We start from the raw sequence: 229,682 nt of genomic DNA, 5'->3' as shown, positions 1-229,682 counted from the left end.
GATCTAGCTACGGATGTCGAAGGTCCGCGACTGGCCGAGAACCGCCGCACAACTAGCACACCGCAATTCTGCGCATCCTCAATACAGATCACCGCCTAGAAGCAGCCCAAAAAGAAAAACCCCACGCCTAAAGCAGTGGGGTTTCATCGACAACGGGACCCATCAGCCCCGCCACTACACACACGCACCAATCATCCAACCCGATACTGATTCCGCGCTTCCTGCGTGCGATACAACACCATCGTCGCAATCAAACCGCACACCGCCGCAAGCGTCATCCACAAACCAGGCGCGGCCTTGTTACCAGTGGTGTGAATCAGCAGCGTCGAGATCGCAGGCGTGAAGCCGCCGATCGTCGTCGCGAGGCTGTACGCAAGCGAGAAACCGGCGGTGCGCACGTCGACGGGCATCACTTCGGTCAGCGCGACGATCATCCCGCCGTTGTAGCAGCCATACAGGAACGACAGCCACAGCTCGACCATCAGCAGACGAACAAACGACGGATCCGCGACGAGCCACTGCACCGCCGGGTACGACGTGAGGATCGTCAGAATGGTGAACGTGAGCAGCACCGGACGGCGACCGATACGATCCGACAACGCGCCCGCAAGCGGCAGCCAGATCAGGTTCGAGATGCCGACACAAACCGTCACGACCAGCGTATCGAGCGATGACAGTTTCAGCACCTGCCGGCCGAACGTCGGCGTGTACGCGGTGATCAGATAGAACGACACGGTGGTCATGATCACCATGCCCATGCCGCCGAGTACGATGCCCCAGTTCTGCGCCATCGACTTCATGATCTCGCCCATCGAAGGACGATGCTTCTTCGCGAGGAACTCGTCGGTTTCCTTCAGCGAGCGGCGGATCAGGAACAGGAACGGCACGATCAGGCAGCCGATCAGGAACGGCACGCGCCATCCCCAGGCGGTCATCTGGTCGGCGGGCAGCAGCTTGTTCAGCACGACGCCGATCAGCGCGGCGAACACGACGGCCACCTGCTGGCTACCCGACTGCCACGAGCAATAGAAACCCTTGTGGCCCTTCGTCGCGATCTCCGACAGATACACCGACACGCCGCCCAGCTCGACACCGGCGGAGAAGCCCTGCAGCAGCCGCCCCAGCAGCACGAGAATCGGTGCGAGCACGCCGATCGTCGCGTACCCCGGTATCGCGGCAACCGTCAGCGTGCCGAGCGCCATCAGACCGAGCGTCAGAATCAGCCCCTTGCGGCGGCCATGATGATCGATGTACGCGCCGAGCACGATCGCGCCGAGCGGGCGCATCAGGAAGCCGGCACCGAACACGGACAGCGACAGCATCAGCGACGCGAATTCGCTGCCGCCCGGGAAGTAGGTCTTGGCAATCGCGGACGCGTAATAGCCGTAGACCATGAAGTCGTACATTTCCAGGAAGTTGCCGCTGACGACGCGGAAAACTGTCCGGGCTTTCGATTCATCGGCTGAGGACGCGTGAGACGCGTGGGACGCAGTAGACATGACACTCTCGGGTAAGCCCGTTGCCGGTGGGCGGCAAGGAATCGGGCAGTTGACGACGATCCACTGCATCGGCAGGCGGATGGCCCGTGGCGCAGGTAGCACGCGCCGGAGGCGCTGCATTCTCACGCTGCACCCGCTGCTTCGATATCAGGGTAAACATGGAGGCACGCTAACCGCGCTCGCCTCAAGCGATATTAACTTCGTTGCGGTTCGATCGCGCTGCGGTTTGACATCCGGCGGTGGGTCGCGGTCTTCTGTACATCGGCGGATGCGTGCGTTCGCATACCGCAGCGGTACACTTTGCGCTCGACCGCTTTGCCCCTCTCCTTCCAATGACCAACACGTCCCTCACGCTGCGCCCGGCCACCGTCGCCGACGCGGCACTCATCGCATCGATTCACGCCGCGAGCTGGCAGGCCACCTATCGCGGGTTGTTGCCCGACGCGTTTCTCGACGGCGAAGTCACGCGCGAGCGTTCGACCTACTGGCGCGACCGGATGAACGCGCCGGGCGCCGAGCGACGCCTCGTGCGGATCGCCGAACGCGGGAACGAAGCGATCGGCTTCCTGTGCGTCGAGCGGCAAATCGATTCGCCGTGGGGCGTGCTGCTCGACAACCTGCACGCGTTGCCCGCGCATCAGGGCATCGGCGCGGGCAAGCTGCTGATGCGCGCGGCGCAGGACTGGGCACGCGAACACGGCGAGTCGCAGCTGTATCTCTATGTGCTCGAGGGCAATGATCCGGCGATCCGTTTCTACGAACGCCAGGGCTGGGAATTTTCCGGGGCGGAGCCGGACTTCATGGGCGGCATCGCGATCACCGCGCTGCGCTATGTGTATCGGCTGGATCGCCTGGAGTGAAAAAGAAAGAAGCCGCACGCTGAACGTGCGGCTTCGGCATCGCGAAAGCGACGTATAAAACGCCGCGTCTAGAAACGCGTCTCGCGCGCCACCCGCAGGAACGTGTCGAGCAACGGCGTGCAGTCGAGCAACTCCGGCCCGCCCGCGCGATGAAACTCCGGATGCCACTGCACGCCCATCACGAACGGCGCACGTCGATAGCGCACCGCTTCGATGATGCCGTCCGATGCCGACACCGCCTCGATGTTCAGATCGCGACCGAGCGTCTTCACCGCCTGATGGTGGATCGAATTGACGATCGCCTCGCGTCGTCCGGGGAACATGTTCGCGAGCGTCGAGCCGTCGGGAAAATGAATGGCATGGCGATGCTGATCGTAATGCTCGCTGACGTGCGCGCCGGCAGTCGGCACATCGGTAGCGATGTCCTGATACAGCGTGCCGCCGAACGCGACGTTGATCAGCTGGCAACCGCGGCACACACCGAGCACCGGCTTGCCCGACTCGACGAACTCGTGCAGCAGCTCGAGTTCGTACATGTCGCGCACGCGATCGCCGGGCCATTCGGGGCGCGTCGCGACTTCCGCGTACGACTGCGGCGCCACGTCGGCGCCGCCCTGCAGCAGCAGCCCGTCGAGATGCTTCGCGTAATCGCGCAGGCGGATGTTGCTCGGATGCAGCATGCCCTGGTGACCGACCGTCGGAATCATGAACACGATCACGTCACGCGACATCACCCAGTGCGCAATCGATTCCTCCAGATACTGCAGCGTTTTGCCGCGCAGTCCCTTCGCGCCCGGCTCCGGATGAAAGATCCGCGCGGACACGCCGATGCGCAGCGTGCGTTGCGTGATCCGCTGCCCCGCTCGATCGAACAGCTGCCGCGCACGTGCCGCGATGATCCGGCCGAAGACCGACCACGCCGAATCGTTCTGCTTCAGATACGCAGGCTGTCCCGGCGGCAATGCACTGGGCGGCGGCGGACGCGACGCTTCGAAATCGGGTGCCGCGCCGAAGCCCGGCGGCGGTACACCGGCCCGAGCCGCAGCGGCGGCAGCAGCCGCTTCGCCTGGCGAATCACTCACAGCGGACTGCACGGCGTCGCTTGAACTGGCGGTGCTCGCTGCAGCGGTCGCGGGTTTCGCCGCAGCCGCTTGTGCAGTCGCTTCCTGCTGCGCGGTCGCCTCAGCCGCCGACGCGCGCGCCTGTGCCGCATCGCGTCGCTGTGCAGCGGCGGGATCGGTAGGCGTCACGTTCGACGCGCTTTCAGGGGAATCGGTGGAACTGGCTACCGCGGCGGCTTGCGCCGCGGCCGGCGAAGGAGTCGCGGTCGGCGCGGGAGATGAAGAAACGGAAGAAGCAGGCTTCGAATCAGGCTGGTCTGGAGTGTTTTCGCTCATGACGTTGGCAGAGGCGCGTCTCAGCACGCGAACGAATGGACATGGAGCGATTATCCGCCAGCCGGTCAGCGTTGGGCAAACCGGCACACAATTGCTCACATTACTGTGATCCGACGACGAACCCGTGCGCGTCGAACTGTCTAAGGACAGCGCAATCTCAAGGGTCCGGCTGCTCCTCGAACGTTTCGCGTAGCGCGATCTGCATCGTCGCGTGGATCTTCACGCACCAGCGCCACAGCAGCGCGAGCAGCACCGCCGCGAAGACGAGCACGGCAATGAGCAAACCGGTCGGCGGAAGAATGCCGCCCGACAGCGCCGCGACCAGCAGAAACACGCCGACCATCGACACGATCGGCACAAGGTCCGAGATCGCATACCGGATCGTGCTCGTGAAGCGCCCTGCTTTCGCGGGCTGCACGCCGACTTCAGCGAGCAACAACGCGAGCGACTTCGTCTTGCGATACACCGCGACAAGGAACGGCATCGACACGATCAGCGCGGCGCTCCACAACACGGCGCGCTGCATCGGCTCCGACGCGAGCCAGCGCACGAGCACTTCGCTCGCATACGGCGCACCGTACGACACACCAAGAAAAATTGCCGCGACGAGTGCGAGATTCACCGCGATCTGCAGCACGATGCGGCGCGTCATGCCGAACACCGTCGGTTCGCCGTTTGCGGGCCGCAAGCTGCCGAGCCACTGCGCGTACATGCCGAACACGTTCGCGACGGTGCGCGGCATCGTACGGCCGAGACGCTGCGTGAGCGGATCGGCGGCGCGGATCAGGTACGGCGTGAACAGCGTCGTCAATGCGGATACGGCGACCGCGATCGGATACAGAAACGCGCTCGTCACCTTCAGCGTGAGACCGAGCGACGCGATGATGAACGAGAACTCGCCGATCTGCGACACCGTCATCCCGACGCGCATCGCGGTGCGCCCGTCCTTGCCCGCGAGGAACGTACCGAGCCCGCACGACACGATCTTGCCGACGATCACCGCGATCGTGATCACCGCGATCGGCCACGCGTAGTCGACGAGCACGCGCGGATCGAGCATCAGTCCGATCGTGACGAAAAAGATCGCGGAGAACGCGTCGCGCAGCGGCGCGATCAGATGCTCGATGCGATGCAGGTGACGCGACTCGGCCATGATCGCGCCGATCAAAAACGCGCCGAGTGCGATGCTGTAGTCGAGCTTCACGACCAGCAGACAGAAGCCGAAGCAGAACCCCAGCACCGACACGAGCAGCATCTCGTCGCTCTTCGAACGCGCGACGTAATTCAGCGCACGTGGCACGACGAGGATGCCGACGACGAGCGATACCGTCATGAACAGCAGCAGCTTGCCGAGCGTCATCAGCGCGACGCCCGCGCTCAGTTCGCCGGTCTGCGCGATGCCGGACAGCAGCACGAGCATCGCGATCGCGAGAATGTCCTCGACGATCAGAATGCCGAACACCAACTGCGCGAAATTCTCGCGCTTCAGGCCGAGTTCGGAGAGTGCCTTGACGATGATCGTCGTCGACGAGATCGCGAGGATCGCACCGAGGAACAGCGAATCCATCGGACTCCAGCCGAACGCGCTGCCGATCTCGTAGCCGAGCCACAGCATCAGCACGATTTCCGACAGCGCCGCGACGATCGCCGTCGCGCCGACCTTGAACAGCTTGCGCAGACTGAACTCGAGACCGAGCGAAAACATCAGGAACACGACGCCGAGTTCGCCGAGCGTCTGGATGGTCTGCTCGTCGTGGATCAGCTGGAACGGCGGCGTGTACGGCCCGATGATCACGCCCGCAGCGATGTAGCCCAGCACCACCGGCTGGTTCAGGCGATGGAACAGCACGGTGACGACGCCGGCGAGCGCCATCACGACCGCCAGATCCTGAATGAAGCCGATGCCGTGGTGCATGCGCACGCTCCTTACAAAAAGTAATCAACAAGAAGCAAATAGTAACCCACGCTCGCGACTGGCCCATTTCAGGCGGCTCAGCGGCTTATCACAGGCTCGCCGCGGGCTGAAACTGACCGCCACGCAAGGCCGGAATGTTTTTGACACGCTGGACGTCAGTGAAATATCACAATAATATCTGCCGCATATTCAAACCGGAGTCCGTCATGCCGCAGGTGTCGTTCAATGTCGTGAGCCGCTCGGGAACGAGCGTTATGTCCACCGTCGTACTCGACCGGCTGACCATCGCCGGCTGGGCGGGCCGCGACCAGGCGGCGATCGAGCATCACATCGCCGAACTCGCGGCGCTCGGCGTGAAACGCCCGTCGACGACGCCCTGCTTCTATCGCCTCGGCGCCGAACTCTTGACGCAGGCAGAACAGATCGACGTGGTCGGCGCGAAGTCGAGCGGCGAAGCCGAATGCGTGCTGGTGCGCAGCGACGACGGCCTGCTCGTGACGATCGGCTCCGATCACACGGACCGCGAAGTCGAGGCGTACGGCGTCACGGTGTCGAAGCAGGTCTGTCCGAAGCCGGTCGCACGCGACGCATGGCGTTTCGACGACGTCGCCGGTCATTGGGATCAACTGCAACTGCGTGCGTATGCGGTCACGAACGGTGCCCGGCGCGTATATCAGCAAGGCAGCATCGCCTCGCTGCTCGCAGCAGCCGATCTGCTCGAACGCGCTCCGCTTGCGGCCAACGCCGCGATGTTCTGCGGCACGCTCGCGGTGGAAGGCGGCATCGTTGGGATGATCGACGGCGATGCGCTCGAACTCGAACTGCACGACCCCGTGCTGAATCGCACGCTGCGCCACGCGTATCGCGTGCGCGCGTTACCTATCGTCGAATGAGATTTTCCTGAGCCCCTCATGAGCCCATCCCCAGCCTCCGCTCCCGTGGTCGAAAAAACATCGTCCACCAGGCACGACAACGCCGAACTCGAAGCCATCGCACTACGCAAGATCACGTGGCGCATCATGCCGTTCCTGTTTCTCGTCTACGTGCTGTCGTATCTCGACCGCGTGAACATCGGCTACGCGAAGCTGCAGTTCACCGGCGACCTCGGGCTGTCGAACGCGGCGTATGGGCTCGGCGCGGGTATCTTTTTCTTCGGCTACTTCGTGTTCGAAGTGCCGAGCAATCTGCTGCTGAAACGCTTTGGCGCCCGCGCGACGATCGCGCGGATCACGATGCTGTGGGGCGCGCTGTCGTGCGCGATGATGTTCATCCATTCGGAGACCGCGTTCTACGTGCTGCGCTTCCTGCTCGGCGTCGCGGAGGCCGGGCTCGTGCCTGGCGTCGTGCTGTATCTGACGTTCTGGTTTCCCGCCGACCGCCGCGCGCGGATGGTCGCCGTGTTCATGGCCGCGATTCCGGTCGCGGGCATCATCGGCGCGCCGCTGTCCGGCTTCCTGATGTCCGCGCTGCATGAGACGCACGGGCTGCGCGGCTGGCAGTGGATGTTCCTGATCGAAGGCATCCCGTCGATCCTCGCCGGCTTCTGGGCGCTCGCCGTATTGCGCAACACGCCCGCCGAAGCCGCATGGCTCACCGCCGACGAAAAGCGCGTGGTGCTCGCACGACTCGCCGTCGACAACAACGCCGCTGCCGCAGCCGGCGCCGAGCACAGCCTCGCGGTCGCGCTGCGTTCAGGCCGCTTCTGGCTGCTGACGCTGATCTATTTCTGCCTCGTCACCGGCAATGCGGGCTTCTCGTTCTGGCTGCCGCAGATCGTCAAGGATCTCGGCGTCACCGATCTCGTCACCAACGGTTTCGTCACCGCGATTCCGTATCTCGCGGCGGGCATCGGGATGATCCTGATCGGCCGGTCGTCGGACGTGACGGGCGAGCGGCGCTGGCACTACGCGATTTGCTGTTTTCTGGGCGCGGCGGGGTTGATCGGCAGCGCGTCGGTGACGAACTCGATCCCGCTCGCGGTGACCGGTCTGTCGATCGCGTACATCGGCATCCTCGCGGGCTTCGGCATATTCTGGTCGATGTCGACGACGTTCCTGCAAGGCACGGCTGCGGTCGCCGGCATCGCGGTGATCAACTCGATTGCGAATCTCGCGGGCTACGTGAGCCCGTACGTGCTCGGGATCGTCAAGGACGCGACGCACACGGTCACGTATGGGCTGCTGCTGATTGCCGGGGCGCTCATCGTCGGCGGTATCGTGACGCTCGCGATGCCGCGTGTGAAGGTGTTGCATGGTGCGGCTCGCTGACATGCGTCGCGCAGTGCTTCGCAACGGCACCGCGAAGCATCGCGCGGCGGTGTTCTACAATGCCCGGCAACACCGACCGCCCCCGTTTTCATGACGCTTCCGTCTCCCTCCAGCGCTGCCCGTGCAGCGCGACAGAACACTGCGAGCCTCGCCGAGCAGGCGTACGACTTCGTCAAGCGCGAGATCATCACGATGCGCCTGCGCCCGAGCGAAGTGCTCAACGAAGCCGATCTGATGGCGCTCACCGGCATCGGCCGCACGCCTGTTCACCAGGCGCTGCACCGGCTCGTGCACGAAGGGATGCTGACCATCATGCCGCGCAAGGGCATCATGGTGCGCCCCGTGTCGCTCGACGACGTACTCGCGATCATCGACGTGCGGCTCGTCAACGAAACCTATTGCGTCGAACTCGCCGCGCGTCACGCGCAGGCGCACGACTTCGCGACGATGCAGGCGTTGCTAGACCGCTCGGCGGTATGCGTCGCGGCGCATGATGTCGAAGGGATGATGGTCATCGACCGCGAATTCCATCTGGCTATTTCAGCCGCATCGCGCAACGCCGTGCTCGCCGACATCCTGCGCGGACTGCACGAACGCTCGCTGCGTTTCTGGTTCATCTCGCTGTCCGAGCCGCATCATCTCGAAGACGTCCACGAAGAACATCTCGAACTCTTCCGCCTGCTGCGCGAGCGCGACGCCGACGGCGCGCGTCGCTCCGTGCAGCGGCACATCGAAGCCTTCCGCGCGACCCTTTTCAACCGGATCTGAAATCATGGCCACCGAATCCACGCGCTTCACCCCCTTCCCGCCGCTCGCCCAGCTCGCCGCCGATCTCGCCGCGGGCCGCACCACGAGCCGCGCGCTCGTCGAAACCGCGCTCGACCGGATCGCCGATCCGGCGGGCCAAGGGTCGACCGTATTCATGCACGTCGACGCGGACCACGCGCGCGCCGCCGCCGACGCGCACGACCGTCTGCGTGCCGCCGGCACGGTACTGTCGCCGCTCGCCGGCATTCCGGTGTCGGTGAAAGACCTGTTCGACATTGAAGGCCAGGTGACGCGCGCGGGCTCCCGCGTGCTCGCCGACGCGCCGCCCGCAACGTCGGACGCACTCGCCGTCGCACGGCTCAAGCGCGCGGGCGCGGTGATCGTCGGGCGCACCAACATGAGCGAGTTCGCGTTCTCCGGGCTCGGCCTGAACCCGCACTACGGCCATCCGCTGTCGCCGTACCGGCGCGGCGTAGCGGGCGACGAACGGATCTCGGGCGGCTCGTCGTCGGGTGCGGCGGCGTCGGTCGCGGACGGCATGGCGGCGATCGCGCTCGGCACCGACACCGGCGGCTCGATCCGCATCCCGGCGGCGCTGTGCGGACTGACCGGCTTCAAGCCGACCGCCGACCGCATCCCGAAGCAAGGCGGCGTGCCGCTGTCGACGACGCTCGATTCGTTCGGGCCGATCGGCGTATCGGTTGCGTGCTGTGCGCTGCTGGACCGGATGCTCGCCGGTCTCGAACCGCGCGTGCCGGATGCGCGGCCGCTTGAAGGCGTGCGCCTCGGCGTGCTGACGAACTACGTGACCGACGGCGTCGAGCCGGCAGTCGCCGACGCGGTCGACGCCGCGCTCAAGCATCTCGAAGCGGCCGGCGCGATCGTCACGGAAGTGCGCTTCGCGCCGCTCGACCGCCTCGCGGAAATCAACCGCTTCGGTTTCTCGCCGATCGAGGCGTATGCGTGGCACCGTCCGCTGCTCGAACGGCATCGCGATCTGTACGACCCGCGCGTGCTGACGCGCATTCTGAAAGGTCAGCCGGCCAGCGCCGCCGACTACCTCGACCTGGTCGCCGAACGCCGCGCGATGCTCGACGCGGCGCGCGCGCTGTGGCAACGCTTCGACGCGCTGGTCGCGCCAACCGTGCCGGTCGTGCCGCCGCGCGTCGCCGATCTGGTCGACGATGACGACGCATTCGGCCGCACCAACGCGCTGATCCTGCGCAACCCGAGCGCGTTCAATTTCCTCGATACCTGCGCGCTGTCGCTGCCATGTCATCGTCGCGGCGACGCGCCGGTCGGTCTGATGCTGGCGGGCGCGCCGCATGGCGACGACGCGCTGCTCGCGGTCGGCCGCGCGGTCGAAGCGGTGCTGACGACGATCCGCTAGCGGGCACGGCGGGCCGACGGTCGTTCAAGTAAGTGAGCACGAGCGCGAAACTGCCCTGGTTCGCGCTAGAATCGCGGGCACCTGCCCGGCCGATCTGGCCGGGCTCCACCGACCGCCATCCGATCGACTCATGAACAACGACCCCGCCGTCCTGCGCCGCGAACGCTCCCTGCTCGTCCTGCTCGGTTTCATCTGTCTCGCGATGGTCGCGGGCGCGCTGTATCTGCAGTACTTCAAGCAGGAAGATCCGTGTCCGCTGTGCATCATGCAACGCTATTTCTATCTGCTGATCGCGGTCTTCGCGTTCCTCGGCGCGCGGCTGCGCGGCTGGCGCGGCGTGCGGCTGCTCGAATTGCTCGCGGCGTTGTCCGCGGCGGCGGGCATCGTGACGGCGGCGCGTCATGTGTACATTCAGGCGAATCCCGGTTTCAGCTGCGGGTTCGATGCGCTGCAACCGCTCGTCGACAGCCTGCCGCCCGCGCACTGGCTGCCGGGCGTGTTCAAGGTCGGTGGCCTGTGCGAAACGCCGTATCCGCCGATCCTCGGTCTGTCGCTGCCGATGTGGTCGCTGATCGGCTACGTCGTCGCGTTCGTGCCGCTGGTGTTGAGCCTGGTGCGGAATCGTCGGCGCTACAGTTGAGCGACGTGTAGCGACAGCGCGGGGGGCGGGGCACAGGGCACGGGGCGGTTTTTTCCGTGCGCCGGACACCTCCCGCTGTTCTGGCCAGGCTGCCGCAGCCAAGGCAGCCCGCTGAGCCTTTCCGGACTTGACCCCGCCACGTCCGACACCGTATCGGCGCCCTCCCCACCGCCCCGCCCGCGCAACTTCCGCCGCCGCCGCGAATCACAGGATGAGCGGGGCGCGATCGCCGATCCCCTCCCGCTGATACCCCCGCTCGAATACCCCTCATTACCCGGGGGGAATATTTTCTTCGCGCGGGAGTGCTATCTTCGGAACTGGATGGCGATCTACGTGCGCGAGGCCGGCTACGGCACGACCCCCTGCGTAACGCGCGCCCGGTCCGCAATGTCTTTCGGATTCGCCATGACAAAGCAAACCATCCGCATCTCGAGCCTCAGCCACAAGACCGTCCGCGCCGTCGCGACGGTAGTGGCCGCGCATCGGCTCGTCCCGTCTTTCTTGCCAGCCGCGCCGCGTGCGTTCGCTGCCGCGTTTCCCCTCTCCCCGTCGCACTCACCCGCCCGCCCGAACGTCTCGGGCGGACGCTGACGGAGCGCGCACGATGGAAGCCTGGCTGCCCGATCTTCAACAGCTGCTCGCGCACGGCGATGCCGTCGTACTGGTCACGGTCGCGCGCGCCGAAGGCTCGGCGCCGCGCGAAGCCGGCACGAAGATGATCGTCACGCGCGAGTCGGCGAAGCATACGATCGGCGGCGGACACCTCGAATGGAAAGCAATCGAAACCGCGCGCCAGGTGCTGAAAGAAGGCATGCGCATGCCGCGCGCGCGCCGGCTCGAACGCTTCGCACTCGGGCCAAGCCTCGGCCAGTGCTGCGGCGGCGCGGTCGTGCTCGCGTTCGAACGGCTCGACGTGGGCGATCTGGGCTGGGTGACGTCGTTGGCAAAGCGCGTGGCCGCCGGCCAGTCGACCGTGCGCAGCGTGTCGTTCGGCGCGCCCGATGCGGTGCTGCTGTCCGAGCCGGAACCCGGTGTCGAGCGTGCGGACTGTCTGCTGTGGGACGGTCCGGGCTTCGAAGCGAGCGGCGCGCTGCTCACCGAAACCATCGCGCCGCGTGAATTTTCCGTGATGCTGTTCGGCGCGGGCCACGTCGGCGCGGCACTCGTGCGCGTGCTTGCAACACTGCCGTGTCGTGTGCGCTGGATCGACGAACGCGACGCGCAATTCCCGCCGCCCGAAACGCTGAACGCAGCCAACCTCACGATCGACGCGAGCGACGCCCCCGACGCCGCCATCGACGAAGCCGCACCGAACACGTACTTCATCGTGATGACGCACACCCATCAACGCGACCTGGAACTGGCCGAGCGCATCCTGCTGCGCGGCGACTACGCGTTCTTCGGGATGATCGGCTCGCACACGAAGCGCAAGCAGTTCGAACACCGGCTCGCCGCGCGCGGCATCGACCCGTCGCAGATCGCGCGGATGAAGTGTCCGTTGGGCGTCGACGGAATCGTCGACAAGTCGCCCGAGATCATCGCAATCTCCGCCGCCGCGCAGATGTTGCAGGCCGTCGAGGCGAACGCGCAGCACAGTGCACATCAGACGGCAGCCGCCGCGCGCGGGGCGACCTGAACGCAACCTGAACTTAACAACGCGTTTCGCACGACGCCCGCGCCGAACCCCAGCGGCGCGCACGTTACCGAACCCATTCAATCAATCGCACGAATTGCACGAACAGAACACCCTGCACCGACCAAAACGAACATGACCACAACGAATACCTCCGCGCTTATCGACAAGGTCGCCCGCGCACCGAAGGCCGAACTGCACATCCACATCGAAGGCTCGCTCGAACCCGAGCTGATCTTCAAGCTCGCCGAACGCAACGGCGTGAAGCTGCCGTACGCATCGATCGACGAACTGCGCACCGCGTACGCGTTCACCGATCTGCAGTCGTTCCTCGACATCTACTACGCAGGCGCAAGCGTGCTGCTCCACGAGCAGGATTTCTACGACATGACGATGGCCTACGTCGAGCGCGCGCTCGAAGACCACGTCGCGCACACCGAAATTTTCTTCGATCCGCAAACGCATACCGAGCGCGGCGTATCGATCGATACCGTGGTCGCCGGTATCGAACGTGCACTCGCCGACGGTGAAAAGCGTGGCCTGTCGAGCAAACTGATCCTGTGTTTCCTGCGTCATCTGTCCGAAGAGGACGCGCTCGCGACGTTCGACGCTGCACTGCCGCTGTTCGATCGCTACGCGCATCGGCTGATCGGCGTCGGCCTCGATTCGTCGGAGCGGGGTCATCCGCCGTCGAAGTTCGAGCGCGTATTCGCGAAAGCGCGCGCGAAGGGACTCAAGCTCGTCGCGCACGCGGGCGAGGAAGGGCCGCCGTCGTACGTGTACGAAGCGCTCGATCTGCTGAAAGTGGATCGCGTCGATCACGGCGTGCGCAGTATCGAAGATCCGGCGCTCGTCACGCGACTCGCCGATTCGCGCGTCGCGTTGACGGTTTGTCCGCTATCGAACCTGAAGCTGTGCGTATTCGACGATCTCACGAAGCACACGCTGAAGGCACTGCTCGATCGCGGCGTCGCAGTCACCGTGAATTCCGACGACCCCGCGTATTTCGGCGGCTACGTGAACACCAATTACTTCGCGACGATCGAAGCGCTGCAACTCACCGATCGCGAGGTCTACACGATCGTGCGCAACAGTTTCGAAGCGTCGTTCGTGACGCCCGCCGAACGCGCCGCGCTGATCGCGCGGCTCGACGGTTACTGGCACGGCTCCGCCGTCCGCTAACCGGTTTTAGATTCCTACAACATCACAGAGACAGTTTTCCCCATGACTCAAACGGCTTACCGCGCTTCCCTGCTGACCTTCACCGGCGATCCCGCGCAATCGTCCCATGCGGCGGTCTTCGACGAAGACGGTCTGCTGATCGTCGACGACGGCCGCGTCGTCGCGGCAGGCGCGTATGCGGCCGTGTCGAAGCAGCTCGCGCCGGGCACGACGGTCCACGAGATGCGCGACAAACTGATCGTGCCGGGCTTCATCGATACGCACATTCACTATCCGCAGACCGACATGATCGCGTCGCCGGCGCCTGGGTTGTTGCCGTGGCTCGACACGTACACGTTCCCGACCGAACGCGGCTTCGCCGATCCTGCAGTGGCCGCGGACACTGCGCGCTTCTTCGTCGACGAACTGCTCGCGTGCGGCACGACGACCGCGCTCGTCTACTGCACGGTGCACAAGCAATCGGCGGATGCGCTCTTCACCGAGAGCGACGCGCGCAACCTGCGGATGGTCGCCGGCAAGGTGCTGATGGACCGCAACTGCCCCGAGTTCCTGCGCGATACCGCGCAGTCCGGCTACGACGACAGTGCCGAACTGATCGGCCGCTGGCACAACAAAGGCCGGCAGATGTACGCGCTCACGCCGCGCTTCGCACCGACGTCGACCGAAGCGCAACTCGAAGCGTGCGGCACGCTCGCGAAGCAGCATCAGGACGTGTTTATCCAGAGCCATGTCGCGGAAAATACCGACGAAGTGAAGTGGGTCGAAAGCCTGTTCCCCGGTCATCGCAGTTATCTCGACATCTACGATCACTACGGGTTGCTGCGTCGGCGCGCGGTGTACGGCCACTGCATTTATCTCGACGATGAAGACCGCAAGCGGATGGCGCAGACCGGCACGGTCGCTGCGCACTGTCCGACCTCGAATCTGTTTCTCGGCAGCGGGCTGTTCGATTTCGACAAGGCCGGCGAAACCGGCATGCCGGTCGCACTCGCAACCGACGTCGGCGGCGGCACGTCGTTCTCGATGCTGCAGACGATGAACGAAGCGCACAAGGTCGCGCGTCTCGCGGGCCATCATCTGACTGCGACGCGGATGTTCTGGCTGGCGACAGCGGGCGCCGCGCAGGCCCTCGATCTCGGCGACAAGATCGGCACGCTCGCGCCGAATTCGGAAGCGGATTTCGTCGTGCTCGATCCGGCGGCGACGCCGTTGCTCGCGCGCCGTACGTCGCGAGTGGAATCGCTGGAGGAACTGCTGTTTGCGCTGGCCCTGCTCGGCGACGATCGCGCGGTGTATGCGACCTATGCGGCGGGGGAATGCGTGCATCGACGCGATGGGCAGCGGGAGCGGGCGCATCCGGCGAGAGCGGCGAAGATCGCCGCGTAACGCGGCAATACGCGAGCAACACGTAACACGCAACGCTCAACGATGAAGCGCATGCGCCGCGAAGCGAACCTCGCGGCGCATCACATCACCCCTGCACACACACCTCGTGCAGCGCATTGAGTCGACGCACAGGATCCGCGACGTACGGATTCGTCTCATCCCACGCATAACCCGCGAGCACCGCGCTGATCATCCGGCGGATCGCCGGCGTCTGGTTCTGATAGAAGACGATGTCCTGCAGCTCGCCGGTGTACCAGCGGTCGACGAACGCACGGAACGCATCGATACCCTTGCGCAGCGGCACATCGTAATCGGCCTGCCAGTCCACCGCCTCTCCACGCAGCAGACGCGAGACGACGCGCGTCGCGAGATGTGCCGAACGCAGCGCGATCGTCACCCCCGACGAGAACACCGGATCGAGAAACTCGCCCGCGTTGCCGAGCAGCGCATAGCCCGGTCCGTGCAGACGCTCGACATTCGACGCATAGCCGCCGATCTGCCGCACCGGCATCATGAACGGCGCCGCGCCGATCAGCTTGCCTAGCGTCGGCTCCTGATTGATCAGGCCGCGCAACAGCGCATCGTGCCCGCCTTCGGGCGCGTCAAAAAATTCCGCATCGCCGACACAACCCACCGAAGATCGTCCGCCCGCGAGCGGAATCATCCAGTACCAGATGTCGCGCCGCTGCGGATGCACGGCAATGCTGATCTTGTTGCGGTCGGTCGAACCCGCCGGCAGCGCGTCGTGCACATGCGTGAAGAGCGCGGCGCGTGCCGGCATCCGCGTCGGCGCCTCGAGATTCAGCAGGCGCGGCAGCACCCGGCCGAAGCCGCTCGCGTCGAGCACGAAGCGCGCGTCGACCCGGTACGTCGTGCCGGCTTCGTCTTCGACTTCAAGCGTCGGCGCATCGCCGGTCTGCATCGCGCGCACCGTGTGGCCGAAACGCACCTCCGCGCCCTGCTCCGCCGCACAGCGGATCAGCAGATCGTCGAACACCGCGCGCTCCACCTGATACGTCGTACCCCAACCCGGCGTGTGCTTGTCGCGGAAATCGAACGACGACTCGACGCCGTCGCGGATAAAGTGCGCGCCGTTCTTGTACTGGAAACCGGCTTCGACCACGGCCTGCAGCATGCCGGCCTCCTCGAGATACGTCATGCTCTGCGGCAGCAGGCTCTCGCCGATCGAGAAACGCGGGAAATGCTGTCGCTCGAGCACCAACACCGAGTGACCGGCACGCCGCAGCATCGCAGCCGCGACCGCGCCGGAGGGGCCCGCACCGATGATCGCGACGTCGACGGTCGCGCCCTGGGATGTAGATAATCCGTTCAACTCTTCCTCGCTTCGTTGCACTTCGTTATCTGTCATGCGTGGCGGCGCCATGCCGACAGCGCGCACGCGTACTCGCGCGCGCAGGTTGCCTTTACAATGACGGGCACTCGCCCAGGCGAGGCCGTGCATTCACCGGGGAAATCACGTGTCGCCATCCGAAACTTCCAGTGTGCCGTACGTGCCGGAAACGGCCTTCGGCATCTGGTTCCTGCGTACTCATACGTGGGAGCACCACGTCCTGCGCGTCGCGATCGACGACCTCAAAAAGCTCGTCGATACGCCACCCGATGCCCCCACGATCGTCGATGTCGGCTGCGGCCAGGGCATCTCGTTCCATCTGCTGGCCCGCGCATTCCGGCCGCGGCGCATCGTCGGCATCGACTTTCATGAACCGTCGCTCGCGCTCGCCAGACAGGCCGCAGCCCGTCTGCGCGCCGAGCCGGCCGCGCCCGCCGACGTCGAACTACTGCACGGCGACTGCGCGAACCTGCCGTTGCCCGACGCCAGCGCGGACATCGTGTTCTGCCATCAAACGTTCCACCACCTCGTCGAGCAGGAGCGCGCACTTGCCGAATTCCGTCGCGTGCTGAAACCGGGCGGCGTGCTGCTGTTCGCCGAATCGACCGATGCGTACATCAAGTCGTGGGTGATCCGGCTGCTGTTCCGCCATCCGATGCACGTGCAGAAAAGCGCCGACGGCTACCTGCAGATGATCCGCGAAGCCGGCTTCGTGTTCGCTCCGCACAACGTATCGCTGCCCTACCTGTGGTGGAGCCGCGCGAAGGACTTCGGGCTGCTCGAACGGCTCGGTCTGTACCGACCGAAACCGGGCAAGCGCCGCGAAACGCTGGTCAACGTGGCGGCAGTGAAAGCCGTCTGATCCACCGCGTGCTGCGTAGCTTCACGCAGCACGTGTCACGCCTCACTTCCGCAGCTTCACGACTTCGCCCTTCAACGCAACGCCCGCGACCATCGCACCCGCACCACACATAAACTCGGTCGCGCTCGCGCGCTCCTCGTTGTGGTAGTTGCTCTTGATGTTGATCACCGCGTTGGCGCCCTGCTTGCGCGCGCTGTCCTGCAGCGCGATCACCGCCGACAGGAACACATGCTGGCACGCGTCGGCATCGCTCTTGCCGAACGCGTTGGTCTTCCTGTTCGTTGCGACCTCGCCGAGCGACTGCGCGACAGCGGGATGCGACTGCCCCGCGAAGTACAGCGCCACGTCGTCGCCGACCTTGCCGGGCTCGCTATGCAGCGCAGCGTCGACCGGATAGCTGGCGATCGAGTCGCGCGCGAACGCATGCGTCGCGGCGAACGAACAGACTGCGGAAAGCAGCGCAATACGGATCAGTTGATGTCGCATCCCGGTTCCCCTTATTGCTGGCCGTTGTCGAGCACGACGACGTCGCCGCGCACGTGCAGCGCCGCGGCGCTGCCGCTTACGCCGCACGTGAACGTGTCGGGCGCGGCGGTTTCAGTCGAATGGAAGCTGGTGCGGATGTTGATGACCGCGTTGCCGTGGCGGCTACGCGCGTCGCCGCGCAGATGCGCGAGCGCATCCGCGAGCGTTGCGTCGCACGATTCTTTTTCTCCGTCGGTCTTGCGCGCGAGACGCGCCGATGCGGACACTTCGCCGAGCTGCGTCTTCACGGCCGGGTGCGACTGCGAACCGAAATAGAGCTGCACCGAGTCGCCGCCGGTCGGTTGCGCAAGCGCGGTGCCGAGCGGCAGCGAGCGTACATTGGTCGCGCAGCCGGTCAGCGTGACAGCGGCGATGGTGGCGATGGCGAGTGCCCCGGTTGCGTAGCGGATTTTCATGGTCGTTTTCCTCGTTGTGATCACTGCGTTGTGATGGTTGTGTTGTCTCTACTACGTGATTTCATCCATGCGGCCATGCACGGAACATCAGACTCGCGCAGCTGCCGCCGAAGCCGAACGACACCGACATCGCCGCTGCAAGCGTCGCGTCGTGCGTACGCCGCACGAGCGGCATTCCGTCGAGCAGCGGATCCGGGTTGTCGATCGCCGTATTCCCCGCGACGAAACCGTCGCGCATCATCAGCAGCGTATAGATCGCCTCGTGCACACCGCACGCACCGAGCGGATGACCGGTGAGCCCCTTCGTCGACGAAAACGGCGGGACGTCCGCGCCGAATACGTCGGTGAATGCGCGCAGTTCTTCGACGTCGCCGAGCGGCGTCGACGGGCCGTGCGCGTTGATGTAGTCGGGCCGCACACCCGCTTCGTCGAGTGCGCCGCGCAGCGCGCGCGCAATGCCGGATGCGCGCGGCGTCACCATGCCGGCGCCGTCGGTGCCCTCGCCGAAGCCCGCGAGTTCCGCGTAGATCCGCGCGCCGCGTGCGAGCGCGTGATCGAGCGCTTCGAGCATCAACACGCCGCCGCCCGACGCGATCACAAAACCGTCGCGTGCGGTGTCGTACGGACGCGATGCACGCTGCGGCGTGTCGTTGAAACGCCGCGACAATGCGCCCATCGCGTCGAACATCAGCGTCATGTTGTCGTGCAGTGCTTCGCTGCCGCCGGCCAGTACGATCGTTTGCCGGCCGCTCTGGATCAGTTGCATCGCCTGGCCGATCGCGAGCGCCGACGTCGTGCACGCGGACGACGGCGAATAGCTGACGCCCTCGAGTCCGAACACCTGCGCGACGTTCGCCGACGCGGTGCTGCTCATCGCCTGCGGCACGGTATACGGCGGCACCCTGTCGACGCCGCGCGCATGAGCGATCGCCATCGACGCGTCGTAGGTCGACATCGTGCCGACGCCCGAACCGATCACCGCACCCACGCGCGGCGTGCGCAGCGTCGCCGCATCGAGCCCGGCATCGGCGATCGCACTGCGCGCCGCATGGCACGCGAAGCGTGCGGTATCGCCCATGAAGCGCTCGAAGCGGCGGTCGAACGGCACCGCCCCGTCGACCGAGGCGACGCCCGCGACCTGGGTGCCGAAACCGCGCTCGCGCCACGCATCGACCCGCGACACACCGCTGTGCCCGTCGCGCAGCGCGGCCGACACGCCGTCGAGCGTATTGCCGAGACACGACACGATGCCCATGCCCGTGACCACCACCCGCGTCCGCTGCATTGCCTCGCCGCTCATCGGGCGCGCCTGAACACAAGCGACGTATTGATTCCGCCGAACGCGAAGTTGTTGCTCATCACGTACTCCGCGTCGATCTCGCGGCCTGTACCGACGATATAGTCGAGCGGCGCGCAGGCCGGATCGACGTCGGTCAGGTTCAGCGTCGGCGCGTACCAGTTGTGCTTCATCATCTCGATCGTCCACCAGGCCTCGAGCGCGCCGCACGCGCCGAGCGTGTGGCCGACGTAGCTCTTCAGCGAACTGATCGGCATCCGTTCGCCGAAGACCTGCGCCGTCGCCTGGCTCTCCGCGATATCGCCGCGATCGGTCGACGTGCCGTGCGCATTCACGTACGCGATCGCATCGGCGGGAAGTTTGGCGTCGTCGAGCGCGAGACGCATTGCGAGCGCCATCGTTTCGGCGGTCGGCTGCGTCATGTGCGCGCCGTCCGAATTGCAGCCGAAACCGACGATCTCCGCGTGAATCCGCGCGCCGCGCGCGACCGCATGCTCGTACTCTTCGAGCACGAGTGTCGCGGCCCCCTCGCCGACGACGAGGCCGTCGCGCTTCGCGTCGAATGGACGCGGCGTCAGATGCGGTTCGTCGTTGCGGGTACTGGTCGCATACAGCGTGTCGAACACGGCGACGGCCGGTCCCGACAGTTCCTCTGCGCCGCCTGCGAGCATCAGTTGCTGGCGGCCCATCGCAATCGTTTCGTACGCGTAGCCGATCGCCTGACTGCCCGACGCGCACGCACACGACGTCGGGACGATGCGCCCCTTCAGATCCCAGAACAGGCTCACGTTGACGGCCGTGGTGTGCGGCATCATCTGCACGTAGCTGTTCGACGTGACGTCGCTCATCGAGCCCGTTTCGAGCATCGTGCCGAATGCGCGGATCGGCGCGACCGATCCCGACGACGAACCGTAGGCGACGCCCATGCGGCCGTCGCGAATCGACAGGTCGTCGGCCAGGCCAGCGTCTTCTAGCGCGAGTTCGCTCGCGCGTACCGCGTACATCGACACAGGCCCCATCGAACGCGTCTTCTTGCGCGGATAGTCGACTGGCGCGACAAACCCCGGCAACGGACACGCAAGCCGCGTATGCAGCGACGTGAAGTAATCCCACTCGCTCATGCGCCGCACCGCGTTGCGACCGCTGCGCAAGCGTGCTTCGATCTCGTCCCAGCGATTCCCGAACGCCGTGACCCCGCCCATGCCGGTTATGACGACACGCTTCATGTCAGACCATCCCGCCGTTCACGCCGATCACCTGCCGCGTCACGTACGACGCGGCATCCGACATCAGAAAACTCACCACCGATGCGACTTCGACCGGCTGCCCCACGCGGTTCATCGGCACCATCTTCAGCGCGTGTTCGAGCGGCACCGATTCGAGCATGCCCGTATCGATCAGCCCAGGCGCGACGCAGTTCACGGTGATCCCGCGCGTCGCGAGTTCGACCGACAGCGCTTTCGTCGCACCGATCAGCCCGGCCTTCGCCGCGCTGTAGTTCACCTGGCCGCGATTGCCCATCACGCCGGACACCGATGCGATCGTGACGATCCGGCCGCCGTTGCGCGCGCGCACCATCGGCATCGTCAGCGGATGGACGACGTTGTAGAACGAGTCGAGCCCGGTTTCGATCACGATGTCCCAGTCTTCGTCGGTGAGCGCGGGAAACGCGGCATCGCGCGTCACGCCCGCGCTGCACACGATGCCGTAGTAGGCGCCGTGCTCGGCGACATCCGCTTCGAGGACCGTGCGGCACGCGACGCGATCGCGCACGTCGAACTGCAGCACGCGCGCGGTGCCGCCCTGCGCGGCAATGCCGGCCGTGACCGCTTCGGCTTCGGCGCGACCGGTGCGGCAATGCACCGACACCACGAAGCCGTCGGCAGCGAGCTGGTAGGCAATGGCGCGGCCAATGCCGCGGCTGGCCCCGGTAACGAGAACACGCCGGCTCATGAACTGAAACTCCCTTCGATGAATGTCTGGAAATCGGGCGGCTGGTACACCTTGATCACCGCTTCGGCACAGCGCACGCCATCGCAACTGATCGTGCATTCGTACGCGCCATGACCCGCCTCGCTGCGCAGCAGTTCCTGCGCGTCGATGCGCAGTTGCGCGTCGCGGGCGAACGCGGGCAGCACGGCCACGTAGCTTCGCGAACCGAGCAGCACGCCGGGGCGCGCGCGGCCACCCGCACGCATCGCGAGCAGGCCCACGTGCGCGGCAATCGCCTGCGCCATCAGTTCGATGCCGATCCATGCGGGCATCGCGCCGTCGGCGTCGACGTACCACGCTGCCGGATTCACCGTCGCGTGCGCGGTCAGCTGTTCGTTGCTGCAGGCGCTGACGCGGTCTAGCAACAGCATCGTCCCGCGATGCGGCAGGATCGCCTCGATCGGCGGAAACGCGTCGTGCGCGAGAGTCGGGGCGGTGTCGATTGTGTGGGTCATGGCGGTATTCATCGACCGAGGATCAGACTGACGTTGCTGCCGCCAAAGGCAAACGAGTTGCTCATCGCGTACTGCCGTCCCCCTGTGCGCGGCATGAAGCGCTGGTCTTCGACGAGATCGAGCGTCGGGAGCGCGGCATCGGCTTCGCCATCCCACAGATGGAGTGGCAGCGCGACGTCGTCGCGCGCCAGCGTCAGCCATGCGAAACCGAGTTCGGTCGCGCCTGCTGCGCCAAGCGAGTGGCCGGTCAACGGTTTCGTCCCGCTTGCCGCCACACCGTCCGGAAAGACTCTCGCCATCAGATGCGCTTCCATCTCGTCGTTCTTGCGCGTCGCGGTCGCATGCAGGTTCACGTAGCCGACCGCCGACGGGGCAATGCCCGCATCGGCGAGTGCCGCGCGCAGCGCCAGTTCGCCACCGGTGCCGTGCGGATCGGGCGCGGAGATGTGATGCGCGTCGCTCGATTCGCCGGCGCCTGCGAGCATGACCGGGCCTTCTTCGCGGCTCATCAGAAATACGGCGGCCCCTTCGCCGACGTTGATCCCGCAGCGGTTAACGCTCATCGGATTGGTCCGCGCCACGGTCGTCGATTCGAGCGAGCCGAAACCCTGCACCGTGAGTTCGCACAGCGAGTCGACGCCGCCCACAACCACCGCGTCGCACAGCTTCAACTGCAATAGACGGCGTGCCGACACAAACGCTTTCGCACTCGACGTGCACGCAGTCGAGATCGTGAACGCCGGACCACCGATGCCGAGTGCGGCAGCCGCGAACGGCGCAGCGGTGCCGATTTCCATCTGCCGGTAGCGGAATGCGGACGGCAGCGCGCCCGTCCGCGCACGCTCTGCCAGCGCGGTCTCGGCGACTTCGATGCCCGACGTGCTGGTGCCGAGCACGACGCCGATCCGATGTGCGCCGTAACGTTCGCGAGCCGCGTCGAGTGCCGGTGCAATCTGCGTGAGTGCCGCGAGCAGCAGACGGTTGTTGCGGCAGTCGTAGTCCGCGAGCGCGGGCGGCGGCGCGAAATCCAGCGACGTAAGTGACGCGAGCACGCGACCGACGAACGCATCGCCGTTGCTCATCGACACGACGCCCATGCCGGGCGCGTCGCTCGCGGCGAGTGCGGGCACGATCGCGTCAACGTCGTTGCCGAGCGCGTTGATCATCCCGAGTGCGTGCAGATAGACAGGTGACGCGTTCACGCGATTCTCCTCGTCGTCGACGGCATGCCGATCGGCGCCAGCAGCACCGATACGCCGATACCGAGCGCAAGCGTGCCGCCGAAACTTTGCAGCGCGGGCATGTCGCTCATGCCGAGCAGGCCGAACGATAGCAACGTCGTCGCCGCCGACAGCAGCACGCCCGTCCATACCGCACCGAGATCGGCGTCCGCGCGGCGCGCACCTTCGCGCAGGAACACCGCATAGTTTGCACCGACGCCCAGCACCAGCATTAGCGCCAGCCAGTTGAACAGTGTCAGCGGGACGCGCGCATAGCCGAACACCGCGAGCGTGATCGCCACCGCCAGCAGCACCGGCAGCGCGGTGGCGATGCCGCCGCGCGGCGTGTAGCGCCACATCAGCAGACCGGTCACCAGCACGAGCGCGCCCGCGAGCCACAGTCCGCTGTCGACGCGATACGCACCGAACAGGCGCGACACGCTTGCCGCCTTGTCGACGAATACGACGCCTTGCACGTCATGTGCAACGTCGCGCAATGACGCTTCGTTCGCGGTTGTCACGCGTTGCGGGATCACCACGGCGGCGTAGATGGCAGCATGCCCATCGCCGGTGCTGCCCATATTGCCCAGCCACAGATGACGGAACGGCTGCGACCACGGCGCGGCGAGCCAACGGTCGACGTCAAGCGTGGCACCCGCCGAGCGCCCAAATGCCGCGAGCCACGAGTCGGCGACGTCGTCGCGAAAGCCCGCGTCGGCGAGCAGCGCGCGCAGCTTCGCGGGGTCGGCGAACACGCGCTGCGCGAGTAGCGCACGGTCGCTTGCCTGCTGCCGCGCCGACGGCACGAACGACGTGACCGATTGCCATCCGCCGGTCTGCTGATCGCCGGTCAGTGCATCGAGCTTCGCGCCGAGCGCTTCCGCGCGTTCGAGCACGGCTTCGGGCGTGTCACCCCGCACGACGAAGAACTGCGCACCACTGTCGATGCCGATCGCAGCGCGCACTTGCGCTTCTTCGGCGACGAGCGTCGGATCGCGATGGATCAGCAGATGAATATCGTCGTCGCTCGTCAGCCGCAGCCAGCCCGGCACCGACACGACGAGAACGAGCAGCGCGACGAACCACGCGCGGCGTCCGCCAATCGCGGCGTGCCAGCGCGCAAGCAGTCGAGCGGCCGTATGGAACAGCGCCTGCGGACTGCGTTTCGGCGGTGCGACCAGAAGCGCGGGCAACAGCCACAGCACCGACGCGAATGCCGTGCAGATCCCGACGATCGCGAAGCACGCGATCTGCTTCAGCGCAGGGAACGGCACGCACGCGAGAATCGCGTAACCGAGCAGGCTCGTCGACAGCGCAACCGCGAGCGCGGGACGTACCGCACGCGCGCCGCGTCGTGCGTCCCAACTGAGCTTTTCGCTCGCACGAGGTGCATCGAGATAGACCACAAAATACTGGATCGAATAATCGACCGCCTCGCCGATCAGGCTAGCGCCGAACACGAGCGTCAGCAGATGCAGCTGACCGAACACGGCAAGCGTCGCGGCTAGCGCACAGACGATGCCGAGCGCGGTCGACACGAATCCCGCCAGCAGCAAACGTGGCGAGCGGAAGACCCACAGCATCAGCAACGCGATACCGCATGCGGACAGCGTGCCGATCCGGTGCACCTCGCGCTCCGCATCGCTGCGCGCGGCCTGTGCGTAGAACACCGCGCCGGTCCGCGCGACCGATACGTCGGCATACGCATGAGCCAATGCCGCTTCGCTTTGCGCGACCGCTGCGCGTACGGCTTGCTGTGTCTTCGCGTCGTATGCCGACGCGGGCAGCGTTGCGAGGACCAGCACCGACGTCGCGTCGCCGCGATGCGCGACCAGCAGCCCGTCTTCGAGATCGAGATTCGACGTCGCGAGCGGCAGCGTCGCGAGCCAGTGTTCGAGCCAGCCGAACGGATCGTCGGCGAGTGGTGTCGCAAGGCCCGCGTGCACCGGGTTGTACAGTCTTGCAGCGAGTGCGTCGTGCAGCGACGTCGACGGATCGGCGAGTGCGGCACGATCCTCTGGTGCGAGCAGTCCGAAGCGGTACGGCAGATAAAGCCCGGCGATGGCGGACAGATTGAACGGCGGCACGTCGGCCGTGACGGAACGGAACGCACCGCTCGCCGCCAGCGATGCACGCAGTTGCCGCGCCGCGGACTTCGCGTGCGCCGCATCGCGGCTCGTGACAAGCAGCACCGTGCGATCACCCAGCGCGGCAGCGAGCCGGTCGACCGCACGCTCGGCAATCGGATCGGCTTCGGTGGCCGGCAGCAGCGCGAGCAGATCGGTCTGCAGCGGCGACGATCCCGCGAAACGCGACGCGCAGTAGCCTGCCGCGACGAGCGCGAGCAGCAGCCACGCGATGCGCACGGCCCAGATCTGCTTCGCGGACGACGTCGAGGACATCATCGAGCTCCGAACAGCGCGAGTTCGGCGGGCGTCGGTGTATCGACGGTCGTTGTGTCGGCGAAATCGAGCTGCGTTGCGTCGCCGTTCGCGAGCGCGATATGCAGCGTCTGCAGATACGCGCCGCCTTCCATCTGCAAACCGTGCAGCGACTGCGCGATCTGCGGCTGGTTCGGCGTCAACTGCATGCGCCACTGCGCGGGCGTGCCTTGCGCGCGTACGTCGAACTGCGCGTACAGCGCCGAGAGATCGCCGCCGAGCATCGCGCGCATCATCCCCGATACCTGTGCGACGCCGCGTGAGCCGCGTGGGTTCTTCGTGTCGATGCGCCGACCCTGCGCGTTCACTTCGGTGACACCGGCGTCGGTAATCACGTAGGTCGTGCGATACGGCGCGTCGATCTGCCAGATCACGCCGCGTTCGCGAAAAAACAGCAGCGAGCCGTGGCTGACGAGCGGCTGCTTCATCGCGGAGAGTGTTTGCGTCTGCGTGAAGCGCGCGCGGATGCCCTTCGCCTGCGCGAGATGCGCGGCGATCTGCGACACGAGTGCGGTGTCGGCGGTGGTCTGCGTAGCCGGTGCGGTCTGTGCCTTTTGTGCGGCCGGTTCAGCGGCCAGCGCGACGGTCGTCGCAGCGCACAGCACAATGGCCAACGCCCGGATCAGCGCCCCCATATGCGCTCCAGCTTTTCGAATACGACCGGCGGCGACACGAACTGCAGCTCCTGCGTGGCCGCATCGATCGCTACCTGGATCGTGTACCCCTTGGTCAACCGTTCGCCGGAGGCACAGTCGACGATCTCGTAGCCGATCTTCAAACGGTTCTCGTATTCGAGCAGTTCGGTGCGCACATCGACGCGCTGACCGTACACCGCCGGCCTGACGTACTTCAGATGCGCCTCGACGATCGGCCATAGATAGCCGGATGCCTGCATCGCCGGATAGTCGTAGTCGAACGCGCGCAGCAGCGCAGCGCGGCCGATCTCGAAGTACTTCAGATAGTGGCCGTGCCAGCACACGTTCATCGCATCGACGTCGTGGAACGGCACTTCGACGGTGGCGCTGGCGGTCAGCACGCGGTGGGAATCAGGCATGCGGCGCCCCTTGCTGCGCTCCATCGCGTGACGCGCCGTCGCCGAATGCACCATCAGCTATTGCAGCCGTCAGTGCACGCAGGTCCGGCTCAAGCGCACGGTCTTCGTCGACGAAAGCCGACTGCGCCCGCACATCCGCGATCAACGCGCGCAGCGCGACGGGAACCGGCTCATCGTTGACACGTCGGCGCAATTCAACCGCCTGCACCGCCGCGAGCGTGTGTGCGGCGGCTACCTGCTCGGTCAGTTGCAGCACGCGCAAACAGTCGCGCGCGGCGATCGTGCCCATGCTGACCTTGTCCTGGTTGTGCGCCTCGGTCGAGCGTGAAAACACGCTCGCGGGCATCGTCAGCTTCAGCGCCTCGGCGGTCCACGCGGACGACGAAATCTGCACGGCCTTGAAGCCATGATTGATCGGCGCACGCGCAGGCGACGCACCGGTCAGATTGCGCGGCAGGCCGTTGTTGAACTTGTCGTCGACCAGCAATGCGAGTTGCCGGTCCATCAGGTCCGCGAGATTCGCAACGGCGGTTTTCAACGCGTCCATCGCAAATGCAATGTGTCCGCCGTAGAAGTTGCCGCCGTGCAGCACGCGCTCACCACCGGGATCGACGAGCGGATTGTCGTTCGCGCTGTTGAGCTCGTTCTCGACGTCACGACGTATCCACGACAGCGCATCGCGCGCAACGCCGATCACATGCGGCGCACAGCGAATCGAATAGCGATCCTGCAGACGATGTCCCGGCGTATCGTCGCGACCAGCGAGATCGGCGCGAATCCACGCGGCCGCTTCCATCTGGCCGGCGTGCGGCTTCGCCTCGAACAGCAACGCGTCGAAGTGCGCGGCGCGGCCGTCGAGCGCCACCGTGCAGAGTGCGGTGAGACTCGCGGCGAGACGCGTGAGCTGCGCGGCACGCGCGTAGGCGAGACACGCGAGGCCCGTCATCACCGCCGTGCCGTTCATCAACGCGAGCCCTTCCTTCGGTGCGAGGACGAGCGGCGCATGGTCAAGCTCGGCCCAGACGTCCGCTGCATCGCGCAGCGTTCCGTTGAACAGCACGTCGCGTTCGCCGACGAGCGCCGCCGCGACATACGACAGCGGCGTCAGGTCGCCGCTCGCGCCGACCGAACCCTCGGACGGAATGCGCGGCAGCACGCGATGATTGATCAGATCCGCGAGCCGTTCGAGCAGCACCGTCCGCACGCCCGAGTATCCGTACGCGAGCGAATTGAGCCGCGCGGCGATCACGGCGAGCGTCTGCGCATCGTCGAGATGCTCGCCCATGCCGCAGCCGTGATAGCGCGTGAGCTGCAGCGGCAATGCTTCGACGAGATCGGGCGGCACGTCCACGACGCACGCGTCGCCATATCCGGTGTTGACGCCGTAGACGGTCGCACCGGCCGCGAGGTGTCGGCGCAGAAACGCAGCGCCGCGTTCGATCCGTGCGCGCCACTCAGTGTCGCTGCTGAGCGCGACCGGCACGCGCCGTCGAGCGATCGCGACGACCTCTTCGATCGTCAACTGGCGGCCGCCTATCGTGACTGCGGTGACTGCGGTTGCCGCGTCGCTATCCACGTCGCAGCTCAGATCATGTTCGGCCATTCGCGCCTCCGTTCGCCTGTCCGGTGGTGCCGGAAGGAACGACCCTCGGCGCACGCGCCCAGAAATCGAAGAAATTGAACCATTGATAGGGAGCCTTGCGGCAATAGTGTTCGAGCCGTGCGGCGTAACGCTGCGCCCAGGCGGCGATATGCTGCGCGCGCTCGCGGCGCGGCAGTGCGATGCGCTCGGCGAACGGCTCGAAATACAGACGGTAGCGTTCACGCTCGCCGTCGTGCTCTTTCAGACAGAAGAACAGATAGACCGGGCAGCCGAGTGCATGCGCGAGCACGTACGGCCCCTGCGCGAACGGCGCGGTCGCACCGAGAAAGCGTGCGTCGGTGGTGCGGCCGGACTCGCGCGCGGGCACGCGGTCGCCGACGATCACCAGCAGTTCGCCCGCGTCGATGCGCTCCTGCATCAGCATCGAAGTTTCCGGACCGAAATCGCCGACCTCGACGAGGCGTCGTGAGAACTCGCTGTTCGCCGACGCCAGCACGCGATTGAAGCGGCGCGCGTGTTCGGTGTAGACCACCGCCGTGACCTTCGTGTGCGCGCCGCGTGCAGCAAGTGCGCGCGTCATCTCCAGGTTGCCGAGGTGCGCGCCGATCACCAGCGCGCCGCGACCGCTCGCGACGAGCGCGTCGAATGCGGTGGAATCGTCGAACGCGACATCGGACGAGTCGACCCGGCCCGACCATGCGGCCAGCTTGTCGAGGCCCGAACGCGCGAACGAAAACATCTGCCGGTACGCGCTCGACCAGCCGGGACGTGGGGTGGCGAGGTCCGGTGCCGCTTCGGCGAGACGCGTGAAGTAGAGGCGCGATGCGTCGCGTGCTGCGCGTCCGGTCAGCAGGAAATACGCGACGACCGGATGCAGCCACAGCGCGGTGAAACCCATGCCGAACCAGCGGCAACTCAGCGCGAGCAGTCCCATGCCGAGCGAACTGCCGCGTTCCGCGATGCGCCACCAGTGTTGTGTGTTGTCGTCGGGCTTAGCCGTGTTTCGTTGACGCGCCGGTAGCACCTTGCGCGCGAGCAGTATCGGCAGCCGCAGCAGCATGCCTGCGACGAGCCGCACATGGCCGCGGCTGATGCGCACGTTGTCCCATAGCACGTCGAAATGCGACACGCCGTCGGCAGCGTAAGTGACGCGTGTCGGGATCGAGCGGAACTGCACGCGTCGCCAGTGCAGCCGCACCAGAATTGCTATGTCGAAATCCATCCGCGTCGGCAGCGCAACGGCCTCGATCAACGCGCACACGACATCCAGCGGATACAGACGAAAGCCGCACATCGAATCGCGGATCGTCAGCGACAGCGTTTCGATCCACACCCACACGTGCGTCAGATAGCGGCCGTACAGGCGCGCTTTCGGTACGCTCGCGTCGTAGACCGGGCGGCCGAGGATCACTGCATCGGGCTCGGCGCGCGCGGCGTCGATGAAACGCGGCACGTCGTCGGCGTCGTGCTGGCCGTCCGCATCGATCTGCAACGCGTGCGTGTAACCGGCCGCGCGGGCGGCGCGCAGACCGGCCATCACCGCCGCACCCTTGCCGCCGTTTTGCGGCAGGCGCAGCAGCGTCAGCGATCCGGCGTACTGCGCAGCGTAATGCGCGGCGAGACCGGCAAGCACCTGCTGCGTCGCTGCGTCGCTGCCGTCGTCGACGACGAAGAACGGCAGGCCGTGCACCGCAAGACGCGCAAGCGTGTCGCCGATCGCATCCTTGTGGTTGTAGATTGGGATCACGATGCATGGCGTGAAGCTCATGCGTCCTCCCGATAGACGATCACACCCGACGCACAGTCACGTTCGCCCAGCCGGTAACCGAAGCGCACGCGACGTTGCGCGGCGTCATGCTCGAGTGTCAGTTGCAGCACCGCGCCAGGCGGAACCGGCGCAAGAAATTTCAGGCGGTCGATCGATGCGACCGCGCGCACGCCGGCAATATGCGTAGACGCGAGACGGATCGCCCAGTCGATCTGCACGACGCCCGGCAGAATCGCCAGCCCGGGAAAGTGGCCGGCGAAGTGCACGAGCGTCGGCGGTACGCGCAGTTCGAAATGTAGTGCGTCGTCGATACGCGTTTCGGCCAGCAATTCGAAGCCTTCGGTGCCCACATCGAATGCGGCTGCTACGGCGGCGGCCGGCAGCTTGCCGCGCGCATCGAACGGCAACGTATCGCGGAACCGCCAGTAGCGCGGCAACGCGACGACGTCGACATACGCGGCAAGATGGCGACGCAAAGTTTTCGCGAGCGCGACGCGGCCGTTCGCGCGCAACGCGTCGCGCCCCTGCGGCGTCAACGCGACCAGCGCACCGATCCGCTCGCGCGTTGCGCCGGCGAGTCGCGCGATGGCCGCCTGCGCGACATGCGGATGGCGTGCCAGCAGCGCTTCGAGTTCCGGAAGCGATACGCGCTTGCCGTCGAGCTTGATCACGCGATCGAGACGGCCCTGCAGACGAAAGCGCCCGTCGTCATCGAAGACGATCGCGTCTTCGGTGCGATGCCAGCCGTCGTGGTCGAGGTGCGGTGAACGGACGGAAAGCGCGCCGTCTTCATCGCGACGCACATCGACGCCCACGACCGGCTGCCACGCATCGGTGTCGCTCTGCCGACGCCATGCAATGCCGCCGGTTTCGGTACTGCCGTAGATCTCGATCGGCGCGGCACCGAACGTCGACGCGTAGTCGGACGCGGTGCGCGGATCGAGCGGACCGCCCGACGAAAAGAACGCGAGCGGCGCGGGTGCGAGCGAAGCGAAGCCTTCAAGGGACGGCCAGCGCGACAGCTGCGCGGGCGTCGACACGACGAGTGCGCTGCCGCCTTGCGCGAGCCGCGCCTGCAATTGCGACGGATCGGTGATTAATGTGCGGTCGAACGCGCGACCCGCCGCGAGCGGCCACAGCACGCGGAACAGCAACCCATAGATATGATGGTGCGGAACACTTGCGAGCATCGTGGCGGTACCGGCCAGCGCACCCCATTGACGTTCGAGCGTGTGGACCTCGGCGTCGAACTGCGCGAGCGTCTTGTGAACCGGCTTCGGCGTGCCGCTGCTGCCGGACGTGAAGAGCACGAGCGGCGCATGCGGATCGATCGCGATGGCAGTTGTAGCTGCGGGTAGCGGCGACGACGCGTGCGCGATGAGCGCGGGCACATCCGCATCCGTCAGCAGCGCATCGTAAGCGCCCGCCAGATCAGCGAGGTAGCCTTGCGTCGAATTCGCCGGCACTACCGGCGTCTTGCCGCACGCGAACAACGCAAACAGCACGCACGCAAAGTGGAAGGGATCGTCGATGCAGAGGGCGACGCGTTGCGCGGTCTGCGAGCGCAATACCGCAGCGGCATTCAGCACGTACATGCGAAACGCAGCGGCGTCGTGCATCGACGCACCGTCGCGGCACACCGGCGTATCGTCCGCATGCGGTGTGCCCAGCAGTTCGTGCAGCGCGATCATGCGGTCCCCGAGCGCGCCGCACGCGGCAGCACGACCAGATAGCGCCATACGATCTCGCCGCCCAGCAGCACGCCGATCAACCCATACGAGATCGCGCCGTTATACAGCGACCACGCGCCGCGCGACCACGCCAGCGCGGTGTACGCGGAGAACGCGCCGTTCAGTGCAAAGAACGCGCACCAGATCTGCGTGACGCGGTACGTATGCTGCACGGCGGCCGGGCTCAGATCGGGATGGCGCAGCCGCGCGAACTTTTCGATCATCGACGGGCCGCGCACGAGCGTCGCACCGAACGCGACGAGCAGCCCGAGATTGACCAGCGACGGATACAGACGCAACAGCATCTCGCTGTTGGTGACGACGATGGCCGCCGACGCAACGCTCAGCACGCCTGCCACGCACCAGTCGATCGTGGTGAAGCGCCGCAGCGAACGGGCGATGCTGCCGCGACCGATCCAGCGCTGCAGCCACAGCACCGCAAGCAGCATGCAGCCGACGTAGCGCGGCGCGTTCCAGTGCCACGCACAGAGGATCAACGCCGGGTAGGCCAGCGTCAGCGTCACCTGGACGATGCCGCCGAGTATCCGCGTCGACTGCATCAGTCCTGCGCCGCGAGTAGCGACTCGACCGCGCTGATGACGTCGCCGACGGTGCGTACCGACTTGAACTCATCCGGCTTGATGCGGCGGCCGGTCATTTCCTGCAGCTTGATCGCGAGATCGACGGCGTCGATGCTGTCGAGATCGAGTTCTTCGAACAGGTGAGCCTCGGGCGTCACGCGCTCCGGCTCGATCGCGAAGTTCTCCTTGAAGATGGCGCGGATGCGATCAAGAATCTCTGCATCGGTCACGATTCATTCCCCTTTCGTGGCGGTTTCGTTCATTGCATGGCCCGTATCGCGCTGGCTGGCGATCAGTGCCGCAAGTGTGTTGATCGAACGGAAATGCTCCCGCGTGCGCTCGTCGTTCGCTGCGATGGTCAGCTGATACTTCTTGCGCAGCACGATGCCGATCTCCAGTGCGTCTATCGAATCGAGGCCGACACCGTCGGTGTCGAACAGCGGCGCATCGTCGTCGATGTCCGCGGGGCTCAGATCTTCGAGATCGAGCGCCTCGATCAGAAGCTGCTTAATTTCCAGTTTTAAAGAATCCATAGTCGAACAGATGCCGGGTAATGTGAGCTTCGACCGCGCGCGTCACGGTGCGCGCGGCGAGTGCAGGCGAGGTGTCGTCGGCCGCGAACTGTTCGACGCCAAGTGGCTCGAGCACATTCACGCGCATCCGGAACGGACGCGGCGGCACGTCGTACCAGCGCATCTGCCGCGTAAACGCCGGGGGATCGCAGTCCATCAGGACCGGCAGGATCGGCGCATCCACTTTCAGCGCCATGTGGGCGAAGCCGCGCGAGAACACGTGCATGCGGTTCGGCGCGGGGCTGCGCGTGCCCTCCGGAAAGACGATCATCGTGTAGCCCGCCGCGAGTTGTCGCGAGCCGGCTTCGACGAGTTCGACAGGGTCGGCGTTGCTCACGTATTCGGCTGCCCGCACGATACCCCAGAAACACGGGTTGCCCCAATGCGCGTTTTTCACGACACAGCACGCGGCGGGCGTGAGCGACAGCAACACGACCACGTCGAGGTAAGTGGGGTGATTCGCGACGACGATGGCCGGCCCGCGCGTGCGCAACGCCTCGGCGCCGCGCACGTCGAGCTCCATCACACCGATCTTCTGCAACGCGGCGACAAGCGCGCGAAAAAAATGATGGATCGTGAGCGTGACGACACGCTGCCGTGACGCGCGGTGCGGCCACAGCCACACGAGCGGAAACACCAGCAGCGAAAACGCGAGACCGCACAGGCCGAATACGATGAAGCTCAGCCCTGTCGCGAACAGTCGCCAGTAGTAGCCGATACGCGTCGTCATGCTGCGGCTCCGCGCCAGTGCCATTGCCACGTCGAACGTGCGCTGCGCCATGCGGCCGGTTCGCGCTGCGACAGGCAGTGCAGTACCGCCTCGCCTTGGGTCGCGAAGGATGTGAGCGTGGCAGCGGCGGATGCGATTTCAGTCGTGTTCGTGACGACCGTGCATTCGAGTTGTGCCGGAGGTTGGTCTGCAGGAACGGCATCGAGCAGCACCGCGATCGCACCGCCCTGCACTTCGTCGTCGACGGGACCGTAGACTGCGTCGGCGGGTTCGTCGGCGTAGACGAGCAGCACAGGCCCTGACGGATCCGCCGCATATTGCGCATGGGCTTCGAGTAACGCGTATCCGAGCGTTTCAGCACCCGCCGACACCGCATTCGCAGGCGAGCGATCGCCGCGCGCAATACCGAATACGCCGGACATCGCGTTCAGCACGGACAGACTAAAGGCAGTCGGCGATACGGGTTCGCCGGTCGTGATGGATTCGAGAATATCGGTGGTGCGCCGCAACTCGCCGTGGCGAGACGCAAAGACGACGCGGACTTCGGGATATTGCGCCACACAATCATGCGCGACCTTCAGTGCGATACGTGACAGAGTGCTCAGACGACGCCGGACCATCGGCTCGATAAAGCCGATATCGGGCGCTGCGGCTGCGGCGACGGGCCAGGAAGACCAGCGGGCAACCGGAATAGTCCAGTGCAGATCGGGCATATCGGTTCACGCTTAGGTTGGCTGCTGGTGCCTGACGGAGCGTGCCCTTCGCGATGCACGCCTTAAGGGCGCAACGCTCGCGGGACAATTGCTTCCGGAGTCGATCCAGTCTTTTTCTATGGTTCAGCGAATTAACGGCACATTGCCCTGTTTATTTAGGCAGCACGTCCAGCGTGTCGCACTTTCTCGCACTTACTTTATGTACCCCGTATGCGCGGAATCATACTGAATATCCCGCAGTAAATCAGCTTCAATAAACGTGTAGGTATGCATTCGTGTCGTCAGCGCGACGAAATGTCAAAGCAACGTGAACACTTAACAAAGAACCTCTTGCGGCCATTGCAAAAGACCTGGCAATTTCCCCCACCCAAAGCTTTCAGAGACCCGACAATCACGCGTAAAACTCCGCTATCCGGTGCAGTGCGAAACCTCTTCCGGACACACTGCGCGGCTCACCGGCTTCGTACCGATACGACAAAAACCGCGTGCTATACTCCGCCCTTCATTGGGGAGTAGCCGCCCCGCAACGCGTCAGCGCCATCTGCTTCACCGGGCGCACGGCACGCGATTCGCGGGGGCGTCTGTCAACAAACTTGGCCTCACGGCCATGGCAGACGCAGCCTCGGGCCTGGCGAGACCGATGATCCATGACCGCCGTCACAGGGCCCGGTGCGTCGTGGATCGTCGCTCGCACTCATCTCGGCCCGGAAGACAATCACACGTGGAACAAGCCTTTCTGATCTCAACAGGCGCAGTCGCGCTTGCCGAAATCGGCGACAAGACGCAACTGCTGTCGCTCGTCCTCGCGGCCCGCTATCGCAAACCGCTACCGATCATTCTCGGCGTACTCGTCGCGACGATGGTCAATCACGCAGGCGCCGGCGCGCTCGGTGCGTGGCTCGGTTCGCTCGTCACGCCGACCATCATGCGCTGGGCGCTCGCTGCATCGTTCATCGGGATGGGGTTATGGATACTCGTGCCCGACAAGCTCGACGACGAAGAAGCGAAAGCGACGCGCACCCGGCTCGGCGTGTTCGGCGCAACCGTGGTCACGTTCTTCCTCGCCGAGATGGGCGACAAGACGCAGCTCGCGACGGTCGCGCTCGCGGCGCGCTTCCACGACTTCTTCGGCGTGGTCGCGGGCACGACGCTCGGGATGATGATCGCGAACGTGCCGGCGATCCTGCTCGGCGACCGCTTCGCGCATCGCCTGCCGACGAAGCTTGTGCACGGCATCGCGGCCGTGATGTTCGTCGTGCTCGGCGCCCTCGCGATCATGGGTGTCGGTCTCTAACGCTTTAACGCTGTCCCCGCTGCACCACGTATAAAGACGTCCTCACAGATTCTCAGACACCGCAAAAAAGAACGGCCTCGCAGGTTCACCCTGCGAGGCCGTTCTTTTTGTACAGCCGTTCACGCCGGCTGCACACGCAAGACTGGCAAAAGAAAAACCTACTGCACGACCTTCGGTGCGGACGCTGCCGCAGGCGCCGCGGCAGCCGGCGCACCGGACATTTCGTTCGGCCGCCCACCGTTTTTATCGAGCGGAATCTTGACCATGCGCACTGTGCCGTTCGCGAGCGGGAAGTCGGCGAGCGCGCTGCGCGCGAGGTACGGCATCGCGCCGACCAAAGACGGATCATCACCACCGGTGCGCGCCGTCACGTTGTAGACCTCCTTGCCGGTCATGCGCTCGGTGATCCGGATGCCGAGCGTGTGCACCGACACCGGATAGGTCTGATTCACGTAGCCCGCCGGGAACGGTGGCCCGAACGGCCCCCACGGATCGAACGGACGGCCCCAGTAAGGACCCGGCCACGGGTTGTAGTAGACCGGCTGCGCGATCGTCATCGTGTCGGCGTGCGTCGAATACGTGAGTCCGACCAGATAGCGGGCCGCAGCCGGATCGACGCGGCGGAAAGCATCGCTCGCGAGTTCGTCGGCGACGATCCGCTCGTAGGTGCCCTGCTCGAGATTATTCTGCTGCTCTGCCGTGCGCGTGAACGCATAGGTCCGCGTCGCGTCGCTGCCGTTCCAGTCGGAGAATGCGGTCACGCGGCTCGCCACGTAGGTCGTGCAGCCGGAAAACAGTACGCTCAGTGCCGCCAGCGTCAGTGCGGCGTGGCGGGTCCATCGATCGAGCTTCATGGTCGTCCTCGTATTGCTGTCGTAAGCCACGCGTCGCGCGGCGGGCCGATAATACGCTGACTGCGCGAGGCGGTAAAAAGTTCGCCCCGCAGGAACCGTCGAGCCTTTGTACAATGGGCCGACATGTCCGGTTCGCGTACCCCGCGAACCGGCTCCAAATCCCCCTCTCTCATCCGAGACCATGGCCGATACCGCAACTCCCGTCGTGATCCACCGCGCCGACTACGCGCCGCCCGCTTTCCTGATCGATACCGTCGCGCTCGAATTCGATCTCGTCCCCGAACGCACGATCGTCCGCAGCACGATGCGTGTGCGCCGTAATCCGGACGCTACCCGTGGCACCCGTGCCGCCCACTTCGAACTGATGGGCGAGCAACTGGAGTTCGTCGGCGCGACGCTCGACGGCGCGCCGTACACCGCTGTGCGTCCGCACGAGCACGGTCTGTCGGTCGACAACGTGCCCGACGCGTTCGAACTCACGCTCGTCAGCGCGTGCAATCCCGCTGAGAACACGACGCTGTCCGGCCTCTACGTATCGAGCGGCAACTTTTTCACGCAGTGCGAGGCCGAGGGCTTCCGGCGCATCACGTATTTCCTCGATCGCCCCGACGTGATGGCCACGTACACCGTCACGCTACGCGCGGACAAGACCGCGTACCCGGTGCTGCTGTCGAACGGCAATCTGCTCGAAACCGGCGATCTGCCCGACGGCCGCCACTTCGCCCGCTGGGAAGATCCGTTCAGGAAGCCGAGCTATCTGTTCGCGCTGGTCGCGGGCAAGCTCGTCGCGCTCGAGGAACGCGTGCGCACCGGTTCGGGCAAGGAAAAGCTGCTGCAGGTGTGGGTCGAACCGCACGATCTCGACAAGACGCGTCACGCGATGGATTCGCTGATCCACTCGATCCAGTGGGACGAAAAGCGCTTCGGGCTCGAACTCGATCTGGACCGCTTCATGATCGTCGCGGTCGGCGACTTCAACATGGGCGCGATGGAAAACAAAGGGCTCAACATCTTCAACACGAAGTACGTGCTGGCGAATCCCGAGACCGCGACCGATACCGACTTCGCGAACATCGAGGCCGTCGTCGGGCATGAGTACTTCCATAACTGGACCGGCAATCGCGTGACGTGCCGCGACTGGTTCCAGTTGAGTCTGAAGGAAGGTCTGACGGTTTTCCGCGACCAGGAATTTTCCGCGGACATGGCCGGCGGCGCGACGGACGAAGCGGCACGCGCGACCAAGCGCATCGAGGACGTCCGCGTGCTGCGCCAGATGCAGTTCGCCGAGGACGCGGGCCCGATGGCGCATCCGGTGCGCCCCGAAAGCTACGTCGAGATCAACAACTTCTACACGATGACGGTCTACGAGAAAGGCTCGGAAGTCGTGCGGATGTATCAGACGCTGTTCGGCCGCGAAGGCTTTCGTCGCGGGATGGATCTGTACTTCCGCCGCCATGATGGCCAGGCCGTCACGTGCGACGATTTCCGTCATGCGCTGGCGGACGCGAACGATCGCGATCTCGCGCAGTTCGAGCGCTGGTACAGCCAGGCCGGCACGCCGCGCGTCACGGTGCGCACGCACTACGACGCCGCGCAGCGCCAGTATCGCGTGACGCTCGCGCAAAGCTACGGCGACGCGGCCAGCGTCACGCCCGCCGTGCGCGACACGCAGACCGGGCCGCTGCTGATCCCGTTCGCGATCGGGCTGATCGGCGCGAACGGCATCGATCTGCCGCTGCGGCTCGAAGGCGAAACCGCCGCGCACGGCACGACACGTGTGCTCGAATTCACGCAGGCCGACCAGACCTTCACGTTCATCGACGTCGCGGAGAAACCGCTGCCGTCGCTGCTGCGTAATTTCTCGGCACCGGTGATCGTCGATTACGACTACTCGGCCGACGAACTCGCGTTCCTGCTCGCGCACGACAGCGATCCGTTCAACCGCTGGGAGGCGGGCCAGCGGCTCGCGACACGCGAACTGCTCGGGCTCGCCGCGCGTGCGGCGTCGGGTGCGCCGCTGCAGTTCGACGACACGGTGATCGGCGCATTCGCCCGCGTGCTGACCGACGAAACGCTGTCGCCCGCGTTCCGCGAGCTGGCGCTGATGCTGCCGTCCGAAGCGTATCTCGCCGAGCAGATGACCGAGTCGAATCCGGCCGCGGTTCACGTCGCGCGGCAGTTCGTCCGCAAGCGTCTCGCCGATGCGCTGCGCTCCGACTGGCTGACGATCTACGAACGCCATCAGACGCCCGGCGCGTACGAAGCGACGCCTGACGCGGGCGGTCATCGCGCGTTGAAGAATCTCGCGCTCGCGTACCTCGCGGAACTCGACGATCCGGCCGACGCGGTCCGTCTCGCCGGCGCGCAGTACGACGCGGCGAACAACATGACCGACCGGTCCGCGGCGTTGTCCGCACTGCTCACGGCATCGGCGGCCGGCGACAGTCACGCGGTACAGCGCGCGCAGGACGCGCTCGCCGATTTCTATCAGCGCTTCGAGAAGGAACCGCTCGTCATCGACAAGTGGTTCGCGCTGCAGGCCACCCAGCGCGGTTCGGCGCAGCGTCCGGTGATCGACATCGTGCGCAAACTGATGTCGCATCCCGCGTTCAATCTGAAGAATCCGAACCGCGCGCGCTCGCTTATTTTCAGCTTCTGCGCGGCGAACCCGTCGCAGTTCCACGCGGAAGACGGCTCGGGCTACGCGTTCTGGGCCGAGCAGGTCATCGCACTCGATGCGTTGAATCCGCAGGTTGCCGCGCGGCTCGCGCGTTCGCTCGAACTGTGGCGCCGCTTCACGCCGGCGTTGCGCGACAAGATGCGCAGTGCGCTCGAACGGGTTGCAGCACAGGTGAAATCGCGCGACGTGCGCGAGATCGTCGAGAAGGCGCTCGCGTAGGCGGAGCGGTTTGCGTTGCATCGAAAGCCGGCACCTGTGCCGGCTTTTTTGTGCCTCGCTCGCCAATCGCACACCGGCTGCCACCGCGCGATCGCGACAAAACCCGGGAAAACACGGAGCACCCGATCCGAGCGGGTAAAATCCCGACTGTCCCCTTCGCCTTTCCGGAGTAGAGCAATGGCCTTGCAGCGTCGTACCACTCTCACCAAGTATCTGATCGAGCAGCAACGCGAGAACAACAACCTGCCGGCCGACCTGCGCCTGCTGATCGAAGTCGTCGCGCGCGCGTGCAAGGCGATCAGCTATCACGTCAGCAAGGGCGCGCTCGGCGACGCGCTCGGCACCGCCGGCAGCGAAAACGTGCAGGGCGAAGTGCAGAAGAAGCTCGACATCCTGTCGAACGAAATCCTGCTCGAAGCCAACGAATGGGGCGGCAACCTCGCCGGCATGGCATCGGAAGAAATGGAGCAGTTCTTTCCGATCCCCGCGAACTATCCGAAGGGCGAATACCTGTTGGTGTTCGATCCGCTCGACGGGTCGTCGAACATCGATGTGAACGTTTCCATCGGCACGATCTTCTCGGTGCTGCGTTCGCCCGACGGCCAGCAATCCACCGAGCAGTCGTTCCTGCAACCGGGCACCAAGCAGGTCGCGGCGGGCTACGCGGTGTACGGTCCGCAAACCGTGTTCGTGCTGACCACCGGCCACGGCGTGAACTGCTTCACGCTGGATCGCGAGCTCGGGTCGTGGGTGCTCACGCAAAGCGACATGCGCATCCCCGTCGAGACGCGCGAATTCGCGATCAATGCGTCGAACGAGCGTCACTGGTATCCGCCGGTCCAGCAGTACGTCGGCGAATTGAAGGACGGCAAGGACGGCGCGCGGCAGGCGGACTTCAACATGCGCTGGATCGCATCGATGGTCGCCGACGTGCACCGTATCCTGAACCGCGGCGGCATCTTCATGTACCCCGCCGACATGCGCACGCCGGACAAGCCCGGCAAGCTGCGCCTGATGTACGAAGCGAACCCGATGGCGTTCATCGTCGAGCAGGCGGGCGGTGCGGCAACCAACGGCCACAAGCGCATTCTGGATATCCAGCCGAAGAGCCTGCACGAACGCGTTGCCGTGTTCCTCGGCTCGAAGAACGAAGTGGACCGCGTCACGCGGTACCACCTCGAGTCAAAAAATTGAGCGCGGGACTTGCCAAGAGCCGTAAAACGTCCCTATAATCGCGGTTCCCTGATGCCGGAATAGCTCAGACGGTAGAGCAGCGCATTCGTAATGCGAAGGTCGGGGGTTCGATTCCTCTTTCCGGCACCAAACAGTTTCAGGCAAAAGCCCAGTCATCGCGACTGGGCTTTTTGTTTTTCTGGATTCGCCGACACGTCGGGCGTCGCACGTTACGGCTCTTCAACGGGGCAGAGGCCGGTGCGCTCGTCGAACGCGTAGCGTCGTCGACAATCCCGAAACGAACGCGTAGCCGATATCCGCTCGAACGTGTTGCCGTCGATCGCCGTGTGCCGGACGTGATAGCGATGCTGAGGTGGCTTGCTGTCGTCGTACGCGACGTTCCACGCCGAATCACCCATCACGACAAGCGAGTCGATGGAGCTGTCCACAAATTTGTAGATGCTGGGGGTATGGCCTTTGCAGTACGCGAGAGCCTGCGGCATCTCGCCTGAAAATATATTGCAATGCCATAGCAGGTTCCCGTCGGTGTAGTAGTCGTCGCACAGCGCGCGCATCGTGCGGGGATTCGCGCCTTCGAGGAAATAGAGCGCGTCGGGTGTGCGCTCCATTCGCTGGCCATCGGGCGCGTCGGGATCGTCGACGTAAAACGACTTCCCCGCTACTGACGCATAAACCTGCTGGCCATCCGTATAAAGCCAGCCTATGCGAACCGGCCGCTCGGGGCTCGCCTGCTGAAGCAGTGCATTTTGTCGAAGCTCATCCAGGATCAATCGATCGATCCACTCCATCTGGCTCTCGAACGGCCCCAACGTGGCCAGCGCCGAGGTCCACGCGGCGAACCATTCCGGCGTGACATCGACGGGGTCTTTCTCGAGCGAAGCCATGCGCCCTTTATCGACGTCCTGCGCCGGAGGCCAGTTAAGCTCATCGAGCTCCGCCACGATGTACCCGCTCTTCGCGTTACCACGCTGACACGCGATCGCGGAACGCGCTATCGCAGCGAGGCGGTGCGCGTCCTCTCGCGCGTCCGCCGTCGAGCCGTCGTAGAGGCACGCGGCGAATTGCAGAGCCTTCTGTGTCCGGTCGTAGCGGCACATCAGGTAGTTGCCTGTAGCGGGATCGCATGCGCCCTGAATGTACGACGCGATCAACCCGCAGATGCTACCGACGAAATTTTCTGCACCAGCGGCCCGATCGCTTTCTACCGACGCGGACGGCAGCGCCAGCCATCGCTTGAACGCGGCAAAAGAAAGAGGGACTTCCGAGTAGATCAATAACGGCTCAGCCATTGCACATGGTCCTCCTTATCTATCGTCGGTCACGATACAGGCCAACGGCCGCGATGCGCAGCCGAAAAGCGCATCCGACAGCGATCACGTATCGAAGTCTCGTCATCGTCGTCGGGATAAAAAGCGACCGCGAACTTTCCGGCACCGCGTTCCAATGTCCCATCGCGCATCATCGCCGCGCCCCACCGCCGCATCGCGCTCCAGAAGTGAGAAAGCGTGAGCAACGCGCCGACTCGCGCCAACTACCATTCCCCAACAATCCGATTACGAGGGGACATGATGGCACTGCGTTCGACCGGTTCACTGCATCTCTGGATCACCGCACTCGCGGCCGCCGCATCGCTTGCGGCATGCGGAGGAGACAACGGCAGCAGCGGCTCGGGTGGTGCCGCGACCGCGAACAAGGCCGTCGAAGCGAAACAGGACACGCCCTCCGCCGCTAACTCGCCGGATGCGAACGGCGCACCGAAGCTCTCGCCGTCGGGCGTGCCGTACGCGGACATCACGAGCGGCAAGTATCGCGCGGTCATCAAGGACGGTCAGGTGCAGCCGTCGCTGTCGGGTAACACGATCGCAACCGATGCGTGGGTCGACACGCCGGTCGATTCCGACGGCGACGGCACGAAGGACCGCATTCACGTGCATATCGTGCGGCCGTCCGAAACCGCCGACGGTGCAAAGACGCCGGTCATCGTGCTCGCAAGTCCGTACAACAACGATCTCGCCGACGCGCCGGATCACGATGTCGATGTCGAACTCGACGGCAGTCCGCATCCCGCTCCAGGCGTATCGACGCAATCGTCCGCACGCGTCCTCAAGGCCGCGCCCTCTCCTGTTTCGCATCTGCGCGAAGAAGCCAGCATGGCCATGGCTGCGCGCTCATGGATCGAGTCGTACTTCGTGCCGCGCGGCTTCACGATCGTCTATGCGGATTCGCTCGGCACCGCGGGCTCCGACGGCTGCCCGACGATTCTCACGCACGAAGAATCGGTCGCGATGGCATCGGTGATCCGCTGGCTCGGCCGCGATGCGGTCGCGCAGGACAGCGCGGGCAAGCCGGTCGTCGCGGACTGGTCGACGGGTCACGTCGGCATGTACGGCGTGTCGTACGACGGCACGCTGCCGAAGATGGTTGCGGGTCTGCGCACACGCGGACTCGACGCAATCGTGCCGATCGCGGGCCTCGACAACATGTACGGCTACTATCGACAGGCCGGGCTCGTGCGCGCACCCGACGGTTATCAGGGCGAAGACGTCGACGTCTACCTCAAGGCACTGCTGACCAACGCGCATCCCGAACGCTGCACGCATCTGATCGACGAAGCGTATCGCGACGAAGACCGCACCACCGGCGACTACTCGGCATTCTGGGCCGCGCGCGAAGTCTCGCCGCGCAACGCGGTCGCGCCCGCGCTGATCGCGCAGGGACTCACCGACGACAACGTCAGAACCGATCAATCGATAGGCTGGTATCAGTCGATGCGGCGGCAACACGTACCGACGCAACTGTGGCTGCATCGCGGGACGCACATGGACCCGCGCAACCGGCCGGCGATGGGCGCCGCGTGGACGACCGAAGTGAACCGCTGGTTCACGCGTTATCTGCTCGGCAACAACAACGCGATCGAACGCGATGCGGGCGCGGTGATCGAGCAGACCGACGGCACGCTGCTGAAGGAAGCGCAGTGGCCGGCGAGCAGCGCGCGGTCCATCCGCTATTTCGCGGGAGGCGACGGCTCGCGCGACGGCGTGCTGCTGCGCTACGCGAGCGGCGGCCCCATCGTGACGTTCACCGACGATGCGCAAATCATGGCGCTCGATCTCGCGAACACCGACAGCGGCGCGCATCGCGGGCGCTTCGACACGGCTCCGCTCGCGACCGCGAGCCGTCTGTCGGGCACGGCGACCGCGAAGGTGCGGCTGGCGTTCTCAGCCGTCGCGAACGTGACTGGATTGCTGATCGACCGCGCGCCCGACGGCACCGCGACGATCATCACGCGTGCGTGGACCGATCCGCGCAACCGCGCATCGATCGGTGCGTCGCAGCCGGTCCAGCCGGGCATGCAATACGATCTGCAGCTCACGTTCATGCCGCGCGACTACACGCTCGCGGCGGGTCATCGTCTCGGCTTCGTCGTGCTGTCGAGCGACTACGAAGCGACGCTGCGTCCGGAAGCAGGCACCGAATTGAGGCTGGACCCGGCGGGGACGTCGCTGACGGTTCCGCTCGGCGCCGCGACGTAACTTGTCCGCCACCGAGTCAGTCGGGTAGCGCGACGCCCGACAACCGCTCGCACGCATCGAGCAGACGATCCTGCACGTCGGGATCGTCTGCCGCCGGATGCGTGGGACGCGGCTTCATGTGATAGAAGTACTGCCCGCTCACGCGCGCCGCCGCATCGTCGCTCACCGCGAGCCACGCCTGCGTGCGCGGTGCCGCATCGAGATCGTCGGGCGCGCCGGGACCGCCCATCTTCGTTGCGACCCAACCGGGCTCGAGCGCATTCGACAACACGTGCGGCCAGCGCCGTGCCACCGCGAATGCAAGCAGCAGGTCGTGCAGTTTCGAATCCGAATACGCGGCCGTGCCGTCCCAGCGCCGCGCTCGCCACTCGAGATCATCCAGACTCGCATCGCCGCTGCGATGCAGACCCGAACTCAGATAGACGAGCCGCTGCGGCGCATCGATCAATGCGGTCAGCACGTACGGCGCGAGCGTGTTGATCGCGAAGACGTGCGGCAGGCCATCCTCTGTTTCGATGCGTCGTTGTTCGCGGTACCCCACCGCCGCGTTGTGGATGATCGAATCGAAACGCCCGAGGCGGTTCGCCTGAGCGGCGACGTCGGCCATGTCGCGAAGGCTCGACAGATCGCCTGACACCACGGCCTCCGCGCCCGGCACCGCATCGAGCGCCTGCTGCGAGCGCGCCGCGCTCCGACCATGCAGCACCACTCGATGACCCTCCGCGACGAGCAGACGCGCGGCCATCTGGCCGAGCCCGTCGGCAGATCCTGTGATCAATACTCGCATTGCCTGACTCCTGTCGATCAGTGTTGGGGCGCGGGTCCCGCGCAAGATCGTTGCTGTTGTACGTATCACACGCGCCGGCTCAATGTGTTCGGACCAAACGTTGAGGGTTCGCTCCGGCGCCTCGCATTCGATCCGTCTTTCGTTGCAGCCACCGCGCGTCCGGATGCGCGACAGCGAATGCTTTCCTTATCCCCCACGACGCGAACCGAGTTTCCCATGTGTCGCGCGGCATCAGCTGGTTCCCGAGGGCGAACGCAAATACGCGGCGGAAAAATTTCGCCCGTTGATGATGATTCATATGACGGAAGCGCGAAGTCAACCTGTGCGGTGAGTTGATCTTCAACGCGCTACGCGATCGCGCCGGGAAAAACGCACGGCCGATCGGCAAATGGAATGTGGATTGCGTGGAGGTTAGCTCGCGAACTGCGGGAACCACCAGCAACGAGCGATGACGAACGAATGCACGTCAACGCAGACAGGTGATCATTCGTTATCAAAGAGATCGGCGACTGAAATTTCGAGCGTGCATCCCGACGGGCGGAATCTACAAATTTTATTTGGACGGCTTTGAATTAATCCAGCGCTGTGCCGTTAAAGCAACAGAGGAGTGGTGAAAGCAACATGACGGCTTCGCAGCGCTGGTGCAAATCGGCGGTCGAGGCAGATAATCGGTTTGCACAGGAGAACTATCATGGATACCAAACCGCCGAGAGTCCCGAGCCCGGACAAGGTATTTAGTCCGGACCCGGAACCCGCAGGCGTCGAATTCCTCGGGGCCGAATTGCCGCAACACGTTCGTGCGTTTCTCGACGAGCAACGCAAGACGTGCGAGCAAAAGTAAGCGCTTGTCGCGACGTTGCGACCGCCGCAGTTTCGATGCTGCGCTGCGGTAACTCGCGTTTGCGCGCACCGCTGGAATCGCGCATGCGGGTTGTCGCCCGCTGATCGTCAGTAGCCCATCGCGCTGACGTGTGGGTTTGCGCGCGCGTCACGTTCCTCCCCTCCGTTTTGCCTGACCGGCGCACGCTCCTTCGGCGCTTCGTCTATCCTTCCGCTTTCCGGTCGCTCCCGTACCGACATCTATTCTCTCCCGATGAAAACTTCGTCTCGCTTTCGAGCGCTCGGCTGTGTGCTCGCGCTGTTCCCCGCTGTTGCGTTCGTACCGGCATCGGCTCACGCGGCCGACGCCGATGTCGCGCTGACCAATCTGATCGCGCTCGCGTCGCAGCGGCTCGCGCTGGCTGAACCGGTCGCGCGCTGGAAGTGGGCGAATCATCGGTCGATTACCGACACGCCTCGCGAAGCCGCGTTGCTCAAGGATGTGGAAAAGCGCGCGGCTGCGGCAAACGTCGATCCGGCATTCGCGCACGCGTTTTTCCAGGACCAGATCGACGCGAGCAAAGACGTTCAGAACGATCTGTTCAAGACGTGGCAGACGACGCGTCCGCCCGAAGGTCCGGCACCGGATCTCGCGACCACGACCCGGCCGCAGCTGGATGCATTGACGGTATCGCTGATCGCTGGGCTCGCACGCGTGCAGCCGTTGCGCGCGACGCCGGACTGCCCGACGCGGGTCGCGGATGGCGTTGCAAACTGGAAATCGCTGACGCGCTACGACGCCGCTTACTCGCAGGCGCTCGTGCACGCGCTGGGTCATGTGTGTGAATCGGGCGGTGTCGGAGCGACCGGCTAACGGCTGATTGCTGGGATCAGCCGTATCGATGTTATGCCGCGGCGGACGCGGTGCCCGTCATCGCGGACTCGGGTACGGCAAGGGGCATCACGCGCAGACCGCGCGCGAGATGCGTCTGCAGGATCCGGTAGGTGGACAGTTCGAACGTGCCGGCCGTGGTCGTGGTCGTGGTCGTGGACCATAGCGCGGCGGCTGCGGTGAGCGAAGGTGCGCTGCCGAGGTAGCGCCACCGGTCGACGACATGAAACGTGCGCTGCCGTTGCGTGTCATCCCGCTCCTCGCGCTCCTCGAAGGCGATCGCCCCGTCGTAGGGCCACGGTGCATCGACCGGATCGCTCCTCGAGCTACGCGGCTTCTTGTTATGCACCGGACCAAACGTCGCGATCCACTGCGCCTCCGCGAGCAGCGCACCGACCTCGCCGCCCGTCGCGCGCCATTCGACCCGCCGCACCTGCTGCGCAATGCGCATTTCACGCGACGACCGACGCTCGCCCGTCAGATGCGCGCGTAGCCGCTGACGCACGCGCACGCTCCTGCCGACGTAAAGCGGCACGTCATCGTCGCCGTAAAACATATAGACGCCACAGCCTGCCGGTGCGGCATCGAGATGATCCTCGGTGATGTCGCCGGCAAGCCGATAGCGCTGCATCGTGCGCTCGATCTGCGCGCGCAGTGCGTCCGTCGGTACCAGCGTGTGAAGACGCTGCCAGAATTGCCACAACAGATCGGCGTCGGCGAGCGCGCGGTGACGGTCGGCGGCGACCAGCGCATGCCGCAACGTCAACGCATCGAGTCCGTGCCGCTTTTCGGCGGGAAACAGCGCGCGCGACAGTCGGACCGTGCAAAGCACGTCCGGATTGAACGCGAAGCCCACGCGCGAGAACTCGCTGCGCAGGAAGCCCCGGTCGAAGCCGGCGTTATGCGCGACGAACAGCTTGCCGTTCAGGCGCTCGAAAAGCCCCGGAGCGATGGCGTCGAACGTGGGCGCGCCGCGCACCATTGCATCGGTAATCCCGGTGAGCTGCTGAATGAACGGGGGAATCGATCGCCGCGGATCGACCAATGCACTCCAGCGCGACACACCGCCCGGTCCGATCTCGACGACGCCTACTTCGGTAATGCGGTCTTCGCCCGCGGAACCACCGGTCGTTTCAAGATCGACGAAGACGATTGGCATGTCGATCGCAAGATTGGGTGGAACAGGCTCGGACATGGGAAATTCGGAAAGTGGCATTGGAGGAGTATGCCATTAGTGAGCGGCTGGCCGGACGGGTAAGGTGGCCGGCTGGGTGGTGCATAGCGGGAGCGAGCGGACTTTCGGGGCACCGATATTCGATTATCGGTTTTATAAACCAGTTAATCGCCAATCAAAATAAAAAAAGCCTCCTGAAAAGGAGGCTTCCAATATGCCGCAGTCGACTCATGCGGCTACAGGCATTTACAGCGGCTGGATGTTTGCAGCCTGCTTGCCTTTCGGGCCCGTCTTGACTTCGAACGAGACGCGCTGGTTTTCCTTCAGCGACTTAAAGCCTTCCGAGCGAATTTCCGAGAAATGCGCAAACAGATCTTCGCCGCCTGCATCCGATGTAATGAAGCCAAAGCCCTTAGCATCGTTGAACCATTTGACGATACCGGTTTCCATGTTCCAGTTTCCTTCAAGATTTAATAAAAGCGGGCAATGCCCTCAAGCCGATCCACGATGCTCATCCTCTGTTGCCGGAGGCACGCATCGACTTTGAATGCCGGTGCGTCTGTCAATCGAAAATTCAGCATTGCCGTTATACGGGCGGCGGCGAACCGTCGTCAAGGAATTTTTTGGAAGAAACAACGTCTTGAATGAACTTTCCGATGCGCACCGCATCGCGCCCATTTCGATCACGCTTCTCGGGTGTCATGACTGCTATAAAAGCGTCATTATTACTTACCGGAACCGGATATACGATTAATCCAGGAAAATATTTCCGAGAAGTAATGCCGTGAGTTTTTGATAAGTGTTTGTCCGGGTTGTACAGGCGGAACATCCCTTTCAAGATCGATTTTACAAAGAGATCAGGGAGACCAAAAAATGCTGAACGAACTCCGTCGCCTCGTCGCGTGGTTTACGCGACCCAAGGCAAAAGTCGCACGCGCGGCGCCCCCTCTTCCCGCCTTCGCATTCGATCCCGTCTGGCACGGTGATCACTGGCAGAACCTGCTGTCTTCCCCTATGGACGCCCGTCACTATGTAATGGAAGATTGGGCCCTGTCGTCGGCGCTCGATCCCTTCGCAACAGCCGGTTCACAGAACGGATGACGGAGCTGGGGCTCGACGAGGCAAAAAAAAGCGCGACTGGGAAGTCGCGCCGACAAAGGTTTGGAGATCTTTTTCGTCAACGAAAAAGTCTGCTTCGGAAAGCAGAAATTTCAGTATAGCGCCGGCAAAGCAGACGATTACCAGCACGAACAACAAACATCTATTCCTTATACGGCAACAATCCTTTTATACGTCTTTTTGCGTTGTTTTCGCGCCCGGTTTGTTGTAGCAATTGCACAACGCCTGTTGGTTGACACACCCTCCCCGTAGCGGCACTCCTCCCGCAAAGCCTTTACCAGCAAGGCTTACGCCCCGATTCGACATCATTTCCGATCACGTAATACTTTATTGCGCAAATCGGAACGCCCTCTGCGGCGCTTGCCTCTCTACACTTTGCCTGTCCGGAAACCGGCGCGTCTGCAGCACCGCGCGCTTCACGCGAATTTCGCCTCTCGCAGCGCTCGCGTGATGGTTTCCTTCAAGCCTGGGTTGCTAAAGCCCATCCTGTTCTCGGAGTTACAAAGATGAAAAAGACTCTCATGGTCGCTGCCCTGACGGGCGTTTTTGCTACCGCAGCGCACGCCCAAAGCAGCGTCACGCTGTACGGCCTGATCGACGCGGGCATCACCTACACGAACAACCAGCACGGCCACTCCAACTGGCAAGAAACGAGCGGCTCGGTGAACGGCAGCCGTTGGGGCCTGCGCGGCGCTGAAGACCTCGGCGGTGGCCTGAAGGCAATCTTCACGTTGGAAAACGGCTTCGGCATCAACGACGGCACCCTGAAGCAAGGTGGTCGTGAGTTCGGCCGTCAAGCATTCGTCGGTCTGTCGAGCAACCAGTTCGGCGCTGTGACCCTCGGCCGTCAATACGACAGCGTGGTCGACTACGTCGCTCCGCTGGCTCTGACGGGCACGCAATACGGCGGCACGCAGTTCGCCCACCCGTTCGACAACGACAACCTGAACAACTCGTTCCGTGTTAACAACTCGGTCAAGTACCAAAGCGTTAACTACGGCGGCTTCAAGTTCGGCGCGTTGTATGGCTTCTCGAACCAGGCTGACGGCTTCGCGAACAACCGCGCATACAGCGCGGGCGCGTCGTACAACTGGGGCGGCCTGAACCTCGCAGCGGCTTACCTGCAACTGAACAGCAACGCTGGTGCACCGGGAGCGCTCAACACGTCGGGCGCAGTTTCGAGCGACAACACGTTCTTCGCTGGCCGTCAGCGTACGTGGGGCGCAGGTGCTAACTACGCGTTCGGCCCGGCAACCGTCGGCCTCGTGTACACGCAAACGAACCTGTCGCAACTGACGGGTATCGGCTCTGGCGCTTCGGGTCAAACCAACGGTATCGGCTTCGGCGGCGGTAGCGCACGCTTCCAGAACATCGAAGCGAACGCTCGTTACGCCCTGACGCCGGCTCTGAGCGTCGCCGGTTCGTACACGTACACCAAGGCAAGCCTGGATGGTTCGCATCCGCACTGGAACCAGTTCAACCTGCAAACGGCGTATGCGCTGTCGAAGCGTACCGACGTGTACCTGCAAGGCGAATACCAGCAAGTCAACCAAAGCGCTGGCATCGATGCAGACATCAACGGTCTGGCTGCTTCGGGCAACAACAAGCAAGTCGCTGTGACGGCTGGTCTGCGTCACCGCTTCTAAGCGACTGGCAGTATCCGCAGTATCGAAAGGCGCCGCTTGCGGCGCCTTTTTTCATTGTTTTTATATTCGACGGACCTACATCCAGCCGCGAACAACGCGGTGTCCGGCAGCGTTCACACCGCAACATCTGGCGGCGGATATTTCACGTCAAGCACATCGATCGGCTCAGGACCCACAGGCGTATGGAGTGTCACCTGATCGCCGATCCGCGCTTTTAACAACGCACGCGCCACCGGCGAAATCCAGCTGACGTGCCCCCGATCGAGATTGACCTCATCGACGCCGACGATCGTCACCGTGTGCTCACCGCCATCTTCGGTCGCATAGTCGACGGTCGCGCCAAAAAACACCTGGTCGACATTCTCCTGCCGACTGCTGTCGACTATTTCGGCAAGATCGAGCCGCTTGGTCAGAAAGCGGATGCGCCGATCAATTTCACGCAATCGCCGCTTTCCGTAGATGTAATCGCCGTTCTCCGAACGATCTCCATTCGACGCAGCCCACGACACCAGTTTCACGACCTCAGGCCGCTCTTCGTCGATCAGATGCAGCAGTTCATCACGCAACCGCCGATAGCCGGCCGGCGTGATGTAGTTCTTTGCCCCAGCGGGCATCTCGGGCTGAGCGACGTCGGGATCGTCGTCGTTCTCGTCACTCGATTCTTTGACAAAAGCCTTGTTCATCGTAATCCAGTCAATACTCCAAACGTTCTGCTTCAAGGTTACACGATACCCCTCAGCGGACAAATCCGCGTTTGTCGCTTCCCTTTTTTTGAAGCTTTGCTATAATCTCGTTTCTGCGTGCGGCTGTAGCTCAGTTGGATAGAGTACTTGGCTACGAACCAAGGGGTCGTGGGTTCGAATCCTGCCAGCCGCACCACTTTTTTGAGGGCCTTCCTCCATGGAAGGCCCTTTCGTTTCAAGGTGTTGTAAGCGCGTCGTGCACGCTTCCACCCGTACCGCTTACGTGCGGCTGTAGCTCAGTTGGATAGAGTACTTGGCTACGAACCAAGGGGTCGTGGGTTCGAATCCTGCCAGCCGCACCACTCATGAAGGGCCTTCCATTGCGGAAGGCCCTTTTTGCTTTTGCGCTCGGATATCGACGCGCATGTCGATGGCGTTAGCGCGGTGCCGACTTGATATCGCCGATCCGGCCATCCGGATCCGGTGTTTCGACGACCGCAGATGCTGTCGTCTGCTCGTCGACGGGTTCGGCCCTCGTGCCGAGCAGCGCCTGCGAATGCCGGAGCACGTCGTCAACAGACTGACCAAAGCGGCTCCCGACAAACGCGCGCAGCAACGCAATCCGCAGCGACTCTCCCCGCCCTTCGATCTCCCCTCCACTGCCATCGAATTCGACGACACAAACCGCACCATGCGCGGACTGCTCGCGTACTTCCAGCCGCCGAACACGCTCCAGCACAACGGCGGCCGCTTCCCACGAGCGTGACGGCGTGAACCGCCCATCCCACGGCCGCCCGCGATCGTTGCCGCGAATCGCGATGGTACGTCCGCTGTCGGTGAAATAGATTTCGCGCACGAAGTCGTGCAGGCCACGCGCGGCCCAATAGTCGAGCGCGTCGTCCTTCAGTTCGGCTACGTTCATGGTGTGTGTCGCTCCTCGACGATGGAGCGGCAGCGAAGCAACGCCGCGGTCAGTAGTCCGCGCGTTCCCGATCGATCCGCATGCCGCCGTCGTGACGGTGATGCTGCTCTTCGCTGGGCCGCTCGCGCACGATGCGCATCACGTCCGGATTGGTCCGCACGCGGCGCATCACGTTGGCCAGATGCACGCGGTCGCTCACCTGGATCACGAACCGGAGCACGGTGGATTCCTGCGACAGATCTTCGTCCATCGCGATGTGGACGATGTTCGCATCCGCCGACGTGATATCGGCCGCCACGCGCGCAAACACGCCCTTGGTGTTGTTCACGAGCACCTTGACGGCCACATCGAACAGACGGCCCGGCTGCGGCGCCCAGGCGACATCGATCCAGCGGCCCGGATCGCGCCGGTGGATACGTTGTGCAACGCGGCAGTCGGTCGTATGGATCGCCATACCGAGCCCGATGCCGATGTAGCCCATGATGTCGTCGCCGGGAATCGGGCGGCAGCACGCGGACAACTGCACCGACATGCCTTCCGTCCCGGTAATGACCACCGGCGGCGCAGTCGATGCCGCTGACGCTTCCCGCGAATTATCGTCGTCGCCGTCGAGACCTCGCATCAGCACCTCGATGCGCTTCGCCATCACCGCAGCGACACGTCGACCGAGCCCGATATCCGCGAAAATCTCCTGACCGCTCTTGTTGCCGGTCCACTGCACGAGCTTTTCCCAGACCTCCGGCGTCACATCCGACAGCGCGAACCCATACCCCTTGAGCGCCTGCTCGACGAGGCGTTCGCCGAGCTGCACCGACTCGTTGAGCCGCATCGTCTTCAGATAATGGCGGATCGCCGAGCGCGCCTTGCCGGTACGCACGAAGCCGAGCCAGGCCGGATTCGGCTTCGAATACGGCGCGGTAATCACCTCGACGATATCGCCGCTCTTCAGCTCGGTACGCAGCGGCAGCAGCTCGTTGTTGATCTTCACCGCGACGCACTGGTTGCCCAGGTCGCTGTGGATCGAATACGCGAAGTCGAGTGCGGTCGCGCCGCGCGGCAGCGCCATGATTTTCGACTTCGGCGTGAACACGTAGACGGCATCCGGGAACAGATCGATCTTCACGTGCTCGAGGAATTCGCTCGAATCCCCCGCTTCGCTCTGAATGTCGAGCAGCGACTTGAGCCACTGATGCGCGCGCTTCTGCACATCGTTCAGATCCGCGCCGCCGTTCTTGTACAGCCAGTGCGCGGCGACGCCGGCCTCGGCGATCTCGTGCATCTTGCGCGTGCGCACCTGGAATTCGATCGGCGCACCGAACGGTCCCACCAGCGTCGTATGTAGCGACTGGTAGCCGTTCACTTTCGGAATCGCGATGTAGTCCTTGAACTTGCCGGGTACCGGCTTGTACAGCGCATGCAGCGCACCGATACACGTATAGCATTCGAGCGCGCTCTCGACGACCACGCGAAAGCCATACACGTCCAGCACCTGCGAGAACGACAGCTGCTTGTCGCGCATCTTCTTGTAGATGCTGAAGATGGTCTTTTCGCGGCCGGTCACCTCGGCATCGAGCTGCGCGTCGGCAAGCGCGCGCTGCACCGATTCGAGAATCTTGCCGACCACTTCGCGGCGATTGCCGCGCGCCGCCTTCACCGCTTTTTCGAGCGTCGCGTAGCGATGCGGATTGAAGTTCGCGAAGCTCAGATCCTGCAGCTCGCGATACGTATTGTTCAGGCCCAACCGATGCGCGATCGGCGCATAGATGTCGAGCGTTTCGCGCGCGACGCGCCGGCGCTTTTCCGGCGGCACCGCGCCGAGCGTGCGCATGTTGTGCAGCCGGTCCGCGAGCTTGACGAGAATCACGCGCACGTCGCGCGCCATCGCGAGCAGCATCTTGCGGAAGTTTTCCGCCTGCGCTTCCTCGCGATTGCGAAACTCCATCTTGTCGAGTTTCGACAGGCCGTCGACCAGTTCCGCGACCTTCGCGCCGAAGCGTTCCGCGAGCTCGGCCTTGGTCACGCCCTGGTCTTCCATCACGTCATGCAGCAGCGCCGCCATGATCGACTGCGCGTCGAGCTTCCAGCCCGCGCAGATTTCCGCGACGGCAACAGGATGCGTGATGTAGGGCTCGCCGCTCTGGCGATACTGACCGAGGTGGGCTTCGTCGCTGAAGTGGAACGCGGCCTTGACCTCCTTGATCTCGTCGGCGGACAGATAGCCGGCGAGTGCGGAGGTGAGTCTCGCGATCGAGACGACGTCATGCCGGCGCGGTTGCTCCGGCGTGGCGGTCGGCCCGAACAGATGGCGAAACGACTGTTCGAGGACCGCGTCGATGTACTTGCGTGCGGACGAGGGGGAGTCGGACTCCCGCTCGATTTCCGTGGCGTCGGTGGGGGGCGAAGGATTGGTGCTCATGTTCGCCTCCTTATCGACGGTCCGCGGTCTGCACGCGTGGGATCAAAATTACACGGCGTTCGAAAACGGACGAGGTGCCTTAGACCGGCACCTTCTTCAGCATTTCAACGCCGACCTGGCCTGCCGCGATTTCGCGCAGCGCGACGACGGTGGGCTTGTCGCGGCTTTCGATCTTCGGCGTGTGACCTTGTGCGAGCTGACGCGCGCGATAGGTTGCTGCCAGCGCCAGTTCGAAACGATTCGGGATCTGTTTCAGGCAGTCTTCAACGGTGATGCGGGCCATGTCTTGGGTTCCTTCTCAGTATGTCGCTCATTCTACCTTATGTGCACGGCATCCCGCCGTCAGCCGCCATGCGGCAGGTGGATGCCGAGCTGCATGAAGAGCTCCGTGTGACGCGCGTACTGCGATGCGAACCGCGAACGCGTCGCGCCCACCAGGCACTGCAACTCCGCGAGCGCGCGATCGAAGTTCTCGTTGATCACGACATACTCCGCTTCCGCCGCGTGCGCCATTTCGCTACCGGCCGCGAGCAGACGCCGCGTGATCACGTTCGGTTCATCCTGACCGCGCTTCTTCAAACGGTCCTCAAGTGCTTCGAGCGACGGCGGCAGAATGAAGATCTCGACTGCGTTGCGAAACTGCTTCTTCACCTGCTGCGCGCCCTGCCAGTCGATTTCGAGCAGCACGTCATGGCCGCTTTTCATCTGCCCTTCGATCCACACGCGTGAGGTCGCGTAGTAGTTGCCGTGCACCTCTGCGCTTTCGAGAAACTCGCCTGCTGCGTGACGCGCCAGAAAATCATCGACGGTGGTGAAGTGATAGTGCTGGCCGCCCTGTTCTTTCGGGCGCGGCGGACGCGTCGTGTACGAGATCGACAGACGGATCGCCGCGTCGCGCTCGAGCAGCGCATTGACGAGCGTCGACTTGCCCGCGCCCGACGGCGCGACGACCATGAACAGGTTGCCTGGGTAGACCCCTGCGTACGGATTACGCGGCGCGTGGCCGTCGTGTGTGTGGTCGGTCATGCTCGACTCCGGATGTTCTGATTATTCGAGATTCTGCACCTGCTCGCGCATCTGTTCGATGAGCAGCTTCAACGTCATCGACGAATCGGCGAGTTCCTTAGCCGCCGCCTTCGACCCGAGCGTGTTCGCTTCGCGATTCAGTTCCTGCATCATGAAGTCGAGCCGCTTGCCGACGCGGCCACCCTTCTCGATCACATGACGCGTTTCGTTCAGATGCGCGGTGAGCCGCGACAGTTCTTCCGCGATATCGATACGGATACCGTACATCGTCACTTCCTGGCGGATCCGTTCGCTGATTTCCTCGCGCGACACGATCGTCGCGGCAGCGTCCGGTGCCGCGAGACCGAGCGCTTCCTGCAGACGCTCGACGATCTTCTGCTGATGCTTCGCGATCAGTTCGGGCACGAGCGGCGTGATCTTCGTGACGATCGCTTCCATCTCGGTCACGTTGTTCAGCAGCATCGTCGCGAGTTGCGCGCCTTCGCGGCCACGCACGTCGATCAGATCGGCGATCGTCTGCTTGCCGCAGCCGAGCACCGCGTCGCGCAGCGTGTCGGCAGCAACGCCGCTTTCCGCGAGCACGCCGGGCCAGCGCAGGATTTCGCCGGTACGCAGATGGCCTGCATCGGGGAACGACTGCAGCACTGCCTGTTCGAGCACCGCGAGCTGATCGAGCGCATCGCGGTTCAGTGCGCCTGCGTTCGCCGACTGCTCGCTGCGCTGCACGTTGATGCGGATGTCGACCTTGCCGCGCGACAGCTTCGTCATCAGCATTTCGCGCAGCGTCGGTTCGCAGACGCGCACGTCTTCCGGCATCCGGAAGTTCAGATCGAGGAAACGCGAGTTAACGGTACGGAGTTCGACGGACACGCTCACGCCACCGTTGCCCGAGGCCGCGACGAGTTCGCGCGTGGCGCTCGCATAGCCGGTCATGCTGTAGATCATCGTTCGTCTCGCGAGAAAGGCCGCAGAACGACCGCCAGGGATCGTCCGGATGGCCCGTGGATCGAGTCGCCCGGCGTGTACGGGACGCGGGGCGGGGAACGCGCATTATCCCATCTTTCGCTGCGTGCCCTCGTTGAGCGAAGCCTGCGCAAACGCCGCCCACTCCGCCGATCGGCGGTAAAATCGCGGTTTCCTCCGCCCCCACCTTCCCTGCCACGGTCCCGACGATGAACGACACCACGAAACGCCCCAGCGGCCGCCCCGCCGATCAGCTGCGCGACGTGCGCATCACGCGCCATTACACGAAGCATGCAGAGGGCTCCGTGCTCGTCGAATTCGGCGACACGAAGGTCATCTGCACCGCGAGCATCGCCGAACAGGTGCCCTCCTTCCTGCGCGATCGCGGGCAAGGCTGGCTCACTGCCGAATACGGGATGCTGCCCCGCGCGACGCACACGCGCAGCGACCGCGAGGCCGCACGCGGCAAGCAGACCGGCCGCACGCAGGAGATCCAGCGCCTGATCGGCCGAGCGCTGCGCTCGGTATTCGATCTCGAACGCCTCGGCACACGCACGCTGCACATCGACTGCGATGTGATCCAGGCCGACGGCGGCACGCGCACCGCGAGTATCACCGGCGCGTTCGTCGCCGCGCACGATGCGATCGCGAAGCTGCTCGCCACCGGCCGCATCGAAACGTCGCCGATCACCGATTACGTCGCCGCGATTTCGGTTGGCGTGTACAACGGCGTGCCGGTACTCGACCTCGACTACGACGAAGACTCGCAGTGCGACACCGACATGAACGTCGTGATGACCGGCGACGGCGGCTTCGTCGAGATCCAGGGCACCGCCGAAGGCGTGCCGTTCTCGCGCGCCGAAATGAACACGCTGCTCGATCTCGCGCAAGCCGGCATCGAGACGCTGATCGCGAAACAGAAAGAAGCATTGGGGTTGAAGGATGAGTGAGCACCTCGCGCCGGCCGACCCGCTCGCCAGGGTCGTGCTCGCGTCGAACAACGCCGGCAAGCTGCGCGAGTTCGCAGCGCTGCTGGAGAATGCCGGCATCACGCTCGTCCCGCAGGGCGAGCTCAATGTGCCCGAAGCGGAAGAGCCCTATCCGACCTTCGTCGAAAACGCGTTGACCAAGGCGCGTCACGCGGCGCGGCTCACCGGCCTGCCCGCGCTCGCCGACGATTCCGGCCTCTGCGTGCGCGCATTGCGCGGTGCACCCGGCGTCTATTCGGCACGCTACGCACAACGCGCGGGCGGCGAGAAAAGCGACGCGGCGAACAACGCGCATCTGGTCGCCCAGTTGCAACATAACGACGACCGTCGCGCGTACTACTACTGTGTGCTCGCGCTGGTGCGCCACGAAGACGACCCCGAACCGCTGATCGCCGAAGGCCGCTGGCATGGCGAAATGCTCGACGCGCCGCGCGGCGCGAACGGCTTCGGCTACGACCCGCTGTTCTTCATCCCCGAACTGAACGCGACGGCCGCGCAACTCGACCCGGCCGTGAAGAACGCGAACAGCCATCGCGCGATTGCGCTGCGGCAACTGCTCGCGCGTCTGCGGGAGGATGCATGAGTACTGCATCGACGGGCGCCGGCGTGATCCGCGCGTTCACCGCACCGGGCGGCATCCGGTTGACATCGCTGCCGCCGCTCGCGCTGTACGTTCATTTTCCGTGGTGCGTGCGCAAGTGCCCGTACTGCGATTTCAACTCGCACGAATGGAAGGGCGACGCGTTTCCCGAAAACGACTACCTCGATGCGCTGCGCGCCGATCTCGAACTTGCGCTGCCGCTGGTGTGGGGACGTCAGGTGCATACGGTGTTCATTGGTGGCGGGACGCCGAGCCTGCTGTCGGCGGCCGGACTCGACCGGCTGCTGTCCGACGTGCGCGCGCTGCTGCCGCTCGATGCCGATGCAGAGATCACGCTCGAAGCGAACCCCGGCACGTTCGAGGCCGCGAAGTTCGCGCAGTTCAGGGCGAGCGGCGTGAACCGGCTGTCGGTCGGCATCCAGAGTTTCAACGAAGCGCATCTGAAGGCACTCGGGCGGATTCACGACGCGACGCAGGCACGCCAGGCCGTCGAGGTCGCCGCGCGCACGTTCGATAACTTCAATCTCGACCTGATGTTCGCGCTGCCGCAGCAGACGCTCGCCGAATGCCAGGCCGACATCGAGACGGCGCTCGCGTTCGCGCCGCCGCATCTGTCGCTGTACCACCTGACGCTCGAGCCGAACACGCTGTTTGCGAAGTTTCCGCCGGCCCTTCCCGACGACGATGCATCCGCCGACATGCAGGAGTGGATTCACGAGCGAACGACTGAGGCCGGCTATGCGCGCTACGAAGTATCGGCGTATGCGCAGCCGCATCGGCAGAGCAAGCACAACCTGAACTACTGGCGTTTCGGCGATTACCTCGGGATCGGCGCTGGCGCGCACACGAAGCTGTCGTTTCCGAATCGCGTGCTACGCCAGGTGCGCTATAAGCATCCGACGACTTTCATCGAGCAGGCGAAAGCCGGCACGCCGGTGCAGGAAGAACATGAGGTCGGGCCGCACGATCTGCCGTTCGAGTTCATGCTGAACGCGCTGCGACTGGTGGAAGGATTTCCGGTGCACCGCTTCATCGAGCGGACGGGATTGTCGATGACGTCGATCGAGCCGGCGCTGCAGGAAGCGGAGCGTCGCGGGTTGATTGCGCGGGATCATCAGCAGATTGCGCCGACGCCGCTCGGGCAGCGCTTCCTGAACGATCTGCAGGAGCTTTTTCTGAACGACGCACGGTGAGCGGAGACCTGGGACGTCGCTCGGCGGCGATGTTCCAGGGTACAATTCCGCCTCCCGGAGGTGTGGCAGAGCGGTTGAATGCACCGGTCTTGAAAACCGGCGAAGGGGCAACCCTTCCGTGAGTTCGAATCTCACCGCCTCCGCCAGAAGATCTTCAACTGGAATCCGCTCGCTTCGCCCAGCCTGGCCGACACACTGCGCAAAGACCTGGTCGAATTCACGCCCCCCAATCCTTCCAGACATGGCACTGCTTTTTAACAGGCAGGAATTGCCTCGCCCCGCTAGCTGCGATTTGCCGATCTGGAGTCCCGCCGGTCGAAGGAGTCGAGGAAAGCGAACAGCCTGTGACGAACCCAGGTTGAAAGACCGTCTTCAAGCAGCACGTTCGCGATACTCGCGATGGCAATAGCGAAGACCGTCACTGCAGCAGCACACCACCACGTGGGTATCAGCCGGCCAAGGCTCACTGCACTCATCAAGCTCTGCAGCCCCTCGCTTGCCAAGGGGTGGAAAAGGTACAGTGAATACGAGATACCGCCCAACCATACGAGCACCGCAGGTACCTGAAAGTGCACCCTCTTGCTCGCCAGAGCCAGCACGAGCAGCGCGAGCGGAAGAGGCGCGCCCCATTGATCCAGTCCGTTAAACGTTCCGTGCCACGTGAAGTCGTACCAGGCAGCGAAGACAATCGTGGAAACGATCAGCACATAGGTGACGGGATGACGCGGCAGATACATCGATCCAAGATACAGGCGAGCAATCACGACGCCAACTGCAAACTCCCAGACAATCGGGTTTGAAATGAGGGCGATGTACGCGTGTGTTATCCCATAATTCTGCCGGACGTCGAGGCCGACGTGCCCCGACGCGATCAGCGGGATCGCGACGAGCGTGAAGACAAACCACGTCGAGAGCGCCTTCCATCGGTGACGCCCGAAAAGCATCGATAACCCAAAGACGAGATAGAAGTACAACTCGAAATTAAGCGTCCAGCCAACATCGTAAGGTGTATCGAAGAACGGGGCCTTACTCGCATCGATTGGGATGAAAACGAGACTCTTCAAAATGGCAAGTAGCGGCGGGAACACCTTTGCCGTAGATATCAGATGCATGCGAGCAAGCAGCAGATCTGCCAGCACAGCAACCACGTACACCGGCCAGACTCTCGCAAAACGCTTGATCAGAAACGACGCCGTATAGCGAATCGATCCGTCGCAGGCGGTAGTCGTATAGACCATGATGAAACCTGATCATGAAGAACAGATCGACACCGAGGGCGCCTGGCGTCATCCAATGCTCGGAAATCGACTCCCAGGGTGTGCCGCGTAACACGATCCGCGCGTGACAGATGAAGACCAGCAATGCTGCGATGCCTCGTAGCGCTTGAATCCAATCAAGCTCGCGTCACACTTTGTAGAACCTTGTAATTTTGAAAAAACCATTTTACGTGAGGTGGAGCAACGCATGGAGCATGCATGACCGGAGAGGACAATCGATCACCATGGTTACCCTCATCTTTCCGGGGAATCACTTACTTATGACTGAATAAACATCGTGTAAGATTTTGCGCGTGACGAATCGTGAACCCGGGTGAGCGAATGAATCTTGATCGAGGCGTGTTGGCACAACTCGGAATTCGTCCGCTGTATCCGTTTTCAGCAACGCCCAGTGACATTCACGAAACGGAGAATGGAAGTCTCCACGGTGTCTGCAACGTATGCGGAACAACTATTACGTTTGTCGACTTCCGCCACGATGCCGAGCGAGAGTCTGGATTTTGCACGACGTGCGGGTCCTTTAACCGACAGCGGCAAGTCCTGGCGGTTCTTCGGTATTTGTGCGGCCAGACCAGTACTGGGCCACTTCAATTTCCCGAGGGTTTTTCGCTCTATAACACCGAGTCGACGCGAGCGGTCCACAATCTATTAAGCCCCCTGCCTGGCTATGTATGCTCCGAGTACTTCGGGCCGGGATTGCCATCGGGTCCATACCACGGCGACACTCATCACGAAGACTTGCAACACCTGTCATTCGGCAACGACTCGATGGACATCGTTCTATCGAGCGACGTGTTCGAGCACATCCCTCATCCGTATGAAGCGCACAGAGAGGTCTACCGGGTTCTGAAACATGGTGGGCACCACATCTTTACGGTTCCGTTCCTGGTGAACGCGGAGTTGGACAACGTGCGCGCCACCGAAGCAAACGGCGAAGTCACGTATCTCGCAGACAAGATCTACCACGGCGATCCAGTCAACCCGAATGCCGGTGTACTGGTTTGGACGTTTCCTTCGCTCGAAATGCTTGTAGAGCTGGCCAAGATCGGATTCAAGCCCGCGGTCTATCAACTGCATATGCCGGAACACGGCATTATCGGACCGTGGAATCTGGTCTTCGTCGCATCGAAGCCGTAACCCGGAATCACGGTTCGACTGGTCAGCAATAGCTGATGACAGACAAGCAGACTCGACACACACCGCCCCTCAAACCGGCGGCGGATCCCCCAACCACCTCCGCGCCCCCGGCCCCGCCTTCCCCGACCGATCCTCAGGATTAGTCAGCTTGCAGCGCTTCAACGACAGACACCCGCATCCGATGCAGTGATCGAGGTCCATGTCCAGCCGCTGCAGTTCTTCGATCTTCTGCGTCACCCGCGCCTTCCATCCGCGTGACAGCCTCAGCCAGTCCTTGTTGGTCGGCAGCGTGTCGGTCGGCAGGCTGGCCAGTTGCTCCGCGATCTCGTCGAGCGAATAGCCGATCCGCTGAGCGAACACGATGAACGCCAGCCGTCGCAAGCTCGAGCGCGGGTAGTACCGGTGGCTCGAGCCGCTCCGGTACGCGACGATCAATCCGCGCGCCTCGTAGAAACGCAACGCCGACGCCGCCACGCCGCTGCGCGCGGAGATTTCGCTGATCGGAATCAGCGGGTCATTAGCTTCACCAGTGGAACGCATCGTTTCACCTCAAATAGCTTTACTTCAAGTTAACTTCAATTTGTAGACTTCGCCCAGTCTAATTCAGAGCGATGTCAAATGCACCCTTCTCCCCCTGTCGGCACGTGGCCTGGCACCGTCGCCGCCGTACTCCTCGTGCTCCTCACGCTGTCCGGCTGCCATCGCGGACAAGACGACAATGCCGCGTCCGCCCCACCCGAGGTCGGCGTCGTCAAGGTAACGACGCGTGCCGTTCACCTGGCGGACGAATTCAACGGGCGCGTCAATGCAGTCGATGCGGTCGATCTGCGTCCGCGCGTCAGCGGCTACCTGCAACGCGTCGCGTACAAGGAAGGCGATCCGGTCGCGCAGGGCGCGGTGCTGTTCGTCATCGATCAGCGTCCCTATCGAATCGCGCTGGAGAAAGCCGACGCGCAGTTCGCCCGCGCACGCGCCGCGCAGTCGCTCGCGCAGACACAGCTCGCGCGAGCGCAATCGCTGATCGGCGTGCATGCGGTGTCGCAGGAAGAGCTCGACACGAGCCGCGCGACCTACGCGCAAAGCACGGCGGACCTGCATGCGGCTGAAGCCGCCGTCGATGCCGCGAAGCTCGATCTGAGCTTTACCGAGGTGCGCGCGCCGATCGCCGGACGCGCGGGCCGCGCGCTCGCGACCGTCGGTAATCTCGCGAGCGCCGACCAGACGCTGCTGACGACGATCGTTTCGCAAGACCCCGTCTACGTCTATTTCGACTGCGACGAACAAAGCTATCTGCGCTACAACGCGCAGCGCACGCACGGCGAGCACGACGCGATCGCGGCCAACCAGGTGCGTATCGGCCTCGCGAACGAAAGCGGTTTCCCGCACACCGGCACGGTCGATTTCCTCGACAACCGGCTCGACTCAGCGACGGGCACGATCCGCGCGCGCGTCCGGTTACCGAATGCCGATCGCTCGTTCATCCCCGGTCTCTACGCGCGCGTGCAGCTGTTCGGCGCGCACGACGAAAACGTGCTGCTCGTCGACGACCGCGCGGTGCTCACCGACCAGGACAAGAAATACGTGTACGTGGTCGGCCCAGGCGACCGAGCGATGCGTCGCGACGTCACGATCGGCCGTGCGATGGGGAATCAACGGATCATCGAATCAGGGCTGAAGTCCGGCGACACCGTCGTCGTCGAAGGCGTGCAGCGCATCTTCTACCCCGGCGCGCCGATCAAGCCGAAAACGATCGCCGTCGAGTCCGCACGCTCCGCTGCGTCAGACCCGATCACGACCCCGCCGGCAACGGCGCAGTAACCCGCGAGCTCTCATGGATTTTTCCAGATTCTTCATCGACCGGCCGATCTTCGCGGTCGTGCTGTCGATCGTCATTTTCGCGGCCGGCCTGATCGCGATTCCGATGCTGCCCGCCGGCGAATATCCCGAGGTCGTTCCGCCGAGCGTCGTCGTGCGCGCGACCTATCCGGGCGCCAATCCGAAGGACATCGCGGAGTCGGTCGCCGAGCCGCTCGAGGAAGCGATCAACGGCGTCGAAGGGATCATGTACATGAAATCGGTGGCCGGCTCGGACGGTAGTCTGCAAGTCGTGGTCACCTTCCTGCCCGGCGTCGATCCCGACACGGCCGCCGTGCGCGTACAGAACCGCGTGGCGCAGGCGCAGTCGCGCCTGCCCGACGAAGTGCGTCAGTACGGCGTCACCACGCAGAAGCAGTCGCCCACTCCATTGATGTACGTGAGCCTCTATTCGCCGGACAACAGCCGCGATTCGCTGTACCTGCGCAATTACCTGACGCTGCATGTGAAGGACGAACTGTCGCGCATCCCCGGCATCGGCGACGTCGGGCTGTACGGGTCCGGCGACTACGCGATGCGGATCTGGCTGGATCCCAACCGGCTCGCGTCGCGCGGACTCACCGCAAGCGACGTGATCAACGCGGTACGCGAACAGAACGTGCAGGTGTCGGCGGGACAGCTCGGCGCGGAACCATCGCCGAACACGACCGACTTCCTCGTGTCGATCAGCGTGCGCGGCCGTTTGCGCACCGTGCAGGAATTCGGCGACATCGTGATCAAGAGCGGCGCGGACGGTCAGGTGGTCAAACTCTCCGACGTCGCGCGCGTCGAACTTGGTTCCGGCGACTACACGCTGCACGCACTCTACGATGCACAGAACCAGGCGACAGCCGGCATCTTCCTGTCGCCGGGTGCCAACTCATTGGCAGTCGCGAACGCGGTGTACACGAAGCTGCACGAACTCTCCACGCGCTTTCCACCGGGTCTTGCGTATCGCCCCGTGTGGGACCCGACCGTGTTCGTGCGCGAGTCGATACGCGCGGTTCAGCACACACTGATCGAAGCGGTGGTGCTGGTCGTGCTCGTCGTGATCCTGTTTCTGCAAACCTGGCGCGCGTCGATCATTCCGCTTGTCGCGGTGCCGGTGTCGGTCGTCGGCACGTTCGCGTGGCTGTACATCCTCGGTTATTCGATCAACACGCTGACGCTGTTCGGTCTCGTGCTCGCGATCGGCATCGTGGTGGACGATGCGATCGTCGTCGTCGAGAACGTCGAGCGCAACATCAGCCAGGGTCTGAGTCCACGCGACGCCGCGCATCAGGCGATGCGTGAAGTGTCCGGCCCGATCATGGCGATCGCGCTGGTGCTGTGCGCGGTGTTCGTACCGATGGCGTTCCTCACTGGCGTGACCGGCCAGTTCTACAAGCAGTTCGCGGTGACGATCGCGATCTCGACGGTGATCTCGGCAGTCAATTCGCTGACGCTGTCGCCCGCGCTCGCAGCAAAACTGCTGAGGCCGCACGACGCACCGAAAGACCGGCCCACACGTATCATCGATCGTTTGTTCGGCTGGCTGTTCGGTCCATTCAATCGATTTTTCCAGCGCAGCTCGGACGGTTATCACGGCGCGGTGTCGCGTTCGCTCAGTCGACGCGGCGTGATCTTCGGCGTCTACGCGGTGCTGCTCGGCGCGACCGCACTGCTGTTCCATACGGTGCCGGGCGGCTTCATCCCGACGCAGGACAAGCTGTATCTGTTCGCCGGCGCGAAGCTGCCTGAAGGCGCATCGCTCACGCGCACCGATGCGGTGACGCGGCAGATGGTGCAGATCGCACGCGGTGTCGACGGCGTGTCGGTGGTTCCTGCGTATGCCGGTCTCAACGCGTTGCAGGTGGTGAACACGCCGAACATCACGAACTCGTACATCATCCTCAAGCCGTTCGATGAGCGCCATCGCAGCGCCGCGCAGATCAACGCGGAACTCAACGCGCGCTTCGCGCAGATCACCGACGGCTTCGCGTTCGCGCTGATGCCACCGCCGATCCAGGGGCTTGGCAACGGCTCCGGTTATTCGCTGTATCTGGAGGACCGCGCGGGCCTCGGCTACGGCGCGTTGCAGAATGCGCTCGGCGCGTTCCAGGCCGCCGTCGCGAAGACGCCGGGGATGCGCTATCCGGTGAGTTCGTATCAGGCGAACATTCCGCAGCTCGAGGTCAAGGTCGATCGCGTGAAAGCGAAGGCGCAAGGCGTCGCGCTCACCGATCTGTTCAGCACGCTGCAGGTCTATCTGGGTTCGGTGTACGTGAACGACTTCAACCTGTTCGGCCGCGTGTACCGCGTGATGGCGCAGGCCGACGCTTCGCATCGGCAGACGGCCGCCGACATCGGCAATCTGCGCACCCGCAACGCGAACGGCGAGATGGTGCCGATCGGCTCGATGGTGTCGGTTGCGCCGAGCTACGGCCCCGATCCCGTGGTGCGCTACAACGGCTACCCCGCTGCCGATCTGATCGGCGAATCCGATCCGAAGATGCTGTCGTCGGGCCAGGTCATCGCGAAGCTCACGCAGATCGCGAAGGACGTGCTGCCGCCGGGCATCACGCTCGAATGGACCGACCTGAGCTACCAGCAGGTCACGCAGAGCAACGCTGCATTGCTCGTGTTCCCGCTCGCGGTGATGCTCGCGTTCCTCGTGCTCGCTGCGCTCTACGAGAGCTGGACACTGCCCCTCGCCGTGATCCTGATCGTGCCGGTGTGCATGTGCGCGGCGCTGTTCGGCGTGTGGCTGAGCGGCGGCGACAACAACGTGTTCGTGCAGATCGGACTCGTCGTGCTGATGGGGCTCGCGTGCAAGAACGCGATTCTGATCGTCGAGTTTGCACGTGAGCTCGAAATCCAGGGAATGGGTACGGTCGAGGCCGCGCTTGAAGCGTGCCGTCTGCGGCTGCGTCCGATCGTGATGACGTCGGTCGCGTTTATCGCCGGGTCGGTGCCGCTGCTGACCGGCAGCGGTGCCGGCAGCGAAGTGCGTGCGGCCACCGGCATCACCGTGTTCTCGGGGATGCTCGGTGTCACGCTGTTCGGTCTGTTCCTCACGCCGGTGTTCTACGTGACGATCCGCAAACTGGCTCGTGGGAATCCGACTGTGTGGAAGGAGCAGCACAGTACGCTGCAAGGGGATCGTTCATGAACGCACCGGCACGTTTGTCCGCGCTGACGCTCACTTTGATTCTGAGCGCGTGCGCGGTTGGGCCTGACTTTAAACAGCCGGCGTCGGTGGCGCCGGATCGTTTTGCGCGCGCATCGGTTGCCTCCGCGCAAACCGTGCGCAGCGACGATACCGAAACCGCATCGCCAATGTCGGGCAGCGACGGCACCGCAACCGCGTCGCAAACGCTGGCCGGCAGCGGTAACGCAACTACATCGCAAACGTCAACAGGCAACGGCACTGCAACCGCATCGCAAACCGCATCCGACGAAACCTTCTGGCGCAGCTTCGGCGACCCGCAGCTTAGCGCGCTGATCGACCGCGCCCTCGACGCGAACAACGATCTAAAACTCGCAGTCTCCCGCTACGACTCGTCGAACGCGATGCTGCGCAACGCACGCTTCGATCTCTACCCGACCGTCACCGCGAGCGCGCAGATCGGCCATCAACTGACGAGCAAGGATCAGGCATTCGGCGCACCGCGCGATCAACGCGATACGCCGTTGTCGGGGACCAGCATCAACGCGAGCTGGGAACTGGACCTGTTCGGCCGCGTACGTCGCAACGTCGAGGCGCAACGTTCGGAAACAGCAGCGAGTGCCGCCGATATCCGCGCGGTCCGCGTCGCGATTGCCGGCGACGTCGCCGCTGCGTACATCGATCTGCGCGGCCAGCAGGAACGTCTGCGAATCGCGCGCGACAACGCGGTCAATCAGCGGAAGACGCTCGATCTGATCGAAGCGCGCCTCGCCGCCGGACGCGGCACCGATCTCGATGTAGCCCGCGCCCGCGCGCAGTTCGAATCGACGTCGTCGCGCATCTCGGTCTACGAGGCCGGCATCGCCGTCGACGAGCATCGGCTCGCGGTGCTCACCGGACAGCCGCCCGAAGCGCTGATCGCCGAACTCGATGCGCCCGTGCCGTTGCCGCAAACGCCCGAAGGCATCGACCCCGGCACGCCGGGCGACGTGCTGCGCCGCCGCCCCGACGTCGCGGCCGCCGAAGAGCGGTTGCACGCGGCCACCGCGCGCGTCGGTGTAGCCACAGCCGATCTGTTCCCGCGCCTGAGTCTGTCCGGCATGCTCGGCAGTCTCGCGTTCCAGTACGGTCCGTTCGCGGCGGGCAGTGCGACGAACCAGGTATTGCTGGGCGTCGACTGGTCGTTTCTCGACGTGGGCCGCGTGCGTTCGCGCATCGCGGCGAGCCGGGCCGATGCGGCCGGCCTCCTCGCGCAGTATCAGCAAACCGTGCTGCTCGCACTCGAAGACACCGAGAACGCGTTGATCCGCTACAGCCGTACACGCGACGAAGCCGCACATCTCGATCGCGCGGCGAGCGACAGCACGCAGGCCGCGCAACTCGCGTTCGTCCGTTTTCAGGCGGGAGCAATCGATTACTACGAGGTGCTCGATGCACAACGAACCGCATTGCAGGCCCAGGATGCCGCGGCCGATAGCCGCACGCGCAGCGCGGGGACAGCGGTCGCGTTGTACAAGGCGCTCGCGGGTGGATGGCCATCGCCCGCACCTGCACCCGCAACGCCAGCCACACCACTGGCGCTACGAGACCGATGACGAGCTGGACCCCATCGAGTCCATCCCTCCCCTGCCGCTCGACGAAACGCCCATTGCAAAGGAACCCATGAACCGCGACACGATCTCGACGTTGCTCTGCGCGCCCTCGACCGCGCTGCTCGCACGCATCCTGCTGACCGCTCCGTTCTGGATCAACGGTCTCACGAAGGCGTTCGATTTTGCCGGCGGCGTCGCGGAGATGGAGCACCTCGGGTTCGCACCGGGCGTCGTCTACTGCGTACTGACCATCGTGCTGCATCTCGTCGCCTCCGCGCTGATCATCGCGCAACGCTGGACCTGGATCGCTGCGGGCGCGCTCGGCGTGTTCACGCTGCTGACCATCGCGCTCGTCCATCGCTTCTGGATGTTCGACGGCCTGCGTCACACGATCGCGCTCTACACCGCCGAAGAACACATCGGGATGATCGGGGGACTGATCGCGATCTCGATCCTCGCTGCGCGCGACCACCGGAGAATGCGATGAACATCCCCGATACCCGCGCTGCAGGAGCTGTGAGCACTGCACGCGTCTCGCTGCAAACACCCTGGTGGGCGATCGCAAACGTGCTGTTTGCCGGCGTTGCCGCCGCGCTTCACGTCGGCAAGGCATCGATCGCGCTGCCGCAGTTGCAGCACGAGTTCGGCCGATCGCTTGCATCGCTGAGCTGGGTGATGTCGGCGTTTCCGCTCGTCGGCGTGGTCGGCGGCATCGCGGCCGGCGTGCTCGTCCAGCGATGGGGCGACCGTCGACTGCTCGGACTCGGGCTCGTCGTCATCGCCGCCGCGAGCGCGGCCGGCTCGCTGGTGCATGACTACGCGTGGCTGATCGGCAGCCGGTTCGTCGAAGGGCTCGGCTTCCTGATCGTCGTCGTCGCGGCGCCCGCCGTGCTCAATCGCGTGGCCCGGCCCGGCACGCACAACGTCGTGTTCGGCATCTGGAGCACCTTCATGGCGATCGGAATGTCGGTGTCGTTGCTGGCCGGTCCGTTGCTCGGCGGCTGGCGGTCGAACTGGCTCGTCAGCGCGGCGCTGTCGCTGCTCGCTGCGGTGCTGTTGCCGCTGACCGTTCCGCGAGCGCAGTTGCTCCGACGCGCACCGTCGTCGCAGGGCATGTTGAACGCGTTGCGTGATCTGCTGCGTAGTGCGCCGTCCGTGCTGCTCGCACTCGCATTCGCCACCTACACACTGCAGTTCACCGCGCTGACGACCTTCCTGCCAATCTTCCTGATCCAGCGGATGGGGATGACAGTCGGCAGCGCGGGCACCCTCAGCGCGGCGATCGTCGCGGTCAACATCGTCGGCAATGTTTCCGCCGGCCAGTTGCTGTCGCGCGGCATGCGACCCGCCGTGCTGCTGGCCGGCGCCAGTCTCGCGATGGGCCTGGCCGGCGCGGGCGTGTTCCAGTCCGCGCTGCCGGGCGGCGTCGCGATTCTGCTGTGCTTCGCGTTTTCCGCGATCGGCGGGATGCTGCCGGCCGCGATCCTCACGTGCACGCCGCTGGCATCGCCCGCGCCTGCGCTCACGCCGTTGGGTCTCGGGCTCGTGATGCAGGGGAATTATTTCGGCCAGGTGCTCGGGCCGATTGTCGTGAGTGTGGTCGTGGCGTCGATGGGCTGGTCTGCGGCTGCGCTGCCTGTGCTGGTTGCGGCCGTGCTCGGCGCAGTGCTGGGTGGTTTCGTGAAGCTAGAGCGAAGCGCCAGGCGTTAGGGCGTTTGACGTGCGTCGGTGCGGAGCAAGCATGGCGTCGCGACTCACCGCTCCCGAAAACTTTTTGCTCATCAACCGTAGCCGGGCGCAGCAGCCAATCCCGCGCCGCAGCAGAAATTCGCGCCACGGCTCAATAATCCGGCCCACTACCTAGGTATAAACCCTGATAACGAGGTATCATATCGACCCTCAAGGGAAGATATCCACATGCCGCACCGTTATCAGTTACTCGAAAAGATCGCGTTTTCGCTGGTCGTCCTGTCCGCGGTCGTTTGCTCGACCTTTATCGCCTACGAAAGCTCGCCTGGATTCCGCGACGGCCTCGAAGAAGGCAAGCAGTTGATCGCGAAGAGCGGCCAGTATTCGTACGCCTGCACGACGCTGCCGACCGATCCCTGCACGCAGATGTCGCTCCAGTAAGTCCTCACTCGCGTCGCACATGCCGCGCCCCAGCAGCGCGGCGATGACCCGCAGACGAAGTCCGGATTTCAACGCAGTGCCAAAGCAGCGTGTTTCGACTAGCATTCAAAGCACCGTAGCTCGTACGCGTCGCCGCGATGTCCACGCGCTTTTTCTTTGCCGTCGTCGTTCGCATTCGCGGGTCGATCACTGCGACGGCCACTTTGCGCGGTAGCGATCGCGGTCATCGCCGGATCGCCGCCCTGACCGCCGCGATCGTCGCAGCCACGCTGACCGCCTGCACGATCACCCCCCCGCAACGCCCCCTGCTGATCACCCCTCCGGCCGCTATCAATAGCGCCGCGCTCGATCAATACCGCAGCGCAGTCGCGCGGCGCATCCTCGATCGAAATCCCTCATATGTTCTGGCCGGCACGCCGCAGGCGATGCTGCGCTCGCTCGTCGTCGTCGCGTTCACGGTGGATCGCGACGGCCGCGTGGTCGCTTCTTCCGTCTACCGGACCAACGGCGACGACGAAGCCGAAGGCACCGCGCTCGCGTCGCTGCGCCGCGCGTCGCCGTTACCGCAGCCGCCCGCCCGACTGCTGAACGGCCGAGGCCAGATCGAACTGATGGAAGACTGGCTCTTCAACGACAACGGCAAGTTCCAGCTGCGCACGTTCGCATCGCCGCAGGCCGACACGATCGACTGAACACAGCCGCGCTTGCTGCACCGCATCGTCGCTCGCTATAATTTTTCGATCCTTCGCCGGGCCGCCGGCATCGTTCGCGGCGCGCGCCAACTTCGCGCTCCGTGCACACGACAACGGTGTCGTCGCCATCCGCACACACGCCGGACTTTTCCGCAGCATCCGACGTCGGGCCCGTATCGCACCCGATGATCCACAGGTCGCGCACCGTGCCCGCCCGATGTAACCTGTCGGGCGCACGGCAACACAACGCACGAAGCACCTCACGACGTCCGCTTCGTGCCTTACCCATACCGCCGACCATAAGACCCCGCCCATTGCAAGCACGAGGCGGCGTCACGACAACTGGAGACTTTGCATGTCCACTTCGCCGATTTCCACCGCGCAGCCAGGCCAGCCCGAAACGGCCGGGCAGAACAGCGCGGCGCGGGTCATCTTCGCGAGCTTCATCGGCACCGCGATCGAGTTCTACGATTTCTACGTGTACGCAACGGCCGCCGCGCTCGTCATCGGGCCGGTGTTCTTCCCGCATGGATCGGCCACCGCGCAGGCGCTGTCCGCGTTCGTCACGTTCGGCATCGCGTTCGTCGCGCGGCCGATCGGTTCGTTCCTGTTCGGCCACTTCGGCGACCGCATCGGCCGCAAGTCGACACTCGTTGCATCGCTGCTGGTGATGGGTCTGTCGACCACGCTGATCGGCTTCGTGCCCGGCTACGATTCGATCGGCAGCCTCGCGCCGATCCTGCTGTGCGTGTTGCGCTTCGGTCAGGGGATCGGCCTGGGCGGCGAATGGGGCGGCGCCGCGCTGCTCGCCACCGAGAACGCGCCGCCCGGCAAACGCGGCTGGTTCGGGATGTTTCCGCAACTGGGACCGTCGGTGGGTTTTCTGGCGTCGAACGGATTGTTCTTCGGACTCGCGCTCACGCTGTCGGACGAGCAGTTCCGCAGTTGGGGATGGCGCGTGCCGTTCCTCGTCAGCGCGGTGCTGGTCGCTTTGGGCCTGTACGTGCGCCTGAAAATCGCCGAGACACCTGCGTTCAAGGCCGCGATCGAACGCAAGGAACGCGTGCGCGTACCGATCGCGACGCTGCTGTCGCAGCACTGGGGCCCCACGCTGCTCGGCGCGCTCGCGATGGTCGTCTGCTACACGCTGTTCTATAACGCGACGACGTTCTCGCTGTCGTACGGCGTCGGCACGATGCACATTCCGCGGCAGACCTTCCTCGGGCTGCTGTGCATCGCGGTGCTGTTCATGGCGCTCGCCACCCCGCTCTCCGCATGGGCCAGCGACCGCTTCGGCCGCAAGCCGGTGCTGATCGTCGGCATCGTCGCGGCGATCCTGTCGGGCTTCACGATGGCGCCGCTGCTCGGCAGCGGCTCGATCCCGCTCGTGCTGCTGTTCCTCGTGATCGAACTGTTCCTGATGGGCGTCACGTTCGCGCCGATGGGCGCGTTACTGCCCGAACTGTTCCCGACCAACGTGCGCTATACGGGCGCAGGCGTCTCGTACAACCTCGGCGGCATTCTCGGCGCTTCGGTCGCGCCGTACATCGCGCAACTGCTCGCCGCGCACGGCGGATTGACGTGGGTCGGCGGCTACATCTCGGTAGCGGCGTTCGTCAGTCTGATCGGCGTACTGCTGATGCGCGAAACGCGCGATGCCAGCCTGATGTGATGCGACGACTCTGTAGCGCTGCCGGCGAATGAACGGCGGCGCTGTGGAGGCGCACGGATAGAAAGCTCAACGAAGGAATCGCGAACCACACGACTCTGCGGATTTTCCCGGTCTTGCGCGGCTTTTTGACCTGCCTATACTGAAGGAAGGTCGACACTCAAAGCCGGGAGACCCCATGAGCATCCATATCGACAATGCAGACATCGTGATGATCATCGCGCTCGCGTTGATCGGTTCGCTGCTTCTGGCCGCGCGTTTCAAACCGGCCACATGGAAAGGCATCGTCGTCGAAGCGGTTGCGGCGAATATCGCGGCGATCGTCGCGGTCGTCGCAATCGAAATGATGCTCGCGTAGCGCGGTTCGTCGCACACATCGAACCTGCCGCGAGCCCGGCGGACAGCGTCACGTACAACCGCACGCGACGCTCCGTCCATCAGCGATAGTAGTACCCACCACCGTGATGGTAGTAGCCGCCGCCACCGTAGTAGCCCGGCGCCGGTACGACCACGCACCCTCCCAGCAGTGCGCCCGCAATCAAGGTCAGCGTCAAGCGTTTCACATCGTTCTCCCAATCGTGTCAGTGTTATTCGATCGATCTCGCGATCTCGAACACTTCCGATTGAACACGACGCGATGCCGTGCGAACGTTGCAATTTGTAAGCGAACTAGCGGCCTGTGTTACACGAAACGCATCGAACCGGCCTTCCGCCACGTCCGCGCTGATGATCAGCGACAGTTTTAACAAGCGTGTAATGAATCGGACGAGGTTCGCGGCGCCTGCCGCGCGAAGAAACTCAGGCTGCGGCAGCCGACGTAGAGATCGATGACGCCGGAGACGACACCGGCGGCACCGTATGAACGTGATCGATGGCCTGCAGCGTTTCGTCGATGCCGGGCACGCGATGACCGTCGCCGACCGACACCGAACGGTACGGCACATGATTGCCGAAGTGTTCCGCCGACGTCGTGATGAAGATCATCACCGTGCGTTTCTCGAGCGCATGCGCGAGATGCACGAAGCCGGTATCGACACCGACCACCAGCGTGCTGTCCTGGATCAATCGCGCGATGCCGGTCAACGTCATCTTCGGCAGCAGCGTCGCGGACGGCACCTGCGCGACGATCGCGGAAGCCTCGCTGTGCTCCGCGGACGAACCCCACGGCAACGCGACGCGATAGCCGCGACCGAGCAGATTCTGCGCAACCGCGACCCAGTGCGACGTAGGCCACTTCTTGTCGTCTTTCGACGCGCCATGGAACAGGATCGCGAGCGGCGACGGATCAACTACTGCATTCGCATCCGGCAGACGGGGGATCTCGAGGTTGTAGACGGCGGGCTCTTGAAGCGGATAACCGAGCGCCTGGCTCGCGGCCTTGCGCATCCCGTACCACGCATTGACTTCGCCACGCGGCGCGAAGCGGCCGGTATACGCGAAGGCCGCACCGCGCTCGCCGAGATCCTGCGACTGGTAGCCGAGCCGCCGCGACGAACGCGTGAGAAACGAAATGATCGCGCTCTTGTAGACGCCGTGAATGTCGAGCACGACGTCATAGCGTTCGGCGCGCAGTTCGGCAATCGATGCCCAGATCGCCTTGAACGCGGCCCAGCTGCGCGCTTTCTTGAAGCCGCGCAACGGCGCGCACAGCACCCGGTCGACGCGCGGGTTCCAGCGGGCGATTTCCGCAAACGCTTCGTCGGCGGCCCAGTCGACCTTCACGCCGGGAAACGCGCGCTTCAGATCCTCCACGACCGGTTGGGCCTGGATGACGTCGCCCATCGAGGTGACCTTGACGATAAGTATTCGCTTCATGGTGTCCATTACCGTAATCGGTCGCAGCCGCAATTTTAGCCGACGATGCATCCGGTTCGCAGGATAAGCAACAATGGACCGCTCGCTAAGCCTGCATTCGCGTTACTACAGGTTACGCCGGACGGCCCGCTCCTCGATTTCAACCCGCTTTCACAGGCCTTGTGCGCGGACTGCGCCGTTATACTCGACCCTTTACATCCGCCGATCTGCCATGTTCCCGGCCCTGCCTGTCCTGTCTTCCGGCGTCGTACGGCGCGTGCGGCGCCTGTGGCGCCAGTACGGTGTGTTCTGGCTCGGCGCGGTCGTCGTCGGCCTCGTCGCGGTGCTGTACGCGAACCTGATCGACTGGGGCTACAACACGTTCCTGTCGCTGCAGCATCGCTACGCGTGGCTGCCGCTGCTGCTGACGCCGGCCGTCGCCGCTTCTGCCGTGTGGCTCACACGACGCTTCTTTCGCGGCTCAGAAGGCAGCGGCATTCCTCAAGTCATCGCCACCTTGCATGCGACCAGGCCCGGCGAATCGGGCGCGCGTCTGCTGTCGTTCAAGATTCTCGCGGGCAAGATCGCCGTGTCGTTCCTCGCGATTCTCGGCGGCTTCACGATCGGCCGCGAAGGACCGACCGTGCAGGTCGGCGCCGCGCTGATGTTCAACCTGCGCCGCTTCTATCCGCGCTCGAATGCGGTGATCGAACGGCAGCTCGTGCTCGCGGGCGCGGCGGCGGGTCTCTCGGCGGCGTTCAACACGCCGCTCGCGGGCATCGTGTTCGCGATCGAAGAACTGACGCGCAGCTTCGAAGCACGCGCCAGCGGCGTGCTGATCACCGCGATCATCATCGCGGGCGTGATCGCACTCGGGCTCAACGGCAACTACACGTACTTCGGCACGATCGAGATCGGTGCGCATTTTCCAAAGCTGCTGGCGCTCGCCGTCGTATTGACGGCCGTCGTGACCGGCATCGCGGGCGGCATCTTCGGCTGGCTGCTGCTGAACACCGCGCGCTGGATTCCCGCGCCGCTGCGGCAACTGCACAGCGAGCGTCCGGTCGTGTTCGCGGCGCTGTGCGGCTTCATCATCGCGGTGGTCGGGTTGGTGTCGGGCGGTACGACGTTCGGCAGCGGCTACGCGGAAGCGCGCGGGCTGCTCGACGGAAAAGAGCAGCTATCGCTCGTCTATCCGTTTCTGAAAATGATCTCGATGGTGGGGTCGTACTTGCCTGGCATTCCGGGCGGCATCTTCGCGCCGTCGCTGTCGATCGGCGCGGGCTTCGGCAATCTGCTGCACACGATCTTCAGCGGCATGCAGTTGCAGATGCTGATCGCGCTCGCGATGGTCGGCTATCTCGCGGCCGTCACGCAATCGCCGATCACGTCGTTCGTGATCGTGATGGAGATGATCAACGGTCACGCGCTCGTGATCTCGTTGATGGCAACCGCGCTGGTGTCGAGCCGCGTGTCGCGTCTGTTCGTGCCGCCGCTGTATGAATCGCTGGCGGAGCGCTATCGCGCGCCGTTGCCGCAACCGGCGCCCGCGCCCGTCCCCGAAGTGCCCGAGGCATTGATCGACGACGAGCCGCAAGCGCCGGCGTCCGAAGACACGCCGCGTCAATAGATGACGACAGGCGCCGGACGGTAGTACGCGGGCCGTGCCGGCACCACGATGCAACCGGCGAGCGTCAGCGCCAGCAGCGCGGCTGCGAGCAGTCTTGTTTTCATTGCATGCTCCTGGGAAGGCGGCGCGCTGGACGGCGGCCGCCGGAGTCGTTATCGATTCGTTAGCGTGTGGACTAGCAATCCGCGCTCAGGCCCAATGCCCGCCGATCCAGCGCCAGCCGCCCGGACGCGCGGCCCAGTGCCCCGCCACCCAGTGATAGCCGACCCGTTCGGCCTGCCAGTGACCCGCGTCCCACACGTAGTGACCGCGATCCCAGCGCCAGTGGCCGCGATCCCACACATAGCCGACGCGCGCGGCGGGCACCACTTCGTAACGCACCGGCGGCGGCGCGGACGGCGCGACGACGATCACTTCCGCAGCCATCGCCGACGACGCGACCGTACCCACACCCGCGACGACAAAAACCGCACTCACTAACAGCGCACGCAAAGACTGGTTCATCAGATTCCCCTCTGGAAAAGACACCGTTGACGGCGTTATCCGTTCAATGCGCGAGGGGACAAACGCGCCGACATGCGTCGTGTAACGGCGCAGGCTGAAGTGCAACGGCTTATTTCACGCGTAATGGAGCGACGCGCGAAGCAGCATTAAAACGGGGGAGCGGGGGGAGCGAGGCAGCGAAGGAAGCAGAGGCTGCCTGCCATTCGCTGCACAACGCGGCGCTTGAAAACACGACGCCCGTGGCAACCAACAGCAGACAGCAAAAAACAAAAAGCGATCAGGCCTGCGGAATCTCGATCTTGACCTCGAGCACTTCGAGATCGTCCTGACGCTCGAGGCTCACACGGATATCGTCGTCGGAGATTTTCACGTACTTCGAAATCACCGCGACGAGTTCGCGTTGCAACGCCGGCAGATAATCGGCGGGCGCCTTGTTGCCGCCGCGCTCGTGCGCGATGATCAACTGCAGGCGCTCCTTCGCTACCGACGCGGATTTCTTCTTCTCGCCCAGCAAAAACGAAAGAATCGACATGAGGTGCGCCCCCTTACTTGGTGCCGAAGAGGCGCTGCAACAGGCCCGGCTTCTGGTAATCGGTGAAACGAAGCGACTTTTCCTCGCCGAGGAAACGCGACACGATGTCCTTGTAGGCTTCCGCGACGTCGGTGCCTTCGAGGTGCACCGCGGGCAGGCCCTGGTTCGACGCATGCAGCACCGCTTCCGATTCCGGCACCACGCCGATCAGTTCGATGCGCAGGATTTCCTGGATGTCGGTGAGCGACAGCATCTCGCCTTCGCTGACGCGCTTCGGGTTGTAGCGGGTGATCAGCAGATGCTCCTTGATCGGCTCCTTCCCTTCGATCGCGCGCTTCGTCTTCGACGACAGAATGCCGAGAATGCGATCCGAGTCGCGCACCGACGACACTTCCGGGTTCGTCACGATCAGCGCTTCGTCCGCGTAATGCATCGCGAGCAGCGCGCCCGATTCGATGCCGGCCGGCGAATCGCAGACGATGTATTCGAAGTCCATCGCAAGAAGATCATTAATGATCTTCTCGACGCCTTCCTGCGTCAGTGCATCCTTATCGCGCGTTTGCGACGCGGGCAGCACGAACAGGTTCTCGCACTTCTTGTCCTTGATCAGCGCCTGGTTCAGGTTCGCTTCGCCATGGATCACGTTGATCAGGTCGTACACGACGCGGCGCTCGCAGCCCATGATGAGGTCGAGGTTGCGCAGGCCGACGTCGAAGTCGATCACGGCGGTCTTGTGACCGCGCAACGCGAGGCCCGATGCAAAACTCGCGCTTGTGGTCGTCTTGCCAACGCCACCCTTGCCCGAAGTCACCACAATGATTTTTGCCATTTAGCCTTACCTTGCGTTCGTCAATTCTTCAAATGTGCGCTGGCTTTAGACAGTTCGCCGGCACGCAGCGTGTTCTTCAGGTGAGCCGCAACGGCTCGATCAGCAGTTTTTCTTCGTCGAGCCAGATCTGTACCGCCTTGCCGTGCACGTCCGGGGGCAACGGCGTTTCGGTCGTACGGTAGATGCCCGCGATCGAAATGAGTTCCGGCTCGAGACACGTGCAGAAGATCCGCGCGTCGTGATTGCCGTGCACGCCGGCCAGAGCCCGGCCGCGCAACGGCGCGTAGATATGGATGTTGCCTTCCGCGATCACCTCGGCGCCGTAGCTCACGATGCCGAGCACGACCAGATCGCCTTTTGCGTAGATGCGCTGACCGGAGCGCAACGGCTTGTCGACGACCAGCGTCTGCGACGACGGTCCCAGAGGAACGGGTTCGGCGGGGATAGTGTCGGGGGCGCTTGCGGTCGCGGTCGGGGCTAACGCCAGAACGCCCTGCGCTTCGGCGTGCGGTTCGACGTGCGATTGCGCGTGAGATTCGGCAGCCTCTTCGGCGCCCGACTTGCCGGCACCGCGCCGGTCGCGCGCTTCGAGCAGCGGCAGGCCGCCTTCCGTCGCCCACGGATGCTGCTCGGGCAACGCGACGACACCGACCGGACGCATCCGCACGCTGTCGAGCATCTGCGCGACGTCGGCGAGCGGCACGCGCTCGTCGGCGGCGAGACGGCGGACGTCGATGGCCACGACGTCATTCGCGAAAAACTCGGGGGTCGCCTCGAAGCGCCGATTCAGCTCGGCACGCATCGCGTCGAGGTCGGTGGTCTTCACGACGAACAGAAGCGTGTCGACAGCGCCGCTGCGTAGTTCGAAAAAGGGCGATTTCTTGGGCGACATAGCGTTCGACGAAAAATTTTGCGTATTTTACAGGCGTCTACGCGCGCGGCCATTTTTTTTGAAACCGCACGGTCACACTGCAAATACGATCGGCGAACGACTGACGGCCATGCGGCGCGCGAAGTGCCTCGCGACAGGAAGCGTTCAAGCGCCTGACGACGCAGACGCCATCGGCCTGACGTGATGCACAAGCAGCGTCTCGCCCTGCTCCGGCGCACGTTCGATACGGCGATGCTCGCCGGTCGGACCGAAGCTGAGTGCTTCGTAGAAGCGCATCGCGTTGCGGTTCGCGTCGGCGATCCACGCGTAGATCTCTTCGGCGCCGCCGCTCGCGAGCCAGGCGCTCGCGGTATCGACGAGCAGCACGCCGCCGCGCAGATGACGCACCGCAGGCGCGACCCACAATTCGCAGACGAATGCGCGGCGCGCGGCCGAGCCGTCGCAATAGGCGCCGATCAGGCCGGCCGGATGACCTTCGGTATAGAGGATGAACGAGGCTTCGGTGGGAGATGCCGCATGACGGGCGGCGGTTTCATCGAACGACGAGGCATCGGCGGAAAGAGCGTCTTCCAGCGTGTCGCCGAACGCATAGGGAGCCTCGCGCAACGACGCGGTACGGAGTTCTCGCAGGACTGCGCCTTGATCGGCAGCGATACGGCGAACGGTCAGAGACGGACTCATGCAGACGAAACCTCTTTTGATGCATGGCATAGCTTTAACCGAACCGCTTCGCGAGTCAAATCCTTATTTTCGCGATATACGGCCGGTCACTGAGCGGCGCAGCACGGCGTGTGCCCGCGCTGCGCGTGGCGTGTTTCGTCAGGGTGACGCGTAGGATCCGGTGCCGTCGGGCCAGGGAGTCAGCAGTTCGTAGCCGTCGTCGGTGACCGCGAGCATGTGCTCCCACTGCGCGGACAACGAGCGGTCCTTCGTCACGACGGTCCAGCCGTCGCGCAGCACCATCGTGCCGGCCCGGCCCGCGTTGACCATCGGCTCGATCGTGAAGACCATGCCCGGCCGCAGCTTCACGCCCTGCCCCGGCTGACCGTAGTGCAGCACCTGCGGCTCTTCGTGATAGACCTTGCCGATGCCGTGTCCGCAGTAGTCGCGGACGATCGAGAAACCCGCGCGCTGCGCGACCTGCTGGATCGCGTGACCGACGTCGCCGAGCGTCGCGTCCGGCTTCACCTGGCGAATCCCGGCGAGCATCGCTTCGTAGGTCGTGTCGATCAGCTCGCGTCCCACCGTGCTCGGCGTGCCGACGCAGTACATGCGGCTCGTGTCGCCGAAGTAGCCGTCGCGGATCACCGCGACGTCGATGTTGACGATGTCGCCGTCCTTGAGGATTTCGTTGCGGCTCGGAATGCCGTGGCACACCACCTGGTTCACCGAGATGCAGACGGTCTTCGGGAAGCCCATGTAGCCCACGTTCGCGGGAATCGCCTTCTGCGTGTTGACGATGAAGTCGTTGCAGATCGCGTCCAGCTCGCCGGTCGAGATGCCGGGCTGGACGTGCTCGCCGATCATCGCGAGCACGTCGGCGGCGAGGCGGCCGGCAATGCGCAGACCCGCGATATCGGCGGGCGTTTTGTAGGTGATGGCCATGATGAAACGGATACGGAAATCGGTGAGAGCGCAGCGATATCCCGCGACGGTCCGCTTGTCTGTGACGCGCGTACGCCGAACGGTCTCGGGATGCCGCCCCGGGTTGTTTGACGGAACTATTGTACAGAGGATGGCTGGGAGGCCGCCTGGAGGCGGGCCTGCGCACGCGGTTCGCAGATCGCGCGGTGTCAGCGGCGCGTCGATGTCCGTTTCGCTGCGCCACCGGTCGCGGCGCACTGCGACAGTGCAGCGATCGTCTCACGCAGCGCCCAGCTGAGCGGCTTGTCGCGTCGCACGATGATCGCGAGTGTGCGGCTCAGTACCGGCGACAGCGAACGCACGACGAGCGTACGAGTGGACTCTGCAGGCTTCATCGCCATGCGCGGCAGCACCGCGCAGCCGAGGCCGGCGGCGACCAGTTCCTTGATCGCCTCGACGCTGCCGAGCGACATCGACGGCACCAGACGATGCCCTGCACGCTCGAACCACGCATCGACGAGCGAACGCGTGCGACCGCCCGATTCGTACAGCAGCAGCGTGCGGCGTGCGAGTGCGTCGGCGGTGACGCGCGCGGGCAGCGGATCGATGTGCGCGCCGCGCGTGGGTGCCGTGCGTTCGATCGCGACGAGTTCATCGTCGAGTACCGGCGTCACGTCGAGCATCCGACCGGACACCGGCAACGTGACAAACCCGACGTCGAGGCGGTTCTCCTCGACGGCCTTCGCGATGTCCGGCGTATCGCCGGTCCGCACCGCGATGTCGAGATCGGGAAACGCACGACGTAGACGCACGAGCACCGGTGGCAGCAGATGCATGCACGCGGTCGCTCCCGTGCCGAGACGCACGCGGCCAGCACCGCCGCTCGTATGCCGGCCGAGATCCTGAAGCGCGGCGCTCACGGCAGCGTCGATATGGCCCGCGTGCTGCAGCAGGTCGGTGCCTGCCGGCGTCGGCATCGCGCGACGCCCGACCCGTTCGATCAATTTCACGCCGAGCCGCTTCTCCAACTGGCGCACCTGCAGGCTCACTGCGGGTTGACTCAAGCGTCGACGGTCGGCGGCGGCTGAAAAACTGCCGAGCTCGACGACGTCGACGAATGCGCGCAGCTGGTCGAGATTGAGCGTTTCCATGATCAAAGTTTTCCTTATGCGTTGCATAAACGGACAAAGATTAATTCATGAAAAATTCCGGCGCAAAATACTGCTTTATCCGTTCGACTCTTCGGCTCTTCCGCCCGCACGACGCAAATCCCATGTCTTCAGCCCCGCTCACGAAACCTGCCGTCGCGATCCGCGATGCGCTCGATACCGACGTCGACGCGATCCGCGCGATCTACGCGCACCACGTGCTGCACAGCCTCGCGACGTTCGAGGAAGTGCCGCCTTCAATCGATGAAATGCGCCGCCGCAGGCAGGCGATCGTCGAACAGGGTCTGCCGTATCTGGTCGCATCGATCGACGGACAGGTCGCCGGATACTGCTACGCAAGCCCGTACCGGCCGCGCAGCGCATACCGTTATTCGATCGAGGATTCGGTGTATCTCGATCCGCAATGGCATGGACAGGGGATCGGCCGGGCCCTGCTCGTCGCGTTGATCGAGCGTTGCGGGCAAGGTCCGTGGCGGCAGATGATCGCGGTCGTCGCTGACAGCGGGAGTGCCGCGTCGCTGACGCTGCATGAGCGGCTGGGGTTTCGTCGCGTGGGGACGTTGAAGTCGGTGGGGTTGAAGTTTGGGCGGTGGGTGGACACTGAGCTGATGCAGTTGCAGCTGGGTGCGGGTGCTGAGGGGTTGCCGGCGGATGGTGGCTGAAGAAGTCGTGCGAAGCGTGCGCTGGATTGCATTCCCGATAGCCGACCGCGCATGCCGATACAGCACGCGACGCAAGCGTCGCGTTCACGCTATACCTGCTCTACCGCTCTACTGCGTTGCACGCGCCGCATCATCGTCCCGACACGCGGCAGCCGGCTGCCCATGCGCGCGACAAAACCGCGCGAAATCCTCCGCACGATTCGCATGCTCGACACGCGCCTGTTCGAGCGTCACGTCGGCGATCGGGCCGCCTTCGCCCTGGACTTTCGCAAACGATGCAAGCGGCGCGAACAGCAGTGCGCCGAGGAAGAAAGAAACAGTCATGCGACTCATGATCGTCTCCCGTGTCGATCCCACACACGTAGTCCCATTCCAGTGACGGCGCGTCGCCCGAAGCGCCGTCTTTCAACGATACTCGCTGCAGTTAACTGGAAGCTGACGGTCAGATGAAGTAACCGTCATGCGGGGGAAACGTCGAATGAATCGCTGTCCCTGACGCTCGCGGCAAGAATCAGAACTTGTGCCTGATGCCCAACCTGACCGTGGCGGCGTGGTTGTTGCTCGAAGGCGTCAGGTTGTTCAACGAAGCCACAGCGGTAACGTCGCGCGAATCGACACCGGACGCCTTCTGATAGACGCCGACACAATACACATCGGTGCGTTTCGACAGAAAGTAATCTGCACCTACCGACACCTGGTGATAACTGGCAGCAGGCTTTTCGCCTCCCTTGGCGGCAACGCTGCCGCCATGCGTATAGTCGTAGGCCGCACCGATCAGGAACGCGGACGTAAGCTGATACTGCGCGTTCACTTCGGCGTTGTTGAAGACCGCCGTGCCCGAATAGCCATGCGGGTTCGCGCCCGCCGACAGATCGCCCAGGTTGCTGAAGCGCGTATTCGAGTAGGTAAAGCCCAGCGTCGCCGAGCCGAACACATAGGAGCCCGCTGCGGCGGCAACGCTATAGTCGCGGGCAGAAATAAAGCCGGTGGTAACCGGTGACGCAAGCGATGTGGATGCCGGCGTGACCGCGGCGGCCGCGCTATTGCCGAAAAATCCGACGTTCGGCGTCCGTGCGTTCAGGTACGCGGCCGCAAGATTGAGTGGGCCGTTGACATAGTTCGCGCCGAGCGACCACACCTGGTTACCGGTGAAGTCTCCCGCCTGACCGCCAAGCGCATACATCCCGCTGAAAGAGAAACCGCCGTACGTATTGCTCACGTACTTGACCGCGTTGTTGGTGCGGACCGTGTTGTTGAAGTTGTCGAGATCGCCCGGATGAGCGGTGATATAACCGCCCCACTGGTCCCCGACTGCGAACAGCCCGATCGAGGTCACAACGGAATCGTACTGTCGTCCGAGCATCAACGTCCCGTACTGGCTGGATGAAAGACCGACGTACGCTTGCCGCCCGAACATCCGCCCTCCTTGCGAGAGTGTTCCGGCATTGATGTCGAAACCGTTCTCCAGCACGAACAGCGCACGCAAGCCTCCACCGAGATCTTCCGTTCCCTTGAAACCCCATCGGCTGCCCTGAAGGACGCCGCTCGACAGGTTATAGAGCGCGTGTCCATTGGCATTGGATTGATAATTGATGCCCTCGTCGACGACGCCGTAGAGCGTCACCGAGCTTTGTGCGTGACTCACCGACGAGATCAACATCGATGCCGCCATACCCACTATCCCCGCAATCCTTTTGTCCATTCTCCTCACCTCATTGTGTTGATATGTGTATTTAAATTAGTCATCCGAAATTATGTGTCGTAACCCTCTCATTCTGGACAACGACATGCTATCTAGCGCGTGGCAGCCACTTCGCTCGACGGCTCCATCGCCACGCGTTTGACAAAGACCAGCGCGAGCGTCGAAAGCACGATGCAACCGGTCACCGCAATAGCGGGCGACAGTCTGTTCCCTGTCGCATGAATCAGCCACACGGCAACCAGTTGCGTCATCCCGCCGAACAGTGCGACGCCGACGCTATACACGGTGCCCGTCGCAGTGGCACGCAGCGCCTTCGGGAACATTTCGGGAATCAGCGTGATCGACGGTGCGCCCTGTATCGTGAAGAAGATCGACAGACCGACGACAACGATGAACAGACGGGCCACACTGGGATTGCTCGTCAACCATGCGTCGGCGGGATAAAGCAGAAGGACGAGGACGACCCGTGCAGCAACGATCGGAACCATCCGGCCGAATGCATCGGCCATCTTTCCGGCGATGGGCGACAGGAAAGCCATCACCAGACCGGACGCCACCGCGCACGCGTACGAAGCGGATTCATCGAGCTTCAGTTCGCGAATCGCATAGGTCGGAATAAAGAACAGGATCATGTACGCGGTGACAGTACCGCCCATGATGAGGAGGATACCGACGACGACGTTGCGTGCGTGACCGCCCAACATGGCGACCATGGGCGAGCGGCGGCCCGATTCGTCGACTGTTCCTCGCGGTGGCGTGACTTCCAGCCCGGTCAACTGACGGCGAATCGCGATGCCGATCGGAAGAATCACCGCGCCGGCGAGGAACGGCAGCCGCCAGCCCCATGCATAGAGCGCGTCGTGTGGAAGAAGCCACGCGAGCAGTGCCGCCGATGCCGCGCCCGCTGCGATACCGAGCCCCTGACTGGCCAGTTGCCAGCTCGTGTACCAGGCCCGCGCACCGGGAGGTGCATGTTCGAGCAGCACGGTCGTCGCCGGGCCGACTTCGCCGCCTGCGGAAAATCCTTGAATGAGCCGCGCGACGACCATGATGATCGGTGCAGCGATCCCGATGTCGGCGTAGGTCGGCGCGAGGCCCGCGAGACAGACGCCGAGTGTCATCAACGACAGCGTCAATGTCATCGCCGCGCGCCGGCCGGCACGATCGGCGTATATCCCGATCAGCACGCCGCCCACCGGGCGCATCACGAAGCCAACGCCGAACGTAGCGACCGACGACATCAGTTGCCCGTCAGCACTGAGCGGCGAGAAAAACTGATGGCCGATGATGATCGCGAAGAAGCCGAATACGGTGAAGTCGAAAAACTCCAATGCATTGCCAATGGTCGTCGCGATCAAAAGCTTCGACCGCGACGGACGGGCAGTTTCGGGTGTAGCGATGCTCAAGTAGTCTCCCATGATGTCTCTCTGATCGAAGCTGGGTGGAGGGGCAGCGATGCGATGCTTCACGCCTGCGACGCTCCCTGCGTCGCGGCAAAGTCCTGAACGGGATAGCGCGCGAGTTCGTCGAGCAGGAACGTCCACCCGCGCAGCCCTTCGCCGATCGATCGAAGGTGGAAAAATTCATTCGGCGCGTGCACATCCTCGTCGGGCAGGTTGTAGCCGAACATCAGCGTGTCGACGCCCAGCATCTCCTTGAAGATCGAGGTAATCGGCACGCTCGCGCCGAGCCGGACGTGCGCGGCTCGGCGGCCCGTTTCGTTGAGCAGCACGGTTTCCGCCGCGCGGACGAGCGGATGATCCGGCGACAACGTGGACGCGGGCGCTCCGCCGTGCGTCGCCAGAATCTCGAGCGATACGCCGTGCGGGCAATGGCGCCGCAGGTGCTGCACGACCGCGTCGAGCACGTCGACCGGGTTCTGCCCTTCCACCACCCGCACGGTGAGTTTCGCACTCGCGATATTCGGGATGATCGTCTTGCCACCGGTGCCGGTATAGCCGCCCCACATCCCGTTGACGTCGAGCGACGGACGTATCGTCATCTGCTCCCTGACCGTGAAGCCCGGCTCGCCGTGATGCGTAGCCGCGACGTCGGCAACATAGGCGTCGGCATCGAATGGAAAAGCGGCGGTGTCGGCTCTCTGCGCGGACGTAAGCGGAGCGACGCCGGCATAGAAACCCTCCACAGCCAGCGCGCCGCTTTCGTCATGCAACGATGCGACCAGCCGCGCCATCTCATGCAGCGCGTTACGGACAAGACCACCGTAGCGCCCCGAATGCAGATCCTTGCTCGCGGTGCGCACGCTGAATTCCAGTTGACCGCTACCGCGCGCACCGGTGTTGATCGTCGGCACCGCCGCGCTCGCGCGACCGCCGTCGGCCGACAACACCGCGTCGACACCGAGCAGATCGCGATACCGCTCGATGATGCTCCTGAGCGATGGACTGCCCGTCTCCTCTTCGCCCTCCAGAAACACCTTGATGTTCACCGGGCACTGCCCCGTCACCGCGAGAAAACCCGCAACCACCTCCAGCGCGATCGTCGTCGAGCCTTTGACGTCCGACGCGCCCCGCGCAAAGAGGCGCCCGTCCCGCTCCGTCGGCTCAAACGGCGGACTGTTCCACAGTTCGAGCGGATCGGCAGGCTGCACGTCGTAGTGCCCGTAAATCAGGATCGTCGGCTTGCCCGGCGCACCCAGCCATTCGCCGTAGATCGCCGGCTCACCGCCTCCGTCCAGCTCGCAGACATTGTGCAGACCGATCTCTTTCAACCGCGTCGCCAGGTATCGTCTCGCTTCGTCCATATGCGGCCCGAACGCCGGGTCCGCGCTGACACTGGGAATACGGAGCAAGGTCTTGAGCCGCTCCAGGATGGAGTCGTGCTCCGCCTGAAGATAATTCACTACACGTTCGATCATAGGTATTCCGGTTTCGTCGTCTGCCTGGCGGGCTGCTCGCGCAGCCCGCACGTTGTGTTGTGCCGCATCAGTAGATCGGAGGGAAAACGCCGGGGCCCCACAGCGTGCTGCACTTGTGCACCGTTTCGAATGCGGTGTTCGAGACGGTGATCGACGGAGTCGTCAACTCGATCGTCTCGCGATCGCTGGGACCGGCATAGCGCGGCCAGCGCGGCAGTGTCGAATCCGTGCCGGTGCCGTTCGGATCGCCAAGGCGAACAAAGTTGCCGAGATATTTCTTCATCTGGACACCGAGCGCCTGCATCGCGGGCGCCGGGTCGCTGCCCGCGACATCGGACGGGCCGAGCCAGTAAGCGGTATCGGTGCCATGCGATGTACCCAGATAGAACGTCTTCGGGTCGGTCGGGAACGACAGCGTCGGATCGGTGAATTCCCATCCATACACCGGTACCCATGCGGCGAGCTGGTCGCGACGGGCGCTGTTGCCACAGCCATACAACGCATCGCCCATTGCGCGGGCCAGACCTTGCGCGGGTACCGCATAGTTCGCCAGCGGATAGGCTGCCTCGATACCGGAGGTGTCATAGCCGGGCGGCGCAAGTGACGCGATTGCCTGGGTATAGACCGATGCCGGCATCGTGGGATCGACGAACAACGTGCCCTCGTCGTACACGCCGCCGATCATCACCGGCACATGGTTGAACGTACCGGCGGCGAACGAATCGGCCGGCACCTGCGTGACGACCTTCCCGTCGACGGTCGGACGCCACTTGCCGGCTGTCTGCGCCGCCACGAGATCGTCGGGTGACTTGCCGCGCAGACACGCGACGACATCCGTCGCGCTACTGCATCCGACGGCCGCGATCAACGTATCGCCTTGTGCGGTCGCGGTGGAAGGCAAGAGATTCGAATACGCACCGCCGCCGCCGCTTTGCATGACCGCCTTGCTGAACAATCCCTTCGATAGCGGCGACTGCAGCAGCGTGAACGTCGACGTGGCGCCGGCCGACAGGCCCCATACCGTGACGTTAGCCGGGTCGCCACCGAATGCAGCGATGTTCTTCTGCACCCACTGCAGCGCGGCCTGCTGGTCCATCACGGCGAAATTTCCCAGGCTGCTGTCGCCCGCGGATGCCTGTAACGCTGTATTCGCCAGATAGCCGAGCGCACCGAGCCGATAGTTGAAACTGACGAACACCAGGTTGTCCGTCGTCGCAATCGCGCTGCCATCGACCTGCGCGCCCGAGCCGATCGTGAACGCTCCGCCATGGATATAGACGAGCACCGGCAACTTACCGGTGGCCCGCGCGGACGCCGGTTCCTGCACGTTGATGAAGAGACAGTCCTCCGACATGCTGCTCGCCGGGATGTCGTTTTGCGCAGTCGGCTGCGGGCACGCGTTGCCGTAGGCCGTGGCCGTCAGCGTGCCGGTGCGGGACGCCGGCGCCTGCGGCGGCCGCCAGCGCAATGCGCCGACAGGCGGCTGCGCGTATGGCATCCCGAGCCAGGCGACGACATCGCCGCTCTGCGAACCGGTAACGGGGCCTTCCGTCGTCTGAACCTTGAGACTCGCCGTCCCATTCGCGTCTTGCTGAACCCCTCCACCACATCCCGCGAGCGCAACGGCACACGCAGCGGCAAGCACCGTGGCGAACCGCGCGAGGCCAGGCATCCTCCATTTGTCTGCTTTCATGTCTCCTCTCATTCGTGTCTGCATGTCTGTATCGACCGAGCCCGATAGCCAGTCGATGACGCATGCTAGAAATCCGAAATTCATATGTCCAATGCATTGTTTTTTTGATTATCATTACATTCTCTGATAGACAGATTTCAGCAATACATCGACGAATACGATCTCTGCACAAGGATTCACGATGAACCTGCATCACCTCGAGCATTTCCTCGCACTCGTTGAAACAGGCTCTTTCAGCAGGGCGTCGGAAGCACTCCATCTCACGCAACCTGCGCTAAGTCGCAGCATCCAGATGCTCGAACAGGAGCTCGGCACGCGGTTGATCGATCGCATCGGCAAACGAAACGAACTCACGCCGTTCGGCGTCGTGGTCGCGGAGCGCGCACGAAAGATCGTGTCCGATGCGGTGGATCTGAAGCACACCGCGCAGTTACTGATGCAGGGAGAAGGAGGGACGGTCCGGCTTGGGTTGGGGTCCGCGCCGAATGCGATGTTTGCCGGGCCGTTGCTGTCGTATATGTTGAGCAGGTACCCGCGCGTTGGCGTTCATCTGCTGACCGGCAGTCCCGAAGCGCATGTGGCGGCTTTACGGGAACGTGAGTTCGACGCGCTGCTGATGCATTCGCGCTCCATCGCGCCGCAGGAAGATCTGCGCATCCAGTTGCTCGGCCGGGTGCAGTCCGGCTTCATGTGCCGAAGCGGTCATCCGCTGGCAAAGCGCAGTCGTGTGGAGTTCGCCGAGATTGCCGGGTACCCGGTCCTTGCGACCAAGTTGAGCGACGACGTGACGCGCGCGCTGATCGAACGTTTCGGGGCCGCCGCTCATCCTGCCCGCTTTCTGCGCGCATCGTCGGATTCCGTCGCGGCATTGATCGAGGCAGTCCTCGCGACGGATGCGATCATGCTCGGCACGCTCGCCACCGCGCGCGTGTGGCTCAGCAGCGGGGAGATCTCGGTCGTGCGGCTCGATCTGCCGCCCGAAGCCACGGCGCAATACGCGTTCGTCACGCTCGACGGCCGCACCGAGTCCCCCGTGCTCGAAACGGTGCGACAGTTCTGCGTCGAGCTCGCGCTCGGCGAGGCGAAGCAGAAGGTCAGCGGTCGGAGCACGAAACGCGGCCGCTGATCCGACCGCATGCTGCCACGCTCATCAGCGCGCTGCTACGCCACCATCCCTCCCGACACCTCGATCCGCTGCGCGTTGATCCAGCGGTTATCGTCCGACAGCAGCGAAGCGATCATCGGACCGACGTCGTCCGGCACACCCACGCGACCCAGCGCCGTCATGCTCGCGACGCGTTGATTGACCTCGGGGTTATCGCGCACCACGCCGCCGCTGAAATCGGTCGCGATTGCGCCGGGCGCCACCGTGTTGACACCGATACCGCGGGGGCCGAGTTCGGTCGCAAGCACGCGGGTCAATACTTCGACCGCGCCCTTCATCGACGCATAGCCCGTCACGCCGGCCATCGAAAACCGCGTCAGCCCCGACGAGATATTGACGATCCGCCCTCCATCCGCGATCAGCGGCAGCAGCTTCTGCGTCAGAAAGAACACGCCCTTGAAATGAATCCGGTAGAGCGTATCGAGTTCGTCTTCGGTCGTCTCGGCGAATGCGTGGTGCAACGACGTGCCCGCGTTGTTCACCAGGTAGTCGAAGCGCTGCGCGCCGAGCGTCGTCAGCGCCTCGCGGACCTCGCCAATAAATTTATCGAACGACGCGGAATCGCCGGTATCGAGCGGCAGCGCCACCGCGCGTGCACCAGCCTCGGCAACCGCTGCGACGACCTGGTCCGCTTCTGCCCGATTCGAGCGATACGTAAAAATCGAATCGACGCCGCGACGGGCGAGGCTCAGCACCGTATTGCGGCCGATCCCCCGGCTACCGCCGGTAACGATCGCGATTTGGGCCCGTGAATCCTGTGTGTTTTGAGTCGGCATGTCTTGCTCCTGTAGGTTTGCCTGGAGATCAAGATAGCCGTCGCACCCCGCCGGTTGAATACCGAAACTCGCCCGGTTCTTGCCTGATCCTGCTCGACTCGCTATAACATGGGGAGATCGGCAACACCGCAAACCCACACCCTGGAACCCACCATGTCAGACGCGCTAGTCGAGGCCATCGCCCGCTACACCAACGCGCAGCCCGGACCCAACCCGTTCATCACGGCAATCGACGGCCTCGTGCTGCTGCGCTCGCCGCGCGAGCAGCGCCCCGTTCACCGGATCTACCGGCCCGCGCTGTGCATCGTCGCGCAGGGCAAAAAGTGGACGACGTTCGGCGACAGACGCTTCGAATACGGCCCCGGCCAGGCGCTCGTCGTGAGCGTCGAAACGCCGGCGTTCGGCCGGGTCGTCGAGGCGAGTCCCGACAAACCGTATCTTGGCGTCATCATCGAATTCGATCTCGCGATCATGCGCGAGGTGATGGAAGGACTGGACCATCCACCGAAAGCGGGAGGTGAAAGCGGCTCGGGAATTTTCGTCACGCACTTCGACGGCCCGTTCGCCGATTGCGCGCTGCGTCTGGTCCGTCTGCTCGACACACCCGACGCGATTGCCGCGATCCAGCCGCTGATCATGCGCGAAATCGCGTACTGGCTGCTCACGGGTCCGCACGGCGGAGAGATCGCGCGGCTCGCACTCGCGAACAGCCACGCGCAGCGCGTGATGAGCGCTATCCACGTGTTGCGCGAGCGCTTCACGGAATCGATCCGGATCGAAGAACTCGCGTCGATCGCGCAGATGAGTCCGTCCGCGTTTCATCGACAGTTCAAGACGCTGACATCGATGACGCCGCTGCAATATCAGAAGCAGATCCGGCTGATCGAAGCGCGCCGGATGATGCTCGCCGACGTCGCGAACGTCGAGACCGCGGCGTTTCGCGTCGGCTATGAAAGTCCGTCGCAGTTCAGCCGCGAGTATTCGCGGATGTTCGGCGTGCCGCCGCGACGCGACATCACCGTGCGCAGGGCGGCGGCATGACGAATGCGGCGTGGACACACCATCGCGCGTCCACACCCCATTCGAAACACCACCCGCTCAATGCGCCTTCTTCGCTTCCGCAATGATCGCGGCAGCGACCACCGCCGGATGACTCACCATCGCGACGTGGCTCGAATCGACGTGCGTCACGGTCGCGCCGATGTCCTTCGCCATCGCGGCCTGCAGATGCGGATCGATCATATGATCGCGATCGGCAATGACGAACGCCGACGGCTTGCTGTGCCACGACGCGGTCGTGACCTTCTGACCCAGCGCATCCGACGACCACGGTCCCTGCGTCGCGGCGATCACGCGTGCTTCCGACTCGGGCACGTCCTGCGCGAACTGATGGATCACCGCATCGGTGGACAGCGTCAGAAAGCCGCCCGAATCCTTCTTCAGCTGCGACGCCCATGCAGGCGCCGGCTTGTCCTTCAGGATGTCGTTGATCGACTGGCCGCTGTCCGGCGCGAACGCCGCGACATACACGAGCGACTCGACCTTCGGATCGTTACCCGCTTCGGTGATCACGACGCCAGCCCACGAATGGCCGACCAGCACGACCGGACCATCCTGTGCATCGATCGCGCGCTTCGTCGCCGCGACGTCGTCCTGCAGCGACGACAGCGGGTTCTGCACCGCGACGACGTGCGCGCCGTGCGCTTCGAGGATCGGCACGACCTTGGCCCAGCTGGAACCGTCGGCAAACGCACCGTGAACCAGCACGATGTTCTTGCCTTTCAGATCCTGCGGCGTAGCGGCCTGCGCGGTAGCGGCGAAGAGCGCGCCGCCGATCAGCAGTGCGGACATACTTTTCTTGAGGAGATGTGTCACGATTGGCACCCTTGTTTCGTCTGAGAGGAGAGACGCCAGAATGATCGATTTCGGCCACTGCGGGCATCGGTCGAATGACCGATGCCCCGTCTGACCGCCCCCTCGTCCTCTTCCTCTTCCCCTTCCGATGGAGATTCGTGAGCATGCCGCAACAGCGTAGCCCGGTGCCGGTTTTCGATGCGATGAAAGCGCTCGCGTTCGTCGGCGATCTGAGCATGGGCCAGCCCACCGACCACTCGATCCGCACCGCCTGCCTCGCGGGCCGCATCGCGCGCGCGGCGGGCTTCGACGATGCGGCGGCGCACGCGGCGCAGGATGCCGCGTTGATCCGCTGGTCGGGATGCACCGCGAATGCGCCGAACATCGCGGAGCTGCTCGGCGACGACGTCGCCGGACGCGAAGCGATGCTTGCCGCGCGCGCCGGCTGGTCGGCGCCGCTCGAACAGCATGGCGGCGTCGCGGCGGCGTTGAAACCGGTCGCGGAGATTCACTGCGAAGTGTCCGGAGAGGTCGGTGCGTTGCTCGGTCTGTCGGGCGGCACGCAGGCGATCCTGCGCAACCTCTTCGAAAAATGGGACGGCAGCGGCCTCGTGTGGCAACGCGACAGCGCGTCGGTGCCGCCGGGCGTCTTCGCCGTCGCGCTCGCGGGTGATCTGGAAATCTTCAGCCGCACGTATGGCGCCGCCCGCGCCCGGGATATGCTCTCGCGCAACGGCGGCTCGGTCTATCCGCCCGATCTCGCCGCGATTGCGATCACCGAAGGCGAGCGCTGGGTCGCCGAACTCGACGCGCAAGCTGCAGCCGCGCGCGCCTCGTCGCTCGCGGCATCGCATGCCGAACGAACCGCCGCGATCGAACCGCTCGCGGACATCGTCGATCTGAAACTCCCATGGATGACCGGTTACTCGCGCGCGGTCGCCGCTGCGGCCGCACAGTGCGCGGCGCATATGGGCTGTGCCGATAGCACCGTCGAAACGATCTATCGCGCGGGACTCATCCACGGGATCGGACGCGCGGCCGTGCCGAATTCGATCTGGGAAACACGCGGTCCGCTGCCCGATGCCGCGTGGGAAAAAGTGCGGCTCGTCCCGTACTGGACATCCCGCGCGGGCAGGCAGTCGGGCGAACTCGCCGAGGCCGCCGAACTCGGCTCGTACGCGTACGAGCGAAACGACGGCAGCGGCTACTTCCGCTCGCTCGGCACACCGGCGATCGGCATCGAAGCGCAGATTATCGCGGCGGCTGTTGCGTGGGTTGCGCTGCGATCGCGTCGGCCGTGGCGCGAGGCGTTGCCGGACGACGAAGCCGTGAAGTTGCTGCGTGATGAAGCGGCGCGTGGTCGCTTCGACCGGAAGGTGATCGACGTGCTGGTGTCGGACGGTCGCGCGGAGAGCATCGAGCCGCACAAGGATGCAGCGGGCGGCGTACTGACGCCGCGCGAACTCGACGTGCTGCGCGCGATCAGTCGCGGCGGCAGTAACAAGGAAGTCGCGAAAGCATTGACGCTCAGTCCGAGCACGGTGAGAACGCACGTCGAGAACACATTCCGCAAACTGGGCTGCTCGACGCGCGCGGCGGCGACGTTGAAGGCTTCGTCGCTGGGGTTGCTGTAAAGCATGCGCCTGGGCTCGAAGCCCGAATCCAGGCGCAACGTCATGCGGTTAGAACTTGTGCCGGATGCCGAGGCTCAACATTTCCTGCGTGCTCGTCCCCGCCACACCATACGACCCGATCGACGCTTCCGCGCTGCTCACCGTGCCGTCCGCGTTCAGCTGCTGACCACTCGCATGCTGCCACGCACCGACCAGATAGACGTCGGTGCGCTTCGACAGCGCGTAGTCCGCGCCCAGCGAAACCTGGTGATACGTCGCGCTGGTGTCGCCGGTTGCCTTCGTATAGCTGTAGCCCACACCGACCAGCATCGCCGGCGTCGCCTGATAGTTGACGAACGCCTGTCCGGTGTTGAACTTCTCCGTCGACGAGAACGCCGACTGCGCATCGGCCTTGTACGCCGCGTTGCTGTACGACAGACCGAACGTGTACGGTCCCGTCACATACTGACCCGCGACGCGCGCGATGTTGATCGACTTCGCGCTCACGTAGCCCGAGTTCACCGGACCGTCGAACGTACCGTCCGACGTCGACGACCACGTGGTGCGCAGCGTGCCCGAGTTCGCGTTATCCGCGACGAAGTAGCCCGCCGACAGCGACAGCGGCCCGTTGTTGTACGCCGCCGCCGCCGACCACGTCTGTCCCGAACCGGTCTGCCCCGCGACGCCGCCGAGCGCGTACATCGTCTCGACCTGCAGGCCGTAGTACGTCGGCGACAGGTACTTGATCGCGTTGCTGGTCCGCGAGCTGTTGTCGTAGTTGTCGACGTCGCCGGCCGTCGCGAACGTGCTGCCGAAATAGTTGTCCTCGGTCATCCCCTGCACGAGATCGACGAGCGGATCGTACTGGCGACCAAGCGTCAGCGTGCCGTACTGCGCGCTTTGCAGTCCGACGTACGCCTGACGTCCGAACTCCGATGTCGTGCCGTTATACGTGCCCATCTTGCCGTTGTTCACGTTGAAGCCGTTCTCCAGCTGGAAGATCGCCTTCAGTCCGCCGCCGAGATCTTCGGAGCCCTTCACGCCCCATCGGCTGCCCGACAGATTGCCTGAGTACAGTCCGAGCTGATTGCCGCCCGTCGATGTCGCGTTGTGCGTGTACTGGATGGATTCGTCGATCAATCCATACAGCGTGACGCTGTTCTGCGCGTGTGCCGTGCCGGCCACCGCTCCGAACAATGCGAGAGACGCGAGTGTTTTTTTCATTCCTGATTTCTCCAAGGGTGTAACGAGGCGCAGTGCGCCTGCCATGCGTGGTCTCGCCGATGCCGCGCGAGACGTGCAACTCGAAATCCGGCCGCGCGCTTCATCGGACGGCGACCGGACGCGCCATTAGCGCACGCCATATCTGGCGCACCGTTGGCTACCGGCAACAGCGGTTCTTACGGGCTCTTTCGAAGCTCGTTGTTCGTAAAGATCGGCGTGTGGCCTGTGTGTCGCGCGTGTGCGTTGCTGCTTAGCGGACAGCCGCGCTGCGTATCGGTTGCGTGGGATTGCGTCGTGCGTGGCGATGCGATCGACCGGTATCGGGAGAACGTTGAGGAATGCGTGCGGTCATGCGGCGTGACGCGAGGAAAGGAATTGCAACGTGCTCATGCCGCTGCGTTCATGCGTTCGTCCGTACTTCACGGATAGTCCGAGAACCGCGATTCGGGCGTCGTCGTCGCGGGCATCGTGTAGCCCGGTACGGTCGCGCGGAATTGCTGCAGCAACCCGTTGTCGATCCGGCTGAAGCCGTTCAACTGCAATTGCATCAGCACGCGCGTGCCGGTGCTCGGCGTGGTCGTCGAGCTGGTGTTCGTGTACTTCTCGACGGCGAAGCTGAGCGCCCAGCAGTCCGCTTCGTACTGGACACCGAGCAGCCCTGTCAGCAGATGGTGGCTCACGACGTCGTAGTCGATCGATCCGACCGCGGAGAGCCGGCGCGTAACCGGCCATTGCGCGGACAGCAGCACCTGGTCCATTGCCTGATCGTCGAGCGTTGCATTGGCGCGCGCGTACAGGAACGCCGCGTTGATCACCTTGCCGTCGGCCGGTTTCCACGCGACGCCCGAACTCGCCTGCGTGAACACATTGCTCGACTGGTTGTATTCGACGGCCTGCTGGACCGCGAGGTCGTCGCGCACGTTGAACGACGCGCCGGCGATCAGGTTCGACGGGCCGACCGTTGGTGGATCGTCGCCGGACATCGTCACCTGGGTGCCGCGAAAGTAGTATTCCTGCGCGAGCACGAAACGCGCGCGCTCCGCGCCGCTCGCGGCATCGAGGAAACGCGTCGTGAGACCGGCGGTCACGCGATTCATGTCCGACACGCGATCGCCGCCGATGAAGCGGTTGCTCGTGAAAATCTCCGCGAGCCCGAAGTCGAGCGGCGCGGTGTCGAAGATCGGCGCGAACGTCTGGTTGCGATACGGCGTGTACACGTAGTACAGACGCGGCTCCAGCGTCTGGATCAGATCGACGCCGAACAGACGCACGCTGCGCTCGAACGTCGCGCCCGAATCGAGACTCAGCGTCGGCACGTTGACGTTGAAGGTCCTGGGCTGCCCCGTCGGCGCGCTGCTGCCGATCGACGACAGATCGTACGACGCGAAATGCCATTGCAACTTCGGCGTCACGTACCAGCCCGGGTGCACGACCGAATAGCTGACGTACGGATCGAACGTCAGACGCGTGCCCTGCGTCGAATCGCCGACCGGAATCGAGAAGCGCGTCGCGTCCGCATCGGCGCCAAAATCGAAACCGCCGACGTTATAACGCGCGTACTTCACGTCGACTTCGGGCTCGCGGTTATACGGCGGCGCCGTAGTGAACGATTGCCAGTTCTGCACGCGCGTCAGCACCGACCACGGTCCGTGATTCCACGTGACGCCCGCCTCCTGCTGAAACAGCGTCTGCGTGCCGAGCATGAACGAACTGGTGTCCGACAGGTCGGTCGTGACCGCTTCGTCCGACACGCGGTTGTAGATCGCATACGCGGCGAACCCGTCGCCGAGCGTCTGATGATGCGTGAACGAGATCGCGTAGCGGTTCGTCTTCGTCGTCGCATCGTCGGGTAGAAATGCGACCGACAGCGTGCCCGAATAGGTCGGCGACAGATAACGAAAGTCGGTCGTCAGCATCGCACCGCGCTTCGAGATCAGACGCGGCGTCAACGTCAAATCGTAGTTCGGCGCGAGATTGAAATAGACCGGCACCGACAGGTCGTAACCGTTCGTCGAGCTGATCGAAAACATCGGCGGCAGCACGCCGCTCTTGCGGTCGCCGTTCAGCGGAAACGACATCCACGGCGATGCGAACAGCGGCACGCCCTGGAAGAACAGCACGCCGTCGTGCGCGATGCCCTCCTGCGCGTCGCTGTCGAGATCGAGCTTCGCGGCCTTCACGTACCACGCGGGATGTGCGCACTGGCACGTCGTGTACGTGCCGTCGTACAGCGTCTGGCGGCTATCGTCGAGCAGGTCGACGCGTGAAGCGCTGCCCACGCCGCCAGTCAGATTGAAGCGATATTTGGGCGTGGGCATCGTCCCTTCGGTTGCGCCGACGATCAGATGCGCGGTCGGTCCGGTGAATATGTTACCGTCGTTCGTCAGTTGCACGTGGCCGTACGCGTCGGCGGTATCGCTGTCGACCGCGTAGTGAATCGCATCGGCTTTCACGACCGACCGGTAGCGGCGCAGTTCGGCCTGGCCTTTCAGCGAGAGGTCGGTGTCGGTGGTGCCGGTTTCCGACAGGGCTTCGCCGATAGTAGCGCCGGACGTGCCTTGTTTCCCCTGATGCTCTTCGAGTTGCGGTGCGAGCCGCATGCCGTCGGTGCCGTCGAGCGCATCGGGTTGCGCGGCCGCGCCGCTCAATTGCGCGAACGCATCGTGCGAGGTCCAGACCGGCAGGAGGAGCAGTACGTTGAGCGAGGTTTTGAGTGCCCAGGCTCGAAGGCCGGTGTGTCGGTGCGCGGTCGATGACAATGTCGTTCGTCTGTTACGGGAGAAGCTTGGAATCGAATGCGATGGCGCGCGCGAGGGTCAGCGGGCCACACACGCGCTGGGTTGGACGCGTCGCGATCGAAGCGGGGTTCGTGCGCACGGTGTCGTTACAGCATCACGGAGAGCACCGGAATGTCGATACGTACGTGCGTTCGGTGAATTTCTGCGTGAGTTTCTGCATGAACATCCGCACGGATTTCCGCGCAACTGTCGGTGCAAGGACTCACGCAATTGATCGTGCAATGCGCGCGCGACGCACGCGCAATCACGACCGGTCGAGCGTTCCGGTGCGTTTCATCGCGGTGAATTCATCGCGCGCTTCGTCTGCGCGCTTCGCGTCCCGCATGCGCATGACCGATGCCGACGGTGCCGTCTCGACGCGATAACCCGCCGTCAGCGTCACAGTCGAATAGCGTGGTGCGAGAAGGAACGCACCCGACGTCCGCTGTGCATAGCGACCCGACGCAAAGCCCTGCCGTGTCGTACCGTCCTGCGCCAGCGATGCTTCGCATAGCAGATCGTAAAAGGAACCCTCCACTCGTTCGACGCATTCGCTCGATGAACGCATGCTGGCAGCCAGCATATCGGGCGGTTGTGCGAGACGGTTCGTGAGTAGCCATGCCGCGAGCAATGTGCGCATCGTGTCAACCTCCTGCAGTGAAACTCGACATACCGGTACTCACGATAACGGCGATGATCGACGGATGAATTACCGCTGTGTTACCCGCGCTTACCGCGCAGGCCACGTCACAGCGCGCTAGTTCATCAGCGAGCCTGCGTATGGCACGACATCGGCTCGCGTCGATAGCGCCTTGACGAGATGCAACGCACTGGGCTGAGAAAGCGCGAACGCCGTCCAGCCGATCCCACCATGACGCAGCATCAGCACAGGGCCCGCAAACAGCGGAGAGCGGTCGATATGCCAGCACGGGTCCACTTCGAGTGGATAGTGCTGCGAACGGACCGGCTCGAGAGAATGCGGCGGCTGCATCGTGCCGCGCAACTGAACCAGCTTCGCGATCAACACGTCGACGTCTTCGACCCGCAACAGCGACGCCTGGTCCTCGATTGAAAAGCGAACACCTGTCGCACCCGATTCATCGATGAGTTCCATGGCCATGGTGTGATACATGAGCAAACCTTAGCAACCAGAGGTGGGAAGGACACGATGCGGCGCGGGCTCGATTGCCCGGCTGAACGATGGAGTCAACCCATCTTAGGGGAATTTCCGCGCGGCTTTGTTGCTCGATGTTTACGTCGTGTTAAAGCGGTAAGCCACGTGCAGATCGCGTGCTGCATCGTGTGTGCGGTGAATCGGGCTGAACGATGACCTGTCGTTCGCGGACGACGCAAAAGACAGCGGCGCGCGACGCATCGACATGCATTACATCGCGGAAGAAAAGGAAAGGAGATGAGCGCGAGCGTCGCGATGGGCGATCGCGTGTCGGGGTTCGGCGCGATTGATTGATGAAGCGGATCGCCACGCAATACCGCTCCCGTAGGACCACCGGTTCGAACATCGCGACGATGTCACTAAAGACAACGTATCGAATGTTCGAGCCGGGGCCTCGCCGGGTGTTGCGCCAGGCGTACAACGCGTGGCTTCTCTCAGGTTCTGCACCGATCGATTTATGTTCCAGCCGGTCCGGTCGGCGCGGCGCTGGCTGGATTCGAATGCCGGGGCGTGTCGTCTTTGATGGACCATGTCGGTGAACTGCATCCGACGGGACCGCGACTTTCAGTCCGGGTGGCACCTCGTTTGTGGAAATTATGTCTACACCGGAGCAGGTTGTCTTGACCGTGCGTCTCAGTTTTTGGGTTTTGACGCGACCTCCGCTTTTGTCTGAATAATAAGCCCGCGTATATCGATATTGTTTTTGGGCGATTCCGTCCGGATTCGTTTATCCGATAAACTCGGCTTCGCGGTCGCTTCACGATGTGCCGCGGAAACCAACAGCATGACCCATCACGCTACCCCCGTTGAATCCGGCCCTCTGCAGAAAGAAGGCGTGATTCGCAGCCATTTCGACGTGCAAGCCCTCGCGCCGTACCAGCAACTGCTGGCATGGCGGGACCGGGTCGGCCATGTCATCGACGTCCTCCCCACCCGCGCCGGAATCGAGATGCCGTTCAACGCATCGATCGATCGTTACGGTGTCGGCGAACTCGTTTTTACCGATTGCCGCTCCGACACGATGCTGCTCGACCGGTCGCTCGCGCGGATCTCGACCGACAGCATTCGCGACTTCGTCTTCCACGTGTTTCTCGAAGGCGACGTCGACGACGTATCGGTCCGCTCGTCTGCCCGCCCGGGTGGCACAGGTGCCGCCACCTTTCTCGCGCTCGACATGGGGCAACCCGTCCGGATGCGGCGCAACGCGTGTCGCGTGCTGACGTTCTTCGTGCCGGGCGCGCTCGCGGCGCAGGTGTTTCCCGATCCCGAGGCGCTGCACGGCCGGACGATGCGCAACGAAACCCCGCTCACGCGGCTGATCCTCGAACACGTAGCGGCGCTGAGCCGGAACGTCGCGAACATGGACGCGGGCGCGCTGCGCTGCGCGATTCACACGGGCGCCGAACTGCTCGTCGCCGCGTTCGGCAAGCAAGCCGGTCTCGACGGCAGCGTGCGCGCGGCGGCGCGGGCCGCGATGTTCGGCCACGTGCGCCGGCATATCCAGGCCAATCTTCGCAATCCGGATCTTTCGCCCGAGAGCATCGTCGATTCGCTGCGGCTCTCGCGGCCCAGCGTGTACCGGCTGTTCCAGCACGAAGGCGGACTCGGCGCCTATATCCGGCACCTCAGATTGCGGCAAGCCGTCGACGAGCTGGCCCGCTGCCGGCATCTCACGGTCACTGAAATCGCGTATGGGCTCGGCTTTACGAGTTCGTCCGATTTCACGCGTGCGTTCCGGCGGTCGTATGGGATGGCGCCGCGCGATTTTCGCGAGGCGGCGGCGCGGGCGTGAAGCGGTCAGCTACTGAGCCTGGCACTCGCAGCAGCACTTGCACACCGGCGACAGAAGCACACTACCCGTCGTGGCTTCGCTCCCTGAACAACAGGAACGCACGGAAACTCGTGGCGCACGCGAGCGCCGCGTACCAGACCGCCACTACCCACCACTACCCGCCGCGACTCCGCTCCCCGAACAGCACGAGCGCGCAAAAACTCGTCGTGCACGCGAGCGCGACATACCACGCAGCCGATAGCGGGTTGCCCGTCCATTTGATCAGCGCGGTGACGACGAATTGCGAGGTGCCGCCGAACAGCGCGACCGCCACGGCCATCGATGTCGCGAGACCGCTTGCGCGCAAACGCGCCGGCAACGCCTCCAGCACGAGCAGCAGATTCACGCTGGTGCCGAGCGCGAGCAGCACGCAGATCACCCCGACACCCAGCAGCAGCGGCAGCGTGCCCGGCATGCGGGTGATCGTCATGAAGACCGGGACGACCAGCAGCGCGATCGCGCCCGACGTCGCGAGCACCAGCGGCTTGCGGCGCGGCAGCCGGTCGGCGAGCAGGCCCGACATCGGCGACACGATCGCCAGCAACAGCGCCGACAGCGCGGCCGAACGGAACCCGACGGCCGCCGGCAGATGCATCACCCGCATCAGATAACTCGGCATGTAGTAGACGACGACGTAGACCGTGACCGTGTGCCAGATCATCGTGAATGTGGCGAGGATCAGCGTCCGGCGATGGTCGTGCCACAGTTCGACGAGCGGTGCGCGATGACGGACGTTCATCGCCTGAGTCACGACCGGCAACGGGATTTCTCGAAGCTGGCGCCGCACGTAGATCGCAAGCGGCGCGACCAGCAGCCCCACGAAAAACGGAATCCGCCAGCCCCACGACGCGAGGTGCGCCGGCGACAGCGTACTGGTCACCAGCACGCCGAGCAGCGCGCCGAGCAACGCCGCGCTCGCCTGGCCGGCGAGTTGCCAGCTCACGCGAAAACCGCGACGCGCGACGGACCCCGCTTCGAGCAGATAGCTCGCGCCCGCGCCCAGTTCGCCGCCCGCCGCGAAGCCCTGCACGGCTCGCCCGAGCGCGACGATCACGGGCGCGGCCAGGCCGATCGCGCTGAACGGCGGACAGAAGCCGATCATCGCGGTGCCGAGCGCCATCAGCCAGCAGGTCGTCGTCATCGCGGTGCGGCGGCCGACGCGGTCCGCGTACGCGCCGATCAGGATCGCGCCGAGCGGCCGCATGAAAAAACCGACACCGAACGTGCCGGCCGCGAGCAGCAACGACGTCATCGGATCGGTCGACGGGAAAAACTGCTCGCCGATCGTCGCCGCGAAAAAGCCGAATATCGTGAAGTCGAAAATTTCGAGGCCGCCGACCAGTGCGGTCGCGACGATGACTCTGGAGAGTCGCTGGGCGGGTGGCGTAGCGGTGTCGATCCGCTCGTCGGCGGAGTTGGGTGGAGTCTGCTGCACGAATGGTCCTGTTTTTGTGGGCCGCATGTGTTGGCTGGGCCACTGCGAATGGTACAGGACGTGTGTGCTGCGATCGGCTGGGTTGGGTGACGGTGAAGCGGGGTTTGGGCGCGTATTGCGGCGAACCGTTCGACGATCGAGGACTTCGCGCCCTCTTCGCCGATCAGGTCAATGAGTCACGTTGTTCGCTTTCCCGCTCCGACACCGCAGCGGATTTGCGACGCAACGCCGGCTTCTCAGGCGACGCGGTTTTCGTGGTCGCGTCGGTTTTCGCAGGCGCGCGGCATGCGGCGCACAGACCGAAGAGCATCAGCCGCTGCTCCGACACCGCGAACTCCAGTCCGGCGGCAATTTCCTGCAGGCGCGCATCGATCTGCGCGTCGGCAAACTCCTCGATACAGCCGCACGCGTTGCACATCATGTGATAGTGCCGGCGCCCGTCGTTCAGTTCGTACACGAAGCTGCCGTCGGCGATCGCAACGGCCGACACCAGCTTCGCCTCGACGAACTGTCCGAGCACACGGTAGACCGTCGACAGGCTCATGTTGCGCTCGCCGTCGGCGAGGCTGCGGTAGACCTGTTCCGCGCCGAAGTGCTCGTGAACGTGCGCGTGCATGAACCCCAGCACCTTGATGCGTGGCGACGTCGGCCGCAAACCGGCCCGGTCCAGCAGCTTGTAGAGGTCTTGCATGAAATCGATCTTGAAAGGCTTTGGCGCGACGCGCCCCCAGGCGGCCGGACACGATGCCGGCACGCCAACAGACAACTATCCGACGTCTATCCTTAAGGGACGCTTAAGCGCGCGGTTCGTCTGTCGCCCGTTGGCGGCGGAAATCGCGGCTGGTTGTCCGTGGCGGTTGCGAGTGCTGCTGAACGAAGACGCCGGGTCTCGGTTACGATAGGCTTTCTCGGGCCGGCTTTGCGCGGGCCCGCTGCAGCGGCTGCCGCGCGTAGCCGCCTGCCGTCACCGAGGCTCGCCCAGACTCACCCAGGCCGGCGTTCAGCGCTTCGTCACGCGCGTGCGCTAACGTCGTCACCTGTCGAACCCGCATTGAAAACACAGGAGGAAATCAGTTCATGGACGAGGCCGTACGCGCGTTCGACCGGCTCCGGCCGCGCTTGCAGAAGATCGCGTATCGCATGCTCGGATCTGTCGCCGAAGCCGAAGACATCGTGCAGGACGCGTGGTTGCGCTGGCACGCGGCGACCCGCGAAGAGATCGACAACACGGAAGCCTGGCTCGTCGCGGTCACTACGCGGATCTCCATCGACCGCCTGCGCGCCGCAAAAATCCAGCGCGAGCACTACGCGGGCATCTGGCTGCCCGAACCGCAGCTGACCGATGCGCCCGTCACGCCCGAAGAAGCCGCGGAGCGCACCGATGATCTCTCCGTCGCGTTTCTGATGCTGCTCGAACGGCTGACGCCGGAAGCGCGGGCCGCGTTCCTGCTGCGCGAAGTCTTCGATGCGGACTACGCCGAAGTCGCCGACATTCTCGGCAAGACGGAAGCGGCGTGCCGTCAACTGGTCAGCCGCGCGAAGACGCAGTTACGCGACGAGCGGCCGCGCCAGACCGTGGTCCCGCCCGAGACCCATCAACGGCTGTTGCAGAGCTTCGCGCATGCGCTGGAGCGCGGTGACTTCCCGGCCATCAACGCGTTCCTCGCCGAAGACGCGATGCTGATCGGCGACGGCGGCGGCAAGGCCACGGCCTTCCCGGAACCGATGCTCGGCGGCAGGCGCATTGCACAACTGTTCTACGCGGCGTCGCTGCGTTTCGGCAGCGCGGTCGGCGTCAGACTCGTCGCGCTCAACGGCGAATGGGCACTGCTGCGGTTCATCGACGGCAAGCTGGAATCGGCGCTGTCCTTCGAAATGAACGGCGAGCGCGTGTCGCACATTTACGTGCAGCGCAATCCCGACAAGCTCGAGCGTCTCGCGGCGGACTACGCGGCGCGCTGAGCGGCACCGCTCGTGTGATGTTGCGATTAGTGCAGCGATTGGTGCAATAAGGGCAACACCGTGAGCCGGCTCGACCGTCTACCGCGCCGCATTGCACGCTCCTATGATGGGTCCGTATAAACCCTTGCCCGTCGGCAACACCTGACGGGCAAGGGCATTCACCCATCGTCGCCAGGAGCAGTCATGACGCAACGTCTCAACTACATTCAGCAGTCGCCGGCACTCTTCAAGAAGTACCTCGAATTCAGCGATCTCGTGAAGGACAGCGCGATCGAACAGACGACCCGCGACCTCGTGTCGATGCGCGCATCGCAGATCAACGGCTGCGGCTTCTGCCTCGACATGCACGTGAAGGAAGCGCGCATTCACGGCGAGCGCGAACTGCGCATCTATCACTTGCCGGTGTGGCGCGAGTCGACGCTATTCTCGCCGCGCGAACGCGCCGCGCTCGCGTGGACCGAAGTGCTGACGAAGCTACCCGAGCACGGCGTGCCCGACGAACTCTACGAACGCGTACGCACCCAGTTCTCCGAGAAGGAATTGTCGGATCTGACCTACGACGTGATGTGCATCAACGGATGGAACCGCGCGAACGTCGCGTTCCAGACCGTGCCGGGTTCGGCCGACAAGGTCTTCGGTCTCGACAAGGCCAATCTCGCCTGATTGCGGCTGCTTGCTTTCTGGTTTCGGTCCGTGCGTTCCTCAGTGCAGATGTCCGGGCCACCTCATTTAGGAAATCATCGCCATGTTTCGCTTGAAGAATGCTGTGCTCGCTTTGTCTGTTGCTGTCGTCGCACTCAGTGCATCGACCGGCGCTGCGTATGCCGAAGCGCCCAGTGCCGCCGTCAAGACGCTGATGGAGAAAGCGCTCGACGAGTATCCGGGCAAGGAAGCCCTGATGATCGAGGTCACCTACCCGCCCGGCGCCGTCGATCCCGTGCATCGGCACAATGCGTACGGGTTCATCTATGTGCTGGAAGGATCGGTCGTGATGCAGGTCAAAGGCGGCAAGGAAGTCACGCTGACGCCGGGGCAGACGTTCTACGAAGGCCCGCACGATATTCATACGGTAGGACGTAACGCGAGCCAGACACAGCCCGCGAAGTTCCTCGCGCTGCTGCTGAAGGACAAGGGCGCGCCGGTGCTCGTGCCGGTGAAGTAATTCGGGCTTTGCGCGGCGCTTTGATCGCGCTGTGATCGCGAAGAACGGGGGCGATGTCACAAGCTGGCGTGCCGGTACGTCTAGTCGTGTATGGCCCCCACGACTCGCGCTCTCATGTCAGATCAATCGTTCCCGCGCCCTACCGCCGACGCCGACGACCCACTCGCCAGCAGCTTCGCGACCAGTTACGCCGGCGTCGTCTCGTTCCTGACCGTTGCCAATGAAGGCAGCTTTGCGCGAGCGGCCGATCGCCTCGGCATCGGCCGCTCGTCGGTGAGCCGGCACGTGCAGAAACTCGAGGCACAGCTCGACGCCCGCCTGTTCCAGCGCACTACACGCAACACGACGCTGACGCGCGAGGGCGAACTGTTCTACGAGAACTGCCAGCCGGGCATCGAACGGATTGCGCAGGCGCTCGAAGACATGCGCGAACTGCGTCACGGACCGCCGCGCGGTCATCTGCGGATCTCGTCGACGCCCGGCTTCGGACGCAAAATCATCGCGCCGCTGCTGCGCGGGTTTTATGCGCGCTATCCCGAGATCACCGTCGAAATGCTGCTCAGCGATCGCCCCGCCGACTTCACGATCGACCGCATCGACGTGTCGTTTCGCGACGGCCGGATGGAAGACAGCGGGATCGTCGCGCGGCAGCTGATTGCGATGCAGATGCTCGTGTGCGCGTCGCCGGCCTATGTACGGGCTCATGGATTGCCGCGCAGCATCGACGAACTCGCGGATCATCGCTGCATCAATTTTCGATCGGCGTCGAACCGCCTCCAGGAGTGGGAGTTCAAGGTCGACGGTCACACCCGACGATGCCAGCCGTTCGCGCAGCACACGTTCAACGATTCCGATCTGATGTTGCAGGCCGTGCTCGACGGACTCGGCATCGCGCAATTGCCCGCTTATCAGGTGCGCGAGTTGCTCGATGACGGAAAGTTGATCAGTTGCCTTGCGCAGCATGCGCCCGAAGACGGCGGCCACTACCTCTGCTACCTCAGCCGCAAACAGCTTCCTGCGCGCATCCGCGTGTTCATCGATTACATGACCGAACAGACGAGAGCGCTCGATCTGCAATGTCCGACGACGTTGTCGCTTGCGGAGTGCGGACGCGCATCGCTCGACGACGCGTCGATTGATGCGTTCGATGCAACACCGTAGTCCCTCGTGGACGACTACCGCGTCATGTGATGCGTGTCTACGATATTTGCTGCACGGATGCCGGTGAATTTCCGGCATACCGAAACAATCGATAGCCGCATTGCGGCTACATCCTTTGGAGAGCGTCATGAAGATCGTCGTGATTGGTGGGACCGGACTGGTCGGCAGCAAGGTCGTCAAGCATCTTCGCGCGCGCGGTCACGATGTCCTCGCGGCGTCGCCGGCATCGGGCGTCAACACGATCACCGGCGAAGGGCTGAACGAAGCGCTGACCGGTGCGAACGTCGTGATCGATCTGGCCAACTCGCCGTCGTTCGAAGACGCTGCCGTGCTCGAATTTTTCCGGACCGCCGGCAAGAACCTGTTCGCCGCGGAAGTCGCCGCGGGCGTGCAGCATCACGTCGCGCTGTCGATCGTCGGATGCGACCGGTTGCCGGAATGCGGCTACTTCCAGGGCAAGGTCGCACAGGAAAAACTCATCCGCGAATCGGGCGTGCCGTACACGATCGTCCGCTCGACGCAGTTTCTGGAATTTCTCGGCGGCATTGCTCAGGCGGGCAGCGCCGGTCGAACCGTGCGACTGTCGCCGGCACTGTTCCAGCCGATCGCATCCGACGACGTCGCGCTCGCGGTCGCGGATTTTGCGGCGGGCAAGCCGCGTAACGGCATCGTCGAGATTGCAGGCCCGGAGCGCGTGCGACTTGTCGACATCGTGCAACGCTTCATGGAAGCGACGAACGATACGCGCGAGGTTTTCGTAGACAAACACGCGCGTTATTTCGGCGCGGAGTTGCAGGACAGTTCGCTCGTTCCCGAAGGCGATGCGCGACTCGGCGCGATCAATTACGACGCCTGGTTCGCCAGCACCCAGCCTGCGAAGTAAGCGTATGACCCTGCTGCATCCCCCGCCCTTCACGCTGCTCGAACGATATCGCGGACGAGATTCGAAAACGCTGTACTCGACCACGGTCACGGTGACGGGCGGAGAGACGGGACATGGACGCGCATCGGGTATCGCGCGCTCCGACGACGGCGAACTCGCCGTCGCGTTGCGCCTGCCGCCGTCGATGGATGGACCCGGCGGCGGCACCAACCCGGAGCAATTGTTTGCAGCGGGCTACGCCGCGTGTTTTCACGGGGCGCTGTGTCTGCTTGCGGCGCGGGCGGGTATTCCGGTTGCCGATGCGTCGGTCGCGGTGACTGTCGATTTTGGACGCGATCCGGTGGATGGGTTGTTCATGCTGACTGTGCTGACGCGTATCCGGTTGCCTGGTGTGGACGGCGCTGTCGCTGCGGAACTGGTGCGTCATACCGAGCGGTTTTGTCCGTATACCAAGATGGCGCAGCGGGGGATTGAGAATGTCGTTGTGCTTGTGCCGTCGGATGAGGGTGATGGTGATAGCAAGTGTGACCGCGACGTGTAGCGCTTTTTTGCTTCTGTCTTTCGTTGAAGAACGAACATGAAACGAGTCGACCCCTGGCTGCAGATCATGGATTGCTTGCGTGAGCGTGAGTCCGGTTCGATGGGCGTGCATCATCGGAATCAGGCTATCTACGATTCACGTGCGCCTCGTTCACGGGCCTCATGGCACGCGATGGCGAATGCCTCCTCGATCACGCACATCGAATGGGTGACGCCGGGCACGATCCTTATTTCATGGAGCGATTCGACGCTTGGGAGATATCACGATCAGCTCTGGCGTGCGGGCTTTGCGCATTCGTCAGGTGTGTGTGGGTTGACGGGGGCTGTCGTGCGAAGGGGTGATCCGGTTTTTCGGCCGGTTGGGCGGTTGAGGGATAAGCCGGTGAATGTGTTTGATGTGATTTTGGCGGTGGGGGTGGGGAGGGAATGTGAGGTTGCGGTGGATGCGTAGGGCGCACAACTCGACCCATAATGAAAAACCCCGTGATTCTTTGCAAAGAATCACGGGGTTTTTGAAATTCTGGCGGAAAGGGTGTCCGTCATCATAGCGTTTGCCTAAATCCAATAAAATGCTATAGCAACCATGCTGGCATTGGGTTCCGTGAGGATAGATGGTCAAGAAGCGTCGACTGAGTTCGGCTCAATTCAGCTATAATCGGGCATCTATTTGATAGTCGATTTGATAGTCATTCGATGCCGCGAACGCTAAACAAACTCAACCAACTGAAAATCACGAAGACAACGAAACCGGGGCTCTATGCCGATGGCGGCGGGCTCTATCTTCAGATCACCGCCGCCGGAGTCAAGTCATGGCTTTTTCGCTACATGAGGGCGGGCAAAGCTCGCGGCATGGGTCTCGGCCCTCTACACACGATCGGTCTGGCCGAAGCCCGGGTACGCGCACTTGACTGTCGCCGCCTTCTGCTCGACGGCGCTGATCCGATCGACTCGCGCGACGCCAAGCGTTTAGCCGACGGGGTCGCGGGAGCGAACGAGATGACGTTCATGCAATGTGCCGACAAGTACATCGCAGCACATCGCGCCGCATGGAAAAACGAAAAGCATGCTGGCCAGTGGACCAACACATTGAAGACCTATGCCGACCCGGTCTTCGGCTCGCTGCCGGTTTCAGCCATTGATACGACGCTCGTGATGAAAGTACTGGAGCCGATTTGGACGACGAAGACCGAAACGGCATCCCGAGTGCGCGGCCGCATTGAATCCGTACTGGACTGGGCCACGGTGCGTGCCTTCCGTAGTGGCGAGAATCCTGCCCGGCTGAAAGGCCATCTCGATACGTTGCTGCCGAAACGTTCGCGCGTCCAGAAAGTGCAGCACCATCCAGCGCTGCCTTATGCTGACCTGCCCAGCTTTATCAAATCGCTGCGCACCGAAGAAGGTGCTGCAGCACGTGCGCTCGAACTGCTTATCCTCACTGCCACCCGAACGAACGAAGTCATCGGAGCAACGTGGTCAGAGTTCAATCTCGAAGAGGGTATCTGGGTCATCCCGGCCGAGCGCATGAAGATGCACAAGGAGCATCGCGTGCCACTGTCCCCTCGTGCGGTTTCGCTCATCAAGGCGCAGGAGGATGTAAAGCAAAGCGACTACATCTTCCCTGGTGCCCGGTACAAAAAGCCACTGTCCAACATGGCTATGCTCCAACTGCTTGAGCGCATGAAGCGCGACGACATTACCGTGCACGGCTTTCGTTCGACGTTTCGAGACTGGGCAGGCGAAACGACGCACTACCCCCGAGAAGTTTGCGAAGCCGCACTCGCTCACGGCATCAAGGACAAGGCAGAAGCTGCGTATGCGCGTGGCGACCTCTTCGCGAAGCGCGTTGACCTGATGAAGGAGTGGGCGGCATTCGCGACGAGCGAAGGACTCAAGATATGACAGCCCAACCGCACCATTTCGGAGGATGACGCGTTCAGCCGTCGGTGCAATACAACTGGACCGTTCCGGCGCATTGACAAAATCAAAAGTTTTAGGCATTGTGATTGATGCCTAAAACGAGTTCGGCGGCTTAGTGTCGAGTTCGCTCCATACCCCTCGTCCGTAACTAGCCCGGACGGCCGGATCGAATAGGCAGCGATTCGGAGCCCACAGCGGCATTCAGAAACTTTACGACCGAAATGACAGCATTCTGGTGGCTCGCTCAGAGCGCCGGGGTTGCGGTCTCGCCATTCGTGGCGTAGGTCCGTGAAGTTCGCCCGCGCCCTTTGTCGAGCCAGTTTTAACTTTGAACTGGCGAGACGTATGAACTTGAAGAAATCCGCCGAACTTGCAATGCAGTTGGCCGCAGCGCCGCCGCAGCAAGAGACGCAACCACACACGCTCCCGAACCGCGCTGCGCGACGCAGCAAGTCGTTCGGGCGTCAAACGTCCGACAACATCGCGACGCCTCTCCAACAGCCGCAGTTCCAGACGCGCGTCATGACTGGCGCAAGCGTCCCCGACCGCATTCTCCGGCTGCCGGAGGTCCTTGCGATGGTTGGCATCGGACGAACTCTGCTTTTGACGATGGTCCGCGAGGGAGAATTCCCAGCGCCGCTTCGCATCACCGCACGAATCCGCGGGTGGCGCCTTTCCGCCATTCAGCAGTTCCTGGATTCGCTGGAGGCACACGATGGCTGATCAGTTCAATATCGAATCGATCGACGCTGAACCGATAACTCCCCTCCCGGAGTCGGTCAGCGAATTGACTCCAGGGGATGACCGTGGTGTTGCAAAACCTGAGGGCGACAGTACAGATCAGCACTCGTCACTCTCAAAGGTTCAAATCGTCGCGACCGCGTACAAGCCGAACGGCCGCGACCCGCATTTCGTCGTCGAATTCGAAGACGGGGCGGGCCGTCGTGTTCGCCGCCTAGTGCCGGTGTATGCGTGCACATCGATCAAACACACACGCGTCGCACTGATCAAGGCGGGCGTCCCGGCCTCTGCTGTTTCCGACGACTCGACGGTGGCCGCTTTTGTCAAGGAAACACCGTCCGCTAGCGGCCTGTACGGCGCACCACATGGCTGGTTCCACGGCTGCGACACCGGCACGGCTTACCGCCATCGCGACACTGTCCTTTCGTGTTCGGGACCGATCGCCGTTTACGCTGACGGCCCGATCCCCGCACCGCTGGAGGGCGGTGACATCGGCAAGCTGATCGAAGCACTGGCGGTGGACCGCTCGCCGGGCACTGCCATTCTGATGGCGGCCCATCTCGCGAGCCCCTTGGTGCATCTGCTCGGCTGCAATCGCATGGTGATCGTTGCCTCCGGAGCGTCGCCCCAGGAAGTCGAACGCCTCATCACGCTTGCCGAATCCGCGTTCGGTACCATGCCCACCGCTCCGTACGCGCCTGGCAAGGACACCGAAGGCGTGCTCGTCGAGTTCACGAAAGTGAACTCGCGCAGTGAAGCATTCGCGCACGCGCGGGTGGTGCTCGAAGCCCGGACGATCGGTAACCGTCGCGGCAGCAGGACCGGTCGCACGAGCGCGCCCGTCAAACTGATCCTCGCAACGGAGGCCGACTTGCCCGGCAATCTCGCATCGCCCGTGCCGCCGCCCGGGTGCATCGAGATTCACCTCGGCGCACACGGTCCGAATGGTCAGAATGAAACCACTCAGACGTCCTCGAACACGACCGCGCGTTTCCATGCGAGCGCAGCGGAGGCGTACATCGAAGCCGTGCTTCGCAATCAAGACGCAATCATCCGCAACGCCGAAACGAGGCTCCCGAAATTTTTTGAGCGCTACCAGGGCATCACGGAGGTCCCGCCAAACGCTGACGCGGCGTCCGCCGTCGCTCAGTCGTTCTCTCTTTTGCGCTTTGCACTCACGTGCGGACGCGAGTTGAAGATCACTCCCTGGACCAGCGATGCAGCCCACGCGATCATGGACGCGTGCGTGTCGCACTGGACCGATCATCGTAAACAGCGCGAGATCGCGTTCGAAGGCCACGTCGTCGAAGCGGTAAAGATGTTAGCTAGCCCGGACGCTCCGAATCAGTTGACGAAATCCGATGGCCGTGGGGTGCGCTTCGAAACCATCTGTGGTCGCGAACTGCTGTTGATCGCCCCTGCGATCTTCGACTCGACCGTTGTCTGCAATCACGACAAGGCACTCGTACTCGAGGCGCTTCATAAACGCAAACTGCTTGTGACGAATCACCACGGCTGGCAATACCTGGTGCGCATTGATGACGGTAGCCGGACGCGTTTCTACGCCGTTGACACTGCGATTCTGCGCGGTCTGTAGGCACCTGCGCGAGCGATCACAGATTGTTCGTGCTTCCGACTCGCACCTATCGGTACCGCATCGGCGACGTGCTACGAACACATCGCCGATGCGGCCCAGTCATGTAACGAAAAATGAACAAATCGAAACCGCACACCAAGAGACCGGTCGACATTCGTCGCACGCTCGATGCTATCGAGCGCACCGTCATGGGATTCGACCGCCTCACTATCTGGACCGATCATCCTGCTCCGGACATTCCGGTGGATGCGATTCAGCAGCACTGCCGCAAGCTTGAGGTAAAGGACGACTATTCGCTCGCATTTCACCCCGTCTGGCAAACGGAAATCAAGATTTTTCAACCCAGTCGCCAGGCACTGATCGAACTGCAGCGCGCACTCGGCCCGCGTCGTCGCACTACCGTCCGTTACGCTGAAGTCGCACTGGACTGGCTGGCAAATCACCGCTCGGCAGCGCAAGTCATCTACGACTTCGTACTCGAACGCTTGCACGTGCCGTATATGCGGCAACCCGTGGTGTTTGAGGAAGGCACCGCATACTTCGCCCGCCGCTCTTCAGTCGACGGCTCGAAGAACGGAACCATTGTCGCCATGTACGCGGATCGGGTCAGCGACCTGTGGCCTGCGCATCAACTTCCCCTGCCGTGCTGCCACCTCGAGTACCGGTTGCAGGGTGCCGAGACGCTGGCGCAATACGGTCTGCTCAGTCTGCCTGACTGCATCGGCTTCGACCATCAGGCATTCTGGCGCGAGCATCTTCGACTGTTCCGTTTGCCGAAGAAACTCGACCTCGGATACCGGCTTGCGCCGGAGAACACGGACGTCTCGAAGGAGGCGTTAAGAAAGCGTGCCAATCGCATTCTGGACCATTACCGTCACGGCGACGCGATCGTGCTGCAGAACCTCTGGCGCGAAAATCCTGTCATCGACGACCTCATCACTCGTATCGATAATTCGCCGTTCATCAACGACGTGACGTTGTGACAACGAGACAGGACAAGACAGCGCAACCAATGATATATCCCCCGAATGTTTCCCTCCTTTATCAAAATTTCCAGGCTACTCACCAACTAATTTTCATCGACACGTATAGCGTATTTCCGCATTTATTTGCTGCTTTCAAGCCCGATTCCTGATCGGAAAATAAACAACCCATTCCGACAAGCAGCCTCGAAATGCATGTCACGCTGTCACGTGTCACAAACACCAACGGATAATCAACTGCAAAAGATATGTCGCACAGCGCTGAGCAATTAAAGATCATCAATACGACGGAAGAGCGCGTTGTCGTCGTCGCCTGTGCCGGTAGCGGCAAGACGCGGACACTCGACGCGCGGGTTCGTCGTCAGCTCGATCTCGGTGTGCTCCCCGAACACATTCTCGTTCTCAGCTTTTCGGAACGGGCTGTCACCGTGCTGAAGAAACGCCTTCCCGCTGACGTCACGGCGAAGACCTTTCACGCCTTCGGTTTGGCGCTCGTACGCAGCGCGGCATCGCGATTGCCGGTGCTACTTACGCCGAAGCGGAGCGCCGACCTGCTGAGAGAATCGATAAAGCGGTGCCCGAAGGCTCGTCGTTTTGTGAAGCAGAAGACCGGTATTGACCTCTCGTCGCCGTACGAAGCAGTGCGTCTTGCTGAATTCATCCAGTGGTGCAACGGCAGCGATGAGCTGGCTGCTCGCCTAGTTCGCGATGAGGACTCGGGGTTCTCGGGCTATGCGACTGTGCTGGCGGAACTGCGCACGATTCGCCTTGCGTACGAAAGAACCGTCGAGCGTAACGGCGGCATCGACTATCCCGCAATGCTGCGACGGGCGCATACCGCTCTCGAAACTGCCTCGCTGCCGTATCTGCATGTGCTCGTCGATGAAGGACAGGATATGAGCGTCGAGCAGGCGTACCTTCTTGCTGCACTTGCTGAACGGATTCCCAATGTCATGGTGTTCGGCGACCCAAAGCAGGCCGTGTACGGATTCATCGGTGGGAAACTGGAAGATTTCCGCAGAGTGATCAGTGACGCCGTGACAATGGGACTGACCCGCTCGTTCCGGCTCACACACGAAACCGCAGCGCTCGCCAACGCAGTTCTAAGTAAAGGTGGGGGTCGCGTATTCGGTAGCCGTCGCGGTGTCACACCGTCACTAGTACATTGCTCCTCTGCGATCGCGCAGGAAGATGCAATTGTCGATCTCGTTGGTGATCTCGTCGCTCAAGGAACCCAGCCCGATCGCATCGCGATTCTCGGTCGCACTAAAGCGCAGCTCCGTCTTGTCGAACAGGCTCTGCTCGCAGCCGGTTATGAGACGGATTCAGGGTTCAGCCTGCGACAGTACATGCACGTGTTCAAGGTTCTCGACATGCTGTCGCTGCTGCAGAAATGCGTTGCCACTGCAAAAGCCGGGAAGAAGCCGCAGCGCGGCTGGCGGACTCACCATCTCTGCCGGATTGTTGGTGCCCTGCCGAAGCGCTCTGTGATTCTCGACTGTTTGCGTCGGCTCGTGAAAGCGGCACGCATCCCGTCACGCGAGGGCCGCTACATGACGGCCGTGCGCATCTATCTGCGTCTAGTGGGGTCCGTCGGCAATCCTCCGGCAAATCTTGCTGCGGAACTCAACCGCTGGCAGGCAATCAGCAGACAGTTTCGGACCGTGCAGGATTTTCGCGAACACGTCACGACGCTCTCACAGCAGGCAAAGATTGTCACGTCGACCATCCACGGCGCGAAAGGTGACGAGTGGGATCACGTTGTGCTACTCGGTGTGACAGACGGGTCCATCCCCTTCTATCGAGAGATACGGCGCGGCGACATTGCGGAAGAGCAACGACTGTTCTACGTCGCTGTCACCCGTGCACGTGATCAGGTCCATCTGTTTAACGCGCCATTCCACCACGCACCATCCAGACAGCGGTTCGATGAGCCATCACGGTTTCTGACCAAAAGCGTGCTCGAAGCGCTGATCGCGGCACCACACAGCGATCCTATTGAAAGAGCCGACTCGCATGGCAAACCGCTTCGACAGGTCTGAGTAGATGTCGAGTGCGGTCACTTCTTTGGTACCGCTATCGGCGCACGTTTGCATAAAGGTGAGTGAATATCAGACAGTCGGGTGAGTCCACTGATAGACCTGCCCCGTGGCAAGAGATGTCCCCAATGCGAACAGGATGAGCACAAACACTACGCTACCCGTTCCACTAAATCGCTCGGTTTGAAGTGCCAAGGCGGCCCACAGACCGCGACTGCTTTCACGAGCATTCGATAGTGATATGTAGTACACAAACCGGAGAAGAGCCATCACCCCACAGACGATAATGCATATGAACGCGACCATGTCGAACATGAGCCATTGCGTGTAATCGTTTCCTAACGATTTGAAGAACTTGAAGGCAGCACTGAGAACGACGCCGATATTCATCGGCTCATTTGCGATAAGACTTTGAGCATAAGCAATCACATCAGAACTGATCTCATTCCGTGCCCTTACGGTGAGCCAGAAGCATCCGAGGGAAATGGCTGCCGGAAAAATAGCGTGTAGCCACCATTCCGATGTATTAAACCGTCCGGTCAACAACGCCAGAACGGCTGCCGTAATGCAACACATCGCAACGGTAGTGTTGAAGAAATACAAACTACCCGCGATCTGTGGGAGGTACAAGGCAAAAAGGAACAGCGCGACCACCATTATCAGACCGACGATGACAATTGGCGCCGCCCCGTCATCTCCTGACGACCGGTCGTAGTGGTGATGGTGGTGGTGATGAACGTCTCTGGTTCCGGAGCGACTCTGACGCTTCTCTTTGATATCCTGCCTAACATCGTCAGGCGATCTATTCGCTTCATCCGGTCCGGGCGGTTTCCCCAGGGCATTGAAAATTACTCCAAATATGACCCCAAGTGCAGGACCGGCCACATACGCCTCAAAGTGCGAGTTACCCAAGGTGTCTAGCAACTGCTCCCACATTCGCATACCCCTTTGTCGTTTAGGCAAATTATCAAATCAATCCGCCAACTCAAACCTTGGATATCGACAATTCCCTCAAAAAATTGAGGCATGAACGCCGTTTACCGCCAACTTTACGCAAAATGCATCAAATACTCTGCGAAGGATATTCGTGTAGCCTTGCGCCTCCCGATTATTGAAAGATCGTGTTTGCCCCGTATGACGTGTGAGATAAGTGCCCGTTATCTCACGTCGAACAACGGGACGTAGCGCATGAACCCGCCGATACGGTGACCCTCGGCAGACAGCTGTGCCATACGGCAAGCAATTCGCCTCGACACCGGTTTATGTAATCGAAATCGTGCGAAAACGGACATTGCGCTTGACGCAGGAAGAGCACGTGTTCCCGTGTCCGGGAGGGCAATAGCGCAGGCGTTGCCATCACGTATACTTGGTCATACCAAGGTGCGATCAATCAAAAAAATCGGGGCGACCATGACTGACGATCCTGCACAACTGCCGGACTATCCGGCTCTACAACAATTTGCCCGCGCACTATGGCGCAATGGCTCCATTCGAGGTGCCGCGGTTCTGGTAGGCGCCGGTTTTACCAAGAATGCGATCCGTCCCGGCGTAGATACGCCCGCACCGCCGCTTTGGTCCGATCTCGCCAGCGATCTCGTCAAACAGCTCTACCCTGGTGCGACACACCAGGCACCTCAAAATCCATTGAGAATCGCTGAGGAATATCGGACATATCTCGGACAAGCGACAATGGATGACTTTATCCGTACACGCTTCCCAGATCGAGCATGGTTACCTGGTCATTTACACACTGACCTTCTGGAATTCCCGTGGTCTGACATTCTAACTACCAACTGGGATACTCTTCTTGAGCGCGCATTGGAGGATTCGGTAGATGCAACATACGATGTTGTCCGTACAGAAGCGGACCTTCCGCGCGCGCGACCTCCACGCATCGTGAAATTGCATGGCTCGATCGGAGATGTCGGGCCACTGATATTCGCGGAAGAAGACTATCGGACGTACCCGGTCAAACATGCGGCTTTCGTCAATCTCGCACGGCAGATATTTATCGAGAATGAGCTCTGCCTCCTTGGGTTTTCAGGTGATGATCCGAATTTTCTGCAATGGGCTGGCTGGGTTCGTGACCAGTTGGGCGGGAATGCTCGTCGTATCTATCTTGTCGGGGTGCTTGACCTGTCTCCACCGAGACGAAAATTCTTAGAGTCCCACAATATCGCACCGATCGACTTTGCGCCGATCGTCAGCATGATTCCCACAGGCGAAAGGCACGCGACCGCGACGCGTCTTTTCTTTGATGCGCTGAAGGCGGCAAAGCCCGACCCGCTACACGAATGGCCACTGACACCGTCCAACCTCTATCCACTTCAAAGCTCAGGACCTGACGCGCATCAGCGTGCTTTTAAGGACGACGCTTTCGCTGCAGAATTGCTTGATAGAACAACGTCGATACTGAAAATCGACCGGGAACGATATCCCGGATGGCTCGTCTGTCCAAGGAGTTTACGCCGTAGCCTTCAATTTGATGGCAATGAGGCTTGGCTATTGCGTCCAGCAGTGCTTTCACGTCTCAACTACTCACGACGTGCAGAGATTCTTTACGAACTTCTATGGCGTCGTGCAACCGGCTTCCACCCACTGCCGAAACAACTGACGGATGCCGTCACAGAGCTCCTCGAATCGGCCGCGACCGAGATCGAACCAGATCACTCGGCGTATTTTGCAGTTGCGCTGATGCGTGACGCAAGACTGTCTAACGACGACGACGCTCTGAATAGGTGGGGGAAATTCCTTGAGACAGAAATCTCGACCGATGACTCCATCAAAATGGAAGCTCAATATCAGAGACTGTTGCGTGCCAGAGATCGGCTAGACCTTCATGCGCTATCAAGAGACCTGGCTGCACTTGACTCAGCCGACCCAATCTGGCAAATACGCCGCGCTGCGTTGCATACCGAAATTGGACACTATGTTGAAGCCACGAAGTTGATCAGGGAAGCAGCACTCTCTCTGGATAAACGACACAGGCTGGATCGTTCTTCTCTCTGGATTAAGGCGCGACTCGGATGGGCTGACTGGCTGAGCCGGGCGCTAGATGCTGCAAATTTCAAGCGACGATCAGACGCGACGCGTCCACGTGAATTCAAAGACCTCATGATCGATCCATCGAAAGAGATCGAGTACATTGAAAATCAGGCTCAGGAAATCGAATCAAAACAACGAAAAAGTGATATGGAAGTTGTTCCTCTATTCGATCCGGGACACTATCGTGACTCTTCGGGGGAGGACCTGGGTAACGCACTCACAGTACTTTACGAGCTTGACCAGTTGATAGAGATAGTAGGTCTTCCTGTTCGTATCAACCATGTCGGGATTTGCAATGAAGCGGTATTAAGCAGCGTCAGAATATCCCACCAGCAGACCGTCGATTGGTATATTTGGTTACTTCGTGCGCTACACAGTCATTTCGATGAATCCTTTGATCGGTATTTCGGGCGCGTCGCGATTGCGCAACTTTCACCAGAAGTGTGCGATTCGCTTATTTCAATCGTAAAGAAAGCAATTGCCTACTGGGTTGACCTCATTAAAACGTCGCAAAGTCCTGAACATCGGGACGACCTCATGCATGCTGGCGACCAACTAAGGCTCCATTTGACCGTTCTGTCGCGCCTGACAGTCCGAATGTCCGAAGATGAGGCGCAGCGTACATTTGAGTACGCGCTTGAACTCGCAAAGGACTCTCTAATCTGGCACCATTGGTTGCTCGAAGCGCTGGGCCAGCTTGCAAATTACGCGCTGGAGGCAATGTCCAAGGAACGACAAAGTAAGCTGGCACTAGCATCAATGTTGTTTCCACTCTCTGTAGAGAAGGGCGTCGAGAAACGCTTTTGGCCTTCGCTCGTCCAGACAACTTGGGGCACAGTGCCGCACAGGGCAAAAGATGATGGACGATGGCAGCATCGCGTCGGCCAGCTTATACAGGAAGCCTGGAAAGGAAAGGCGGCACGAGAAGAAGCAATTTTGCGGCTTACCTACCTTGCGACTCATCAAGCTCTAACGACCGAGGAGAAATCTGCCTTCGGAGATGCGTTGTGGTCCGACATGGATGAGCAGGAGGATGCACTTCCCATTGCAACCGGCTTGCTCATTAGCACCATCGCCCAACTGCCGTCTCCCAACGGGATTGACACGATATCCCGTGTCCGCACAAGATTATTCGGTGCGGACCTGCAAACCATTCTTGCTTTGCCGAAACCATTTGACTCACGTGCTCTTGCGGACAAGCAGTCCCATTTAATTTCATTGCTGCATGCCAGGCAAATCGATTTGACACTGGATGGAGATCAAGCGGCTCGCCTATTTGATCAACTGGTAGGTTGGATACCGATGAAAGCGGACGCGAACGATCTGTTTGGCTCGGCTATGACAAACGACTTCACTGAAAGGATGCAAAGTCATGCTGGCGATGTTTTAGAAAAAGTTGTTATGCCAGCGATGATCGACATCGATCGAACTGAGCAGCGCGCACGCGCACTCTTAGGTTTCGTATCCGGCACCAAGGCGTGGCACGGTCTCGCAGGTCTTCCCCACTTCCTCGTAACGGCTCACGGTATCGGCGACGAAGTTACCACGATGGTTCGAAGGGGATTGATTGGCACCTTGCATCAACGCGTCGGGAATGCAACTGCGACTCTCATGTGTTGGGCAACTCTTGCCAGAGATCAGGCATTACCGGTACTACCTAGAATTCTCATCGAGCAATTGACCTCAGCCATCGAGATGCGCCATCAACATGGACTGCATGCTCTTTTGAATACGGCGCGGCTTCTACTGAAAGATGGAGTTATCGAGAATGCGTATGCTGTTCGCCTGATGGCGGCGATTGCTGACCTTTTGATTGAGACACAGTATGCCGGCGTAGATATAACCAGTCGAAGGGCTGTGTCGATTTCGCTGGTCCGCGTGGCATGCGTGAAGCTGGCCATGGAATTGCGACTGCACGTTGACGATGACGGCACGCTACGTGAATGGATTGACGCTGCTAACTGTGATCCGTTACCGGAGGTGCGCTTCAGTTTGGCCCAGATTTGAACAGGGCAATTTCGAACCTTTACTTGTCAGCCGCCGCCCCCACGAGGCGAGTATTTCTCGCCTTTCAAATCGCGATCCTCGCACTTGAGATACCTTTTACTCAAGTACTCCGCTTTGGATTGCGAAGGTGTCGCCACGTATCTGGCGTCACCGGAAGTGCGAGCCCGAGTCGTGCGTCGTCCCGAGACAGCGTAGGCGTGGTCCTTGCGCGCCGTCGGCTGCGATTCCGAAATAATGATCCTCAACCCGAACGCGGCAGCCTCACCGCTGATGATAATCCCGATATTGCGAAGGGCGCGAGACAAAGCACAACAACCAGAAATCCGACCTGCGCCAGATAGAACGGAGCAGACCATTGATTGTGTGCGGCAACGTACCAGGTGTTGTGCAGAACATCTGCTCGCGATGATGAGCACCGTTAGTCACACGCCCGCTCGCGGCTTGAGAAATAGAAGTGCAGCAGCCAGTGGATTGAGAACTGTCAATGCGTCCCAGCAGACCTTGCTGAACAGCGAGATCGCGGTTCCATAACCATAATCCCAAAGCAAGCCGTGCTGCACGATAGCAGCAAGATGATTGAACGTCGCACCAGGCAGGCATAACGCGAAGAGCGTCCGGATAGCTATTGAGGTATCTCGCACCACGAGTACGTTCACTGTGGCGTGCGCCGGGTGGCTGTCCCGGCAGCAATGTTTCTCAGTTCGTGTGCTGCAAGAGTGCGTTCAATGAATCCAAATGGGCAAATCGCAAGGGCTCGCCGAAACTTGTCTTCTGCGTTACCCAGCCGATTCTGCGAAAGATATCGCTCTCCAATATACGCAGCAGCCTCGCACTCTCTCTGCGGCAACTTTTCCGGCGCCCCATGCAGCGCAGCGTCTTCCAACTGCTTCTCGCCCAGATTACCGATCGAGTACTCCATCAACGGGTACGGCCACTCGGAACGATTTTTCAGGTTAACCATTGCTTTGACCATGTAATCCCGATCGTCAATTCCCTGGCGCTGCATCGAAATATGACGCCACAAAAGCGTGTACGCGACATTTGTCTCGGAATCCGTCTTTCCCTTGGTCGACAACCATATATCGGCATCTTCGACTGCCGCCGCGTAGTCACCCTGATAAAACCTGAGTTGCATTCGCTGGTGAACAACGCGCGCAGACGTTGGCTGGAGCTTCCCCGCGATCTCGTAGTCTTTCTGCGCATCTTCGTCGCGCCCCATATCCATCATGAGGTTCGCGTGGTCAAGGTACAAACTCTCATCGTTCTGTGGTGTACGAAAGATCACATCGAACTCGTTCATGGATGCCTGGTACTGGCCCATGTCCTCCAGCATCACAGCAAGGGAATCACGGGCACTCGTATCATTGGGGTTCAGCCGTAAAGCGGTCTCATAATCGAGAAGCGCCTTGCCCATGCCGATCTGGTTCTTTTCCATATCTCCACGCATGGCGTATACATCACCTCTATCTGGCGTCAGGCCGATTGCGGTATTGATGCACCGCAAAGCATCGCTTTTTCGATGAACCAGGTCGTATCCGAGTGCAGCCACCTTGAACCATTCAGCGCCGGTCACGTTGTTCTTGACGGCCAGTAGTTGCCCGGCCCTCTCAAAGTCGTTCGCGGCCTGCCCCTGCTTATGCATGTCGTGAAATATGAGCCCTCGACTTATATAAGCATCCGATGAACGTGGATCAATTGCCAATGCTTCACTGTAGTCGTCAAGCGCGAGATCAGATTTGTCCAGTTTGCTATAAAGAGCTGCGCGCGCGAGAAGAGCACCGAGAAAACGGGAATCCTTTGAAAGCGCTCGAGTAAAGTCGTCGATCGCTGCGTCACTCCGCCCGAGTGCAACGCGAACCTCTCCCCGGAGCGTCAAGGCTACGGGAGCCGGATCGATTTTGACCGCTTCATCCAGGTAACCAAGCGCGTCGCTGTAGCGATTTTGCTGAAGCGCCTGATAGCCGAGTTGAATATTTCTGGTTGCATTCAACGATGCGCCCGAAATTCTGGGTATCTGCGTCTCTGTCGTCCCATGGACCGATGCCACTGCCCCGACGTCGGGGACGATGATCGCGCCAGCGTCGTCATGGACGCACAGGATGCCGAGAACGAGAAGAAAACGGTAGCTATAGTGCATATGCCAAAGGTGAAAATCTGTCACGGCTCGTGCGATCGCCCCCAAGGTTCATGCGGATCAGGCACATATCGTTCTTCCTCATCGTGCCATTTCCTTGAAAGCCCAGACACGTAGCCCCTCTAAAATGGAAGATAATCTTATGCCTTGCCGTAGCTACTAGGCAGTAGACGCAGCTACAACAAGCGAAGATTGCGGATTTTCGCGATCTGTGGCGAACGCTGCTGGATCAGGTCCACGATGAATTCCGGCAGCAGCGCGCGAGGAACATTAGCGGGCACGTCTGTAACCAGTTGCGATGGCACGTGAACGATGAATTCGTTCGGCGCATTCTGCAAACTGTGTTCGTAGCTAACGCGGTAGTCCATGTTGGCCTGTTTCCATTTTATGATCGAAAGTGTGGCGAGAGTTTAATCTGTCGGCATGTGCGCAGGTAAAATCGCCATCGCCGCCTTGCTACGCTGACAAACAACATGGGAAGACCCTCTTCGGATACTTCTGGATGAAGCCGACTCGAACGAAGAAAAAGTCTCCACGAAATAGCTCTCGTGCCGTGTTGACGAAAGACAAGCTCCTGCCACCAACCGCCGATTCAGTACGCGAGGTTTCCCTGCGCAATCACCTTGCGCTTGCTGCATGCCGTAGCAGTGCCGGAAATACGGCGCTTGTCGGTGAGCTGTTTATCGTAGCGAGCCTTAGCTGGTTCCTGCGTGACGCAGGTTTCGGCAATGAAACGGATTCCTTCCATCACGACGTACAGGACGCGCTGGAACACTGCGTGTATCTCACATCAAGCGGCGAGGCATGGGCCATTGATGGTGACGACGAGGCTATTCTCGGCAGGCTACTGTGTTCCTATGATCGTAAGCGCTCGATTGAGCACACCGGTGCATTGCGGGCTATCGTCGGAACGCGTCACCGACACTGCCCTTCACGGGTTCCCGAGAAATGCTCGTACTTCATCGGCTAACCATTCACGCAGGGCGCACACCTTCGGATGATCGCGATTTCCGGCTCGATATACGAGATCGTAGCCTCGCTCCGCTTTGAGCCGGATGTCGGGGAATGGCGCGACGAGACGTCTAGCAGCAACGTCGTCCGATACCAATGCGCTGCGGCCGAGCGCTATCCCTTCCCCACGGATGGCTGCCTCGATCGCCATGCTGCCATGACTGTAGGCCGGTCCTCGGCCGCCCCGGACGGCATTGCCGGAGGCCAGTGCAAACCACTGCTCCCAGTTGGCCAGCATCCGGTCTTCGTGGAGCAACGTACAGGCGGCAACGCTGGCCACCGTGGGCAGTCCGCCTCTCTCGTCACGATACGCTGGACTGCACACAGGGGTAACGGTCTCTTCCAGAATCCGTTCTGCGACGGCGCGAGGATAGTGGCCGCTGCCATATCGGACGCCAGCATCGACCTGCCCATCGGTGAGATCGACATTGATGTCAGTCACGTCGAGGTGAATGTCGAGTTCCGGGTGGGCCGTCTTGAATCGATGCAGTCGGGGCGCTAGCCATTTGCTGGCAAAGGAGACACTCGTGCTGATGGTGAGGTGCGCCACGCTTTTTTGCGCTCGAAGGCGATCGGCTTCACGTGTGAGTTCGCCTAGCACGGTGGTGACCGTTACCAGCAGTTCCGCGCCTTCACTGGTCAGGACGATCTGGCGCGTCATGCGTCGAAACAGCAGCACCCCGAGATCGTCCTCCAGGGTCTTGATGTGTCGGCTCACCGCACCATGAGTAAGGTGCAATTCGTCAGCGGCCAGCGTCATGCTCGATAGACGTCCTGCGGCTTCGAAGGCGCGCAACGTTTGCAGGGGAGGCAGCCGGTCGAACATACGGGGAACCATGCGTGAGTATGACTCACGCATTATGTGACGATAAATGGTTTGTCGGCAAGCCGGGCGAGCCGCCATGATTCGGCATCAGCGCCACGATGGCGACTGTCCTCGTGGTCGCCTATAGCTCATGTCCAGCCAGAACTTCACCGATGCTCGTCCCGTTTCCGCCGGCGTTACCAACGTCATCGGCGTTTCCATGCGCAGCGTTGCCGCACTGCTGCTGCTCGCGGTTATGTGGGGGTTGTCGATACCGGTGACCAAGCTGGGACTTGAGACACTTCCACCGTTGACGCTCACCGCTTTGCGATTTGCCATCGCTGTGCCGTTGCTGCTGGCTTTTGCTGTGGGCCGACATCCGCTTCCATGGCGTGCGTTGCCACGCGTCGCTGCACTGGGGGTTCTGGGTATCGGCGTAGGTCAGGTTGCGCAGACTTACGGCGTGTCCGGCACATCTGCTTCCGTGGGCACGATCATCTCCGCCACCATTCCGGTGTTCATCGTGTTCTTCGCTGCGGTTCGTCTGGGGCAGCATGTATCGACTACACAGAAGCTCGGACTGGTAGCCGCATTTGCGGGCATTGCGCTGGTTGCGCTCGGACATGGGCATGGTGCGACACGAATGTCGCAAACCACTGCGGGCGGCGCCAGCTGCATCCTGCTTTCCGCGCTAGCTATCGCGTTTTATTACGTCTGGAGCGTCGAGCTCACCACTGCATACGGAACTGCAACTGTGGCGGCATGGAGTACGCTCTTCGGCTTCCTCGCGCTAATGCCATGGGCTGCCTGGGAGATGCTGCACGTTCCCATTCATTTGACCGCTCATGCCTTGGGAGCGGCGGCATACCTCGGCGTCGTCGTAACTGTCGCGGGTCTGTTTCTTTGGCTGAACCTTCTGCGTATCGTCCCGGCGAGGGTTGCTGCGAGCGTTCAATACTTGCAGCCGGTAGTCGGCATCGCCGCCGCGTCCGCCATGTTCGGAGACAGGCTCGGCCCGTGGTTCGTGGCCGGTGTCGTGCTGGTTCTTGGCGGTCTCGCGCTGACGATGAGCTCTCGCAACAGAGCCGGCTGAACAAGTCCGTCACGCGATGGCCGCGCGAGCAGATCGCTTCTCTACGTTGAATGGCAAGAGATCGGTGATGTCGGCGTCTGGCGGACGCTGTGGCAGTTCGGTGAGCACATGCAAGAGGTAAGTATAGGGCTCAACGTCACATGCCCGACAGGTGAGCATCAGACTATAGACCATTGCGCTTGCCTTTGTGCCGGCGACCGTGTCAGCGAACAACCACGAGGAGCGCGCCGTGCAGAATGGCCTGATGTCGCGCTCAATTACGTTGTTGTCCACTGCGGCGCGCCCAGTGCAGCTGCTCGGTCGTCAGTTCAATCACGGCCTGCTGCCGGTGCGGCCATACGAAGTGGTCCTGCTCAAGACTCCGCAACATCAACCAGAATCCGGCGCGCCCATAGAACAGCAGCTTGATCCGGTTGCGGACGCAATCGTGGCTCTTCTCAAGCGTGGACGCTAGGTGGGGAGGATTTGGCGCTTACCTATGATCAACAGTTCGCGACGGCACCGGTTTATGTAATGGATGGCGCGCGAAAACGGATGTTGCGCTTGACGCAAGAGGAACGAGTGTTCCCGTGGCCCGGCAAGGAACAGACGGAAGACCCCACTTCCGGCGAATAGCTATCGTCAGGTCAGGAAGCGCACTGACGTTTGCGGGAAGCGAGGAACGCCCCATCCAACGAAGCGAAACCTGCGGGGTAACGAGGTCATTCGCGGCTTTGTGAAATACCCAGATACGTCATGGACGCACCCGGGCGGACAGCATCAGCTAGTTGAACTTGCCCGTCTGCTGCGCAGCGGTTGGGATCGCTTTGAGCAGGAACGTTGCGTCTGCAAAGATATCAACTTCCCAGCCGCTCTCGTTGCGATAAGAGAGATATTCGACCCCGTTCGCACCGGTCTGCGGTTCCATGCGCGGGATGTCATAAGCCGACGCAAAGTTCTGCACAAACTCCTTGAGCGGCATAACACCGAACACACTCTGTACGAGAAGCGATGTCATCGACAGACTCGACAGACGTCCGGATTCGAACTCCAGCCCGGCCAGTACGACGCCGTCGCAATAGAGCGGATGAATAGTTGCGCTGACAGTGCGTAGCTCGCATCGTGTGTTCGGTATGAGTCCCTCGACTTGCCGCCTCACTTCTTCGAGCGAGTCGCCAAGCTGCATCCCCTTTATGCGCGGACCGCGATGTATCCCGTCCGATGATTGCGCACTCGACGATGCGACACCAGGTGTGCCGTTTTCATCTGCTTTGTCGCGCTCTTCGCTGTTTGCTACTGAAGCTGCTGCCGGTGCATCTGGTGGTGCACCCGACGCAGGGACTGCGGACGCCACAGAGGATTCAGTTTGCGATGCATGCTGCGAACAGGCGGCAAGCATCAGGAGGAGCGCGAAGGCGAGCGGTTTCATTGCACGGCAATTCGTGATGGTGTACATGCTGTTTCCTTTGTGTTGTTTCATGGGCAGGAGCGAACACCCCTATTGGTCTGGAACTGGACGGGATCAGTCGTCGCGGGAAGCGGCGATCACGGTGACCCGCAAGATGTCGCCGAGCCGGTTGTCGTAGTGCACTCCGAGACGGGGCTCGACACCGGGGGCCATGGCTGTGTCGACTGCATCGACCACCTCCAGAATCTCCCGCAGGCGCATCGTTCGCGAACCGGCAACAAGGATCAGCACGCCAGCGACCTCTTTCATGCGCGGCTTGCCGACGTTCGTCATCGCGTGACTGGCTGCCCGGCGTCCGCGCTCGCGTCCCTCCGCATGACCGAACCCGATACGGGCCACGGTCCGGTTGGCGAATATCGCCCTCGCGTCGAGGTAATCCGCCCCCTCCGGGATGCCCGGCTCCGTGTCTCCCGCATCTCCAGTAACGCCGACTGCGGTCGCGTGAACGTAGGCGTCCAGCAGACAGCCCAGCACGGACCCGCCGGGGTTGGGCGGCACGATGACCAGCGCATCCACGCCGTACTGCAGGCAGAGCATTAGCGTCGGCCGGTCGACGGGTTGCGCCCGTTCCTGCGCCACCATGCCGATGACCCGCGCACCGGCCCGCTGCGCAGCACTCGCGATGGTTCCCGCGGCCTGAAGCCCGGCTACGTCATCGGCTCCGGCGAGAACCAGCATCAGATCGGTATCGCGGAACTGGCCGGACAGTGAGTCCGCGCCGTCGCCCGCGCCGAGAAACGCGCTGTCGGCGCAATAGCTGGCGGGTACATCGTCCGAGGGCATCGCACGGACGAATTCAATACTTCCACCGCTGCGCTCAAGCGCCAGCGCATCGAGCAACCTGGTGCCCGCCTCTCCCATGCCGAACACATGAACGGAGGGGTAACCAGATGGCGGGACGGGATGATCCGGACGGGCTGGTGTATCGAGGGTGGCTCCCTGCGCGACGCCCGTGTCGCGCGGTTTTTCGTCACTCATTTGTATTTCCTTCCTGTGAACCCGCCGCAGGCCGAAGCGCGAGGGATTGTGGCGTAAATTTGTTGATGTGTATACACGCAGCAAAAATGCGTGTTTACTCCGTGGCTTATGAGTCGTCATACATGCATTCTTTGCTGCATGACAGCCACCGCGAAACCCAGACAAAAACGCAAGGGCACCTCGATCTCGACCGCGCTCGGCAAACGGATGAAGGCATGCCGGATTGAAGCCAACAAATCGCAGGAGCAATTGGCGCATGAGGCGCTGGTTGATCGCAGCTACGTTTCGACGATCGAGCGCGGCGTCGGCAATCCGTCGATCGAGACACTAGCCAATCTCGCTTACTGCATGAACCTGACGTTGGCAAAACTGTTCGAGCCGCTGGAAATCAATCTCCGGCCGACCGGCACGCGCCGCGCGAATGCAGCAGAGCCCGAGAAGCCGAACCGCCGACGTCTGCGGTAGCTATGGGGGCTTCGACGCGGGACGTGCGCGGATCGACACCGCGCCGTCGATCACGACAGAAAGCGTGTCACGCGCGGTGATGTAGGTTCCGTACCGGGCACGTTTGCCGGAAACCGCATTCGCGTAATCTAGGCGCGCATTGCACGTCGCCATCGGTGCATCGCGTTCCGCCGGATCGAGGATCAGCAGCGCGTGAGGCTGAAATCTGCGCCCCTGCATACGGCCCTCGCTACCCACGGCCAGCACGGCATGCCAGTGCGCCTGTCCGACCGGGCGCCAGCTAACAATCACGAGATGTCCACGCGACAGTTCCCGTTCGCAGAAATCGATCACATCCCTGTGAGCGCCTTCGAATACCGTTGGTCGCAAACCTCCACCGGAAGCTTCCCGAATGACCTCGTCGGCAAGCGTCTGCAGATCGACGCCCGTGAAAAAGAACGGCACGGCGCGATCCCACAATGCGGCTTCCTGCCCGCGCTTTCGCGACGACACTGTTGCCGGATCGGCAATACGCCCGAGGATGGCGAACGCGCTGAATGCCGCCCACAGCGCACACGCCGAATCGAGATCGCCCTGAAAGCAGTGAACCGGGAATTTCGATCCCGCGCGTAACGTCCGCCCCAGTCTGAGACGGGGATGAAGTCGCTGGACGATGAACTGTGTCATCAGTATTCGTCCGGCAGGAGCACGCAGGTACTTCTGTCGGCTTCGGTGATGATCCAGACTCGCTCCCGAGAGGCACCGATCTCGTAGCAGGACAGGATGCGCGTGCCCGCAGCGATGGCTTCGCGGTTCAGTCGGACATCGGCTTCGCAGAGGCTACCGAAATCGCCATGCTGGTGACGCCACAGCAACGTCGTGACGTTCGTGCCGGTTCGGTCCAGCACATCGATTGCGCCGGGCGTGGCGACGAGTTGCCCAAGACGAAACAGCGGAGGCAACAAATCACCGGGTGAGATATCGGATTTCATAATCAGGTATCCTTATTAATATCGAAGGCGAGCGTCATCCCCGGATAAATGTTCCGGTTACAGGCTCAGCAAGTGGAGAACTCTGAAAACGCGAGATTGATGCGGGGGCGTTTCAGGAAAGCGAGGTACTACAGGGGACGTTACTGGAACCGTTCAAGGTGTAACGCAAGTGGACACAGGCAACAGCGAGGCGATTGCAATAAAAACGCATTTTTGTCGAAAATTTGACCAGATTGCGCCGCGAATGCCGCCCTGATGATGAAAATGTAGCACGAACCCGGCAAAACAAATTAAGGGTCACATCAATTTATCTGTAATCGGCAATTTCTACCATTTCCACAGACCAGACGCATTTTTGACGCTTTCCCCAGTGCCAGAAACCGTTTTCTGGCGAGTTTTCCGGCCCGCCAGCGGCTTCGGACTCGTGGGTCAGGGGATAAGAGAGGGTATCGCTTGCAGGGGGCGCTATGGCCCTCCCACTTCTGAAGCGAAAGAATTGTAATTATTGTTGCGACGCAATAATCGCCGATCCGGCTCGCTTGCGACTCCCAAACCGGGTCGCGCTGCTCATTTTTTAAGCAAAATCGACGTTTTCAGGCTTTTCAGGTGTTTGGCAGTCCAAAACCTGCTCCAAACGCTTGTTGTCTGCTCGCGAACCGCTACCTGCGGTGCGTCGCGGTTACAGACCCAGGCGATCGGGGCGTACCAGCGTCGGTCCGATAAAGGCAAGCTTGCGCAACGATCCGTTCGGACCGTATGGCTGCATTCTGAAGTGCGGTCGCCTCCAGTGTCCGCGAACCTCACGGTGTGCCTCGTCGTCAGGATGCGACGGCGCAGCCATCTGCGCGTCGAGAATGGCGGGACCGACAATATGCCGGTCGTAAAGCTGCTCGATCTGAGCAAGACGCTCGGCCCGTTTGCGCTTGCCGAGACCGCTGAAGTTCCGCGGTGCATCGCTGTAGGCCCGGTCGTGAACGACATGTGCCTCCCGCACCGTCAAATACAGCAGCATCTTGACGACGTAGTCGAGCACGCCGCTCCAATGTTTCTGAACCTGTGCCGCGGCTTCCGGATCGGAGGGGAAGGCCGAGTCCGGCGACTGCCCCGCCTCGTCAAAAATTTCCTTGATTGTTCTATCGGGGTTGCCCATCGGAATCTGGAGTACGTCCAGCTTGACGCGTCGCTCCGGTTCCCGCCGATGAGTCCACGTTGCGCAACTGATCACCGCCTGCGAATGCCCGTTATCCGACTCGGGATGATAGAAGAGAGCAACTGACTCGATTCCGTCCCGCCTTCCCCACCATGAGGGATCGGGCACGATGCACATCGTATCTGTCGGCAGGCGGATCGCGCCGACTGGCACATCGTCGGCGATCCATGCTGCATCGAGCAACCGGTGCAACGCCGGGGTCGGCTCGTACAGCGCCCCCTCGCGTGCACTGAAGGTTTGCCAAACAATGCTGCGACCAGCGTGCCGCTCCGCCTCGTCGTCCGCGATCCCGAATGGCATTTGCTCTGTCCAGAGGTCGATAAACTCCGGGAAGATATCCATCAACCGCAGGACAGGGTGAGTCCGCAGCCGTCGCAGAAAGTCGGTGCCCCACTCGCCAGCAGCCTGCCGGACGTGGTCCCAGGCTTCGATGGCGCCCGACGCCCTGTATCTCACAGGGGCAGGCAGGCGCTCATATAATGGATCGTCACCCTGCACCGTCTTGCGGATCGCGGTCTCGATGAGGCGGCATATCCGGTCGAGTTGCGCGGTCCGTTCGGGGCTGCGCTTGGGCTGTGTTTCTATCAGCGGGCGCTGGGCGCGCGTCGCGTCAAACCACGCCACGAACGCCGGATCATATTCGATGTCGATCTGTGCGACGCCGGGCCGCAGAAGATATTGACCGTCGCGACCAAACTCGATCTCGATGTCCGGTCGCAGCACGATTCTTAGGCCAGCCGGGTCGACCGGCGAGGTCAGCCATTCAACGAGTTTCGGGCGAACCGCCTGCCATATGCCGTTCGCAGCGTGCAGAACCTCATCGTCGGTGACGGCCCGGAAGCTTCCCGCGCTGATTCTCACGCCGATCCCCGGCGCAATGCCTACGCAGCGTACGGGCTGTCCCTCCAGCGCGAGAGAACCGAATAGCACGGTCCGGAAGATCGACACGGAACTTCGATCAGGGCCACCGGGAATTTTCATCCGGCCGCCTTCCCGGAAACGCAGACTCAGTCCCCCATCCGCCGATACGGAGACCCGCGCGGGGGCTTGTCCGGGACCGGCATATCGCTACTGCCGAATTCGTATTCTTCCATGACGCTGTCCGCGCAGTTAAATACGACCGGACGAAGGTACGCTTGAGATCAATGTCGCGCCGCAGGACGTTTTGTGACCGTCGAAGGCAACGGCCACACCGTCAATCGTCACGTTGGGGTCGCCCTCGACAATCACGCAGCGATCGTGTCCAGCCATTGGACAGGAGCAGTGGTCCCCCACGCAGGCGACGGCCCGGTCCATGACGGTTGACTTCTCACGGCCCGTTTCCACGCGACCGCCATGACTGGTCGAATCTCCTACCCGAATCACGCCACGCACCGCCTTCCCCTCTCAGTGACCTTCGCCAACACCGGTTGACCATCATCCTGTCTATCAGGACGATCGGTATTTGAACGGATCGGCACCGCGATGCTGTGCATTGTTCGCCTTGCTCGCTTCGTCCGGCGGACTCACCATCACAATGCTGGCCGTGCCGTTGTCCATGAGGTTGACCGTCGCACTTGCGCCGCCTTCCTGATAGTTCGCGATCGTCGCGAGACACACCTGTACGAGCGCCGAACTCACCCCCGTGTTGCCGATCCGGCGGCCAATGTCGTAGCCCTCCTTGACGTCGCCGATATCGATGCCTTCCGCGTTGCCGTGCAGCGCCTGAGTAAGCGGAATGGTCCACTCGCGGGTCAGCGTGGTGTCGTAGAACACACGGGTCGGCTTCGTACCGGAGGGCAGCGTCGCCATGGCTTCCTTCCAGCCCGCCTGCAACGCGGCCACCTGCTCCGCGCGCCTGAGCTGTTTGCCGTGGGCGTCCGTCAGCTTGATTTCCACTGGACGATGGAGATAGCCGAGCAGCGGGGCCTCATCGAATTCCTCAACCTGCCAGTTTGCCCACCGCACGGGAAGGAAGGGACTCGGCTTGAAATCGCCCGGCCCCTTGTTACCAATCTGTTTCCAGAGTTCGGGCAGCTTCGATATCCACCAGTCAGTTTTCATCGTCGTTGCACCAAATGTTTCACCAGCCGCCTTGTCGGTTTCTTCCTGAAATTTATCGTCCTCGGCCCAATAAAAATTCCACAACTTGACGACGTCGTATTGGGTTTTGGTCTTATCGATGTCGCCGGGAACAGGAACTGCATACGGACGCACGAAATGATCAACGCGATCCGTGCGCGCGACCAGTAGTCCGCCCATGCTGTCTGGCACTGGTGGAACGAATGCGCCCAAGGGGTCTTTGGGCATACCCGGAGTATGCAGCCCCCAACGGTATTGCATCCCGTCCTGGCTCACAATCAACGCGGCGGGTACGTCTGGATGCTTGTCGAAGAAGTCGAAGAGCTGCGTAAGCGCCGGTGCTGCGCTACTCGCATTCTGGTCATCGAGCCACAGAAATTCTGTCACTCCGAGTCCGGCATTCTGTCGCGCATCGGAGATTTGGAAGGCAGCCCGATACGGACTATCTTTCCCTTTCGGCGGCCCTAGAATGATTACTGGCACAGGCCAGTGATCGACCGCTTCGCCTGCTGCGTACCGGAACGCAGCTCCAGTATCGACTTTGGAAAATATCCGACGCTCGTCTGGATTCTTGCCGTACTCTTTCGGATCGGGTTCCCGTGACAAGATCGAAGAGTAGTTGTCAGCCTTCGCCTCAATCTGCTTCCAGAGCGTATCCTGATGCCGACCGGTGACGGCCAGGCCAACGGCACGGATTTCCAGCGCGTACTGTTGCCCGGTTCCGGCGAGAATGCGGGCCTTCTCCGGGTTCGATGTGACTGGACTCGATGTTTCAGCAGATGCAGCAACGGGAAGCACAGCTGCCAGGCCAGGAGCCTGGGAGCCGCGCCACATCCAGTGGCCCGCGAACACTACCGCCATCACACCAACAATGACGAGCACACCGTTACGAACCGTACTACCCATATTGGAGACCTCAAGGCCGGTGCTCTTCCAGTATTGGTAAGAGCCAAAGAGAACATAGGACGCCCAGACTATCACCAGTCCTGTCAGCAATAGGAGATAGACGCGCAATCCGGGCCGCGTAGCCGTCGTTAACATGGTCGTCATTGTCGTTTCTCGCGATCCCGGAAGGTTTCTGCGTCGACCATCTTGGGGGGCGTCTTGGGCACCAGGGTATCTGGAAACTTGCCTTTGGTGTAGTAATGAAAACATGCCTCAATCAAACCCTTCGAGCTTTGGTCAAGGCGAGGTTCGTAATATGGGTTGTTCTTGATCGCCTGAAACGCAGCGGCGTCCATTTTCCAGTCAGAGATCGCGATCAACAGGTTGCGCATGTCCGGGTCATCCAGGCTTTTTGCCTGACCGATTGCCGCATCCATAGCCGCGACGCGCCGGATATTGTCAGGATCACGCAGTATCGCTGAGTGATACGAATTCTGGTCCCAGGATTTCTTGTCTTTTTTCTCCAGACGCTGACGTATCTCGTTCGGTGTTTCTCCTCGATAGTAGGTGAGTGCTCCACCGCTCGATACGCTTACGTTATCGGTATGGTCTTCCGGGTCCGGTGACTTGCTGTTAAACCAGGCGATGATTTTTTCGTAACCAGCCCCGAGAAGCGACGGAGGCAAATCGTTGATGGGAACGCTGTGGATCGTCTTGACCGCATTGGGATTACCCAGCAAGGTATCGCGAGAGACGTAATCGGGTTTGTCGTAGCCAGCATGCGTGGCATCGCCTGTGATGCCTTCGTCGCCGTACAGATTTGGCTTGTACGGCGGTATGAGGGGCTCCGCGTTGATCAGGCGGTTCTTCGATTGGCCCGCTCCCCCATCATCGAGGTACTCGATACAATCGGGCAGCGGCTTGCCGACGAGAGGGGGTTTCCCGTCTTTCATATTGCCCCCCTTGCTCCAGAGCCGCTGGAAAAATCGATGATGCTGTAACGTATCCATCGCGGGCCACGTTTTCTTGTTGGCCGCCGCCTTGTTCCCAAAGTATCCACCGACTGGCCCGCCAAACAAGGCTCCAGCAACAGTAGCCGCAGTCGAATGTTTCCCCGCCCATTGTTCCTCAACAGTATCGGGGACACCGTATGTACCGATCCCCTTGATAGTCATTAACCCGACAGTCGTATCCTCGGGGCAAAAATATAAATACACTTTCCCCCGGTTATCACGTTCCGCAAATACGTGAGTGGAACCGTCCTTGTCCAGCCGGGTCGCCTGTTTCTGTGACCAGCCCTTGCCCGTGCGGCCACCGTGCAACGGATTGGCTGGCTCCAGTTCGTCAAGATTCGGATTTTTATTGGGCGTCGTCGTCACGGCCTGGACGATATTGATCAACGTGTTCAGCTTGCCACGCAAGGTATAGGGTGTCGCGCTCGGTTGGGCTACCTGCGCGACAGACGGCTCAGTCAGGCTGTAAGGCGAATCGACCATGATCACGCAATCCGCGCACGGCTCCTTGTTGGTCTCTGCCAGAAAGGCCTGCGCGAGCAATGTGATCACGGTGCCCTGGCTATGAGCCATGATGGTGATCGTTTCGCCCGGATCAACCCTGCGGATTTCATGCACGAGCATGGCCAGACGCTGGGCAGCGAGCACGTAATAATGTCGACTCGGACTATCGCTGCTGTACTGATAGTCGCTCATCATGGCCCCTGCAATATCATTCACCGGATTGCCATACCAGCCATGATCGAACATCGCGGGGATGTTGGTCGTCGCATTGTTGAACATGCCGCCGCCCTTCGCGAAGTGCTTGCTCAGGCGGTTACCGTTAATGTCCTGGTACTGCCCGCGCAGCGTCGTCGGGTTCTTGTCACCGCCCTTGATTTCATCCGGCGCCGCGCGATACCCCCAGTAGAACGGGATGAACATGCTGTTGGTTTTCTTCGGTCCTTCCGTGATCTCGGTGCGTTGATAAAGATAAGTGTCGGGATCGTATTTGATGTCCTTTACCCGGTCGAAGGTTGGGTCTTTATACGTTAAATCCTTGGCAGCGTTGAAGGCCGCACCGTACTCACCCGGCATCAGGTCCTTGCGACTAAGGCGTTCGTTGAGACCTTCACACATCCCCAGCTCAATATGATCGTAGTTGCCGCCGGGGTCGTTCACACCGTGCAGGAAAATCACGACGCCAGGACGGTCCGGTGGGTATGGAACCTGTTTGTCGCCCGCGCGGTTTGCATGCGTGATGCCCGCATCCTGACCTACGACGTGCTGTTTCTGAGGCTGGCTGCTGTCGGCCATGATTCTTTGTGCTCCCTGTTCAAAGCGATGGCTTCAAAAGATCGATCTTGAGGATGCGCATCGCGTCGTCCTTGACCACATCAGTCAGCCCGTTCGCATCGGTGACGCCTTCCTTGACGCTGCCGTCGTCCATCGTGATGCGATACGGCTTGTTCGCAGCGGCCGCAGCTGTCTCCGGTGTGTCGCCAGGGTAGTGCACCCGGAAGCGCTGATCGGTTGGCAGGTTGTTGAACGGCGTTTTAGCAGCCTGTTCGGTCGACGGACCGCCCCATTGATGCGAGGCCGACAACAGCTTGATCGCTCCGTTCGTACCGAACGTGATGCCACCCCCGCCAACTTTCACGTAGCTGCCGTCTTCGGCAATAAGCGAGATGGTCGGGCCTGTGACCTTGACGTCACCCGCGTTGGTGCTGATCTGGACGCCTTTCTGCGCGTTGGCCGTCAGCACATCTGACTGCGCCTGCAGCGTTACGGGACCCTCGCCCGCGATTGCCTGAAACCCCTGGCCGCGCGCGAATACGTGGACCCCCTGACCGGCCATTGCATTGAGCCGCTGGCCCGCCAGCAACTGCAGATGCTGCTGCGAAACCTGGTCGATGTTCTCGCCCGCGTAGGTCACGTGTGTTTTCGGCGTCGTGGTCACCATACCGGCCTCGGCCCCGATCGCCACGATAGCGGATGCGCTGCTGCCGGAGGATGCGTTGCCGGAACCCGTTGTGGCACCCGTCTCCCAGTTCTTGAGGCTCGTAGTGACGTCGGTCTGGCCTTTCGTGTCGGCGGCCTGTCCCCCGTGCTGTCCGGTGTAATCGCTCATGGCCTTGAAGAGTTCGAGACACGCACCTGTCAATCGCTCGATCCCTGCATGTTCGAGGTGATGCCCGCCCGGCTGGTTTTGCGTGTACGTCGTCAGCAGGATGCCCATGGCGGCACGCACTGCGGCGGCGGCCTCTGTACGCAATTCGGCCCCTTCGCCACGGGCATTGCCCAGACCATCGGATTGCAGGTGCGTCAACTGTCCCAGGTTCAGTTCGCTCAGCGCGTGCTCGCTACCAAGCTGGCTGCTGATTCTCTGCGGAGCATCGATGAACCGTAACTGGTTATAGCGTTGACCCTGAAACTCCTTCGTTTTCATCCCGGACACGTAGGAGTGTTTAGGCAGCGCGCTCACGTGGTTGAATGCCGCTGGGCGGTTCTGGCCGTTCGACAGCACCCCTGTGATGACCAGACGGTCGGGGTCGCCATTGAGGTGATCCAGAATCACTTCCATTCCCGCGCGCAACGGGATATTGACGCCGAAGGTTGCGCCCGCCATTGCGCAGGCTACCCGCACGGGTGCGCTGTCAGCGGGCGTGCCGTTTGTCCCCGCCCCCTGCGCATGCTCATGATCGGCCGGATTCAGCCCCGGAATCTGCACGTAGACGCGTCCCAGCTCGTCGATGAAGACTTCTTCATTCTCAGGCGCAACGACGAGCGCCGTGATCGGATGCACGCGCGGCAGATCGATGTTCGGATCAAAGGCAGGCGTGAGCGGCACGCCCCGGCGGACACACGAAAACGTGTTCGTGTAACGGCGGTCTGCGGCATTTCCCGTCTTCTCACCTTTGCTGGATGCAGGCGAAGCAGGTTGCTGGAAAATAGCCCGACTGACATCGAGCAGTGCACTTGCCCGGTCGTTCAGGTCCGCGGGGAGGTTGTTCCAGACATCGTGATGCAGCGAGGTAACCACGAACTGGCGTTGTTCAGCGGGAAGCTGATCGACTTCAGGGTGATTGACCAGCTGGAACCACGTACCGACTGCGAGATCGCGCACACCGCTTACGCCGTCGACGCGTTCTGCCTGCGCTTCATGTGCAAGCATCCGGTCATGGCCGATGCGGTCGAGGTCTGCCGTTGAGTCACCGGCGTGCGGCACATCGATTACGTAATCCGCCAGTATGCGTGCGAGGTCATTGCCCGACTCGCCGTGATCGACGGTCGTGGTCATCTGCGTCTCCAGCATGCGGGCAGGCTTGTAGTCCCACGACTGGCGGTTAATGACACCCGTGGTCAGGCTGTGAGTGATCGCGAAGAGCGTGATCGTGTCGCGCTCTTCGGTACCGGCATCGCGCTGGTGATAACGCACCGTCGAGGCTGGACCTTGCGAAAGACGCATCGGGTCGTCGCAGAACACCAGCGTATGGACGGGCGTGCTGCCGTCCTGCCCGCTGCCCTGTTGACCGGACGTGCCCGCCTTGACGAAGACCGTTACGCCGTCACGTCGCAACAGTCTGCGAATGAAATGCGCCGTTGATTCGTTGGCCTGTTGAACGAATTCGCGTGGGGGATAGCGGTTCCGGTTCAGGCCCGACAGATCGAAGTCGAATGCGCGCGCCATCGCCGCACTACGCTGACGCAGCTCGCCGAGCAGAACCTGCAAAATGTCGGGGAGGCTCTTCTGACGGAAGATGCGCCGGTTTTTACCCTGCTCCATCAGCGAGAGAGCATCCCGGATGGTGAGGCTATAGCACGACAGCGCACCATCTGACTGGCCTGCTCGGACACTGGTGACGATGGCGTTGATGGCGTGCAGCCGCCCCTGATCGGTCGTGATCTGGACCGAGACAGGAAGACCAATCAGGCTTTTGGCGGGAAGGTCGGCGCGGGGCGACAGACAGGTCAACTGACCGGCAATCCCGGTCATGAAGCCTTCGCGGATATCCGCATGCTGGAGCACGAGCTGACGTTCAAGTGCGCGTTGCGCGCCCCCGAAGCCGAGACGAGCAGGACGGTTATCGGGATCAAGCGCTGCGGCCGACAGGGCGCGCAGTGAATCGGCGAGATTCATCGTAGGTCTCTCAGGCTTTTTAACGACGTAGCGGCATTAGCCCGGGATTATATTGACGGGGGTTATGCCAATTCGTCAGAGAATATCAAATTACCGGAGGCCGAGTAAGAACAGGAAAGCTTTCTCACGAGATTTGACATTCACCCGAAGACGATCGACTGTTTTATCCATCAACGCCCCCTTTTAGCGGGGAGTCTTCTAGATAATCCAGATCAGGTGCGCACAAAATATGCCAAATGAGTACCTCCCTCTTCATGTAGGGCGGATGCTGGACGAGAGCGAGGTAGCTGCAGCCAACTCGCTTTATTGCGTTGCCAATCGAGGACCAGGTGTTCTTCTATTTGGACCGGCTGCCGGGAACTAACAACGTGTGCATACTAATCTTATGCCTCACCCATATCCTCGCCCGCCGGTAACGTCTTGATCTCCGCGATTTTCTTGAATTCGGTCAGGTAATCACGGCGATTCTGGGAGAGCCAGAGCACCACGCGGGCATCCGTCAAAAGGCATCCCGATTGCGCGGCACGGCCACCAGGCCACGTGTGGATGCTATCTCATTTCGAGTCTTGCCTGATCGATACGCGGTCGGCGTTCGTCCCCAGCGAAACAGGCAACTCTGGATTTCGGTCCTGTTATCTTTTGACAGGACGATGAGCTTCGTGAGGCCACGGGTCGGCGCATAGCGTGCGAAATACCGATCGATAGACCAGTTACGACCATGAAGCGACGCTCGCTCAACGGTGGTGACTGGCTGAAATTCGACGCGTTTCGGTTATTTGACCACGTCAGTTTCCTAACCCCGGGGAACCTCACGTGGGATGGGTGGCGGCCCGCATTTCATGTCACGTGCCGTCTTCGGCCTGTCCCTTTTCCCAGACCCGCTTCGCCTCTTCCGCGACTGCGTTCGCTTCGCCCTCGCCGATGTCCGTGAAGCGGTGCAGTTCCGACCCGGCGCGCACCAGCAGATCGACTGCGATCATCAGCAGCATGCCGACAACAGGCGGATCAGCCGGGCGGCAATAACCGAGTTCCGTCATGCGCTCGCGACCCGCGTGACGCGCGATCATGCTTGTGATGCTCGTATGCACGAACGAGCAAAGAATCCGGTACTGAACATAGGCTTCGCCAAGATCAGCGCGGCTCAGTTTCGCTTCGATGGCAAGCTTGTCGAATCCAGCCTTCCGTAGTTCCTTGCGAATAGGTTCTTCGCGCGCAATCCAGCGGGCCAGCGTTGCAGCGATGTCTTCCGGTACGTTGTCAAGCCGCGAAATTTCGTTGAACAGCGCGACGTTTGCGCGGGCGTTCTCGTAACGCAGTTGATCGAGATATTCCGCGTTCGCCGTCAGGTTCATCAGGTCGGCGACACCTTCAAGCATTGAACGGATCGGTCCCGCCGCATGGCTCGCAAGCCCGGAATCGACTAGGCACAACGCCGAACGGAACTGTTCGAAGATCGTCAGCGTGAGGCAAGCGCCAATACGCGCTTCACCGGAGTCCGCGACGTTCGCGCGCCCGATCAACCGTTCATAATTTTCGAGGATCACATTCGCGGCAGCGCGCGCCGGTTCGGGCTTCGTCATAGCGCTCCGCCTTGATGGTCAGCGCGCCGCACAGGTACGGAGGCGGTCTACGTAGCTAATTGACGCGCCCCGGTTGTAGCGAAGCGCGCCTTTGCCATCCCTGCCTTCGGGCCCGAACGACACGGAAAGCTCGGTCCCGTCACTGCGCTTCCAAAGCATGTCGATTGATTCGACGTCGCCGCCTCCCGGCCCCGTCCAGACTTCGCGCCGGACGCTGACTTTTGGTTGTCCCCACGCCGCAATTGCACGTTCGACAGCCGGTACATAGGCATTGTCGGGGTCGAGCGAGTGCATGTAGGCAACGAGGCCCGTCGGCGCGCAAAAAGCGAAGGTGGCATCAACGCGGTACTGCGCTCGAATGCCGATTGCCCAATCGCCAGGCATATTTGGCATCTGCCACATCTCCAACCCTTTTCGCTGCGCAATTGCCGCGACTTCGGCGGGCGTCATACCAGATCGATAACCGTCCACGTCGAACGCTGCCGCCGCGCCGCTCACGATAAGGAATATGGTCGCTATTGCCATCTTCTTCATTTCGCCCCGTCCACAAACAAGATGTCCGGGCGATTGTATCGGCAATCGGCTAATCATTGACCGCATTGTCCCCAGCCACGTCGGCACGACAGGCGGACCGCCGACGATGATCGCGAGCAAGCGGGTGCGAATGTCTCATATCGGCGAGACAGCGGACCGGCACCGATGCTGACTGAGTGACTCAAACGGGTCGACTTGCGCCCGACGCGTCGGGCAGCACGCGGCCACTTTCGGCCGTTCGACACTGGAATGTAGATCGTCGACAATCATTCGCATCGTATTTTTGAACCTCTATTACTTGCGGTGCCTTGCGAGACTCATTCCCGGAGCATTCGATGCGAATCAGAACCACTTATTTGAAAGTGAAGGACATGGGGCAGGCCACGACGTTCTGGGGAAACCTGTTAGAGCGGTCGCCGAACTGCAAGTCGGAGAGGTGGACGGAGTTTACGCTGGGCGAAGTCGGCTTCGGGTTATTGCTGAACGATTTTGGCGATGAGTTTGCCGGTAGCGGATGCGTACCGGTGTTCGAAGTCGATGTATCTGCCTTGCATACATTTCTGGATCGCGCCAGGACTCTCGGGGCAACAGTCGTTCTCGATGGGTTAAATGACGAGACCATGAAGAGCATTGTCCTAAGCGACCCTGAGGGCCACGAATTCGAGCTGTGCAGTTGTCACGACTAACCTGCCGCCCTCGTGGGAGCCGTGAAGTCACTTCCGAAAGCTGAAGCCTGCTGACAATCACAGGGATGAACTCCCGTGAAACACGCAGGCGCGCCGCGCAGCCGACAGAGACATTCAATCATTACGAAACGAATCAGAGTCGTATGTCTTTCCATCGAAAACTGGCGTTGTACAGTGACCAGGAGACTCCAGCTAATGAGCAAATGGATGCGCGTGTTCTACGGTTGATCGGGCGATCGCAGCCGAGGATTGGATATATCCCTGCAACAAACGATCCTGAGCGCGCCTACTTCCGCCGTAAAGCTGACTATTACGCCGAGATTGGCGCGAATTTGGCCGTGTACGTCGACCCCAATCAAGACACATCGGAGGCAGAGTGGTCGACGCTGCTGTCATGCGACGCCATCCATCTTTCTGGCGGAAATACGTTCTCGTTCTTGTCGTGGATGAAGCGACGGAGAGTACTGCCGCTCCTGGCTCGATACGTATCCGAAGGTGGGGTGCTGATTGGGGTAAGCGCGGGCGCTATCTTGATGACACCAAGTGTGAACTCAGCATTGCTGTGCGGCGATGTTCGTGACAGCCAGTTGATGGATAACGTAGGGCTTGGTCTTGTAGATTTCCACTTTTGGCCGCACTTCGATTCTGCGAGTGTTACCAAGGATCAGTTGATATTGTCTTCTGCTATCCCGAACCTCTACGCGTGTCCCGATGGTTCGGGAATTGTCATCGACGGCAAGGAAGTCGAGCTGTTTGGACAGGTTGATCAATTTGAATCAGGAGCGATTCCTCGTACTCCGCTCGAGGACTAAAGTTGTCTCGTTGTTTCCCGGCAACCGTGCGTAGCTCACATTCGATTTGTGAACGTCCGCTTTGTAGAAAAGCGAACGTCGCATACGGGTCGACGACGGCCTCCTGAAGCAACGAGTACCGAAGCGACGTTCACGTCGCCGACTGCCAAATCGCGTTCGCTCAAACTCACAATCTAGCCATGCTGCGCAGCTTTCAATATCGTGGGATGCGAAACACCATACTCTTTCGCCAGTTCACGGATTGACACGCCCTGTATCCGCTTGGCTCGAATCTCCGTCTTCTGCTTTTCGTTCAGCGAATCCCGACGCCCAAGCTTCTTTCCCTCCGCCTTTGCCCGAGCCAGCCCGGCGTGCGTACGCTCGATAAGCAGGTCCCGCTCGAACTGAGCAACCGCCGTTAGAACCGTCATATGTAGCCTGCCCGACGCGCTGGTCAAATCAACGCCCGACAACGCAAGACAATGAAGATGTACGCCCATCGCGGAAAGTCGTTCGACGTTCGCCAACACGTCAGACGCATTGCGGCCCAGTCGGTCAAGTTTGGTCACGACGAGCGTATCGCCCTCGTCCAGCCGTTCCAGCAGCTTCGAGAAGCCCGGGCGCTCAGACGCCGGGACGCTGCCCGAGATCGTCTCGGCGACCGTATGGCGTGGCAGGATGGCGAAACCCGCGCTCCGGGCTTCGACTAGCTGGTTATCCGTGGTCTGTCCGGCGGTGGAAACGCGGGCATACAGGAACGTTCGGGACATCAGCAACCCCGGTAATCAATGGTGGAAGCCAGGATGCCAGGAAATCAATTGGTTTACAAGGAGTTTCTTACCATTGGGTGGCCCGCTCCCAGACGGTAGAAAATCGGACGATTCATTACCGCATCTTGATGCCCGAGGAGGGGATGCCGTTGGGCCGCCAATATCATTTGGCTTCAGCCAGCCGCCGCTCTGAACTTTCGATGCTGTTTGATGCTGCTAAGGTTGTGGTGAAACGCCGCAGGCCTCACAGCCGCAGTAGTTTCAGGCTCAGGGCGACGTCGTCGCCGTTGCACCCAAATACGTGAAGCTTGGCTCGTATTAGGCCGAATGCGTTATATTCATACACAAGGGTTGCGCGTGATACACCGGCATTCGTTGCGACGAGGGATCGTTCCGTTTGCCGCAAAGTAACTTCGTTCATCTCGCCCCGCGAAGACGGCGAAATGCCGCCTTCCCACGATAACTTTCAATGTCACTATAAAATGGACCAACTACACTTCGCCGACGTAGCGAAACTTGTGAATCGAATCGGGACAGTAAAGATACAAGATCGCCCGGTCGATGAGGAGAAAGGCTTTTGGGAACTGTATTCCGCCTCCTTTGAGATGGGCGGCATACGAAATCAGGTACACATTTTATATGTGTTATCCGGCGCAACGATGGAGGGGACTCGTCGAGCGCGATCTTTGCTGACCAAGCTCCCTGACAAATCCCAAATTCAGGTAGTCTACGCGGACTCGCTTCTCAATCGAAGTCAAGCGGTGTTAAAAAGTTTTGAGAGCAAAGCAATGAGCGTTTTGTCGCTCACGGATTATTTCAAATGCTTTATTCAAAACAACACCGAACTATACCTCGCAAAAATTCGCGCACTCGACCATAAAAACTATGTCGATCCAAAGATCGAGGTGAGCGAGGGTTTCATTCGTCATCTGCCAAACCCGGCCCGCACTTTCCTTCTCGATCCCGATCTGAAAGGTGATCTTTTCAATGGGACTTTGGGCGTATTATTGGGCGAGCCGGGCCAAGGCAAGACCTTCATGACGAGATATCTTGCGAATGAATGCGCAAAGAAGAACACGATCCCGATCTACGTGCATTCAGAACAGTGGCATAAAATGCAGCAGGACGAAATCGCCTCTTTATGGAAGACCATTGTTCATTCGTTCCGGTTCTTTGAAGCACCGATTGGTTGGATTGACGGTGCCGAGGAAGACTTTTTGCGCGTTGCTCTGCGAACTGGTCTCTTCCGGATTATCTTTGACGGCCTAGACGAATTCATCCTTTGGAACAAGGGAACCGTCGAGGCGGTCGACACCATCCGCAGCTTGCAGGAATTATCTGATGCAACTGGAACCAGAATCTTGGTCAGCTCAAGGACATCATTCTGGGAGTCGGAGGTTGTTGACAGTGAAGCTCAGATAAATGAACGCGCCCGGCATATATTCAAGATTATGCCTTTCGACGAGAATAACGCGATCAAGTATTTTAATCAGCGCTTCTCGAAGGACGCTGTGAAGGCGCAGAGTTCTATTCAATTATTCCGCGCTCTTCGTGAGAAGGTCAAAGGCAACTCGACTGATTTCGTCGGGCGTGGTTTTTTCCTGTCGCTAATCGCGGACCTAGTCGATCGTGACTACACGTTGGCGGCCTTCCAGCTCAACGGGCGAACAGTATTTAGCTGGATGGTGGAAGCGCTATGCGAACGGGAGCAAAAACGGCAGAAGCTACCCATGTCGGCAAGCGAGCAAGTTGCCGCGTTCCGAGAATTCGCTGAGTTCATAGTGAAAGGCGACCCGCCTTCGCCCGAAATTCTGGCACTGGTAATACAAGGCGCCGCCAATCTTTCCGATACCGACGCCAACGCACTAGCTTCAAGCACCGGCAAGCTGAAGGACCATCCTCTAATCCGATATGACACGAAGCGTGGATGGGCATTCGTGCAAGAGCAAATATGGTTCAACCTGCTCGCGGAGCAGCTAACCGCGCTATCGGCGACGTCAATCAATGCGCGCGCACTCGAGGCCTTCGCTGGCGCGACTCGATTCGATTTACAACTTCAGGCGGACGTAGCGTCCGCTGTCGTCGAGCAATTGTTTGAAAAGTTCCCCGAGGAGAAGGCAGTCGACCAAACGAAGACTGTAATCAAGGCATTGCTGGGGTGTTCAACCGCTCCAAAAACGGATCACGCGACCGGCAACTTAGCCTCACTGGCAACGATGACAGCGCTCACGACCACAAGTCGCCTGCTCGGTCAGGGGAAAAGCCATCGCGACCGCGCCGAATTCCTCATGGCACTCTTTCCGAGCTCCAAGTTTGAACATCTGTACTTTAGTGGCTCGTTGGCGCGCTTCGATTTTTCGGACGTGGAGTTCGTTGATTGTGTTTTTGATCAAGTCAGCTGGGCAAACTGTACATTGTCGGAAGGCTCAAGTTTCAACCATTGCCGGTTCAACGGTGGCTTGATTGCCGCGTGCAGCGGTTTTGGGCTCGCCTCGTTTATGAACAGTTGCCTGTTTGATGCCACGGCAAAACATGCGATCGGAGCAGAGACGGTTAGGTCGGGGAAACGACAGTATTCGGCCGACGACCTGAAGATCGACATTGCACACGTTGTCACCAAATTTATTCCCAAAGATGGCCTAGGCGTAAAAACGGTTGAAGACAAAAGCTTGTCCCGTGGTCCTATTTCGATGTCCATCCACAAGGACAAAATCATCAACGCCTTCAAACGCCAGTTGGTAGAGCCGCACATTCTGACGGGCTCTGGCGGCGGCACCGGGTATCACGTCGTCGAGTCAGCGCGCGCCTCGTTCAGCTATTTTTCAACGAACGGGGTGTTCACGGGGCCGCTTGCCGACATGTTCGAAGAGTTGAAAGCGAAACTACTCTCCTGAGGTTAGCCGATGCTGTCGGGGAAATTTCGTCTTGGTCGCGACTCTTCCCCCATGGCAGACTTTGGCTCTCGATCTAGGCAGTTCGCGACTTGAACAAAAACCTGACCGCCAACGTGGTCAGGCTGATTCCCCTTGCCAGTCATAACTTCGGAACGTCATCGACAGTATGAATATGCCCAGCGTTTGATAGTCAAATTGTGAGTCTGAAAACAAAAACCCCCGCAAGTCATTGACTTTACGGGGGTTTTTGAAAAATTCTGGCGGAAAGGGTGGGATTCGAACCCACGGTACAGCATAACTGTACACCGGATTTCGAGTCCGGCGCATTCGACCACTCTGCCACCTTTCCAGCTTATCGATTAGCGTTCTTTAACGACAGATAACGTTTTATCGATGCATCACCAAGCGGGTCGGTGCTTGGCGAAGCGAAGATTATAGAACAGTCGGACCCGGATTCCAAGTCCCTTTTCTGTCCTGCCGACACGAACTTACGAAGCAACCAGCTCCAGCCGCTCGACCCCATCGACATACGGACGCAACGCCACCGGCACGGTCACCGACCCATCCGCGTTCTGGAAATTCTCCAGCACCGCGACGAGCGTCCGCCCCACCGCAAGCCCCGACCCGTTCAGCGTATGCACGAGCTCCGGCTTGCCCTGCGCGTTTCGATAACGCGCCTGCATCCGGCGCGCCTGGAACGCCTCGGTATTCGAGCAGCTCGAAATCTCGCGATACGTTTTCTGCGCCGGTAGCCACACCTCGAGGTCGTAAGTCTTGCTCGCGGAAAAACCCATGTCGCCGGTGCACAGCGTGATCACGCGATACGGCAACTCAAGCTTCTGCAGAATCACCTCCGCATGGCCGACCATCTGCTCGAGCGCGTCGTACGACGTATCCGGTGCGACGATCTGCACCATCTCGACCTTGTCGAACTGATGCTGGCGGATCAGCCCGCGCGTATCGCGGCCGTACGCCCCCGCTTCCGAACGGAAGCACGGCGAGTGTGCGGTGAGTCGAATCGGCAGTGCGTTCGCATCGACGATGCTGTCGCGCACAGTATTCGTCAGCGAGATTTCCGACGTGGAGATCAGATACTGCGTCACCGTGTTTTCACCGCCGCCCTTCTCGACGCGGAACATGTCGTCCGCGAATTTCGGCAACTGGCCGGTGCCGTACAGCACCTCCGGATTGACGATGTACGGCGTGTAAATCTCGGTGTAGCCGTGCTGCCGCGTATGCGTGTCGATCATGAACTGCGCGAGCCCACGATGCAGTCGCGCGATCTGTCCGCGCAGCAACGTGAAGCGCGCGCCCGACAGCTTCGCCCCCGTTTCGAAATCGAGTCCGAGCGGCGTGCCGACGTCGACGTGATCCTTCACGTCGAAATCGAACTGACGCGGCGTGCCCCAGCGGCGCACTTCGACATTGTCCTGCTCGTCGCGACCGGCCGGCACGCTGTCGTGCGGCAGGTTCGGCACCCCGAGCAGCAGGTCCGACAGACGCGCCTGGATCTCGTCGAGCTTCGCAGCCGACACCTTCATCTCGTCGCCGATGCCACCTACTTCCGCCATCACTGCCGACGTGTCTTCGCCCCGCCCCTTCATCCCACCGATCTGCTTCGACAGGCTGTTGCGGCGTGCCTGCAGGTCTTCGGTGCGGGTCTGGTTCGCGCGGCGTTCCGCTTCGAGCGCGGAGAACGCCGCGACGTCGAGGGTATAGCCGCGATCGGCGAGGCGTTTCGCGACGCCGTCGAGGTCTTTGCGCAGCAGCTGGATGTCGAGCATGGGAGGGGGCGGCTATTCGTTGTGTGAAAGCGGGATTTTAACGCACCGCGCGTGTCGCGCCGACGGCATACGCCCGCGCGATTCCACGGTCAGTTTTTCTTCGGCTTGTGCTCGCTGCGCCACTGCGCATCGAGTTCGGCGAGTCGCGCGAGCTTCTCGCCGATCTTTCCTTCGAGACCGCGCGGCGTCGGCTGGTACCAGTGCGGCTCGCGCATGTCGTCGGGCAGATAGGTTTCGCCGGCTGCGTACGCATCGGGCTCGTCGTGCGCGTAGCGATACTCGTGGCCGTAGCCGAGTTCCTTCATCAGCTTCGTCGGCGCATTGCGCAGATGCACGGGCACCGCGCGCGACTGATCCTTGCCGACGAAGCGCCGTGCCTCGTTGTACGCCATGTACCCGGCGTTCGACTTCGGCGCAATCGCCAGATAGATCACGGCCTGCGCGAGCGCCAGTTCGCCTTCGGGTGTGCCGAGGCGCTCGTAGGTTTCCGCAGCGTCGAGCGCAATGCGGCCCGCCCGCGGATCGGCGAGGCCGATGTCTTCCCACGCCATCCGCACGATGCGGCGCGCGAGGTAGCGTGGGTCCGCGCCGCCGTCGAGCATCCGGCAGAACCAGTACAGCGCGCCGTCGGGGCTGCTGCCGCGCACGGACTTGTGCAGCGCGCTGATCTGGTCGTAGAACGCGTCGCCGCCCTTGTCGAAGCGGCGCAGATTTTCGGCGAGCGCACTGCCGAGCAATGCGCCGTCGATCTCGGTGGTCTTCTGCTGCGCGGCCGCGCGCGCGACGATCTCCAGATTGTTCAGCAGCTTGCGGCCATCGCCGTCGGCGGAACCGATCAGCGCGTCGCGCGCTTCGTCGGTGAAGGTCAGGCCGCCCAGTTCCTTCTGTGCGCGTTCGAGCAGTTCGCGCTGCTCGCCTTCATCAAGGCTCTTCAATACGTACACCGCGGCACGCGACAGCAACGCGCTGTTCACTTCGAACGAGGGGTTCTCGGTCGTCGCGCCGACGAACACGAACAGCCCCGATTCGACGTGCGGCAAGAACGCGTCCTGCTGACTCTTGTTGAAGCGATGCACTTCGTCGACGAACACGAGCGTCTGCTTGCCATGCGCGCGATGCACCTGCGCGGTTTCGACCGCCTCGCGAATATCCTTCACACCCGACAGCACCGCCGACAGCGAGATGAACTCCGCGTGAAACGCATCGGCCATCAGCCGCGCGAGCGTCGTCTTGCCGACGCCCGGCGGGCCCCACAGAATCATCGAATGCGCTTCGCCGGATTCGAACGCGACCCGCAGCGGTTTGTTCGGGCCGAGCAGGTGCTTCTGCCCGATCACTTCATCGATCGAGCGGGGCCGCAGGCGTTCGGCGAGCGGAACATTGGCGCGGGTTTCTTCGAACATGATGTTTGGGGATAATCTCGGCTGGCCGTCAGGTCATGCGACATGCGGGCGCGACACGTGCCGTCCGACGGACGGCATCGAATACCGGCATATATACCGGGCAGTCCGAAACGACCGGGCGGCACGCGTAATCCTGCATTATGACAGCCACCGCGCCCGTGCGAGCCGGGCTGCCCCGCACACGACAACCGCACCGACACAACAGCAACGCCAGAAACAGACAGGAACGACACCCGATGACACAAGACCCGCACGCCGGCGACACCGGTTCCACCTACGCTCCGCTCACGCCCGTGCCCGACGCCCGGCGCGCGTTCCGCACCGGCGACGCGTTCGCGCTGTGGTTTTCACTCGGCATCGGACTGCTGGTTGCGCAGGCCGGCGCGCTGCTCGTGCCCGGACTGTCGCTGCCGTCCGCGCTTGCGGCGATCGGCATCGGCAGTGTGATCGGCGTGGTGTTGCTCGCGCTCGCCGGCGTGGTCGGCACGGATACGGGACTCGCGGCGATGTCGTCGCTGCGGCCGACGCTCGGTGTACGCGGCGCGTCGGTGCCGGCGGTGCTGAACGCAATCCAGCTGGTCGGCTGGGGCTCGTTCGAAGTGATCGTGATGCGCGATTCCGCCGATGCCCTCGCGAAACAGGCATTCGGCTGGTCGATGCCGCTGGTCTGGACTTTAATCTTTGGGCTACTCGCGACGCTGCTGGCGATCAGCGGGCCGCTGTCGTTCGTGCGGCGCTTTCTGCGTACGTGGGGCATCTGGCTGTTGCTGGCGGGCGCCGCGTGGCTCACGTGGAGTCTGCTCGCACAACACGATCTGGCCGCGCTGATGCACCGTCCGGGAACCGGCGAAATGGCGTTCGGCGGCGCAATCGATCTGGTGGTCGCGATGCCGCTATCGTGGCTGCCGCTGATCGCCGACTACACGCGCTTCGGCCGACGCGCCGGCGAGACGTTCCGCGGCACGCTGCTCGGCTACGGGATTGCGAACCTGTGGTTCTATGCGCTCGGCGCGGTGTACGGTCTAGCGGCCGGCGGCGGCGATGCACTGCTGACCACCGCGCTCGCGCAGGCGGGCGGTGGACTCGCGCTGCTGCTGGTGCTGATCGACGAGATCGACAATGCGTTCGCCGATATCCATTCGGCCGCGGTATCGACCGGCACGTTCTGGACGCGTGCGGGTGTGCCGCTGCTATCGGCCGGGTTCGGCGCGCTGTGCACGGCGATCGCGCTGCTGGTGCCGATGGCGAAGTACCAGAACTTCCTGCTGCTGATCGGCTCGGTGTTCGCGCCGCTGTTCGGCGTCGTGCTCGCGGATCACTTCATCGTGCGCCGCCGTGGTATCGATCTAGCCGCACTCGCGGATCTGCGCGGCCGCTACGGGTTCTCAGGCGGCTGGCACGTGAGTGCGTTCGTTGCGTGGGCGGTCGGCATCGCGGCGTATCACGCGATCAACCAGTGGTGGCCGAATCTCGGTGCAACGCTGCCCGCGCTCGCGATCGGTGCGCTGGGTTATCTCGCGCTGGTGTCGATCCGTCGGCGGGCTTACGCAGCTTGAAGCGTCAGGCAGACAGCACCGGCACCGGCTGAGCGCCGGTGCGCCCATCACTGTTTAGCCGTTGATCACATCGGCACCCTTCGGCACCACGAACTTGAACTGATTGGCAGGCAGCGACGGATTCTTCTCGATGTTCGAGAATGTCAGCAGCGTCACGTTGCCGAACACGTCGTGCAGTTCCATCGCCTCGAGGTTGCCGTCGCGAAAGCCGATGCCCACGCGCTGGAACTGCGTGTCCTTCGCTTTCGGCGTGAGTTCCAGCCAGTCGATGCCGTCTTTTACACCCGCGTCGCGGAGCGTGAAGTTTTTCTGCAGATCGTTGCTGCCGAACAGGATCGCCGCCGGGCTCGCGCCGAGCGCGCCGCCGAGCGTGCGGACCGTCACCTGGTTGAGATCCTTGTCGTACACGTAGAGCTTGTCGCCGTCGGCCTGCAACACCTGCTCGTACGGTTTCTCATACGACCAGATGAATTTGCCGGGCCGCGCGAACGAGAACGTACCGCTCGACGGGCCGCTCATGCGCGCGGTCGGCAGTGCACCGCTCGCGCCCTGCGCGTTGTTCGGCGCCTTGACCTCGCGCTGCACGAACGAGCCGCGCGCCGAATGCACCTGCGAGACGAACGCCTGCAGTTGTTCGGTGCCGCTCGCGAATGCCTGCGACGCGACCAGCATCGTCGCGCCGATCGCGACGCTGCCGGCGACACGCATCAGCGCGTGAACCCGATGGCCCAGGCGGGCGAGACCGTGACGGGCTTCGTGCCCGGCGTAGTGCTGCATGGTGTTTCTCCGTGTGTGGAATCGATGGGCCGCGTGGATCGCCAGTTAAACGCAGCAGCGCAAACGGCAGAGAACAGCGGCCCGGATCAGTCGGCTTCGCGCGCCGGCACCAGAATCTCGCGATTGCCGTTCGACGACATCGCGGATACGAGCCCCGACTGCTCCATCTGTTCGAGCAGCCGCGCGGCGCGGTTGTAGCCGATACGCAGATGCCGCTGCACCAGCGAGATCGACGCGCGACGATTCTTGATGACGATCTCGACCGCCTGATCGTATAGAGGATCGGACTCCTCGCCACCCGCGCCGGTTCCCGACGCACCCGCCGACCCTTCATCGCCTTCGCCCGTCGTGCCGCCTTCGAGAATGCCTTCGATGTAGTTCGGCTCGCCCTGCTCCTTGAGCTTGCTCACGACGCGATGCACTTCCTCGTCCGACACGAACGCACCGTGCACGCGCACCGGCAGGCCGGAGCCCGGCGGCAGATAGAGCATGTCGCCCATGCCGAGCAGCGACTCGGCGCCCTGCTGATCGAGAATGGTCCGCGAGTCGATCTTCGACGATACCTGGAACGCCATCCGCGTCGGCACGTTCGCCTTGATGAGGCCGGTGATCACGTCGACCGACGGACGCTGCGTCGCGAGGATCAGGTGGATGCCGGCCGCGCGCGCTTTCTGCGCGATCCGCGCAATCAGTTCCTCGACCTTCTTGCCGACCACCATCATCAGGTCGGCGAGTTCGTCGATCACGACGACGATATTCGGCAGACGCGTGAGCGGTTCGGGATCGTCCGGCGTGAGGCTGAACGGATTGGGCAGCTTCTCTTCGCGCTTCGTCGCTTCGTCGATCTTGTTGTTGTAGCCGGCGAGATTGCGCACGCCGACCTTGCTCAACAGCTTGTAGCGGCGTTCCATTTCGGCGACCGCCCAGTTCAGCGCGTGGCCGGCCTGGCGCATGTCGGTGACGACCGGACACAGCAGATGCGGAATGCCTTCGTAGACGCTCATTTCAAGCATCTTCGGATCGATCAGGATCATCCGCACCTGCTCGGCGCTCGCCTTGTAGAGCAGCGACAGGATCATCGCGTTGATCCCCACCGACTTGCCCGAACCAGTCGTACCGGCGACGAGCAGGTGAGGCATCTTCCCGAGATCCGCGCACACCGGCTTGCCGCCGATGTCCTTGCCGAGTCCCATCGTCAGCGGCGATGCGGCGTCCGCATAAACGGCCGAGCCGAGGATTTCCGACAGCCGCACGGTTTGCCGGCGCTGGTTCGGCAGTTCGAGCGCCATGAAATTCTTGCCCGGAATCGTCTCGACGACGCGGATCGACACGAGCGACAGCGAACGCGCGAGATCCTTCGCGAGATTGACGATCTGACTGCCCTTCACGCCGGTGGCCGGCTCGATTTCATAGCGCGTGACGACCGGCCCCGGATACGCAGCAACGACGCTCACGTCGACACCGAAATCCTTCAGCTTCTTCTCGATCAGACGCGACGTGAATTCGAGCGTGTCGGCGGAAATGGTTTCCTGCGATTCGGGCGCGGGGTCGAGCAACGCGATGGGGGGCAGCGTCGAATCGCCGGGCAGATCGGTGAAGAGCGGCACCTGCCGTTCCTTTTCGACGCGTTCCGATTTCTCCGGCTTCACGACCGGCGGCACGATGGTGACCGGCTCGTGTTCCTCGATCCGCACGCGGCCCTGCTCGACCTTGCCTTCGCGCTTTACCGCGGCGGCTTCGCCGAGCTTGCGATCGCGGCCGGCCTCGCGGCGCAGCTTCGCGAACGTGACCGCCGAGATGAGCGAATCGCCGACGCGCTCTGCCACCGACAGCCACGAGAAACGGAAATACAGCGACAGCCCGACCGCCAGCACGATCAGGAGTGCGAGCGTGCCACCGGTGAAGCCGAGCGCATGCGACACGCCGCGCGCAACCGCTTCGCCGATCACGCCGCCCGGCGCGCGCGGCAACTGGATCTTGAGCGACCACATCCGCAGCGCTTCGATGCCGTCGCACGCGAGCAGCACCAGCACGAACGCAAACGCTTCGGCGACCCAGCTGTGATCGCGCGGCGCGTCGTCGGTCAGTGCTTCGTGATGCGTGATGCGCCGGTAGTTCGCCGAGATGCGCCGCGCGAGCAGCACGACCCACCAGTACGCGGACAGGCCGAACAGCAGCAGCAGGATGTCGGACGTCCACGCGCCGACACGGCCCGCCCAGTTCGCGATGTGATCGACCTGTGCTGCGTGGGTCCAGCTCGGATCGCGGCGGCTGTAGCTGACGAGCGCCATCAACAGGAACACGCCGAGCGCGACCTGGAGGATCCAGCGGATTTCGGTGAAGAGACGCGACATGCGATGCGGCAATGCCTGCGCGTTCGCGGAATAAGGTGCTTTTGCCATTGATCCTGTTACTTGGGCGTCCGCAGCGGCTCGGGTTGCGGGCCGAACCGGCCGCCAGTCGTTCGATCCGGCCTATTGTAAACGCAGTGTCGTATGGCGGGCTGTAAATGAGGGTAACGGACGACGGCGAGGGAATTGTGGGATGACGACGGGGTAATGGCGGCGTAGCGGTAAAACGCAGCGAAGCGCAAAAACCCCTGTCGCCATACGGGCTCTCGCAGGGCTCCCGCGCCCTTCAAAGGCTATCGCGCCCATCGCGAAGCTTCATGAAGCAGCGGACCGCCCCGACCTTTATAATGCCCGACTGATACCCATCTATTGCTTCGACGCGGTCCCGGCCCGCCCCGGCTTGCCGGACGCTAATTAGGATTTTCATCATGCCCGCACCCACCAAACACGCAAAGGTTCTGATTCTCGGTTCCGGCCCTGCCGGCTATACGGCTGCTGTCTACGCGGCACGCGCGAACCTGTCGCCGGTACTCGTCACAGGTCTTGCCCAGGGTGGCCAGCTGATGACGACGACCGACGTCGAGAACTGGCCCGCCGATGCAAACGGCGTGCAGGGTCCGGAACTGATGCAGCGCTTTCTCGAACACGCCGAGCGCTTCAATACCGAGATCGTGTTCGATCACATCCACACCGCGAAGCTGAACGAAAAGCCGATCCGCCTGATCGGCGACGCGGGCGAATACACGTGCGACTCGCTGATCATCGCGACCGGCGCATCGGCGCAATACCTCGGCCTGCCGTCGGAAGAAGCGTTCATGGGCAAGGGCGTGTCCGCCTGCGCGACCTGCGACGGCTTCTTCTACAAGCAGCAGGACGTGGCAGTCGTCGGCGGTGGTAACACTGCGGTCGAGGAAGCGCTCTATCTCGCCGGTATCGCGAAGAAAGTGACGGTGATCCACCGCCGCGACAAGTTCCGCGCGGAGCCGATCCTGATCGACCGCCTGCTCGCGAAGGAAAAGGAAGGCGTCGTCGAGATCAAGTGGAACCACGTGCTCGACGAAGTGACGGGCGACGCATCGGGCGTCACCGGTCTGCGTATCAAGCACGCGAAGACCGGCGAAACGACCGACCTCGGCCTGCAAGGGCTCTTCGTCGCGATCGGCCACAAGCCGAACACCGATCTGTTCGAAGGCCAGCTCGAGATGAAGAACGGCTACATCATCACGAACGGCGGACTGACCGGCAACGCAACGGGTACGAGCATTCCGGGCGTGTTCGCTGCCGGCGACGTGCAGGATCACGTGTACCGTCAGGCGATCACCAGCGCGGGCACCGGCTGTATGGCCGCACTTGATGCGCAACGCTATCTCGAAAGCATCCACGAGACTGCGGGCGAACACGTGATGAGCGCCGAAGCAGAACGGTAAAATAGTATCCGGGCCCAACCCGGCGTACCGATGAATGAGGGCCGCGACGGAAACGTCGGCGGCCCTTGTCGTTTATGTGCCGGGTGACGTTGCTCCTCCGTTCACCTTCCCGCGCGATCAGCACGACTGTCATGCCGAAGAATCTGCCTCATCCGAGCGAACCCAAACGCGCACCGCGCGCCGCGCGACCCGCCCCTCAACCGGCGACGCCCGTGAAACCCACTGTCGATCCCGCAGCCGGCCTCGCGGGTCTCGGTGCGTTGCGCGACGCGTTGAAGTCCGATGCGCAACGCCGTGAGCAGGAGCGCGTGGTCGCTGTGCAAACGCGCCGCGAAGCGACCGCGGACGCCGATCTGTTCCGCCGTGAAATCGGCGAGGTCGCGCCACTCGCGGTCCCGCCGCGCGCGACGCTCCCGCGTCGCCCGCCTGAACCGCTTCCGGTGCAAACGCAGCTCGACGAGGAAGCGGTGCTACAGGAAGCGCTCTCTGACGAATTCGATCCCGAGGTGCTGCTCGAAACCGACGAGAGCCTGTACTACTGCCGACCCGGCGTGAGCCAGGATGTCGTGCGCAAACTGCGACGCGGCGACTGGATCGTGCAGGCGCAGCTCGACCTGCACGGGATGCGCCGCGACGAGGCACGCGACGCACTCGCGATCTTCATCCGCGACTCAGTGAAACGTGGACTGCGTTGTCTGCGTGTGATTCATGGCAAGGGACTGGGATCGGTCGGCAAGGAGCCGGTGCTGAAGGGCAAGGTGCGTGCGTGGCTCGTGCAGAAAGACGAGGTGATCGCGTTCTGCCAGGCCCGGCCGCACGATGGTGGCGCGGGCGCGGTGCTCGTGCTGTTGCAGCCCGGCGCGCATCCTGCGCGACCGAAAGTCTGACGGCCGCCGCGTGACTCCCGTGATCCATCCGCGATTGACGCTCCTGCTTTCCGTGATGGAAGCGCTCGCGATTTTCGCGTACGCGATCTCCGGTTTCATCGAGGCGCGCACGCGCCGGCTCGACGCGGTCGGTACGTTTCTGGTCGCGATGGCCACCGCGTTCGGCGGCGGCACGGTGCGCGATATTTTGCTCGAGCGTCGACCGTTTTACTGGGTCGAGCATCAGCCGTATGTGATCGGGATTTTCGTGCTGTCGTTTTTTGCGCCGGTTGTTTTGAAGGCGACATCGCGCGTGTTGTCTGAACGTGCGTTGCTGGTGGCCGATGCGATCGGGCTTGGTTTGTTCAGTATCTCGGGGACGTCGCTGGCACTTGATGCGCAGATGCCCTGGTTTACCGCCGCGATGATGGGTGTGTTGACCGGTGTGTTCGGGGGCGTGATACGCGATGTGCTTTGTAACGAGGTTCCGTTGATTCTGCGGGACTCGCGGCCTTATGCGACTTGCGCGTTCGCGGGGTGTTTGTTGTATCTGCTGCTTGCTTATCTTGATGTTGATAATGTTTATAGTGTTTTGATGGCCACTGGGTTTATTCTTTTTGCTCGGTTGGTGACATTTAAACTGGATGTGCGGTTGCCGCACTAGCTTTTTGTTTTTTTCTTATCGCAGTTTGGGTGTTGTTGTGCTTTTCTGTTTTTTCGCGCGGCGGTGCTTATTTGCGCCTCGCGGCGCAGGCGTTGCCCCTGTGCGGGGCGGCACCTACTTTTCTTTGCCGCGGCAAAGAAAAGTAGGCAAAAGAAAGCCGCCGAGACGAAGCTTCTCTTTTCCGTGTGTGACCCCAGTGGCACTCGCCTAACTGGACACCACGTGCACTCTGCGTAGTGGTCCGAGACGAGACCATCCCCCTCGCCGCAAACCGAAGTGACAAGGCGCCCGCACATCCCGCGGCGCACTGGTGTGCGCGCGGACCGGTCTGCATGGAAAACCATCGGGAAAGAGCACGCGGCGCAGAACAGCGACGACGTTGAATTGCTGAGCGCGATTAAGCGGAGAGATGGACCTGGGGGTTATGCCCATCGGCGGCGAAGCGCGCCGGAACGGATGACTGCCTTGTCACTAACGTAGGGAGTGCGAAGGCAGGTCTCGGCTCGGACCACTACGCTGTGTGAACGTGGCGCCCAGTTAGGCGGGTGCCACTGGGGTCACACACGGAAAAGAGAAGCTTCGTCTCGGCGGCTTTCTTTTGCCTACTTTTCTTTGCCGCGGCAAAGAAAAGTAGGTGCCGCCCCGCACAGGGGCAACGCCTGCGCCGCGAGGCGCAAAATCGCAGCCACCTGCAAGACAAAAAGCAAACGCAAAAAATCAGGCGCCGCCAAGCAAAAAAACCTTATGCAATCCGCTCTTCATTAGCCGGATCAAACAAAACCGCCTTAGAAACATCAAACAACAAAGTCATATTCGCCAGCGCTTGCGGATTCGACGCCGGGTGCACGCGGCTCACCACCTTCTTGCCGTTCACCTGCGCGAAAACAAGCGTATCCGGCCCGGTAGGCTCAATCACATCGATCTTCACTTCAATCGATTGCAACTTCGCATCTTCGACGTTGTGTGCACTACGCGCATCGGTAATACGCTCCGGCCGCAACCCGAGAATCACCTCACGCCCCACATGGCTACGAACCTTGCCATCGAACGGCAGACTCAACACCCCACGCCACACACCTGTATCGAGTTCAAGACCCACACCCGAACCCTGCTCGACCAGCTTGCCCTGAATGAAGTTCATCGGCGGCGCGCCGATAAAGCCCGCGACGAACAGGTTCGACGGCGAATCGTAAATGTCCTGCGGCGCACCGAACTGCTGAACGACGCCGTCCTTCATCACCGCAATCCGATCGCCAAGCGTCATCGCTTCGATCTGATCGTGCGTCACGTAGACGATCGTCGTGCCGAGGCGCTGATGCAGCAGCTTGATCTCGGAACGCATTTCGATCCGCAGCTTCGCATCGAGATTCGACAGCGGCTCGTCGAACAGGAACATCACCGGATCGCGCGCAAGCGCACGGCCCATCGCAACACGTTGCCGCTGACCGCCCGACAGCTGACCCGGCTTGCGGTCCAGCAGATGCTGGATCTGCAGCATGTTCGAAACACGCTCGACGATCTGCTGCTGCTCGCCCTTCGGCACCTTGCGGATGTTCAGGCCGAACGAGATGTTTTCGCGCACCGTCATCGACGGGTACAGCGCGTACGACTGGAACACCATCGCGATGTCGCGATCCTTCGGCGACAGCTCGTTCACGATCTTGCCGTCGATCAGGATCTCGCCCTTCGTCACGGTCTCGAGGCCGGCGATCATGTTCAGCAGCGTCGACTTCCCGCAGCCGGAGCCGCCGACGAGAATCAGGAACTGCCCGTCCTCGATGTCGATATCGACACCCTTCAGAACCGGCACCCCGTTCGGGTAAGTCTTGTACACGTCACGGATGGAAAGGCTTGCCATGCTGTGAATCCTCTAGTCTCTGTACTGCGTCGGAACCACCGCGCGGGTGGATCCGGCCGGATGCTGTTCAAGCCGCGACAGCGCACTGCGCTGCCGTGGCGGTCGTTGTGTCGTTGGTTTAGCCCTTCACTGCGCCCGCCGTCAGGCCGCGTACGAAGTAGCGGCCGGCGATCACATAGACGAGCAGCGTAGGCAGCGCAGCGATGATCGCGCCGGCCATGTCGACGTTGTATTCCTTCACCCCGGTCGACGTGTTCACGAGGTTGTTCAGCGCCACCGTGATCGGCATCGAATCGACACCGGAGAACACGATCCCGAACAGGAAGTCATTCCAGATCTGCGTGAACTGCCAGATCAGGCACACCATGAAGATCGGCAGCGAAACCGGCAGCAGGATCTTCGTGAAGATCATGAAGAAACCCGCGCCGTCGATGCGCGCCGCCTTCACGAGTTCGGCCGGAATGCTCACGTAGAAGTTGCGGAAGAACATCGTCGTGAACGCGATCCCGTACACCACGTGAACCAGCACGAGGCCGCCCACCGTATTCGACAGGCCGAACATACCTTCGACACGCGCCATCGGCAGCAGGATCGCCTGGAACGGAATGAAGCAGCCGACCAGCAGCATCGTGAAAAGGGCGTCGGCGCCGCGGAACCGCCAGTGCGTGAGCACATAGCCGTTGAATGCACCGACGATCGACGAGATCAGCACAGCCGGAATCACCATCCGCACCGAGTTCATGAAGAACGGCTCCATGCCGTCGCAGCGCACTCCCGTACACGCCTGGCTCCATGCCTTGATCCACGGCGCGAAGGTAGGATGGGACGGTGGCGTCAACAGGTTGCCGGTGCGCAACTGGTCGATGTCCTTGAACGACGTGGACAGCATCACGTACAGCGGAAACAGGAAGTACAACGCAAACAGAATCAAGGCCGCATAAATGACGGCACGGCTGATCGTCATCTTAGGCTGCATTGCGCGTGCTCCTCGATTCCATGTACATCAGCGGCACGAGCACAGCTACGACGGTCGCGAGCATCATCATCGACGACGCTGCGCCGACACCGAGCTGCCCGCGGTTAAACGAAAACGTGTACATAAACATGGCCGGCAGCGACGACGACGTACCCGGGCCGCCCGCGGTCAGCGCGACGACGAGGTCGAAGGTCTTGATCGTGAGGTGACAGAGAATCAGCAGCACCGAGAAGAACACCGGACGCATGCTCGGAATCACGATGCGGCGATAAATAGTAGGCAGCCGCGCACCGTCCACCTGTGCAGCCTTGAAGATTTCGGCGTCGACACCGCGCAGGCCGGCGAGAAACAGCGCCATCACGAAGCCGGTGGATTGCCAGACGGCCGCGATCACGATGCAGAAAATCGCGCGGTCGGGATTGTCCAGCCAGTCGAACGTAAAGCTCGTCCAGCCCCAGTCATGGAACACCTTCTGCATGCCGAGGTTGGGGTTCAGGATCCATTGCCATGCAGTGCCGGTCACGATGAACGACAGCGCCATCGGATACAGGAAAACTGCACGCAATGCGCCTTCGTTGCGGATGCGCTGATCGAGCAGGATGGCGAGGAACAGGCCGAGCCCGACACAGATCGCAATGAATGGAATACCGAACCAGCCGAGGTTTGCGGCGGCGGTCCACCAGACGTCGTTTTCGAAAAGCTCGCGATAGCGGTCGAGGCCCACGAAGTTGTAGCGAGGCATCAACCGCGAATCGGACAACGACAGAAAACCGGTGACGAGGATAAAACCGTAAACAAAGATCAGGCTGATCACGATGCTGGGAGAAAGCACCAGCTTCGGGATCCAGCGGTCGGCTAGCGCCGCGAGCGGCGATGTGCGGCGGGTCACGGCGGCCGTGTTCTTCCCGTTTCCGCTAAGAGAAGCAGTCACTACTCGACTCCTGAAACTGTGCTGCCTGCGACTGCAGGTATGACACGCAACGCTGGGCTGGCATGGGGTGTGGCTCTGGGTAACGCGTCATGCGTGACGCGCGCGCCCGGTTACGCGTGGAGTCGCAACCGGGCACGCGGTCATCCTGCTTACTTCGTCTTCGCAGCCTTCGCGAGATCTGCCACTGCAGACTTCGAATCCTGCGTCGAGTTCATGAACTTCGTCACGACGTCGGTGATCGCACCGGCGGTCGCATCCGCCTGAGCCATACCGTGGGCGAGCGACGGGAGATAGCCGCCTGCCTTGATCGCGGTCTGCTCATCCGCATACGACTGCTTGCCGCAAGCGTCGAACTTGTCCATCGACACGCCGAGGCGCACCGGGATCGACCCCTTGTACAGGCTGAACTGCTCCTGGAATGCCGGGCTCATGATCGTCTTTGCCAGCGCGAGCTGACCAGCCGTTGCATCCTTCTGGCCTTTCTGCTGGAAGAACACGAACGAATCGACGTTGAACGTGTATTGCTTCGCCGTGCCCGGCACCGGTGCGCAGATGTAGTCCGAGCCCGGTTGCTTGCCCGCGTTCGCGAACTCGCCCTTCGCCCAGTCACCCATGAACTGCATGCCGGCCTTGCCGTTGATGACCATCGCCGTCGCGAGATTCCAGTCGCGGCCGGTGCGACCGTTATCCATGTACGACTCGATCTTGCGGACCGTGTCGAACACGTTGACCATTTGCGGCGATGTCAGGGTCTTCTGGTCGAGGTCGACCAGCGCCTTCTTGTAGAAGTCCGCGCCTTGCGACAGCACGACGTCTTCCCACAGCGTCAGATCCTGCCACGGTTGACCGCCGGCGGCGACCGGCTGGATGCCCGCTGCCTTCAGCTTGTCGGCAACGGCGAAGAATTCCGGCCAGGTGGTCGGCACCTTCGCACCCACCTTGTCGAGCGCGGCCTTGTTGATCCACACCCAGTTGACCCGGTGCACAGAGAACGGCGCTGCAACATAGTGGCCGCCCGCGTGCATGATCTTGTCGATCTGCGGCGGCAGATTTTTCTTCCAGTCACCCGCGACCGAATCGATCGGCACCAGCACGCCCTGATCGGCCCATTCCTGGATCAGCGGACCCTTGATCTGCGCGGCGGTCGGCGCGTTGCCCGAGATCACCTGCGTCTTCAGTGCCGTCATGGCCGCCGCACCTGCGCCGCCCGCAACCGCGAAATCCTTCCACGTGTAACCCTGCTTCGTCATGTCGTCTTTCAGGACGCCGACGGCTTTCGATTCGCCGCCCGAAGTCCACCAGTGCAGCACTTCGATGGACTCGGCAGCCTGCACTGCCGACACGCCACACAACAGACCTGCGGCGCACAGGGCACCCATGATCGCGCGGATTTTCATTGCTTATCTCCTCCAGACACCTGAAAAAAACAAAAGCCCCCGACATGCCAGGGCGCGTGGTTGATCAAACAGGCAAAACACGGGCGGACGTCCAGCTGACACATGCGCATGCACGCGCCGGCGAGCCGGGGTCGGCCGCGGGACGCTCAAGAGATGAGTGATTCGGGATGCAACTGACTGTCTCCTCTTTTGATTTTTGCCTGCCCCGCCTCGTACGCGCTTGTATCGCTGCGCCTGAGGCGCGCTGCAGACTCGAGGTGCGCCGCGCATGTCCTGTGGAACAGGCAAAAAACTTATGTTCCGTTAACATGCGGGGGACGATAGCCGGTTCGGGAAAACGCGCACCTCGCTGTTGCGAGCCTGCTTTTTTCGTCGAATTAGCGTTACCTCTTGATTTGGATTGTAGTTAAACTACAATTCAGTGTCAAAAAAAATTTTATCGGACTACGGCCGCGTTCGTACCCCTCTGCGGCACCCAGGACATCGACGGAGACTCATGCAAACCGATTCAAGTTTCACCTTCGTTCTCTTCGGCGGAACCGGCGATCTGTCGATGCGCAAGATCCTCCCCGCGCTGTATGAAGCGCATCGCGCGGGCATGCTTGCGGAAGGCGGCAAAATCGTCGGCGTCGCGCGTCACGCGGACGATCGCGCCGGGTACATCGAATGGGTGAACGGGCACGTCAAGCCGTACGTCTCGAAGAACGGTCTCGACGAAGCCGCGTGGGAACGGTTCCTCGCACGCATCGAATACGTGCGGCTCGATCTGAGCAAGGCCGAAGATTTCGTGCTGCTGCGCGACGAGGTGAACCGGCTGTCGGGCACGCGCGTGTTCTATCTCGCCACCGGGCCGTCGCTGTTCGTGCCGATCTGTCATGCGCTCGCTGCCGTCGGTCTCAACGAAAACGCGCGCATCGTGCTGGAGAAACCGCTCGGATACGATCTTCGTTCGTCGAACGCGATCAACGACGCGGTCGGCGAAATCTTCGCGGAAGAACAGATCTACCGGATCGACCACTATCTCGGCAAGGAGCCGGTGCAGAACCTGCTCGCGCTGCGCTTCGGCAATGCGCTGTTCGAACCGTTGTGGCGTCGCGAGTGGGTCGAAAGCATCCAGATCACGATCGCGGAAGAACTCGGCGTCGAAGCGCGCGGCGATTTTTACGACAACACCGGCGCACTGCGCGACATGGTGCAGAACCATCTGCTGCAACTGCTCTCCATTGTCGCGATGGAGCCGCCGCATTCGATGGATTCCGATTCGGTCCGCGACGAAAAACTCCGTGTGCTGCGCGCGCTCAAGCCGATCGATCAGCGCGACATCGCGCGCGTCGCGGTGCGCGGCCAGTATCACGCGGGCGTGATTCGCGGCACCGCAGTGCCCGCATACGCGACCGAACCCGGCGTGAAGCAGGACAGCACGACCGAGACCTTCGTCGCACTTAAAGTCGAGATCGAAAACTGGCGCTGGTCCGGCGTGCCGTTCTTCCTGCGTACCGGCAAGCGGCTTGCCGACCGGGTCGCGGAAATCGTCGTGAACTTCCGGCCGGTGCCGCATTCGGCGCTCGGCGCGACCGCGCTGCGTGCCGGTTCGAACCGACTCGTCATCCGTCTGCAGCCGAACGAAACGATCCGGCTCTACTGTCTTGCGAAGCAGCCCGGCGAAGGGATGAATCTCGCCAGCGTCCACCTCGACCTCGCGTTCGACCAGTTCTTCCGCGAAGGACAGATGGAGGCGTATCAACGTCTGCTGCTCGACGTGATCAACGGACGGCTCGCGCTGTTCGTGCGACGCGACGAACAGGAAGCCGCATGGCGCTGGGTCGAACCGATCCTGAACGAATGGTCGTCGGCGAACAAGACGCCGAAGCCGTACGCGGCAGGTACGTGGGGACCGGCGGCCGCCAGTGCGATGCTGGCGCAGCACGGCACGTGCTGGCTGGAGGAAGAGAACTGAACGGGGTACTGCCCGCGCGCTGAATCGCGCGGGTGCTGGACGGAAATCATCGGGGCCGCATTGAGGCCCACCCTGTGAACCAACAAAAAAGCAGCATGGAGGAGAAGTGATCGAGCTTCACGCTTTCGACGACCCGCGCGCCCAATCCGACGCGCTGGCGAAGGCGGTCGGCGACGCGTTACATGCGTCGCTTGCCGCATCGGCAGACGCGCACCCGGCGACACTCGCCGTGTCCGGCGGCACCAGTCCGCGCCCGTTTCTGCAGACCTTATCCACCCAGCCGTTCGACTGGTCGCGCATCGCCGTGACGCTCGTCGACGACCGCTGGGTGCCCGAGACCGATAGCGCGAGCAACGCACGGCTGGTTCACGAAACGCTGTTGCAGAACGCCGCGAGTAACGCCGCGTTCGCGCCGCTCGTCGACGTGACGCAGCCGCTCGACGCGCACATCGCCGCGTTGAACGCCGACCCCGCGCGCCGCGTGCCCGATGTCGTCGTGCTCGGCATGGGTGAAGACGGCCACACCGCGTCGATCTTCGCGGATTCGCCCGAGTGGGACTTCGCGATCTCCACGCCCGACCACTTCGTCGCCGTCCATCCGGGCGCCGCGCCGCATGCGCGCGTCAGCTGGTCGATGAGCGCGCTGAAACAGGTGCCGCACCTGTTCCTGCTGATCGCCGGCCAGAAGAAACTCGACGTGCTGAACGCCGCCGTCGCTGCACTACAAAAAAATGCCATCTCGACGCTGGCGAACGACAAGGGAGTGAGACTCGATGTCTACTGGTGTGCAAACTAAGGCTGTGCCCGGTGTGGGTCAGCACGCCGACGGACCGAGGCTTCTCGCCGACATCGGCGGCACCAATGCGCGTTTCGCGCTTGAAACCAGTCCCGGCCAAATCGGCCAGGTGCTGGTGTATCCGTGTGCGGAGTACCCCGGTGTCGCCGAAGTCATCAAGAAGTATCTGAAGGATACGAAGATCGGCCGCGTGAACCACGCGGCGATCGCGATTGCGAACCCGGTCGACGGCGACCAGGTGAGCATGACGAATCACGACTGGACCTTCTCGATCGAAGCGACGCGCCGCGCGCTCGGCTTCGACACACTGCTCGTCGTCAACGACTTCACCGCGCTCGCGATGGCGCTGCCCGGTCTCACCGATACGCAGCGCGTGCAGATCGGCGGCGGTGCACGCCGGCAGAACAGCGTAATCGGTTTGCTTGGACCGGGCACGGGTCTCGGCGTATCCGGCCTGATCCCCGCCGACGATCGCTGGATCGCGCTCGGCAGCGAAGGCGGTCACGCGAGCTTCTCGCCGCAGGACGAGCGCGAAGACATCGTGCTGCAGTTCGCGCGCAAGAAGTGGCCGCATGTGTCGTTCGAACGCGTCTGCGCGGGTCCCGGTATCGAAGTGATCTATCGCGCGCTCGCGGGGCGCGACAAGAAGCGCGTCGCCGCGACCTGCGATACATCCGAAGTCGTGCGACGCGCGCTCGACGGTGAACCGCTCGCAGCCGAAGCGGTCGACTGCTTCTGCGCGATTCTCGGTTCGTTCGCGGGTAACGTCGCGGTGACGCTCGGTGCGCTCGGCGGTATCTACATCGGCGGCGGCGTCGTGCCGCGTCTCGGCGAAGTATTTGCACGCTCGCCGTTCCGCGAACGTTTCGAAGCGAAGGGTCGTTTCGAACCGTATCTGCAGAACGTTCCGACCTACGTGATCACCGCCGAGTATCCGGCGTTCCTCGGCGTATCGGCGATTCTCGCGGAGCAACTGTCGAATCGTGCGGGCGGTGGATCGTCGGCGGTGTTCGAGCGTATCCGCCAGATGCGCGATGCACTGACGCCGGCAGAACGACGTGTCGCCGATCTCGCGTTGAATCATCCGCGCTCGATCATCAACGACCCGATCGTCGATATCGCGCGCAAGGCCGACGTCAGCCAGCCGACGGTGATCCGCTTCTGCCGTTCGCTCGGCTGCCAGGGGCTGTCCGACTTCAAGCTGAAGCTCGCCACTGGTCTCACCGGCACGATTCCGGTCAGCCACAGCCAGGTGCACCTCGGCGATACGGCCACCGACTTCGGCGCGAAGGTGCTCGACAACACCGTGTCGGCGATCCTGCAGCTGCGCGAGCATCTGAACTTCGAACACGTCGAACGCGCGATCGATCTGCTGAACGGCGCGCGCCGCATCGAGTTCTACGGGCTCGGCAACTCGAACATCGTCGCGCAGGACGCGCACTACAAGTTCTTCCGCTTCGGCATTCCGACCATCGCGTACGGCGACCTGTACATGCAGGCTGCGTCGGCGGCGCTGCTCGGCAAGGGCGACGTGATCGTCGCGGTGTCGAAGTCGGGACGTGCGCCCGAACTGCTGCGCGTACTCGAAGTGGCGATGCAGGCCGGCGCGCAAGTGATCGCGATCACGTCGAGCAACACGCCGCTCGCGAAACGCGCGACGGTCGCACTCGAAACGGATCACATCGAGATGCGCGAATCGCAGCTGTCGATGATCTCGCGCGTGCTGCATCTGCTGATGATCGACATCCTCGCGGTCGGCGTTGCGATCCGTCGTGCGGCACCAGATGCCGACGTTCGCGAAGCGGTGGCGAAGGTGCGCGACGGCTCCGACGACGAAGCGACCGCCGTGCTCGACTGGCTGAGCCACGGCGCGGCATCGACTGCACGCGACTAAAGCTTCGCGTGCAACACGACGGGCTCCCTGCTGGAGCCCGTCGCCCCCCTCTCCTACTGCGCCACCGCCGCCGGCACCGGCCGGTCGTGCCAGCGCACGATCAGCATCCTGCCCAGGTAGCACAGCACGCCCGCCGTGCCGATCGTGAAACCCATGCCGACCGGCGACGTGTCGTGCCACAGCCCGACCACGACGCTAGCGAGCGCGCCGAGCGCAAGCTGCATCGCCCCGAACACAGCAGCAGCCGCCCCCGCGTTGTGCGGATAGCGATGCATCAGATCGGTCGCGCAGTTCGCCGACAGCACGCCCACCACGCCGACCACAAAGAACAGCCCGACGACGATCGACCACAACCCGCCCCACCCCGTCACGCACATCAGCGCGACGAACAGCGACGCGACACTGCTGATCGTCGCGGCGATCGAGATGATGCGCAGCGCCCCCAGGCGTCCGACGAAGCGCGTGTTGACGAGGTTGCCGAGCATGATGCCGAACACGTTCAACCCGAAGAAGAACCCATAGTGCTGCGGCGACACGTGGAAGTACTCGATGTAGACGAACGGTGTCGCCGAGATGTACGTGAACATCGATGCGAACGCCATCCCGCCGCACAACATGTGCCCCCACACCATCGGATCGCGCAGCAGCCGGCCGTATGCCGCGAACGATTTCAGCACCGCCGAACTCGCACGCTTTTCGCGTGGCCAGGTTTCGGGCACGCGCAGATACGCGGCGACCGCGCAGCTCGCGCCGAACAGCGTCAACACGCCGAACACGATGCGCCAGTTGCCGAGCAGCAGCAACTGCCCGCCGATCAGCGGCGCAAGCAGCGGCCCGACGGCAGTGACGATCGCGACCATCGACAGCACGCGCGCGGCGTCGGTCGGTTCGTGCGCGTCGCGTGCGATCGCCCGCGACAGCACCGACGCCGCGCCCGCGCCGAGCGCCTGCAGGAAGCGCACGAACACGAGCGAGCCGATCGAATAAGAGAACGCGCACGCGATGCTCGACACCGTGAAGAGCGCAATCCCGCCGAGCAGGATCGGGCGACGGCCGTATGCATCCGAGAGCGGTCCGTACAGCAGCATGCCGACCGAGAAGCCCGCCATGAAACTCGTCAGTGTGGACTGCGCGATGCCAGGCACGACGCCGAACGCGTCGGCGATCGACGGCAGGCTCGGCAGATACATGTCGGTCGCGAGCGGGCCGCACGCGGCGAGCGCACCGAGCAGCAGGATCAACCGGATATCGGGCCGGCGTTTGACGGGGTGGGACATGGACGGGACATCCAGCAGGAAAAACAGGAAAAGGTCCGTTTTGCGCAAGGCGCCGGATCGGATAAGACAGTAGATAAAACCACGCAGAAGCCGCGTCGATTGTACCCGACGGCCCTGCGGCATTTCGCCGCCGAACCTGCGCGCGGCACACTCGCGCATCGGTTAAGCTGCCGTTTTCATTTCATCCGACGATCGACCGATGACCGCCTTTCTGCTGATCTGGAGCCCGAAGAAATGGCCGTGGCCTGAGCTGCCGGACATCGCGAAACGCGTGGCCGCCGGCGAAGCTGTCACCGACGTGTGGGGCTGCGGCTTCGCGCGCAGCCTGCTGCCCGGCGACCGCGTGTTCCTGCATCGGGTCGCGTCCGAACCGCGCGGCGTGTTCGGCTCCGGCTACGTGACGCGCGCGCCGTACGAGGTCGCCGATCCCGCGACCAAACGCGGCTACCGGCTGTGCATCGACTTCGTCTACGACTGGCTCGTCGATGCGCACGAGCAGGTGGTGATCGACCGCGCCGCGCTGCGCGTGCATCCGTTCTCGGTGCAGACATGGGATGCGCAAAGCTCGGGCACATCGATCAAGCCGGTTGCAGAGGGCGCGCTCGAAAAGCGCTGGGCTGAACTCACCGGGAAGCGTGCGTCGCCTCGATTGCCGGTGCAAGGTGCGGGTGCGGCGAGCGGTGCACCAGCGCAATCGTCGAAAAAGAGCGCGCACGCGCGGCGGAAATCCTCCGGCTGATCGTTCAAGCTCGACCAGGGTCCGCGCGGCATGATGCCGCAACGACCGGCGTACCGCACGGCCCGTTCGGCGGGACTCCGGTACAATTTCAGCCAGTCATTCCGTCGCCGTCCGAGCCGCGGACGCGCTGCCCGCCACCGCTCCGCCCTCGCCCATCGGCACGCCGGCCACACGCCATCCTTCACGCAGGTCCACGTTCATGTCCAGGAATCAAACTCTCTTCGAACGCGCCCAGATCACCATCCCGGGCGGCGTCAACTCGCCGGTGCGCGCGTTCCGCTCGGTAGGCGGCACGCCGCGCTTCATCGAACGCGCGCAGGGCGCGTACTTCTGGGACGCCGACGGTCAGCGCTATATCGACTACATCGGCTCGTGGGGCCCGATGATCGTCGGCCACGTGCATCCCGAGGTGCTCGAAGCGGTGCAGCGCGTGCTCGTCAACGGCTTCTCGTTCGGTGCGCCGACCGAGGCCGAGGTCGAGATCGCGGAAGAAATCTGCAAGCTAGTGCCGTCGATGGAACAGGTCCGGATGGTATCGAGCGGCACCGAGGCGACGATGAGCGCGCTGCGTCTCGCGCGTGGCTTTACGAACCGTAGCCGCATCGTCAAGTTCGAGGGTTGCTATCACGGCCACGCGGACAGCCTGCTCGTCAAAGCAGGCTCCGGTCTGCTGACGTTCGGCAACCCGACGTCGGCGGGCGTGCCGGTCGACATCGCGAAGCACACCACCGTGCTCGAATACAACAACGTCGCGGCGCTCGAAGAAGCGTTCAAGGCGTTCGGCAACGAGATCGCATCGGTGATCGTCGAGCCGGTCGCGGGCAACATGAACCTCGTGCGCGCGACGCCCGAATTCCTCGGCGCATTGCGGCGCCTGTGCAGCGAATACGGCGCCGTGCTGATCTTCGACGAAGTGATGTGCGGCTTCCGCGTCGCGCTCGGCGGCGCGCAGCAGCTGTACGGCATCAAGCCCGACCTCACGTGTCTCGGCAAGGTGATCGGCGGCGGCATGCCGGCTGCCGCGTTCGGCGGACGGCGCGACATCATGGCCCATCTCGCGCCGCTCGGCGGCGTGTACCAGGCAGGCACGTTGTCGGGCAATCCGATTGCAGTCGCGGCCGGTCTGAAGACACTACAACTGATCCAGGCGCCCGGCTTCTACGACACGCTCGCCGCGCGCACGACGCGTCTCGTCGAAGGACTGACCGCCGCCGCGCGTGAAGCGAAGGTGCCGTTCGCCGCCGACTCGATCGGCGGGATGTTCGGCCTCTACTTCGCCGACGCAGTGCCGGGAAGTTTCGCGGAAGTCACGCGCTCCGACGTGCCGCGCTTCAATGCGTTCTTCCACAAGATGCTCGATGCGGGCGTGTACTTCGCGCCGTCGGCGTACGAGGCCGGCTTCGTGTCGAGCGCGCACGACGAGTCGATCATCGACGCGACGATCGACGCCGCACGCGGCGCATTCGCGTCGCTCGCATCACTCGCAGCCTGAGCGGACGGACGATGTTCTCGCAAACCGATTTCGTCTATATGGAACGTGCGCTCGCCCTGGCGACGCGCGGTATGTACACGACCGATCCGAATCCGCGCGTCGGCTGCGTGCTCGTGAAAGATGGCGCCGTGATCGGCGAAGGCTTCACGCAACCCGCCGGCCAGGACCACGCGGAAATCCGCGCGCTGAAGGATGCACGTTCGCGCGGCCACGACGTGCGCGGCTCGACCGCCTACGTGACGCTCGAACCGTGCAGCCACTTCGGCCGCACGCCGCCGTGCGCGAACGCGCTGATCGAAGCGCAGGTCGCACGCGTCGTCGCCGCGATGGAAGACCCGAATCCGCAGGTGTCCGGCCGCGGTCTCTCGATGCTGCGCGACGCGGGCATCGAAGTGCGTTGCGGATTGCTCGCGAACGAAGCGTCCGAACTGAACATCGGCTTCGTGTCGCGGATGACGCGCGGCCGTCCGTGGGTGCGGATGAAGATCGCGGCATCGCTCGACGGCCGCACCGGCTTGCCGTCCGGCGAGAGCCAGTGGATCACCGGCGAAGCCGCGCGCGCCGACGGCCACGCATGGCGCGCGCGTGCATCGGCGATCCTCACCGGCATCGGCACCGTGAGGGAAGACAATCCGCGCATGACCGTGCGCGCGATCGATACGCCGCGCCAGCCGCAGCGCGTACTGATCGACAGCCGGCTCGACGTGCTGCCGGAAGCGCACATTCTCGCAGGCGCACCGACGCTGATTTTCTGCGGCGCGCTCGACGCACACGACGAGCAACTCGCCGGGCGCGCGGAAGCGCTGCGTGCGCGCGGCGCCGAACTAGTGCCGCTGCCGAACGCGGCGGGCAAGATCGATCTGCCCGCGATGCTGGCCGAACTCGGCCGGCGCGGCGTGAACGAACTGCACGTCGAGGCGGGCTATAAGCTGAACGGCTCGCTGCTGCGCGAAGGCTGCGTCGACGAACTGCTGGTCTATCTGGCGCCGAGCCTGCTGGGCGTCGAATCGATGGGTATGTTCAATCTCGCCGCGCCCGGTTCGCTCGATGGCCGCGTCCAGCTGAATTTTCATTCGGTCGACCGGATCGGCGACGATCTGCGGATTCTCGCGCGGCTCGCCGCACCGCTCGCCCGCCCCACCGAGTTGCACTGACTGTACTGATAGCACTGATAGAGGACACAGCACGATGTTTACCGGAATCGTCGCGGCAGTCGGCCGCATTGCATCGATCACGCCGCTTGGCACCGAAGCCGACGCAGGCGTGCGGCTCACCGTCGACGCGGCCACGCTAGGTCTCGACGACGTCGCACTCGGCGACAGCATCGCGATCCAGGGTGCGTGCATGACCGTGATCGAAAAGACCGCGACCACATTTGCAGTGGACGTATCGCGCGAGAGCCTGAACCGCACGGTCGGACTCGCGCAGACCGGCGACGTGAATCTCGAAAAGGCGCTGCGCGCGCACGACCGGCTCGGCGGTCACATCGTGTCGGGGCACGTCGATGGGCTCGGCACCGTCACGCGCTTCGCGCCGGTCGGCGAATCGCACGAACTGCGCGTGCTTGCGCCGCGCGAACTTGGCCGCTATCTCGCGTACAAGGGTTCGATTACCGTCAACGGTGTGAGCCTCACGGTCAATGCCGTCGATGATCGCGCGGACGGCTGCGAGTTCTCGATCAATCTGATCCCGCATACGGTCGAGGTGACGACGCTGCGGCATCTGGTGGCGGGGGCGAAGGTCAATCTCGAGATCGATATGATTGCGCGGTATGTGGAGCGGATGCTGACGTCGTCTCCGGAGATTCTGCAGCAGCGGTAAAGCAACGCCCGACGGTAGTCACCCGCTCACTTCGCCGCAGCGGGCGTGCCCGTCAACCATCCCTCGATATCCCCCAGCACGGCTTTCTCGATCCCGAGAAAACCGTGCGGCGCATGCCCGCCGCAGTCCGCCTCTTTACTGCCACCACCTTCCGTCGAATCGACCGAAACGAAATCGTAGTGGTTGTGTTCGGCGAGACGCTTGCCCCCATACGCAGGCGACGACACGCACGCGTCATGCTCGTTCGACACGACCAGCACGCGATGCGTCGTGCCGTCCACATCGAGATCCGCAAGCGAGCCGCCGCCCCGGCGCGAGACGGTCACCGGAGAGGTCAGCACGAACGCGTCGGCCAATGACGGATCGCGCTGCAGCGCGTTGCCGGCCGACAGCGTGCCGGCGCTCGTACTGACGAGCGCGATCTTCCCGTTCGGGAAGCGCTGCCGCAGCGTGGCGACAATCACCTGTGTGTCCTCGAACGAATCCTTGCTCAACCGGAACAAACCATCGGCGCCCTGCGCGTGATCGGACGGCGTATCGACCAGCGCGACCACGTTGCCCTGGTCGACCCAGTAACGCGCGGAGCGGATCAGGAAATTACCCTTGAGCGTCGTGGCGCCGGTCGCATCCAGATGCAATGCGCCTGGCGTGCCGGCAAACAGCACGATCACCCACGGCGGGTTCGGCGACTGCGACTGTGACGGCGACTCGATGAAGAGACTCTGCGTGACGCCGTCGCGAGTCGGAAACGTCACGAGGTCGCCGTGATCGAGCGGCGTCGCGGATGCATGCGCGGCGGCAACGCAAACCGCGACCACGCAGCCCAAACGTTTCGCTATGTTCTTCACGTCGATCTCCTTTTGCATCCGCGATTGTGAGCGGACGTTCGCACGCAATTGCCGGTAATCATAACTGCCCATCACGACGTTTCTGTTGTCACTTCATCTGCGGAATAACCCGATACGTCCGCGCGTTTTATCGATAAGGCAACCGGAAAACCAGCAGGCCCACATCACTCGGTCAACCGGTTTCCGGCAAGCGATTTCGAAAGCGCGACGACGCGCGGCATACACGCAGCACAGGAGTGCATCATGAAAAATCTGATTCGTATTGGAGTATGTGGAGTACTGCTCGCCGGTCTCGGCGCGCTCACGCCCGCTTTTGCGCAGACCGAGGTCAACGTATCGTCGACGCTCGACGCGGGCAATTGCCGCGCCGTATCGGGACAGGCGGAAATCGACGGCACGACGCAGCAGATCGTCGGCCGCGCCTGCCAGCAGAGCAACGGCACCTGGCAGATCGTGCAGACCGACGACGGCAACGTGTTGTGGTATCCGGCCGGCGCGTATCCGTATGCCGATCCGTGGTGGTACGGGCCGCCGCTTTTCATCGGTGCGGGTGTCGGTTTTATTTTCGTGGACCGCTTTCACCACTTCCATCGCTTTTATCACTACAACCACTTTCATCAATTCGGATACCACCATTTCGGCGCGTCGGCGATGGGCGGCTTTCATCATGGGTTCGGCGGCGGGCATCGGCGTTGAACGCATCGCGCAGGTAGAGAATTGAGATCGAGACTGAACGACCCGAACCGCGAACGCGCGTCGTTTTGCGAAACCGGGCGGCGACGTTGTGCTGCGTTGCGCCCTTCAACGACGATCGCCCTCCCTCAACCGCCGACCACACCGGCACCGCCCGCCGTACCACCCAAACGACAACCGCGATAGATGGCGAACGGCCAGGAGGCACGCGGTCGTCCGCGTGGCGTAAAATACGCGCTTTCCCGAATTTCTCGCCCACGCCCAACATGACGATCGCCTCCACCCTCGAAATCATCGCCGAACTGAAGGCCGGCCGGATGGTGATCCTGGTCGACGAAGAAGACCGCGAAAACGAAGGCGACCTCGTCGTCGCGGCCGAGTTCATCACGCCGGAAGCGATCAACTTCATGGCCCGCTACGGTCGCGGCCTGATCTGCCTGACGCTCACGCAGGAACGCTGCAAGCAGCTGAACCTGCCGCTGATGACCTACCGCAACGGCACCCAGTACGGCACCGCGTTCACCGTCAGCATCGAAGCCGCCGAAGGCGTGACGACCGGCATCTCGGCCGCCGACCGCGCCCGCACGGTCGCTGCAGCGGTCGCGCACGACGCGCGTCCCGAGCACATCGTCCAGCCGGGCCACGTGTTCCCGATCATGGCGCAGCCAGGCGGCGTGCTGATGCGCGCAGGCCATACCGAAGCCGGCTGCGACTTCACGGCGCTTGCGGGTCTGACGCCGGCTTCGGTGATCTGCGAGGTCATCAACGACGACGGCACGATGGCGCGTCTGCCCGACCTGCTGGCGTTCGCCAAAGAACACGGTTTGAAGGTCGGCACGATCGCCGATCTGATCCACTACCGCAGCCGCACCGAATCGATCGTCGAGCGCGTCGCCGAGCGCACGATGCAAACCGCGCACGGCCCGTTCCGCGCGGTGATGTACCGCGACCTGCCGAGCGGTTCGCCGCACATCGCGCTGGTACGCGGCACGCCGTCGGCGCAACAGGACACGCCGGTGCGCGTGCACGAGCCGCTGTCGGTGCTGGATCTGCTCGAAGTCGACGCGTCGACGCACTCGTGGACGCTCGACGCCGCAATGAAGGAAATCGCGCAACGCGACCTCGGCGTCGTGGTGCTGCTCAATTGCGGCGATTCGCGCGATCAGCTGATCGACGTCTTCAAGGCATTCGACGAGAAGGACAAGGCGGACGCGCTGAAACGCCGCCCGATCGACTTCAAGACCTACGGCATCGGCGCGCAGATCCTGCGCGAACTCGGTGTCGGCAAGATGCAGGTGCTGTCCAATCCACGCAAGCTCGGCAGCATGTCGGGCTACGGGCTCGAAGTCACCGGCTTCGTCCCGATGCCCGGTTGCCCGCCGCAACCGTCCGCCTGAACGCTGACACGACGCTTCGGCACACTCAAGCTCCCTCTCCTTCTACGGACCCATTATGGAAATCGGACAATATCAACCGAATCTCGACGGTGACGGCCTGCGGGTCGGCATCGTGCAATCCCGCTTCAACGAACCCGTCTGCAACGGCCTCGCCGATGCATGCATCGAAGAACTCGAACGCCTCGGCGTAACCGGTGAGGACGTGCTGCTCGTCACCGTGCCGGGCGCGCTCGAAGTGCCGCTCGCGCTGCAGAAGCTCGCCGAAAGCGGCCAGTTCGACGCGCTGATCGCGCTCGGCGCGGTGATCCGCGGCGAGACGTATCACTTCGAACTGGTGTCGAACGAAAGCGGCGCGGGCATTACGCGCGTCGGCCTCGACTTCGGCATTCCGGTGGCGAACGCGGTGCTCACGACCGACACCGACGAACAGGCCGTCGCCCGGATGACCGAGAAGGGCCGCGATGCGGCACGCGTCGCGGTCGAGATGGCGAATCTCGCTGTCGCGCTCGAACAGCTCGGCGGCGATGACGACGACGATGAAGAAGACGAAGAAGATGAAGAGGAACGCGCATGAAGAGTGCTCGCCGACGCTCCCGCGAACTGGCCACGCAGGGGTTGTATCAGTGGCTGCTGTCGGGTGCGCCCGGCGGCGAGATCGATACGCAGCTGCGTAACGCGCAGGGCTTCGACAAGGCCGACCACGAGCATCTCGATGCGCTGCTGCACGGCGTGATCCGCGACGCGGATTCGCTGTCCGCCGATCTCACGCCGTGTCTCGACCGTCCGATCGATCAGCTGTCGCCGGTCGAACGCGCGGTGCTGCTCGTTGCCGCATACGAACTGAAGAACCACGTCGACATTCCGTACCGCGTCGTGATCAACGAAGCGGTCGAGCTCGCGAAAACCTTCGGCGGCGTGGATGGCTACAAGTACGTGAACGGCGTGCTCGACAAGCTGTCGGCCCGCCTGCGCGCCACCGAGACGCAAGCCGCCCGCAAGTCGTAAGCGGCCGCGGACACACCGGAAGCAACGCATGACCATCGTGACCGAACCCCTGCTGCGGCTCGCCGCCCGCGTCGACGCGATCCAGCCTTTCTACGTGATGGAACTGGCGAAGGAAGCGGCGCGGCTCGAGCGTGCGGGGCGCGACATCATCCATATGGGGATCGGCGAGCCCGACTTCACGGCGCCCGAACCGGTCGTCGAAGCTGCGGCCGGTGCGTTGCGGCGCGGTGTCACGCAGTACACGAGCGCTCTTGGGATACATGCGCTGCGCGAAGCGATCGCCGGGCACTACGCGCACGCGTACGGCATCGACGTCGATCCCGCGCGGATCGTCGTCACGGCGGGTGCGTCAGCGGCGCTGCTGCTCGCGTGCACGGCGCTCGTCGATCGCGACGACGAAGTGCTGATGCCCGACCCGTGCTATCCGTGCAACCGCCACTTCGTGATGGCTGCGGAAGGCAAGCCGGTCCTCGTGCCGAGCGGGCCGGCCGAGCGCTTCCAGTTGACTGCCGCCGATGTCGAACGGCTGTGGACCGACCGCACGCGCGGCGTGCTGCTCGCGTCGCCGTCGAATCCCACCGGCACGTCGATCGAACCGGACGAACTGCGGCGCATCGTCGGCGCGGTTCGGCAACGCGGCGGCTTCACGATCGTCGACGAGATCTATCAAGGGTTGAGCTACGACGCGCCGCCCGTGTCGGCGCTGTCTTTCGGCGACGATGTAATCACCGTCAACAGCTTCTCGAAATACTTCAACATGACCGGCTGGCGACTCGGCTGGCTCGTCGTGCCGCCCACGCTGGTCGATGCGTTCGAGAAGCTCGCGCAGAACCTGTTTATCTGCGCGTCGGCGCTCGCGCAGCATGCGGCGCTCGCGTGCTTCGAACCCGACACGCTCGCGATCTACGAAGCGCGCCGGCTCGAATTCAAGCGCCGCCGCGACTTCATCGTGCCGGCACTCGAGCGGCTCGGGTTCAGCGTGCCGGTGATGCCCGACGGCGCGTTCTACGTGTACGCGGATTGCAGCACGGTTGCGCATCCGGCTGCCGGTAAGAGCGCGGAACTGACCAGCGCGATGCTGCACGACGCGGGCGTCGTGCTCGTACCGGGCGTCGACTTCGAGATGCATGAGCCGCAGCGGTACATCCGGCTGTCGTACGCGACCGCGTATTCGAAACTCGAGGAAGCCGTCGAGCGACTGCATCGTCTGTTCGGTTGAGGTTCTGACGATCGCCCGCGCACACGGTGCGTATGGACGTAAAAAAAGCACCCTCGGGTGCTTTTTCTTTTTGCTGCGTTCGTTGTGTTGCTACCTGGCCGGTTCGAAGCGTCAGGCGCCAAGCTCCGGCGATGCTACATGTTTCGCCGACGTATTCGTCGCGCTCGCATCGTCCTGCTCCGGCGTCTTCGACGGTGCTGTTGCAACCGTCTTCGCGCTCAGCGCATGCGCGGAATCGAGCGTCACCTGCACGCGCTTCGCCGTGCCGCTCGCCGCGTTCGCTGCAGCAGGCTGCGTCGTTGCTGCCGTCGTCGTGGCCGGAGCCTGCGGCGCATTGATCGGCACCTTGCGGCCATGCGCGACGTCACGCAAACGACCGCGCTCCGCCATCACCTTCGCACCGTAACCGCCATCGTCCTGCGTCGACGAACCGACATACAGACGCAGACCGCCCGGCAGCGAACCGCCGCGTGCGATGCAATCCTTCAGCACGAGTGCGCCGACCTTGATGTTGGTCAACGGTTCGAGCGCGGTGCTCTGGCCGCCGAAGTACTGGAACTTGTCCGAGTGCACCTTCGACATCACCTGCATCAGGCCCTGCGCACCGACGCCGCTTTCGGCGTACGGGTTGAAGCCCGATTCGATCGCCATCACGGAGAGCAGCAGCAGCGGATCGAGACCGACTTCGCGGCCGGTGTCGAACGCCGCTTTCACGAGCTCGCTGACCGGTTCCTGCGCGACGCGATAGCGGCGTGCGAGGTACGACGCGACCAGATCCTGTTCGCGGCTGGAGACGAGCACGCGGTCGTCGCGGGCATCCGCGGAGACGCGCTGCGCGGGAATCAGCCGGGCGAGCGAACCGACGCTCGGCAACGTGCGCGGATCGAGGCCATTGAGCGCGACCGTGCCGCCGTTACCCGAACTGCTACCGTCGAAAGCGCCGTCATAGCTGACGTTCGAGGTGCTGCCGCTGCTGTCGTTGCCCGTAGCGGCGCTGGACAACGAATCGTCGGACAAACCGGTGGACGGCCCGAACGACGGCAACGGATTGCCTCGCAGCAGACGGGCCGGACCGGCCTCGACGGCTGCCGACAGCACCGGCATCAGCCGGGCAGCCAGGGTGCCGCGCCACGAGGGCATCAGCCACAACGCGACCGCGAACAGGACGGCGAATCCGCCGACGACGCTGAAAAGATGGTGACTTACACGCGTCCCGCGACGCAGCACTGCGCGTACAGCTTGCGCAAGGCGCTCATCGGGACGCCACGATAACCAGGCGTTCATTCAGATGATCTCCCATGTTGCATGGTCCGCGAAACGCCGGGCAAGCCGGCAACAAGCATGTGTTCGCAGACCAAGACACCGCGCGCTCTGGTTAGGACGGCAGCGGCGTCGGGAAAAAACGGCATAAACCGTTGGGGAACCGGTAAAAGATCCGCCCGCATGCGGAAAAGCATGCAACCGGGGGTTCCCACGCGAAAAACCAGCGTCGGATGGCGCTGGCGAGGACAGCAAATAGACCGTCTGAAGCCGTGCAGGGGTCGGCTAACGGCGACGCGTTGCGTCTAAAGGACCGGGGGCGCTGGTGACAAAAACTACGGGCCCTGCAACCAATGTGGACGGATTCTAGCAGGGTTTTATAGATCGTCAACACTATAGAAAGCAAAAACTATAACCAAATGTAATAATGAACAGCGTTCAGTTCGATGAAAACCGCGCGCTGCGTATGTTTCGAGCCGGTGGCATTTTTGCCCCTGGGCGTACGGTCGCCAACGTATCCGGCAACCCAGGTAAAATTGCCGATCCTTCGCGGCACGCGCTTATGCGATTGCGTGCCGCCGCCCTTCTTCTGCCGTCCTACGCGACCACGACCCGATGAAATACAAAGATCTGCGCGACTTCGCCGGCCGTCTCGAAACACTCGGCGAACTGCGCCGCATCCCGCAAGACGTCTCTCCCGTACTGGAAATGACCGAGCTGTGCGACCGAGTGCTGCGCGCCGGTGGCCCGGCTCTGCTGTTCGAGGCGAAACGCAGCCATGCGTTCCCGGTGCTCGGCAACCTGTTCGGCACGCCACGGCGGATCGCGCTCGGCATGGGCATCGACACTGACGCAGGTTCCGGTCCCAACACCGGCGATGCGGCCGCGCTGCAGTCGCTGCGCGACGTCGGACGGTTGCTGTCGGCGCTGAAGGAACCGGAGCCGCCCAAGGGCCTGAAAGACGCCGGCAAGCTGCTGTCGCTCGCGAAGGCCGTCTGGGACATGGCGCCGAAGACTGTGAGCGGGCCGCCATGCCAGGAGATCGTGTGGGAAGGCGATGACGTGGATCTCGCAAAACTGCCGATCCAGACCTGCTGGCCCGGCGACGTCGCCCCGTTGATCACGTGGGGGCTCACCGTCACGCGCGGACCGAACAAGACCCGGCAGAATCTCGGTATCTACCGGCAGCAACTGATCGGCCGCAACAAGCTGATCATGCGTTGGCTCGCCCATCGAGGCGGCGCGCTCGACTTCCGCGAATTCGCGTTGAAGCATCCGGGCCAGCCTTATCCGGTTGCGGTCGTGCTCGGCGCCGATCCGGCGACGATCCTCGGTGCCGTCACACCGGTGCCCGATACGCTATCGGAGTACCAGTTCGCTGGCCTGCTGCGTGGCGCGAGGACCGAACTCGCGAAATGTCTGACGCCGGGCGTCGATACGCTGCAGGTGCCGGCGCGCGCGGAGATCGTGCTCGAAGGCTTCATCTATCCGCAGGACGGCACGCCGGAGCCAGCGCCTGCGGGTGCGCCGCCGCGCCCGACGAAAGGCGCGAGCGCCACTTACGAACACGCGCTCGAGGGTCCCTACGGCGATCACACCGGCTACTACAACGAGCAGGAGTGGTTTCCGGTGTTCACCGTCGAGCGCATCACGATGCGGCGCGACGCGATTTACCACTCCACCTACACCGGTAAGCCGCCCGACGAACCCGCCGTGCTCGGCGTCGCGCTAAACGAAGTGTTCGTGCCGCTGCTGCAGAAGCAGTTTTCCGAGATCACCGATTTCTATCTGCCGCCCGAAGGATGCAGCTACCGGATGGCGATCGTGCAGATGAAGAAGAGCTACCCCGGCCACGCGAAACGCGTGATGTTCGGCGTGTGGAGCTTCCTGCGTCAGTTCATGTATACGAAGTTCATCGTGGTGGTCGACGAGGACGTGAATATCCGCGACTGGAAGGAAGTGATCTGGGCGATCACGACGCGCATCGACCCGTCGCGGGATACGGTACTCGTCGATCGCACGCCGATCGATTATCTGGACTTCGCTTCGCCGGTCGCGGGCCTCGGGTCGAAGATGGGTCTCGACGCGACGAACAAATGGCCGGGCGAAACGGATCGCGAATGGGGTCGTCCGATCGCGATGGATAAAGCGGTCAAACAGCGCATCGATGCGCTGTGGGATGAACTCGGGCTGTAGGGCTATAGGTAAGCGATCGCTGGAGCCACACGCGGTATCCCGCTTCAACGGACCCGCGTATCGACAACGGGCAAACCAGGTCATCACACTGCCCGCAAGGGAACATTAATAAGAACGAGGCTGTGGCAAGAATGCACGCGTGGTCGATGTTGTCGGATGGTTTTTTTCTGTCTCTGTCGTTGTGTCTCGATATCGGCCTCGTCAACGTAGCGGTCATTTCGCTGACGCTGACGCACGGCTTCAGGCCGGGATTCTGGCTCGGCCTCGGCTCGTGCTTCGGGGATCTGCTGTATGCAGCGCTCGCGCTTGCCGGGATGGCCGCGCTGCTGCAATTCGATGCCGTGCGCTGGATCGTATGGATCGGCGGCGCGGCGATCCTGCTGTTCCTCACGTGGAAGATGGCGCGCGAGGCGCTTTACCCCGCATCGGCGCCGCCGGTCGAAGGCGAGGCCGATACCGATACACAGGCTCCGCAATTGAGCGCGTGGCGCAGCTTCGTGCGCGGCGCGTTGCTCGCGATCTCGTCGCCGAGCGCGATCCTGTGGTTCGCGGCTGTAGGCGGCGCGCTGATCGCGAAAGCAGGCGCGACCACGCCGACGACAGCGTCGATATTCCTCGGTGGCTTCTTTCTCGGCGGCCTGTGCTGGACGCTCTTCCTGTGCGGGCTCGCGAGCCACGGACGCAAGCGCGCCGGGACAGGACTGCTGCGTGCGTGTCACGTGCTGTCGGCGCTGCTGTTCGCGTACTTCTCGTATAGCGTGATCGTCCACGGATACCGCGATCTGATCGTGCACGCCGCGCGCTGAGGCCATCGCCCCAAAGCAAAACGGCGTAACGCGGCAATGAAGCCTGCGTTACGCCGTCGGGCGTACAGCGAAGCGGCGCTCGCCGCGCGGGATTTATCCGCGCGACACCCGCTTAACGGCGCCAGCCGTGACCGTAATAACCGCCGTGGCCATAGTAGCCGCCGCGATAGTAGCCATGGTGGTAGTACGGATGACCGTAATAGCCGCCATACCCGCCGACCACAACCGCAGGACCGCCGTAATAGACCGGCGGCGGCGGCGCATACACGACCGGAGGCGGCGGCGCGTAGTACACGGGCGGAGGCGGCGCGTAGACCGGATAGGCCGGCGCAACCGGGATACCGATCCCGACGCCGATCGACACGTGCGCTTCGGCGGCGGTGGTGAGCCCCACGCCAAGCGCGGCGGCAACGATGAACGGAACGATCTTTTTCACTTCTCTTCTCCTGGCGGCGCGACCCCTTGGTCGTGTCGCATAACGGGCGTGCTCTCTGGAATTCACTCTATCCAAAAAGGCCGCGCGCCGCTTTATGCATTTGTTGCAAATTGCAATCGATGCGACAGCTTCAATAACGACGATCAGCCGGTGCAAACAAGAAGTGGTGAGGTACCCGCTAAAAATCAAGGGTTTGCACGGACAAACGTCTGGCGATAGACGATTTTACCGACACAGAAACCGCCCGCCTGTGTACGCCGGTAATCTTTAATTACAAATGAGTGAGCGCATCGCGCGTGCCGCGGACGAGAAAAAGCCCGGCAAGCAGCCGGGCTTCGGGAAAAACAGGTGATGTCGGCTTCAGCCAACTTTCACGTACGTGAACTCACGACTGACGGCCGGCGGCACGTACGCCCCGCTGATCCGCACCCGCGGCGTGAGACGCTTTTTCTGATCCCACCACCGACGGCGCTGCGAAGGCGTGAGAAACCGCAGATGCTTGCGATACGAAAAGATGCTCATGACGACCTCCCGAATCTGCCTGGAACGGAAAAAATCGACAACGACGGCCACCACAGTTGCAAGAAAAAAACACACCGGGAAATTGTGAGCAGTTTTCGAACCCGGGTGCGTCGCGCAGCGCAATGTTCGTCCGCCAGCGCCATATCGCGGGAAAACAGACTGACGAAACCGCGCCTGGATAATGGATCGGCGATACTCGCGGTTTGCCCGTGCTTACTCGTATTTACCCGGTCCCTTCCGTTTCGCCTGGAGCAGAACCATGTCCCAGCCCTCGTTGCCGCGTGTCGGTTTTATCGGCGCAGGCCGACTCGCGCGTTGCCTCGCGCGCGGTTTTGCGCGCGCCGGTTATCCGGTCGTCGCGATCGCCAGCCGGACTGCTGCCACCGCGCACGCGCTCGCTGAGGAATTCGCCGGCTGCGTGTCGTCGGACGATCCGCAGACCGCCGTCGACACCGCCGATATCGTCTTTTTAACCGTCCCCGACGACAGCATCGGTACGACAGCGAACACTCTGCGCTTCGGACCGCCCGCGAAGACCGGGGCTACCGGCCGTTCGGCATGGGGACTCGTGCATTGCAGCGGCGCGTCGCCGGTCGAACTGCTCGAACCCGCGCGCGTGCAGGGCGTTGCAATCGGCGGGTTTCATCCGCTGTATCTGTTCAGCGGCGCGCCCGCCGACATCGAACGGATCGTCGGCTGCTCGGTGACGATCGAGGCCGACGGCGCGCTGCACGACGCGCTCGCGGCGATGACCTCCGCGCTCGGCTGCCATCCGCTATCGATTCCAGGCGGCGGCCGGATGCTTTATCACGCGGCCGCGCACTATGCGGCGAGCTTCGCGCTGTGTGGCCTCGCCGAATGCGTGACCCTGTGGAGCAAGCTCGGTTTTGCCGAGGACGACGCGCTGCGTGCTGTGCTGCCGATGCTCGCCGGCACGATCGAAACCGCCCGCGAGAAAGGTCTGCCCGGTGCGCTTGCGGGCCCGATCTCGCGCGGCGACACCGGCGTGATTCAAAAGCAGCTGGCGCTGATGGAAACGCTCGGCGGCGATCATGCGGCGCTGTACGCGTTGATGTCGCGACGCGGCGTCGAACTCGCGCGTCGGCGACCGTCTCCACCGGCCGGCATCGACGCGATCGCCGACGCCGTCGAGAATTCGCTCGCACGCTCGGTGAATCAGGTATCGGCTGGTGCAAGCGTCAAGTAAGCCGTGATAATGTGACGTCCGGCGCAGCGCGGCACACGCATCCGACGCAACTCACGCGACGCATGGCCGCCCGCCGACGCTGACCACACACGAAGCAAAGAGGATCCAAGATGTTCGGCGATATCGCCCGCTTTCTGCTCAATACCGTTTTCACCCTGTTCGGTGCCGCACTGCTGCTGCGCGCGTGGCTGCAGTTCGTTCGTCTGCCGCCGTACAACCCCGTGTCGAACGCGGTGCTGCAATTCACCAACTGGCTGGTGCTGCCGCTGCGTCGCGTGATTCCGGGGACGCGCGGCATCGACTGGGCGAGCATCGTCGCCACGCTGATTACCGCACTCGTCTACGTGATGCTGACGATCGTGATTGCGGGCATCGATCCGCTCGGCCTGATGCCGGCGCTGCTGATCGTCGCGTTGCTCACGGTCGTGAAGTGGGCGCTCAATCTGATCATCTGGATGACGATCCTGATGGCGCTGCTGTCGTGGCTCAACCCGCGCTCGCCGGCCATGCCGATTCTTTATCAGCTGACCGCGCCGCTGCTGAATCCGTTGCGACGCGTCGTGCCGCAACTGGGTGGCATCGACCTGTCGCCGATCCTGCTGTTCGTGATCGTGCAGGTGCTGATCATGGTCGTCACGCGCGCAGCGGTTTCGTTGACGCTATTCGGGATTTGATCGGCTGGAGAGGCTGGTTTCACTACGCGGGTTTGCGCAAACGGGCAGAACCCGCGTAAAATGGCGCGCTCTGCGGGCGTCGTATAATGGTAATACCCTAGCTTCCCAAGCTAGAGCCGTGGGTTCGATTCCCATCGCCCGCTCCAGTATTTTTCGAGTCTGCGCTGTGTTCTGCAGCGCCAGCAATTCCCCTCGCTGAATTCCTTCGTTGTTTGATCGAGTGCGACCGTCGTCTGGTTACATCCATTTAGTTCGTGGCAACTCAAGCGTGATCGCCAACTCCGAACTCTCCAGATCAAATCCCTCATCACCGCAACTTCTCCGCATACCGCTCCCCGACCACCCGACTGATATACGTACTCAGCCCTCTACCCGCGATCGCCAGCCGCGTCATCTCTTCGACCTCTCGACGTCCCGGCATCGTGTAGTCATACCGGTAGATCGCGCCGCCGCGAAACTCGACCGCAATCGAATCGCGCGACAACCGATACGCAATCACGCCTGAATCGCCGCTCAGATTCCGGTAGCGTTCCATCCGATGCTCCCTGTCGCTCCGCACCCCACTGCTATAATCCGCACCCGACCGGGCGCCCATAACCAGTCGCCCAGACCGCGCAGCAGTAAAACTCTGCGCACCCAGCGCGCAGCAGAAACGATGCCCGCCGTGCGACACCTCCGTCGCCTCACCAACCGTTGTTCCCGATGATGATTCACGATCCGAACGAAGCCGGCCATCCCGACGCCGACCCGACCACCGACGACAACGACGATTCGCAACCCCTGCACCTGCGTCGCATCCGCAGTTTCGTCACGCGTGCGGGGCGTGTGTCGACGGGCCAGCGTCGCGCGCTCGACGAACTCGGGCCGCGCTTCGTCATGCCGTATTCGGCGACGCAGCCCGACTGGGACACCGTCTTCGGACGACACGCGCCGCGCATCCTCGAGATCGGTTTCGGTATGGGCGCGACGACCGCCGAGATCGCCACGCATCGCGCGGACGACGATTTCCTCGGCGTCGAAGTTCACGAGCCTGGCATCGGTGCGTTGCTGAAGCTAATCGGCGAGCAGAATCTGTCGAACATCCGCATCGTTCAGCACGACGCAGTCGAAGTGCTCGAACAGATGATCGCGCCCGACAGCCTCGACGGCGTGCACATCTTTTTTCCGGACCCCTGGCACAAGGCGCGGCATCACAAGCGTCGTCTGATCCAGCCGAAGTTCGTCGCGCTGCTGGTATCTCGACTGAAGCCTGGCGCGTACATCCACTGCGCAACCGACTGGCAGAACTACGCCGAGCAGATGCTCGAAGTGCTCGCAGCCGACCCCGCGCTCGTCAACACCGCGCAGGATTACGCACCGCGTCCCGACTATCGTCCGGTGACGAAGTTCGAACGCCGCGGTTTGCGGCTCGGACACGGCGTGTGGGATCTCGTCTTCAGACGACGCGACGCAGTCTGAACGTAAAAAAAGTCCGCACATGTGCGGACTTTTTTATCTCTGCGCGTCGAACACGCTCACAGCGTCCAGCTCAACCCACCGCTATATCCCACCAGCAGGATCAACAGACCGAAGGCAATCCGGTACCACGCGAACGCCGTGAAATCGTGTGCGGCGATATAGCGCAACAGCCAGCGCACGCAGGCGAACGCGCTGACGAATGCCGCGACGAAACCGATCGCGAACGTGCCGAGCATGTCGGCGGACAGCAGGTGCCAGCTCTTCGCCATCTCGTACAGCGTCGCGCCGAAGATTATCGGGATCGCGAGGAAGAACGAGAACTCGGTGGCGACGCGCCGGTCGAGGCCGAACAGCATCCCACCGATGATCGTCGAGCCCGAACGCGACATCCCCGGGATCAACGCGAAACACTGCGCGAGGCCGACCTTGAGTGCATCGGAAGGACGCAGGTCGTCGATCGACTGCACGCGCGCCGCAGTGGCGCCGCGCTCACGTCCGCGTGCCTCGACCCACAGGATCAACACGCCGCCGATGACCAGCGCAAACGCGACCGGCACAGGCGAGAACAGCGCGGCCTTGATCGCTTTTTCAAACAGCAGGCCGAGCACGACTGCGGGAATCGTCGCGACGATCACGTTCAGCGCGAAACGTCGCGCCTCGGGCCGGGTCGGCAATCCGACGATCACGCTGCCGATACGCCGCCGAAACTCCCAGCACACCGCGAGAATTGCGCCGAGCTGGATGACGACGTCGAAGGTCTTCGCGTGTTCGTCGGTGAAATCGAGCAGGCTGCCCGCGACGATCAGATGGCCGGTACTCGACACCGGCAGAAATTCAGTCAGTCCTTCGACGACGCCCAGAATCAGCGCCTTGCAGATCACGATCCAATCCATCCGGAGCCCTTGTCGATGTATGAAACCGTGACGGGCCCCGCTGCGCTCAACGTCGGCGACACGCGGCCCGTACGGCCGCGCACGCCGTCATTTTTCGACGATCTGAACGCGTATGCCGTTTGTAAGGATGGTGATTGTACCGGGTTCGTAGTTCACACCGGCAAATTGCAGCTGTTCGGGCTTGAACGTGTAGATCGGATAGTTACTCAGCAACTGGGTGGCGAGCAGCCCGGCGCCTGCGCTGATCTGCTGCGCGTACGCCTGCGCATCGCCGCTCACATCGACGTGATCGACACTCGGCGACTTCAGCACCACTGAGCGGCTCGCGCTGTCGTACGCAAGTTCGCTCGACAGCGTGAACACGCCGCTCACCGGCTGCGGCATGAAGGGGCTCGTGAAGCGCGCATCGAGCCGCACGGACACGCGATTCGTATCCGGCAGAAAACCGACGACCGGATTCGTCAACGCGACGTCGAAGACCTGCGATACGGTGCGCTGATACGGAAACTTCCGCTGCACCGCGTCCTGCACCTGCTGCTGCGAGAACGTGTAGTGCTGCGGAATGAACGGAAACGTCGACGCTGCGCAGGCCGCAAGCGACACGGTAATGCCCACGGCCGCGCCGGCAGCGAGCAGGAAACGGCGCCGGGACGGCGGTGCGAATCGGGTCATGCAGTCTCTCCTGTCGACGGGAGTTAGCGCTTATGTCTACGAGTATGTGACCGGAAGCACGCGTTAAAGCTCCCGCGCCGGTCGACTCGCCCGCTCTGATCTCATGCTTGATGGGGCGCGCTCAAGTGGATGCACGCGACGGCGCGGGCCGGGTCTGCTGTTCGAGCTGCGTGAGCCACGCGAGCGCTTCGCCGCGCGTCGTGCCGCACATTTCCAGTTGCGGTTGCAGGCCCGAACAGCATGCGGGACGCTCGGGCGCACCGAAGATTGCGCAACGCAGATCGTCGCCGAGTTGCACGCAGCGCACGCCAGCGGGCTTGCCATGCGGCATGCCGGGAATCGGGCTCGAGATCGAAGGCGCGATGCAGCACGCGCCGCAATCGGGGCGGCACGCGTGATCGTCGGTGCGAAATGCCGGGGTGTGATTCACTACGCTCTTCCTGAAACCTGTTGCTTGCGAAGCCGTTGCTCGCGGACCGCGGCGCAACGAAGTCCGCATTGTGCCATCGCTACGTGCGGTGCCTTCGGTGCGATGCCCGCGACGCGACACCGCTCACGCGCGGCACGGCCGCCAGCCGTCCGCGAAGCTGGCCGGCACCTTGCCTCACCGTCGGTTTTCCGACATAATCCGCGTTTCGCCGCGGGCGCATTCGCGCTCCGTCAGCAAGCCCAGGTGGTGAAACAGGTAGACGCAGGGGACTCAAAATCCCCCGCCGCAAGGCGTGCCGGTTCGAGTCCGGCCCTGGGCACCAGTTAATCTCTTTCACGATTCCCCGCAAGTCGCAATAAGCCCAATAAGCAAAGGCGCGAAGAGAATTTCTGTTCCTGAAGATTCCGGCCAGGTCTCGTCTAAAAAATGACGTGTTCCCATGGCTCGGGAAGCATCCCATCACAGCAATCAACGCGCCCAAAATACTGGCCGTGCTTAAACGCATCGGCAGTCGTCCCGCGCGATTCTGAACTCACCGAGTCCGCAGCGAAATCAGCCGCGTATTTCGCTACGCCATCAAAGATGGGCAAGCCGAAGAATGAACTGGCGAAGGATTTGATCGGCACTATTCCGCCTGCCGTCGAAGCCCCGAAGCCCATTACGCAGAGCCCGTCCACCCCACTCGTCACCCCTCTGATTAGCAGGCTAGGTCGCGCGCGCCGTGCGGGGTAGCATCACTTGTCTTGCTGGCGGCGGTTGTTCATCACTCAATGCGTTGAGCTACTGCACGCCAGTTCGGACTCGCCAGAAACCTGAGAGAAGCACACAAAAGCCCGGAGCAAAAGGGCATGCACACCGGGGGCTCTGCTTCGGCAGAGCCCCCGGTTTACTGTCATTCCCCATTGACGCCAATAGAAAAGCGCTTGAGCCACAAGCTCATCAAGCCTGCCCGTCCCCGCACACCGTACTTGCGGAAAATTCCGGTGATATAGGAATGGGTGGTCGAGTTAGCGAGCCCAAGTTGCTCGGCAATCTGCTTTTCGGTCGCCTCTGTCAGCAGCAGTTCAAGAACCTTGCGTTCATACGGAGCAAGGACGGCCAGCATTGCTGTGGGCGCGGTTTTCCTGCGGCGGAGTTCTGTCACATCGCGGGCTACACCGACGCGCAGAGACTCGTGCTCCAACCATCGTGCTGACCACGTCACGTAGACGTCACTTCCATTTCTGTGCCGATAACGGTTCTCGAAGCCGACTCGCTTGCGACCAGCCAGCACCTCTTTCGCCTCTTTACGCGTGGCGTCCTGATCGGCTGGAACCACGAAATCGATGATGAACTGATCGACAAAATCGCCCGGTGCATAGCCGAATATATCCTCGCACGCAGAACTGACGTGGCGGATGCGCCCTTCCTTGTTTACGAGAAAGATGGCGTCAGGCGAATAATCCGCAGAGGTAATAACAAGGTCGTCGACGAGGTCGTCTTTTATGTCCATAGCCGACTCCTGCTCCCCCAGTCGCATTGGTGAGGCCATCGCGAGGCGAGTTCGAGGGACAGAAAGCAGGTTGAGTTGACGCGACAGCGTAAGCCTACATATATCCCTGGTCAATTTTACTTCACGAGTGGATAAACGCGGATGACGAAGGAATTTCTACGCGTTTCTCGAAGTCCACCGTGACGACTTTCGCATCAAACGCCTTCAAGCCCGACGACAAGGTTGAAGCCGCGACCGCTGTCTTCTTCGTACAGGCGAGGCAGCGACGCCTCAGGTATCTTTGAGATACATCGTCGCGTCCAGCGCGCGCATGACCCATCAATTCAATCTCGGAAAACCTTCCTATGAACGACGCACTTGTTCCGGTCGTGGTCGGCGGCGTGATCGGCGGCGGCTTCGCTATCGTCGGTAGTCTTATCACCGGATGGCTGACCTACGTTTCGTCGGTCCGAAAACGCGAGACCGAGTTATACCGACGCCATCTGATTCAGGCCTATGAGGACATCGCCGCTTTTCATCGCCTTGAAGAACGGTATGTAGAGAAGCTGTCCGAAATAGAGCCTTCGAAGACCCCAGTAGGCTGGAAGCGAAGCGTTCGCCGGGAGCAGATGCTCGCGAACATACAGACGCCGAGTAAGGACGCAACGGCCAGAAATGCCGATCACGAGGTGCAGCGGCTGCGCGACAAGCAGGCGTCTTGAGACACCCCTCGTTTTTGTCCATTTGACACCCATCCCAAATAAGAGATATTTTCCCAAATATGGAAAATATCTCTCCCGCTGATACGACCTTCGACCGCCAGATCGCACAACGTCTAAAAGGATTGCGCAGCGAGCGCGGCTGGTCGCTGGACGAACTGGCGTCGCGCAGTGGCGTGAGCCGAGCGACGTTATCGCGGCTCGAAAACGCCGACGTCAGTCCGACCGCGAATGTACTCGGCAAGCTGTGTACCGCGTACGGCCTCACGATGTCGCGACTGATGCGCCTCGTCGAAGAAGATTTCGTGCCGCTCGTGCGGCGTGCCGCGCAGCCGGTATGGCGCGACCCCGAGCACGGTTTCCTGCGACGCTCCGTTTCACCGCCCGCACAGACGCTGGCCGGTGAAGCACTCGCGTGCGAACTCGCGGCGGGCACGCACATCGCGTACGAAGACACGCCGCGATCGGGGCTAGAGCATCATCTGGTGCTCGTCGATGGGCGTTTGTCGATAACTGTCGACGGCCATTCGCACGATCTGCAACCCGGCGACTGTCTGCGCTATCAGCTGTTCGGCGCCAGCACCTTCACGACGCCGCCCGACAGCGCGGCCCGCTATTTCCTGTTCATCGTGTGAGCCCGCCATGACACTCGACATCTCGTCCTTCACCGCCGCCGATCTATCCGCGCATTTGCGCGAACTCGGCGAGCTGCTGCACGCATGCGTGCATACCGGCGCGAGCATCGGCTTCGTGTTGCCGTTCGTCGCGCGCGACAGCGAGGCGTTCTGGACCGACAACGTGTTGCCCGGCGTGCAGGCGGGCACGCGCCTGCTGCTGATTGCGCGCGACGCGGGACGTATCGTGGGATCGGTGCAACTGGACTACGACACGATGCCGAACCAGCGACACCGCGCGGACGTGCGCAAACTACTGGTGCATCCTGCGTACCGACGGCGCGGCATCGCGCGGGCGTTGATGAGGGAACTCGAAAGCGCATCGAACACGCTAGGCCGCACGCTGCTCACGCTCGACACGCGCACCGGCGATGATGCCGAGCCGCTATATGCGTCGCTCGGCTACCAGACGGCGGGCGTGATCCCCAGCTATTGTCGCGACGCGAGAGAAGACCGTCTCGATTCGACGACGGTCATGTATCGGATGCTTTGAACGAAGCAAACCGAAACAAACCAAAGCGATGCGACGCACCCACGTCGCATCGCAACAGCCAGTCCGACAGCAACTCACTGGCCGTCAGCCCCCCACAACCACACGCCCCGCCTGCCGCCGCTTCACCACGTAGCCAATCCACATCACAACCAGCCACACCGGCACCAGCCACACCGACACCGAAAGCCCAGGCGTCATCGCAAGAATCACCAGCACCATCGCCATGAACGCGAGGCACACCCAGTTCGCGACAGGGAACCACAACGAGCGGAACACCAGCGTTTCGCCGGCCGCGACCATCGCCTTGCGCGACTTCAGATGCGTGAGGCTGATCAGCGCCCAGTTCAGCACGAGCGCCGCGACGACAAGCGCCATCAGCACGCCGAGCGCCTGCGCAGGAATCAGATAGTTGATGATCACGCACGTGAACGTCGCGAGTGCCGACAGACCGATCGCCATATACGGCACGCCGCGCCGGTCCACCTTGAGCAATGCACGCGGCGCGTTGCCCTGCTCCGCGAGACCGTACAGCATCCGGCTGTTCGCATACACGCCGCTGTTGTACACCGACAGCGCAGCCGTCAGCACCACGACGTTCAACACGTTCGCGGTCAACGTCGAGCCGATCTGCGAGAAAATCATCACGAACGGACTGCCACCCGCTGCGACCTTGCTCCACGGATACAGCGACAGCAGCACCACCAGCGAAAAGATGTAGAACACGAGAATCCGGTAGATCACCTGATTCACCGCTTTCGGAATGCTCTTCTGCGGTTCGTCGGCTTCGGCTGCGGTGATACCGATCAGCTCGAGGCCGCCGAACGAGAACATGATCACCGCGAGCATCATGAAGAGTCCGTGGAAGCCATGCGGAAAGAACCCGCCGTCGCGCCACAGGTTCGTGATCGATGCCTGCGGACCACCGGTGCCCGTCGCCAGCAGCCAGCCGCCGAACAGGATCATGCCGATCACCGCGACCACCTTGATGATCGCGAACCAGAACTCGGTTTCGCCGTACGCCTTCACGTTCGCGAGGTTGATCGCGTTGATGACCGCGAAGCACACCAGCGCCGACACCCACGCGGGCACGCCTGGCCACCAGTAATGCACATACGTGCCGACCGCGGTCAGCTCGGCCATGCTGACGAGCACATACAGCACCCAGTAGTTCCAGCCCGACAGGAAGCCGGGGAAATCGCCCCAGTACTTGTACGCGAAGTGGCTGAACGAACCGGCGACCGGCTCCTGCGCGACCATCTCGCCGAGTTGTCGCATGATCAGGAACGCGATCGCGCCGCCGATCGCGTAGCCGAGAATCATCGATGGACCGGCTGCCTGCAATACGCTCGCGGAACCGAGGAAGAGACCGGTGCCGATCGCGCCGCCCAACGCGATCAGCTGGATATGGCGGTTTTTGAGCCCGCGCTTCAGGCCGTCATGCTGCCGTGGACTATTCAAGATGCGCCCCAGTGTATGGATGTCGGATATCGATGGCCGACGCGCATGCTTGTCTCCATGACGCGCGCCGGCAAAGGCGACGATTGTACTGCGCACCAGCACAGTGCACCCGTGCCAATCGATATCAAATCCAGCCATGGGCGTACCGGAACCCACGCTGCGTGCGACGGGTTCCGGACGGAAACAACGCGGATTGCGAACCGCTCGCGCTAGCGGATCGCGGACGTAGCATCGGGTCGCTACGCCCCGCTACCGCCGACAAGCAAAAAACTACCGCAGATTCGTCGTCGCAAGCTCGACGACTTCATCGCCGCGACCGTTCAGCACCGCGCGCAGCATGTAGAGGCTGAAGCCCTTCGCCTGCGCCCACTCGATCTTCGGTGGCAATGCGAGTTCGTGCTTCGCGGTGACGACGTCGATCACCGCCGGCCCCGGATGCGCGAACGCGTTGCGCAACGCGTCGGCGAGATCTTCCGATTCGGTCACGCGCACGCCGTAGATGCCTGCGCCTTTCGCGATCGCCGCGAAGTCGGTGGTGGCGAGGTCCGTGCCCGTGTCGAGGTAGCCGCCCGCCTTCATCTCCATCGCGACGAAACCGAGCACGCTGTTGTTGAAGACGACGATCTTGATCGGCAGATCGAGCTGACGCGCGGTCAACAGATCGCCGAGCAGCATCGACAGCCCGCCGTCGCCCGACAGCGACACGACTTGCCGCCCAGGCGCCGCAGCCTGCGCGCCGAGCGCCTGCGGCATCGCGTTCGCCATCGACCCATGATTGAACGAACCGTGCAGCGAGCGCTTGCCGTTCATCGTCAGATAGCGTGCGGCCCATAGCGTCGGCGTGCCGACGTCGGCGGTGAATACCGCATCGTCATTCGCGATCTGGTCGACGAGGCTCGTCAGATACTGCGGATGAATCGGCCGGCCCGGACCCGACGGCCGCGCGAGATCGTCGAGCCCCTTGCGCGCGGCCTCGTAATGTTTGCGCGCACGATCGATGAAATGTCTTCCGTCCTTGCGCTTGAGTTTCGGCAGCAGCGCCTGCAACGTCGCGTGCACGTCGCCAATCAACCCAAGCTTGAGCGGCGCGCGTCGTCCGAGTGCTTTGCCGCGTCGATCGATCTGTACGATGTCGGCGTGCGGCGGATAGAAGTTGCGGTACGGGAAATCGGTGCCGAGCATCACCAGTGTGTCACACGACATCATCGCGTGATAGCCCGAGCTGAAGCCGATCAGCCCCGTCATGCCGACGTCGTACGGGTTGTCCCATTCGACGAACTGCTTGCCGCGCAGCGCGTGCACGGTCGGCGCGCCGAGCGTGTCCGCGAGCGCGACCACTTCATCGTGCGCGCCTTCGCAGCCGCTGCCGCACAGCAACGTGACGGCGTCCGAACGGTTCAGCAGGTCGGCGAGCCGATCGACGTCTTCGGCTGCCGGCGTGAGCACCGGCACACCCGCCGACGCGGCCCACGCGGGTATCTCATCAGGTGCTTCGGCGAGCGCGATGTCGCCGGGCAGCACGATCACCGCAACGCCGCGCTCGACGATCGCCGTGCGCATCGCGGTCGCGAGCACGCGCGGAAACTGCGACGGGTTCGACACCAGCTCGACGTAATGCGAGCATTCCTTGAACAGCTCCTGCGGATGCGTCTCCTGGAAGTAGCCGAGCCCGATCTCCGACGACGGAATATGCGCGGCGATCGCCAGCACCGGCACGTGATTGCGATGACAGTCGAAGAGTCCGTTGATCAGATGCAGATTGCCCGGTCCGCAGCTACCCGCGCAGACGGCGAGCTTGCCGGTCGCGGCCGCATCGGCGCCGGCCGCGAACGCGGCAACTTCTTCGTGCCGCGTATGCATCCAGCGGATCGACCCGAGTCGATGCAAGCTGTCCGACAGGCCGTTCAGGCTGTCGCCCGTCACGCCCCAGATCCGTTCGACGCCCGCGGCTGCGAGCGTCCGTGCCAGAAAATCCGCAATGGTTTGCCTGCTCATGTCGTGCTCCGCTCCGTGCGTGATGCAGCGCATGACTCCGCGCTGTAGTCAGTGAGAAAGACCGTGCCGCTGGAATGCCAGAGAGTACCGCTTCCTCGCGAAACGTGTCACCGCACGCGCAGTGTTCGACCGAGCTTCCAGCTAGCGCAACATGAACGACATCGCGGACAGACAGTTCAACATCCGCACCACGTGTTCCGCCGACTCCGCATGAAAGCGCAGCGTCACCGCATCGACACGCGTGAGCGTCGGCCACTGGCAGAACAGATCGGCGAGCGCGCTGGTCTGCACGCGCAGTTCGCATTCGGCTGGTTTCGCTGCGGTGCAGGTGCGCGTGGATTCCTGCGCGCCGTGGCTTGCGAGATGGCTTTGAACCACTTCGCGCGCGGCGGCTTCAATCGCGGCACGCGCGCTCGCCGGCGATTGCGTGACACCGCTCGCGTGTCCCGTCGCATGCTTCGTGATCACAAAGCGCGCGCCGGGAAAACGCGGCGCGGTTTCTTCGGCGAAAACATCGTCGCCCGATAAAAGCGCGACCTGTGCGCCATATTCTTCCGCGAGCGCACCGTACAAACCCGCTTCGCCGACTTCCACGCCGTTCACCGACACGCGCGCGAACGCAAAGCTGTTGATCGTGTGCGCGAGAATGCCGCGCGTCTGCGACATCGCGTGATAGCCGATCATGAACACGAGCGCCGCGCCATATTCGAGCCCGGCCATCATGCCGAGCGTGCGCGGTTTGCCGAGCACGATCTGCGCGCGTGCATCGAGCAGGTCGGGCAGCAGATTGCGAAAGCCGCCGTGCGAATCGTTGACCCACACCTGCGTCGCACCGCCCGCGAATGCGCCTTCGATCGCCGCGTTTGCTTCGAGCGTCATCCAGCGACGCGCGGCTTCGTATTCGCCGTTACCCGCGCGCGTTTGCTCGGGATGAAACACGCCGGCGATGCCTTCGATGTCGGTGGAGATGAGGACTTTCATACGCAGGGACGTTTGAGTAGTTGAGCGAGGTCGGGCACGCTGTCGCGTAGCGAAGAGCGTCGATGACCATCACGGCCAGCGACCGTTACCGCGCTCCACAGCGCATCGAGAATCGCCTGCTCGACGCTGTCTGCGCATGCGGCAAAGAGCGGATCGAGACATCGGTCGGCAAGCAACGGCGGGAGCGTGATGAACTCAGCTTCGTGCGGCACGGTATAAGCCGTCGAAAACGCCAGCGCGATATCGCCGCTGCCGTGACCATAGACCGAGCCGGTGCGCGCAAGACCCGCTGCGGCGCGCATCGAAAGACGCTTGAGTTGGCGTGAGTCGAGCGGTGCATCGGTGGCGGCGATCATGATGATCGAGCCTTGCTCGGGTTTCTTTGATGCGTGTGTCGAAGAGACCGCACGTTCGGCCAGCACACGTCCGAGCGGCTGACCGTCGACGATCAACATCGGTAGCCGGCCAAAGTTTGCCAGCACGAGCACACCGACCGTGTACTCACGACCCACCACGTTCACCACACGCGACGCATTACCGATACCGCCTTTCAGATCGAAGCACGACATACCCCGCCCTGCACCCACCGATCCGCTTGCGACATGAGCGCTTGCAGCGGCGTACGCATCGTCGAAATGCCGTTCACCGACGGCGAGCGCCTGGATGTCGTTCAGATAGCCGTCATTGCATTCGAACACCAGCGGATTAACCGTCGGCCACTCGCGCCCGATCCGCGGATTCGCCCGCACAGCCGCACGAATCTGCGCCTGCGCAAGCGCCGCCACACCAAATGTATTCGTCAATGCGATCGGTGTTTCCAGCGTGCCGAGTTCATCAACCTGCACGAGCCCGATGCTCTTGCCCAAGCCATTGATCACCGATGCCGCCGCCGGCACCTTGTCGAGAAACGGATCGCCGCGATGCGGACGGATCACGGTCACGCCGGTTTGAATCGCATCTTGATCGAGCGCGCAGTGCCCGACGGTCACGCCGTCCACATCGGCAATCGTGCCGAGCGAACCGGCGGGCAACACACCGATGTGCGGCGGGCGCGATGAATCGAGAGAACTCATTGCCGGTCGAGCTTCGGATCGAGCGCATCGCGCAACCCGTCGCCGAGCAGGTTGAACGCGAGCACGGTCAGGAAAATCGCGAGACTCGGAAACAGCGCGATATGCGGCGCGGTGACCATGTCGGCGCGCGCTTCGTTGAGCATTGCGCCCCACTCGGGCGTCGGCGGCTGCGCGCCGAGTCCGAGAAACGACAGGCTCGCGGCCGTGATGATCGATGTGCCGATACGCATCGTGAAGTACACCACCACCGACGAGATCGTCCCCGGCAGGATGTGTCGCATGATGATGGTCCAGTCCGACGCGCCGATGCTGCGCGCGGCCTCGATATATGTGAGCTGCTTGAGCACCAGCGTATTGCCGCGCACGAGCCGCGCGAACGCCGGCACGCTAAAGATCGCCACCGCGCAGATCACGTTGATCATTCCGGTGCCGAGAATCGCCACCACGCCGATCGCCAGCAGAATGCCAGGAAACGCGAACAGCACGTCGGCGACCCGCATCGTGATGCGATCCCACCAGCCTTCGTAGTAACCGGCGAGCAGACCGAAGAACGTACCGATCACTGCGCCGATCGCCACCGACAGAAACCCCGCTTCGAGCGAAATGCGCGAGCCCACCAGAATGCGGCTGAAAATATCGCGTCCCAGCGAATCGACGCCGAACCAGTGCGCGATCGACGGTCCCGCGTTCAACGCGTCGTAGTCGAAGAAATTCTCCGGATCGTACGGGACGATATGCGGCGCGGCGATCGCGACGGCGATCAGCAGCAGCACGAAAATGCCGGCGCCGAGCGCCACGTGCTGCTTGCGGAACTTGCGCCAGAACTCGCTCCACGGTGTGCGGATCGCGCGTTCGACGGGCGCGGTGTTGGGCGAGTTGGGTGTGTTGGGCTCGGTGGCGGTCGTGCTCATGCGGGCCTCACTTGAAGCGGATGGTCGGATTGATCACGGCGTACAGCACGTCCACGATCAGATTGATGACGATGAATTCGAGCGAGAACAGCAGCACCTCGGCCTGAATCACCGGATAGTCGCGCATCGATACCGCGTCCACGAGCAGACGCCCGAGGCCCGGCCAGTTGAACACCACCTCGACGACGATCGAACCGCCCAGCAGAAAACCGAACTGCAGTCCCATCATCGTGACGACAGGAATCAGCGCATTGCGCAGGCAATGCTTGGCGATCACGAGCCGCTCGGGCACGCCCTTCGCGCGCGCGGTCCGCACGAAGTCTTCGTTCATCACCTCGACGAACGACGCCCGCGTGAAGCGCGCCATCACCGCCGCGACCGCTGCGCCGAGCGTGAGCGAAGGAAGCACGTAGCTGCGCCACGAACCGTCGCCGACCACCGGCAACCAGCCGAGCTGCACCGAGAAAACTTCCATCAGCAGCATGCCGAGCGCGAACGCGGGAAACGAAATACCCGACACCGCGAACGTCATGCCGAGACGATCGGGCCAGCGGTTGCGCCACACGGCCGACACGATGCCGATCCCCATGCCCAGCACCACCGACCACACCATGCTGGCCAGTGTCAGCAGCAGCGTCGGCATGAAACGCTCGCCAATTTCCTCGCTGACCGGCCGCTTGCTGCGTGTCGAAATACCGAAATCGCCATGCGCGATCTTCACGAAGAAGCTGACGAACTGCTGCGGCATCGGCTTGTCGAGACCGAGGTCGGCGCGCACAAGCGCGACGGTCGCGTCGTCCGCTTCGGGGCCTGCGGCGAGCCGCGCCGGATCGCCGGGCAACAGATGCACGAACAGGAACACCAGCACGGCGACGATGAACAGCGTCGGCAGCAGACCAAAGAGACGTTTGACGAGGAAGTTCAGCATGGAACCCAATCCGGCAATGAGGCTGAGGCGGGCGACGGGAAATCAATCGTGCGCGACGGCGTGCATCCGAAACCACGTGCCGTCACGCACGATCCGTTCATCACTTGATCGCGATGTCGTCGAAACTGAACGAGCCGTCCGGCGCGACATACGCACCCGACAGACGCTTGCTGCGCGCGTACAGCACCTTCTCCTTGACGAGGAAAATCCACGGCGCGTCGGCCCAGATGCGTTTCTGCGCGTCGGCATAGATCGCGGTCTTCTGCGCGCGGTCAGTGGTTTCGAGCGCCTGCTTCAGATCGCTGTCGACCGCGTCGTTCTTGTAGTAGGCGGTATTCAGCGTCTTCGGCGGAAACGATTCCGATGCGAGTAGCGGCGTGAGCGCCCAGTCGGCCTCGCCCGTCGACGACGACCAGCCCACGTAGAACATCCGCACCGGCGCGGTCGCGGGATTCGGCGCGCTCTCCACGCGGGCAACGCGCTGCCCGGCCTCCAGCGCCTCGACCTGCGCCTTCACGCCGACCTGTGCGAGCTGCTGCTGCACGAACTGGATCACCTTCTGCGCAGTCGAGTAGTTATACGCAGACCACAACGTCGTTTCGAAGCCGTTCGGATAGCCCGCTTCCTTCAGCAGTTCGCGCGCCTTCGCGGGATCGTACGGCCAGGGCCCGAGCTTCGTCGCAAAGTCGACGCCCTGCGGCACCACGCCGTCGGCCGGCGTCGCATAACCGGCGAACACGACCTTCGCCAGTGCTTCCTTGTTGATCGCGTAGTTCAGCGCCTCGCGCACCTTCAGGTTGTCGAACGGCTTCTGGTTCATGTTCAGGCTGATGAAGCGCTGAAGGATCGAAGGCGACACGATCAGATCGACCTTCGGGCTCGACTGCAATTGCGCGGCCTGTTCGAACGGCACCTGGAACGCAAAGTCCGCTTCGCCGGTGCGCATCAACGCGGCGCGTGTGTTGTTGTCGACGACCGGCTTCCAGTCGATCGCGTCGATCTTCGGGTAGCCCTTCTTCCAGTAGCCCGGGAACTTCTTCACCGTCAGATCGCCTGCCGGATCCCATTTCACGAGTTCGAACGGGCCCGTTCCGACCGGATGAAACGCGATGTCCTTGCCGTACTTCTTCAGCGCGTCCGGCGAGATCATCACCGCCGACGGATGCGCGAGCACGTTGATGAACGCCGAGAACGGCGCCTTCAGCGTGATCTTCACCGTGTACGGATCGATCACCTCGGTCTTGTCGATGCGGTTGAACAGGTTGTAACGCTTCAGCTTGTTCGCCGGATCGATCGCGCGGTCGAAGTTGGCTTTCACCGCCGCCGCATTGAAGTCGGTGCCGTCCTGGAACTTCACGCCTTGACGCAGCTTGATCGTGTACACGCGCGCATCGGGGCTGGCCACGTAGCTGTCGGCGAGCACGTTGATCAGCTTCATGTCCTTGTCGAAACCGAACAGCCCCTGATAGAACGACTTGGCGACCGCCTGCGACAACGTGTCGTTGGCATCGTACGGATCGAGCGTCGTGAACGTCGACGCGACGGCCATCACGGCCGTGGTCTCCGCGTGCGCCATCTGGCCGGCAAACATCGCGAACACGACCGCGCCACCGCCGATCAGCGCGCGCAAACGAAACGTAGAAGACGGGACGGGCAGATTCATGAGGTTGGCTCCGGGCTGCTGGTTTAACGGGTTGTGATGCTGCGGGATCGGATGTGCTGCTGCCTTTTAATACGCACCGCCGACGCGATGCCGTGCGACGAAATGGTCCTGTCCAACCGCGACCAGCGGCGCGACGACCGGCTCGTCGTTCAGCGCGCGGATCGGGCTCGGAATCTCGTCGGCGGCGAGCGTGCGTTTCGCGTGACGGCGCGCGGGATCGGCGACCGGCACCGCGCCCATCAGCTTGCGCGTGTACGGATGCTGCGGCGCCTCGAACACCGCGCGACGCGGACCGATCTCGACGATCTGGCCGAGATACATCACCGCGACACGATGGCTGACGCGCTCGACCACCGCCATGTCGTGCGAAATAAACAGGTACGCAACGCCCAGTTCGCGTTGCAGGTCGAGCATCAGATTGACGATCTGCGCCTGCACCGACACGTCGAGCGCGGACACGGATTCGTCGGCGATTACGACTTTCGGATTCAACGCGAGCGCGCGTGCAATCGCGATCCGTTGCCGCTGACCGCCGGAAAATTCGTGCGGATAACGGCGCGCGGCTTCGGCGGGCAAGCCGACCTTGTCGAGCAGCCACGCGACGCGCGCCTGCGCTTCGTCGCCGCGCGCGACGCCGTGCACGAGCAGCGGCTCCATGATCGAGAAGCCGACCGTCAAGCGCGGATTCAACGACGCGAACGGATCCTGAAAAATGAACTGGATATTGCGACGTAGCGCCTGCAACGCAGGGCCGGTCAACGAACTGATTTCGCGGCCGTCGAATTCGATCGAGCCGCCCTGGCTTTCGACGAGACGCAGCAGCGAACGTCCCGTCGTCGATTTGCCGCAACCCGATTCGCCGACCAGCGCAAGCGTTTCGCCGGGCCGCAGATCGAAGCTGACTTTTTCGACTGCGTGCACGCGGCCCGTCACGCGACCGAACACACCGCTCTTCACTGGAAAACGCGTGACCAGATCGCGTACACGAAGAATCGGCGGTGCGCTTTCTTCGACGAGCGGTTGTGTTTCGCGCGCGACGTCCGCAGCGGGACGCACCGCTTCATCGATGCCGGAGAGACCCGCCTGCTCCACCGTGAGAATCGGAAACCGCGCGGGCTGATCGGTGCCCTGCATCGCGCCGAGTCGCGGCACGGCTGCGAGCAGCGCTTTCGTATAAGGATGCGACGGCGCGGCAAAGAGCGCATCCGACGCGCCCTCTTCCACCTTCTCGCCGCGATACATCACGAGCACGCGGTCGGCGACTTCGGCGACGACGCCCATGTCGTGCGTGATGAAGATCACGCCCATGTTCATCTCGTCCTGCAGGCCGCGAATCAGTTGCAGGATCTGCGCCTGGATCGTCACGTCGAGCGCGGTGGTCGGCTCGTCGGCGATCAGCAGCGACGGCTTGCACGACAGCGCCATCGCGATCATCACGCGCTGCCGCATACCGCCCGACAGTTGATGCGGAAACCGCGCGGCCACGCGACGCGCCTCCGGAATCCGCACGAGGTCGAGCAGACGCCGCGTCTCGACAGCCGCTTCGGAACGGCTCTTGCCCTGATGCAACGCGATCGCTTCGCCGATCTGATCGCCGACCGTGAAGACCGGATTCAGCGACGTCATCGGCTCCTGAAAAATCATCGCGATGTCGGCACCGCGAATCGAACGCATCGTGCCGGACGACGCTGTCGCCAGATCGAGCACGCTGCCGTCGCGGCGCCGGAACGCGATGCTGCCGCCGGCAAGACGTCCACCGCCGTGCTCGATCAGCCGCATCAACGCGAGCGACGTTACCGATTTGCCCGAGCCCGATTCGCCGACGATCGCCAGCGTCTCGCCGCGTTCGACCGTCAGCGACAGATTGCGCACCGCGTGGAATGTGCGCTCGCCGCTGCGGAACGCGACGGACAGATCATCGACGGCCAGCACGCGTTGCGGCGGCAAGGTGCCGGTGAACGACCCGGCGGGTTGCGATGAAGTCGGCACGGTGACTCCTTTGGACGGGTTCAGGTGCTGCGTCGTGCAGCGTGGTTTCGCATCGACTAGCGGTAGATCGCCGTCACCGGCGTTTCGCCCGGTCGTGCATAACCGCGATACATCCCTTCGGTGTTGAACGGCAGCACGACGTTGCCGCGCGCATCGACGGCGATCAGACCGCCGCGGCCCGCGATCCTGGGCAGGCGATTCATCACGACGTCGTCGGCTGCTTCCTGCAGCGACACGTTGCGATAGGCCATCTGCGCAGCGACGTCGTAGGCCGCGACCATCCGCATGAACATCTCGCCCGAGCCGGTGGTCGACACTGCGCAGGTCGCGTCGTCCGCATAGCAGCCCGCACCGATCAGCGGCGTATCGCCGACCCGGCCTACCTGCTTGTTCGTGATGCCACCCGTCGACGTCGCGGCGGCAACGTGACCGTGCCGGTCGAGCGCGACCGCACCGACGGTGCCGAACTTGCGATTCGGATCGATCGGTTCGTGCGGTGTGGGGTCGTCGTCGTTGTTCGAAGAGGACGTCGCGGCAAGCGCGGCGCCGTCGTGATCGAGCATCGGCGGACGATCGCGTGCGAGCAGCCATTGCCGGTGACGCGCATCGGTATGAAAGTATTCCGGATCGACGAATTCGAAGCCCTGTGCCGCCGCGAAGGCTTCCGCGCCTTCGCCGGTGAACAGCACATGCTCGCTGCGTTCGAGCACGCGCCGCGCAACCAGGATCGGATTGCGCACGCGCTTCACGCAGCAGATCGCACCGGCGTCGAGCGTGCTGCCGTCCATGATCGCGGCGTCGAGTTCGTGCGTGCCGGCCGCTGTGTAGACCGCGCCGTGACCCGAATTGAAGAGCGGACAGTCTTCGAGAAGACGCACGGCTTCGCTGACGGCGTCGAGTGCGCTGCCGCCTTCGCCGAGCACACGTTGACTGGCGCTCAGCACGTCGTGCAGCGCGGCGTGGTAATCGGCTTCGGCGCTGGCCGACATCGACGCGCGCAGGATGGTCCCGGCTCCGCCGTGAATGGCAATGACTGCGTTGGAGTTCATCGTTTGGTTTTGTTGGTGCGTGGAGTACGGGGTGCGGCGCGTGTGGCGCGCTGGCCTGTTGCGGAGGCGGCCTCGGCTTGCGGATCGATCAGCCACGGCAACACGAATTCGCTGACTTCGGCCGCGGCTTTCACCGAGCGTTCCGATCGATACGCGACCGCATCGCACAGCGCTTCGATCACAGCAAGCACGGCTGAATCGGCATTCGACGCGAGGCGCCGGTCGGTACGGATATACAGCGAGAGATCGGCGAATTGCGCGAGCGGCGAACGCGGGCTGTCGGTGAGCGCGAGGATGCGGGCGCCACGGCTTGCCGCGCGCCGCGCGAGTTTGATCGTGTCTTCGACGTAGCGCGGAAACGCGATGCCGATCACGAGATCGCCTTCGTTCGAAGCGAACAGCCGCCGTGCCGCATGCGACGGTCCGCCCATCAGCGCGAGCAACTGCACGTTGTCGTGATACGGCGTCAGGCCGTGCTCCATCAGACCCGCGAGAAACGCGCTGGCGCCGTAGCCGAGCACGAAGACACGGCGCGCGGCGACGATCGCTTCGACGGCGGCTTTGGCAACGGCGCTGTCGACGGAAATGCGCGTGGCCTGCAGATTATTCGCGGCCTGTTCCAGCGACGTATCGACGATATCGTTGCCGGCCGCCGCCGATTCCTGCGCGGTGCGTAATCGCTCGACCGGCGCGAGTGTCGCTTCGAATCCGCGCACGAGCGCCTCGCGAAACTGCGGATAGCCGTCGAAACCGAGCGCGCGCGCAAAGCGGTTCGCCGTCGCCACCGACGCGCCGACGACACTCGCCAATTCGTCGATCCGCATCGTGGCCGCGCGAAACAGATTGGTCAGCACGTAGTCGCCCATGCGCCGGTGAATCGGCGTGAGGCTCGGCATCGCGGCCGCGATGCGTGCGGCGATCGCCTGCTCGGCGGAACGGGAAACAACGGGCGGGTGATGAATCATCGGAGCCAGGCGGTGCAGCAGCGGCACAATAATGAGATGAAATAATATTTACATGGAAATCCATCCGAAAAAAATTCATTTTCATCTTCGAGGGTTTGTCCGGACGATGCTTATGCATGTCGCGTCGTCCTTCGTCCCGCTCTTTCAGCAGGCTGCGGCGCCTTGCTCGGGAATACGCGAGAGCCGCGCGGCCGCCGACCTCACGATGATCAGCGCCTGCAGCAGAAACGCGACGGCGGCTGCAACCAGACACGCTTCCATCCCCCAGTGCGCGCTGATCGCCGCGCCGAGCAATGCACCGAGCGGCCGCGCGCCGTATGTGGCCGTGCTGTTGATCGCCGATACGCGACCCATCATCCGCTCGGGCGTGACGGCCTGGCGCAGCGTGGTCGAACCGACTGTCCACAGGATCGGGCCGACGCCGAGCAGGAAAAAGCTGAGCGCGGCGAGCCAGAACGACGGCACGGCGATCGTCGCGACCATCACCAACGATGCGAGCAGACCGCACGCGGGACCGATCGTCAGCATGCGGCCGAACGTGAGCCGTCGCGCGACCGCGGACGCCGATAGCGCACCACACACCATGCCGACGCCATACGCGCCGAGCGTCACGCCCACCGCCGAAGCGGACAGCGCCAGCCGATGCACCGCATACGGCACGTACATCGACTGCAGCGTGAAGAAGCCGATGTTGAAGAACACGGCGGTGGCAAGCATTGGACGCAGCAGCGGATCGCGCAGGACGAAGCTCGCGCCGTCGCGTAGCTCGAGCATGAAATGGCGCTGCGCGGCCTGCGTGCGTGCCGGTTCGCGCAATCCAGCGAGCAGCGCGACGGCGAGTGCCGACAGCGCCGCCGCGCAACCATATGCCCAGCCCGCGCCGATCCAGCCGACGAGCAACCCGCCCACCGCCGGCCCCGCCGAATACGCGACGCTGCGTGCGAGTTCGATGCGGCCGTTGGCAGCAGCGAACGCCTCGCGCGGTACGAGCGAAGGCACGAGTGCGGGTGCCGCGACGCTGTAGGCAACGGTGCCCGTCGCGCCGAGAAAACCGAGCATCGCGAGCAGCGGCAACGACAGTGCATGCATGCTGATCAGCAGCAGCACGGCCACCATCGCGAGCACGCGGACCGCTTCGGCAACGGTCATCAAGTTGCGGCGCGAGCGGCGGTCGGCCCAGATTCCGAGCGGGATCGACAGCAACAGGAACGGCAGTGTCTGCGCGGTTTGCAGCAGGCCGGTATCGCGCGCGGTTGCGCCGAGTGCGAACACGGCGACGAGCGGCGCGGCCGCGAGACTGATCTGTTCCGCTGACTGCGCGGCGAGATTGGACCACGCGAGCCGCTGGAATGCGGACGGCAGGATCGGTTGCGAAGCGTTCATCGATGATCTCCAGTGACGATGGGGTTATCGTCGCTGGATGGCTGGTGCGTCGCGCTCCGGTTCTTGCGGTGTTATTCGCGGTGTCGGCGGGGTATTAGCGTGACGGTCGGCGGTCGAGAGAGGCGCGACGTGTCCCGGGTAAAATGCGGGCGCGCATCACTGCACCTATCGCTCCAGCTGCCCTTCTCTCTTCATGAATCTCGAAAGCGTTCTCTTCACCCAGGGCTTCGGCTCGCGACGTCAGTGCCGCGCGCTGATCGCGGAAGGTCGCGTGGCGATCGACGGCATCGCATGCGACGACGCCGATGCGCAGATCGCAACCGACATGCTGACGTTCTCTGTCGACGGCACGCTCTGGCCGTATCGCGAGCGCGTGTATCTGCTGCTCAACAAGCCCGCGGGTTACGAATGCTCGCGCGATCCGCAACATCATCAGAGCGTATTCAGTCTGCTGCCGGCGCCGTTCATCACGCGCGGTGTGCAGTGTGTCGGACGGCTCGATCAGGACACGACCGGCTTGCTGCTGCTGTCCGACGACGGCCAGTTCGTCCACGCATTCACATCGCCGAAACGCAAGGTGCCGAAGACCTACATCGCGACGACGCGTCACGCGCTCGACGATGCGCAACTCGATGCGTTACGCGCCGGCGTGCTGCTGCATGGCGAAGCGAAACCGATCCAGGCCGTCGACGCACGCGCACGCGATTCGCACGTGCTCGAACTGAGCGTGCTCGAAGGCAAGTACCACCAGGTGAAGCGGATGGTCGCGGCGGCGGGTAATCGCGTCGACGCGCTGCATCGCGAGCGGATTGGTGGCCTCGCGTTGCCTTCGACGCTCGCCGAAGGGACATGGCAATGGCTCGACGATGCGCAGCTCGCGGCGTTGCGGGGCGGTTGAATCTCGCCGGGCTGAAATCGCGCTACACCAGGCCAGAATCCTTCAGGAAATTTACTGAGGGGGTAAACATCTAGCGCGCCCCAATTGCCGTGCAAAAGCCCGCCAGAGCAAGGCCCGGGGCCGATCGAGCGTCCGTTCGCGGCGCTTTCTCACTGCGCCGCAGCATGCCCTTACTGACCGTGCGCCCTATACTTGATTAACAAACATTACAAAGGAATCAAGGAGGGGGCGCCATGATAACTATCGGCAATTTTGAGATCTCGTTCGTGATGCTTGCGTTCACAGGTCTAGGCGCGATTCTGGTCGGTGGCTTGCTGACCGCGATGCATCTAAGGCATCAATATCATCCAAACCTGATCGGTGCGCTGATCGGTGCGATGCTCTGCTTCCTGCTACTCGAAGCACTGCCCGCATTGACGTGATGCATCGGCGCGGGAAGCGCCAACGTGTGATGCGTGATCGGGATCAGACGTCGCTGTCCGGCGACGTCGTTCGACCCTGCGCGCGCTGCGTCTAGATCTTTGTCCGGGTCTCGGTCCGCAGAAAATCGTCGACACTCGGATAACGCAGCCGCACCCGCAGCTCGCGCTTCAAACGCGTGTTGATGAGCCGGCGCGACTCGCGCATGAACGACAGCAGCATCGGATCGAGTTGCTGTTCCGCTTCATCGCGTGCGATGCGCGGTGCGCGTGCGAGTCCGTACGCATCGGCTACCCGATCGAAGTACGTTCCCATCTTCATCTCGCTGTCGTCCGACGCGTGAATCACGCGCGCGGTGCGACCGTGCGTCGTCATGCGGACGAGGATCGTCGCGAGATCGTCGGCGTGGATATGGCTCGTGTAGACGTCGTCCGCATCGATCAGCGCCGGGGTGCGCTTCTCGAGCCGCGCGAGCGGCAGACGGTTCGCCGCATAGATGCCGGGAATCCGCGCGATGCACGCACGCGCCGCGCCGCGAGCAGTTGCGCGCCGCAACTGGCGCTCGGCCGACACGCGCCGCAACGCGCGCGGATTGGCCGGCCGCACCGGCCGCGTCTCGTCGATCCGTGCGCCGCCGCAGTCGCCGTACACGCCCGTCGTGCTCGCGTAGACCACTTTAGGCGGGGTTCTCCACAGGGAAATCCGGGCTACCCCGTCGGGTACAATAGCGCCTGTTTCGCGCTCCATCTGCGCCATGCACAGGCGTCGCAAACGCGCCACCGGCACGCTCGCGGCAGCACGTGCGGGACTGGTCCGGCGGGTATTCAATGCGGCAAGCAATGCGCGCGTGCGGCGGTCGTCGTCGCCGGTTTTCTGCGGCGGCGCCAGGTGCAGTACAGTCGGCGCAAGTCCCGCGAGCCGCGCGAGCGAACGGCGCACGTCGAGGTCGCCGACCACCGGCGTCACACCGGCGGCACGCAGTTCGGCACATCGCGCGGGCTGGGTGGTCAGCGCGACGACGCGTGCGCGCGGTTGCAGTTGTTCGGCGCAACGCATGCCGACGTCGCCGCATCCGACAATCAGTACGCGCGGGCGGCGCAGTTTTCGTGTGACTTTCATGGTGGACGCATTGTAGCCGTCGCGAACGGCGCGCACCGATTACCGACTCTTCGATCTGATCTTTCTCTATGGCATTTAACGTCACGCTCCGGCAAAGCGGCCGGCAGTTTCAGGTGGAACCCGATGAACCCGTGCTGACCGCCGCGCTTCGCCAGGGCATCGGTCTTCCGTACGGCTGCAAGAACGGCGCGTGCGGTTCGTGCAAGGGCACGCTCGTCAGCGGCGAAGTCGCGCAGCGCGCGCATTCGTCGTCGGCATTGTCGAACGATGAAAAAACCCGCGGCATGGCGCTCTTCTGCTGCGCGACGCCGCTCACCGATCTCGAGATCGACGTCCGCGAAGTGGCCGGCGTCGGTGACGTGCAGGTGAAGAAGCTGCCGTGCCGCGTGAACGCGATCGAGCGCAAGGCCGACGACGTCGTCGTGCTGAAACTGCAATTGCCGGCGAACGAACGCCTGCAGTATCTCGCGGGCCAGTACCTCGAATTCATCCTGAAGGACGGCAAGCGCCGCAGCTATTCGATGGCAAGCGCGCCGCACAGCGAAGGTCCGATTGAACTGCACATCCGGCACATGCCCGGCGGCACGTTCACCGACCACGTCTTCGGCGCGATGAAAGAGCGCGACATCTTGCGCTTCGAGGCACCGCTCGGCACGTTCTTCCTGCGCGAAGACTCCGACAAGCCGATCGTGCTGCTCGGCTCGGGCACCGGCTTCGCACCGCTGAAGGCGATCATCGAACACGCGATATTCCAGCAGATCGACCGGCCGATGACGCTGTACTGGGGCGCGCGCCGCAAGAAGGATCTGTACCTGCTCGAGCTCGCCGAGCAGTGGGCGAAAGACGTGCCGAACTTCCGCTTCGTACCGGTGCTGTCCGAGCCGGACCCGAGCGATGCGTGGACCGGCCGCACGGGCTTCGTTCATCGCTCCGTCATCGAGGATCTGCCAGACTTGTCCGGCTATCAGGTGTACGCATGCGGTGCACCGGTGATGGTCGAGTCGGCGCAGCGCGATTTCACCCAGCATCACCGGCTGCCGGAAGACGAGTTCTACGCGGACTCGTTCACCAGCGCCGCGGATCTGGCGAACCCGGTCTGAAAGGGCCACGAAGAGGAAATCGACTCAGCGCGCGAAATTCATGGTTTACATGAGCGCGCGCGTTGTCGTATTCTTTCGCGCATGAACCGCATCCAGTCCGAACTTCGACGTCGCCGCTCGCCGTCCCCCTAGGGGCGCCGCTGGCTCGTCACGGATTCGCGCCGTTCAGGCGCACGCAGTTCGAATCATGAAAGCCACGGCATGCCGTGGCTTTTTGTATTTTTGTCTCACGTTTCGCTGTTCCTTGATTAACCGCCCTTTGCCGGCCCTTTCCATCCGCATCGCCTGGAGTCTGTCGCCATGAATTTCAATGAGTATCCGATCGAGTCGTTGATGTACATCACGAACCGGCCCGAAATCGTTTTCACGCATGGCAAGGGGTCGTGGATCTACGACAACGAAGGCAAGCGATATCTCGACTTCATCCAGGGCTGGGCCGTGAACAGTCTCGGCCACTGCAACGAAGGCATGATCGAAGCGCTGGACAAGCAGGCCCGTCAGCTGATCAACCCGTCGCCGGCGTTCTACAACGCGCCGATGGCGCAGCTCGCGAACCTGCTCACGGAGAACAGCTGCTTCGACAAGGTGTTCTTCACGAACAGCGGCGCGGAAGCCAACGAAGGTGCGATCAAGCTCGCGCGCAAGTGGGGCCGCAAATTCCGCGACGGCGCGTACGAGATCATCACGTTCGATCACAGCTTCCACGGCCGCACGCTCGCGACGATGTCGGCGAGCGGCAAGCCGGGCTGGGACACGATCTACGCGCCGCAGGTGCCGGGCTTTCCGAAAGCCGATCTGAACGACATCGAATCGGTTGAAAAGCTGATCACCGGCAAGACCGTCGCCGTGATGCTCGAACCGATCCAGGGCGAAGGCGGCGTGATTCCGGCGACCAAAGAATTCATGCAGCAGCTGCGCGCGCTGACAAAGAAGCACGGCCTCCTGCTGATCGTCGATGAAGTGCAGAGCGGCTGCGGCCGTGCCGGCACACTGTTCGCGTACGAACTGTCGGACATCGAGCCGGACATCATGACGCTCGGCAAGGGCATCGGCGGTGGCGTGCCGCTCGCCGCGCTGCTCGCGAAGAAAGAAGTAGAAGTGTTCGAGGCCGGCGATCAGGGCGGCACGTACAACGGCAATCCGCTGATGACGGCGGTCGGCTACTCGGTGATCTCGCAGCTCACGGCGCCCGGTTTTCTCGAAGGCGTGCGCGAGCGCAGCGAGTATCTGCGCACGAAGCTGCTCGAACTGTCGGAAGAACGCGGCTTTGCCGGCGAACGCGGCGAAGGGCTGCTGCGCGCGCTACTGCTCGGCAAGGATATCGGTCCGCAGATCGTCGAGAAGGCGCGCCTGATGCAACCGGACGGCCTGCTGCTGAACGCCGCGCGCCCCAACCTGCTGCGCTTCATGCCGGCGCTGAACGTGACGCGCGACGAGATCGACCAGATGCTCGCGATGCTGCGCACTGTGCTCGACTCGCTGTGATTGCCGGAGCGCCGTCGATGACCGACATCGTTTCGATCCGCTACTTCGATGCACGCGATACCGAAGCCGTGATCGCGTTGTGGCAACAGGTGTTCCCCGAGTACCGGAACCCGGACAAGCCGCACCGCGACCCGCGCCTGTCGATTGCGAACAAGCTCGCAACGCAGCCCGAGCTGTTCTTCGTCGCCGAACAGGAAGGACGTGTGATCGGTACGGTGATGGGCGGCTACGACGGCCATCGCGGCTGGCTGTATTCGCTCGCGGTCGATCCGGCGCAGCGCCGGCTCGGCATCGGCACGCAACTCGTCGCGCACGTGGAAGCGGCGCTGACCGCGCGCGGCTGTCCGAAGCTGAACCTGCAGGTGCTGTCGTCGCGTGCCGACGTGCGCGCGTTTTATGAGTCGATCGGCTATCGTGCCGATGAGGTGATCAGCTTCGGCAAGCGGCTCGGGGTGGCGGCCTGATTTTTTATAGTGTGATCGCGGCCTGCCTGCAACACTGCAGGCCGCAAAAGAAAAAGCCGCATGCGATTTTTTTCGCATGCGGCTTTTTCGTGCGCCGGAGCAAACAACCCAGGCACTCGCTAACGATCCAGCAGAATCACTCGCCCAGATACGCGGCGCGCACCTTCGGATCTTCGAGCATCTGCTTCGCGTCGCCGGACATCGTCACCGTGCCCGAGTCCATCACGTAGCCGCGATTCGCGGCCTGCAACGCGAGACGCGCGTTCTGCTCGACGAGCAGGATCGTGATCCCTTCCTTCGAGATTTCGCGCACCACTTCGAAGATCTTCTCGACCATGATCGGCGACAGACCCATCGACGGTTCGTCGAGCAAGAGCAATTTCGGCTTGCTGATGATCGCGCGCGCCATCGCCAGCATCTGCTGCTCGCCGCCCGACAGCGTGCCCGCGTATTGCGATGCACGCTCCTTCAGACGCGGGAAGAAGCCGAACATCCGGTCGACGTCCTTCTTGATGCCGTCGGTGTCGTTGCGCAGGTACGCGCCCATCTGCATGTTCTCGATGATCGACATCCGCGCGAAGATGCCGCGGCCTTCCGGCACCATCGCAAGACCACGCTTGAGCAGTTCATGCGCGGGGACATTGCGGATCGACTGGCCCATGTACTCGATGTCGCCGGCCGAATAAGGCTTCAGCCCGGTGATCGCTTTCATGGTCGTCGTCTTGCCCGCGCCGTTCGCGCCGATCAGCGTGACCAGCTCGCCCTGCGCGACCTCGAGGTCCACGCCCTTCACCGCCTGGATGCCGCCGTAGTTGACCTGCAGGCCCTTGATTTTCAACATTGCCGTAGCCATCAGTGGACTCCTGCACCCAGATATGCCTCGATCACCTTCGGGTCTTTCCGCACGTCCTGCGGCAGCCCCTGGGCGATCACCTTGCCGTAATCGAGCACTGTCATCTGATTGCACAGGCCCATCACCAGCTTCACGTCGTGCTCGATCAGCAGGATCGTCTTGCCGTCCGAACGGATCTTGTCGAGCAGTCTCGTCAGCTCGACCTTCTCCGTCGCGTTCATGCCGGCGGCCGGTTCGTCGAGTGCGAGCAGCTTCGGATCGGTCGCGAGTGCACGCGCGATCTCGAGACGCCGCTGGTGGCCGTACGACAGATTGCGCGACGTGTAGTCCGCGTACTGCGCGATGCCGACGTAGTCGAGCAGCTCAATCGCACGTTCCTTGATCTCGCGCTCTTCCCTGCGTTCAGACGGGGTCTGGAACACCGCGCCGATGAGTCCGTGGCGCGTGCGCACGTGGCGGCCGACCATCACGTTTTCCAGCGCGGTCATGCCACCGAACAGACGGATGTTCTGGAACGTACGCGCAATGCCGGCCTTCGCGACCTGGTACACCGCGGTCGGCGTGTAGTTCTCGCCGTCGAGCTTGAACTCGCCGGAATCCGGCGTGTAGAGCCCGGTGATCACGTTGAAGAACGTCGTCTTGCCGGCACCGTTCGGACCGATCAATCCGTAAATCTGCCCCGCATTGATTTCGATACCGACGTCGGACAAGGCTTGCAGCCCGCCGAAGCGTTTGTTGACGCCCTTGACGGACAGTCGAATGTTGTCGCTCATAGTGTCCTCTCTAGTCCGTTACGCACGCACCGGCTTCTTGCCGCTGCGCTTCGCGAACTTCGCGATCTTGTCTTCGTGCTTCGGCGACGGCCACAACCCTTCCGACCGGTACAGCATGATCAGCACCATCGCGAGACCGTACAGCAGCTGACGGATCACTTCGGTGTCGACGATCTGGTGACCGAAGATCGCGTTCTGCAGCGGACCCATCGTCGAGCGCAGGAATTCGGGGAACACGGACAGCAGCACCGCGCCGAGAATCACGCCGGGGATGTGACCCATGCCGCCGAGCACCACGCACGCGAGCACCACGACCGACTCCCAGAACGTGAACGATTCCGGCGACACGAAGCCCTGGAAGCCCGCGAACATCGCACCCGACAGACCGCCGAACGACGCGCCCATCGCGAATGCCAGCAGCTTCACGTTACGGGTGTTGATGCCCATCGCCTTCGCGGCGACTTCGTCTTCGCGGATCGCGGCCCATGCACGGCCGATACGCGAGTGCTGCAGACGCGTACAGACCCAGATCACCAGTAGCGCGCACAGCACGAACAGGTAGTAATACATGTACACGGTCGTGAACGTGAAGCCGAACAGTGTATGAGTCTGCGAAAGATTGAAGCCCGCGACGCGGATCGGATCGATGCCGGTGATCCCCTGCGGCCCGTTGGTGATGTTCACCGGACGGTCGAGGTTGTTCATGAAGATCCGGACGATTTCCCCGAAGCCGAGTGTCACGATCGCGAGGTAGTCGCCTCGCAGACGCAGCGTCGGCGCACCGAGCAGGATCCCGAAGAGGGCCGCCAGCGCCATCGCGACCGGCACGACCACCCAGATCGGTGCGTGCAGGCCGTTGGGGAACAGCGCGGCGATCCACGCGAACTGGGTGGTCAGATGCGGCGACGACAGCAGCGCCGCGACATACGCGCCGATCGCATAGAACGCGATATAGCCCAGGTCGAGCAGGCCGGCAAAGCCGACCACCACGTTGAGGCCGAGCGCGAGCATCACGTACAGCATCGCGAAGTCGAGCACGCGGACCCAGTAGTTGCCGCCGACAGCGCCGATGACCATCGGCGCGGCGAGCACCATCACCGCGATCACGATGCCGACGATGAGGGTTTTGGCCGCGTTCTTCTCGGGAATGAGCGTCGTGGACGGCTCGATCGGTTGAATGGACGTCATTTTGCCTGTCTCCTTCTTACGCTCGATCCGCAAGGCGTTCGCCGAGCAGACCCGACGGACGGAACACCAGCACGATGATCAGCACGACGAATGCGAACACGTCCTGATAGTTACTGCCGAACACGCCGCCCGTCAGATTGCCGATATACCCCGCACCCAGCTGTTCGATCAGCCCGAGCAGCACCCCGCCCACCATTGCGCCGCCGAGATTGCCGATACCGCCGAGCACCGCCGCGGTAAAGGCCTTGAGACCCGGGATGAAGCCCATGTAGAAGTGCGCGTTGCCGTACTCGGACGCGATCATCACACCGGCCAGCGCGGCGAGCGCGGAGCCGATCATGAAGGTCGCCGAGATCACGAAGTTCGGGTTCACGCCCATCAGGCTCGCGACGCCGGGATTCTCGGCGATCGCCCGCATCGCGCGGCCGAGCTTCGTCTTGTGAACCAGCAGCAGCAGACCGGCCATCACGAGGAACGCGACGACGATGATCACGATTTCGGTCATCGATATCACGGCGCCGGGCGTCGTGTCGGTGGCCTTGATCACGTTGATCGGATCGGTCGGCAGCAGTTGCGGAAACGGCAGCGGGTTGCGCGACCAGATCATCATCGCGAGCGTCTCAAGCAGGATCGATACGCCGATCGCGGTGATCAGCGGTGCGAGACGCGGTGCCTTGCGCAGCGGCCGGTACGCAATCCGTTCGATCGCATAACCGACCACGGCGCAGACCACGGCGGCAATCACCAGCGCGATGATGAGCGTCGGCACATTGCCTAGCCCGGGGAAATGGTTATGCAGGACTCCGATGGCCGACAGCGCCACCATTGCGCCCACCATCAGGACGTCGCCGTGAGCGAAGTTGATGATGCCGAGAATCCCGTAAACCATCGTGTAGCCCAGTGCGATGATGGCGTAGACGCTGCCAAGCACCAGTCCATTGAGGATCTGCTGGATGAAAATATCCATTTAAAGCTCCTTAGCCCGTGCGACTGGATTCACGTTCGTCATCGGCCGGTGGGCGGCGATGAGTCGGGGAATCGCAACGGCACTGCGGGTACTGATGTAAAAGACCGGTAAGGGTTATCCGCTCCCGTCGCGCCGTGCGACCGGGGTGCGGTCGCGGGCTTGCCGTCAGCGGATGCAAAAACGGCACCGTGGGATGGTTCGGTGCCGTCACGTTGGTACGTCCCGTCTTACATCTTCACGGCGTCGAGGACCGCTTTCTTGCCGTCCTTGAAGTCGTAAAGCGTAATCGCGCCTTCTTTCGAAGCGCCGTTGTCTTCGCCTGCGATAGCGGTGAACGACATCGCAGCGAGTACCCCGTGCGCCTCGATCGAGCGGGCGCGCTTCATTGCATCGACGTTCGCGTGCAGGGCGTCGTACGCGAACGGCGCGTCAATCCGCGCCGGCATGTGAATGCGGTTGCCGGACTTCTTTTCGAAACCGGCTCCCTTGTCCATAGTCGAAAGCGCGAATCCTGCTTTCAAACGGATCAGGTTCTGCGCGGCGAGATTCGCCGGCTCCCCTACCTTGTCGGTACACACGCCGTCGCCGCCAAGGATTTGTGCCCCGATGCCGGGTGCCGCCTGCTTCGTAAACGGCTCGCCCGGCGCGTTCATTCCGCCGGACAGAATCCCGTCCGGCTGAGCGCTGCTGATCTTCGTGAGGACGGCGCGGTCGTTCGTCGCTTGATACGCAACGTTGTCCTGCGCCGCTTGCGGAGCGATCACGCCGTGCCGCGCATCGGGTTGCAACCCGATGCAGCGATCGTCGACCGTCCGACCCTGTGCGTTGATTTGTTCGACCGCCAACCGCGCCCCATTTTCGTTGTCGTTGCCGAGATGCGCGATGGGCTCCGTCAAAAGAGCCGCATGGCCGATCTTCACCACCGTCGCACTGCCTGCCGGCACTGCCGCAGCCATCGCCGTCGACACACCGTTACCCGCTTCGCCATCACTTTTCTTGCCGCATGCGGTCAACAGTGCAACCGCGGCTGCGACGGACTCCGCGTGAGCAAACCTGACTCGCATTGACTGGTCTCCTGCGCCTTGCAAAATCCGATATTCCAAGGCCCACAGGGCTTCAGAACGCGCGCATTGTAACTCCAATTATGCGGCGGCCAATATATTGAGCCGGCAGGGTTTTCCTGCATTGCAACCTGATTTTGAGACTCAACTCCGGATATCAGTGCAACCTGGTTGCGCCTGCTTTTCGCGCATCAGTTGCACCGTGCCGGAGATGATCGTCATCAAGTGTTGCGGCCGCGTCCGGCGGAGTCGCGCGCCTGTTGAAGCGAACTCGCTCTGAACCAATGCTTCCATGGGCCGGAGTTTCAGCCGCCAAAAATCCAGTGAACAGCCGATTTATACGAAAATGGGGATCGAGTGAGTTGAAAGGCGCTGAAATAATCGTGTTTGCTTCAAAAATGAAGGCTGCAAACGCCTGTCGAAGTGTCCTTTTTGATGATGCGCCCCTTAATTTTTTCATCGCCTTTACAGGCTTCAAAGCGGCAACGGAGAGCGAAGGCCAATAAAAAAGCGCGCCGAAGCGCGCTTGATCATTTGTCGAAGTTGCCGATCCGTGCGGGTCAGGCTGGCAAACCCAGCCCGCGCGGCAGCGGAAACGCGATGTTTTCCTCGATGCCTTCGAGCGCACGCACGTTGCGCACGCCGAGTTCGTGCAGCCTGGCGATCACCGCCTGCGCGAGCACTTCGGGCGCGGACGCGCCGGCCGTCACGCCGATGCGTCGCTTGCCGACGATCCACGCGGGGTCGATCTGGGTCGGCGAGTCGACCATATAGGCGGGAATGCCGCGCTTCTCGGCCACTTCGCGCAACCGGTTCGAATTCGAGCTGTTCGGGCTGCCGACGACGATCACCACGTCGCACTGCGGCGCCATGAACTTCACGGCGTCCTGACGATTCTGCGTGGCGTAGCAGATGTCCTGCTTCTTCGGCTCGCGGATCGACGGGTATTTCGACTTCAGCGCGCCGATGATTTCGGCGGCGTCGTCGACGGACAGCGTGGTCTGCGTGACGAATGCGATCCGCTCCGGGTCCGCGAGCGACAGTGCCTGCACGTCTTCGATATCTTCAACGAGGTACATGCCCTCGCCCGTCTGCCCCATCGTGCCTTCCACTTCGGGATGGCCCTTGTGGCCGATCATCACGATGTCGAAGCCGTCCTGACGCATCTTCGCGACTTCGATGTGCACCTTGGTCACGAGCGGACAGGTCGCGTCATACACACGCAGCCCGCGCGATTCCGCCTCGCTGCGCACCGCCTTCGACACGCCGTGCGCGCTGAAGATCACGGTATTGCCGGCGGGCACCTCTTCGAGCTGCTCGATGAAAATCGCGCCCTTCTTGCGCAGGTCTTCGACGACGTACGCGTTGTGGACGATCTCGTGTCGTACGTAGATCGGCGAACCGTGCAACTGAATGGCGCGCTCGACGATCTCGATCGCCCGGTCGACGCCGGCACAGAATCCGCGCGGCTGCGCCAGCAGGATTTCGGTTTCGGCGAGGGTCGTGTCCGTGGTGCTCATGATATTTACAGAATCCCGATGATTTTCACTTCGAACGCCAGCGGCTGGCCGGCGAGCGGGTGATTGAAATCGAACAGGGCGGACGTTTCGCCGACTTCTTTCAGCACGCCCGCGTAGCGTCCGCCGCCAGGTGCATTGAATTCGACGAGATCGCCCGGCGAAAAATCCTCACCGATCATGCTGTTTTCGCGCAGCGTCGCGAGCGACACGCGCTGGATCAGCTCCGGATTGCGCGGACCGAATGCGGCACCGGGCGCTAGCTGAAAGGTCGAGTGGTGGCCCACCTTCAACCCCAGCAGAATGTCTTCGAGCGGCGGAGCCAGTTGCCCCGCGCCCAATAGCAACGTCGCCGGCTTGTCGGCGAACGTATTGATGATGTCGGCGCCATCGGCGAGAGAAAGCCGGTAGTGAAGCGTCACGTGCGAACCGGCTTTCACTTCGGAAATGTCGATGATGCTCATGCGGTACTCATTCAGTCAGGACGCGCCGTCGGCGCTGTCGATGCATACGGCGCGCGCAATGCGGCGCGACGCGCAAAGGCGTCATTGTAAACCACATATCCCACCCCGGCCGTGCGCCCGTCGCCGCACGCTGGACATCGCCCCTACTCACAAGGGTCACGTATGAACGACAACCTCCATTTGCATGAAGACGCCACGGTCGACACAGTGACCGACGCGTCGGCCACCGCGGTCACTACAGTGGCGGCTGTCCGGAGATCCGCCACTGTGGTGTCAATCAGCAGCCCACCCGCCCCTGCGACTGCACGCCGCACCCGCAAGCCCGCCTATCGCGACATGCCGCGCGAGCGCCTGCTCGAAGCGGGGCCCGGCTCGTTGACGGACGTCGAACTCATTGCGCTGGTACTCGGCTGCGGGCTGCCCGGGCAAAACGTGCTCGAACTCGCCCGCGCGCTGTTGTCCCGCTTCGGCTCATTGCGCGCGATGCTCGATGCGACACCCGGCGATTTCGGCGGGATTCGCGGCATCGGGCCGGCCAAGACCGCGCAGTTGCTCGCCATTCTGGAAACCGCGCGGCGCGCGCTCGCCGAAAAAATCCGCGAACGTCCACTGATTGACTCACCAGAAGCAGTTGAGGATTATCTCCGGCTGCTGATCGGCACACGTCCGTATGAAGTGTTCGTCAGCCTGTTTCTCGATGCGCGGCACCGGCTGATCCGCTCCGAGGAGAGTTCGCGAGGCTCGTTGACGCGCATGGCGGTGTATCCGCGTGAAATCGTCCGGCGGACGCTTGCGTTGAACGCGGCCGGGCTGATCGTGGCGCATAATCACCCGTCCGGCGCGGTCAAACCGAGCGCCAGCGACCGGCGGCTCACCCGCATGCTGCGCGAAACGCTGGCGCTGATCGACGTGCAGTTGATCGATCATTTAATTGTCGGCGCGCAGGAGACGTTCTCGTTTGCCCGCGCGGGCCTGTCGTGAGCCTTCGCCGCCCCACAGACACCATGTTTAGCGACCAGGCCGCCCGCTTCCGGTCCGCAAATAAGGTTTGATTTTTCGGCTTTTTTTCTGCTAGAATCGCGGTTTGCTTCTTTCCAACCCCTGTTCTGAAGCTGATCGAGGTCTTCCGAAAACCTTGAGAAAGTGCCGATTATCGGTGCCTTCGCTTTCCGGAAACTTTCGCAGCATTCGAACTCAGAATTTAAGCGTATTAGGAGTGCTCTCATGGCACGCGTATGCCAAGTAACTGGGAAAGCGCCGATGAGCGGCAACAACGTTTCCCACGCGAACAACAAGACCAAGCGTCGTTTCCTCCCGAATCTGCAAAACCGCCGTTTCTGGGTTGAAACCGAAAACCGTTGGGTGCGTCTGCGCGTTTCGAACGCCGGCCTGCGCCTGATCGACAAGAACGGCATCGACACCGTGCTCGCAGATCTGCGCGCACGCGGTGAAGTGTAAGGAGTAAATCATGGCCAAGGGCGCACGCGACAAGATCAAGCTGGAATCGACTGCAGGCACGGGTCACTTCTACACGACGACGAAGAACAAGCGCAACATGCCGGAAAAGATGGAGATCTCGAAGTTCGATCCCGTCGCCCGCAAGCATGTGGCGTACAAAGAAACCAAGATCAAATAATCCTGGTTTCTGCTGTATCGAAAAAAGCCCCGCTTCTGCGGGGCTTTTTGTTTTCTCGTTCGCGTTTTCTAGTTCACCTCCTCTCACACTTTCCCTCGCCCGCCCCCGCGCGTATGCTCTTTCGTTCGTCGGGACGCGCGGCACGCAGTCACACTCGTCGCAATAACAGCAAGAGACGGAGAAGCAGCGGATGAATTTCGATGTGGCGATTGTCGGCAGCGGGCTCGCAGGTCTGAGTGTCGCGCTGAATCTGGCGGAAACGCGACGTGTCGCGGTGATCGCAAAACGCTCGTTGACCGAAGGCGCGAGCGACTGGGCACAAGGCGGCATTGCGGCCGTGCTCGATTCGACCGACAGCGTCGACAATCACGTCCGCGATACGCTCGTCGCCGGCGCAGGTCTGTGCGACGAAGCAGCGACGCGTTTCATCGTCGAGCACGGCCGCGCCGCGATCGACTGGCTGATCGCGCAAGGCGTGCCCTTCACGAAAGACGACGCCGCCGAGCTTGGCTTCCATCTGACCCGCGAAGGCGGCCACAGCCATCGCCGCATCATTCACGCCGCCGACGCGACCGGCCACGCGGTCGTCGCGACGCTCAGCGAACAGGTACGGCGCCATCCAAACATCACACTGCTCGAGGATCACTACGCGATCGACCTGATCACGTCGGACCGACTCGGTCTGCCCGGGCGTCGCTGTCACGGCCTGTACGCGCTCAACCTCGCGAACGGCCGCACCGTCACGATCGAAGCGCCGCACACGGTGCTCGCCACGGGCGGCGCCGGCAAGGTCTATCTCTATACGACGAACCCCGACACTGCGACCGGCGACGGCATCGCGATGGCATGGCGCGCCGGCTGTCGCGTGTCGAACATGGAGTTCATCCAGTTTCATCCGACCTGCCTGTTCCATCCGTACGCCAAGTCGTTTCTGATTTCGGAAGCGGTGCGCGGCGAAGGCGGCGTTCTGAAGCTGCCCGACGGCACGCGCTTCATGCCGGCCCACGACGAGCGCGCCGAACTCGCCCCGCGCGACGTCGTCGCGCGCGCGATCGACTTCGAGATCAAGAAGCGCGGCATCGACTGCGTGTATCTCGACATCAGTCATCAGCCGACGGCGTTTCTCGAAGAGCATTTTCCGACGATCCTCGCGCGCTGCCGCGAGTTCGGCATCGACATCACTAAAGAGCCGATTCCGGTCGTGCCGGCCGCGCACTACACGTGCGGCGGTGTCGTCACCGATCTGGCCGGCAGGACCGACCTCACCGGTCTGTATGCGGTCGGCGAGACGTCGTGCACCGGACTGCACGGTGCGAACCGGCTCGCGAGCAATTCACTGCTCGAATGCATCGTGATCGGCCGCTCGGCCGCCGCCGCAATCGAGGAAGAAGGTTTCTGCGGCGCGGCCCATGCACCGCTGCCGGACTGGGACGAAAGCCGCGTGTCCGATCCCGACGAAGAAGTGGTCGTCGCGCACAACTGGGACGAACTGCGTCGCCTGATGTGGAATTACGTCGGGATCGTGCGAACCGACAAGCGGCTCGCGCGCGCGAAACATCGTCTGTCGATGCTGCGCGACGAGATCCACGAGTTCTACGCGAACTTCCGCGTGAGTCGAGACCTCCTCGAGCTGCGCAATCTGGTCGACGTTGCATCGCTGATCGTCGACAGTGCGCGCTCGCGACGCGAAAGCCGCGGGCTGCATTTCAGCCGCGACTGGCCAGCTACGTTGCCGAAGGCGCTACCGACAGTGTTATCGCCGGAGCGAGTACGCAACCGCAACCTCTGACGCACTCGAACAAAAAAGGCCATCGCAAAATGCGATGGCCTTCTTCCATCCAATGATGAAACGCGCGAACGTGTACGGCCTACGCGTCAACGAGACACAAACATCACGCGGCCCCAACGTTCGAAAACAACGCACCATCGCGCGCCAGATCTCCACTCGTCTGCACCCGCTTCTTATGACGTGCGGCGAAGTCGAGCATCCAGTCGATCGGAAGCTTCGCGCGCTCGCCGATAGCCGGATCGACGAAAATCTCGTTATGACCGCGCTCAAGCACGTCGGCGAGATTGGCGAGTCCGTTCATCGCCATCCAAGGACAGTGCGCGCAACTCTTGCACGTCGCGCTGTTGCCCGCAGTCGGTGCCTCGATGAACGTCTTGCCCGGTGCCGCGAGCCGCATCTTATGCAGGATGCCGAGGTCGGTCGCGACGATGAAATGCGTCGCGTCGAGCCGCTGTGCCGCGTCGATCAGCTGAGTCGTCGAGCCGACCACATCGGCCAGCGCGACGACGCCCGCTGGCGACTCCGGATGCACGAGCACTTTCGCGTGCGGATATTCGGCGCGCAGCAGATCGAGCTCGATGCCCTTGAACTCGTCGTGCACGAGACACGAGCCCTGCCACAGCAACATATCCGCGCCGGTCTTGTTCTGGATGTAGCCACCCAGATGACGGTCCGGCGCCCACAGAATCTTCTCGCCGCGCGCATGCAGATCGGCGACGATCTCGAGACCAATCGACGACGTCACCATCCAGTCCGCGCGTGCCTTCACCGCCGCGCTCGTATTCGCATACACGACCACCGTGCGGTCCGGATGTGCATCGCAGAATGCGGAGAATTCGTCGGCGGGACAACCGAGATCGAGTGAACACGTGGCGTCGAGATCGGGCATCAGGATGCGCTTGCCCGGGCTCAGGATCTTCGCGGTCTCGCCCATGAAACGCACGCCCGCGACGACCAGCGTCTGCGCGTCGTGATCGCGGCCGAAGCGCGCCATCTCCAGCGAATCGGCAACGCAGCCGCCGGTTTCGTCGGCGAGTTCCTGCAGTTCGGCATCAACGTAGTAGTGCGCGACAAGCACGGCTTTCTCGCGCACCAGCAGCGCACGGATACGTGCTTTAAGCGCGGCCCTTTCTTCCGCCGACGGCGCATCGGGCACCTTCGCCCACGCTTCGCCTATACCGCACGTCAGTCCCTGCGGCCGATCGTATTCGACACTCCTGATCATCTGATTCATGAGTCACCTCTGCACTGCGCAGCCGGCAGCGCAACGTGCATTGTGCGCAACGTGCGGGCGGCCACCAAAAGAAAAAACCCCGCCAACGCGGGGTTTTTTGACGTGCTGAAATTCTAAAGGATTTCTGCTCAGGCGTAGCGGCGCAGTCGCGTCGCGAATTCCTGCAGCGCCTTGATGCCGCTCTGTTCGGCGCGATGGCACCAGTCCTGCAACTGCACGAGCAGCTGTTCGCGCGATGCGTTCGAACGCTCCCACATCGAAGCCAGTTCGCTACGCAGTTCGATATACGTGCGCAGCTTCTGGCTGTTCGCGAAGATCTGCGGCAGCTGACGCTTCTGTGGTTCGTCGAGACCCGACTCTTCCTTGTGGAACCAGCCGCGCGCGCTGCGCATCAGCTGATACTTTTCACGCGCGCCCACTTCCTTCAGATGCGCGAGTTCCTGGCGATACGCACGCTTGAGCGCCTTCCCGTAGCTCGCCATCACTTCATAGCGATTGGCCAGCACGGCCTGCAGCGTGTCCTGGTCGAGCACGAGCTTGCCGGTCGACAGACGCGGCGTCGGTGCGATCTTCTTCACCTTCGCGAGACGGAACGCGGACAGGATGCGGATATACATCCAGCCGATATCGAACTCGAACCACTTGTTCGACAGCTTCGCGGACGTCGCATACGTGTGGTGGTTGTTGTGCAGTTCTTCGCCGCCGATCAGGATGCCCCACGGGAAAATGTTGGTGCTCGCGTCGGCCGAGTTGAAGTTGCGGTAGCCCCAGAAGTGCGCGAGACCGTTAACCACGCCGGCGGCCCAGAACGGAATCCAGATCATCTGCACGGCCCACACGCTCAGACCGACGATACCGAACAACGCGACGTCGAGGACCATCATCAGGCTGATGCCGAGAATCGGGTACTTCGAATAGACGTTGCGTTCCATCCAGTCGTTCGGCGTGCCGTGACTGAACTTGCGCATCGTCTCTTCGTTCTTCGCTTCGCTGCGATAGAGTTCGGCGCCTTCCAGCAGCACCTTCCAGATGCCGCGCGTCTGCGGGCTATGCGGGTCTTCTTCGGTTTCGCACTTCGCGTGGTGCTTGCGGTGAATCGCGGCCCACTGGCCAGTCAGCATGCCGGTGGTCGTCCACAGCCAGAAGCGGAAAAAGTGACTCACTGCCGGATGCAGATCGAGCGCGCGATGCGCCTGGTGACGATGCAGATACACCGTCACGCCGATGATCGTCACGTGCGTCATCGCCAGTGCGAACAGCACGATCTGCCACCACGAGAAGTGCAGCAGGCCATGGGCCAGGAAATCAAGCGAGGAGTTCAGCAAGGTCGTTTACCTGTGGCTCGAAAAAACATCCGTACGAGACGGGTGTCAAGAAAGGGTGTCAAGAAAGTGAAAGCATACGTCGGGGATTGGACGGCATTTTACTAGAACCGTTCCAAGTCTTTGTAACAAATGGGGATTTTTTTGTTATGTATCAAGGGCGGAACGCCTGCGCAGAATAAAAAAACCGCCACGCCCAGGCGCCCGCGCCGCACGCATCAACGCGCAGCCGGCTCCGGCGGGGCGTTGCCCGGCGGACTCGCTTCATTCGCAGCCGCGCCGGTCATAGTTACCGCCTGCGACAGGATGTCGCTGCCCCCGCCGACGATGCGCACTTCGCGCTGCGCATACGGGATCGAAATGCCGTGTTCGACGAACAGCCGCCAGATGTTGCGGTTCACCGCCGAGCGCACCGACGACGTGCCGGTCGCCGCATCTTCGATCCAGAAACCGAGTTCGAGATTGATCCCGTCGGAACCGAAGCTCACGAGATATGGCGTCGGCACGGGCTCCTGCAGCACGCGGCTCACGCCCTGCGTCGCTTCGACCAGCAATGCCATCGCGTGCTCGACGTCTGACGTGTAGGCCACCTGCACCGCGGCCTTCGCATAGCCGCGCGTCAGATACGACGACTGGTTCTGCACGACGTCGGTGATCAGCTTCTCGTTCGGGATCAGCGTTTCGTTGCCGTCGAGCCCGCGCACCACCGTATAACGCGTGCGGATCTGCGTGACCATGCCCTGCAGACCGCCGACGTTGATCGTGTCGCCGAGCCGCAGCGAGCGGTCGATCAGGATGATGAAGCCGGACACATAGTTGCTCGCGATCTTCTGCAAGCCGAAACCAAGCCCGACACCGAGCGCACCGCCGAACACACCGAGCACCGTGATGTCGATGCCGACCAGCGACAGACTGATCAGCACCGCGGCCAGCATGAAGAGCGCCCGGCCGACGCGCGCGAGCACCACCTTCAGGTTCGCATCGAGTGTTTTCGACCGCATCAGCCGGTCTTCGAACGTTGAGCCGAGCCACATCGCGACGATCATCGTCACGCACACCCACAGGAGGCCGGTGACGAGCGACAGCAGCGTCATGTGCGTATTCGCGACGGGAAAACGCACGCTCGCCATCCAGCCGATCATGTCGTCTTGGATGCCCATCACGGTTAGCACCATGCCGACCCACACCACGATCGACACGAACTTCTCGAACAGGAACAGCCACACGTGCGTCTGCCCGTCCGAGCCGAACACGCGCCGCGCGACGTAGAACGCGATGTAGATCAGCGCGATCCCGAACAGCGGCACGAGTGCGAGATCGAGCAGCGCCGTGTGCATGAACGGGCTCGCGATCGCCCGCGCGATCGACACGAGCACGCCGCCGAGCAACGGAAACAGCGCCCGATTCAAACTCTCCGCGCCGAAGCGCACCGCCTGATAGCGACTCTCGCGACGTCGCTCGAGCAGCCCGCGCAGCTGGCGTGCAAGCAGCCACGCGAGCAGCAGCATGCCGATCAGCAAGCCGCTCTGCCACAGCATCACGGGCTGACCAAAATCGCGCCCGAGATCGCCGAACATATGAGGGAAAGCGCGGTTTGGCATCGGGTCGTGCGGATCAGCCGCGACGTTCCAGCACGGCGGCGAAGAAACCGTCGGTCGCATGGCGATGCGGCCACAGCGACAGATAGTCGCCGGTGTCCAGATCGATGCGCTGCTCGGCGAGCACATCGCGTGCGGGCACCAGCGCGAAGTCCGGGTGATCCGCGAGGAACTGCTCGACGATCGCTTCGTTCTCCGCGTCGAGCACGCTGCACGTCGCGTAGATGAGCCGGCCGCCCTTCTTCACGAGACGTGAAGCGCTCGCGAGAATCGACGCCTGCTTCGGCGTCAGTTCGGCGATCGATTCGGGCGTCTGCCGCCACTTCAGATCGGGATTGCGGCGCAGCGTGCCGAGCCCGCTGCATGGCGCATCGACCAGCACGCGATCGATCTTGCCGGCAAGCCGCTTGATCTTCGCATCGTGCTCGCTGTCGATCAGCACCGGGTTCACGTTCGACAGACCGCTGCGCGCGAGCCGCGGCTTGAGTTTCGCGAGACGCCGGTCGGAGATGTCGAATGCGTACAGCCGACCGGTCGAGCGCATCATCGCGCCGAGCGCGAGCGTCTTGCCGCCGGCACCCGCGCAGAAGTCGACGATCATCTCGCCGCGCTTCGGCGCGACGATCGAGCACAGCAACTGGCTGCCCTCGTCCTGCACCTCGATCCAGCCATCCTGGAACGCGTCGAGCTTCGTCAGCGGCGGCTTGCCGATCACGCGCACGCCGAACGGCGCGAACGGCGTTGCGCCCGCTTCGATGCCGGCCTTGCCGAGCGCGTCGAGCACCTGATCGCGGGTCGCCTTCTGCGGATTGGAACGCAGATCGAGCGGCGCCGGATAATTCACCGCAGCGGCCAGCTGTGCGAGTTCTTCCGGCGAGAAACGCTTGCCGAGCGCCTCGCAGATCCAGTCGGGCAGATTCATCCGGATGCGCAGCGGCAGGCTCTCAGGATCGATCTTCGCGACGTGTTCGAGCCACGTGCTCTCGGCTTCCGACACGAACGGCTTCAGCGCGGTGCGGCCGGCCGTCTGCATCAGGCCAAGCAGCGCGAGGCGTCGCGCGGGACTGCCGGTGCCGCTCTCGGCCAGATGCGCGAACTCCATCCGACGGCGCAGCACGGCAAACACCGCTTCGGCAATCACGCCGCGCTCGCCGTGCCCAAGCTTCGGATGCGCGCGAAAGAAGCGGCTGGTCGCGGCATCGGCGGGGCCGGCGAACTTCAATACGTCGGCGAGCAACGTTTCGGTTTGTCCAATCAGAAATCCATGCAGTCTCATGCGCCCTCCCCGGCGTGGCTGGTCGATTCGGTGAAGAGCCATTGCGGCTCGGGTGGCGTCAGCACGACGCGCAGTCCGTCGAGCGCAAGACGCCCTTCGACGAACCAGCGCACCGCGCGTGGATAAAGAATGTGTTCGACAGCGAGTACACGCTCAGCGAGCGCGGCGGCATCGTCGCCGGCCTGCACGGGAATCGCTGCCTGCGCGACGATCGGACCATGATCCAGTTGCGGCGTGACGAAATGCACCGACGCGCCGTGCAGATGCACGCCCGCGTCGAGCGCCTGTTGATGCGTCTTCAAACCGGGAAAGCACGGCAGCAGCGACGGATGGATATTCAGCATGCGGCCCGCGTAACGCTCGACGAAACCGGTCGTCAGCACGCGCATGAAGCCCGCGAGCACGACGAGGTCAGGCGAGAAACGGTCGATTTCCGCGGCGAGCGCAGTGTCGAAAGCGCTGCGGTCAGCGAACTGGCGGTGGTCGACGACCGCCGTGGCAATGCCTTGCGACGCCGCGAACGCAAGGCCCGCGGCGTCGGGACGGCTCGCAATCACGGCGGCGACCTGCGCCGGCCAGCGATCGCGCGCGCATGCGCGAACGATCGCTTCCATGTTGCTGCCCCGCCCCGAAATCAGGATAACGAGTTTTTTCATCCGCGGATTTTATCATCCGGGAGGGGCCCGAACCGCGCAGCGAAGCCGTGTCGGGCCTGTAGCGTTTATAATCGTTCGTTTTGCGGCATTGCAGCCGCGCCAATCGACGCCCCCCGCTATCGTGAGAGTTTTCCGCGGTCTTCCCAATGCCGAAAGCCGTGCGCCATGCGCATTGACGATCGGCAATTTCGACGGTGTCCACCGCGGACATCAGGCGTTGCTCGCGCACGTGCGCGCCGCCGCCGATGCGCGCGGACTGCCCGTCTGCGTGATGACCTTCGAGCCCCACCCGCGTGAATTCTTCAACCCGGCCGGCGCGCCGCCGCGCATCGCGATGCTGCGCGACAAGCTCGAGGCGCTGCGGATGAACGGTGTCGATCGTGTCGTTGTCGAGCATTTCAACCAGACCTTCGCGAGCCAGTCGCCGGATACGTTCGTCGAACGGATTATCGTCAACGGGCTGCACGCGCGCTGGGTGATGATCGGCGACGACTTCCGCTACGGCTCGAAGCGCGCCGGCGATTTCGCGTCGCTGAAGGCGGCAGGCAACCGGTACGGCTTCGAGGTCGAACAGATGGCGACGGTCGCCGATCCGTCCGGCGCGCGCATCTCCAGTTCCGGCGTGCGCGCTGCGCTGGTCGCCGGCGATCTCGATGCGGCACGCGCAGCGCTCGGCCGCGAATACGTGATCAGCGGCCACGTCGTGCACGGCATGAAGCTCGGACGCGACCTCGGTTTCCCGACGCTGAACCTGCCGATCGCGCACAAGCGTCCGGCACTCGCGGGCATTTTCGTCGTGCGTGTGCACGGCGTCGAAGACAAGCCGCTGCCGGGCGTCGCAAGCCTCGGCCTGCGGCCCACCGTCGACGACTCGGGCCGCGTGCTGCTCGAAGTGCATCTGCTCGACTGGCACGGCGACGCATACGGCAAGCTCGTGCGCGTCGAATTTTTGAAGAAGCTGCGCGACGAAGAGAAGTACATCGACCTCGAAACGCTGACGGCGGCCATCGCCCGCGACGTCGACCATGCGCGCGAGTGGTTCGCCGCAACGGGCGACGCATCGCCGGGCAGTCGCTCGACGGGTTTCGCCACCTCGGCCACCGACCGAATTAGTTAGCCGGGTGGACCGCGCCGGCGCAGTGTCCGTAAGCGCCCGCACGGTCCGTTCGCCGCATCCGGCAACGCTCGCACATCATGCGATCCGCCGCCGGATGTTCCGCGCAGCACGACAGCGCCGCGCGGGCCGCACTTACCGTATCTAACCCGACCTCATCATGAGCAACAAGAAAGCCGATTCGAAACCGCAGGCCCGCTACCCGGTCAACCTGCTCGACACGCCGTTTCCGATGCGCGGCGACCTGCCGAAGCGCGAGCCGCAGTGGGTCCAGGAGTGGCAGGAAGGCAAGCTCTACGAGAAGATCCGCGAAGCGTCGAAGGGACGCAAAAAGTTCATCCTGCACGATGGGCCGCCGTACGCGAACGGCGACATCCACCTCGGCCACGCGGTGAACAAGATCCTCAAGGACATGATCGTCAAGGCGCGCAATCTCGCGGGCTTCGACGCGGTCTACGTGCCGGGCTGGGACTGCCACGGCATGCCGATCGAAATCCAGATCGAAAAGCAGTTCGGCAAATCGCTGCCGGCCGCCGAAGTGATGGAGAAAGCGCGCGCGTACGCAAGCGGCCAGATCGAGAAGCAGAAGGCAGGCTTTCGCCGCCTTGGCGTGCTCGGCGACTGGGACAACCCGTATCGCACGATGAACTTCACTAATGAGGCCGGCGAAATCCGCGCGCTCGCGAAGATCATCGAGAAGGGCTACGTGTTCCGCGGCCTGAAGCCGGTGAACTGGTGCTTCGACTGCGGCTCGGCGCTCGCCGAAGCGGAAGTCGAATACAAGGACAAGACCGATCCGACGATCGACGTGCTGTTCCCGTTCGCCGATCCGGAGAAGACCGCGCGTGCGTTCGGCCTCGCGGCATTGCCGCGCGCCGAAGGCGGCATCGTCATCTGGACCACGACGCCGTGGACCATCCCCGCGAACCAGGCGCTGAACGTGCATCCGGAAGTGGTCTACGCGCTCGTCGATACGCCGCGCGGTCTGCTGATCTTCGCTCAGGAGCGCGTCGAAGCGTGCCTGAAGGACTTCGAGCTGACCGGCAACGTGATCGCGACCGCGCCCGGCGAAAAGCTCGCGAACCTGCGCTTCCATCACCCGCTCGCGTCCGCGCATCCGGGCTACAAGCGCACGGCGCCGGTGTATCTCGGCGAGTACGTGACGACCGAGACCGGCACCGGTATCGTCCATTCGTCGCCAGCCTATGGCGTCGAGGACTTCGTGTCGTGCAAGGCGCACGGCATGGCCGACTCCGACATCATCAATCCGGTGATGGGCGACGGCCGCTATATCGAATCGCTCGCGCTGTTCGGCGGTCTGTCGATCTGGGCCGCGAATCCGCAGGTCATCGACGCATTGC

The 229,682-nt window shown here is 62.8% G+C and carries 208 protein-coding genes, 7 tRNA genes, 2 pseudogenes and 1 riboswitch (1 of these 218 cut by a window edge); of the genes and pseudogenes, 98 read left to right on the top strand and 119 right to left on the bottom strand.

Annotated elements, in window-relative coordinates; translation table 11 throughout:
* Positions 1-191 precede the first annotated feature (191 nt).
* Positions 192-1,499 carry an MFS transporter gene (gene tcuC, locus E1748_RS14205; RefSeq protein ID WP_133647861.1) on the bottom strand — a complete coding sequence of 436 codons (1,308 nt, stop codon included), beginning with the start codon at positions 1,497-1,499 and terminating at the stop codon, positions 192-194.
* Positions 1,500-1,831: 332 nt separating this feature from the next.
* Between tcuC and E1748_RS14200 the strand changes: the two genes are divergently transcribed.
* Positions 1,832-2,359: a GNAT family N-acetyltransferase gene (locus tag E1748_RS14200; protein WP_133647860.1), complete on the top strand. Its 528-nt coding sequence runs from the start codon at positions 1,832-1,834 to the stop codon at positions 2,357-2,359.
* A 68-nt stretch (positions 2,360-2,427) separates the two neighbouring features.
* Here E1748_RS14200 and E1748_RS14195 read toward each other — a convergent pair whose 3' ends face one another.
* The gene (locus tag E1748_RS14195) at positions 2,428-3,756 is read right to left on the bottom strand and encodes a gamma-glutamyl-gamma-aminobutyrate hydrolase family protein (protein WP_133647859.1); all 1,329 of its coding nucleotides are present in this window, start codon (positions 3,754-3,756) and stop codon (positions 2,428-2,430) included.
* Positions 3,757-3,913: 157 nt separating this feature from the next.
* Entirely contained in the window at positions 3,914-5,671 is a 1,758-nt protein-coding gene (locus E1748_RS14190; protein ID WP_133647858.1) for a cation:proton antiporter, read from the bottom strand.
* Between the two features lie 206 nt (positions 5,672-5,877).
* Here E1748_RS14190 and E1748_RS14185 point away from each other — a divergent pair, with 206 nt between their 5' ends.
* The 8 genes from E1748_RS14185 (at position 5,878) to guaD (ending at position 14,937) form a co-directional block, all read left to right on the top strand.
* Positions 5,878-6,564 (top strand): DUF2848 domain-containing protein, encoded by a 687-nt coding sequence (locus E1748_RS14185; RefSeq protein WP_133647857.1) that lies wholly within the window; start codon positions 5,878-5,880, stop codon positions 6,562-6,564.
* 18 nt (positions 6,565-6,582) lie between these two features.
* Positions 6,583-7,938: an MFS transporter gene (locus tag E1748_RS14180; RefSeq protein ID WP_133647856.1), complete on the top strand. Its 1,356-nt coding sequence runs from the start codon at positions 6,583-6,585 to the stop codon at positions 7,936-7,938.
* Between the two features lie 90 nt (positions 7,939-8,028).
* Complete coding sequence (locus E1748_RS14175) at positions 8,029-8,706, top strand: GntR family transcriptional regulator (RefSeq protein ID WP_133647855.1); 678 nt, start codon at positions 8,029-8,031, stop codon at positions 8,704-8,706.
* 4 nt (positions 8,707-8,710) lie between these two features.
* The gene (locus tag E1748_RS14170; RefSeq protein WP_133647854.1) at positions 8,711-10,096 is read left to right on the top strand and encodes an amidase; all 1,386 of its coding nucleotides are present in this window, start codon (positions 8,711-8,713) and stop codon (positions 10,094-10,096) included.
* 130 nt (positions 10,097-10,226) lie between these two features.
* Entirely contained in the window at positions 10,227-10,736 is a 510-nt protein-coding gene (locus E1748_RS14165; RefSeq protein WP_133647853.1) for a disulfide bond formation protein B, read from the top strand.
* A gap of 604 nt (positions 10,737-11,340) precedes the next feature.
* Complete coding sequence (gene xdhC / locus E1748_RS14155; protein WP_133647851.1) at positions 11,341-12,372, top strand: xanthine dehydrogenase accessory protein XdhC; 1,032 nt, start codon at positions 11,341-11,343, stop codon at positions 12,370-12,372.
* Positions 12,373-12,504: 132 nt separating this feature from the next.
* A complete protein-coding gene (locus tag E1748_RS14150) occupies positions 12,505-13,551 on the top strand; it encodes an adenosine deaminase (protein ID WP_133647850.1) in 1,047 nt (348 codons plus the stop codon).
* 42 nt (positions 13,552-13,593) lie between these two features.
* Positions 13,594-14,937: a guanine deaminase gene (guaD, locus tag E1748_RS14145; RefSeq protein WP_133647849.1), complete on the top strand. Its 1,344-nt coding sequence runs from the start codon at positions 13,594-13,596 to the stop codon at positions 14,935-14,937.
* 85 nt (positions 14,938-15,022) lie between these two features.
* On the opposite strand, the gene E1748_RS14140 is transcribed toward guaD, so the two are convergent.
* A complete protein-coding gene (locus E1748_RS14140; protein WP_133647848.1) occupies positions 15,023-16,306 on the bottom strand; it encodes an NAD(P)/FAD-dependent oxidoreductase in 1,284 nt (427 codons plus the stop codon).
* A 109-nt stretch (positions 16,307-16,415) separates the two neighbouring features.
* Here E1748_RS14140 and E1748_RS14135 point away from each other — a divergent pair, with 109 nt between their 5' ends.
* Positions 16,416-17,150: a class I SAM-dependent methyltransferase gene (locus E1748_RS14135; RefSeq protein WP_133647847.1), complete on the top strand. Its 735-nt coding sequence runs from the start codon at positions 16,416-16,418 to the stop codon at positions 17,148-17,150.
* Between the two features lie 42 nt (positions 17,151-17,192).
* Here E1748_RS14135 and E1748_RS14130 read toward each other — a convergent pair whose 3' ends face one another.
* The 18 genes from E1748_RS14130 to E1748_RS14045 form a co-directional block, all read right to left on the bottom strand.
* On the bottom strand, positions 17,193-17,636 hold the full coding sequence (locus E1748_RS14130; protein ID WP_166653566.1) for an excinuclease ABC subunit A: 444 nt from the start codon (positions 17,634-17,636) through the stop codon (positions 17,193-17,195).
* A gap of 11 nt (positions 17,637-17,647) precedes the next feature.
* Positions 17,648-18,091 (bottom strand): signal peptidase, encoded by a 444-nt coding sequence (locus tag E1748_RS14125; protein ID WP_133647846.1) that lies wholly within the window; start codon positions 18,089-18,091, stop codon positions 17,648-17,650.
* 61 nt (positions 18,092-18,152) lie between these two features.
* Complete coding sequence (locus tag E1748_RS14120) at positions 18,153-19,391, bottom strand: beta-ketoacyl-[acyl-carrier-protein] synthase family protein (protein ID WP_133647845.1); 1,239 nt, start codon at positions 19,389-19,391, stop codon at positions 18,153-18,155.
* A complete protein-coding gene (locus E1748_RS14115; RefSeq protein ID WP_133647844.1) occupies positions 19,388-20,614 on the bottom strand; it encodes a beta-ketoacyl-ACP synthase in 1,227 nt (408 codons plus the stop codon). The genes E1748_RS14120 and E1748_RS14115 overlap by 4 nt, the downstream gene beginning before the upstream one ends.
* A 1-nt stretch (position 20,615) precedes the next feature.
* Complete coding sequence (locus E1748_RS14110) at positions 20,616-21,341, bottom strand: 3-ketoacyl-ACP reductase FabG2 (protein WP_133647843.1); 726 nt, start codon at positions 21,339-21,341, stop codon at positions 20,616-20,618.
* Complete coding sequence (locus E1748_RS14105) at positions 21,338-21,835, bottom strand: hotdog family protein (protein WP_133647842.1); 498 nt, start codon at positions 21,833-21,835, stop codon at positions 21,338-21,340. Before E1748_RS14105 ends, E1748_RS14110 begins: the two co-directional genes overlap by 4 nt.
* 8 nt (positions 21,836-21,843) lie before the next feature.
* Positions 21,844-23,037 (bottom strand): beta-ketoacyl-[acyl-carrier-protein] synthase family protein, encoded by a 1,194-nt coding sequence (locus tag E1748_RS14100; RefSeq protein ID WP_133647841.1) that lies wholly within the window; start codon positions 23,035-23,037, stop codon positions 21,844-21,846.
* Positions 23,034-25,460, bottom strand: coding sequence for an MMPL family transporter (locus tag E1748_RS14095; protein ID WP_133647840.1), 2,427 nt, complete (start codon positions 25,458-25,460; stop codon positions 23,034-23,036). The genes E1748_RS14100 and E1748_RS14095 overlap by 4 nt, the downstream gene beginning before the upstream one ends.
* Positions 25,457-26,131 carry a LolA family protein gene (locus E1748_RS14090; RefSeq protein WP_133647839.1) on the bottom strand — a complete coding sequence of 225 codons (675 nt, stop codon included), beginning with the start codon at positions 26,129-26,131 and terminating at the stop codon, positions 25,457-25,459. The genes E1748_RS14095 and E1748_RS14090 overlap by 4 nt, the downstream gene beginning before the upstream one ends.
* On the bottom strand, positions 26,119-26,550 hold the full coding sequence (locus E1748_RS14085) for an acyl-CoA thioesterase (RefSeq protein WP_133647838.1): 432 nt from the start codon (positions 26,548-26,550) through the stop codon (positions 26,119-26,121). Before E1748_RS14085 ends, E1748_RS14090 begins: the two co-directional genes overlap by 13 nt.
* Positions 26,543-28,153 (bottom strand): HAL/PAL/TAL family ammonia-lyase, encoded by a 1,611-nt coding sequence (locus E1748_RS14080; RefSeq protein WP_133647837.1) that lies wholly within the window; start codon positions 28,151-28,153, stop codon positions 26,543-26,545. The genes E1748_RS14085 and E1748_RS14080 overlap by 8 nt, the downstream gene beginning before the upstream one ends.
* Positions 28,140-29,921 carry a glycosyltransferase family 2 protein gene (locus E1748_RS14075; RefSeq protein ID WP_133647836.1) on the bottom strand — a complete coding sequence of 594 codons (1,782 nt, stop codon included), beginning with the start codon at positions 29,919-29,921 and terminating at the stop codon, positions 28,140-28,142. The genes E1748_RS14080 and E1748_RS14075 overlap by 14 nt, the downstream gene beginning before the upstream one ends.
* Complete coding sequence (locus E1748_RS14070; RefSeq protein ID WP_133649357.1) at positions 29,918-31,612, bottom strand: ApeI family dehydratase; 1,695 nt, start codon at positions 31,610-31,612, stop codon at positions 29,918-29,920. The genes E1748_RS14075 and E1748_RS14070 overlap by 4 nt, the downstream gene beginning before the upstream one ends.
* Entirely contained in the window at positions 31,609-32,211 is a 603-nt protein-coding gene (locus E1748_RS14065; RefSeq protein ID WP_133647835.1) for a COG4648 family protein, read from the bottom strand. The genes E1748_RS14070 and E1748_RS14065 overlap by 4 nt, the downstream gene beginning before the upstream one ends.
* On the bottom strand, positions 32,211-32,462 hold the full coding sequence (locus tag E1748_RS14060) for an acyl carrier protein (RefSeq protein WP_133647834.1): 252 nt from the start codon (positions 32,460-32,462) through the stop codon (positions 32,211-32,213). Before E1748_RS14060 ends, E1748_RS14065 begins: the two co-directional genes overlap by 1 nt.
* Before the next feature lie 3 nt (positions 32,463-32,465).
* On the bottom strand, positions 32,466-32,765 hold the full coding sequence (locus tag E1748_RS14055; RefSeq protein ID WP_133647833.1) for a phosphopantetheine-binding protein: 300 nt from the start codon (positions 32,763-32,765) through the stop codon (positions 32,466-32,468).
* Complete coding sequence (locus tag E1748_RS14050) at positions 32,740-33,534, bottom strand: lysophospholipid acyltransferase family protein (RefSeq protein WP_133647832.1); 795 nt, start codon at positions 33,532-33,534, stop codon at positions 32,740-32,742. Before E1748_RS14050 ends, E1748_RS14055 begins: the two co-directional genes overlap by 26 nt.
* Positions 33,531-34,247 (bottom strand): beta-ketoacyl synthase chain length factor, encoded by a 717-nt coding sequence (locus E1748_RS14045; protein ID WP_133647831.1) that lies wholly within the window; start codon positions 34,245-34,247, stop codon positions 33,531-33,533. The genes E1748_RS14050 and E1748_RS14045 overlap by 4 nt, the downstream gene beginning before the upstream one ends.
* Positions 34,248-34,742: 495 nt before the next feature.
* A riboswitch (yybP-ykoY riboswitch) is annotated at positions 34,743-34,930 on the top strand.
* A gap of 38 nt (positions 34,931-34,968) precedes the next feature.
* On the opposite strand from E1748_RS14045, the gene E1748_RS14040 reads away from it, so the two are divergent.
* The gene (locus E1748_RS14040; RefSeq protein WP_133647830.1) at positions 34,969-35,541 is read left to right on the top strand and encodes a TMEM165/GDT1 family protein; all 573 of its coding nucleotides are present in this window, start codon (positions 34,969-34,971) and stop codon (positions 35,539-35,541) included.
* A 158-nt stretch (positions 35,542-35,699) separates the two neighbouring features.
* Here E1748_RS14040 and E1748_RS14035 read toward each other — a convergent pair whose 3' ends face one another.
* Positions 35,700-36,395: a DUF4136 domain-containing protein gene (locus E1748_RS14035; RefSeq protein WP_133647829.1), complete on the bottom strand. Its 696-nt coding sequence runs from the start codon at positions 36,393-36,395 to the stop codon at positions 35,700-35,702.
* Positions 36,396-36,576: 181 nt separating this feature from the next.
* On the opposite strand from E1748_RS14035, the gene pepN reads away from it, so the two are divergent.
* The 3 genes from pepN to E1748_RS14020 all read left to right on the top strand — a co-directional run bounded on the left by pepN (position 36,577) and on the right by E1748_RS14020 (position 40,617).
* The gene (pepN, locus tag E1748_RS14030) at positions 36,577-39,294 is read left to right on the top strand and encodes an aminopeptidase N (RefSeq protein WP_133647828.1); all 2,718 of its coding nucleotides are present in this window, start codon (positions 36,577-36,579) and stop codon (positions 39,292-39,294) included.
* 177 nt (positions 39,295-39,471) lie between these two features.
* Positions 39,472-40,488: a class 1 fructose-bisphosphatase gene (locus tag E1748_RS14025; RefSeq protein WP_133647827.1), complete on the top strand. Its 1,017-nt coding sequence runs from the start codon at positions 39,472-39,474 to the stop codon at positions 40,486-40,488.
* A gap of 53 nt (positions 40,489-40,541) precedes the next feature.
* A tRNA-Thr gene (locus E1748_RS14020) sits at positions 40,542-40,617 on the top strand.
* Between the two features lie 80 nt (positions 40,618-40,697).
* Here the strand turns inward: E1748_RS14020 and E1748_RS14015 are convergent.
* Positions 40,698-41,585, bottom strand: coding sequence for a hypothetical protein (locus E1748_RS14015; RefSeq protein ID WP_166653565.1), 888 nt, complete (start codon positions 41,583-41,585; stop codon positions 40,698-40,700).
* Positions 41,586-42,056: 471 nt separating this feature from the next.
* Here E1748_RS14015 and E1748_RS14010 point away from each other — a divergent pair, with 471 nt between their 5' ends.
* Positions 42,057-44,021, top strand: a complete 1,965-nt coding sequence (locus tag E1748_RS14010) for a Xaa-Pro dipeptidyl-peptidase (RefSeq protein ID WP_133649356.1) — start codon at positions 42,057-42,059, stop codon at positions 44,019-44,021.
* A 16-nt stretch (positions 44,022-44,037) separates the two neighbouring features.
* Here E1748_RS14010 and E1748_RS14005 read toward each other — a convergent pair whose 3' ends face one another.
* Complete coding sequence (locus E1748_RS14005) at positions 44,038-44,808, bottom strand: SDR family NAD(P)-dependent oxidoreductase (protein WP_133647825.1); 771 nt, start codon at positions 44,806-44,808, stop codon at positions 44,038-44,040.
* Between the two features lie 691 nt (positions 44,809-45,499).
* On the opposite strand from E1748_RS14005, the gene E1748_RS31475 reads away from it, so the two are divergent.
* Positions 45,500-45,649, top strand: a complete 150-nt coding sequence (locus tag E1748_RS31475) for a hypothetical protein (protein ID WP_166653564.1) — start codon at positions 45,500-45,502, stop codon at positions 45,647-45,649.
* A 252-nt stretch (positions 45,650-45,901) separates the two neighbouring features.
* Positions 45,902-46,501 (top strand): chorismate mutase, encoded by a 600-nt coding sequence (locus E1748_RS14000; protein ID WP_133647824.1) that lies wholly within the window; start codon positions 45,902-45,904, stop codon positions 46,499-46,501.
* A 31-nt stretch (positions 46,502-46,532) separates the two neighbouring features.
* On the opposite strand, the gene E1748_RS13995 is transcribed toward E1748_RS14000, so the two are convergent.
* Together E1748_RS13995 and E1748_RS13990 are read right to left on the bottom strand one after the other, a co-directional pair.
* Entirely contained in the window at positions 46,533-47,714 is a 1,182-nt protein-coding gene (locus E1748_RS13995; protein ID WP_133647823.1) for an exonuclease domain-containing protein, read from the bottom strand.
* A 225-nt stretch (positions 47,715-47,939) separates the two neighbouring features.
* Positions 47,940-48,143, bottom strand: a complete 204-nt coding sequence (locus E1748_RS13990; RefSeq protein ID WP_091011435.1) for a cold-shock protein — start codon at positions 48,141-48,143, stop codon at positions 47,940-47,942.
* A gap of 423 nt (positions 48,144-48,566) precedes the next feature.
* Between E1748_RS13990 and E1748_RS13985 the strand changes: the two genes are divergently transcribed.
* Positions 48,567-48,794 (top strand): hypothetical protein, encoded by a 228-nt coding sequence (locus E1748_RS13985; RefSeq protein WP_133647822.1) that lies wholly within the window; start codon positions 48,567-48,569, stop codon positions 48,792-48,794.
* A 524-nt stretch (positions 48,795-49,318) separates the two neighbouring features.
* Positions 49,319-50,458, top strand: coding sequence for a porin (locus tag E1748_RS13980; RefSeq protein ID WP_133647821.1), 1,140 nt, complete (start codon positions 49,319-49,321; stop codon positions 50,456-50,458).
* 113 nt (positions 50,459-50,571) lie between these two features.
* On the opposite strand, the gene greB is transcribed toward E1748_RS13980, so the two are convergent.
* Entirely contained in the window at positions 50,572-51,141 is a 570-nt protein-coding gene (gene greB / locus E1748_RS13975; RefSeq protein WP_133647820.1) for a transcription elongation factor GreB, read from the bottom strand.
* A gap of 119 nt (positions 51,142-51,260) precedes the next feature.
* Between greB and E1748_RS13970 the strand changes: the two genes are divergently transcribed.
* A tRNA-Arg gene (locus E1748_RS13970) sits at positions 51,261-51,337 on the top strand.
* A gap of 89 nt (positions 51,338-51,426) precedes the next feature.
* Positions 51,427-51,503 (top strand) — tRNA-Arg (locus E1748_RS13965).
* A 74-nt stretch (positions 51,504-51,577) separates the two neighbouring features.
* Here the strand turns inward: E1748_RS13965 and E1748_RS13960 are convergent.
* From E1748_RS13960 to E1748_RS13940, 5 genes are all read right to left on the bottom strand, one after another.
* The gene (locus E1748_RS13960) at positions 51,578-52,063 is read right to left on the bottom strand and encodes a phage protein NinX family protein (RefSeq protein ID WP_133647819.1); all 486 of its coding nucleotides are present in this window, start codon (positions 52,061-52,063) and stop codon (positions 51,578-51,580) included.
* A 49-nt stretch (positions 52,064-52,112) separates the two neighbouring features.
* Positions 52,113-54,479, bottom strand: coding sequence for a RelA/SpoT family protein (locus E1748_RS13955; protein WP_133647818.1), 2,367 nt, complete (start codon positions 54,477-54,479; stop codon positions 52,113-52,115).
* A 79-nt stretch (positions 54,480-54,558) separates the two neighbouring features.
* Positions 54,559-54,762 (bottom strand): DNA-directed RNA polymerase subunit omega, encoded by a 204-nt coding sequence (rpoZ, locus tag E1748_RS13950; protein ID WP_006025620.1) that lies wholly within the window; start codon positions 54,760-54,762, stop codon positions 54,559-54,561.
* Positions 54,763-54,821: 59 nt separating this feature from the next.
* Positions 54,822-55,505, bottom strand: coding sequence for a guanylate kinase (gene gmk / locus E1748_RS13945; RefSeq protein WP_133647817.1), 684 nt, complete (start codon positions 55,503-55,505; stop codon positions 54,822-54,824).
* A gap of 21 nt (positions 55,506-55,526) precedes the next feature.
* Entirely contained in the window at positions 55,527-56,450 is a 924-nt protein-coding gene (locus tag E1748_RS13940) for a YicC/YloC family endoribonuclease (protein ID WP_133647816.1), read from the bottom strand.
* A 227-nt stretch (positions 56,451-56,677) separates the two neighbouring features.
* Here E1748_RS13940 and rph point away from each other — a divergent pair, with 227 nt between their 5' ends.
* From rph to E1748_RS13920, 4 genes are all read left to right on the top strand, one after another.
* The gene (rph, locus tag E1748_RS13935) at positions 56,678-57,418 is read left to right on the top strand and encodes a ribonuclease PH (RefSeq protein WP_133647815.1); all 741 of its coding nucleotides are present in this window, start codon (positions 56,678-56,680) and stop codon (positions 57,416-57,418) included.
* Complete coding sequence (gene rdgB / locus E1748_RS13930) at positions 57,411-58,040, top strand: RdgB/HAM1 family non-canonical purine NTP pyrophosphatase (protein WP_133647814.1); 630 nt, start codon at positions 57,411-57,413, stop codon at positions 58,038-58,040. The genes rph and rdgB overlap by 8 nt, the downstream gene beginning before the upstream one ends.
* The gene (hemW, locus tag E1748_RS13925; RefSeq protein WP_133647813.1) at positions 58,037-59,251 is read left to right on the top strand and encodes a radical SAM family heme chaperone HemW; all 1,215 of its coding nucleotides are present in this window, start codon (positions 58,037-58,039) and stop codon (positions 59,249-59,251) included. Before rdgB ends, hemW begins: the two co-directional genes overlap by 4 nt.
* 56 nt (positions 59,252-59,307) lie before the next feature.
* Positions 59,308-59,397, top strand: a tRNA-Ser gene (locus E1748_RS13920).
* 135 nt (positions 59,398-59,532) lie between these two features.
* Here E1748_RS13920 and E1748_RS13915 read toward each other — a convergent pair.
* Entirely contained in the window at positions 59,533-60,489 is a 957-nt protein-coding gene (locus tag E1748_RS13915) for an acyltransferase family protein (RefSeq protein WP_133647812.1), read from the bottom strand.
* A gap of 360 nt (positions 60,490-60,849) precedes the next feature.
* Between E1748_RS13915 and E1748_RS31920 the strand changes: the two genes are divergently transcribed.
* Positions 60,850-61,665 (top strand): class I SAM-dependent methyltransferase, encoded by an 816-nt coding sequence (locus E1748_RS31920; protein WP_133647811.1) that lies wholly within the window; start codon positions 60,850-60,852, stop codon positions 61,663-61,665.
* A gap of 69 nt (positions 61,666-61,734) precedes the next feature.
* Here E1748_RS31920 and soxR read toward each other — a convergent pair whose 3' ends face one another.
* Positions 61,735-62,205: a redox-sensitive transcriptional activator SoxR gene (gene soxR / locus E1748_RS13905; protein WP_133647810.1), complete on the bottom strand. Its 471-nt coding sequence runs from the start codon at positions 62,203-62,205 to the stop codon at positions 61,735-61,737.
* A 78-nt stretch (positions 62,206-62,283) separates the two neighbouring features.
* Here soxR and E1748_RS13900 point away from each other — a divergent pair, with 78 nt between their 5' ends.
* The 9 genes from E1748_RS13900 to E1748_RS13860 all read left to right on the top strand — a co-directional run bounded on the left by E1748_RS13900 (position 62,284) and on the right by E1748_RS13860 (position 73,108).
* Positions 62,284-63,483, top strand: a complete 1,200-nt coding sequence (locus E1748_RS13900) for an efflux RND transporter periplasmic adaptor subunit (protein WP_133647809.1) — start codon at positions 62,284-62,286, stop codon at positions 63,481-63,483.
* 13 nt (positions 63,484-63,496) lie between these two features.
* The gene (locus E1748_RS13895; RefSeq protein WP_133647808.1) at positions 63,497-66,670 is read left to right on the top strand and encodes an efflux RND transporter permease subunit; all 3,174 of its coding nucleotides are present in this window, start codon (positions 63,497-63,499) and stop codon (positions 66,668-66,670) included.
* Positions 66,667-68,262: an efflux transporter outer membrane subunit gene (locus E1748_RS13890; protein WP_133647807.1), complete on the top strand. Its 1,596-nt coding sequence runs from the start codon at positions 66,667-66,669 to the stop codon at positions 68,260-68,262. Before E1748_RS13895 ends, E1748_RS13890 begins: the two co-directional genes overlap by 4 nt.
* Positions 68,263-68,329: 67 nt before the next feature.
* Positions 68,330-68,746, top strand: a complete 417-nt coding sequence (locus E1748_RS13885; RefSeq protein ID WP_133647806.1) for a DoxX family protein — start codon at positions 68,330-68,332, stop codon at positions 68,744-68,746.
* Positions 68,743-69,969 carry an MFS transporter gene (locus E1748_RS13880; RefSeq protein WP_133647805.1) on the top strand — a complete coding sequence of 409 codons (1,227 nt, stop codon included), beginning with the start codon at positions 68,743-68,745 and terminating at the stop codon, positions 69,967-69,969. Before E1748_RS13885 ends, E1748_RS13880 begins: the two co-directional genes overlap by 4 nt.
* A 207-nt stretch (positions 69,970-70,176) precedes the next feature.
* Positions 70,177-70,389, top strand: a complete 213-nt coding sequence (locus E1748_RS13875) for a hypothetical protein (protein WP_133647804.1) — start codon at positions 70,177-70,179, stop codon at positions 70,387-70,389.
* A 137-nt stretch (positions 70,390-70,526) separates the two neighbouring features.
* Positions 70,527-71,081, top strand: coding sequence for an energy transducer TonB family protein (locus E1748_RS13870; protein WP_133647803.1), 555 nt, complete (start codon positions 70,527-70,529; stop codon positions 71,079-71,081).
* 355 nt (positions 71,082-71,436) lie between these two features.
* Positions 71,437-72,753, top strand: a complete 1,317-nt coding sequence (locus tag E1748_RS13865) for an MFS transporter (protein ID WP_133647802.1) — start codon at positions 71,437-71,439, stop codon at positions 72,751-72,753.
* 175 nt (positions 72,754-72,928) lie between these two features.
* Positions 72,929-73,108, top strand: a complete 180-nt coding sequence (locus E1748_RS13860; RefSeq protein ID WP_133647801.1) for a hypothetical protein — start codon at positions 72,929-72,931, stop codon at positions 73,106-73,108.
* Between the two features lie 79 nt (positions 73,109-73,187).
* Here the strand turns inward: E1748_RS13860 and E1748_RS31915 are convergent, their stop codons facing one another.
* A complete protein-coding gene (locus E1748_RS31915) occupies positions 73,188-73,313 on the bottom strand; it encodes a hypothetical protein (protein ID WP_276324106.1) in 126 nt (41 codons plus the stop codon).
* A gap of 235 nt (positions 73,314-73,548) precedes the next feature.
* A complete protein-coding gene (gene waaC / locus E1748_RS13855; protein ID WP_133647800.1) occupies positions 73,549-74,565 on the bottom strand; it encodes a lipopolysaccharide heptosyltransferase I in 1,017 nt (338 codons plus the stop codon).
* A gap of 211 nt (positions 74,566-74,776) precedes the next feature.
* On the opposite strand from waaC, the gene E1748_RS13850 reads away from it, so the two are divergent.
* Entirely contained in the window at positions 74,777-76,174 is a 1,398-nt protein-coding gene (locus E1748_RS13850; RefSeq protein WP_133647799.1) for a chloride channel protein, read from the top strand.
* A 189-nt stretch (positions 76,175-76,363) separates the two neighbouring features.
* On the opposite strand, the gene E1748_RS13845 is transcribed toward E1748_RS13850, so the two are convergent.
* The 7 genes from E1748_RS13845 to E1748_RS13815 all read right to left on the bottom strand — a co-directional run bounded on the left by E1748_RS13845 (position 76,364) and on the right by E1748_RS13815 (position 81,666).
* Positions 76,364-76,678, bottom strand: coding sequence for a YXWGXW repeat-containing protein (locus E1748_RS13845; RefSeq protein WP_133647798.1), 315 nt, complete (start codon positions 76,676-76,678; stop codon positions 76,364-76,366).
* 277 nt (positions 76,679-76,955) lie between these two features.
* Complete coding sequence (gene minE, locus E1748_RS13840; protein ID WP_133647797.1) at positions 76,956-77,210, bottom strand: cell division topological specificity factor MinE; 255 nt, start codon at positions 77,208-77,210, stop codon at positions 76,956-76,958.
* Between the two features lie 13 nt (positions 77,211-77,223).
* A complete protein-coding gene (gene minD / locus E1748_RS13835; RefSeq protein ID WP_133647796.1) occupies positions 77,224-78,039 on the bottom strand; it encodes a septum site-determining protein MinD in 816 nt (271 codons plus the stop codon).
* A 76-nt stretch (positions 78,040-78,115) separates the two neighbouring features.
* Complete coding sequence (minC, locus tag E1748_RS13830) at positions 78,116-78,931, bottom strand: septum site-determining protein MinC (protein ID WP_133647795.1); 816 nt, start codon at positions 78,929-78,931, stop codon at positions 78,116-78,118.
* A gap of 144 nt (positions 78,932-79,075) precedes the next feature.
* Complete coding sequence (locus E1748_RS13825) at positions 79,076-79,612, bottom strand: GNAT family N-acetyltransferase (RefSeq protein ID WP_133647794.1); 537 nt, start codon at positions 79,610-79,612, stop codon at positions 79,076-79,078.
* A 138-nt stretch (positions 79,613-79,750) separates the two neighbouring features.
* On the bottom strand, positions 79,751-80,536 hold the full coding sequence (gene map / locus E1748_RS13820; RefSeq protein WP_133647793.1) for a type I methionyl aminopeptidase: 786 nt from the start codon (positions 80,534-80,536) through the stop codon (positions 79,751-79,753).
* A gap of 188 nt (positions 80,537-80,724) precedes the next feature.
* Positions 80,725-81,666: a LysR family transcriptional regulator gene (locus tag E1748_RS13815; protein WP_133647792.1), complete on the bottom strand. Its 942-nt coding sequence runs from the start codon at positions 81,664-81,666 to the stop codon at positions 80,725-80,727.
* A gap of 122 nt (positions 81,667-81,788) precedes the next feature.
* Between E1748_RS13815 and E1748_RS13810 the strand changes: the two genes are divergently transcribed.
* Positions 81,789-82,346: a GNAT family N-acetyltransferase gene (locus E1748_RS13810; RefSeq protein WP_133647791.1), complete on the top strand. Its 558-nt coding sequence runs from the start codon at positions 81,789-81,791 to the stop codon at positions 82,344-82,346.
* A 108-nt stretch (positions 82,347-82,454) separates the two neighbouring features.
* On the opposite strand, the gene E1748_RS13805 is transcribed toward E1748_RS13810, so the two are convergent.
* From E1748_RS13805 to E1748_RS13785, 5 genes are all read right to left on the bottom strand, one after another.
* A complete protein-coding gene (locus E1748_RS13805) occupies positions 82,455-82,679 on the bottom strand; it encodes a hypothetical protein (protein ID WP_133647790.1) in 225 nt (74 codons plus the stop codon).
* A gap of 178 nt (positions 82,680-82,857) precedes the next feature.
* On the bottom strand, positions 82,858-84,048 hold the full coding sequence (locus E1748_RS13800) for a porin (RefSeq protein WP_133647789.1): 1,191 nt from the start codon (positions 84,046-84,048) through the stop codon (positions 82,858-82,860).
* 92 nt (positions 84,049-84,140) lie between these two features.
* Positions 84,141-85,466, bottom strand: coding sequence for an MFS transporter (locus tag E1748_RS13795; protein ID WP_133647788.1), 1,326 nt, complete (start codon positions 85,464-85,466; stop codon positions 84,141-84,143).
* 47 nt (positions 85,467-85,513) lie between these two features.
* Positions 85,514-86,926 carry a dipeptidase gene (locus tag E1748_RS13790; protein WP_133647787.1) on the bottom strand — a complete coding sequence of 471 codons (1,413 nt, stop codon included), beginning with the start codon at positions 86,924-86,926 and terminating at the stop codon, positions 85,514-85,516.
* 67 nt (positions 86,927-86,993) lie between these two features.
* On the bottom strand, positions 86,994-88,619 hold the full coding sequence (locus tag E1748_RS13785; RefSeq protein ID WP_133647786.1) for a carboxylesterase/lipase family protein: 1,626 nt from the start codon (positions 88,617-88,619) through the stop codon (positions 86,994-86,996).
* A 181-nt stretch (positions 88,620-88,800) separates the two neighbouring features.
* On the opposite strand from E1748_RS13785, the gene E1748_RS13780 reads away from it, so the two are divergent.
* The gene (locus tag E1748_RS13780; RefSeq protein WP_133647785.1) at positions 88,801-89,745 is read left to right on the top strand and encodes a LysR family transcriptional regulator; all 945 of its coding nucleotides are present in this window, start codon (positions 88,801-88,803) and stop codon (positions 89,743-89,745) included.
* Positions 89,746-89,780: 35 nt separating this feature from the next.
* On the opposite strand, the gene E1748_RS13775 is transcribed toward E1748_RS13780, so the two are convergent.
* Complete coding sequence (locus E1748_RS13775) at positions 89,781-90,560, bottom strand: SDR family NAD(P)-dependent oxidoreductase (protein ID WP_133647784.1); 780 nt, start codon at positions 90,558-90,560, stop codon at positions 89,781-89,783.
* A gap of 153 nt (positions 90,561-90,713) precedes the next feature.
* Between E1748_RS13775 and E1748_RS13770 the strand changes: the two genes are divergently transcribed.
* Entirely contained in the window at positions 90,714-91,601 is an 888-nt protein-coding gene (locus E1748_RS13770; RefSeq protein WP_133647783.1) for an AraC family transcriptional regulator, read from the top strand.
* Positions 91,602-91,658: 57 nt separating this feature from the next.
* On the opposite strand, the gene E1748_RS13765 is transcribed toward E1748_RS13770, so the two are convergent.
* Positions 91,659-92,435: an alpha/beta hydrolase gene (locus E1748_RS13765; RefSeq protein ID WP_133647782.1), complete on the bottom strand. Its 777-nt coding sequence runs from the start codon at positions 92,433-92,435 to the stop codon at positions 91,659-91,661.
* Positions 92,436-92,578: 143 nt separating this feature from the next.
* On the opposite strand from E1748_RS13765, the gene E1748_RS13760 reads away from it, so the two are divergent.
* On the top strand, positions 92,579-94,048 hold the full coding sequence (locus tag E1748_RS13760; protein ID WP_133647781.1) for an HD domain-containing phosphohydrolase: 1,470 nt from the start codon (positions 92,579-92,581) through the stop codon (positions 94,046-94,048).
* A 48-nt stretch (positions 94,049-94,096) separates the two neighbouring features.
* Here E1748_RS13760 and E1748_RS13755 read toward each other — a convergent pair whose 3' ends face one another.
* The 4 genes from E1748_RS13755 to E1748_RS13740 all read right to left on the bottom strand — a co-directional run bounded on the left by E1748_RS13755 (position 94,097) and on the right by E1748_RS13740 (position 99,148).
* A complete protein-coding gene (locus tag E1748_RS13755) occupies positions 94,097-95,251 on the bottom strand; it encodes a porin (RefSeq protein WP_133647780.1) in 1,155 nt (384 codons plus the stop codon).
* A gap of 419 nt (positions 95,252-95,670) precedes the next feature.
* Positions 95,671-97,944, bottom strand: a complete 2,274-nt coding sequence (locus E1748_RS13750; RefSeq protein ID WP_240766732.1) for an LPS-assembly protein LptD — start codon at positions 97,942-97,944, stop codon at positions 95,671-95,673.
* A 349-nt stretch (positions 97,945-98,293) separates the two neighbouring features.
* Positions 98,294-98,668, bottom strand: a complete 375-nt coding sequence (locus E1748_RS13745) for a hypothetical protein (protein ID WP_133647779.1) — start codon at positions 98,666-98,668, stop codon at positions 98,294-98,296.
* Positions 98,669-98,785: 117 nt separating this feature from the next.
* Complete coding sequence (locus E1748_RS13740) at positions 98,786-99,148, bottom strand: hypothetical protein (protein ID WP_133647778.1); 363 nt, start codon at positions 99,146-99,148, stop codon at positions 98,786-98,788.
* 838 nt (positions 99,149-99,986) lie between these two features.
* Here E1748_RS13740 and E1748_RS13735 point away from each other — a divergent pair.
* The gene (locus tag E1748_RS13735) at positions 99,987-100,994 is read left to right on the top strand and encodes a helix-turn-helix domain-containing protein (RefSeq protein ID WP_133647777.1); all 1,008 of its coding nucleotides are present in this window, start codon (positions 99,987-99,989) and stop codon (positions 100,992-100,994) included.
* Between the two features lie 154 nt (positions 100,995-101,148).
* Here E1748_RS13735 and E1748_RS13730 read toward each other — a convergent pair whose 3' ends face one another.
* Positions 101,149-102,468, bottom strand: a complete 1,320-nt coding sequence (locus E1748_RS13730) for an MFS transporter (RefSeq protein WP_240766615.1) — start codon at positions 102,466-102,468, stop codon at positions 101,149-101,151.
* Between the two features lie 163 nt (positions 102,469-102,631).
* On the bottom strand, positions 102,632-103,159 hold the full coding sequence (locus E1748_RS13725; protein WP_133647775.1) for a Fur family transcriptional regulator: 528 nt from the start codon (positions 103,157-103,159) through the stop codon (positions 102,632-102,634).
* Positions 103,160-103,545: 386 nt separating this feature from the next.
* On the opposite strand from E1748_RS13725, the gene E1748_RS13720 reads away from it, so the two are divergent.
* The 12 genes from E1748_RS13720 to E1748_RS13665 all read left to right on the top strand — a co-directional run bounded on the left by E1748_RS13720 (position 103,546) and on the right by E1748_RS13665 (position 115,456).
* Positions 103,546-104,430: an RNA polymerase sigma-70 factor gene (locus E1748_RS13720; protein WP_133647774.1), complete on the top strand. Its 885-nt coding sequence runs from the start codon at positions 103,546-103,548 to the stop codon at positions 104,428-104,430.
* A 183-nt stretch (positions 104,431-104,613) separates the two neighbouring features.
* Entirely contained in the window at positions 104,614-105,093 is a 480-nt protein-coding gene (locus tag E1748_RS13715) for a carboxymuconolactone decarboxylase family protein (RefSeq protein WP_133647773.1), read from the top strand.
* A gap of 82 nt (positions 105,094-105,175) precedes the next feature.
* Positions 105,176-105,592, top strand: a complete 417-nt coding sequence (locus E1748_RS13710) for a cupin domain-containing protein (protein ID WP_133647772.1) — start codon at positions 105,176-105,178, stop codon at positions 105,590-105,592.
* Between the two features lie 114 nt (positions 105,593-105,706).
* Positions 105,707-106,753 carry a LysR family transcriptional regulator gene (locus E1748_RS13705; RefSeq protein WP_133647771.1) on the top strand — a complete coding sequence of 349 codons (1,047 nt, stop codon included), beginning with the start codon at positions 105,707-105,709 and terminating at the stop codon, positions 106,751-106,753.
* Positions 106,754-106,880: 127 nt separating this feature from the next.
* The gene (locus E1748_RS13700) at positions 106,881-107,636 is read left to right on the top strand and encodes an SDR family oxidoreductase (protein ID WP_133647770.1); all 756 of its coding nucleotides are present in this window, start codon (positions 106,881-106,883) and stop codon (positions 107,634-107,636) included.
* A gap of 4 nt (positions 107,637-107,640) precedes the next feature.
* A complete protein-coding gene (locus E1748_RS13695) occupies positions 107,641-108,177 on the top strand; it encodes an Ohr family peroxiredoxin (RefSeq protein ID WP_133647769.1) in 537 nt (178 codons plus the stop codon).
* A gap of 36 nt (positions 108,178-108,213) precedes the next feature.
* Positions 108,214-108,627 (top strand): DUF3331 domain-containing protein, encoded by a 414-nt coding sequence (locus E1748_RS13690; RefSeq protein ID WP_133647768.1) that lies wholly within the window; start codon positions 108,214-108,216, stop codon positions 108,625-108,627.
* Positions 108,628-108,869: 242 nt separating this feature from the next.
* Complete coding sequence (locus E1748_RS13685) at positions 108,870-110,075, top strand: tyrosine-type recombinase/integrase (RefSeq protein WP_133647767.1); 1,206 nt, start codon at positions 108,870-108,872, stop codon at positions 110,073-110,075.
* Between the two features lie 363 nt (positions 110,076-110,438).
* Positions 110,439-110,816, top strand: a complete 378-nt coding sequence (locus E1748_RS13680; RefSeq protein WP_133647766.1) for a helix-turn-helix transcriptional regulator — start codon at positions 110,439-110,441, stop codon at positions 110,814-110,816.
* Entirely contained in the window at positions 110,809-112,431 is a 1,623-nt protein-coding gene (locus E1748_RS13675; RefSeq protein WP_133647765.1) for a hypothetical protein, read from the top strand. Before E1748_RS13680 ends, E1748_RS13675 begins: the two co-directional genes overlap by 8 nt.
* A gap of 113 nt (positions 112,432-112,544) precedes the next feature.
* A complete protein-coding gene (locus tag E1748_RS13670; RefSeq protein WP_133647764.1) occupies positions 112,545-113,414 on the top strand; it encodes a hypothetical protein in 870 nt (289 codons plus the stop codon).
* Positions 113,415-113,662: 248 nt separating this feature from the next.
* Positions 113,663-115,456 (top strand): ATP-dependent helicase, encoded by a 1,794-nt coding sequence (locus E1748_RS13665; RefSeq protein ID WP_133647763.1) that lies wholly within the window; start codon positions 113,663-113,665, stop codon positions 115,454-115,456.
* A gap of 69 nt (positions 115,457-115,525) precedes the next feature.
* Here the strand turns inward: E1748_RS13665 and E1748_RS13660 are convergent, their stop codons facing one another.
* Positions 115,526-116,389 carry a hypothetical protein gene (locus tag E1748_RS13660; RefSeq protein ID WP_240766613.1) on the bottom strand — a complete coding sequence of 288 codons (864 nt, stop codon included), beginning with the start codon at positions 116,387-116,389 and terminating at the stop codon, positions 115,526-115,528.
* 474 nt (positions 116,390-116,863) lie between these two features.
* Between E1748_RS13660 and E1748_RS13655 the strand changes: the two genes are divergently transcribed.
* Complete coding sequence (locus tag E1748_RS13655) at positions 116,864-120,505, top strand: SIR2 family NAD-dependent protein deacylase (RefSeq protein ID WP_133647762.1); 3,642 nt, start codon at positions 116,864-116,866, stop codon at positions 120,503-120,505.
* Between the two features lie 422 nt (positions 120,506-120,927).
* Here E1748_RS13655 and E1748_RS31630 read toward each other — a convergent pair whose 3' ends face one another.
* The 3 genes from E1748_RS31630 to E1748_RS13640 form a co-directional block, all read right to left on the bottom strand.
* Positions 120,928-121,161, bottom strand: coding sequence for a hypothetical protein (locus tag E1748_RS31630; RefSeq protein WP_205965246.1), 234 nt, complete (start codon positions 121,159-121,161; stop codon positions 120,928-120,930).
* Positions 121,158-122,666, bottom strand: a complete 1,509-nt coding sequence (locus E1748_RS13645; RefSeq protein ID WP_133647761.1) for a tetratricopeptide repeat protein — start codon at positions 122,664-122,666, stop codon at positions 121,158-121,160. Before E1748_RS13645 ends, E1748_RS31630 begins: the two co-directional genes overlap by 4 nt.
* Before the next feature lie 149 nt (positions 122,667-122,815).
* Positions 122,816-123,007, bottom strand: a complete 192-nt coding sequence (locus E1748_RS13640; protein WP_133647760.1) for a hypothetical protein — start codon at positions 123,005-123,007, stop codon at positions 122,816-122,818.
* Between the two features lie 134 nt (positions 123,008-123,141).
* On the opposite strand from E1748_RS13640, the gene E1748_RS13635 reads away from it, so the two are divergent.
* Positions 123,142-123,609 carry a hypothetical protein gene (locus tag E1748_RS13635; protein WP_133647759.1) on the top strand — a complete coding sequence of 156 codons (468 nt, stop codon included), beginning with the start codon at positions 123,142-123,144 and terminating at the stop codon, positions 123,607-123,609.
* On the opposite strand, the gene gcvA is transcribed toward E1748_RS13635, so the two are convergent.
* On the bottom strand, positions 123,571-124,476 hold the full coding sequence (gcvA, locus tag E1748_RS13630) for a transcriptional regulator GcvA (protein WP_133647758.1): 906 nt from the start codon (positions 124,474-124,476) through the stop codon (positions 123,571-123,573). The genes E1748_RS13635 and gcvA overlap by 39 nt on opposite strands.
* Positions 124,477-124,606: 130 nt before the next feature.
* On the opposite strand from gcvA, the gene E1748_RS13625 reads away from it, so the two are divergent.
* Positions 124,607-125,548: a DMT family transporter gene (locus E1748_RS13625; protein WP_133647757.1), complete on the top strand. Its 942-nt coding sequence runs from the start codon at positions 124,607-124,609 to the stop codon at positions 125,546-125,548.
* Positions 125,549-125,557: 9 nt separating this feature from the next.
* On the opposite strand, the pseudogene E1748_RS13620 reads toward E1748_RS13625, so the two are convergent.
* The 4 genes and pseudogenes from E1748_RS13620 to E1748_RS13605 form a co-directional block, all read right to left on the bottom strand.
* Positions 125,558-125,833: pseudogene (locus E1748_RS13620) on the bottom strand (transposase domain-containing protein); the annotation flags it as partial.
* Positions 125,802-125,918 (bottom strand): hypothetical protein, encoded by a 117-nt coding sequence (locus E1748_RS32085; RefSeq protein ID WP_420819323.1) that lies wholly within the window; start codon positions 125,916-125,918, stop codon positions 125,802-125,804. The pseudogene E1748_RS13620 and the gene E1748_RS32085, both read right to left, overlap by 32 nt.
* A gap of 393 nt (positions 125,919-126,311) precedes the next feature.
* Positions 126,312-126,983, bottom strand: a complete 672-nt coding sequence (locus E1748_RS13610; RefSeq protein ID WP_133647756.1) for a hypothetical protein — start codon at positions 126,981-126,983, stop codon at positions 126,312-126,314.
* A 66-nt stretch (positions 126,984-127,049) separates the two neighbouring features.
* A complete protein-coding gene (locus E1748_RS13605) occupies positions 127,050-127,973 on the bottom strand; it encodes an FtsZ/tubulin family protein (protein WP_166653563.1) in 924 nt (307 codons plus the stop codon).
* A 138-nt stretch (positions 127,974-128,111) separates the two neighbouring features.
* Here E1748_RS13605 and E1748_RS13600 point away from each other — a divergent pair, with 138 nt between their 5' ends.
* Positions 128,112-128,438: a helix-turn-helix domain-containing protein gene (locus E1748_RS13600; RefSeq protein WP_240766609.1), complete on the top strand. Its 327-nt coding sequence runs from the start codon at positions 128,112-128,114 to the stop codon at positions 128,436-128,438.
* Here E1748_RS13600 and E1748_RS13595 read toward each other — a convergent pair whose 3' ends face one another.
* The 9 genes from E1748_RS13595 to E1748_RS13550 form a co-directional block, all read right to left on the bottom strand.
* Positions 128,439-129,104 (bottom strand): hypothetical protein, encoded by a 666-nt coding sequence (locus E1748_RS13595; protein ID WP_240766607.1) that lies wholly within the window; start codon positions 129,102-129,104, stop codon positions 128,439-128,441.
* Positions 129,104-129,409, bottom strand: coding sequence for a hypothetical protein (locus tag E1748_RS13590; RefSeq protein WP_133647754.1), 306 nt, complete (start codon positions 129,407-129,409; stop codon positions 129,104-129,106). The genes E1748_RS13595 and E1748_RS13590 overlap by 1 nt, the downstream gene beginning before the upstream one ends.
* A gap of 679 nt (positions 129,410-130,088) precedes the next feature.
* Complete coding sequence (locus E1748_RS13585; RefSeq protein ID WP_240766605.1) at positions 130,089-131,600, bottom strand: AcrVA2 family anti-CRISPR protein; 1,512 nt, start codon at positions 131,598-131,600, stop codon at positions 130,089-130,091.
* 129 nt (positions 131,601-131,729) lie between these two features.
* The gene (locus E1748_RS13580; protein ID WP_133647753.1) at positions 131,730-131,993 is read right to left on the bottom strand and encodes a PAAR domain-containing protein; all 264 of its coding nucleotides are present in this window, start codon (positions 131,991-131,993) and stop codon (positions 131,730-131,732) included.
* Positions 131,994-132,047: 54 nt separating this feature from the next.
* Positions 132,048-133,730, bottom strand: a complete 1,683-nt coding sequence (locus tag E1748_RS13575; protein ID WP_166653562.1) for a type VI lipase adapter Tla3 domain-containing protein — start codon at positions 133,728-133,730, stop codon at positions 132,048-132,050.
* Positions 133,727-135,874, bottom strand: coding sequence for a T6SS effector phospholipase Tle3 domain-containing protein (locus tag E1748_RS13570; protein WP_133647752.1), 2,148 nt, complete (start codon positions 135,872-135,874; stop codon positions 133,727-133,729). The genes E1748_RS13575 and E1748_RS13570 overlap by 4 nt, the downstream gene beginning before the upstream one ends.
* A gap of 19 nt (positions 135,875-135,893) precedes the next feature.
* A complete protein-coding gene (locus tag E1748_RS13565; RefSeq protein ID WP_133647751.1) occupies positions 135,894-138,698 on the bottom strand; it encodes a type VI secretion system Vgr family protein in 2,805 nt (934 codons plus the stop codon).
* 842 nt (positions 138,699-139,540) lie between these two features.
* Positions 139,541-140,278, bottom strand: coding sequence for a DUF5677 domain-containing protein (locus tag E1748_RS13555; protein WP_133647750.1), 738 nt, complete (start codon positions 140,276-140,278; stop codon positions 139,541-139,543).
* Between the two features lie 18 nt (positions 140,279-140,296).
* Positions 140,297-140,812, bottom strand: coding sequence for a hypothetical protein (locus E1748_RS13550; protein ID WP_133647749.1), 516 nt, complete (start codon positions 140,810-140,812; stop codon positions 140,297-140,299).
* A gap of 335 nt (positions 140,813-141,147) precedes the next feature.
* On the opposite strand from E1748_RS13550, the gene E1748_RS13545 reads away from it, so the two are divergent.
* Together E1748_RS13545 and E1748_RS13540 are read left to right on the top strand one after the other, a co-directional pair.
* Positions 141,148-141,498 (top strand): VOC family protein, encoded by a 351-nt coding sequence (locus E1748_RS13545; RefSeq protein ID WP_133647748.1) that lies wholly within the window; start codon positions 141,148-141,150, stop codon positions 141,496-141,498.
* A gap of 65 nt (positions 141,499-141,563) precedes the next feature.
* Complete coding sequence (locus E1748_RS13540; RefSeq protein ID WP_133647747.1) at positions 141,564-142,310, top strand: Type 1 glutamine amidotransferase-like domain-containing protein; 747 nt, start codon at positions 141,564-141,566, stop codon at positions 142,308-142,310.
* A 173-nt stretch (positions 142,311-142,483) separates the two neighbouring features.
* Here E1748_RS13540 and E1748_RS13535 read toward each other — a convergent pair whose 3' ends face one another.
* A complete protein-coding gene (locus tag E1748_RS13535; RefSeq protein ID WP_133647746.1) occupies positions 142,484-143,059 on the bottom strand; it encodes a recombinase family protein in 576 nt (191 codons plus the stop codon).
* Between the two features lie 482 nt (positions 143,060-143,541).
* Between E1748_RS13535 and E1748_RS13530 the strand changes: the two genes are divergently transcribed.
* Entirely contained in the window at positions 143,542-145,953 is a 2,412-nt protein-coding gene (locus tag E1748_RS13530; protein WP_166653561.1) for an NACHT domain-containing protein, read from the top strand.
* Between the two features lie 258 nt (positions 145,954-146,211).
* Here the strand turns inward: E1748_RS13530 and E1748_RS13525 are convergent.
* The 3 genes from E1748_RS13525 to E1748_RS13515 form a co-directional block, all read right to left on the bottom strand.
* Positions 146,212-146,302: transfer RNA gene (locus E1748_RS13525), tRNA-Ser, on the bottom strand.
* Between the two features lie 139 nt (positions 146,303-146,441).
* On the bottom strand, positions 146,442-147,737 hold the full coding sequence (gene serS, locus E1748_RS13520; RefSeq protein WP_133647744.1) for a serine--tRNA ligase: 1,296 nt from the start codon (positions 147,735-147,737) through the stop codon (positions 146,442-146,444).
* 89 nt (positions 147,738-147,826) lie between these two features.
* Positions 147,827-149,140 carry a replication-associated recombination protein A gene (locus tag E1748_RS13515; RefSeq protein WP_133647743.1) on the bottom strand — a complete coding sequence of 438 codons (1,314 nt, stop codon included), beginning with the start codon at positions 149,138-149,140 and terminating at the stop codon, positions 147,827-147,829.
* A gap of 236 nt (positions 149,141-149,376) precedes the next feature.
* Between E1748_RS13515 and cytX the strand changes: the two genes are divergently transcribed.
* Positions 149,377-150,696: a putative hydroxymethylpyrimidine transporter CytX gene (gene cytX / locus E1748_RS13510; RefSeq protein WP_133647742.1), complete on the top strand. Its 1,320-nt coding sequence runs from the start codon at positions 149,377-149,379 to the stop codon at positions 150,694-150,696.
* Positions 150,697-150,750: 54 nt separating this feature from the next.
* Here cytX and lolA read toward each other — a convergent pair whose 3' ends face one another.
* Entirely contained in the window at positions 150,751-151,473 is a 723-nt protein-coding gene (gene lolA, locus E1748_RS13505; RefSeq protein WP_133647741.1) for an outer membrane lipoprotein chaperone LolA, read from the bottom strand.
* 86 nt (positions 151,474-151,559) lie between these two features.
* Positions 151,560-153,875, bottom strand: a complete 2,316-nt coding sequence (locus E1748_RS13500; protein ID WP_133647740.1) for a DNA translocase FtsK — start codon at positions 153,873-153,875, stop codon at positions 151,560-151,562.
* A gap of 377 nt (positions 153,876-154,252) precedes the next feature.
* On the opposite strand from E1748_RS13500, the gene trxB reads away from it, so the two are divergent.
* The 3 genes from trxB to E1748_RS13485 all read left to right on the top strand — a co-directional run bounded on the left by trxB (position 154,253) and on the right by E1748_RS13485 (position 156,781).
* A complete protein-coding gene (gene trxB, locus E1748_RS13495; RefSeq protein ID WP_133647739.1) occupies positions 154,253-155,251 on the top strand; it encodes a thioredoxin-disulfide reductase in 999 nt (332 codons plus the stop codon).
* Positions 155,252-155,382: 131 nt separating this feature from the next.
* On the top strand, positions 155,383-156,138 hold the full coding sequence (locus tag E1748_RS13490) for a Smr/MutS family protein (RefSeq protein ID WP_133647738.1): 756 nt from the start codon (positions 155,383-155,385) through the stop codon (positions 156,136-156,138).
* 22 nt (positions 156,139-156,160) lie between these two features.
* The gene (locus tag E1748_RS13485) at positions 156,161-156,781 is read left to right on the top strand and encodes a trimeric intracellular cation channel family protein (protein ID WP_133649348.1); all 621 of its coding nucleotides are present in this window, start codon (positions 156,161-156,163) and stop codon (positions 156,779-156,781) included.
* Positions 156,782-157,523: 742 nt separating this feature from the next.
* On the opposite strand, the gene E1748_RS13480 is transcribed toward E1748_RS13485, so the two are convergent.
* From E1748_RS13480 to E1748_RS13465, 4 genes are all read right to left on the bottom strand, one after another.
* Positions 157,524-158,639, bottom strand: a complete 1,116-nt coding sequence (locus E1748_RS13480) for an ABC transporter ATP-binding protein (RefSeq protein WP_133647737.1) — start codon at positions 158,637-158,639, stop codon at positions 157,524-157,526.
* A gap of 118 nt (positions 158,640-158,757) precedes the next feature.
* Positions 158,758-159,615: a carbohydrate ABC transporter permease gene (locus tag E1748_RS13475; protein WP_133647736.1), complete on the bottom strand. Its 858-nt coding sequence runs from the start codon at positions 159,613-159,615 to the stop codon at positions 158,758-158,760.
* Entirely contained in the window at positions 159,605-160,546 is a 942-nt protein-coding gene (locus E1748_RS13470; protein ID WP_133647735.1) for a carbohydrate ABC transporter permease, read from the bottom strand. The genes E1748_RS13475 and E1748_RS13470 overlap by 11 nt, the downstream gene beginning before the upstream one ends.
* Positions 160,547-160,695: 149 nt before the next feature.
* A complete protein-coding gene (locus E1748_RS13465; RefSeq protein ID WP_133647734.1) occupies positions 160,696-161,943 on the bottom strand; it encodes an ABC transporter substrate-binding protein in 1,248 nt (415 codons plus the stop codon).
* A gap of 496 nt (positions 161,944-162,439) precedes the next feature.
* Here E1748_RS13465 and zwf point away from each other — a divergent pair, with 496 nt between their 5' ends.
* The 3 genes from zwf (at position 162,440) to E1748_RS13450 (ending at position 166,590) form a co-directional block, all read left to right on the top strand.
* A complete protein-coding gene (gene zwf, locus E1748_RS13460) occupies positions 162,440-163,900 on the top strand; it encodes a glucose-6-phosphate dehydrogenase (RefSeq protein ID WP_133647733.1) in 1,461 nt (486 codons plus the stop codon).
* 106 nt (positions 163,901-164,006) lie between these two features.
* Positions 164,007-164,696, top strand: a complete 690-nt coding sequence (gene pgl / locus E1748_RS13455) for a 6-phosphogluconolactonase (RefSeq protein WP_133647732.1) — start codon at positions 164,007-164,009, stop codon at positions 164,694-164,696.
* Positions 164,674-166,590: a bifunctional transcriptional regulator/glucokinase gene (locus E1748_RS13450; protein WP_133647731.1), complete on the top strand. Its 1,917-nt coding sequence runs from the start codon at positions 164,674-164,676 to the stop codon at positions 166,588-166,590. The genes pgl and E1748_RS13450 overlap by 23 nt, the downstream gene beginning before the upstream one ends.
* Positions 166,591-166,643: 53 nt before the next feature.
* Here E1748_RS13450 and E1748_RS13445 read toward each other — a convergent pair whose 3' ends face one another.
* Entirely contained in the window at positions 166,644-167,867 is a 1,224-nt protein-coding gene (locus tag E1748_RS13445; protein WP_133647730.1) for a Bcr/CflA family multidrug efflux MFS transporter, read from the bottom strand.
* Positions 167,868-168,066: 199 nt separating this feature from the next.
* On the opposite strand from E1748_RS13445, the gene E1748_RS13440 reads away from it, so the two are divergent.
* From E1748_RS13440 to E1748_RS13425, 4 genes are all read left to right on the top strand, one after another.
* Complete coding sequence (locus E1748_RS13440) at positions 168,067-168,606, top strand: hypothetical protein (protein WP_133647729.1); 540 nt, start codon at positions 168,067-168,069, stop codon at positions 168,604-168,606.
* A gap of 199 nt (positions 168,607-168,805) precedes the next feature.
* Positions 168,806-170,098: a glutamate-1-semialdehyde 2,1-aminomutase gene (gene hemL / locus E1748_RS13435; RefSeq protein ID WP_133647728.1), complete on the top strand. Its 1,293-nt coding sequence runs from the start codon at positions 168,806-168,808 to the stop codon at positions 170,096-170,098.
* Between the two features lie 11 nt (positions 170,099-170,109).
* On the top strand, positions 170,110-171,252 hold the full coding sequence (gene ribD / locus E1748_RS13430; RefSeq protein ID WP_133647727.1) for a bifunctional diaminohydroxyphosphoribosylaminopyrimidine deaminase/5-amino-6-(5-phosphoribosylamino)uracil reductase RibD: 1,143 nt from the start codon (positions 170,110-170,112) through the stop codon (positions 171,250-171,252).
* Positions 171,253-171,286: 34 nt separating this feature from the next.
* Complete coding sequence (locus E1748_RS13425) at positions 171,287-171,919, top strand: riboflavin synthase (RefSeq protein ID WP_133647726.1); 633 nt, start codon at positions 171,287-171,289, stop codon at positions 171,917-171,919.
* A 26-nt stretch (positions 171,920-171,945) separates the two neighbouring features.
* Here the strand turns inward: E1748_RS13425 and E1748_RS13420 are convergent, their stop codons facing one another.
* The gene (locus E1748_RS13420; RefSeq protein ID WP_133647725.1) at positions 171,946-172,767 is read right to left on the bottom strand and encodes an alpha/beta hydrolase family protein; all 822 of its coding nucleotides are present in this window, start codon (positions 172,765-172,767) and stop codon (positions 171,946-171,948) included.
* A gap of 243 nt (positions 172,768-173,010) precedes the next feature.
* On the opposite strand from E1748_RS13420, the gene E1748_RS13415 reads away from it, so the two are divergent.
* The 5 genes from E1748_RS13415 to E1748_RS13395 all read left to right on the top strand — a co-directional run bounded on the left by E1748_RS13415 (position 173,011) and on the right by E1748_RS13395 (position 177,081).
* Complete coding sequence (locus tag E1748_RS13415) at positions 173,011-173,463, top strand: hypothetical protein (protein WP_133647724.1); 453 nt, start codon at positions 173,011-173,013, stop codon at positions 173,461-173,463.
* Positions 173,464-173,726: 263 nt separating this feature from the next.
* A complete protein-coding gene (gene ribBA / locus E1748_RS13410) occupies positions 173,727-174,857 on the top strand; it encodes a bifunctional 3,4-dihydroxy-2-butanone-4-phosphate synthase/GTP cyclohydrolase II (RefSeq protein WP_133647723.1) in 1,131 nt (376 codons plus the stop codon).
* Between the two features lie 55 nt (positions 174,858-174,912).
* Positions 174,913-175,431 carry a 6,7-dimethyl-8-ribityllumazine synthase gene (ribH, locus tag E1748_RS13405; protein WP_133647722.1) on the top strand — a complete coding sequence of 173 codons (519 nt, stop codon included), beginning with the start codon at positions 174,913-174,915 and terminating at the stop codon, positions 175,429-175,431.
* A complete protein-coding gene (gene nusB / locus E1748_RS13400; RefSeq protein ID WP_133647721.1) occupies positions 175,428-175,862 on the top strand; it encodes a transcription antitermination factor NusB in 435 nt (144 codons plus the stop codon). The genes ribH and nusB overlap by 4 nt, the downstream gene beginning before the upstream one ends.
* Positions 175,863-175,890: 28 nt before the next feature.
* Positions 175,891-177,081 carry a pyridoxal phosphate-dependent aminotransferase gene (locus E1748_RS13395; protein WP_133647720.1) on the top strand — a complete coding sequence of 397 codons (1,191 nt, stop codon included), beginning with the start codon at positions 175,891-175,893 and terminating at the stop codon, positions 177,079-177,081.
* A 111-nt stretch (positions 177,082-177,192) separates the two neighbouring features.
* Here the strand turns inward: E1748_RS13395 and E1748_RS13390 are convergent, their stop codons facing one another.
* Positions 177,193-178,365, bottom strand: coding sequence for a transglycosylase SLT domain-containing protein (locus tag E1748_RS13390; RefSeq protein ID WP_133647719.1), 1,173 nt, complete (start codon positions 178,363-178,365; stop codon positions 177,193-177,195).
* A gap of 591 nt (positions 178,366-178,956) precedes the next feature.
* On the opposite strand from E1748_RS13390, the gene E1748_RS13385 reads away from it, so the two are divergent.
* Together E1748_RS13385 and E1748_RS13380 are read left to right on the top strand one after the other, a co-directional pair.
* Positions 178,957-180,537 carry a UbiD family decarboxylase gene (locus tag E1748_RS13385; RefSeq protein ID WP_133647718.1) on the top strand — a complete coding sequence of 527 codons (1,581 nt, stop codon included), beginning with the start codon at positions 178,957-178,959 and terminating at the stop codon, positions 180,535-180,537.
* Positions 180,538-180,668: 131 nt separating this feature from the next.
* The gene (locus E1748_RS13380) at positions 180,669-181,343 is read left to right on the top strand and encodes a LysE family translocator (protein ID WP_133649347.1); all 675 of its coding nucleotides are present in this window, start codon (positions 180,669-180,671) and stop codon (positions 181,341-181,343) included.
* A 112-nt stretch (positions 181,344-181,455) separates the two neighbouring features.
* Here the strand turns inward: E1748_RS13380 and E1748_RS13375 are convergent, their stop codons facing one another.
* On the bottom strand, positions 181,456-181,779 hold the full coding sequence (locus E1748_RS13375; protein WP_133647717.1) for a hypothetical protein: 324 nt from the start codon (positions 181,777-181,779) through the stop codon (positions 181,456-181,458).
* A 360-nt stretch (positions 181,780-182,139) separates the two neighbouring features.
* Positions 182,140-182,301: a hypothetical protein gene (locus E1748_RS31470; RefSeq protein ID WP_166653560.1), complete on the bottom strand. Its 162-nt coding sequence runs from the start codon at positions 182,299-182,301 to the stop codon at positions 182,140-182,142.
* Between the two features lie 259 nt (positions 182,302-182,560).
* Here E1748_RS31470 and E1748_RS13370 point away from each other — a divergent pair, with 259 nt between their 5' ends.
* From E1748_RS13370 to E1748_RS13360, 3 genes are all read left to right on the top strand, one after another.
* The gene (locus E1748_RS13370; RefSeq protein WP_133647716.1) at positions 182,561-183,508 is read left to right on the top strand and encodes a Rossmann-like and DUF2520 domain-containing protein; all 948 of its coding nucleotides are present in this window, start codon (positions 182,561-182,563) and stop codon (positions 183,506-183,508) included.
* Positions 183,509-183,618: 110 nt separating this feature from the next.
* A complete protein-coding gene (locus tag E1748_RS13365; RefSeq protein WP_133647715.1) occupies positions 183,619-184,182 on the top strand; it encodes a YggT family protein in 564 nt (187 codons plus the stop codon).
* A 72-nt stretch (positions 184,183-184,254) separates the two neighbouring features.
* Positions 184,255-184,328 (top strand) — tRNA-Gly (locus E1748_RS13360).
* Between the two features lie 161 nt (positions 184,329-184,489).
* Here the strand turns inward: E1748_RS13360 and E1748_RS13355 are convergent.
* On the bottom strand, positions 184,490-184,717 hold the full coding sequence (locus tag E1748_RS13355) for a hypothetical protein (RefSeq protein WP_133647714.1): 228 nt from the start codon (positions 184,715-184,717) through the stop codon (positions 184,490-184,492).
* 170 nt (positions 184,718-184,887) lie between these two features.
* Here E1748_RS13355 and trmB point away from each other — a divergent pair, with 170 nt between their 5' ends.
* The gene (gene trmB / locus E1748_RS13350) at positions 184,888-185,640 is read left to right on the top strand and encodes a tRNA (guanosine(46)-N7)-methyltransferase TrmB (RefSeq protein ID WP_133649346.1); all 753 of its coding nucleotides are present in this window, start codon (positions 184,888-184,890) and stop codon (positions 185,638-185,640) included.
* 56 nt (positions 185,641-185,696) lie between these two features.
* On the opposite strand, the gene E1748_RS13345 is transcribed toward trmB, so the two are convergent.
* From E1748_RS13345 to E1748_RS13335, 3 genes are all read right to left on the bottom strand, one after another.
* Entirely contained in the window at positions 185,697-186,533 is an 837-nt protein-coding gene (locus E1748_RS13345) for an undecaprenyl-diphosphate phosphatase (RefSeq protein WP_133647713.1), read from the bottom strand.
* 87 nt (positions 186,534-186,620) lie between these two features.
* Entirely contained in the window at positions 186,621-187,205 is a 585-nt protein-coding gene (locus tag E1748_RS13340) for a DUF1439 domain-containing protein (RefSeq protein WP_133647712.1), read from the bottom strand.
* A 121-nt stretch (positions 187,206-187,326) separates the two neighbouring features.
* Complete coding sequence (locus E1748_RS13335) at positions 187,327-187,635, bottom strand: YkgJ family cysteine cluster protein (protein ID WP_133647711.1); 309 nt, start codon at positions 187,633-187,635, stop codon at positions 187,327-187,329.
* 237 nt (positions 187,636-187,872) lie between these two features.
* Here E1748_RS13335 and E1748_RS13330 point away from each other — a divergent pair.
* Positions 187,873-187,957, top strand: a tRNA-Leu gene (locus E1748_RS13330).
* Between the two features lie 91 nt (positions 187,958-188,048).
* Positions 188,049-188,274: pseudogene (locus E1748_RS31750) on the top strand (phage integrase central domain-containing protein); the annotation flags it as partial.
* A 253-nt stretch (positions 188,275-188,527) separates the two neighbouring features.
* Here the strand turns inward: E1748_RS31750 and E1748_RS13320 are convergent.
* The gene (locus E1748_RS13320; RefSeq protein WP_133647709.1) at positions 188,528-189,127 is read right to left on the bottom strand and encodes a PAS domain S-box protein; all 600 of its coding nucleotides are present in this window, start codon (positions 189,125-189,127) and stop codon (positions 188,528-188,530) included.
* Positions 189,128-189,471: 344 nt separating this feature from the next.
* Here E1748_RS13320 and E1748_RS13315 point away from each other — a divergent pair, with 344 nt between their 5' ends.
* From E1748_RS13315 to E1748_RS13305, 3 genes are read left to right on the top strand one after another with little or no spacing between them, the layout of a single operon-like run.
* Entirely contained in the window at positions 189,472-189,828 is a 357-nt protein-coding gene (locus E1748_RS13315) for a hypothetical protein (RefSeq protein WP_133647708.1), read from the top strand.
* A 59-nt stretch (positions 189,829-189,887) separates the two neighbouring features.
* A complete protein-coding gene (locus tag E1748_RS13310) occupies positions 189,888-190,460 on the top strand; it encodes a helix-turn-helix domain-containing protein (protein ID WP_133647707.1) in 573 nt (190 codons plus the stop codon).
* A 7-nt stretch (positions 190,461-190,467) separates the two neighbouring features.
* Positions 190,468-190,992, top strand: coding sequence for a GNAT family N-acetyltransferase (locus E1748_RS13305; protein ID WP_133647706.1), 525 nt, complete (start codon positions 190,468-190,470; stop codon positions 190,990-190,992).
* A gap of 84 nt (positions 190,993-191,076) precedes the next feature.
* Here the strand turns inward: E1748_RS13305 and E1748_RS13300 are convergent, their stop codons facing one another.
* The 11 genes from E1748_RS13300 to E1748_RS13250 all read right to left on the bottom strand — a co-directional run bounded on the left by E1748_RS13300 (position 191,077) and on the right by E1748_RS13250 (position 205,387).
* Complete coding sequence (locus E1748_RS13300; RefSeq protein WP_133647705.1) at positions 191,077-192,450, bottom strand: amino acid permease; 1,374 nt, start codon at positions 192,448-192,450, stop codon at positions 191,077-191,079.
* A 270-nt stretch (positions 192,451-192,720) separates the two neighbouring features.
* Entirely contained in the window at positions 192,721-194,445 is a 1,725-nt protein-coding gene (poxB, locus tag E1748_RS13295; RefSeq protein ID WP_133647704.1) for a ubiquinone-dependent pyruvate dehydrogenase, read from the bottom strand.
* A 141-nt stretch (positions 194,446-194,586) separates the two neighbouring features.
* On the bottom strand, positions 194,587-195,426 hold the full coding sequence (locus E1748_RS13290; protein ID WP_133647703.1) for a M55 family metallopeptidase: 840 nt from the start codon (positions 195,424-195,426) through the stop codon (positions 194,587-194,589).
* Positions 195,423-196,499, bottom strand: a complete 1,077-nt coding sequence (locus E1748_RS13285) for a DmpA family aminopeptidase (protein WP_133647702.1) — start codon at positions 196,497-196,499, stop codon at positions 195,423-195,425. Before E1748_RS13285 ends, E1748_RS13290 begins: the two co-directional genes overlap by 4 nt.
* Positions 196,496-197,410 carry a glutathione ABC transporter permease GsiD gene (gene gsiD / locus E1748_RS13280; protein WP_133647701.1) on the bottom strand — a complete coding sequence of 305 codons (915 nt, stop codon included), beginning with the start codon at positions 197,408-197,410 and terminating at the stop codon, positions 196,496-196,498. Before gsiD ends, E1748_RS13285 begins: the two co-directional genes overlap by 4 nt.
* Before the next feature lie 7 nt (positions 197,411-197,417).
* Positions 197,418-198,338, bottom strand: a complete 921-nt coding sequence (gsiC, locus tag E1748_RS13275) for a glutathione ABC transporter permease GsiC (RefSeq protein ID WP_133647700.1) — start codon at positions 198,336-198,338, stop codon at positions 197,418-197,420.
* 100 nt (positions 198,339-198,438) lie between these two features.
* Positions 198,439-200,001 (bottom strand): glutathione ABC transporter substrate-binding protein GsiB, encoded by a 1,563-nt coding sequence (gene gsiB, locus E1748_RS13270; RefSeq protein WP_133647699.1) that lies wholly within the window; start codon positions 199,999-200,001, stop codon positions 198,439-198,441.
* A gap of 66 nt (positions 200,002-200,067) precedes the next feature.
* Positions 200,068-201,990, bottom strand: coding sequence for a dipeptide ABC transporter ATP-binding protein (locus E1748_RS13265; protein ID WP_133647698.1), 1,923 nt, complete (start codon positions 201,988-201,990; stop codon positions 200,068-200,070).
* Between the two features lie 56 nt (positions 201,991-202,046).
* The gene (locus tag E1748_RS13260; RefSeq protein WP_133647697.1) at positions 202,047-203,039 is read right to left on the bottom strand and encodes an isoaspartyl peptidase/L-asparaginase family protein; all 993 of its coding nucleotides are present in this window, start codon (positions 203,037-203,039) and stop codon (positions 202,047-202,049) included.
* On the bottom strand, positions 203,036-204,004 hold the full coding sequence (locus E1748_RS13255) for a MurR/RpiR family transcriptional regulator (protein WP_133647696.1): 969 nt from the start codon (positions 204,002-204,004) through the stop codon (positions 203,036-203,038). Before E1748_RS13255 ends, E1748_RS13260 begins: the two co-directional genes overlap by 4 nt.
* Before the next feature lie 144 nt (positions 204,005-204,148).
* Complete coding sequence (locus E1748_RS13250; protein WP_133647695.1) at positions 204,149-205,387, bottom strand: MFS transporter; 1,239 nt, start codon at positions 205,385-205,387, stop codon at positions 204,149-204,151.
* 193 nt (positions 205,388-205,580) lie between these two features.
* Between E1748_RS13250 and E1748_RS13245 the strand changes: the two genes are divergently transcribed.
* Both E1748_RS13245 and E1748_RS13240 read left to right on the top strand, forming a co-directional pair.
* A complete protein-coding gene (locus E1748_RS13245; protein WP_133647694.1) occupies positions 205,581-206,285 on the top strand; it encodes a pseudouridine synthase in 705 nt (234 codons plus the stop codon).
* 233 nt (positions 206,286-206,518) lie between these two features.
* On the top strand, positions 206,519-206,707 hold the full coding sequence (locus E1748_RS13240; protein WP_133647693.1) for a hypothetical protein: 189 nt from the start codon (positions 206,519-206,521) through the stop codon (positions 206,705-206,707).
* A gap of 91 nt (positions 206,708-206,798) precedes the next feature.
* Here E1748_RS13240 and E1748_RS13235 read toward each other — a convergent pair whose 3' ends face one another.
* Positions 206,799-207,824, bottom strand: coding sequence for an NAD-dependent epimerase/dehydratase family protein (locus E1748_RS13235; RefSeq protein ID WP_133647692.1), 1,026 nt, complete (start codon positions 207,822-207,824; stop codon positions 206,799-206,801).
* 68 nt (positions 207,825-207,892) lie between these two features.
* Between E1748_RS13235 and E1748_RS13230 the strand changes: the two genes are divergently transcribed.
* The 3 genes from E1748_RS13230 to E1748_RS13220 all read left to right on the top strand — a co-directional run bounded on the left by E1748_RS13230 (position 207,893) and on the right by E1748_RS13220 (position 210,873).
* Positions 207,893-208,924, top strand: coding sequence for a CDP-6-deoxy-delta-3,4-glucoseen reductase (locus tag E1748_RS13230; RefSeq protein ID WP_133647691.1), 1,032 nt, complete (start codon positions 207,893-207,895; stop codon positions 208,922-208,924).
* Between the two features lie 300 nt (positions 208,925-209,224).
* A complete protein-coding gene (locus E1748_RS13225; RefSeq protein WP_133647690.1) occupies positions 209,225-210,409 on the top strand; it encodes an acetylornithine transaminase in 1,185 nt (394 codons plus the stop codon).
* 17 nt (positions 210,410-210,426) lie between these two features.
* Complete coding sequence (locus E1748_RS13220; RefSeq protein WP_133647689.1) at positions 210,427-210,873, top strand: GNAT family acetyltransferase; 447 nt, start codon at positions 210,427-210,429, stop codon at positions 210,871-210,873.
* 136 nt (positions 210,874-211,009) lie between these two features.
* Here the strand turns inward: E1748_RS13220 and E1748_RS13215 are convergent, their stop codons facing one another.
* The 7 genes from E1748_RS13215 to E1748_RS13185 form a co-directional block, all read right to left on the bottom strand.
* On the bottom strand, positions 211,010-211,726 hold the full coding sequence (locus tag E1748_RS13215) for an ABC transporter ATP-binding protein (RefSeq protein WP_133647688.1): 717 nt from the start codon (positions 211,724-211,726) through the stop codon (positions 211,010-211,012).
* The gene (locus E1748_RS13210; RefSeq protein WP_133647687.1) at positions 211,726-212,499 is read right to left on the bottom strand and encodes an ABC transporter ATP-binding protein; all 774 of its coding nucleotides are present in this window, start codon (positions 212,497-212,499) and stop codon (positions 211,726-211,728) included. The genes E1748_RS13215 and E1748_RS13210 overlap by 1 nt, the downstream gene beginning before the upstream one ends.
* 18 nt (positions 212,500-212,517) lie before the next feature.
* Complete coding sequence (locus E1748_RS13205) at positions 212,518-213,687, bottom strand: ABC transporter permease subunit (protein WP_133647686.1); 1,170 nt, start codon at positions 213,685-213,687, stop codon at positions 212,518-212,520.
* A 16-nt stretch (positions 213,688-213,703) separates the two neighbouring features.
* Positions 213,704-214,654: a branched-chain amino acid ABC transporter permease gene (locus E1748_RS13200; protein WP_133647685.1), complete on the bottom strand. Its 951-nt coding sequence runs from the start codon at positions 214,652-214,654 to the stop codon at positions 213,704-213,706.
* Between the two features lie 227 nt (positions 214,655-214,881).
* On the bottom strand, positions 214,882-215,718 hold the full coding sequence (locus E1748_RS13195) for a type 1 periplasmic-binding domain-containing protein (protein ID WP_133647684.1): 837 nt from the start codon (positions 215,716-215,718) through the stop codon (positions 214,882-214,884).
* A 557-nt stretch (positions 215,719-216,275) separates the two neighbouring features.
* A complete protein-coding gene (gene ispH, locus E1748_RS13190) occupies positions 216,276-217,235 on the bottom strand; it encodes a 4-hydroxy-3-methylbut-2-enyl diphosphate reductase (protein ID WP_133647683.1) in 960 nt (319 codons plus the stop codon).
* 5 nt (positions 217,236-217,240) lie between these two features.
* Positions 217,241-217,696 (bottom strand): FKBP-type peptidyl-prolyl cis-trans isomerase, encoded by a 456-nt coding sequence (locus tag E1748_RS13185; RefSeq protein ID WP_133647682.1) that lies wholly within the window; start codon positions 217,694-217,696, stop codon positions 217,241-217,243.
* A gap of 162 nt (positions 217,697-217,858) precedes the next feature.
* Here E1748_RS13185 and radC point away from each other — a divergent pair, with 162 nt between their 5' ends.
* The 4 genes from radC (at position 217,859) to nadB (ending at position 221,121) form a co-directional block, all read left to right on the top strand.
* Positions 217,859-218,677, top strand: coding sequence for a RadC family protein (gene radC / locus E1748_RS13180; protein ID WP_133647681.1), 819 nt, complete (start codon positions 217,859-217,861; stop codon positions 218,675-218,677).
* Between the two features lie 243 nt (positions 218,678-218,920).
* On the top strand, positions 218,921-219,154 hold the full coding sequence (rpmB, locus tag E1748_RS13175; RefSeq protein WP_133647680.1) for a 50S ribosomal protein L28: 234 nt from the start codon (positions 218,921-218,923) through the stop codon (positions 219,152-219,154).
* A 10-nt stretch (positions 219,155-219,164) separates the two neighbouring features.
* Entirely contained in the window at positions 219,165-219,332 is a 168-nt protein-coding gene (gene rpmG / locus E1748_RS13170) for a 50S ribosomal protein L33 (protein ID WP_133647679.1), read from the top strand.
* Positions 219,333-219,522: 190 nt separating this feature from the next.
* Complete coding sequence (gene nadB / locus E1748_RS13165; RefSeq protein ID WP_133647678.1) at positions 219,523-221,121, top strand: L-aspartate oxidase; 1,599 nt, start codon at positions 219,523-219,525, stop codon at positions 221,119-221,121.
* A 103-nt stretch (positions 221,122-221,224) separates the two neighbouring features.
* Here the strand turns inward: nadB and nadA are convergent, their stop codons facing one another.
* The 5 genes from nadA to purN all read right to left on the bottom strand — a co-directional run bounded on the left by nadA (position 221,225) and on the right by purN (position 227,207).
* Complete coding sequence (nadA, locus tag E1748_RS13160; protein WP_133647677.1) at positions 221,225-222,355, bottom strand: quinolinate synthase NadA; 1,131 nt, start codon at positions 222,353-222,355, stop codon at positions 221,225-221,227.
* Between the two features lie 128 nt (positions 222,356-222,483).
* Positions 222,484-223,680 carry a DesA family fatty acid desaturase gene (locus E1748_RS13155; protein ID WP_133647676.1) on the bottom strand — a complete coding sequence of 399 codons (1,197 nt, stop codon included), beginning with the start codon at positions 223,678-223,680 and terminating at the stop codon, positions 222,484-222,486.
* A 215-nt stretch (positions 223,681-223,895) separates the two neighbouring features.
* Positions 223,896-225,278 (bottom strand): mechanosensitive ion channel family protein, encoded by a 1,383-nt coding sequence (locus E1748_RS13150; protein ID WP_133647675.1) that lies wholly within the window; start codon positions 225,276-225,278, stop codon positions 223,896-223,898.
* A gap of 13 nt (positions 225,279-225,291) precedes the next feature.
* Entirely contained in the window at positions 225,292-226,551 is a 1,260-nt protein-coding gene (locus tag E1748_RS13145) for an RsmB/NOP family class I SAM-dependent RNA methyltransferase (protein ID WP_133647674.1), read from the bottom strand.
* The gene (gene purN, locus E1748_RS13140; protein WP_133647673.1) at positions 226,548-227,207 is read right to left on the bottom strand and encodes a phosphoribosylglycinamide formyltransferase; all 660 of its coding nucleotides are present in this window, start codon (positions 227,205-227,207) and stop codon (positions 226,548-226,550) included. The genes E1748_RS13145 and purN overlap by 4 nt, the downstream gene beginning before the upstream one ends.
* Before the next feature lie 121 nt (positions 227,208-227,328).
* Here purN and E1748_RS13135 point away from each other — a divergent pair, with 121 nt between their 5' ends.
* Together E1748_RS13135 and ileS are read left to right on the top strand one after the other, a co-directional pair.
* Positions 227,329-228,324 (top strand): bifunctional riboflavin kinase/FAD synthetase, encoded by a 996-nt coding sequence (locus tag E1748_RS13135; protein ID WP_133647672.1) that lies wholly within the window; start codon positions 227,329-227,331, stop codon positions 228,322-228,324.
* Between the two features lie 157 nt (positions 228,325-228,481).
* Positions 228,482-229,682 carry the 5' portion of an isoleucine--tRNA ligase gene (gene ileS, locus E1748_RS13130; protein ID WP_133647671.1) on the top strand. Its footprint extends 1,637 nt past the window's final position, so the window shows 1,201 of its 2,838 coding nt (coding positions 1-1,201); it begins with the start codon at positions 228,482-228,484; the stop codon falls past the right edge of the window.

Origin of the sequence: Paraburkholderia flava (genome assembly GCF_004359985.1) — a bacterium.
GTDB lineage: Bacteria > Pseudomonadota > Gammaproteobacteria > Burkholderiales > Burkholderiaceae > Paraburkholderia > Paraburkholderia flava.
The sequence above is the reverse complement of the archived record's forward strand: the minus strand, read 5'-3'. Positions and strand labels throughout refer to the sequence as shown.

Excerpts from the sequence above, each read along its gene's own strand:
- E1748_RS13385 (WP_133647718.1), top strand. The coding sequence starts at position 178,957 with ATGAAATACAAAGATCTGCGCGACTTCGCCGGCCGTCTCGAAACACTC.
- E1748_RS13215 (WP_133647688.1), bottom strand. The coding sequence starts at position 211,726 with ATGGCTACGGCAATGTTGAAAATCAAGGGCCTGCAGGTCAACTACGGC.
- E1748_RS13595 (WP_240766607.1), bottom strand. The coding sequence starts at position 129,104 with ATGACACAGTTCATCGTCCAGCGACTTCATCCCCGTCTCAGACTGGGG.
- E1748_RS13540 (WP_133647747.1), top strand. The coding sequence starts at position 141,564 with ATGAACTCCCGTGAAACACGCAGGCGCGCCGCGCAGCCGACAGAGACA.
- E1748_RS13980 (WP_133647821.1), top strand. The coding sequence starts at position 49,319 with ATGAAAAAGACTCTCATGGTCGCTGCCCTGACGGGCGTTTTTGCTACC.
- rpmB (WP_133647680.1), top strand. The coding sequence starts at position 218,921 with ATGGCACGCGTATGCCAAGTAACTGGGAAAGCGCCGATGAGCGGCAAC.
- E1748_RS14045 (WP_133647831.1), bottom strand. The coding sequence starts at position 34,247 with ATGCCCGATCTGCACTGGACTATTCCGGTTGCCCGCTGGTCTTCCTGG.
- E1748_RS14105 (WP_133647842.1), bottom strand. The coding sequence starts at position 21,835 with ATGACCCACACAATCGACACCGCCCCGACTCTCGCGCACGACGCGTTT.
- E1748_RS13860 (WP_133647801.1), top strand. The coding sequence starts at position 72,929 with ATGAGCATCCATATCGACAATGCAGACATCGTGATGATCATCGCGCTC.
- E1748_RS14150 (WP_133647850.1), top strand. The coding sequence starts at position 12,505 with ATGACCACAACGAATACCTCCGCGCTTATCGACAAGGTCGCCCGCGCA.
- E1748_RS13565 (WP_133647751.1), bottom strand. The coding sequence starts at position 138,698 with ATGAATCTCGCCGATTCACTGCGCGCCCTGTCGGCCGCAGCGCTTGAT.
- E1748_RS13735 (WP_133647777.1), top strand. The coding sequence starts at position 99,987 with ATGACCCATCACGCTACCCCCGTTGAATCCGGCCCTCTGCAGAAAGAA.
- E1748_RS31470 (WP_166653560.1), bottom strand. The coding sequence starts at position 182,301 with ATGAGCATCTTTTCGTATCGCAAGCATCTGCGGTTTCTCACGCCTTCG.
- E1748_RS14070 (WP_133649357.1), bottom strand. The coding sequence starts at position 31,612 with ATGATCGCGCTGCACGAACTGCTGGGCACACCGCATGCGGACGATACG.
- E1748_RS13530 (WP_166653561.1), top strand. The coding sequence starts at position 143,542 with ATGGACCAACTACACTTCGCCGACGTAGCGAAACTTGTGAATCGAATC.
- E1748_RS13465 (WP_133647734.1), bottom strand. The coding sequence starts at position 161,943 with ATGAAAATCCGCGCGATCATGGGTGCCCTGTGCGCCGCAGGTCTGTTG.
- E1748_RS13715 (WP_133647773.1), top strand. The coding sequence starts at position 104,614 with ATGACGCAACGTCTCAACTACATTCAGCAGTCGCCGGCACTCTTCAAG.
- E1748_RS13770 (WP_133647783.1), top strand. The coding sequence starts at position 90,714 with ATGTCAGACGCGCTAGTCGAGGCCATCGCCCGCTACACCAACGCGCAG.
- E1748_RS14080 (WP_133647837.1), bottom strand. The coding sequence starts at position 28,153 with ATGGCCGAACATGATCTGAGCTGCGACGTGGATAGCGACGCGGCAACC.
- E1748_RS13310 (WP_133647707.1), top strand. The coding sequence starts at position 189,888 with ATGGAAAATATCTCTCCCGCTGATACGACCTTCGACCGCCAGATCGCA.
- E1748_RS14140 (WP_133647848.1), bottom strand. The coding sequence starts at position 16,306 with ATGACAGATAACGAAGTGCAACGAAGCGAGGAAGAGTTGAACGGATTA.
- E1748_RS13185 (WP_133647682.1), bottom strand. The coding sequence starts at position 217,696 with ATGAGCATCATCGACATTTCCGAAGTGAAAGCCGGTTCGCACGTGACG.
- E1748_RS13775 (WP_133647784.1), bottom strand. The coding sequence starts at position 90,560 with ATGCCGACTCAAAACACACAGGATTCACGGGCCCAAATCGCGATCGTT.
- E1748_RS13895 (WP_133647808.1), top strand. The coding sequence starts at position 63,497 with ATGGATTTTTCCAGATTCTTCATCGACCGGCCGATCTTCGCGGTCGTG.
- E1748_RS13145 (WP_133647674.1), bottom strand. The coding sequence starts at position 226,551 with ATGAGACTGCATGGATTTCTGATTGGACAAACCGAAACGTTGCTCGCC.
- E1748_RS13250 (WP_133647695.1), bottom strand. The coding sequence starts at position 205,387 with ATGAACGCTTCGCAACCGATCCTGCCGTCCGCATTCCAGCGGCTCGCG.
- E1748_RS13635 (WP_133647759.1), top strand. The coding sequence starts at position 123,142 with ATGAAGCCGACTCGAACGAAGAAAAAGTCTCCACGAAATAGCTCTCGT.
- E1748_RS13685 (WP_133647767.1), top strand. The coding sequence starts at position 108,870 with ATGCCGCGAACGCTAAACAAACTCAACCAACTGAAAATCACGAAGACA.
- E1748_RS13695 (WP_133647769.1), top strand. The coding sequence starts at position 107,641 with ATGACCCTGCTGCATCCCCCGCCCTTCACGCTGCTCGAACGATATCGC.
- E1748_RS13900 (WP_133647809.1), top strand. The coding sequence starts at position 62,284 with ATGCACCCTTCTCCCCCTGTCGGCACGTGGCCTGGCACCGTCGCCGCC.
- E1748_RS13850 (WP_133647799.1), top strand. The coding sequence starts at position 74,777 with ATGTTCCCGGCCCTGCCTGTCCTGTCTTCCGGCGTCGTACGGCGCGTG.
- E1748_RS13200 (WP_133647685.1), bottom strand. The coding sequence starts at position 214,654 with ATGGATATTTTCATCCAGCAGATCCTCAATGGACTGGTGCTTGGCAGC.
- E1748_RS14095 (WP_133647840.1), bottom strand. The coding sequence starts at position 25,460 with ATGATGTCCTCGACGTCGTCCGCGAAGCAGATCTGGGCCGTGCGCATC.
- map (WP_133647793.1), bottom strand. The coding sequence starts at position 80,536 with ATGGCCATCACCTACAAAACGCCCGCCGATATCGCGGGTCTGCGCATT.
- E1748_RS14190 (WP_133647858.1), bottom strand. The coding sequence starts at position 5,671 with ATGCACCACGGCATCGGCTTCATTCAGGATCTGGCGGTCGTGATGGCG.
- E1748_RS13625 (WP_133647757.1), top strand. The coding sequence starts at position 124,607 with ATGTCCAGCCAGAACTTCACCGATGCTCGTCCCGTTTCCGCCGGCGTT.
- E1748_RS14065 (WP_133647835.1), bottom strand. The coding sequence starts at position 32,211 with ATGCAGTCGACGCGGATACTCGGCGGCATCGTCCAGGTGACGCTGACG.
- E1748_RS13500 (WP_133647740.1), bottom strand. The coding sequence starts at position 153,875 with ATGGCAAAAGCACCTTATTCCGCGAACGCGCAGGCATTGCCGCATCGC.
- ribH (WP_133647722.1), top strand. The coding sequence starts at position 174,913 with ATGGAAATCGGACAATATCAACCGAATCTCGACGGTGACGGCCTGCGG.
- E1748_RS13515 (WP_133647743.1), bottom strand. The coding sequence starts at position 149,140 with ATGTTCGAAGAAACCCGCGCCAATGTTCCGCTCGCCGAACGCCTGCGG.
- E1748_RS32085 (WP_420819323.1), bottom strand. The coding sequence starts at position 125,918 with ATGTTGCGGAGTCTTGAGCAGGACCACTTCGTATGGCCGCACCGGCAG.
- E1748_RS14180 (WP_133647856.1), top strand. The coding sequence starts at position 6,583 with ATGAGCCCATCCCCAGCCTCCGCTCCCGTGGTCGAAAAAACATCGTCC.
- E1748_RS13740 (WP_133647778.1), bottom strand. The coding sequence starts at position 99,148 with ATGGCCATGGAACTCATCGATGAATCGGGTGCGACAGGTGTTCGCTTT.
- E1748_RS13640 (WP_133647760.1), bottom strand. The coding sequence starts at position 123,007 with ATGGACTACCGCGTTAGCTACGAACACAGTTTGCAGAATGCGCCGAAC.
- E1748_RS14050 (WP_133647832.1), bottom strand. The coding sequence starts at position 33,534 with ATGACGACGCGTATCGGCTACTACTGGCGACTGTTCGCGACAGGGCTG.
- E1748_RS13985 (WP_133647822.1), top strand. The coding sequence starts at position 48,567 with ATGCTGAACGAACTCCGTCGCCTCGTCGCGTGGTTTACGCGACCCAAG.
- gmk (WP_133647817.1), bottom strand. The coding sequence starts at position 55,505 with ATGACCGACCACACACACGACGGCCACGCGCCGCGTAATCCGTACGCA.
- E1748_RS13810 (WP_133647791.1), top strand. The coding sequence starts at position 81,789 with ATGTCTTCAGCCCCGCTCACGAAACCTGCCGTCGCGATCCGCGATGCG.
- soxR (WP_133647810.1), bottom strand. The coding sequence starts at position 62,205 with ATGCGTTCCACTGGTGAAGCTAATGACCCGCTGATTCCGATCAGCGAA.
- E1748_RS13990 (WP_091011435.1), bottom strand. The coding sequence starts at position 48,143 with ATGGAAACCGGTATCGTCAAATGGTTCAACGATGCTAAGGGCTTTGGC.
- E1748_RS13865 (WP_133647802.1), top strand. The coding sequence starts at position 71,437 with ATGTCCACTTCGCCGATTTCCACCGCGCAGCCAGGCCAGCCCGAAACG.
- E1748_RS13790 (WP_133647787.1), bottom strand. The coding sequence starts at position 86,926 with ATGATCGAACGTGTAGTGAATTATCTTCAGGCGGAGCACGACTCCATC.
- E1748_RS13800 (WP_133647789.1), bottom strand. The coding sequence starts at position 84,048 with ATGGACAAAAGGATTGCGGGGATAGTGGGTATGGCGGCATCGATGTTG.
- rpoZ (WP_006025620.1), bottom strand. The coding sequence starts at position 54,762 with ATGGCCCGCATCACCGTTGAAGACTGCCTGAAACAGATCCCGAATCGT.
- E1748_RS13150 (WP_133647675.1), bottom strand. The coding sequence starts at position 225,278 with ATGCCAAACCGCGCTTTCCCTCATATGTTCGGCGATCTCGGGCGCGAT.
- E1748_RS13380 (WP_133649347.1), top strand. The coding sequence starts at position 180,669 with ATGCACGCGTGGTCGATGTTGTCGGATGGTTTTTTTCTGTCTCTGTCG.
- E1748_RS13480 (WP_133647737.1), bottom strand. The coding sequence starts at position 158,639 with ATGGCAAGCCTTTCCATCCGTGACGTGTACAAGACTTACCCGAACGGG.
- E1748_RS13475 (WP_133647736.1), bottom strand. The coding sequence starts at position 159,615 with ATGCAGCCTAAGATGACGATCAGCCGTGCCGTCATTTATGCGGCCTTG.
- E1748_RS13875 (WP_133647804.1), top strand. The coding sequence starts at position 70,177 with ATGCCGCACCGTTATCAGTTACTCGAAAAGATCGCGTTTTCGCTGGTC.
- E1748_RS14165 (WP_133647853.1), top strand. The coding sequence starts at position 10,227 with ATGAACAACGACCCCGCCGTCCTGCGCCGCGAACGCTCCCTGCTCGTC.
- E1748_RS14075 (WP_133647836.1), bottom strand. The coding sequence starts at position 29,921 with ATGAGCTTCACGCCATGCATCGTGATCCCAATCTACAACCACAAGGAT.
- minE (WP_133647797.1), bottom strand. The coding sequence starts at position 77,210 with ATGTCGATTCTTTCGTTTTTGCTGGGCGAGAAGAAGAAATCCGCGTCG.
- E1748_RS13870 (WP_133647803.1), top strand. The coding sequence starts at position 70,527 with ATGTCCACGCGCTTTTTCTTTGCCGTCGTCGTTCGCATTCGCGGGTCG.
- zwf (WP_133647733.1), top strand. The coding sequence starts at position 162,440 with ATGCAAACCGATTCAAGTTTCACCTTCGTTCTCTTCGGCGGAACCGGC.
- trxB (WP_133647739.1), top strand. The coding sequence starts at position 154,253 with ATGCCCGCACCCACCAAACACGCAAAGGTTCTGATTCTCGGTTCCGGC.
- E1748_RS13600 (WP_240766609.1), top strand. The coding sequence starts at position 128,112 with ATGACAGCCACCGCGAAACCCAGACAAAAACGCAAGGGCACCTCGATC.
- rdgB (WP_133647814.1), top strand. The coding sequence starts at position 57,411 with ATGAGTGAGCACCTCGCGCCGGCCGACCCGCTCGCCAGGGTCGTGCTC.
- E1748_RS13195 (WP_133647684.1), bottom strand. The coding sequence starts at position 215,718 with ATGCGAGTCAGGTTTGCTCACGCGGAGTCCGTCGCAGCCGCGGTTGCA.
- E1748_RS13880 (WP_133647805.1), top strand. The coding sequence starts at position 68,743 with ATGAACATCCCCGATACCCGCGCTGCAGGAGCTGTGAGCACTGCACGC.
- nusB (WP_133647721.1), top strand. The coding sequence starts at position 175,428 with ATGAAGAGTGCTCGCCGACGCTCCCGCGAACTGGCCACGCAGGGGTTG.
- E1748_RS13670 (WP_133647764.1), top strand. The coding sequence starts at position 112,545 with ATGAACAAATCGAAACCGCACACCAAGAGACCGGTCGACATTCGTCGC.
- E1748_RS13225 (WP_133647690.1), top strand. The coding sequence starts at position 209,225 with ATGAATTTCAATGAGTATCCGATCGAGTCGTTGATGTACATCACGAAC.
- E1748_RS14185 (WP_133647857.1), top strand. The coding sequence starts at position 5,878 with ATGCCGCAGGTGTCGTTCAATGTCGTGAGCCGCTCGGGAACGAGCGTT.
- E1748_RS14110 (WP_133647843.1), bottom strand. The coding sequence starts at position 21,341 with ATGAGCCGGCGTGTTCTCGTTACCGGGGCCAGCCGCGGCATTGGCCGC.
- E1748_RS13575 (WP_166653562.1), bottom strand. The coding sequence starts at position 133,730 with ATGACGACCATGTTAACGACGGCTACGCGGCCCGGATTGCGCGTCTAT.
- E1748_RS13235 (WP_133647692.1), bottom strand. The coding sequence starts at position 207,824 with ATGAAAGTCACACGAAAACTGCGCCGCCCGCGCGTACTGATTGTCGGA.
- E1748_RS13305 (WP_133647706.1), top strand. The coding sequence starts at position 190,468 with ATGACACTCGACATCTCGTCCTTCACCGCCGCCGATCTATCCGCGCAT.
- E1748_RS13700 (WP_133647770.1), top strand. The coding sequence starts at position 106,881 with ATGAAGATCGTCGTGATTGGTGGGACCGGACTGGTCGGCAGCAAGGTC.
- E1748_RS13795 (WP_133647788.1), bottom strand. The coding sequence starts at position 85,466 with ATGGGAGACTACTTGAGCATCGCTACACCCGAAACTGCCCGTCCGTCG.
- E1748_RS13320 (WP_133647709.1), bottom strand. The coding sequence starts at position 189,127 with ATGGACATAAAAGACGACCTCGTCGACGACCTTGTTATTACCTCTGCG.
- ribBA (WP_133647723.1), top strand. The coding sequence starts at position 173,727 with ATGACGATCGCCTCCACCCTCGAAATCATCGCCGAACTGAAGGCCGGC.
- E1748_RS13220 (WP_133647689.1), top strand. The coding sequence starts at position 210,427 with ATGACCGACATCGTTTCGATCCGCTACTTCGATGCACGCGATACCGAA.
- nadA (WP_133647677.1), bottom strand. The coding sequence starts at position 222,355 with ATGAATCAGATGATCAGGAGTGTCGAATACGATCGGCCGCAGGGACTG.
- tcuC (WP_133647861.1), bottom strand. The coding sequence starts at position 1,499 with ATGTCTACTGCGTCCCACGCGTCTCACGCGTCCTCAGCCGATGAATCG.
- E1748_RS13960 (WP_133647819.1), bottom strand. The coding sequence starts at position 52,063 with ATGAACGTAGCCGAACTGAAGGACGACGCGCTCGACTATTGGGCCGCG.
- E1748_RS13210 (WP_133647687.1), bottom strand. The coding sequence starts at position 212,499 with ATGAGCGACAACATTCGACTGTCCGTCAAGGGCGTCAACAAACGCTTC.
- E1748_RS13655 (WP_133647762.1), top strand. The coding sequence starts at position 116,864 with ATGACTGACGATCCTGCACAACTGCCGGACTATCCGGCTCTACAACAA.
- E1748_RS14130 (WP_166653566.1), bottom strand. The coding sequence starts at position 17,636 with ATGCGACATCAACTGATCCGTATTGCGCTGCTTTCCGCAGTCTGTTCG.
- ribD (WP_133647727.1), top strand. The coding sequence starts at position 170,110 with ATGTTCTCGCAAACCGATTTCGTCTATATGGAACGTGCGCTCGCCCTG.
- E1748_RS13705 (WP_133647771.1), top strand. The coding sequence starts at position 105,707 with ATGTCAGATCAATCGTTCCCGCGCCCTACCGCCGACGCCGACGACCCA.
- poxB (WP_133647704.1), bottom strand. The coding sequence starts at position 194,445 with ATGAGCAGGCAAACCATTGCGGATTTTCTGGCACGGACGCTCGCAGCC.
- E1748_RS13915 (WP_133647812.1), bottom strand. The coding sequence starts at position 60,489 with ATGGTCTATACGACTACCGCCTGCGACGGATCGATTCGCTATACGGCG.
- E1748_RS13805 (WP_133647790.1), bottom strand. The coding sequence starts at position 82,679 with ATGAGTCGCATGACTGTTTCTTTCTTCCTCGGCGCACTGCTGTTCGCG.
- gsiD (WP_133647701.1), bottom strand. The coding sequence starts at position 197,410 with ATGAGCACGACCGCCACCGAGCCCAACACACCCAACTCGCCCAACACC.
- E1748_RS13845 (WP_133647798.1), bottom strand. The coding sequence starts at position 76,678 with ATGAACCAGTCTTTGCGTGCGCTGTTAGTGAGTGCGGTTTTTGTCGTC.
- E1748_RS13955 (WP_133647818.1), bottom strand. The coding sequence starts at position 54,479 with ATGAGCACCAATCCTTCGCCCCCCACCGACGCCACGGAAATCGAGCGG.
- nadB (WP_133647678.1), top strand. The coding sequence starts at position 219,523 with ATGAATTTCGATGTGGCGATTGTCGGCAGCGGGCTCGCAGGTCTGAGT.
- E1748_RS13285 (WP_133647702.1), bottom strand. The coding sequence starts at position 196,499 with ATGAGTTCTCTCGATTCATCGCGCCCGCCGCACATCGGTGTGTTGCCC.
- E1748_RS13610 (WP_133647756.1), bottom strand. The coding sequence starts at position 126,983 with ATGTACACCATCACGAATTGCCGTGCAATGAAACCGCTCGCCTTCGCG.
- E1748_RS14090 (WP_133647839.1), bottom strand. The coding sequence starts at position 26,131 with ATGGGGGCGCTGATCCGGGCGTTGGCCATTGTGCTGTGCGCTGCGACG.
- E1748_RS13370 (WP_133647716.1), top strand. The coding sequence starts at position 182,561 with ATGTCCCAGCCCTCGTTGCCGCGTGTCGGTTTTATCGGCGCAGGCCGA.
- E1748_RS13665 (WP_133647763.1), top strand. The coding sequence starts at position 113,663 with ATGTCGCACAGCGCTGAGCAATTAAAGATCATCAATACGACGGAAGAG.
- serS (WP_133647744.1), bottom strand. The coding sequence starts at position 147,737 with ATGCTCGACATCCAGCTGCTGCGCAAAGACCTCGACGGCGTCGCGAAA.
- E1748_RS13440 (WP_133647729.1), top strand. The coding sequence starts at position 168,067 with ATGACCGCCTTTCTGCTGATCTGGAGCCCGAAGAAATGGCCGTGGCCT.
- E1748_RS13675 (WP_133647765.1), top strand. The coding sequence starts at position 110,809 with ATGGCTGATCAGTTCAATATCGAATCGATCGACGCTGAACCGATAACT.
- rpmG (WP_133647679.1), top strand. The coding sequence starts at position 219,165 with ATGGCCAAGGGCGCACGCGACAAGATCAAGCTGGAATCGACTGCAGGC.
- purN (WP_133647673.1), bottom strand. The coding sequence starts at position 227,207 with ATGAAAAAACTCGTTATCCTGATTTCGGGGCGGGGCAGCAACATGGAA.
- ispH (WP_133647683.1), bottom strand. The coding sequence starts at position 217,235 with ATGAGCACCACGGACACGACCCTCGCCGAAACCGAAATCCTGCTGGCG.
- E1748_RS13680 (WP_133647766.1), top strand. The coding sequence starts at position 110,439 with ATGAACTTGAAGAAATCCGCCGAACTTGCAATGCAGTTGGCCGCAGCG.
- E1748_RS13605 (WP_166653563.1), bottom strand. The coding sequence starts at position 127,973 with ATGAGTGACGAAAAACCGCGCGACACGGGCGTCGCGCAGGGAGCCACC.
- E1748_RS14055 (WP_133647833.1), bottom strand. The coding sequence starts at position 32,765 with ATGGATTCTTTAAAACTGGAAATTAAGCAGCTTCTGATCGAGGCGCTC.
- E1748_RS13585 (WP_240766605.1), bottom strand. The coding sequence starts at position 131,600 with ATGAAAATTCCCGGTGGCCCTGATCGAAGTTCCGTGTCGATCTTCCGG.
- E1748_RS13590 (WP_133647754.1), bottom strand. The coding sequence starts at position 129,409 with ATGAAATCCGATATCTCACCCGGTGATTTGTTGCCTCCGCTGTTTCGT.
- E1748_RS14115 (WP_133647844.1), bottom strand. The coding sequence starts at position 20,614 with ATGAAGCGTGTCGTCATAACCGGCATGGGCGGGGTCACGGCGTTCGGG.
- E1748_RS14125 (WP_133647846.1), bottom strand. The coding sequence starts at position 18,091 with ATGAAAATCCGCTACGCAACCGGGGCACTCGCCATCGCCACCATCGCC.
- E1748_RS13720 (WP_133647774.1), top strand. The coding sequence starts at position 103,546 with ATGGACGAGGCCGTACGCGCGTTCGACCGGCTCCGGCCGCGCTTGCAG.
- E1748_RS13745 (WP_133647779.1), bottom strand. The coding sequence starts at position 98,668 with ATGCGCACATTGCTCGCGGCATGGCTACTCACGAACCGTCTCGCACAA.
- gsiB (WP_133647699.1), bottom strand. The coding sequence starts at position 200,001 with ATGAATCTGCCCGTCCCGTCTTCTACGTTTCGTTTGCGCGCGCTGATC.
- gsiC (WP_133647700.1), bottom strand. The coding sequence starts at position 198,338 with ATGCTGAACTTCCTCGTCAAACGTCTCTTTGGTCTGCTGCCGACGCTG.
- hemL (WP_133647728.1), top strand. The coding sequence starts at position 168,806 with ATGTCCAGGAATCAAACTCTCTTCGAACGCGCCCAGATCACCATCCCG.
- pepN (WP_133647828.1), top strand. The coding sequence starts at position 36,577 with ATGGCCGATACCGCAACTCCCGTCGTGATCCACCGCGCCGACTACGCG.
- E1748_RS31475 (WP_166653564.1), top strand. The coding sequence starts at position 45,500 with ATGGATACCAAACCGCCGAGAGTCCCGAGCCCGGACAAGGTATTTAGT.
- E1748_RS13780 (WP_133647785.1), top strand. The coding sequence starts at position 88,801 with ATGAACCTGCATCACCTCGAGCATTTCCTCGCACTCGTTGAAACAGGC.
- minD (WP_133647796.1), bottom strand. The coding sequence starts at position 78,039 with ATGGCAAAAATCATTGTGGTGACTTCGGGCAAGGGTGGCGTTGGCAAG.
- radC (WP_133647681.1), top strand. The coding sequence starts at position 217,859 with ATGAACGACAACCTCCATTTGCATGAAGACGCCACGGTCGACACAGTG.
- rph (WP_133647815.1), top strand. The coding sequence starts at position 56,678 with ATGAACGACACCACGAAACGCCCCAGCGGCCGCCCCGCCGATCAGCTG.
- E1748_RS13890 (WP_133647807.1), top strand. The coding sequence starts at position 66,667 with ATGAACGCACCGGCACGTTTGTCCGCGCTGACGCTCACTTTGATTCTG.
- E1748_RS13940 (WP_133647816.1), bottom strand. The coding sequence starts at position 56,450 with ATGATCTACAGCATGACCGGCTATGCGAGCGCCACGCGCGAACTCGTC.
- E1748_RS13240 (WP_133647693.1), top strand. The coding sequence starts at position 206,519 with ATGATAACTATCGGCAATTTTGAGATCTCGTTCGTGATGCTTGCGTTC.
- E1748_RS13815 (WP_133647792.1), bottom strand. The coding sequence starts at position 81,666 with ATGGAAACGCTCAATCTCGACCAGCTGCGCGCATTCGTCGACGTCGTC.
- E1748_RS13355 (WP_133647714.1), bottom strand. The coding sequence starts at position 184,717 with ATGGAACGCTACCGGAATCTGAGCGGCGATTCAGGCGTGATTGCGTAT.
- E1748_RS13570 (WP_133647752.1), bottom strand. The coding sequence starts at position 135,874 with ATGGCCGACAGCAGCCAGCCTCAGAAACAGCACGTCGTAGGTCAGGAT.
- E1748_RS13260 (WP_133647697.1), bottom strand. The coding sequence starts at position 203,039 with ATGAACTCCAACGCAGTCATTGCCATTCACGGCGGAGCCGGGACCATC.
- E1748_RS13660 (WP_240766613.1), bottom strand. The coding sequence starts at position 116,389 with ATGTGGGAGCAGTTGCTAGACACCTTGGGTAACTCGCACTTTGAGGCG.
- E1748_RS13555 (WP_133647750.1), bottom strand. The coding sequence starts at position 140,278 with ATGACGAAGCCCGAACCGGCGCGCGCTGCCGCGAATGTGATCCTCGAA.
- E1748_RS14085 (WP_133647838.1), bottom strand. The coding sequence starts at position 26,550 with ATGCCTGATTCCCACCGCGTGCTGACCGCCAGCGCCACCGTCGAAGTG.
- waaC (WP_133647800.1), bottom strand. The coding sequence starts at position 74,565 with ATGAAGCGAATACTTATCGTCAAGGTCACCTCGATGGGCGACGTCATC.
- E1748_RS13690 (WP_133647768.1), top strand. The coding sequence starts at position 108,214 with ATGAAACGAGTCGACCCCTGGCTGCAGATCATGGATTGCTTGCGTGAG.
- gcvA (WP_133647758.1), bottom strand. The coding sequence starts at position 124,476 with ATGTTCGACCGGCTGCCTCCCCTGCAAACGTTGCGCGCCTTCGAAGCC.
- E1748_RS14015 (WP_166653565.1), bottom strand. The coding sequence starts at position 41,585 with ATGTGCCGCTACGACCGGACACAGAAGGCTCTGCAATTCGCCGCGTGC.
- E1748_RS13535 (WP_133647746.1), bottom strand. The coding sequence starts at position 143,059 with ATGTCCCGAACGTTCCTGTATGCCCGCGTTTCCACCGCCGGACAGACC.
- E1748_RS13255 (WP_133647696.1), bottom strand. The coding sequence starts at position 204,004 with ATGATTCATCACCCGCCCGTTGTTTCCCGTTCCGCCGAGCAGGCGATC.
- E1748_RS13825 (WP_133647794.1), bottom strand. The coding sequence starts at position 79,612 with ATGAGTCCGTCTCTGACCGTTCGCCGTATCGCTGCCGATCAAGGCGCA.
- E1748_RS13725 (WP_133647775.1), bottom strand. The coding sequence starts at position 103,159 with ATGCAAGACCTCTACAAGCTGCTGGACCGGGCCGGTTTGCGGCCGACG.
- minC (WP_133647795.1), bottom strand. The coding sequence starts at position 78,931 with ATGTCGCCCAAGAAATCGCCCTTTTTCGAACTACGCAGCGGCGCTGTC.
- E1748_RS13245 (WP_133647694.1), top strand. The coding sequence starts at position 205,581 with ATGAATCTCGAAAGCGTTCTCTTCACCCAGGGCTTCGGCTCGCGACGT.
- E1748_RS14120 (WP_133647845.1), bottom strand. The coding sequence starts at position 19,391 with ATGAGCGGCGAGGCAATGCAGCGGACGCGGGTGGTGGTCACGGGCATG.
- E1748_RS13755 (WP_133647780.1), bottom strand. The coding sequence starts at position 95,251 with ATGAAAAAAACACTCGCGTCTCTCGCATTGTTCGGAGCGGTGGCCGGC.
- E1748_RS14195 (WP_133647859.1), bottom strand. The coding sequence starts at position 3,756 with ATGAGCGAAAACACTCCAGACCAGCCTGATTCGAAGCCTGCTTCTTCC.
- E1748_RS13490 (WP_133647738.1), top strand. The coding sequence starts at position 155,383 with ATGCCGAAGAATCTGCCTCATCCGAGCGAACCCAAACGCGCACCGCGC.
- E1748_RS13345 (WP_133647713.1), bottom strand. The coding sequence starts at position 186,533 with ATGGATTGGATCGTGATCTGCAAGGCGCTGATTCTGGGCGTCGTCGAA.
- E1748_RS13290 (WP_133647703.1), bottom strand. The coding sequence starts at position 195,426 with ATGAAAGTCCTCATCTCCACCGACATCGAAGGCATCGCCGGCGTGTTT.
- hemW (WP_133647813.1), top strand. The coding sequence starts at position 58,037 with ATGAGTACTGCATCGACGGGCGCCGGCGTGATCCGCGCGTTCACCGCA.
- E1748_RS13425 (WP_133647726.1), top strand. The coding sequence starts at position 171,287 with ATGTTTACCGGAATCGTCGCGGCAGTCGGCCGCATTGCATCGATCACG.
- E1748_RS13365 (WP_133647715.1), top strand. The coding sequence starts at position 183,619 with ATGTTCGGCGATATCGCCCGCTTTCTGCTCAATACCGTTTTCACCCTG.
- E1748_RS13395 (WP_133647720.1), top strand. The coding sequence starts at position 175,891 with ATGACCATCGTGACCGAACCCCTGCTGCGGCTCGCCGCCCGCGTCGAC.
- E1748_RS13315 (WP_133647708.1), top strand. The coding sequence starts at position 189,472 with ATGAACGACGCACTTGTTCCGGTCGTGGTCGGCGGCGTGATCGGCGGC.
- E1748_RS14175 (WP_133647855.1), top strand. The coding sequence starts at position 8,029 with ATGACGCTTCCGTCTCCCTCCAGCGCTGCCCGTGCAGCGCGACAGAAC.
- E1748_RS13995 (WP_133647823.1), bottom strand. The coding sequence starts at position 47,714 with ATGTCCGAGCCTGTTCCACCCAATCTTGCGATCGACATGCCAATCGTC.
- E1748_RS13390 (WP_133647719.1), bottom strand. The coding sequence starts at position 178,365 with ATGAACGCCTGGTTATCGTGGCGTCCCGATGAGCGCCTTGCGCAAGCT.
- E1748_RS13340 (WP_133647712.1), bottom strand. The coding sequence starts at position 187,205 with ATGACCCGATTCGCACCGCCGTCCCGGCGCCGTTTCCTGCTCGCTGCC.
- E1748_RS13550 (WP_133647749.1), bottom strand. The coding sequence starts at position 140,812 with ATGAAGAAGATGGCAATAGCGACCATATTCCTTATCGTGAGCGGCGCG.
- E1748_RS13885 (WP_133647806.1), top strand. The coding sequence starts at position 68,330 with ATGAACCGCGACACGATCTCGACGTTGCTCTGCGCGCCCTCGACCGCG.
- cytX (WP_133647742.1), top strand. The coding sequence starts at position 149,377 with ATGACACAAGACCCGCACGCCGGCGACACCGGTTCCACCTACGCTCCG.
- guaD (WP_133647849.1), top strand. The coding sequence starts at position 13,594 with ATGACTCAAACGGCTTACCGCGCTTCCCTGCTGACCTTCACCGGCGAT.
- E1748_RS14010 (WP_133649356.1), top strand. The coding sequence starts at position 42,057 with ATGGCACTGCGTTCGACCGGTTCACTGCATCTCTGGATCACCGCACTC.
- E1748_RS14170 (WP_133647854.1), top strand. The coding sequence starts at position 8,711 with ATGGCCACCGAATCCACGCGCTTCACCCCCTTCCCGCCGCTCGCCCAG.
- E1748_RS14000 (WP_133647824.1), top strand. The coding sequence starts at position 45,902 with ATGAAAACTTCGTCTCGCTTTCGAGCGCTCGGCTGTGTGCTCGCGCTG.
- E1748_RS13450 (WP_133647731.1), top strand. The coding sequence starts at position 164,674 with ATGTCTACTGGTGTGCAAACTAAGGCTGTGCCCGGTGTGGGTCAGCAC.
- E1748_RS31920 (WP_133647811.1), top strand. The coding sequence starts at position 60,850 with ATGAATCTTGATCGAGGCGTGTTGGCACAACTCGGAATTCGTCCGCTG.
- E1748_RS14005 (WP_133647825.1), bottom strand. The coding sequence starts at position 44,808 with ATGCGAGTATTGATCACAGGATCTGCCGACGGGCTCGGCCAGATGGCC.
- E1748_RS13445 (WP_133647730.1), bottom strand. The coding sequence starts at position 167,867 with ATGTCCCACCCCGTCAAACGCCGGCCCGATATCCGGTTGATCCTGCTG.
- E1748_RS13205 (WP_133647686.1), bottom strand. The coding sequence starts at position 213,687 with ATGACGTCCATTCAACCGATCGAGCCGTCCACGACGCTCATTCCCGAG.
- E1748_RS13760 (WP_133647781.1), top strand. The coding sequence starts at position 92,579 with ATGCCGCAACAGCGTAGCCCGGTGCCGGTTTTCGATGCGATGAAAGCG.
- E1748_RS14200 (WP_133647860.1), top strand. The coding sequence starts at position 1,832 with ATGACCAACACGTCCCTCACGCTGCGCCCGGCCACCGTCGCCGACGCG.
- xdhC (WP_133647851.1), top strand. The coding sequence starts at position 11,341 with ATGGAAGCCTGGCTGCCCGATCTTCAACAGCTGCTCGCGCACGGCGAT.
- E1748_RS13710 (WP_133647772.1), top strand. The coding sequence starts at position 105,176 with ATGTTTCGCTTGAAGAATGCTGTGCTCGCTTTGTCTGTTGCTGTCGTC.
- E1748_RS13545 (WP_133647748.1), top strand. The coding sequence starts at position 141,148 with ATGCGAATCAGAACCACTTATTTGAAAGTGAAGGACATGGGGCAGGCC.
- E1748_RS14025 (WP_133647827.1), top strand. The coding sequence starts at position 39,472 with ATGGCCTTGCAGCGTCGTACCACTCTCACCAAGTATCTGATCGAGCAG.
- E1748_RS13230 (WP_133647691.1), top strand. The coding sequence starts at position 207,893 with ATGGCATTTAACGTCACGCTCCGGCAAAGCGGCCGGCAGTTTCAGGTG.
- E1748_RS13415 (WP_133647724.1), top strand. The coding sequence starts at position 173,011 with ATGAAAAATCTGATTCGTATTGGAGTATGTGGAGTACTGCTCGCCGGT.
- E1748_RS13785 (WP_133647786.1), bottom strand. The coding sequence starts at position 88,619 with ATGAAAGCAGACAAATGGAGGATGCCTGGCCTCGCGCGGTTCGCCACG.
- greB (WP_133647820.1), bottom strand. The coding sequence starts at position 51,141 with ATGAACAAGGCTTTTGTCAAAGAATCGAGTGACGAGAACGACGACGAT.
- lolA (WP_133647741.1), bottom strand. The coding sequence starts at position 151,473 with ATGCAGCACTACGCCGGGCACGAAGCCCGTCACGGTCTCGCCCGCCTG.
- E1748_RS14035 (WP_133647829.1), bottom strand. The coding sequence starts at position 36,395 with ATGAAGCTCGATCGATGGACCCGCCACGCCGCACTGACGCTGGCGGCA.
- trmB (WP_133649346.1), top strand. The coding sequence starts at position 184,888 with ATGATTCACGATCCGAACGAAGCCGGCCATCCCGACGCCGACCCGACC.